Genomic DNA, 230,686 nt, shown 5'->3' with positions numbered 1-230,686 from the left:
TCGGGCAGCTGCGCCTGTGTGTCGTACGGCCACCAGTAGCCGCTCACCGTCAGGCCCGGCCGCCAGTCCCGGGGCCGGGGTACCACCAGCGGGCTGAAGCCGTGGTGCACCGGCCAGTGCCGCCGCTCCCGGGCCCGCAGTGCCGCACCGGCGCGCAGCGGCGGCAGCCCGAGCCGGTCGCGCACCCGGGGTACGGTCGCAGCGAAGATCTGCTCCACGGCGAGGTTCACCCCGTGTCCGGCGAGCCGGTTCGCCGTCCCTCCCCACTGGCCGCCACCGAGCACGGCGGGCGCGAACTCCTGCGTGGGCGCGTGGGGCTGGAGATAGACGCCCATGCTCGGCACGCGCAGTCCCTCGGCGATCGTGTGCCCGAGCGGGGCCAGTGAGGAGGACAGCAACATCGCGTCGGCGTCCCGGGCCGCCGAGAGCAGGTCCTCGGTCATCTGCCCGACCACCCGCCGAGCCAGGTCCACCACCCGCAGCAGCTTCCCGGCGCCGCTGGCACTGCGGTGCAGGCCCCGGCCGCGCGGGGACTCCAACTCCGCCCGCGGATCGACCGGCAGCGGGCGGAACCGTACGCCCGAGCCCGCCGCCAGCGGTTCGAAGCGTTCGTGGGTGACCAGGGTGACCTCGTGTCCGGCCTGGACCAGCCGATGGCCCAGCCCGGTGTAGGGGGCGACATCGCCATGGGATCCCGCCGTCATGATCGCAACGCGCACGACGGCCAGTATGGCCGCATTCCGCCCCGCGCGGGACCCAACGCACCAGCTGACACGGCGGGTTCACATGTTTCCGGCCATTGCGTGAAGTCCCTTCCGCACGCGTAGTCACCGGGGGGTGCGCCGCAGCGACCCGGGCAGACGCTGCTCTCGCTATGAGGGCCGTGCCATGCGCGCGAGGATGGAGACAGGTAGCCCCATACCGACTCAGAGGAGAGGAGGAGACGGGATGGCGACCGCAGCTCAGACCGTGCTCGAACCCGCCGAGCGGGTGCGGGCCCAGAAGAAGCAGTCCCAAGCCGCTCTGACGACGATGGAGCCCGCCGCGCGGGTGCGGGCGCAAAGGGGGCTGTACAAGACCCCGACCGGGCGAGTGTCGACGGTGCGTGCGCGAGCCCAGCAGGAGCAGTCGGAGGAGACGCATCCTGACGGCGCGGGCATCCACCTGCACACCCGCACCTTCCACCCCCCGATCACGATCCCGTACCCGAGCGTGGAGAAACTGCCCGTCGGCCTGGAGACCCTGCCCGCGAGGGACCTGGTCTTCTACGGCGGCCTGGGAGCGCTTGCGGTGGCGGGCGCTCTTGAGTGGCCTGTCGCTCTGGCCATCGGCGGAGCCACCTGGCTGGTGCGCGGCAGGCGAAAGGAAGGGCGCTGACAGCGAATCGGCGCAGATCACTGGTGCTCAGAGCCCGTCCGGCCTCGGCCGGACGGGCTCTGGCCGGTTCGGGTGCTGCATTGGCATCACCTACGTCACCGGGTCGGGGGACTGCGCCACCGGCTGCCGGGCGGGACACCCGGGTCGGTGTGACTATCACACCAGGTGACAGGAGAACTCCCCACCGTCACCGCAACCGGTAGGAGGACCCATCGATGAACCTTGCTCTGCGGCGCCTGCTCGGCGCCACCGCGGCCGTGGCCACGGGCGCCACGGCCCTGCTGGGCACGGGTGTCGGCGCCGCCGGCGCCGCCGACGGTGCGCACTGTGCCCGCGCCGAACGGCTCATATGGATCGACGACCCCAGCCGCAACGTGACCGGCCACGGCTGCAGCATGCCGGAGGGCAAGCGCCGCTGGTACACCGTCGAGATCGACACCCTCGTACAGCCCCACCACAATTCGGAGTCTCTGAACGAGAAGGCGGATCGGACCGAGACCCTGCATGACAGAACCATCAGATGCCTGGGCTACACCTCCAGCAACGACACGGTGAACTGGTTCGGCTGCATACCCGACTGACACACCCGCCGGCGGTTCGTGGCAACGACGCTGAACGTGCACGTCCATCACGGAAGAAGGGTGTGACGATCGGGGCGGTGCCGGACACGAACGGAACATGAGCAACGACGAGATCTTCGCCGCTGCCTATCGCGAGCACTACTGGGCGGTCAGCCGCTATGTCGCGCGGCGACTGCCCGGTCGGGCCGACGAGGTGGAGGAAGTGGTGGCGGAGGTGTTCACGGTGGCCTGGCGACGGCGGCGCGACCTGCCGGACGCGCCGCTGCCCTGGTTGTACGGGGTGGCCCGCAACTGCCTGGCGAACGCGGTACGCGGCTACGGCCGCAGGCGACGGCTGGTGGACCGACTGGGCCACGACGAGGCCGCGCACGGCCGGCACCTCGCGGACAGCCCGGACGCCGAACCGCCGGGCGCCTGGGTGCACGAGGCCCTGGACCGGCTCTCCCCGGCCGACCAGGAGATACTGCGCCTCGCGGCCTGGGAGGAACTCGACGCCGGGCAGATCGGGGTCGCGCTGGGCTGCGGCAGACGCGCGGCGGCGATGCGCCTGCACCGCGCCCGCCGCCGGCTGCGCACCGAGATCGACCGCATGCGCCCCACGGCGCCGCCGACCGGCACACCACCCGAGCACGGCTCGCATCCCAGAGCGCCGCAGGGCGTGTCGTCCCCCGGGCACCGGTCGCCTCCCGACGCACCGGCGAGCGGGCCGCCGCCCGGGCACCGCACGCCTCCTGCCGGGCCGGCGCCCCTGGCGCCCCACGACGAACGGCCGGACTCCGGAGCGCCGGACGACGAGTCACTCCCCGCGCGGCCCACGCCTCCGGAGGTGCCGGCGGACCCGTCAAGCCCTGTCCGCCGCGCGCTCGCCGGGCGGCCGGCAGATGTGTCGCTCCCCGCTCGGCCCACGTCTCCCGGGATGCCGGCAGACGCGTCACCGCCCGTGCACCGCACGCCTCCAGAGGCGTCGGTGACCGCCTCACCGGACGGGCGCAGGACCGGCGACGGCGGTCCCGGACGGCGATCGTCGCGTGCCGATTCCGCTGCCCCCGTCGGCGTACCCCTGCGCAAGGACCCCCGCCATGCCTGACGAACTCGACCTCCTCCGCCGCGCCAACCCGGTGCCGGCCCACGCCCCGCACTTCGGCGACGGCCCCCTGGATCACCGTGCCGAGCGGCGGCTGGAGCTGCTGCTGGGCGAGGACGCTCGCCGGGGTTCCCGGCCCCGGCCCCCGCGCGCCCGCCTGCTGTGGGGCCTCGCCGCCACCGCCGTCGTCCTGGCCACCACCCTCACCGCGCTGCTCGGCGGCCCGGGCGGTCAGCCCGCCGTCGCCGCGCCCCGTCCGCTGGCCGTCCGGGCCCACTCCACCGCCGTACCGCTCGACCGGATGGCCCAACAGGCCGCCGCGGCCGCCGCCGACGGTGCGCCCGGCCTGCGCAAGGGCACCCATGTGCAGTCCTGGAGCCTCGGCATGAGCGACGGCAAGCCGCCCGTGACACTCCCGGAGGAGACCGTGGTGCGCTGGAACGCGGACGACAGCCACACCGAGGTCGTCGTGGCGACCGATCCGCGCCACCCGGGCCGCCCGGTCCTCACCGACGCGGGCGACGCACCGCGCCTGGTGGAGGACGGCCATGTGCTGCGCCGGACCACCTACCCGCCGAGCTGGAGCGACGCCCCGCCCGAGGCGCGCCCCCCGCACGACCCGGCGGCCCTGCGGTCCTACCTCGCCGAGGCGGTCCACCCCGGCACCGGGTCCCTGACCCCATCGGAACTCCTGGACGGGGTCAGGGAGTTGCTGGACCACTGGACGCTCGGCTCCCGCGAGTCGGCCGCGCTGGTCCGGGTCCTCGCGGACGCCAAGGGCCTGCGGCCCGTCGGACAGGTGACGGACCGGCTGGGGCGCCCGGGGCAGGCGTACGCCTACGACGGGCCCGGTGCCCGGCGCATGCTGGTCCTGGATCCGCGCACCGGCGCGGTCCTCGGCCTGGAGGCCACCTTCAGCGAGGACGACGCACGGTACGGCGTGCGGGCCGGGGACGTGATGGAGTACAGCGCCTGGCTGCGCTGACCCCCCGTACGCCGGCCTCAGGCGACGCCGAGCTGCCGGGCGGCGGCCCCGACGGTCTGTTCCAGCAGCGTGGCGATCGTCATGGGACCGACACCGCCCGGCACCGGCGTGATCAGCGAGGCCCGTTCCACGGCGGATGCGAAGTCGACGTCGCCGACGTTCCCCGGGTTGTAGCCGGCGTCGATCACCACGGCGCCCGGCTTGATGTCCTGCCCGCGGATCAGCCGCGGCCGGCCCACCGCGGCGACCACGATGTCCGCCTCCCGCACGGCCGCCGACAGGTCCCGGGTGCGCGAGTGGCAGTACGTCACGGTCGCGTCCCGGGCCAGGAGCAGCATGCCCACCGGCTTGCCGAGGATCGCGCTGCGGCCCACGACCACGGCACGCTTCCCGGCGGGATCGACGCCGTACTCGTCCAGCAGCCGCAGGATGCCGCCGGGCGTGCAGGACACGAAGCCCGGCAGTCCGAAGCTCATCGTGGCGAACGAGGCGAAGGTGACGCCGTCGACGTCCTTCTCCGGAGCGATCGCCTCGAACGCCGCCCGCTCGTCGATGTGGTCGCCGGCCGGGTGCTGGAGCAGGATGCCGTGCACGGCCGGGTCGGCCGACAACTCCCGCAGCCTGCCGACGAGTTCGCCGGTGGTCGTGGTGGCGGGCAGGGCCACGTGCCGGGACTCGATACCGGCCTTGCGGCAGCGGTTCTGCTTCATGCGGACGTAGGTCACGGACGCCGGGTCCTCGCCGACGAGCACGGTCGCGAGACAGGGCGCGGAACCGGTCCGTGCGGTGAGGTCGGCGGCCTTCTTCGCGGTCTCCTCGACGACACGGCGGGCCAGGGCGGTGCCGTCCATGAGACGGGCCTGGGTCATGTGCACACTCCTGAGCTGGATCGAGTCTCTCGCCCAGGCGCGCGGCAGCCACCACGGACCGCTCCCCGGTGGTACTCCACCTCAGCGCCAGTCACGGCCCGGGTACAGGGTAGCCGAGCACCCGCACGCCAGCGGGCCTCTGGCAGTGCGGTCGCCGGGGGCCGACCGCGCGGGTCCGGCTCACCCGGGCCGTGCCGGCCGGGAAAGAGCGCCGTACACCGGCTGACCTGCTGCGGAAGCCGGTCCTGGCCGTCGCGGGCGCCGAGAAGGCCCAGGTCAGCCGGGAGGTGACCTGGGCCCTGGCGAATCGCCTCGCGGCGCCCGTCATGCCGGTGTGTGCGCCTACTCGTCCCAGGCCTGGATGAGCAACTGGCTGGCAATCTTGCCGTCACGCAAGGTGACCATCGACTCGGCGAGGACCCGCGTCCCGTCCCCGTACTGGCAGGACTCGGTGAACGCGGCGTGGTCGCCCTGCACCACGCACTGGTCCAGCTTGTGCGTCATGTCGCGGCTGTAGATGTCGTCCAGCAACTCGGCGATCTGACCCCGGCCGCGCAGCACGGTGGGGTGGCTGGGCTGGTGGTTGTGGTCGACGATGCGGATCTCCGCGTCGTCGGCGTAGAGCGACAGAAGGTTGTTGCCGGTGTTCCCTTCTATGCCCCGGCGCAGTGCCTCGGTGTCGAAGGCGGAACCTGTCGCGGTGCCCATGGTGACCTCCTTCGGGCGCCCGCGGCCCGGCGGGGCGCGGACCACGCGGACCCCCACCCTTCGAGGCTCCTCCGGCCCGGCGGTCACGGCAAGCGCGGCGTACGCCTCCGCCGTACCGCCGCGGCCCGCGCGGGCCGGTGCGCGGCCCCGCCCCGTCACCGCCCCTGCACGCCGGTGCCCGGCCCCGACCGCAGCAGCGCCCAGTCCCGGGACAGCACGAAGGCCGCGGCCGTACCGTCCGTGAGGCATCCCGTGAGGCAGTCCGGGAGCAGGCGGGTGAGCTGGTCCGCGGCGCCCAGTTCCACCCAGGTGCGGACCCCGTCGCGGTGCAGCAGGCCGACGGCCTCCGCGAAGCGCAGCGGCGCGCGCCGCACCCAGAACTCCGGGTCGGCGGTCTCGGCACCCACCGGCCGGGCCGTGACGTCGCAGACCAGGGGGAGGCGCGGCACACGCGGGTGGAGCGTGGCCAGCGTACGGGCGTAGGCGGCGAGGACGCCGTCCGGCCAGGCGGAGCGAGGCCCTTGCGCCGGCAGGCCGCCCAGCAGGCGGGCCAGGGTGCCGACCGCGTGGCAGGCCTCAGCCAGCGAGAACACACCCGCGGCGTACGCGGCGGCCATCCGGCCGGACGCGTGCCCGAACACCACGTCCGGGCGGACGCCCCAGCTGCGCAGCAGCCGGTACTGCGCCGCGTGGAGCGCGAAGACCGCCGGCCCCGCGAACGACTCCCGGTCCAGCAGTGCGGCCGTACGCGTGCCGTCGGCCGCGGACATCACGCATTCCAGCGGGAGTTCGAGATACGGATCGAGGCGCGCGCAGATCTCGTCGAGGGCGTCGGCGAACACCGGGAAGGCGTCGCGGAGTTCACGCAGCGTACCGGGCCGCGGGGCGGCGCCGGCCGAGAACAGGAAGGCGGTACGTCCAGTGCGGCCGTCGAGGGGCATGCCCCCATTGAGGCACGCCCGGTCCGGTGCACACACCAGGCAAAGTCCCGCAGCCTGCAAAAAGATTGCCATCATAGAATGACGTTATTCAGTCAAATTCTTACGGAATTGGGAACCGTTCTCGCAGAGTGAGGACCAGGCCGGTTCGCCCGGCGGCCGGAAAGATCCACGATCACCGCCGTGGTCCGTCCCGCCACCGATCCGGCGCGCGTAGGGTCGGCGGGGAAGGCAACCGAGGAAGGGGTTCAGACCATGGCGCAGGAAGTGCGCGGCGTGATCGCACCGGGTAAGGACGAGCCCGTACGGGTCGAGACGATCGTGGTGCCGGATCCGGGACCCGGCGAGGCCGTGGTGCGCGTGCAGGCCTGCGGAGTCTGCCATACCGACCTGCACTACAAGCAGGGCGGCATCTCGGACGACTTCCCCTTCCTGCTCGGCCACGAGGCCGCCGGTGTCGTGGAGTCGGTCGGCGAGGGCGTGACCGACGTGGCGCCCGGTGATTTCGTCATCCTCAACTGGCGTGCGGTGTGCGGGAATTGCCGGGCGTGTCTGCGTGGCCGTCCCTGGTACTGCTTCAACACCCACAACGCCCGGCAGAAGATGACCCTCGCCGCCACCGGGCAGGAGCTCTCCCCGGCCCTCGGCATCGGCGCGTTCGCCGAGAAGACCCTCGTCGCCGCCGGCCAGTGCACCAAGGTCGACCCGGCCGTCTCGCCGGCGGTCGCCGGCCTGCTGGGCTGCGGCGTGATGGCCGGCATCGGCGCGGCGATCAACACGGGCGGCGTCGGCAGGGGCGACTCCGTCGCGGTCATCGGGTGCGGCGGCGTCGGCGGCGCGGCCGTCGCCGGATCGCACCTCGCCGGTGCGGCGCGGATCATCGCCGTGGACATCGACGACCGCAAGCTGGACAAGGCCCGCACCCTGGGCGCCACGCACACCGTCAACTCCGGGGAGACCGACCCGGTCGAGGCGATCCGCGAGCTGACCGGCGGCTTCGGCGCCGACGTCGTCATCGAGGCCGTCGGCCGCCCGGAGACGTACAAGCAGGCCTTCTACGCCCGCGACCTCGCCGGCACGGTCGTCCTCGTCGGCGTCCCCACCCCCGAGATGAAGCTCGAACTGCCCCTGCTCGACGTCTTCGGCCGCGGCGGCGCCCTGAAGTCCAGCTGGTACGGCGACTGCCTGCCCTCCCGTGACTTCCCCCTGCTGATCGACCTGCACCTGCAGGGCCGGCTGCCGCTCGACGCGTTCGTCACCGAGACCATCCAGCTGGACGAGGTGGAGAAGGCGTTCGAGCGGATGCACCACGGCGACGTGCTGCGTTCGGTGGTGGTGCTCTGATGACCGTACGCATCGAACGCCTCGTCACCGCCGGGCAGTTCAGCCTCGACGGCGGAACCTGGGACGTCGAGAACAACGTGTGGATCGTCGGCGACGAACGGGAGGTGATCGTCATCGACGCCGCCCATGACGCCGAGGCCATCGCCCGCGCCGTCGACGACCGGCGCCTGATCGCCATCGTGTGCACGCACGCCCACAACGACCACGTCAACGCGGCACCGGCACTCGCCGACCTCACCGGCGCCACCATCTGGCTGCACCCCGACGACCTGCCGCTGTGGAAGCAGACCCACCCCGACCGCGACCCCGACCGGCACCTCCTGGACGGCCAGGTCATCGAGGCGGCCGGCGCCGACCTGACCGTGCTGCACACCCCCGGCCACGCCCCCGGCGCCGTCTGCCTGTACGACCCCGGGCTCGGCGCCGTCTTCACCGGCGACACGCTCTTCCAGGGCGGCCCCGGCGCCACCGGGCGCTCCTACTCCCATTTCCCGACGATCATCGACTCCATCCGGAGCCGGCTCCTCACCCTGCCCCCGGAGACCAAGGTCCTCACCGGGCACGGGGACGCCACCACCATCGGCGCCGAGGCACCTCACCTGGAGGAATGGATCCGGCGCGGACACTGAGAACGCGCCGGCAGCCCCGACAGCGGATCTCCGGCTTCCCCGCGACCGCTCAATACCAGGTGGCACTGGTCGCGGGGCACCCCGGGGCGCCGGACGCGGCATCGCCGTCGGGCTGGGCGCGGCCTGGAGGCGCGCGGCCCGGGCGGCGCAGCAGAAGCGGCAACGCGAAGTGGCTGGTGACGGCGTACAGGCAGCCGGAGGAGTCGGTCCGGTCCCGAGGTCGTGCCCCCGGACCGGGGTGTCCCACTCGAAGACCGCGTGCCACGCCAGGGCCACCCGACCGCGGGCACGGGGATCGGCCACGCGCAGGGTGGCGAGACCCGGCCGGGCGCCGAGCCCAGGCCGGACGGCTGCGCGGTGACGAAGTTCACCGTTTCGTCACAGGCTGACCGGAAGTACAACCCCCACAGCCCCGCGCAGGTCTAGGAGTCCGACATTGCGGGAATCGCGCAGGGAGGCACCCGGGGCAGGCCCTGGGCGACAAGGGGAGAAGAAGATGCACATGGGGGACGTACGCAGACGAGGTGTCGTCGCGCTCGGCGTCACGGGACTGGTGGCGCCGCTCACGCTGGCGCTCACCGCGGCACCGGCCCAGGCCGCGAGCTGCACCGCACAGGCGGGGCCGTACCAGAAGCAGGTGGAGAGGTTCCTCGGCCGGCCGGTCGACGGCAAGCAGTCCGCCGCCGACTGCACGGCCATCCAGGCCTTCCAGAACAGGCACGGCATCACGCCCGCCGCCGGCTACGCCGGACCGGTCACCTGGGGCGTGATGGACCTCATGACCAAGCAGAAGGCCGTCGGGAACAACCCCAACAAGGACGGCGCGTGCCCGGTGAACAGGGGCCGGATCGCCTGCGTGAACCTCACGCTCCAGCTCAGCTGGATCCAGGACGGCAAGAAGCTCGTCTACGGTCCCGTCCCCGTGCGTACCGGCCGCAAGGGCTACACCACCCGCACCGGCCTGAAGAAGATCTACTGGCGGGACATCGACCACGTCTCGACCGTCTACAACGTGCCGATGCCCTACAGCCAGTTCTTCGACGGCGGCCAGGCCTTCCACTCGGTCAACCTGAGCATGTGGAACCCGCCCGGCTCGCACGGCTGCGTCAACATGACCCCCAAGAACGCCAAGGCGTACTGGTCGCTGCTGAGGACGGGCGACGACGTCTTCGTCTACGGTCGCAAGCCGGGCACCTGAGCAGCCGGGCTTGACACATTGACGTGATGAGCAACACGGTCCCGTATGTCCGTATCGGGTGCGCTTGCTCACAGTGTCTTCACGCCGACCGGCATATGCTTCACAGCATGTCCACCACTGTTGAAGCCGCCCCCGAGCGATCGGCCGCGGAGGTCAACGAGGAGATCAGGGCCCTGTGGCGCCGGTCGGGCGGGACACTGACCACCGAGCAGCGCGCGCAGTACCAGCGCCTCGTGATGGAGTGGGCCGCCGCGACCCCGCGGTCGCACCGGGCCGCCTGACCGACCTCGCGCGGACCGCACCGGAATCCGACCAGGGCACCCGTGAGCCCACGGGTGCCCTTCGCACACCACCCCCGGGGCTTTCCTCAGCCCCAGGTCGCCGAGTAGTACCGCTGGTACGCCTTGCGGTCCTGCTCCGCCCGGATGTAGCGGGTGGCCACCAGGGCGATCAGACTGCCCGCGATCACCAGCAGCCCGGGACCGACGTTCCGGGTGTCCGTCAGCCGCGCCAGGAGCGTCTGCCCCGCCGTGCCCGTCACCGGTGCCGAGGAGCCCGGTGAGGCCGCGTTCGGCGCGACCGCGCCCTGTGCGGCCGAGGCGGACGGCGCGGGGGAGGAGGCGCCCTGCGGGGCGGCGCCGCCGGCGTTCTGCGCGGACACGATCAGCTTGACGTTCAGCGCCGCCATCGCCTTGGTCACCGGCTGGAAGAACGTCGTCCCGCCCGTCTTGCAGTCACCGCTGCCACCGGAGGTGACACCGAGCGCGATCCCGTCGGAGAACAGCGGTCCGCCGCTGTCCCCGGGCTCGGCGCACACATTGGTCTCGATGAGCCCGGTGACCGTCCCCTCGGGGTAGTTGACGGTCGCGTTCAGCGCGGTGACCGTCCCGTCGTGCAGGCCGCTCGTGCTGCCGCTGCGGAACACCCGCTGCCCCACCGCCGCATCGGCGACACCCGTGATCCGCACCCCGTTGCCGCCGCCGATCGCGACGACGTCGGCACCGTCCCCGGCCTTGCCGGAGGCGTACTGCACGAGCGAGAAGTCGGTGCCGGGGAAGGCGCTGCTCACCGTCCGGCCCAGCTGCTGGTTGCCCTGGTTGTCGGCGAACCAGGTGGATCCCGCGGGCCCGCAGTGACCGGCGGTGAGGATGAAGTCGCTCTGCCCGTTGGTCACGTTGAACCCCGCCGAGCAGCGGCCACCGGTCGACAGGATCGGCTGGGCACCGTTCAGCCGCGTGGTGAACGTGCCCTTCATGCGCTCCATCCGCACGAAGCCGCCGATCCCCGCGGCGACATGGCTCATCCGGGACCAGTCACCGGCGGACACCGTGCTGTCCGCGCGCACCACGACCCGGTTGGTGCGGTAGTCCACCGCCCACGCGGTGCCCGCCACGCGCGGCGCCGCCCGCAACGCGGCCGTGGCCGACCTGAGTTCGTCCATGCTGTGCGACACGACCTTCGCCGCCGCCCCCGCGCGCCGTACCTCCCGCGCCGCCGCCTCGTCGGTCACCGCCACCACCGGCCGCCCGTCGGCGCCGATCCAGTTGCCCGCCGTCCGCGCCGTGCCCAGCCGCGCCACCAGCGCGGCGCCGGGGTCCGCGCCGCCGGTGACCGAGGCGAAGGGTCTGGCGGCGGCCGGAGGCGTCTCGCTCGCCATGGCCGCCTGGGCGACCATCGCGCCCCCCAGGAGGAGTCCGCCGACCGCCGCCAGGCGTGTCACCCGCCTGACGATCCGTCGTCGTGCGTGCCGCATGCAGGGCTCCCGAAGCCGAACCGAACGCGCCCCGCCGGTCAACGGCGGCGCGAGGCCCCCGGCTCGTCGAGGGCCCGCACCTCCATACGCGGCCCGCGGCCCCCGCGTTCACCGCCGGCCGGGATCCGCGCCGCCCCGGCTTCAGTTCTTGCGGGCCACCCCGCCGAACATCGCGACCTCCTCCGGCTCGGCCCCGTGGTCGTGCTCCGGGCGCCAGCGCGAGCAGGACACGACACCCGGCTCCAGCAGCTCCAGACCGTCGAAGAAGCGGGCCACGTCCTCGGGGGTGCGCTGGGTCAGCTTCGGGGTGCCGTGCTCGTTCCAGAACCGCACCGCCTCGTCCACGTCCGGCATCGACGGATGGGTGACGGTGTGCGACAGCACCAGGTGGCTGCCCGCCGGCAGCCGGTCCGTCAACCGCCGTACCAGGCCGTACGGATCCTCGTCGTCGCCGATGAAGATGACCACGCCGAGCAGCATCAGCGCCACCGGCTCACGGAAGTCCAGTGTCCTCGCCGCGTGTTCGAGGATCGCGTCGACGTCGCGCAGATCCGCGTCCAGATAGTCCGTACGGCCCTCCCGCGTGCTCGTCAGCAGGGCACGCGCGTGCGCGAGTACCAGCGGGTCGTTGTCGACGTACACGACCCGCGACTCGGGCGCGATGCGCTGGGCGACCTCGTGCGTGTTGTCGGCGGTGGGCAGCCCGGTGCCGATGTCCAGGAACTGCCGGATACCGACCTCACCGGCCAGATGGCGGACGGCCCGGCCGAGGAACAGCCGGTCGGCGCGCGCGTACTCGCCGATGCCCGGGTGCAGCTGGCGTATCTGGTCGCCGGCCGCGCGGTCGACCTCGTAGTTGTCCTTGCCGCCGAGCCAGTAGTTCCAGATCCGGGCGGTGTGCGGCTGGCTGGTGTTGATTCGGGCACGCAGCGACACGGCCACGTCGTCGGTGGCTGCCGGGTTGTCGGTCACGTGGGTCAGCTCCTGGATGCGGATGAGATGCCTGACGAGGGATACACCGTGCAAGACGCAATCTAGTGCCCCGACAGGCAACGTTCGCCCCGTCGCGAAGCCCGGCACGCTCCCCCGCTGCCTCAAGGGCGCGGGAGGTGCCCCCACTCGCCGCACCGGCCGAAAGCCCAAGTACGTCCAGTACGAGGGCTTCCGGCCGGCACTCCCCCAGCCTTCGGCCGGGGGGACCCCCAGAGCACGCACCGGACGCCGCTCCTCGACGGGCAAACGTTGCCTGTCGGGGCACTAGACGCCCGAGTTGATCTCCGCCGCGCGTCCCCGGATTTCGGCCCGTGCCCCCTGCCCCCGCAGCCCCTATCGTGAGCCCCATGACCGGCATCCCGCACGGCACCCCCGGCGAGGCCGACCCGCTGCGCGCCCTCGGCCTGGACCGGCTGCGCCGTCGTACGAGCATGAAATGGCGCACCTACCCCGAGGACGTGCTGCCGCTGTGGGTGGCCGAGATGGACGTACCGCTCGCCGGGCCCGTGGTCCGCGCCGTGACCGACGCGCTCGCCCTCGGCGACACCGGGTACCCGGCCGGCACCGCCTACGCCGAGGCGCTGGCCGCGTTCGCCGCCGCACGCTGGAACTGGGACGGGATCGCCGTGGAGCGCACCGCGATCGTGCCGGACGTGATGCTCGGCGCGGTCGAGATGATCAAACTGGTCACCGGGCCCGGCGATCCGGTGATCGTCAACCCGCCGGTGTATCCGCCGTTCTTCCCGTTCATCACCCATATGGACCGCCGGGTGGTCGAAGCCCCGCTCGGCGCGGAGCTGCGCCTCGACCCGGCCGCACTGGAGGAGGCGTTCCGGCGGGCGACCGCCGGTTCCGGCCGCGCCGCCTACCTGCTGTGCAGCCCGCACAACCCCACCGGCACCGTCCACACCGCCGCCGAACTGACGGCCGTCGCCGCCCTCGCCGAGCGGTACGGCGTCCGGGTCGTCGCGGACGAGATCCACGCCCCGCTGGTCACCCCCGGCGTCCCCTTCGTGCCGTACCTGAGCGTCCCCGGAGCCGAGAACGGGCTGTCCCTGATGTCGGCCTCCAAGGGCTGGAACCTGGCCGGTCTGAAAGCCGCCCTCGCCCTCGCGGGACCGAAGGCGGCCGCCGACCTCGCCCGGCTCCCCGAGGAGGTCGGGCACGGCCCCAGCCACCTCGGGGTCATCGCCCACACGGCCGCCCTGCGCGAGGGCACCCGCTGGCTGGACGCCCTGCTGGCCGGGCTGCGCGCCAACCGGGACCTGCTCGCCGCCCTGCTCGCCGAGCACCTGCCCGCGGTACGCCCGCAGCCCGCCGAGGCCACCTTTCTGGCCTGGCTCGACTGCCGCGCCCTCGGCCTCGGCGACGACCCCGCACAGGTCTTCCTCGACCGCGGCCGGGTCGCCCTCAGTACGGGCCCGCCCTTCGGCACCGGCGGCGCGGGGCACGTACGGCTGAACCTGGCGACCTCGCCCGAGATCCTCACCGAGGGCGTACGGCGCATGGCGGCGGCCCTGGCGTGACCGGAAGGGTCGGGAAAGCGCCGGCCTCCTAGACTGCCGGGCATGGACGACGCGCGGCTGGACCGGCTCGGCGCCGGCAACTACCTGCTGGTGACCAGCTACCGAAAGAACGGCACCCCGGTCGCCACCCCGGTGTGGGTGGTCCGCGACGGTGCCACGCTCGGGGTGTGGACCGCCGCCGACAGCTTCAAGGTCAAGCGGATCCGGCGCCGCCCCGACGTCGTCGTCGGCCCCTGCGACCTGCGCGGCAACCCCACCGGCGAGCAGCTGCCGGCCACCGCGGAGATCGCGGATGCCGCCACCACGGCCCGCTACCGGGACCTCATCGCCCGCAAGTACGGCATCCTCGGCCGCCTCACCCTGCTCGGCAGCAGGCTGCGGCGCGGCCTGGACGGCACGGTCGGCATCCGGGTGACCCTCGCCGAGTGAGGGCCACCCGGAACCGGCCCGCTACGACGCGTCCAGCACCGACCCGGACAGCACCAGCCCACCGGGGCGCGGCTCACCGGTCTGCATGTCGACCTGCCGGAACCGCACCGACTCCGTCCGCTCCCGCACCCGGTCCTGGACCGTCGGCACGGTGATCTCCGCGCTCGTCCGCCCCGCCGGGACATCGACCCACAGGGTGAGCCCGCCGACCTTCGACAGGGGCCGCTCCGGGTCGGGCTTCGCCCCGGCGGCCTCCCTCAGCCAGCGCGCCGGGACGTCCTTCGTGGACAGTTCCGGCGCGGTGGCCGGCACCACCGCGAACATCGCGCTCATGTCGACGTCGACCGCCTGCGACAGGGACAGCCGCCACTTCAGGGACCGCCCCTCCGTGACCCGGCCGGCGACCGGCGTGACGGTCATCGCCGGCGGCGGATCGTCGTCGTGGACGGTGATCCCGCCCCGGTAGGAGCCGACGACCGCCCCGCGGACCGCCTTGACCAGGACGTCGTACGACACGTCCGTGCCGTAGCGGGTGTTGCCCTTCACCTCGACCGGTACGTCGATGTCGTGACCGCCCGGGTGCACCGTCACCAGCCGGTCCTTCGCCTTCCCGGTGGCCGGGTCGACGACGTACACCCGGACCTGCCCGCTGCCGTGGCCCGACACCCGGACCGGCACGCGGTAGGTGCGCACGCCCGAGTCACCCTCGGCCACCGTACGGCGGCCGATGTCCACCCGGGGCAGCGTCGCCGCCCGAGCCGCGGGCGTCCCCGGCCGCCAGCCCCACGCGTCCATCAGCCAGGCCTGCCCGGACGCCGAACGCGCCGTCAGCTCCATCGACTTGACCGAGCCGAGCCTGAGTCCGGCGCGGGTGGCCGCCGTCAGCGGCACCCGGAACTCGCGTGCCCAGTAGGACGTCGTCCGCTCGCTGCCGGGCAGCCCGTCGGCACTGATGCCGCCCAGCCGGGCCGTACGGCCGAAGGCGTCGGTGAGGGACACGTCCAGCCGCGTGCCCCGCGAGTTCGGCGGCACGAACAGCCGCAGCGTCAGCGCTTCGGCGCCGGACAGCGACACGGGCTGCTCCAGGCTGATGCGTGCCGGTGCACCGGCGCGCGTCCAGCGCAGCGCGATCGCGTGCCGGCCGGTCTCCCGGTCGGGCTCCCACCGCGCGAAGTGCGGCGACGCGCCGTTCGCGCCCTGCCCCAGACAGGCCTGGGCCGGGCTGGGGTCCACCGCTTCGCACAGCCGGGCGCCGGTCACCGTCACCCCGCCGTCGGGAAGGAACCCGGCACCCCGGCGCGCGCCCACCGCGTGGCTGAGCACCCGCGCCGGGTCCGCGGACGGGGCCCGCTTCCCGGAGCCGTCCAGCAGCGGCCGCACCCGGTCGTCCCCGGCGAGGAACAGCCGCGCGGCGGACGCGATGTACGTCGAACCGGCCCGGTGCTGCTGGTCGGCGGTGAGCCGGGTCGCCGCGTGCTTGCCGCAGACCGGGTCCGGGTGGTCCGGGTCGTCGGAGAAGTCGTCCTCGGCGGGCGCCGCGGCCTGGCCCGGCGTCCACTCGGAGTTGAAGAAGTTGTGGTCGGCACCGATGACGTACACGGCACTGTGCAGCGCGCTGCCGTTGCTGACCGCGCGGGTGCCGTCGACGTAGAGCTCGCCCTGCAGGTCGGAGACGTCACCGTCGCAGCCGGGCAGGACCGTCACGGACGGTACGTCGGGCACCGGGTTCTGGCCGAAGACGGTGGGGCCGATGAGGACCGTGCCGCGGACGGTCCAGCGGACCGGGCCGTGGTAGCCGTCCTGGTCGGCGGCCGGCGGATAGAGGCTGTCCAGGGCCGCCCGGTTGACGCCCTCGCCGCCCCGGGAGTGCCCGACGAGCAGCACGCGGGACAGATCGGCGCGGGGTGACTGGCGTACGACGGACGGCGCGGTCCCGGGGTGCGCGGCCCACTCCGCCCAGCGCGCCAGGTGCAGCCGCACCAGCGAGGAGCGGGCCTGGGCGCCGCCGTCCTCGGCCGCGGAGTCCTGGCCGTTGATCCCGTTGGCGGAGACCGAGACGGTCACATAGCCCTGGGAGGCGAGGAGCTTCTGGTCGCGCAGGTAGCCGCGGTGGCTCGGTACGGGCTTCATGCCGGCCTTGCACGGCCAGTCGCCGGTGATGTCCTGGCCCCGGTAGCAGGTGAAGTGGCGGCCGTGCAGGAACAGCGCGAGCGGACGCCGGCCGGACACGCCGACGGGGGAGACGACCACCCCGCGCATCTCGACCGGGGCCGGGAGGCCCGGCAGCTTCACCGACTTCAGGCTGTACTCGCCGGTCCGGGTGCGGTAGGGACCGGGCTTGCCGGGATCGACCTCGTTCGCGGGCAGCGGGGCCGGTGGCCGGGGCGCGGACGGGACCCCGGGCGAGTGCTGCGCGCCGGGGGCGGTCCGCGTGTCCAGCCGGCGCCCGCCGGACCACACTTGCAGTCCCGCCAGCCCCTGCGGCCCCGTGGCCTGGTGACCGTCCAGCGGCAGCCGGAAGGTACGCCCGTCCGTGCCGGGCCGGGGCACTCCCAGCAGTCGCCCGTCCGACCGGAATTCGACCCGGGCGTCACCCATCGGCACCGGCCGGTCCGACCGCCACACCAGCTGCGGCGCCGACCGGCCGCCGGTGAGCCGCCACCCCGGTGGCAGCGTCCCGTCCTCCGGTGAGGCCAACGCCCCTAACCGTGACGGTGGTTGATCCTGGGCTACTGCCGCCCCTGGGGATGCCCCCGCCACCGCGAGCAACGCGGTGGCGGTCACCCATATGCGCCGGGCACGGACCACTGTTCCTCCTTCAGCCCCGACCTCGGGCGTCCCGTCCGTCCCGGGAGCCCCTCGCTCCCGGAGGACGGAAGGCGGAGTCCGTGGGTTGCCCGTGAAGGAGACGTGATCGATCACATCGAGCCATCACGGCAACGGCGGCCGTGGTCCGCCCGGTTGTGCGGCGGGCGTCCCGGCGCCGTCAGGTCCAGGCGCTCCGGTAGGACTCGTCCAGCAGCTGGAAGACCGGCTCGCCGCGCACCGGGTCCTGGGCGGTGGACAGCCGGACCCGGTCTCCGCTGTGGATGCCGACCGGCGGACCCATGACCCGGCCCCGTACGACGAACCCCTCGGCCATCTCTATCAGCGAGACGTTGCGTGCCGCGGGCGTGTTGCGGTGCACCACGGTCGAATGCCGTACGGTGCCGACGCCCTCGCTGCGCTCCGTGCGCAGCTCGCTGCCCTGGCACACCGGACACAGCAGCCGGTGGTACATCGCGGTGCCGCACCAGGTGCACCGCTGGAAGAGGATGGCGTCCTTGGAGTCCGCGGAGACGGGGTCCAGAACTCCCGCCGCGGAGCCGGCCGCCGGATGCGAAGCGTTTGCTGAGTGGTGGTACACGCTGGTCAACTCCCTGCGCTCGGCCGGAATCCCGCGTGTCCGGAGTGCACCGGGCACACGCGTGCGCGGCGGCCGTGCCACCGTGCACGCCGACAGGGTATGGCACTCAGTGTCACTCGTAAAGGCACTCCGTACCCCCAATTTGGAGAGGGTGCTCTCACGTGCGACCGAGTGCCGCCTCCAGCTCCTGGACCACCCGCCACAGCGGGGCGTCCCGCCGGCAGGCCAGCACCACCACGTCCTCGGGGCGGTCCCGCGGACCGCCACCCGGCACCGGACCGATCACGGCGGGCCGTGCGGCGGGCTCGGGGGCGCCCCCGAACGCCTTCTGCACATACCCCAGCGCGTGGTCCACCGCGGCGCCCGCGTCGCCGAGGCCGTCCGAACGCAGCCAGGAGCGCAGGGCGTTGTTGTGCGCGGCGACGACCGCTGCCGCCACGACGTCGGCCCGCAGCGTCCCGTCGGGCCGTCCGGCGAACCGCCCGCGCAGGTACTCGGCGAGCGCGCGCTCGTAGCGCCACACCACCGACAGCTCGTAGGCGCGCAGGCCCGGTACCTGCTTGGTGAGGCGGTAGCGCTGCACGGAGAACGTGGGGTTCTCCGCGTACATCCGCAGCACCAGGCGGGCCGCGTCGCACACCCGCCGCACCGGCTCATGCTCCTCGCCGCCCGCGGCGAGGAAGGCGGTCATGTCGGCCAGGCAGCGCTCGTGGTCGGGGAAGACCACGTCCTCCTTGGAGGGGAAGTAGCGGAAGAACGAACGCCGGCCGACCCCGGCGAGGGTCACGATGTCGTCCACGGTGGTCTGCTCGTACCCGCGTTCCAGGAAGAGCTGGAAGGCCGCCGCCACGAGGGCCTCCCGCATCGGCGGCTTCGCGGCCGTCGCCGCGCTGCTGGAGCTCATGGAGGGGAACGTAGCACCCGGGACGGGCAATGTGACACTCAGTGCAGTGCCGGGAGGGAATCGGGGGAACTGAGTGCTGTGGGAGTGGGCACGGCCCTCGGGGCCCCGGCCGCACCGGACCCCGCCCGATCCCGCCGCCCACCCTGCGCCGTAACCTTTCTGCACCGTGCCGGGACCGGCCCGTGCCGGCAGGCCCCGCCTCCGGGCACCGGGCGACCGGCCGCCCCGACACCGGCGCACCGCCCGAGGAGATGCCCCATGCCCGCCGCCCGCCCCCGCCTGCTCTACGTCACCGACCTGGCGTACGAGGCCCGCGGGCGCCGCTACTGCGACGAGGACATCTTCCTCACCTCACGGCTCCGCGCCCGGTTCGACCTCGCCCTGTGCCATCCGCAGGACGCCGCGGCGCTGGTGGACGGCTTCGACGCGGTGGTCGTCCGCAACAGCGGGCCGGTCCTCGCCCACCAGCGTGCCTACGACGCCTTCCGCGCCCGAGCCCTCAGCACCGGCACGCCCGTGTACAACCCTCTCACCGGCAAGGCGGACATGGCCGGCAAGCAGTACCTGCTCGACCTGAGCGCCGCCGGCTTCCCCGTCATCCCGACGGTCGGCCGCGCCGAGGACCTGCACCTGCTGCCGGCCGCCGAGCGGTACGTCGTCAAGCCGATGCTCGGCGCGGACTCCCTCGGCCTGCGGATCGCCCCCGCCGGTCAGGTCGCCGCGCTCGCCGCCGGCCAGGTGCTGATCCAGCCGTGCGTCGACTTCGCACACGAAGTGTCCTTCTACTTCGTCGACGACGACTTCCAGTACGCCCTGTACGCCCCGGACCCGCAGCGCCGCTGGGAGCTGGAGCCCTATGCGGCCACCGCCGCCGACCTGGAGTTCGCCCGCCGCTTCATCGACTGGAACGACCTCGGTACCGGCATCCAGCGCGTCGACGCCTGCCGCACCCGCGAGGGCGGCCTCCTGCTGGTCGAACTGGAGGACCTGAACCCGTACCTGTCCCTGGACGCCCTGCCGGAGGAGGCCAGGGACGCCTTCGTCACCGCGTTCACGGCGTCCCTGGGCCGGTTCGTGCAGGGAGCGCTCAGCCCAGCCTGACCGCGACCCGCTGGGTGGCGCCCGCGGTGGCCGTGAGATCGCCGAAGGCCAGTGTCAGCGAGGCCCCGGTGGCCGCCGAGGCGAGCGTGGCCGGCGCGGACGTCACCGCGGCGACCGCCCGCCGCCAGGTCAGGGTGAGGCTCGTGCGCATGCGCGTCGGATCGCTCACGGCGATCACGGCGGTGCCGTCCCGCTTCTCGCTGATCATCACGCAGCACGGATCGCTCGCGGTCAGCGTTCCGGCCGTGGCGCCGCACCAGAAGTTCACCCCGGTGAACCCCAGCGAGGCGACGGCCACCCCTTGCCGGCTGTCCGTGTTGGCCAGCACGCTCAGCCAGTCCGCGTCCGCGGCGCGGGCCCGGGTGCGGGCCGCGGTGGCACCCGGCAGCAGCAGGTAGGCGTACGACGCGTTCGCCGGGTCGGTGCCGTGATCGACGTACATCGTCAGGTACGTGCGGTTCAGGACGGTGCTCGAACCGCCCTTGTTGATCGTGGCCCAACTGCCGTCGCGGGCCTCGCGCAGCGCGCGCACCGTCGCCCCGCCCGGGAAGACGTAGCCGCCGTGCCCGCCGATGTGCGCCCATCTCGCCCCGGTCAGCGTGGCCGACCAGGAGGAGGCGGCGGGCTCGGCCGTGCCGTCCGCCGTGAACGGCGCGCCGCCGGCCGGGCCGAGGTTGCGGTTCTCGACCGTCGTCTCCACGGCCGTGCCGTCCGCGCACGTGATGCCCGCGCCCAGACAGACGACCGCGTCGTCCAGGAAGAACCACGACCTCTTCGCCACGAGCGTCGACTGCAGGCCCTTGAGGTGCTGCCCGACCGCGGCCCGCTGCCCGTCCGTCGCCCCGCCGACCCAGGTCACGTCCGGCTTCGGGGCACCCCACTCACCGCCCGCCGCGTCGGCCAGCGCCTTGCGCGAGACGGTCGTACCGGGCAGCCGGCAGGGGTCGACGGTGGGCCAGAAGGCATCGCTGTACTGGCCGTTGCCGAAGGTGTCGCCCCACCAGTAGAGCATCCCGGCACCGGTGTGCCAGCCGCGCAGGTTCTCGCCGTTGCCGGTCTCGTAGTAGGTGATCCTCTCGTCGGCCATGCTCAGCGCGGCCGCCCAGCCGGGCCTGCGGTGGGTCGCCCGCGCCATGCACGGGAACAGCCGGTGCCCGGTCGGCTCGGCCACCGCCGTCACCGACCCGTCGTCCCGCACTCCCTTGAGCCGGGCCAGCTGCGGCAGGCTCAGCGCCGGGTCGGCGAGCGGCGGGCTGTAGTGGTCGCGCTGCATCCAGCCCTTCACGAGAGCCCGCCAGCGGGCGTTCTCGGCCGCGCTCGCGCCCTGCCCGAGCAGCACGATCGACCCGAGGAGCGCATGACCGCGCACATGATCGTCCTGCTGGATCCGCTTCGGGTCCGCGGCCGAGAGTCCCCGGCTGATCGCCCGGCCCGCGACACCGTCCATGACCAGGCCGTTGTAGAGGAACGGTGCCCAGGCGTGCTCCACCGCGTCGAACACGATCTGCCGGTTCGGGTCCGTCACCTCCCACTCGGAGTCCGCGAGCAGCGCGAACAGCAGCCCGAGGCCGCCGAGCAGGACCGAGCCGTACGTGCCGGTGTACGGCACCGTCGTGTGCTGGACGAACGAGCCGTCGGCGTACAGCCCGTCGCCGGAGGTGACGTACGGGAAGACGGGGGAGAGGGCGTCGCGGGCCAGCGCCACCTTCGCCGCGCTCGCCCCGACGACCCCGCGCAGCGCCAGCACCCGGCACAGATCGACCCGGTTCGCGCCCGTGCTGGTGCCGCGGTAGCTGCCCACCGCCGAGTCGGGCACGAAGTGGTCCACGGCGGCGAGGTAGGCGGCGATCCGCGCGGCCGGCAGGGCGTCGTGCAGCAGCACGCACACGTCCAGCAGCGCCTGCGGGGCGCCGATCTGCCAGCTGTACCAGTTGCCGTACCAGGTCCGGCCCGCGTTGTAGACGTCGTCGTGCAGATGGTCCAGGCCCGTGCGGAGCGCGTCCCGCAGGTCCGTGTCGCCGGTCAGGCCGGTACCCGGCAGGCAGTAGGCCTGCGCGAGCGTGCTCAGCCGGGTGTAGCTGGTGTTCATGTTCCCCGAGCGGCCGACGGACTCCGGGCCGGTGTCCGGATCCGGGTCGGCGTAGACCAGGTCGGGCCACAGGGAGCCGGTGGTGGGGGCCATGGCGGCCCGGTACCGGCTCGCCGTCGTGCCCAGGTCGGTGAGCCGGCTCCTGAAGGGTTCGGCCAGGGCGCTGAACCCCTCGCCGAGGATCAGGGTCCGCCACCTCGCGCGGAGCGCCGCGAACGCGTCCGGCGCCGCGGAGACCCGGCTGCCGGGACCCAGCGCGAGCGCTGTTCCCGAGCAGGCGGTCAGAAAGCCACGGCGTGACCAAGGAGTCGTCATGTCGGCGCTTTCTAGCACGCGCTTTCTCGGAGAGCCAGGTGCCGACACCGCTCGACCTCGAACGGCCGCGTGCGAGACGGAGGCCGCCCGACGGCCACGGCACCCTCCGCCAGGGCGCCACCGGGCGGAACCCGGTACGGCACCGGCGGCGACGAGACCGGCGTCCACGGCGACGACACGCGCCGCGCGCTTGAGTCGCGGACCGGCCCCGGCGACGATGCGTGAGCGGCACGCGGGGAACACCGGGCAGCGCGGGCCGCACCCGGGCCTCGCCGCATGAGCCGAGGCCGGGCCGGAGCGGCGGACGGGAGCGCGGTGCCATGGCGGACGTGGACGGTACGACGGGCGGCAGGGCCGGCACGGCCGGCATGGACGGATTCTTCCGCCGGCTGAACCCCGACATGTGCGTGGTCACGGCCGTGGCCGACGGTGAGCGGGCCGGGTGTCTGGTCGGCTTCGCCTCGCAGTGCTCCATCCGGCCGCCCCGGTTCTCCGTGTGGCTGTCCAAGGCCAACCACACCTACCGGGTCGCCCGGGCCGCGCAGCACCTCGCCGTCCACCTGCTCACCCGCGACCAGCGGGAGCTCGCGGAACTCTTCGGCGGCCAAACCGGCGACGAGATCGACAAGTTCGCGCACCTGGACCGGTCCGAGGGGTACGGCGGCGCAGTGGTCCTGCGCGAGGCGGCGGCCTGGTTCGTGGGCACCATCCTGCACCGCACCGACGGCGGCGACCACGTCGGTTTCGTCCTGGACCCGGTGGAGTGGGGCGAGGGGCGGGACGGCCCGCTGCTGCGGCTGTCCGACGCGGCCGGTATCGACGCCGGTCACCCCGTGGACTGACCGGATTCGAACGCCGGGCAACACTTCGGGAAAGCCGCCGGCGGGCGCGGCGGCCCGGCCCCATGCTGGTCAGCCCGCGGCGACGGTCGCGGGTGCTCCGCCGTACCGCGACCGAAAGCCAGCCCGATGACCGGCTCCCGCATCCCGGGTCTGCTCGTGCCCGCCGTGTTCCTGCTGGCGCTGATCGTCGGCGTCTGCTGGTACTGGCGACACCGGGACGACGACTGACCAGGCGACGGAGACCGCCCGCCACCCGCGCACCGGTCCCGCGACCGCCCCTACGCGTCCGCCTCCGGGGCCTCCGCCCCGTCGGCCACGCCCTCCAGCGGCATCCTGATGTCGACCACGCACACGTCGTCCCGCCGCTCGTCCGCGAGCATCGTGGCGAGCAGCGCCTCCAGGGACCCCGACTCGCCGCAGCCATGGGCGCGCGCCGCCTCGGCCAGCCGTGCCAGGCCCGTGTCGAGGCTCTCGCCGGGGCGTTCGACCAGGCCGTCGGTGTACAGCAGCAGCCGGTCTCCGGGTTCCAGGTGGAGCTCCGCCGCCTCGAAGGCGGGGGCCGCGGTCGCGCCGAGCAGCATGCCGCCGGGCCGGTCGAGGTAGCGCACCTCGCCGCGGCGTACCAGCAGCGGCGGCAGATGGCCGGCCTGCGCCCAGGCGAGGACGCGCCGGCGGGGGTTGTAGCGGGCGAGCACCAGGGTGGCGGTGGTCTGGCTGTCGCGGGAGTGCAGCAGCAGGTAGTTGAGCCGGTCCAGCGCCCCCGTCAGTGAGGAGCCGGTGGTGATCATGCCCTTCGCGGTGAATCTGAGCTGGGCCATCGTGGCCACCGCGCCGATGCCGTGCCCCGCCACGTCACCGACCACGAACAACGCGTCGTCGTCGGGCAGTTCGATCGCGCTGAACCAGTCACCGCCGACGTGGATACCGGACTGTGCGGGCAGGTACGCCACCTCGACGCGCAGCCCGGCCAGCCGCACCGGCTTGCTCGGCAGCGGCAGCAGGGCATGCTGCAGCCGGGCGGCCAGGGCCCGTTCGGCCTGCAGGATCCCGCGCTGCAGCAGCATCGCCCGCTCGCTCTCCACCAGCGCCAGTTCCGCGCTGCGCTGCGGGGTGAGGTCCTGGACGAAGCCGTGCACCTCGACCGTGGCGCCGTCCAGCGCGGTGACGGCCTCCGCGACCAGCCGCAGGTGCCGGACGCCCCCGGGTGCGTCGATGCGGAACGGCACATCCAGCGGCCGGGCGCGGCGGACCAGTTCGGCGATCGCGTGGGCGAGCGGGCCCGCGTCCCCCGGCAGGGCCAGATCCGGCAGCTGTTCCAGACGGAGCGGCCGCTGCTCGCGGGTCCGGCCGAGCACGGCGTACGTCTGCTCGGACCAGGAGATCTCCTGGGTGATCAGGTTCCAGTTCGCCCAGCCGAGGTTGCCGAGCCGCTGCACGTCGGACAGGCGCTGCTCCTGCCGGTCCGCGGGGTCGTTGCGCACCCAGGTGACCAGCAGTCCGTCGCCCAGCGGCGCGGCCCGCACCGAGTAGGTGGCGGTCACGGGGACCTCGCCGATCACCTCCTGGTAGACGAACGGCTCGCTCTCGAACGGCACACCCGTCCGCAGGGCCTGGAGATAGCCGTGCCACAGCGGCTCGCCCGCGACGGACGGGTAGCTCTCCAGGACGTGCCTGCCGACCATCTGCCGGCCGGTCCGGCCGAACACGTCGACCGCCTCCGGGGTGGCGGCCTCGATCCGGTAGTCCTCCACCTCGCCGGTGGCGGCGCGCAGCGGCGCCAGCAGGATCGTCGCGCCCGGCAGCGCGTCGAACACCGCCTGCACCGCGTGGGTGACACCGTCACCGGAGCGTTCCACGGGGCAGTCGAAGGCGCGCAGCCGGCCCGCGCACAGCCGGGCCACGGCCCGCAGCAGCTCGCGTTCCCGCGCTGCGAACGGCCCGCCGCGCCCGCGCAGCACGCCGAGGGCCACATACGCGGTGTTCCCGGCCGGCACGGGCAGCCAGGCCCGGCTGGGCCAGCGCTCCGCCGCCTCTCCCATCAGCAGGAACCGGTCGCCCTCCGCGACGAGATCCTCCAGCCAGCGGGGCTCGCCGCACCGCAGGGCGTCGAACGGGACCACACCCGGCACCGGGGGCACGTACCGCCACTGCGCGGCGAGGGGCGCGCCGATGCCGGCGTGGCCGATCAGTTCGAGCCCGCCCTCGGGCAGCCGCTGGTACAGCATCACGGCGTCGGCGCCCGTCTCGGGTGCCACGTGGTCCAGCAGGCACTGGGCCAGCTCGTGCGGGGTGCCGACCCGGACCAGGTCCCGGCCGATGTGCCCGAGTGTCTTCGCCAGGTCCGCCGTGCCGGCCGGCGCGACCTGCCGGGTGCCGGCGGCGGGCGGTGCGGCGGGGCCCGGGGGCGGGGCGGGCGGCTGCTCCTTCGGGGGCAGCAGGCCGCCCAGGGTGAGCCAGCACTCTTCGAGGAGCGTGCGGTTGCCGTCCTCGGCGCGCCGCAGCAGCTCCTGGTGCGCGGCTTCGGCGGTACACCCGGTGACGGCCATCAGCACGCCCTTGGCCCGCTCCAGGACCGCGGAGGTGGCGGCCAGGTCCCTGAGCCGTTCCAGCTCCGCGCGCTGCCGGGCGACGACCTTGGCCAGCGCCGCCGGATCGGCGCCGGTGGGGTCAAGCGGGTGCACGGGCTCGCTCGTCACGCGACGAGCATGGCACATCCGGCCCCCTTGGATCACTCGTCTGCCGGGTACGGATTCCCGGGCTTGACACGGGCTCCGTGCTACGGGGCATACGGGGCTGCCGCCGGGCGGCACCCGGAGGCCGTTCGCACGAGCGGGGGCGAACCGTGGCGCGCGCCGTTTGACCGGCGGAGCCGGGACGGGCGGCGGATCAGCGGCCCGTGCCCCTCCCGGCCAGCGCCTCGCTGACGGCGCGGACGCTGCGCGCGATGTGCTGGAGCTGCAGGACCTCGGCGGCGTACAGCTTGATCGTGTGCTCGATGACCGACTCGGGCAGTCCGAGCATGGGCAGCTCGGCCCGTGCGGTCTGCAACGCGGTGCGGGCCACCCGGATCTCCTGCTGGACCTGCAGCTGGGCGTGCCGGGCCAGCAGGACGGGGTGGCGGATGAGGGCCGGATAGCTGGCGTAGCGCGCGGGGATCAGCTCGCGCAGCCACTTGGCCGCCGAGCGCTCCCAGTCGTACGAGCCCGGCGTCTTGACCTGACAGGGCCAGTCGTGGCTGATACGGGTGCTGGTCAGAGGCATGATCATCGCTTCCGGTGGGCGGCGTCGTGAGGGTGGTCCGACGGGTGCGGGGCGGCCCCGGCCTAGGGGATGGCCGGGGCCGCCACGGGCGCGTCGCGCAGACGACACGCCCCGGTACACCCCCCGCGCCGACGTGGGTAGGAGACGGCGGCTGGGGATGTCCGTGCGGGCGCCCCGGGCGTCGGGAACCGGCGCTGCGCGGGGACGTGCGTACGCATGGGCGGTCCGTCGGCTTTCTCGGGGCGGTGGGCGAGCGGTGGGTCCGCGGGTGAAGTATTTATATATGCCGTTCGCTTTGCAAGACGTATGAAAACATTCATGCGTGATTTGTCGTGGAAGATCCCTGTCCACGGCAGGGGAACCGCAGGATCTTCACCAGACCGGCGCACGGGCGCACGAACTGCGGGATTCAGTCCTTCATGAAGAACTGGTGCTGGTCGGAGAGCTGCTCGTACTTCTCCAGGCGGGCCTGGGTGCGCTCCGGATCGGCGTCGGTCATGGCCTGCAGCAGTGCGGCCGCCATCATGCCCGGCGCGGCGTAGGAGTCGAACACGAGCCGTGAGCCCGTGCCGGTGGCGAAGGTGACGTCGGCCTCGTCGGCCAGCGGCCCGAGCGCCAGGTCGGTCACCAGGGCGACCTTCAGACCCGCGCCGCGCGCCACGCGGACCGCCTGGAGCGTCTCCTGGGAGTGCCGGGGCATGGCGAAGGCCAGCACCCAGGTGCCGCCGGCCTCGCGGCACTGCAGCAGCGCGTCGTAGGCCACGCTGCCGCCCCGCGTGACCAGCCGCACGTCGGGGTGGATCCGGCGGGCGGCGTAACCGAAGTACTCGGCCAGCGACTCCGAGATGCGCAGTCCCAGCACGGTCAGCGGGGTGGAGCGGGACAGTTCGCGGCCGACCCGGATGACCCGGTCCGGGTCGGCGAAGTCCCGTCGCAGGTTCTCCAGGTTCTCGATCTCGGCGTCGACGGCCGCCTGCAGTTCGTTGGCCCGGTCCTCCTCGCCCGGCCCGCCGGCCAGGGTGCTCAGCGCGATCGCCTGGAGCTTCTCGCGCAGCGCGGGATAACCGCTGAAGCCGACGGCGGCGGCGAAGCGGGTGACCGAGGGCTGGCTGACCCCGACCCGGTCGGCCAGCTCGGTGATGGAGAGGAACGCGGCCTCGGTGATGTGCTCGATCAGGTACTGGGCGATGCGCCGCTGCCCCGGCGACAGACGCGGGCCGTCGAAGAGTTCCCGCAGCCGGGAGGTCGGTGCGGCCTCGGCCTCGGGCACGGCCTTGCCCGAGGTGATCGCTGACGCCTGCGCGCGGGCCTGCTGCGGCGAGGGCACCGGTCCGCCTCCTTTGTCTGCCACAAGCACTCAACATAGCTCACCGACCGTCGTGAACAGGGGCTTGAGCAGGAGGTTTCAGCGTCGGAAGAGGCTGATCGAATGCCCCACCTCGCCGGCCGGCCTGCTGCTTCCGACCAGCTCGGCGAGCCGTCCGCGCGCCTTGGCGAGCGCGGAGTCCGACACCACCAGCAGCCCGTGCACCCGCTGCGGCGGTACGGTGCGCGGATCGGCGGCACGGATGCCGTAGTACGACGGCACGCCGCTGCCCTTGTACACCAGCCACACCCGCTCGCCCGGATACCGCTGCCGGAGCCGGTCGGCGAGCCGGCCCAGGTCCTGTCCCCAGTCGACGTTGGAGTCGTGCAGCAGCCGATGGGTGTGCGCCGGGCCGCCGAACGCCTCGTTGGAGTACGGCAGGTAGTACGGGAACGTCCGCGCCGAACTCACCGCCGTGCACAGCACCAGCGCGGCCGCCGCCACCGCCGTCCACCGCCGGCCGGGCCGCGGCACACAGGCCGCCGCCACCGCGAGGAACACCGGCACGCACAGCGCGTACCTCGTCCCGAAGTCCCGCGACCCCGTCATGGCCGCCGCGAGCAGCACCCCGGGCGGCAGCAGCAGATACGGCGCGGCGGGCCGCAGCCCTGGCAGCGCCACGACCGTCACGGCGCCGGCCGCGCCCAGCACCAGCAGCCCGAGCGGCGACTTCACCAGCAGGGCGGCCGGCAGGTAGTACCAGAGCGAGCCGGTGTACAGGTGCCCGAACAGATAGCCCTGCCACGGCTGGTACTCCAGCCCGAACTGCACCCGCATCCCGGCCCGGTACGCGCCCGGCACCGGCAGCAGGTCCACCAGGCGCCCGCGCAGCCCGTGCAGGACCGGCACGGGCTCGGCGGGCGTGAACCGCAGCCGCGGATCGACGGCCAGGTACGCGGCCCAGACGACACCGACCGCCACCAGCAGGAGGACGCCCGCCCCGGCGAGGGCGGACAGCGCTTTCCGCCGCCGCCCGCCGAAGGCCGCCCACGGCGCTCTCCGGCACCGCCCGCCCGCGATCACCGAGAGCGCTTTCCAGCACCGCCCGCCCCCCGGCCGCGCGGGCACGAGGGGGACCCCGGCTCCGATCCCGGGGCGGCGCGGGGTGTCGCGCCGGCCGGCGACGCGCGCTGCTGCGAGCGCGGACCGCGCGCAGCGTGCCGGTCCCCTGTTCGCCGCCGGTCCCCGGCTGCGGCCCGCGGCGAGGGTGGACAGCGCGGCCAGACCCATCAGGACCGGTACCGCCGGCAGTGCGCTCATCTTGGTCGCGACGGCCGCGCCGAGGGCCGCACCGGCGAGCGGAAGGTACGGCAGGGGCCGCCGCCGGGCCCGCCACACGAGCCAGGCCGACGTCAGGACGAACCCGGCCATCGGCACGTCCAGCGTGGCCAGCGAACCATGCGCGATCAGGTCGGGCGAGAAGGCGTACAGCGCGAGCGCCACCAGACCGCCCGCCGTGCCCGTCAGCTCGCGGGCGAACGCGAACGCGACCAGCCCGAACAGCAGCGTCAGCACGATCACCGGCAGCCGGGACCAGAACATCAGCCGCCAGGGGTCGTTGCCGGACTCGTACAGCAGATGCCGGCCCACGTCCCCTTGAGTGCCGGGGTACGACGGGTCGTAGCGCGGGTCGGCCACCGCCACACCGGCCGCGATCAGCAGCTTGCCGAGCGGCGGATGCTCGGGGTTGTAGCGGATCCGGTGCTCACGCAGGTAGTCGGTGGCCGTCGCGACGTACACCGGCTCGTCGATCGTCGGCGTCTGCTGGACGGCCGTGGTGACCATCGCCGCGGCCATCTGCGCGAGCAGCAGCGCGGCCACCAGCGGGACCAGCCACCGCCGGTGGCGGCGCAGCCGGGCGTACGGGCGGCCGGGGGCCGGCCGTGACGGCTCTTCGGCCGGGGCTTCCCGGGTGAGAACCAGGTGCTGTGTGCGCGCCATCATCCGCCCCGCGGTGGCACCGGCCGAGGGGTGGCGGGAACGGCGGCGGGCCGGATCATGGCCCTGCCGTCGCACCGCTCCCGCCGCCGGAGGCGTCACCGCTCCACGAGTCGTACCGGCAGACCTTCTGCCGTGTACACGGGTACGGCCCGCAGCAGGCCGGAGTTCATCGCGATCCGGGTGAACCGGCCGGACGGCCGGGGCGCGTCCGGCACCGGCAGGGTGCTGCCCGCCGTCGGCGGCCGCTCGGCGCCGAACCGCAGGGACGGCACCGCCGAGCCGGCCGGCACGGCGAGGCGACGGACCGTCAGCGGCGCCTTGCCTCCGCTGCGCAGCGCGACCTCCAGCGCGCCCGCGTCCCGCGCGCAGGCGCCGCGCACCCGCAGCCGCTCGGCCCCCGCGGCGTGCCGCCCGCGACCCGCGCGTCGCCGTTGGCCGAGGGCGTCCGCCGGAGCCCGCGACCAGCGTGCCCCGGCCGGCACCGCCCCGCCCGTGCGGGGCTCGCGAGGCACCGAGGCGCGGTGGGGCACCGGGAGGCGTTCAGGCGACCGGTACCACCAGGTCCGCCCGCCCCCGCGTCGCCGCCACCAGCTCGGCGTTGCGCTGGTCCGTGCACCGGACCCAGGCCACGGCCGTCTCGTGGTCCTTGCCGAACTCCTCGTGCCGGGCGACCAGTCGGCGGATCCGCTCGTCCTCCTCCGCCTCGCAGAACCACACCTCGTCCAGACACGGTCGCACCCGCGCCCACGAACCCTCCGTCAGCAGGAGGTAGTTGCCCTCGGTCACCACCAGCCGGGCCGTCGGCGGCACCGGGATCGCGCCCGCGATCGGCTGCTCCAGCACCCGCTCGAACCCCGGCGCGTACACCACGTCGTCGGCGTCCTCCCGCAACCGCCGCAACAGCGCCGCGTACCCGGCCGCGTCGAACGTGTCCGGCGCCCCCTTGCGAGCCCGGCGGCCGAGCCGGTCCAGCTCGGCGTCGGCGAGGTGGAAGCCGTCCATGGGGACATGCGCCGCCCACGGCGGCCCGTCGGCGTTCAGGGCGCGCACCAGATGCTCGGCGAGGGTGGTCTTGCCCGCACCCGGGCTGCCCGCGATGCCTAGCAGGGCGCGTCGGCCGTCCCGGGGCAGTGCGCGGGCACGGGCGAGGAGATCGTCGAAGGTCGGCGGCACACAGCCGAGTGTGTCACCCGGAGCTCGCGCACTGTGTGGCGTGCGCCACTCACTGGACGGCGCCCCGGGGGGAACAGTGCAGGGTATGACTCAGCTCGGTCTTCCCGACGGAATCCAGGCCTGTCTCTTCGACCTCGACGGGGTCGTCACCAAGACCGCCGTCGTGCACGCCGCCGCCTGGAAGGAGACGTTCGACGCGTTCCTGCGGGACTACCAGGGGGAGCGGGGACGGCCCTTCGACCCGGTCGCCGACTACGACGAGTACGTCGACGGCCGACCCCGCGCCGACGGCGTCCGGGCCTTCCTCGACTCGCGCGGCATCCACCTGCCCGAGGGCACCCCCGGGGACCCACCGGACACGCCTACCGTGCACGGCCTCGGCAACCGCAAGAACGTCCTGCTGCTGGAGAGGATCCGCACCGGCGGCGTCGAGGCCTACGAGGGCACCCTGCGCTATCTGGCGGCGGTCCGCGCCGGGGGGCTGCGCACGGCGATCGTCTCCTCCAGCGCCAACTGCCGGGACGTGCTGCGCTCCGTCGGCGCCGAGCACTTCTTCGACGTGCGGATCGACGGCGTGGTCGCCGCCGACCGGCACCTGCCGGGCAAGCCGCACCCCGACACCTTCCTCGCCGCCGCCCGCGACCTGGGCGTCGAGCCGCGGCGGGCCGCCGTCTTCGAGGACGCGCTGGCCGGCATGGACGCGGGCCGCGCGGGCGGCTTCGGATACGTCGTCGGGGTGGACCGGGCCGGGCAGACCGACGCGCTGTACGCCCACGGCGCGAGCGTCGTGGTGAAGGATCTCGCCGAACTGGGAGGCAAGCGGTGATCACCGACCGTTCGTACGCCGTCGAGCCGTGGGCCGTCCGGGAGACCGCCCTCGATCTCGACGTCCTCGCCCAGAGCGAGTCGGTGTTCGCCCTCTCCAACGGCCATGTCGGCTGGCGCGGCAACCTCGACGAGGGCGAACCGCACGGCCTGCCCGGCAGCTACCTCAACGGCGTGCACGAGGTGCACCCGCTGCCGTACGCGGAGGCCGGCTACGGCTACCCGGAGTCCGGCCAGACGGTCATCAACGTCACCAACGGCAAGGTCCTGAGGCTGTTGGTGGACGACGAACCGTTCGACCTGCGCTACGGCCGCCTCGTCGCCCACGAGCGGGTCCTGGACCTGCGCCGCGGGGTGCTGGAGCGGACCTGCGAGTGGACCTCCCCGGCGGGCTCCACGGTCCGGGTGCGCTCGACCCGGCTGGTGTCGCTGACGCAGCGCGCGATGGCCGCGATCGCCTACGAGGTGGAGGCCGTCGGCGGACGCAGCCGCGTGGTGATCCAGTCCGAGCTGGTCGCCAACGAGTCCCTGCCCGAGTCCGACGGCGACCCGCGCGCGGCCATGGCGCTGCAGTCGCCGCTGGAGCAGGAGGACCACTTCGCCGCCGGCGGCCGGCTGCGGCTGGTGCACCGCACGCGGCGCAGCGGCCTGCGGGTGGCCGTGGCCGCCGACCACGTCGTCAGCGGCCCGCAGCGCACCACCACCCGCAGCGAGAGCGGCGGCGACGTGGCCCGGCTGACCGTCACCTCGGTGCTGGAACCCGGGCAGGCGCTGCGGGTCGAGAAGCTGGTCGCCCACGGCTGGTCCGGCGCCCGTTCGCTGCCCGCGATGGCCGACCAGGTCGACGCCGCGCTCGCCGCCGCCGCGCACGACGGCTGGCAGGGCCTGCTCGACGACCAGCGGGCCTGCCTGGACGATTTCTGGGCCCGCGCCGACGTCGAGGTGGACGGCGACGAGGAGGTCCAGCAGGCCGTCCGTTTCGCGCTCTTCCACGTGCTGCAGGCGGGGGCGCGCGCCGAGCAGCGCGCGATCCCCGCCAAAGGCCTGACCGGCTCCGGCTACGACGGGCACGCCTTCTGGGACACCGAGATGTTCGTGCTGCCCGTGCTCACCCACACCGCGCCGGCGGCCGTCGCGGAGGCGCTGCGCTGGCGGTACAACACCCTCGACGAGGCCCGTGAGCGCGCCGCCCAGCTGGGGCTCGGCGGCGCCGCGTTCCCCTGGCGGACCATCGCGGGACCGGAGGGCTCGGCGTACTGGCCGGCCGGCACCGCCGCCTTCCATGTGAACGCCGGTATAGCGGATGCCGTGGTCCGGTACGTCGAGGCCACCGGCGACACCGTCTTCGAACGCGAGGCCGGCGTGGAGCTGCTGGTGGAGACGGCCCGGCTGTGGCGCTCGCTGGGCCACCACGACACCCGCGGCACCTTCCACATCGACGGCGTCACCGGCCCCGACGAGTACAGCGCGGTCGCCGACGACAACGCCTACACCAACCTCATGGCCCGGCAGAACCTGCTCGCCGCGGCCGACGCCGCCGAACGCCACCCGCGTGAGGCGGCCCGGCTCGGCGTGGACGAGGAGGAGACCGCGTCCTGGCGGGACGCCGCCGAGGCGATGCACATCCCGTACAACGACGAACTGCGTGTCCACGAACAGCACGCCGGGTTCACCCGCTACCAGCGCTGGGACTTCGCCGGCACCCGCGCCGACCAGTACCCGCTGCTGCTGCACTTCCCGTACTTCGACCTCTACCGCAAGCAGGTCGTCAAGCAGGCCGACCTGGTGCTGGCCATGTACACCTGCGGCGACTGGTTCGAAGCGGAGCACGACGAGGAGCAGATCGCCCGGAACTTCGCCTACTACGAGCCGCTGACCGTCCGGGACTCGTCCCTGTCCGCCTGCTGCCAGGCCGTCGTCGCCGCCCGGGCGGGCCACCTGGACCTCGCCCACGCCTACACCACCGAGGCCGCCCTGATGGATCTGCAGGACCTGGAGCACAACACCCGCGACGGGCTGCACATCGCCTCACTCGCCGGTACCTGGATGGCGCTGGTGGCGGGCTTCGGCGGAATGCGCCGCGACGGCGAGCGGCTGCGGTTCGCGCCGCGCCTGCCCGAGCGGCTGAGCCGGCTCGCCTTCAACGTGGAGTTCCGCGGCCGGCGGCTGCGGGTGGAGATCAGCGCGGACAAGGCGACGTACGCGCTGCTGGACGGGCCGCCGTTGAGCCTGCGCCACCATGGCGAGCCGCTCACCGTGAGCACGGACGGGCCGGCGGTGCGGGCCGTACCACCGGTGGTCCGCCGCCCGGCGCCGGAGCAGCCGCCGCATCGCGCCCCGAACGGGGCGCCCGGCCGGTGAGGCCCGGTGCGCGGCGGCCGGCAGGACCGGCTGCCGGGCGGTGGCCACGGCGGTCAGCACGGCCGCCGAGGTCAGGACGCGCCCGGCGCACGCGGGAACGATCCGCGGGGACGGCACCGGCGGGCCGCACAGCCGACCGTCATACGCCGCCTCCCGCGAGCAGCTCGCGCAGCGCCCGCTCCTCCTCGGGACTCAGGCCGGTCACGAACTGCTGGAGCGCGGCGATCGGGTCCGGGCCCCGGTCCAGCGCCTCGTGCATCGCCTCGGCGGTCAGCTCGGCCGCGTTCTTCGCCGGACGGTACGCGCCGCGCCGCCCGTCGGCGTCCCGCAGCACCAGCCCCTTGTCGTAGAGGCGTTTGAGGATCGTGTGCACGGTGTTGTAGGCGAGTGCGCCGTCGATCCCGGCCTGGATCTCCGCCGGGGTCAGCGGCCGCTCGGTCGCCCAGAGTGCGGCCAGCACTTCGCTCTCCAGCGCACCGGCGCTGCGCCGCTCCACCCTGCCGCGGGACCCTGTGCCAGCCATGCCCCAACCTTACAGCGCGTAGTGCCGTCGGCCGGTTGGCGCCGTCTGCCCGGTTGACTCCCGGAGTTTGGGATAGTTTGACGGTGTTTTCCCTGCGGGGTGACAGGGTTCCGCACGCCGAGGGACAGGGGTGAAGATGGCCGGCAGCGCGCACGCCACACTGGCGGGACTGCGGCGCGAGCGCTCGGACCGTACCGCCGGCGGCGCCCGGCGGACGCGGGGCACGCTCGTGCTCGCGGCCGTGGCCGCGGCCTTCACCCTGGCCCAACTGCTCCTCGTCCGGCCCGGCATGGGCCTCGGCTGGGACGAGACGGTCTACGTCAGCCAGGTCGGCGCGCACGCCCCCGCCGCCTTCTTCAGCGCACCCCGCGCCCGCGGCGTCTCCCTGCTCGTCGCGCCCGTCGCCTCCTGGTCGTCCTCGACGCCCCTGCTGCGGATCTACCTCGCGGTGCTGTCCGGGCTCGCGCTGTTCCTGGCCCTGCGCGCCTGGCGCGGCCTGTTCCCGGTCCGCGTCCTCGCCCTCGCCGGCGCCCTGTTCGCCTCCCTGTGGGTGACCCTGTTCTACGGCCCGCAGGCCATGCCCAACTACTGGGTGGCCGTGGGCGCCCTGGCCGCCGTCGCCTGTTTCCTGCGCGCCCGCACCGGCCAGGGGCGCTCCCCGTATCGGGGCCTGGCGGCGAGCGCCGCGCTCATGGCCTGGATGCGGCCCATGGACGCCGTCTGGGCGGTGCTGCCGCTGCTCGTCCTCGGCCTCGCCCGCCGCCACTGGCGGCCCCTCGCGGTGCTGCTCGCCGGGCTCGCGGCCGGTGCCGCCGAGTGGATCGTCGAGGCCTACGCCGGCTACGGCGGCCTGCTGCGCCGACTCGCCGACGCCTCGGCGATCCAGGGCGGTCTGGGGGCGCACTTCGCCGTCATCGACCAACTGCGCAGCCTCGGCGGCCGGACCCTGTGCCGGCCCTGCACCGGGGACCTGCCCCACCCGGTGGTCACCGCCTGGTGGTTCGCCCTGCCCCTGCTCGCCGTGCTCGGGCTCGCCGTCGCCGTCCGCGCCCGGCGTACGACGGCCACGCTGCTGCCGTTCGCCTGCGCGGCGACCGCCGCGTTCCCCTACCTGTTCCTCATCGACTACGCGGCCCCGCGCTTCCTGCTGCCCGCCTACGCCCTGCTCGCGCTCCCGGTCGCCGACGCGCTGACCCACCTGGTCAGCGCACCGCGCCGGCCCTGGCGCCCGGTCGTCGCCACGCTTCTCGCCCTGGGACTCGCCGTCCACCTCGCGGTGCAACTGGCCGTCCTGACACACACGGTGGACACCACCACCGCACAGCACCGCGGCTGGTCCCGCACGGCCGCCGCCCTGCACCGGCTCGGTGTCCGCCCGCCCTGCCTGCTCACCGGGAACGAGGCCATCCCGATCGCGTTCTACGCCGGCTGCGCCTCGGCCGCGACGAGCGGGCACAACGCCAACGCCACCGAGCACGGCATCGCCGGCACCGCCCTGCGCATCCCGGTCGCCGTACTGGTGCCCGCCGGCTCCGGGCCGCCCGGGTACGCCCGCGACTGGCCGACCCAGCCCTTCGACGGCGGGCGACTGTACTTCACCGTGCCGGAGAGCGGCCGATGACCTCACCGGCGGACCTCGCCGTCTTCCTCGGCCGGCGCCGCGCCCGCTGGCACGCGGGCGTTCTGCTCACCGTCCTGCTCGGCGGGCTGTACCTGGTCCGCCGGCACTGGCCCGTGCTGGAGGACGGAGCCTGGCGGCTGGCCGGCGCCGACCGGGGCTGGCTGCTGGCCGGCGCGGCGGCGGCCGTCGGCACCTGGGCGGCCTCGGCGCTCGCCCAGCAGGGCGCGGTCGTACGACGGCTGCCCCGACGCCGGCTGCTCGCCGCCCAGTTCGCCGCCTCCGCCGCGGGGCACCTGCTGCCCGCCGGGCTCGGCGCGGGCGCGGTCAACCTGCGGTTCCTGATGCGCTGCGGACTGCCCGCCGGCCGCTCGGTCGGCGCCCTCGTCGTCAAGGCCACCGCCGGCGCCGCCGTCCGCCTGGCGCTGATCGCCGTGCTCACCCCCGCCTGCCCCGGCCTGCTGCGCCTCCCGCCCCTCAGCCCCGTGACCCTGACCGTCGCCGCCGGCGGCCTCGCCCTGCTCGCGGTCCTGCCGGCGAGCCCCTGGTGGGGACGCTGCCGACGGGCCCTGTCGGCCGCCCTGACCGACATCCGCGCCCTGCACGTCAGCCCCGTACGAGCCGTGGCCCTGTGGGGCGGCTCCCTCGCCTTCGCCGCCCTGCACTGTCTGGTCCTCATCGCCGTCACCCGGGCGGTCGCTCTGCCACTGCCCCCGCTCCAGGTGGCCCTGCTGTACCTCGCCGCGAGCAGCGCCGCCGCGCTGCTGCCCACTCCGGGCGGCCTCGGCTCCCTCGACGCGGCGCTCGCCCTCGCCCTCACCGTCTCCGGCGCCCCGACGGTGGCCGCCGCCTCCGCCGTGCTCGGCTACCGGCTGCTGACCGTGTGGGTACCGCTGCTGCCGGGGCTGGTCGTGCTCGGGGTGCTGGTGCGGCGCAAGGCCCTGTGAGCGACGGGGAGTTTCCCGCGCGCCCGCCGCAGGTAGGACTCGGATGTCACGCGGGGACGTCGTCCTTCACCGACTTCCTGGCCGCGCACCGGCCCGGGCTGCTGCCCGCCGCCCGCTCGCTGCCCGACGGCGTGCGCATGGCCCCCGACCGCTTCCCGCACGGCACCACCGTGCTCGCCCTCACCTACCGCGACGGCGTGCTGATAGCCGGCGACCGCAGGGCCACCATGGGCAACCTCATCGCCCAGCGCGACCTGGAGAAGGTGCACCCCGCCGACGACTTCACGGCCGTCGCCTTCGCCGGCACCGTCGGCCTCGCCGTCGACATGGTGCGGCTCTACCAGGTCGAGCTCACGCACTTCGAGAAGATCGAGGGCACCCCGATGACCCTGGGCGGCAAGGCGACCCGCCTCGCGGCCATGATCCGGCAGAACCTCGCCCAGGCCATGCAGGGCCTCGCCGTCGTCCCGCTGCTCGCCGGATACGACCTCACGGCGCCCGAGGGCGGCCGCGGCCGGATCTTCGGTTTCGACGCGGCCGGCGGTCTCTACGAGAAGCAGGACTTCTACGCCGAGGGGTCCGGCTCCCCGTACGCCCGGGGCGCCCTGAAGAAGCTGTACCGGCCCGGCCTCACCCGCCGCGAGGCCGCCCTCGCCGCGCTCCAGGCGCTGTACGACGCGGCGGACGACGACTCGGCCACCGGCGGCCCCGACCTGAACCGCCGTATCTTCCCCGTCGTCTGCGTCATCACCGCGGACGGCTTCGAGCGGCTGCCGGAACCGGAGACCGAGGCATTGAGCCGGGAGATGGTCGAGCAGCGCACCACCCGCCCGGACGGACCGCACGTCCTGCCCTGACCCGTCCCGCGCCGGCGCTCCTGATGCGTTCATCGTGGCCCGCAAGGACGTCACAGCGGAAACGGGTCCCCAGGCAGGGTCTTCCACCGGCTGTCACGGAGTACCGGGCCGGGACTCGTAGTGGAGGCAGTGGAAACGACCGGCTTCTTCGCGCCCCGTGGGGTCGCCGCCCAGCGCCCGTACCGCCTGGATCGCGTAGCGGCGTTCGCGCTCGTCCGTGAAGAGGCGCTGCGGATAGGTGCGGGAGACATCGACGGTGGTGGTCAGACCGTGTGCGGCCAGAGCCTGGACGACCGGGTGGTAGGACACCGTCCGCAGGACGAACGCGCTGACCCAGACCGGTCTGCGGGCGCTCTCCAGCAGCGCCGTGAAGGTGCGGGCGGTGATGTAGCTGCCGCCGCCCGTCAGGGTGATGAGGCCGACGTCGGCCAGGGCGTGGCTCAGCCCGGGGCCGGGGGAGCCGTGTTCGAGGTCGTCGGTGAAGGCGGCGTCCAGGAGCCCGACCTCGCGCGCGTAGTGGACGGCGGGTGCCGAGATGTCCAGGCCGATGACCGGCACGGCGTCCGCCCGGCGCCGCTCGGCGTAGAACCCCTTGTCCTGTGCCGCCAGTTCCGCCGTCGACATCGCCTGGCAGGCGGGGGAGGTGTACCGCTCGTACAGCTGCGCCAGCGTCACGTCGTGGTTGAGCAGCGCGGCGTTGATCCCGTACGAGCAGCAGACGTCCAGCACCGCGGGGCGGCCGGGCCGCCCCGCGGTGCTGGACGCGGCCCGTTCGGCAGCGGCCTGCCGGAAGACGGGCTGGGCGTGGTGGGGGATCTCGTAGTCCAGCGGGGCCAGCCGCCGGAAGTACGCGCGGGGATCCGGCCGGTCGTAGATGTCGTCGAACCGCGACTTGCCGCCCGCAGCGCCCTCGGTGACGTCAGACTCCGATCCGGCCATGCCGTACTCCTCCTCAGGGATCCGCCCCTACCTCCATGATGGATCGCCTCCCGCGGGCCGGGGGGTCCGCCCCGCACGGGGCGCGCGGATGCACTCAGCCGGCGGGCAGCGTGACCAGGAACCGCGCGCCGGGACCGTGCCCGGGGTCGTGGGTCACCTCGCCCCCTGCTGAGCGGGCCAGGCGGCGGGCGAGCGGGAGTCCCAGGCCGGCCCCGGCGTGCCCGTCGGCGGGGTCGGCCCGCTTGCCGGGCTGGAAGAGCAGTTCGGTGAAGGCGCCGGGCACGCCGGGGCCGTCGTCCGTCACTTCCACCCGTATGCCGCCGTCCGTCCGGCTCACGGCGAGTGTGACCGTCGTACGGGCATAGCGGACGGCGTTGGCCAGCAGTGGGCTGACGATCCGTTCGAGGAGCGCGGGCTTGACCCCGGCCGTGAGCGGCGCGGGGCCGCCCGCGACGACGATCCGCACCGCGTCCGGGGCGTCCAGAGCGGCGGACAGGTGGTGCAGCACCGTCGGTACGTCGGCGGTGCCGGGTGCCGTCGGGACGCCCTCGCGGGCCTCGTCGAGCAGGGTGTCGCAGATGGTGCGCATCGACTGCGCGGCTTCGGCCATGACCTCGTGGGAGGCCCGGGTCTCGGCGGCGGACCGCGGCCGGGAGCGCCACCAGTCCAGCTCGGCGACGATCCGGCTGAGCGGGGTGCGCAGCTCGTGCGACAGCTCGCCGGTCAGCTGCCGCTCGTGCCGCAGCACCGCCCGGATCCGGTCCAGCAGGGCGTCCAACGAGGCGCCGAGCGCGGCCAGTTCGGCCGGCCGGCCGCGGCCCGCGAACCGCTCCTCGGAGCCCACGGCACTCCACTGCGTCGCCTGCTCCGTCATCGCGCGCACCGGACGCAGCGCCCGCCCCACCGCGAGCCGGGTGAGCGCGTAGGTGCAGGCGAGCATCACCGCGTCCAGCGCGAACGAGCCCAGCAGCAGTGTTTCGGCCGAGTTCCGGTACGGCGCGAGGTCCAGCGCCGTGACCACGGTGGCCCGCGACCCGGCGCCGGGTACCGGCTCCGCGCACAGCCGCACCGTGTCGGGGCCGTGCACCACGGCACAGCCCCGTCGGCCGCGGGCGGCCAGGGCACCGGCGGCGCGGGTGAGCGCACCGCCCCCGGAGGGGGGCTGTTCCAGCAGCCGGCCGTCCGCGTAGATCCAGGCGTTGGTGTCCAGGAGCCGGTCACCGGAGGTCTCCAGCACCCGCACCCGGCCGTGGCGGGTGTCGACCGTCGTGGCGACGGCCGCGGCGCGGGTGCGCAGCTCGTCGTCCGCCTCCCGCTGGAGGCGGTGGCGGACCACCGTGTTGAACACCACGGTGAGGATCACCATCAGCAGCGCGGCGGTGGTCAGTGCGACCAGGGAGAGCCGGCCGCGCAGGGTGCGGGGCGCGAGTAGGGCGGCAAGACGGGTGCGGGTGGTCATGTCAGGCGGTGGCCGATCCCGCGTGCCGTGGCGATCGTCCGTTCGCTCCCCGCCGTGCGCAGCTTGCGGCGCAGCCGGGTCAGGTACTGGTCCAGCGTGTTGTCGCTGACCTGCGCCCCCTCCGGCCAGCCCGCGCGCAGCAGCTCGCGGCGCCGCACCAGTTCCCCGCCGGCCGCGGTGAGCGCCGCCAGCAGCCGGAACTCCGTCGGGGTGAGGTCGATGCGCCTGCCGTGCACGGTGGCGCCGTGCCGGACGGCGTCCAGCACCAGTCCGCCCGCGGCGACGGAGGCGGCGGGAGGAGCGGTGCGGCGCAGGGCGGCGCGCAGCCGCGCGGCCAGCTCGGCGAGATGGAAGGGCTTGGCGAGATAGTCGTCACCGCCGGCCGAGAAGCCCGACAGCCGGTCCGCGAGTCCCCGCCGGGCGGTGAGGAAGACGACCGGGGCGAGGAAGCCGCCCGCGCGCATCGCCTGGCAGACGTCGCGGCCGTCGGCGTCGGGCAGTCCGACGTCCAGTACGACCGCCGACACGTCCGGTGTCGCCAGCCGCAGGGCGGTGGCGCCGTCACCGGCGCAGACCGTGTCGAACTCCTCGTCGTGCAGTCCACGGCGGAGCACGTCACGCAGGGCGTGATCGTCCTCGACGATGAGGATCCTGGGGCGCATGTCTCTCCACCGGCCCGTCGGCCGTGTCGCTCGGGTGGGATGGGCCGTGCCCGGGGGCACGGGGGGCGTGTCGCCCGGCCGGCCACCGGGCCGCCGCGCACCCGAGAACGCCGAGCCAGCCGACGGCGAACAGCCAGCCGCCGACCACGTCGGTGAACCAGTGCACGCCGAGGTAGACCCGGGTCAGCCCGACGCCCGCCCCCCAGCAGGCGACCAGCGGACACAGCAGGACCCGGGCGCGCGGGGCGCGCAGGCACAGGGCGAGGATCAGCAGCCCGGCCGTCAGGGCGGCCGTGGTGGTGTGTCCGGAGGGGAACGACCAGCCGGAGGCGGGGGTCCGCCAGTCCGGCCCGGGCGGCCGGGCCCGGGCGACCAGGTCCATCACGCCGTACCGGACCGCCTGGCCCGCGCCGAGGCAGAGCGCGCCGAGCGGCACGGCCACCAGCCGCTGCCGCGCCGAGCGTCCCGCGATCAGCCCCGCCAGGACCACCAGGACGTACGGCACCACCCCGGTGCCCGTGGCGGTCAGCGCGCGGGCCACCGCCACCGCCGCCGGCGGGCGGTGCCCGACGGACCAGGACAGCAGTTCCCGGTCCGGATACAGCGGGCCGCCCTGATGGCTCACCACCAGCGCGGTCAGCGCCGCGAACGCCATCCAGGCGCCCAGGGCCGCCGTGCCCGCCGCGTCCGCGAGCCTGCCGGACCTCATGCCGTGCCCGACACCAGCAGCGGACGCAGCCAGGTGCCCGAGAGCCGGTCCGCCAGACCCGTCGGCCACCGCCGCAGGACGGTCATCGCGAGGTGGCCCACCAGACCGCCGAGCGCCGCCCCCGCGACGACGTCATGCGGATAGTGCACCCCGACCCATACCCGGGAGGCCGCCATGGCGAGGGCGCACACCGAGGCCACGGCGCCCAGGCGCCGGGAGACGAAGAACAGGGCCACCGCGGCGGCGAACGCTATCGCGGTGTGATTGCTGGGGAACGACCAGTCGCCCCGCGCGGGACACGCCTCCAGCGTGCGGAAGGCCAGCCGGCGGCACGGGCGGTCCTCGGCCACCAGCGGCTTCACGGCGCTGTTCACCCCGAACGCCACCACCACCGCCACCGGCACCATGAACGCCGTCATCGCCGCGGTCGCCCCGTCCCGGCGGGCCCGCCACCAGCCCACGACCATGAGCAGCGCGAACACCGCGAGCCCGTACGCCGACCAGACCGAGATGGTGTCGTCCAGCCAGGCGGGGGAGCGGTGGGCGAGATCCACCACGTCGGTGTAGAGCGGCCCGTCGACGGACGAGCCCGACAGGGCGTACGTCATCCGCGGGCCTCCTCCTTGGCCGCCCGGCGGGAGCGCAGCAGCTCGGCGGCGACCGGGAGCAGGGACACGAGGACGATCAGCGCGATCACCGGCAGCAGGTACCTGTCGATGTTCGGGATCGAGGAGCCGAGCGCGTAGCCGGCCAGCGTCAGGCCGAGGCTCCAGACGAGCCCGCCCGCCACCTGCCAGAGGGTGAAGGTCCGTGCCGGGACGCCGAGCGCGCCCGCCATCGGGTTCAGCACCGTGCGCACCACCGGGACGAACCGGGCGAGCACGATCGCCTTCGCGTGGCCGTAGCGCCCCAGCAGCTCCTCGGCCCGCCGGGCGCCCTCGCGCAGCTTCGCCGACCGGCTGCGGGCCAGCAGCGCGCCGCCCGCCTTCCGGCCGAGCAGGAACCCGCACTGCGAGCCGGCCAGGGCGCCGACGGCCGCCGCGACGAGCAGCGGCCCGAGCGACAGGTGCAGCCCTTGGCCGGAGGTTCCCGTGGAGAGCAGTCCGGCCGTGAACAGCAGGGAGTCTCCGGGCAGGAAGAACCCGATCAGCAGGCCCGTCTCCGCGAAGAGCACCACGCCGACGCCGAGCACGCCGAAGGCGGCGAGCAGGGAGTGGGCGTCGAGCACGTTGACCGCGAGCTGCGACGCCAGGTGGGGGGAAGCGGTCATCGCCGTACGCCCTTTCCATCGACTGCGACAAGATGCGACTACACATTTGTAGACGTTGTTTCGGGCTGCGGACGAACCGGGAGTGGCCATAGCTCCCGGCCTTTGCCCGCCCATTGCCGCTTCATGACCGGCTGACTACACGGCCGTCGTCATGATGGTCCGCGAAGGTAAGGTATGCCTTCACTAAGTGCTAGGGAGGGCAGCAGGGCATGTGGGACGACGCGTTTCCGAGTTTCCTGATCGGACTCAGGGAGGGACTCGAAGCCGGACTGATCGTCTCCATCCTGGTCGCCACCCTGGTCCGGGCCGAGGCGCGCTCCCGGCTGCCCCAGGTGTGGACCGGTGTGCTGGCCGCCGTCGCCGTGGCGATGAGCTTCGGCGCGGTGCTCACCTTCACCGCCGCGTCCATGCCGCAGACCGCCCAGGAGGCGTTCGGCGGCACCCTCAGCGTGATCGCCGTCGCGTTCGTCACCGCCATGGTGTTCTGGATGCGCCGCTCGGCCCGCAACCTCTCCGGCGAGCTCAAGCAGAAGGTGACCGGCGCCCTCGCCATGGGCTCCGGCATGCTGATCCTCACCTCCTTCCTCGCGGTCGGCCGTGAGGGCCTGGAGACGGCCCTGTTCCTGTGGACCACCGCGCAGGCCGCCGGCGAGTCGGCCGGCCCGCTGACCGGCGCAGGCATCGGCCTCGTCCTCGCGGCGGCTCTGTGCTGGGGCCTGTACCGGCGCGTCCTGAAGATCAACCTGACGAAGTTCTTCACCGCCACCGGCGCCGTCCTGATCGTCATCGCCGCCGGCGTCCTCGGCTACGGCCTGCGCGACCTCCAGGAGGGCGGCGTCCTGCCCGGGAAGACCGCCTACGCGGTCGACCTCGCGAGCACCGTCGACGCCGGCTCCTGGTACAGCACCCTCGTCCAGGGCGTCCTCAACCTCACCCCGACCATGACCTGGCTCCAGGTGGTCGCCTACGTCGCCTACCTGGCCGTCGTGATGACCCTGTTCGTGCGCGGCGTACGGGCCACGGCCCCGAAGCCGGCGAAGGAACACGCCGAGCGGGAGCCGGCGGCCGCCCGGTCCGAGCGGCGCCGGCCGGCCTGGGTGGTGCCGGCCGCCGTGGTCGCCGTGCCCGCCGTGATCGCCGGACTCGTCGTCGCCCTCGCCCGCCCCAAGCCCGCCGGCGACCAGACGGTCGCCGTCTCCGAGACCGAGTGCGGCAAGGGCTTCACCGCGCCCAAGCCGGGCCGCCAGACCTTCCAGATGCACAACACAGGCGGCAAGACCTCCGAGGTGTACCTGGTCGACCCGTCCACCAACGCCGTCTACGGCGAGATCGAGGGCCTGGCCCCGGGCACCACCCGTGACCTCGTCGCCACCGTCGCCGGCGGCACCTACGCCTGGCGCTGCGTCCCGACCGGCGGCAAGGCCGTCACCTCCAGCTCCGTCACCGTCAGCGGCGGCGGCGCGGCCAAGCCGGTCGTCCCCGTCTCCGAGCAGGACCTCGCCGCACCCCTGAAGGCGTACAAGACGTACGTCGCGCAGGGCCTGGACACCCTCGTCACCCAGACGCACACCCTCGACGACGACATCGAGCACGGCCACCTGGACAAGGCCCGCACCGACTGGCTCACCGCCCATCGCACCTACGCCTCCCTCGGCGCCGCCTACGGCACCTTCGAGGACTACGACAAGAAGATCGACGGCCGCGCCGACGGACTCCCCGACGGCGAGCGGGACAAGGACTTCACCGGCTTCCTGCGGATCGAGTACGGCCTGTGGCACGGTGAGTCCGCCAAGGACCTGACCGCCCCCGCCCGACAGCTCACCGCCGACGCCGCAGGGCTGCGGAAGGCCTTCCCGAGCCAGGACTTCGACCCCGGCGACCTGCCGCTGCGCGCGCACGAGATCCTGGAGAACACCCTCCAGTTCGAGCTGACCGGCGACACCGACGAGGGCAGCGGCACCGGTCTCGCCACCGCCGACGCCAACCTCGCCGGCACCCGTGAACTGCTCACCGTCCTCAAGCCGCTGCTCACCACCCGCGCCCCCAGGCTGCTCCCGACGGTCGACACGGACATCGCCCGCCTGCAGAAGCTCCTGGACGCCGCCCACCACGGCACCGACTGGACCCCCGTCGACCGGCTCGCCGCCGCCGACAAGCAGCGCCTCGACGGTGCCACCGGGCAGCTGCTGGAGGACCTCGCCCCGGTCCCGGACCTCCTTGAGATCCGGAAGTCCGCCTGATGACCCCCGCGCACCCGCACGCCGAGCACCACGAGCACCACGAGCACCCCGAAGGGAACCCGCCGATGCCGACCGCCGACACGCCGACCTGCCCCGCAGGCCCCGCCCGCCGCTCCTTCGTGCGGACCGCCCTGGGCGCCGGTGCCGCCGGAGCGGTCCTGGCCGGCGGCGGCTTCGCCCTCGGCGAGAGCGGCGGCACGGCCGAGGCCGGGACCGCCCACGCGGACAGCAGCGCCAACGTCCCCTTCCACGGCGCCCACCAGGCCGGGATCACCACCCCGGCACCCGCCGCCGCCACCTTCGTCTCCCTCGACGTCATCGCCGACGACCGCAAGGGCCTCACCGACCTGCTGAGGACCATCACCGAGCGGGCCCGCTTCCTCACCTCCGGCGGCACCCCCACCGACCTGGGCGTCGGCGCGCCGCCCTCCGACAACGGCATCCTCGGCCCCGAGGTCCCCTCGGACGCCCTCACCGTGACCGTCGGCGTCGGCGCCTCCCTCTTCGACGACCGCTACGGCCTCGCCAAGGCCAGGCCCGCCCGGCTCACCCCGATGCGGACCTTCCCCAACGACAACCTGAACGCCGCCGAGTGCCACGGCGACCTCTCCCTGCAGATCTGCGCCCAGAGCCAGGACACCGTGCTGCACGCCCTGCGCGACATAGCCCGGCACACCCGGGGCGCCATGCAGATCAAGTGGCGCATCGACGGCTTCCAGAACGCCCCGCGCCCCACCGGCGCCCAGCGCAACCTGCTCGGCTTCAAGGACGGCATCGCCAACCCGGACGTCACCTCCGCCCGCGAGACCGACAGGCTGATCTGGGTCGGCGACGGCCAGGGCGAGCCGGCCTGGACCAAGGGCGGCAGCTACCAGGTCATCCGGATCATCCGGATGCTGGTCGAGTTCTGGGACCGGGTCTCGCTCACCGAGCAGGAGAAGATGTTCGGCCGCCGCAAGGACACCGGCGCCCCGCTGGACGGCGCCCAGGAGACCGACATCCCCCAGTACGCCAAGGACCCGCACGGCACCGCCATCCCGCTCGACGCCCACATCCGCCTCGCCAACCCGCGCACGGCCCAGACCGACAGCTCCCGGATCCTGCGCCGCGGCTACAACTACGACCGGGGCGTGGACAACGTCGGCAACCTCGACATGGGCCTGGTCTTCTGCTGCTACAACCAGGACGTCAAGCGCCAGTTCGAGGCCGTACAGACCCGGCTGATCGACGAACCCCTGGTCGACTACATCTCCCCGACGGGCGGCGGCTACTTCTTCGCCCTCCCCGGCGTGCGGGACACCGGGGACTGGCTGGGCCGGGGCATGCTCTCCGCCTGACGCCGCCCCGATCGCGCGGGGTTGACGGCGCGGCTGCGGGAAACGCGGACGAGGACCGCACGCGAGCCGAGAAGGAGGCGACCATGAGCGACCGGCCGTCCGAACAGACCCCGATGGCGGACGACGCCTACCAGCCCACCGGTACCAACGAGGAACAGGAGGACGCCGGTCCCCTGGACCTCCAGGACGCACTCGACGAGCGCACCTACGACGACGTCCTCGACGAGGGCTACTCCCCGCCCGAACGCCCCCTCGGCGTCACCAGGCAGGGCACCACCGCCGCCGAGCAGCACGCGGGGGAGACCCTCGACGAACGGCTCGCCCAGGAGGTACCCGACGCCCAGCCCGCACCCGGTGACGAGATCGGCGACCTGCCGGGCGGCGAGGGGGAGCCCGTCGACCCCGAAGCCGGCGGGTCCCGCGCCGGCCGCCTGGTCGCCCCCGACGAGGGCGCCCATCCCCAGACCGTCAAGGAGGAGGTCGCGAGGGACGTGGGCGTCGACGGGGGAGCGGCGGGCGCCGAAGAGGCGGCCGTACACGTGGTGGAGGAAGAAACCTGAGCGACCCGAAGGGCGGGGCCGCATGTCGCATACGCCCCCGCCCTTCAGGTCGGCTGACGCGCCCCCGTTCGATGTGAGTCCCTTGTTTCCCCGGACCGCCCTACGGCAGCAGCCTCTCGATGGCTGTCGGGCCCTCCTTCTCCATCTTGCGGCGTGCCCAGGCCAGGTTCTTCGGATTGACGTCCCTGCCCGCCGCCATCACCAGGTCCTCCGGGGTGATGTCCCGGGAGGGAGCGGAGTGGAGCAGGGCGTCCGGGGTGCAGTGGTCGTCGGACGACCGGGACTCGTCAGGTGTGGATGTCGACATGATGCCTCCTCCTCGGTCCGGATGACCGCATCCGTGCCGGTGCCGCCGAACGGGGCACACTCTCACCATTGCCCGCATCCGCGGACCCTGCATCTCCAGGCGCCGGGGAAGCGGGTGAGGAGCGCCTTCCCAGCCCGCCGCGAAGCACTCGCTCCTAAGCTGGAAAACATCTCGCACCGCTCACCGGGAGGCCGCGATGGCCGAGACCCCGTTTCCGGAGGACGTCCGCGACAGCCCCCGCTGGCTGCCGATCGCCGAGCACGGACTCATCGGCGACCTGCGCAGTGTGGCCCTGGTCGGCACGAACGGCACCATCGACTGGTACTGCTGCCCGTCCTTCGACGCCCCCAGCGTCTTCGCGGCCATCCTCGACGCCGAGCGCGGCGGCTCCTTCGAGCTGGCCGCCGCGGTACCCGCGCGAACCAAGCAGTTCTACTTCCCCGACACCAACGTACTGATCACCCGGTTCTTCACCGAGGACGGCGTGGGCGAGGTGCAGGACTTCATGCCGGTGACCTCCGACGGCGCGGCCGTACAGGGCGATGCGGGGCGGCACCGGCTGATCCGGCGCGTGGTCTGCGTCCGCGGCACCGTGCCGTTCCGGGTGCTGGTCGCCCCCCGTTTCGGCTACGGCGCCGTCCCGCACACCCTGAAAACCGTCGCCGGCACCGTCGTCTTCGAGTCCGCAGAGCGCTCACTGTCGCTCACCTCCACGGTCGTCCTGGAGTGCGACGCCCGGGACGCGCGCGCCGACTTCAAGCTCGCCGAGGGCGAGACCGCGGTCTTCGCCCTCGACCAGCTCGGCGCCGCCGTGGCCCCCCGCGGCTGCGCCCACGCCGAGGCCGAGCACGAGTTCAACGCCACGGTCGCCTACTGGCGCCACTGGCTGCACCAGTCCCGCTACCGGGGCCGCTGGCGCGAGATGGTGCACCGCTCCGCCCTCACCCTGAAACTGCTCACCTACGCCCCCACCGGCGCCATCGTCGCCGCCCCCACCACCAGCCTGCCCGAGCAACTCGGCGGCGAGCGCAACTGGGACTACCGGTACGTGTGGGTCCGCGACGCCGCCTTCGCCGTCTACGCCCTGCTGCGGCTCGGCTTCGCCGGCGAGGCCGAGGCCTTCATGCGGTTCCTGACCACGCACATCACGCCCTGCTACGACTCCGCCTCCGGCCCGCTGCAGATCATGTACGGCATCGACGGCCGCTCCGATCTGCCCGAGCGCGTGCTGCCGCATCTGGCGGGCCACCTCGGCTCGGCCCCGGTCCGGGTCGGCAACGCCGCCGCCGGCCAGCTCCAGCTGGACATCTACGGCGCGCTGATCGACTCGATCTACCTGTACGACAAGTGGGCCCAGCCGATCTCCAGCGGCCAGTGGGACGACGTGTGCCACCTGGTCGACTGGGTGTGCGACCACTGGGACCAGCCCGACGAGGGCGTGTGGGAGACCCGCGGCGGCCGCAAGAACTTCACGTACTCGCGGCTGATGTGCTGGGTCGCGATCGAGCGGGCCATCCGCCTCGCCAACCGGCGCGGACTGCCCGCCGACCACCGGCGCTGGCGGCAGGCCCGCGACGCGATCTACCGGCGGATCATGGCGCGCGGCTGGTCGGAGCGGCGCGGCGCCTTCGTGCAGTACGAGGGCGGCGACGTCCTGGACGCCTCCCTGCTGATGATGCCCCTCGCCAAGTTCATCGCCCCCACCGACCCCAAGTGGCTGTCCACCCTGGACGCCCTGACCGAGGACCTGGTCTCCGACTCCCTCGTCTACCGCTACGACCCGCAGGCCAGCCCCGACGGACTGCGCGGCGACGAGGGCACCTTCTCCATCTGCTCCTTCTGGTACGTCGAGGCCCTGGTGCGGGCCGGCCGGCTCGACGAGGCCCGGCTGGCCTTCGAGAAGATGCTCACCTACGCCAACCACCTCGGCCTGTACGCGGAGGAGATCGGCCGCACCGGCGAGCAACAGGGCAACTTCCCCCAGGCGTTCACCCATCTGTCCCTGATCAGCGCCGCGTTCAACCTCGACCGCGCCCTGGGCTGACTCGGCTGTGTACCGCCAGGTCGCCCGGGTACCCGGTGCCTGCCAACGACTACATCCACACAGGTCCGCAGAAGGAGGAGGCCCGATGACCAGCACCAGCGAGACCGGTGGCGTCACCGGCACGCGCGACAAGAACTACGACCTGATCTGGTACGTCGAGGCGTGCCTCGACAACGCCCTGCGCCTGGAGACGTACATCCAGGACGCCGAACGCGAGCACGACAGCGAGCTCGTGGACCTGTTCCACAAGGCACAGGCCGACAGCCGCAAGGGCGCCGAGATGGGGAAGCAGCTGCTGCGCTCGCGGTTGAGCGCCTGACCGCCTCCTCCGCGCAGGCGAGACGGGAACCCGGAACAGCCCCCGCCCTGTCAGGGCAGGGGCTGTTCCGCCCAGATGATCTTGCCGTGCGGGGTGTACCGGGTGCCCCAGCGCTCGGCGAGCTGCGCGACCAGGAACAGGCCCCGGCCGCCCTCGTCGGTGCTCGCCGCGTACCGCAGATGCGGTGAGGTCGTGCTGCGGTCGGAGACCTCGCAGATCAGCGTCCGCTCGCGCAGCAGCCGCACACCGATCGGGCCGCGCCCGTAGCGGATGGCGTTGGTCACCAGCTCGCTCAGGATCAGCTCGGTCGTGAAGTCCAGCCCCGTCAGGCCCCACTCGGCGAGCCGCCGGGTCACCGACGACCGGACCTCCGACACCGCCGCCGGATCGGACGGCACCTCCCACTCGGCGACCCGGTCGCCGCCCAGCACCCGGGTACGGGCGACGATCAGCGCGACGTCGTCGCTCGGCCGGGCCGGCAGCCGGCCCAGCACGGCGCGGCAGGTGTCCTCCGGCGAGGCACCCGGCGTGCCGCGCAGGGCGTCGCTCAGCAGATCGAGCCCCACGTCGATGTCCCGTTCGCGGTCCTCCACCAGCCCGTCCGTGTACAGCACCAGCCGACTGCCCTCGGCCAGCTCCAGCTCGGCCGTCTCGAACGGCAGCCCGCCAAGACCCAGCGGCGGCCCCGCGGGCACCTCGGGGAACTCCACCCGGCCGTCGGGGTGCGCCAGCGCGGGCGGCGGATGGCCGGCCCGGGCCAGCGTGCAGATCCGTGCGACCGGGTCGTAGACCGCGTACAGACAGGTCGCGCCGGTGATCGCGGCGGCGCCGTCCGCGGCGGTCTCGTCCTGGTCGATCCGGCCGACCAGCTCGTCCAGCAGCCCGAGGAGTTCGTCGGGCGGCAGGTCCAGCGCGGAGAAGTTGTGCACCGCCGTACGCAGCCGGCCCATGGTGGCCGCCGCGTGCAGTCCGTGCCCCACCACGTCCCCCACCACCAGCGCCACCCGCGCACCGGACAGCGGCAGCACGTCGAACCAGTCGCCGCCCACCCCGGCCTGCGCCGGCAGATAGCGGTAGGCGATCTCCAGCGCGTCCTGCTCGGGCAGGCTGCGCGGCAGCAGACTGCGCTGCAGGGTGACCGCCATGCTGTGCTCGCGCGTGTACCGGCGGGCGTTGTCGATGGACACCGCCGCCCGGGCGACCAGCTCCTCGGCGAGGGCCAGCTCCTCGGCGTCGAACGGCTGCGGCTTCTCCGCACGCCAGAAGTTCGCCACGCCCAGCACCAGACTGCCCGCCCGCAGCGGCACCGTGATCAGCGAGTGGATGCCGTACGCCAGGACCTGGTCGGTGCGCTCCAGGTCCTGCGCGCGCCAGCCGGGCGCCTCGCGCAGCCGGGGCACCAGCACCGACTGCCCGGTGGTCAGGCTGCGCGCCTGCGGCGAGGTGGGCACGAACCGGATCCGCTCGCCGACCGGGAACAGCGGTGAGTCCTTGCGGACACCGGCGCACGCGGCACGGCGCAGCGCCGTGCCCGGCCTCGGCTCCTCACCGTGCAGCACCGCGTCGAACAGGTCGACGGTCGCGAAGTCCGCGAACCGGGGCACCGCCAGCTCCGCCAGCTCCTCCGCGGTACGGCCCACGTCCAGGCTGGTGCCGATGCCCACCCCGGCGTCGTACAGCATGTTCAGCCGTTCCCGCGCCACCTCCGCACGGCCGGACAGGGCGCGCAGCTCGGTGGAGTCGCGCAGCGTGGTCACGCTGCCGGCCGGGCCGCCGCGCAGGTCCGTGGGGCGCTGGTTGATGGCCAGCAGCCGGTCCTTGACCAGGTGCACCTCGTCCGTGGCCACCCGGCCCGAGGCCAGCAGCGCCGCCGTCTCCTTGTCCAGCCCCAGCTCCAGCACGCTGCGCAGCTCGGCGTCCTCGGGCAGGTCCAGCAGCCGGTGCGCCTCGTCGTTGGCGAGCAGCAGCCGGCCGTCGCCGCCGACGATCAGCACACCCTCCCGGACCGCGTGCAGCACCGCGTCGTGGTGCTCGTACATCCGCGTCATCTCGTACGGTCCGAGGCCGTGCGTCTGGCGCAGCAGCCGTCTGCTGACCAGGGCCGTGCCCGCGGTGGCCAGTGCGAGCGCCGCCGCTGCCGCCGCGAGTAGCAGGGGCAGTTGCTGGGCGGCGGCCCCGCCCACGTGCGCGGTGGTGATCCCGGCCGACACCAGGCCCACCACCGTGCCGCCCGCGTCCTTCACCGGCACCACGACCTGCACCAGCGGACCTATCGTGCCGTTGACGTGCTCGGTGACCGTCCCCCCGGCCAGTGCCGGGCCGATCGTGCCGACGAACTTCTTGCCGATGCGGTCGGGCTTGGGGTGCGTGTAACGGATGCCGTCGGTGTTCATCACGACGATGAAGTCCACGCCGGTGGCCTTGCGGGCCGCCTCCGCGCGCGGCTGCAGCACGGCCGTGGGATCGGGCGAGCGCAGCGCGGCGACCGTGCCGGGCGCGTTCGCGAACGTCTCGGCGACGGCGAGCGACCGGTTCCGCGCCTCCCGGTCGGTGTCGTGCCGCACTTGCAGCACCTGCGCCACCACCGCCGAGACGACCAGCAGCAGCACGATCACCACCTGGAGGACGAACACCTGTCCGGCGACGCTGCGCCCGGTCACCGCCGACCGCAGCATCCCGGGCCGGCCGCCGCTCCCGTCCGGACCGTCGGGCCGCGGGCCCTGCGGTGCGCGCGGGTGCCCGAAAGGACGGGGCGGCCGAGTCGCAGGCCTGCCGGGCAGTCGCACCATGTGCCCATGTCTACACTGCCCGGCGCCGTCAGGCGAGACTGTGGTCCGCGCCGACGGCCGCCCGAGGGCGCGGCCCGATCCGGTCATCGCTGACGCGGGGCGGCCGAACGGCGGGCGGCGAGCAGCAGCGCCACGTCGTCGGGGCGGTCGGCGGCATGCCGGGCGGTGGCCGTGAGCCGGTCCGCGACCCCGGCCAGCGACCGGCCGCCCCGCCGCCCGGCCGCGGCCCCGGCCCGGTTCAGCGCCAGCCGCAACGCCGTGATGCCGTCGTCGATGTCCGCGCCCGGCCGCTCCACCAGCCCGTCCGTGTACAGGGCGAGGATCGCGTCCGGCTCCAGCACCAGCTCGGTCACCGGGTACCGGGCCCGCGGGTCCACCCCGAGGACGACACCGCCCGGGAGGTCCAGCACCCGGGTCGGCCCGCCGGGCGGGCGCAGCAGCGGCGGCGGATGCCCCGCCCGGGCGATCCGGGCCAGGCCGGTGGCGGGGTCCAGCCGCAGATAGCAGCAGCTGGCGAACTGACCGGGGTCCAGGTCGATCAGCAGGTGGTTGGTGCCGCTCAGCACCTCGTCGGGCGGCCGGTCGCCCAGCGCGAACGCGCGCACCGCGCTGCGCAGCTGCCCCATCGTGGCCGCCGCCTGCACCCCGTGCCCCTGCACATCGCCGATCACCAGCGCGAGCCCGTCACCGGCCTCGACCACGTCGTACCAGTCGCCGCCCACGTCCATGCCCTGCGTGCCCGGCAGATACCGGCCCGCGGTCTCCACCCGCGGATGCGCCGACAGCCGGCGGGGCAGCAGAGCCTGCTGCAGGCCGCGGGCGAGGGCCGCCTCGCTGTCGTAGCGCTGCGCCCGCTCCATGGCGTGCGCGATCAGCCCGGCGAGCGCGGTGAGCACCGTACGCTCCTCGGTGCTGAAGCTGCGCTGCCGTTCGAAGCCGAGGATGCAGGAGCCGACCGGCCGGCCCGACGCGATCAGCGGCAGGAAGGCGCGGGCGCCCTCGTCGGCGTCCAGCGGGATGCCCGGGTAGGCGGCCGCGATCTGCTGCATCGACTCGAAGAACAGGGGCCGGCCCGTGGTGAGGGTCTCCACGCCCGGCACCCGCGCGTCGAGTCCGATTCCCTCGAACGGGGCCAGGAACCCCTGCGGGAAACCGGTCTCCCAGGCGAGGTACAGATGCCGCTCCTGCAGCAGGTAGATGGCGAGGCGCCGGCCGCCGAACGCGGGCAGCAGCTCCTGCATCACCACGGCCGACACCTGCCGGGCGGTCACCGCGTCCGTCAGCGCGATGGCCAGGGCGATCGGCCGGTACAGGGGGGTCATCGAGGGGCCCGCCGCCGCGGTGTCCTCCGGGACATGCTCCTCGACGACCGGTTCGACCGGTGTGTCCATGCGGCTGGCCGGGACGAGCGTGCAGGTCAGCAGGTCCTCACCGGGATGCACCGACACGGCGAGCCAGTCGCCCGCACCCGGTCCGGCACGGTCGTCGGCCGGCCGGCGCACATGGAAGTGCACCGGCTCGGGGGCCAGCAGGGCGCCGCGCAGATGGTCGTCGTACGGCGGACCGGCCAGCCACGGCATCGCCTCCCACAGCGGCTGCCCGAGCAGCCGCGCGCGCTCCCGGCCGGCGAGCCGGGCCGCGGCCTGGTTGGCGTACACGATCAGACCCACCCGGTCCACGCAGAACACCCCCTGGGGCAGCAGGTCGGCCGCACCCTCCGCGGAGACGGCGGGACCGGGCTCGAACAGCACCCCGCCGACCCGCTCCGCCGGCCCTTCCCCGGCGGCCGCCCACAGGTGCAGCAGCCGCGGCGTGCCGTCCCGTCCCCGCAGGCACAGGGGCGCGGCGGGCGGCTGCCCGGCGGCGGTGTCGCGCAGCGCGGCCAGGATCCGGTGCGCGTCGTGCGGGGCCACGGCGTCCGCGAGCGCCTCGTCACTCCCCAGGACATCACCGGGGCGCATCCCGAGGAGGCCGTACAACCGCTCGTCCGCGCGTACCGCGCAGCTCCCGGGATCCCAGTCGAACCGCGCCACGACCGTCTGCGCGGGCCGGCGCGCCGGCGGCCGTACGCACAGCGGCTCACCGTCCCAGACGACCGCGCCGGCGTCCCCGTCGGCGAGTGCGAGCAGCTCGGCGCCCAGTCCTTCGGCCAGCCGGGCGAGCAGCTCGGGGTCCAGCAGCTCGTCCGCCGTGTCCGCGACCGCCGGGTGCAGCACCGTCAGCACCCCGAGCGGTTCGCTCCCGCCCGGCACCGGGACGTGCACCGACCCGAACGGGAACGGCAGACCCGCGGCGAACTGCGGGTACCGGCGCACCGTCTCGGCGGCGTTCGGCAGTACCACCGGCACGCCCAGGCGATAGGCGTCGGCTACGGGGAAGGGACGGCCGACGTGCAGCCGCCACCAGGGCCGGAACAGCGGACCGGGCAGCCCCGCGAGCACCGCGAGACGCAGCAGGCCGGTGGTACCGGACCGCAGATACACACCCGCCACCCGGCCGCCGGCCGCGCCGAGCGCGCCGGTCGAGGCCTCGGCCAGCAGTGCGGCCAGCCGGGTCCGCGTACGGACCACCTGCTCACCACCGCTCCCAGCCATCGCCCCTGCCTCGTCCCATGCGCCTTCGGGTGGATGACACAGCAAGAATGCGCCCGGAGGACCATGCGACGCACCTGGGAGGCGGCGGTGGACCGGGAGCGGGCCCGCACCCACCGGGCCGTCTCACACCAGTGCCCCACCGGAGTGGCGGGCCCACCGACCGGCTCCTAGTAATGGAGTGCGTAATGCCGCGGCCGTGTGCGGGGGCGCGGCCGCGCCCGCACCCTGCGACTGGAGCCGAGATGACGACCCGTTCTCCGTCCCCCCGTCCCGACGACGCCCTCATACCCTCCGCACCGGTCCTCGCCCCGTCCCCCCAGCTCCTGACGCGGCCGGCGACGCCGCCGGAGCCGATCCCCCGGTCGCCCGACGAGAGCCCTCCCGACAGCCCCCGCGAGCTGTCCGCCGGCCCCGCGCCCGCCGACGCCCCGCACGACGACGCGCCGCACGACGACGCGCCGCACGACGACGCGCCGCACGACGACGCGCCGGGCCAGGACGATCTTCCGTACGACGACCCGTTGCAGGGCCTGGTCCGCGCGGCCGTCGCCGACCGCCCGCTCGATGACGTCGTACGGCTCATCACACTGCTGGAGAACTCGCCCGAGCACCCCCGGGCCACGGCCGACGCGCTGCGCGCGATCGGCGTCGACCGGCCCGTGGAGGACCTCGCCCGCTTGGTGGCCCTCCTGACCGAGCCGCCGCGGGACACCGACAGCGCCGACGAGGTGATCCGCGCCGCCGCCGAACGCCGGCCCCTGGACGAGGTGGCGCGGCTCGTCCAGCTGCTGCACCGCGCATCCGTGCAACCCCACTGCGGTCAGGCCGCGCTGCGGGCCGCGGCCGCCAACCGGCCCGTCGAGGAACTCGCCGAACTGATCGCCCGGCTGGCCGCGGACAGCCCCGGCCAGGAGACCCTCCTCTTCGAGACCCCGCTGCCCAGCGCCTCGCTGCTGGAGACGCCGTCGCCGGAGCCGTCACACCCCGATCCCGCCGCCCTCGCGGCGACCGAACCCGCGTCGGCGGAACCCACATCGGCGAAGCCCGCGCCGGTCGGACCCGCCGCCGTACCGGTGGCCGTGCCCGACGACACGGCCGCGGCGGCCACCGACGCGAAGAGCGGGCCGGGGCAGGACCGGCCGGCGAAGGGCGGGCCTGCCGACGGCCGGCCGGTGGGGCTTCACCCGGCGAAGGGCCGGGACCAGGACGCCCGCGACGCCGTGGCTCCTGCCTGGACGGTGCGCGGCGCCGCGCTGATGGTCTTCCTGTGCGGGGTCGCCCACGCCCCGCGCTCCTGGCCCGTAGCGTCCCACGGCGTCCTCCCGGCCACCGTCCTCGCCTCGGTCCTGTGCCTCCTGCTGGCCCTCGCGCTGCCCGCCCGCTCGCCGCAGGCCCGGCTCGTCGCGGCGACCGCAGCGCTCGGCGTGACGGCGGCACTCGCCGCCGGGCAGGTGCTCGGCACGTGGTCCGGCGGCCCCGACCCGTCCCGGCCCTGGGACCCGACCCTGGCCCCTCCGTGGCTCGCCGACACGGCGGCAGCGGTGGCCGCGCTCGCGGCCCTGGCCGTGCTGCTGAGCACCCTGGTGGAGGGCAACACCCGCCGCGCGGGCCCGGGCTGACCCGGACCGCCGGGCCCGCCGCAGCACCTCCGCGGAGATCCAGCAGAAGGACCCCAGCGCCCCGGCCGTGCCGGCAGCGGTCTTCCGCACGACCGTGCGGCCCCGCACGAGGGCAGCCGGGCGGGGGAGTCGGCCAGGTCGAAACCCGGCACCGGCGCGCCGTCCTGGAAGGCGAGCCGGCCGCTCGGCACCGCACCGGAACGCCCGGGCGGCCACGGTGAACGCGCGCACGACGCCGATGACCACGGCCACGTCCGGGGCCGTCGGCGTACCGGGTGCGCCGGTGAACCCGGTTCGCATCGCTCCACGCCGAGGCCCGCGGCGGTTCAGGTCTCGGTCGGACCGGGCGGCAGCGGCCGGGCGGCGCGCAGGCTGCGCAGCGCCAGCAGCAGGACGGCGATGTCGTCCAGGTAGACGGGGTCGGGCAGCAGGTCGGTGGGGAGCAGCAGATAGGCGACCGCGCCCCAGAACACCCAGCGCGGCCCCGTCGGCAGCCCGGCCCGCCGCAGCGCGCGCCGGGCGCGCACCAGCCGTACGAGCAGTCCGAGGGCGACGACGAGCAGCACGGCCGCGACGGCGGCGCCGATCACCAGCAGAGTAGTGGCGGAATCCATCCGGCCTCCTCCTTCCGGCCTCCGAAGAGACGGCTACGGCGACCTCCTGCTCCTACCCAGACGGTTACGACTGCCGTTCCGTGCCGTCGGCGGTGTCCTGGGAGTCCGGCGGCTGACGGCGGCCCCTGGCCGCGGACTTCAGCCGCTCGAACGTCCGCGTCAGCGGCTGCAGCGCACCCGGTGTCCGGGGCTCGGACCGCTGCTGCGGCAGGGCGGGGGCGGGGACGTCACGGTAGGCGGCGAGGGCCTCCAGGGCCTGCTCGGCGGCCTCCTTGTACAGGTCCCGGGACTTCGTCATCGCCTCCAGCGCTTCGGCGTACACGGCGACCAGCCGCCGCTCACGCTCCAGCTCCTCCTGGACAGTCATCAGGGTCCAGTTCTCCCGCAGATCGGTCAGCGCCTCCTCGACCCCGTCCGGCATCGGCCGGGGCAGGGCGACGAAGTGCCGCAGGGCCGCGACGAGTTCGGCCGGTTCGGAACCGTCCAGGAAGACGCTGCGCACGCGGTGCTCGCGGCCGTCGTAGCCCTCCGGAGCCGGATCCGGAGGCAGCAGTACGGCGCCGCCGCGCGGCACCTCGACACCGAGGTCCTTCAGTGCCCAGTTGACGGCACGGAACTGGTGCGGCGCGGCGCGGTGTTCGACGACCCGGTGCCGCAGGCCCGGCGGCAGCAGCCGGGCCAGCGGCAGCCGGCCCTGCTCGTCCGGGGTCATCGCCTCGTGCACGACGACGTTGACACACCACGCCTCGCGCGCCGCCTCCCGCAGTCTGCGCCGCATCTCCTTGTCGTCCGCGGGCAGCGCGTTGACCTGCTGGAGGCGCACTCCGGAGAGTGTGGCGTGATGGTCCCAGGAGCCGTCCTCGCCCGCACCGCCCGCGGGCCAGAACAGGGTCGCCGGTGAGGGCCACGCCTCGTCCCACGGGCGCTCGGCCTCCGCGACGAGCCGCCACTCGTGCCCCTGTGGCCGGCCCGCGCGGGCCACAAGGGTGAGCCGGGCCCGCACGGTGACCGTGCCGCCGCCCCGCCAGCGCGCCTCGAAGACCCGCCGGTCCGGCGCCTGGACCACGGGGGAAGCGGCTGCGGGGGATTCGCCGACGGGGGGTTCGGCGAAGTCGTCGATGTCCCCGTTCTCCTTGTGCCTGCGCAGGGTGCGGCGGACGACCTCCTCGGGGGCGGGACCGGTGTGGCGGCCGCGGGCCGCCCACAGGGTCTGCGGGATGGTGGCGCGGTCGGTGACGGAGTTCGACATGAGCCAATCTGCTGATGGGGGCGGGTGCGTCTCCCAGTATCACCGCTCACCCGCACGTCACGTCGTCCGGGGCGGGGAGACGGCGCGTGGCGGATTCCGCACGCCTCGCGCACGGGACGCGCGCCGTGCACCCGGGGCGCGTGCGGCATGCGTCGGCCGGCCGTCGTTCACACGTGGTCGTGCTGTCGTACGGCGCCCAGAATGGTCCGGCGAACGGGGCCCGCCCGTCCATCCGCTCAGGGGCGGACCCCGTTCGCACGGCCTGTGGTTCGCCTGCTCGATATATATCGACAGGCGATATATCCTGGCTCCATGACAGCGAAGAGCATGACCCGGGCGGCGTTCTTCGTCCTCACGGCGCTCGCCGACCAGCCCCGGCACGGCTACGGCATCCTGCGCGAGACGGAGGAACTGTCCGGCGGAGAGGTGCAGTTGCGGGTCGGCACGCTGTACGGAGTGCTGGACCGGCTCACCGCCGACGGCCTGATCGTGCTGGACCGGGAAGAGGTCCAGCAGGGCCGGCTGCGGCGCTACTACCGGCTCACCGACGACGGCGTCGCGGCCCTGGACGCGGAGGCCGAGCGGATGGCCGCCGGGGCCGGGGCGGCCAAGCGGCGCATCGCCGAGGGCCGCCGCGCCGGTGCCGCCGTCCGCCCCGCCGCCGAAGGCCCGGCCGGACTCGAACCCCCCACCACACCCGGACTCGCGGGAGGTTACGCATGACCACGCTGCTGGAGGCCCGCTACCGCGCCGTCCTGCGCCTGCTCCCCGCCTACTACCGGCGCGAGCGGGAGGAGGAGATGGTCGAGACGTATCTGGGCGACCTCGACCGCGACACCCAGGACCAGAGCCGGCCCACGCTCGGCGAGGTGGCGAGCATCGCCGCCCTGGCGGTGCGCAGCCGCCTCGGTGCGGCAGGGGCACCCCGCCCCTACGTCCTGCTCGGCTCGGGCGCCCGGCTCTTCGCGCTGGCCGCCGTGCTGGTCCTGGCGGCCTCCGCCGTCGTCGCACCGGTCCTGCAGCTGACCTGGTCGTTCACCCGCGGAAGCGCCGAACGGCGGGTGTTCCTCGCGGACTTCACCGACCACGGGGTCCTGGACGGCACGGTCGCCCTCGCCCAGTGGGTCCTGCCGCTGGGCTGGACGGCCGCCTACTTCGGCCTGCTGTACGGCCGTCGCCGCCTCGCCCGGACCGGTGTCCTGGTGGCCGCGCTGCCCACCCTGTGGCCGCTGGTGTCCTCGCTGACGGGGCAGACGGTCATCGTGGAGCCCGCGTTCGTGGCGACCCTGGCACTCCTCGCCTGGCTGCCGGCCCTCGTGCTGTGCGCCGCCCACCACCGCGACGCGCCCCCGGCCCGGCTGCCGGCCGGCACCCCCGGTCTGGTCTTCATGGCCGCGTGCGTGGTGACGGGCGCCTCCCAGGTGCTGCTGCCCCGCGCCTCCGACCTGGTGTGGGGCCCCGCCAACTGTTTCGTCGTGGGTACCCTCGGCTGGCTGCTGTGGAGCGTCCGCCGCACGGAGCGGGGCACGCCGGGGGGTGCGCTCGCCCTCGCCGTGCTCGGCCTGCTCCTCCTGGCCGTGCGCGTCGCCGCCTTCTACCCGTGGCTCGGGGTACCCGGGGCCGCCTGGTACCTCCGCGGCGATATCGCCCAGGCGGTCGCGCTCGCCCTGCTGACCCTGGCCCTGGCGGTGGCCGGCCGCCGCGAGCTCGCCCCACGCTGAGCTGCCTCGACGCCCGCTGTGGGTGCCGCCGCCCGAGCCGTTCGAGTGGGCAGGCATCCGGATCCGAACGGGGCGAGGGGGCCGGCGTCTCGGCGCCTGCCCCCTCGCGAGCCTTGCCCTGCGGAGTTCCGGACCTACGCCCCGCTCTCCCGCAGCATGTCCTCACGCTCGACGAGCTTCACGCGGTCGCGGCCCTGCGGCTCGCCCAGGGCCCGCTCGGCGGCGTCCAGCTTGTACCAGCCCTCCCAGGTGGTGAAGCGGACCTCGCGTTCGGCGAGGAAGGCGTCCACGGCCTCGGGGTCCGGCGAGGCGGGGGTGTGCAGCCGGCCGTTCGCGTAGTCGTCCAGCAGGTTGGCGACGGTCTCGTTGGCGTCACCCTTGGTGTGGCCGATCAGACCGATGGGACCGCGCCGGATCCAGCCGGTGACGTACGTGGACTGCAGAGGGGTGCCGCCGTCCTCGATGACCCGGCCGCCCTCGTCCGGGACCGTGCCGGTTTCGAGGTCCCAGGGCAGCTTGGGCAGCTTCTCGGAGAGGTAGCCGACCGCGCGGTAGACCGCCTGGACGTCCCAGTCCTTGAACTCACCGGTGCCCTTGACGTTGCCGGTGCCGTCCAGGGCGGTGCGCTCGGTGCGCAGACCGACGACTTTTCCGTCCTCGCCGAGGATCTCCGCCGGGGACTCGAAGAAGTGCAGGAACAGCTTGTGCGGCCGGTCCCCGACGTCACGGATCGCCCAGTTCTCCAGCGTCTTGGCGACCATGTCGGCCTGCTTGTTGCCGCGCCGGGTCTCGATCGAGCCCTCGTCGTAGTCGATGTCCTCCGGGTCGACGATGACCTCGATGTTCGGCGAGTGGTCCAGCTCGCGCAGTTCCATCGGGCTGAATTTCGCCTGGGCGGGGCCGCGGCGGCCGAAGACGTGGATCTCCACGGCCTTGTTGGCCTTCAGGCCGTCGTAGACGTTCGGCGGGATCTCGGTCGGCAGCAGTTCGTCCGCGGTCTTGGCGAGGATGCGGGCCACGTCGAGGGCGACGTTGCCGACGCCGAGGACGGCGACCTTCTCGGCCTGGAGCGGCCAGCTGCGCGGGACGTCCGGGTGGCCGTCGTACCAGGAGACGAAGTCGGCGGCGCCGTACGAGCCGTCCAGGCCGATGCCGGGTATGGACAGCTCGCGGTCGGCCGTCGCGCCGGTGGAGAAGATCACCGCGTCGTAGAAGGCGCGCAGGTCGTCCAGGCTGATGTCGGTCGGGTAGTCGACGTTGCCGAACAGGCGGATCTGCGGCTTGTCGAGCACCTGGTGCAGGGCGGTGATGATGCCCTTGATGCGCGGGTGGTCGGGCGCGACGCCGTACCGGATCAGGCCGAACGGGGCGGGCATCCGCTCGAAGAGGTCGATGGACACACCGGGGTCGGCGGCCACGTCGGACTTGAGCAGGGCATCGGCGGCGTAGATCCCGGCGGGGCCGGCTCCGACGATGGCTACCCGCAGGGGGCGCGGCATGATCAGGTTCCCTTCGAGCGTGGACAGCGACTCGATCAAGAAGCCTAAACTAAGGCACACCTAAGTCGGTACGCGGGTCCGGTCTATGACCTCATAAGGGGATCTTATGACGTGCCCCGTGCCGCCTTATGCTCCGGGGTGTTCCTCTCCCGTGGAACGGTCAGGCCAGCCGTACGATCCGGTGGATCGCCGACTCGCCGGCGCCGTAGATCGACTCCTCCCGGATCGACGACCCCGGGCCCGGTGCGTGCACCATCATGCCGCCGCCGACATGGAGACCCACGTGCCGGTCGTCGTCGAAGAAGAGGACCAGATCGCCGGGCTCGACGTCGGCGAGGCCGACCGGGGCACCGGCGAGCGCCTGCTGGTGCGCGGCCCGCGGCAGCGTGACCCCGGCGGCCCTCCAGGCGGCCTGGGTCAGACTGGAGCAGTCGTACGAGTCCGGCCCCGTCGCACCCCACACACAGGGCTTCCCGATCTGCGCTCTGGCGAACGCGACGGCTTTGGCGGCCCGTACGGCCGAAGAGGACTCGGAGAGGGGCGCGAAGGAACCGGTATCCGTCGCGGAGACCCCGGTGGTGGACCATGTGGACCAGGCGTCCTCGGCCGGCGTCGCGGTCACCGTCCCGCCCGGTGACACCCACTGCGGCTGCTGCCACTGACCGGTTCCGGGGTCCGAGAAGGGCTGCGCGGGGGGCGCGGTCACGACGGGCGTGGCCGTGAGGGCGGTTGGCGGTGGGGGCGGAACGGGCGTGGCTGTGAGGGGAGTCGGCGGTGCGGCCGTGACCGGCGTGGGCGGTGCGGGCGCAAGGGAAGCGGGCGGCTCGGCCTCAAGGGGCGCGAGCGGTGAGGCCGAAACCGGCGCGGCCGGTGTGGGTGTCATGGGCGTAGGCGGTACGGCCGTAACCGGCGTGGCGGGTGTGACCGAAACGGAAGCGGGCGGTGCCGCCGTGGCGGACACGGGCGACGTGGCCGTGACGGACGCGGACGGCATGGGTGTGACGGACGCGGGCGGTACGGCCAGAGCGCCGACGAGTTGGGCGGCGTACCGGGAGATCACATCGCTGGCTGCGGCCAGCTTGCGCTGGTTGCCGGCCTTGGACGCGGCGGGGGAGGGGCGGCCCGGCGCGGTGGGGCCGGGGAGCGCCCAGGGCTCCTGAGCCGGGATGCCCTGGGGCGCGGACGGCCCGGCCACCGGGAGGGCCGCCGTCTCGACGGGGCCCGGGCCGGCCGGTTGCGGCGGGAGACCGAGCCCGGGAGTCCCCGGTGCCGGTCGCGGCGCATCGAGACCGGCTGTTACTGCCTGCGCTTCCGCCCCCATCGGGGCCGCAGCGGCCGGCAGCGTCAACTCTCCAGCCAGACCGGGCAGTTCGGGACGGCGAGGAGCGGGCAGGGCCGCGCGCCCGCCCGCTCGTGCGGCGAGGGCCAGTTGCTCGGGGTCCGGTGCCGGGCCGGCCGTCAGCTCGGCCACCGCGCGGCCGGCGGCGCGCTCCAGGGCCTCGGGCCGCCGATCCGGCAGACCTGTTCCCGGCGCGTCCGGTGTGCCGTCCGGAACACCGCCGCCCCTCCGCTCCCGGGAACGCCCAGGCGCCGGGCGGCCGGGAAGCCGGTCGGCGGGCAGTACGGCGGGGACGGTCGGCCCGAGCTGGGCACGCGCCATGTCGAACCACGGCCGGGCGACCTCGTCGAGGGCGGGATCCGGCCGCCGGCCCGGCCGTTTGGCCAGCGGAACGCCCCGCGAGCGCGTCACCGAGGCCATGGCCCGGGTGGCGTTGTAGTTCCCGGTCGCCTTCTCGGCCTGGTCGTAGAGGGAGTTGATCCGCTGCCGGACCTCGTCCCGGTGCGGAACCTCGTCGCGGCTCTCCGGCGCCATGGAAGACATGCTCCTTCCTTGCCCCGCAGGGCAGTTGGGCCGTCTCGTCCGGCTCCGTCGAGCGCCGGGCGGCCTCGCGTCAACCTAACCAACGTGTGTACCTCGTGTGAAGGTTGAGGCGTGGAATGTCCGATACGTATTTGTGATGTTCGTGGTGACGTTCGAAAGGGAAGGGGAAGCGGCCGCACGTTCCTGTGAGGTACCGGTGAATTCACGAGGCCGTTGAACACATCGTCGCCGCCCTGCGTATGAAGCCGGGGAGCTCCATGCCCGACCAGGCGCACACACCACACAGGGGACGACCTTGGCACGCAACAACCGCAGACGCCCGACCGGCGCACGACGCGCGACCTTGGCGGCGGTCGCCCTGATGCTGGGCGGAGGCGGCCTTGTCGCGGCGAACGTCTACGCCTCGGCCACCGAGGGCTGGGGCGACGGGCCCGGCGCGCACGGCACCGGTCACGTCCTGTCCGCCGGCATGGCGACGATCGACTGCCCCGATGTCGGCAGCCGGCTGACCGCCGTACCGGACCCGGCCCGTCCCGACGTGGACCGCGAACTCGCCCTGCTGGACCGGCAGACGGCGGCGGCGTACCGGCAGTTCCAGCAGCAGTCGGGGCAGTTCACCGGGCAGGCCGCGAATCAGGGCACGAGCCCGGCCACGGGTCAGGTCATGGGTGGTCGTGCCTCCGGTTCCATCGACGACACGATCATGAACCCGCTGAAGGAGCAGCGGGCCGCGGCGATCGGGCGGATCGCCGACGCCATCGACCGGGTGGGGCAGCGCCCGCAGGGCCTGGAGGCCCTGGCCGCCTGCACCCTGCGCCCCGCCGGCGGCGGCGCGGGTGACAGCGCTCAGCCGACCGCCACCCCGACCGGCGGCGTCCAGCAGACCGGTGCCGGCCAGGGCGGCAACGGACCGGTCGTCTCCGACTACGCGGACATCACCTCCGTAGAGCCCGGCATGCCGACCCCGCCCCAGCAGGCCGACGCCTCCCGCGGCACCTTCTCCTCCGACTGCGGCGTCAACGCGAACGGTCTGCGCAACTCCGACAACGTCATCGTCGCCCCCGGGGTCTCCAACGGCGCCCACCACTTCCACGACTACGTCGGCAACCAGGGCAACAACGCCTTCGCGAGCGACGACGACCTGGCGCGGGCCGGGACGAGCTGCGTCGACCAGGGCGACAGGTCCACGTACTACTGGCCGGTGCTGCGCCTGCAGAACGGCACCCAGGAACGTGACGCCGGGTCACCGGGCGGCGGCACGGAGGGCAACGCGGGGCAGATCGTCACGCCCAAGCAGGTCACGCTGACCTTCGTGGGCAGCCCGCGCGGCAAGGTCACCGCCATGCCGCGCTTCCTGCGCATCATCACCGGCGACGCAAAGGCCTTCGTCAACGGGCCGGGCAACGCCAACGCGTCCTGGAGCTGCACCGGTTACGAGGACCGGCAGCTGAAGGACAAGTACCCGTTGTGTCCGCCGGGCAGCGACGTGGTGCGTACCTTCCGGTTCCAGAGCTGCTGGGACGGCCGCAACATCGACAGTGCCAACCACCGCACCCATGTGGCCTTCACCGCTCCCGACGGCTCCTGTCCGGCCGGCTTCCGCGCCATTCCGCAGCTGGTGCAGCGCATCGTCTACGGAGTCAAGGCACCGAGCCTGCAGGACGGCGGCCGTACGGAGCCGCTCTTCGCCGTCGACTCCTTCCCCGAGCAACTGCACAAGCCCGTCACCGATCACGGCGACTTCATCAACGTCTTCGACGAGGACCTGATGCGCGAGATGGTCGACTGCATCAACTCCGGCCGCACCTGCGGCCACGGCGGCGACGGCTCCGGTACGACGCCGGCCCCCACGGCGAGCTCCGGCTCCGGTGCTACGGCCGCCCCGGGCGACGGCACGACGGAGCAGCCCGGCGGCACCGCCGCCTCCGCACCGGCGTCCTCGGCGGCCCAGCCCACCGAGAAGCCGAGGACCGACGCGACGACCACACCGCACCGCACCACCCGGCAGGAAACGCCCACCCGGCAGGAAGAGCCGGCCAAGCCCGGTCGGCCCGCCAAGGGGGACCAGCCTGCCAAGGCGGACGAGCCCGCCACAGCCGACCAGCCCACCCGACAGGCCCACCACCCCGCCAAGCAGAGCAGTGCCACCGAGCCGGCACCGACCACGCCCACTCAGTCCACGCCCACCCAGGCCACGCCCACCCAGGCCACGCCCGTCCAGTCCCCGCCGGCAGAGGCCACCGGCGCCGGACCTCTCCCGCCCGCCTCCGCGCAGCCCCAACCGCAGGGCAAGCAGGGCGCACTCGCGGAGACCGGGGCGCATGTGTGGCCCGCGGCCCTCGGCATCCTGCTCGCCCTGTCGGGCCTGATCATGCTGCTCCGGGCCAGGCGCCTGCGCTACTGACCGCCGCCGGCGGCACCGCCGCCCGGCGGGTTGCTCAGCCCAGCTTGAGTGTCCGCTTGGCGAGTTCGTACGCGGGCCGCATCGCGTCGTGCTCCTCGCTGTCCATGCCGCCGAGGTGCAGGACGACCGGGCCGTCGGGCGTGCTGACGGCGAGGGCGGTCTCCTTCTTGGTCTCTTCCAGGAGCTTGCTGGTGTAGAGGTACTCCACCTCTACACCGCCCAGACCGCCGCCGGTCTTGACGGAGTGGTACTTCTCCTTGCTGACGTGGTCCTCCGCGGCCACGAACCGGCGCAGCACGCTGCCCGCGTCGGCGTCCCCGGGCTTGCCGGTCCACACGCGCAGGAAGCCGATGTGGCCCGCCGGCTTGGCGTCGATCTCGCAAGCCGTGGTGACCGGCCCCTGGCGCAGGAAGGCGTCGGCCAGCGCCCCGCTCAGGTCGCCGCCGGAGCCCTTCGAGGACTTCGACAGCTCCTTCTCGGCGTCGACCGGCTTGGCCTTCCAGTCCTTGGCGATGTCGAATCGGACGGGCAGTTCGCAGCTCGAACCGGCCGCGCCGATCGAACCGCCGCTCGCTGTCGCCGTCCCGTCGGCCCCCTCGCTCCGGGCGCTCGGCGATCTGCCGGACGCGCTCTTCTTGGCACCGTCCGCCGATTCCGCGCACCCCCCGAGCACCGCCGCCAGCGCCACCGCCACGACCACTGTGCCCCGCACGGACCCCACCCTGACCTGCACGTCCCTCTCCCCTCCTGTTGAGGGGCGTCACTGTAACCGAGTGCACCGACAACGCCGGACGCCGTTTCCCGCGCCGGTCGGCCCCGGTCAGCCGGTGACGGGCCAGCCGGTGACGGGCCAGTCGGTGACGGGCCCGCCGGTGACGAGCGCCTTGCAATAGACCGTGGAGCTGCGCCGGACCGTCATGCCGAGGCGCTCGTAGAGCGAGAGCGCGCCGGTGCCGGAGTGCGTCCACAGGGCGCAGGCGGACCTGCCCCGGTGGTGGAAGGTGCGGAACGCCTCCCGCAGGAGCGTGCGGGCGATGCCCCGGTCGCGGTGGTCGCGCCGTACCGCGACCCGCTCGACGTATCCCTCGTCATGGCCCGGCACGTCCAGGGACAGCACCGCCCCGACCAGCTGGTCGCCGGCGAGGGCCACCGGTGAGGCCGCCGGCAGGAAGGCGGCGCGTTCGACGGTGTGCCGGGCCCACTCCGCGTAGCTCTTCCGCCGTGGCTGCCACTCGTCGAACGCGTCCTCGGTGAGCCGGTACACGGCCTGCTCGTCGCCGTGCCGGAACGGTCGTACGGTGATGCCCGCCGGCGGATCGGGCACCTCCGGTTCGACCGGCAGCGCGATCTCCAGCAGCCACTCGATGACCAGCCGGGAGTACCCGCCGGCCCGCAGGAGCGCGGCGGCGGCGCGATCGGTGTCGGAGACGGTCTGCGCGATCCGGTCACTGCCCTGTTCCCGGGCCCGGGACTCGGTCCAGGCGAGCAGCGCACCGCCGAGGCCCCGCCCTTGGTGGGCGGGATGCACCTGGACCCTGGCCCGCGGCCCCCGCACCCAGCCGAATCCGGCGGCCCCGCCCGCCCCGTCGTGCACGAGCAGCGTGTCGCGCTCCGGCCGCACACCCGGCAGGGTGAGTTCGGCGGTGATCCGGTCGGCGCCCGTCACGGCGCTGCCGTCCAGCGCGCGCTCGCACGCGGCGACCAGGCGGTGGATCGCGTCCGCGTCGGCGAGGACGGCCGGCCGGCACCGGTAGCCGCCCGGCAGCTGCTCCGGGAGCACACCGGCCACAGGCGCGTCCGTACCGGTCACGGCAGCCCCTCCCGTCCTTCCCGTGCACAGCCTCTACCCCGCCGCGCCGCCTGCCAAGCCCGCCGTTTGCGAGGGGACACGGGCGCACGGCAGGGTGCGGGGTGTGCCTACCTTGCTGATCGTCCATCACACCCCGTCGCCCCACTGCCAGGCGCTGTTCGAAGCCGTCGTCTCCGGGGCCACCACACCGGAGATCGAGGGCGTCCGCGTCGTCCGGCGGGCGGCCCTGTCCGCGACCGCCTCCGACGTCCTGGCGGCCGACGGCTATCTGCTCGGCACCCCGGCGAACCTGGGCTACATGTCCGGTGCGCTGAAGCATTTCTTCGACCAGATCTACTACCCCTGCCTGGACGAGACCCGGGGCCGGCCGTTCGGTTACTACGTCCACGGCGGCAACGACGTCACCGGTGCCGTCCGCGCCATCGAAGCCGTTACCACCGGCCTCGGCTGGCGCCGCGCGGCCGACGCGGTGACCGTCACCGGCGAGCCCGGCAAGGCCGGCACCCAGGCGTGCTGGGAGCTGGGAGCCACGGTCGCGGCGGGGCTGATGCCGCAGGCGTGAGGGCCGGCGGGCTCCCTCGGCACGGGTGCCGCGGCGCCGGCCGAGAACGACGGTGCGGGCCGCGGCCGCCCTCGGCCTGGACGGCCGAAGACGGCCCGCCGCCCGGCGGGCGCCGCTGCGAGCCCGGGCTCACCTCAGGGTTTGCGGGCCACCCCGACGTACACCGGCTGCTCCCCGAGGACCCGCATCCCCGGCTCCGGATGCCAGTGCGGGGCCGGCACGACCCCCGGCTCGTACAGCTCCAGGCCGTCGAAGAAGCGGGTCACCTCGGTGAGCGGGCGAGCCTGGACCGGGGTGCCGCCGGCGCGGTAGACCGCCTCCACTCGCTCCCGGACCTCCGGGTCGAACTCGCCGCTGCCGTGGGACAACACCAGGTGGCTGCCGGACGGCAGGGGGTCCAGCAGCGCACGGACGACGCCGTGCGGGTCCTGCTCGTCGGTGACGAACGGCAGCAGTGCGATCAGCGACAGGCCCACGGGCCGGGTGAGGTCCAGATGCTCGCGGGCGTACTCCACGATCCGCTCCGGTTCCCGGACGTCGGCGTGCACATAGGCGGTACGGCCCTCGGGTGTGCCGTGGAGCAGGGCTTCGGCGTGCCGCAGCACGATCGGGTCGTTGTCCGCGTAGACCACGCGGGCGCTCGGGGTGACGGCCTGGACGATCTGGTGCAGGTTCGGCTCGGTGGGGATCCCGGTGCCCACGTCCAGGAACTGGTCGACGCCTTGGCGGGCCACGAAGCGGACGGCCCGGTGCATGAACTCGCGGTTGGCCCAGGCCGTGTCCTTGACCCCCGGGAACAGCTCCAGCACCCGCTGAGCGGCCTCGGCGTCGACGGGGTAGTGGTCCTTGCCGTCCAGGTACCAGTCGTACATCCGGGCGGAGTGCGGCTTGCCGGTGTCGATGCGCTCCGGGCTGAATCCGGTGTCTGTCACGTCGGCTCTCCAAGAAAGGTGGGGGGTGGATGGCTCGCGACGCCGGACGGGCGGGCGAGCGGGTGGTCAGTGGGTGGTCAGCGGCAGCGGGAGGCCGCCGTGCTGTCGTGGCGGTGCCAGACGGCGTCGACCACACGGCCGTCGGGCAGGGTGTGCCGGCGCGGTCCCTCGTCCGCCACGAAGCCGGCGCGGGCCAGGGCTCGTCGGCTCGCGGTGTTCCCGGGCTCCGCGCCCGCCCGGACCGTGGCCAGTCCGGCGTGGGTGTGGGCGAGTGCCGCGCCCGCGCGGAACAGCTCCGCGCCCAGGCCCTGGCCGCGGCAGGCCGGCGCCAGCCAGCCGCCCATCTCGCCCGTGCGGTGCTCCAGTTCGAGAGCGCCGGCGTAGGCGAGGTCGGATCTGCGCACACAGACCAGGAGCAGCGGATCGTCCGGGCCGGGCACGTACGGCTGCGCCAGCCGCCGGGGTACCCGGCGGCCGTCGTCGCCCGCGGGCCGCCAGGCGAGCAGGGCCCTGCGGGTGCCGGGATCCGGGAGGACCTGGTCCGCCTGGGTGCCGAGCCAGCGCTGTGCCTCGGCGTCGGCGCTGGCGGCGAGCGCCGCCGCCACGTCGAGCCGGGTCCGGGGCGTGAACAGCAGCAGCCGTTCGGTGGCCAGGGCGTGCCGGCCGCATCCGGGCTCGCACCGTCCGGGCGCGGGCAGCCCGGATGAGGCCCGCCTCCGGCGGATCACCGACCAGACCATGCACACCCCCGACGGAACGCTCCGCGTGGCGGACCCGGACCCGCACGACCCCGAGCCCCGACGGATGCGGACGCCCCGCACCGGCGGTGAATGTACCGGGCTTCGGCGGTGGGCGGGGCAGGGGCGGGGGTGTTTCGGCCCGTGGGCGGCGGCCGCGGTGGCGGGCGGGGCCGGGCGGGGCGTCCCGTGTCCGCAGCCCTGCCGTGTCGAGACGGGCGGGGCCGGGTGGAGCGCCCTGACACGTGGGGCGTTCCGGTTCAGCCGGCGTGTTCCTGGGAGCCGGGCTTGTGGGTGCGGGTCCAGGAGGGGTCGGCGGACGGGGCGGGGACGGGTGCGGTGGGGCGCATGGGAATCCTTCGGACGAGTGGGGGGACGGTCCGGGGAGGGTGGCGGGGCCGGACCGGCGGGCGTGGCTTCAGCCGTGCCGGGACGGCAACTCCGCCCAGACGACTCGGGCGGGCCGGCCGGGCAGCGGCGTCACGCCCCAGTCGAGGCTCAGCGCCTCGACCAGGAACAGGCCGCGCCCGTGCTGGTCGTCGGGTCCGGGGCGGCGCGCCACCGGTAGCGCGGGGCCGCCCTCCCGGTCCTCGACCTCGATCCGTATCCGGTCCGCCGTGCCGTGCAGCCGGCAGGAGATCCGCCGGCCGGCCGTGTGCACCAGGGCGTTCGTCACCAGCTCCGAGGTCACCAGGACCGCGTCGTCCCGGAGTTCTTCCGGCAGGTCCCAGGCGGTCAGCAGATGCCGCACGACACGGCGGGCCGTGCCGACGGCCGCCGGCCGGGCCGGGAGGTCGAAGGCGGCGGCGCAGCGGGACAGCGGGGCCCTGGAGGCGAGCCGGTCGGGGCCGACGGGCCCAGGGAGTCGACCGAGGCGCTCGCCTCCGGGCGGTCTGTGGACACCGGCCGGAACCGGCGGCCGGTGCGGAAGCTCCACGGCGTCCGCCGCGGGGAGCGGGTGGTCGCCGGTGTCCGGGTCCCGCCCCGGGGCGCCGGCCGCCGCGTCTGCCCGCCGGTCCCGCCCCTCCGCACGGTCCGGCCCCCGGCGCGGCCACCGGCCGCCGGTGTCCGGAACGGCATCCGGCGACCCGGCGCTGTCCGACGCCCGGTGTGTCGCGCCGGTGCCGCCCGCAACGGGGTGTGCCCTGCCGGGGGTTCGTGGAGCCTGGTGGACGGGGGCGGGTGTGTCCGCGACGACAAGTGACCCGTTGGGGGAGTCCGGTGGGCGGTGCGGCCGGTCGGTGCCGTCCGGAATGCGGGGGGCCCGGTCGGGCGTGTCCGGAGTGGGAACCGGCTGGTCGGCCGGGGCCGGCGTCCGGTGGGTCGCGCCGGTGCCGCCCGGAACGGGGTGTGCCCTGTCGGGGGTTCGTGGAGCCTGGTGGGCCGGGGCGGCCGTGTCCCTGACGGTGTGTGACCTGTCGGGGGAGTCCGGAGCCTGCTGTGGCCGGGTGGCGGGGGCAGGAGTGTGGCGCGGTCCGTCGGCCGGGGCCGGGAGCCGGAGTGTCGGGTCGGTGGTGTTCCGGGCCCGGGGGGTCTGCTCCGCGTCGGAGGGGTCCCGGTGCGGGGGCTTCAGGGAGTCCAAGGACGGGGTGCGGGCCGGGTCGCCCGTGGGCCGGTGCCGAGGGCGTACCGAGGGCAGGCGCAGCGGACTTGACGCCAGGGGTGGTCTCCGGTCCCCGGGCGGTCGGTGGAGCGGTGGGGGGAGGGAGGGCGGAGCCATCGCCGTGCGCCTTTCGTCCGGCTTCGCGTGGGGGGTCGCCGCTGTGGCCGGCCGCTCGCGCAGCAGACGGCACACCGCCTCCCGCGAGGCCGTGGTGCGGCCCGATCTCCCCCAACCCGGCCGCGCCGCCCGCTCCTTGGTCAGCCGGAGCAGTGAGTCCACTGTGGCACCCGCCAACAACACTCCGCAACCGGCAAGTTGAAATTTGCAAGTAGCCACGTGCATGCTGCTTCGGTCAGAACGTGATCGAATGAGCTGGGAAAGCGATCATGTGCAACGGTGTCCGTGTGACCTGGTGAGGGGGTGCGGGGCGTGACCGAGGAGACCGACTGGGGCGGCGCCCCCTCCGTCCTGCGCATGATCCTGGGCCGGCAACTGGAGGAACTGCGCACCCGGGCCGGTCTCGGCTACGCACAGGCGGGCGCCGCCATCGGGGTCAGCCACTCCACGATCCGCCGTATGGAGTCCGCCAAGGTGGCCCGGCTGCGGCTCGCGGACGTCGAGAAGCTGCTCCAGGTCTACGGCGTCACCGACCAGGACGAGATCGACACCTTCCTGCAGTCCGTGCGCGAGGCCAACAAGCGCGGCTGGTGGCACACCTACCGCGATGTGATGCCCGACTGGTTCGCCGCCTATCTCAGCCTGGAGCAGGCCGCGTTGCAGATCCGCGCGTACGAGAACCAGTTCGTGCACGGCCTGCTGCAGACCGAGGACTACGCCCGCGCCCTGCTCGCCGCGGACCATCCGCACGCCTCCGCCGAGGCCACCGAACGCCGGGTCGCCCTGCGCATGCGCCGCCAGGAGCTGCTGGCCCGCGAGGCGCCGCCGCGGGTGTGGGTGCTGATGGACGAGACCGTGCTGCGCTGGCCGGTCGGCGGACCGCAGGTGATGCGGGCGCAGATCGACCACCTCGTCGAGGTCAACCGTCTGCCCCACGTCACCCTGCAGCTCATGCCGTTCGCCAACGGCCCGCACCCGGCGCTTCGAGCGGGCGCCTACCACCTCTTCCGCTTCCGGGCCCGCGAACTGCCCGACATCGTCTACCTCAGCGGTCTGGTCGGGGCCGTCTACCTCGACAAGGCCGACGACGTGGTGGTGTACCGGGAGGCGCTGGACCGGCTCGGCGCCCAGGCCGCGCCGGCCAGGAAGACGGAGGCCCTGCTCGGCGCGATCCGCAAGGAGCTGTGACACACCCGCCTGTGCGTACGCGAGCCCCCACCCCTCGACCCGAATGGGAGACAAGGCGTTGCCCGACAACGGATGGCCGGCCGACCGGATCGACACCGAGAACGCCCACTCCGCCCGCATCTACGACTACATCCTCGGCGGCAAGGACTACTACCCCGCCGACAAGGAGGCGGGTGACGCCATGGCCCGGGAGTGGCCCGCGCTCCCGGTCCACATGCGCGCCAACCGCGACTGGATGAACCGCGCCGTGCGCTGGCTGGCCGAGGAGGCGGGCATGCGCCAGTTCCTGGACATAGGCACCGGCATCCCCACCTCCCCCAACCTGCACGAGATCGCCCAGGCCGTGGCCCCCGAGTCCCGGGTCGTCTACGTCGACAACGACCCGATCGTCCTCACCCTCTCCCAGGGCCTGCTCGCCAGCGCGCCGGAGGGCCGGACGTCGTACATCGAGGCCGACTTCCGCGACCCGGCGGCCATCCTGGACGCCCCGGAGCTGCGCGAGACGCTGGACCTGAGCAAGCCGGTCGCGCTGACGGTCATCGCCATCGTCCACTTCATGCTCGACGAGGACGACGCGGTCGGTGTCGTGCGCCGGCTGCTGGAGCCGCTGCCGTCCGGCAGCCACCTCGCGATGTCCATCGGCACCGCCGAGTTCGCCCCCGAGGAGGTGGGCCGGGTCGCCCGCGAGTACGCGGCCCGCAACATGCCGATGCGGCTGCGCACCCTCGACGAGGCCCATGAGTTCTTCGAGGGACTGGATCTGGCCGAACCCGGCATCGTCCAGGTGCACAAGTGGCACCCCGACGGCACCGGCGAAAAGGACATCCGCGACGAGGACATCGCGATGTACGGCGCGGTCGCCCGCAAGCCCTGACAGGCCGTCGGGCAAGCCCTGACAAGCCGTCGGGCAAGCCCTGCCAGGGCGACCGGCAGGCCCCGCAGACCAGGGGCCGGGGTCCGCACCCACCTCCCGGACCCCGGCCCCGCCTCTCGCCCGCCCCGATGCGGAGTGACCGAAAGGGCACGGAAACCCGACCGGAATCCGGCACAACCTTCCGGCTGTCTCATGTTTCCTGACGGGAGTGGGAAAAAAGCCGGGAGAAGCGGAACCGGTGCGAGGGAAATGAGGTCTTAAGGTCCGTCGACGGCCGGGATCAGCCCGGACGTACGAAACCGGGGGAATGAGACACATGTCCGTTCGCAGCCGCAAGACCCTCCTCACCGCAGTGGCCCTCGCCGGCGGCCTCACCCTGGCCGCCGTGGCGCCCGCCCTCGCGGGCACCGGCACGAGCCACACCACCCGCGCCGCCGCCGTGTCCTCCCAGGGCGACCCGCGCAACGTCACCCAGCACGTGGCCGACTTCTACGGCGCCTACATCGATGCCGTCTGGTCCACCGACGACAAGTCCGCGGGCGACGCCGACAAGGCGCTGCGGGCCTTCTACCTCTCCGCCGCCGCGCAGAAGAACGTGGCGGCCTTCGAGAAGAAGGAGCACGCCGACGGCATCCTCTTCGCCCAGAACGTGCCGGTGAAGTGGAAGGTGACCTCCGCCGGTTCCGGTGCGGGCCACGCCACCAGCCGGGTCACGCTCACCTGGAGCGACGGGCCGCACGCCGAGGTCACCACCATCGACGTGCAGTCCGATGTGAAGACCCTGAAGATCACCGGCCTCAAGCCGGTCCGCTGACCGGGGGCGTGCGGTCCCGCCCCGCCCCACTCGGGGCGGGACTCACGCCTGCCGTGACCGCCGGGGTGCGGGCCTGACCCCGCGTGCCGGCCGTGCTCAGCCGTGCCGGAAGGCGTCCGTGCCGGAGACCCGGCCGTGGTGGCGGCGCCGGTCCACGGCCGTGCGGTGCAGCGCGATGAGCGCGGCGTCGTCGTCCAGCCGGCCCCCGGCATGGGTGAGCAGGTCGCGCCGCACATGGTGCATCAGCGCCTCGGGGCTTTCGTCGGTCCAGCGCACGGCCCGCTCGGTGAGCGGATAGAACCGGCCCCGCGCGTCCCTGGCCTCCATCACCCCGTCGGTGTAGAGGAGCAGGGTGTCACCCGGCTCGAAGGAGAACACGTCCAGCGTGTGCTCCGCGCCACCGTGCACCCCGAGCGGCGGTGACGGATGCAGGCTCGGGACGGTGACGGCGTGGCCGGGGCTCAGCAGCAGCGGCGGCGGATGGCCGCAACTGGTCATCCGGGTGACCGGATCCCGGTCCGGGATCTCCACCAGCAGCGCGGTGGCGAACCGTTCGCCCGCCTCCTCCGGCGGCTCCAGGTCCGCGGCGTGCCGGGCGATGCTCTGCTCCAGGACGGCCGCCAGCTCCGCCAGCGGAATGTGCCGGTGCGCGCTCTCCCGGAACGCCCCGAGCAGCAGGGCGGCCTCGCCGATGGCGGCCAGACCCTTGCCGCGGACATCGCCGATCAGGACGCGCACCCCGCCGTCGTACCGGGTCACCGCGTACAGGTCGCCACCGATCTGTGCCTCGTCCTCGGCGGCCAGATACAGCGAGGCGATCCGCAGCGGCCCGATCTGCTCGGGCAGCGGCCACATCAGCACGTGCTGCGCGGCCTCGGCGACCGTGCGGACCTGGGCCAGCTGGGCCTGCCGGCGCTCGCGCAGCGCGCTGTAGAGCACCACCAGCACCGAGAGCACGGCGAGGGTGATGATCTGCACGATGTGGTTCGTGGTGCCGATGCCGCCGTGGGTGACCCCGATGACCAGCTGGGCGGCCAGTGCGAGCGCCCCGATGGCCGCGGTGGTCCGCGGACCGGCGATGGACGGCGTCAGCGCCGGCGCGATCACCAGGGCGGGGCCCAGGTGCACGTTGTAGGGGGTCTGCACGTCCACCACCGTGATCACCACGATGAGCGCCACCGGGAGCAACAGCAGCGGATGCGCCGACTGCCACGGCTGCCCCGAAGCCGCCCTGAGCCGGGGTCTCATTCCTACAGCGTCCTCCCGTCCCGGACCCGGCGCACGTCACACGGGAAGGATCCGTACGGCCGGGCGGTGCGCCGTGTCGGTGCGGTCGCGCCGGGTACCCGTACCAGCCCCGGGGCCGAACCGGCCGCCCCGGGGGCGCCGGGTGCCGTGAAGGAGAGGTCATGACACACAACGGGGAGGACACCGCGCCCCTCCGGCGACCGGAGGTCACCGAACTGCGTCTCGCGCAGGAGGGACCGGAACGGTCTGCCGCCCCCGCACCGGGACAGCCGGACCTGCCGCACGACCGCAGCCAGGCGATCCTGGAGGCCGCCAAGGAGATCGGCGCCCTGTTCAAGCGCGCCGGCCACCCCTTCGCGCTCGCCGGGAGCGTCGCCGTCTACGCCCACGGCGGCAGCCGCTACCTCCAGCACGACGCCGACTTCTGCGTGCTGCCCGACGACGCCGAGACGGTCGCCGCCACCCTGCGCGAGGCCGGCCTCGCCGTGCGGACCCCGCCCGAGGACTGGCTGCTGAAGACCACCTGCCAGGGGCAGAACGTCGACATCATCTTCGCCCTCGCGCACCAGCCCGTCACCAGGGACCTGCTGGAGCGCGCCCATGTCCTGCCGGTCGACTCGGTGCTGATGCCCGTGTTGTCCCCGACCGATCTGATCCGCAGCCTGCTCAGCGCCTTCTCCGAGCACTACTGCGACTTCGGGGCCGTACTGCCGGTCGCCCGGGCCGTCCGCGAGAAGGTCGACTGGAAGGAGGTCCGGACGACCTGCGGCGACCAGCCCATGCCGGCCGCCTTCCTCTTCCTCCTCGAACGGCTGCACGTGATCGACCCCCAGGAGGGGCAGCCATGACCGACACCAGCCCGCCGCCCCCGCCGGAGGCCGGCAACCTGGACTACCGCGTCGCCCACCTCGCCGAGCACCTGGCCGCGGGACCGCTCGGGGAACTCGGCGTACGACTGGAGATGCGCGGCGATGCCATCCTGCTCACCGGCACCGTGCCGTCCGCCCAGTGCCGGGACGAGATCTGCCACACGGCCCGCGAGGAACTGGCGGGGCATCCCGTCCACTGCGACATCCTCGTCGCCGGGACCTCCTCGCCCGACCACGGGGAGGACCTGACATGATCCGCGTCGCGGCCGTCGGGGACATCCACATGGGTCCCGAGAGCCAGGGCACGCTGCGGCCCTCCTTCGAGACGCTGCCCGGTTGCGCCGACGTCCTGCTGCTCGCCGGTGACCTCACCCGGCACGGCACCCCGGAGGAGGCAGCGGTCGTCGCACGGGAGATCAAGGACCTCGGGGTGCCGGTCGTCGCGGTCCTGGGCAACCACGACCACCACGACGAACGGCCCGAGGAGGTCACCACGATCCTGCGGGACGCCGGCGCCCACGTCCTGGAGGGGCAGGCCACCGTCGTCAGCGGCGCGGGCGGGACCCGGATCGGGGTCGCCGGGACGAAGGGCTTCGGCGGTGGCTTCGTCGGACGCTGTGCCGGGGAGTTCGGCGAACCGCTCATGAAGGAGTTCGTCCGCTACAGCCGCCGGTGCGCCGACGGTCTGCACACCGCACTGAAGGAGCTGGCCGACTGCGACGTGCGCATCGCCCTGACCCACTTCGCGCCCGTGCCGGACACCCTCGCCGGCGAGCCGCCGGAGATCTACCCGTTCCTCGGCAGCTATCTGCTCGCGGAGGCCATCGACACCGGCGGCGCCGACCTCGCCGTGCACGGCCACGCACACGCCGGTACCGAACACGGCATGACCAGCGGCGGCGTCCGGGTGCGGAACGTGGCCCAGCCGGTCATCGGACAGGCCTTCCACGTGTACCACCTGCCGGGCCGGGAGCAGCACCCGCAGGAGTGAGCCCCCCGGACCCCGGGCGGGCGTCAGGCGGCCGTGCCGAGAGCCTCGCGGCCGGTCACGTCGCCGTCCTTCGCGGTCACGGTCACCGGCATCAGCCCGTCGCGTCGCCGGACCAGCAGGCCCGCGCCGATCGACCCGGCGATCAGCAGACCACCGGCGACCAGGGCGCCGCGCGCACCGGCCCACTCCATGAGCAGGCCCAGCAGGGGCGGCCCGCCGAGGCTCCACACCGTGCCGACGCTGCTCCACACCCCGAGCACCCGGCCGCGCAGATGGGCGGGAGGGTCGGTCTGCAGGACCGCCGTACCGGCCGTGTCGGAGACGGACTCCACCACGGCCATGGGCAGCACCAGCACCATCAGCACGGCCAGCGACGGCGACAGACCGGCGACGACCTGGAGGAGGGCGCCGACGGCCGCCAGCAGGCCCACCGTCCGCACGGAGGGCTTGCGCAGCCGGGCGCCGAGAACCGCACCGATGATGCCGCCGACCGCCAGCACCGTGGAGACGGTGCCGAAGGAGCCGGCACCGCCCGCGAGCGGCCCGGTGACGAGGACGGCGAGCGTGAGGCCGTAGTTGCGGCCGAAGACCGAGCTGATCCCGGTGATCCCGGCGAGCGCCAGCAGCCGGGGCCGGCGTACGAAGAACCTCAGCCCCTCGCGCACGCTCATCTCCGCGGGCGCCGGAACGGCCCGTGCCTCGCCCGCCGGCTCGGCCACGGCCCCGTGCACCGGGCGCAGGAAGGGCACGACCGAGGCCACGAACAGGAACGACAGCCCGTTGGCGGCGTACGCGGCGCCCGTGCCGAGGAAACCGACGGTCACCCCGGCGAGCGCGGTGCCGGCCAGCCGCCCCGCGCTGTGCACGAGGGCACCCACCCCGATCGCCGACGGCACGTCCTCCCTCGGCACGAGATCGTTGCCGAGCAGCGCGCAGGCCGGTCCGTCGACGGTGGCGATGACGCCGGTCACGGCGGCCAGCACCAGCAGCGCCGGCATGTCGATCCGGTCCAGGGCCACCAGCAGCGCCGTGGTGAACGCGACCGAGCCGAGCAGGGCCTGGCTCACCGCGACGGTCAGCTTCCGGGGCCAGCGGTCCACGGCCGCGCCGCCCAGCAGGCTCACGAAAAGCGCCGGGGCCGCCTGTACGGAGATCGACAGGCCGGTCGCCGCGGCGGAACCGGTGATCTGCAGCACGAGCAGGTTCTGCACGGTGAGCTGCATCCAGGTGCCGGCGTTGGAGACGAAGTTCGCGGCCGACCACCAGCGCATGCCGCGATGACGCAGGGAACGCCAGGGCGAGCGCGAGGCGGGAGCGGAGCCGGGCGCGGACGTGGGCAGGGCAGGAGCAGAGGACACAGCGGGGTACTCGACAACCAGACAGGGGAGAGGGACCGGCGGAACCCGTCGGGCCGGCTGCACTGCGCGGCCGGGCCATCCCCGGTCAGGGCGCCGACCATCGTGGCAGACGGGAGGTGACAGTGGTCCCCACGGCACCCGCCCCGACGGCGCAGCGAGCCCCAAACCCCCGTATCCGCCGACCAGTTGGGCCTCGCGTGTGCTTCCTCACAGGCCTCCGCGGAGGGCGCCGGCACACGTGACCCGCGTCACGCCGCGCGGCCGCGCCCGCATCCCGGTCCCGGTGCGTTCGGTCACCGCTACCCGCGCGCCGGCACCGAACCGTCGGCTGAACGCCGGTGCGGCCGGACCCGGCGGCGCTCAGCGGTTCACGGTACGCATCCCCGCCTCGTCGTACCGCTCGCCCGCCGCCGCGGGCAACTCCGCGTCGATGCGGGCCAGGTCCTCCTCGGTCAGCTCGACGGCGACCGCGGCGGCGTTCTGCTCCAGGTAGCTGCGGCGCTTGGTGCCCGGGATCGGCACCAGGTCCTCGCCCTGCGCCAGGACCCAGGCGATGGCCAGCTGGGCCGGGGTCACGTCCTTCTCGGCGGCGATCTCCTTCACCTTCGCCGCCAGCCGCAGGTTCGCCTCCAGGTTGGCGTCCGTGAACCGCGGGTTGGCGCGGCGGAAGTCGTTCTCGTCCAGCTCGTCCGGGGAGGTGAAGCGGCCCGCGAGGAAGCCGCGGCCTAGCGGGGAGTACGGCACGAAGCCGATGCCCAGCTCCCGGCACGCGGGCAGCACCTCGGTCTCCACGTCCCGCGTCCACAGCGAGTACTCGCTCTGCACCGCGGTGACCGGGTGCACGGCGTGCGCCCGCCGGATGGTCTCCGCGCTCGCCTCGCTCAGCCCGATGTACCGCACCTTGCCCTCGGCCACCAGCTCGCCCAGCGCGCCGACCGTCTCCTCGATGGGCACGTTCGGGTCGACCCGGTGCTGGTAGTACAGGTCGATGTGGTCGGTGCCCAGCCGCTCCAGCGAGCCGTGCACCGAGCTGCGCACATGCTCGGCCGAGCCGTCCTGCCGGCCGACCGTGCTCATGTCGCCGGGTACGGCGTCGTCCATGCGGTAGTTGAACTTGGTCGCGATCACGTACTCGTCGCGATGTCCCCGTATCGCCTCGCCGACCAGCGACTCGTTGGTCAGCGGGCCGTACACCTGGGCGGTGTCGAGGAAGGTGACGCCCAGTTCCAGGGCCCGCCGGATGGTCGCGATGCCCTCCTCCTGGTCGGCGGAGCCGTAGAAGGCGGACATCCCCATGCATCCGAGGCCGATGGCCGATACCTGGAGGTCCCGCAGACTGCGCTTCTGCATGCGATGTCCCAGCCCTTCCTGCACACTCGATCGTCGTTGCTCACGGCACGGGGCCATGGACCGCCCCGGTTCCATCTAGCGACGGATCGCGGCATCCGGCATCCCGTGGGGAAAGCCGGGCGCCGGTCACCCGCCTGCCGTACGTCCGTGACGCTACGAGTTGGAGCGCCCTCGAAGTCAACCGAGCACGCCGTGCAGGAGCCTTGTTCCGAGGACGGGTCCGCGCGAGGGGAGGTTGCCTCGCGGCGCCGGATTCACGGCCGCGCGAGCCTGTGGGTCTTCCCACACCCGCGTGTACCCCGAACGGATCTTGACGCCCGTCTTCCGGCTCGCTGGACTGTCACCGATCAGGTCGAACGTCGGTAAAACGCCCCGCACGGTCTGACCGCCGGAAGCGGGGTGAAGGGGGCGAGGGACATGACGGGGGAGCCGGAGGCGACGGGCTGCCGCGCCTCATGACCGCTGAAGGGCACGCAGACCGGTGGCGCTCACTGCTCTTACGGCTCGTCCGGTTCACCGGGCGGACGCTGCGGGCCGAGTGGCACGCCATCGTCGTCGAGCCGGTGCACCGCCTCACCCGGCGCGGACTGTCCGCCCTCCTGCTGGGCTTCGTCGCCGCGTGCGGCGTGATCTTCTTCCACGACATCGCCCAGCACCCGCTCGGCCGGCTGTGGGTCCAGCGGCTCGGGGGCGTCACCGGTGACCTCCCGCTGTGGCTGGCGCTGCTGCGCACCCCCGTGTCGCTGTACGTCCCCGCGCTCGACCTGCCCGTGTGGGCGGGCATCACCTCGCTGTTCCTCTCCTTCGCCCTCGCCGAACTGATCCTGGGCCGGGTCCGGACCCTGGCGATCGCCTACGTCACCACCCTGGCGGGCACGCTCATCGCCCGCGTGATGATCGCGCTGGGCCCCGGCTGGTGGGGTTTCGGCCTGCCGCACGCGTACGGGCGGGTGCTCGACACCGGCCCCTCCGCGGCCGTGGTCGGTCTGTTCACCTATCTCTCGGTGATCCGACGCGCCCCCGTGGTGTTCACCCTGACCGGCGGCTCGATGCTCTGGGAGTCCGTCGCCGTGCCCAACCTGGCCGGGCGCGAGCACCTGGTCGCGGTGGGTACGGCGATCGCCCTCGCCCTCCTGCACGGCCGCCGCCCAGGCCTGCGTGCGTACGTACGATCCCTGCTGCCAAGGCGCCACCACACCCCTGCACCCGCAGCCCCTCGCCCCGGCATCCCCGCGCCCGCACCGGCCCGGCACCACGACCCTGGACCGACAGGGCCCCGGCGTCGCGATGCTGTGCCGGCAGAGATGCGGAACGGCCCCTCCGCGCCCGCGGGAATCCGGCATCGCGACCCTGGACCCGCGGAACCCTGCCCCGGCAGTCCCGTGCCCGCGGCGACCCGGCGCCCCGCCCCTGGACCCGCAGGGCCCCGGCATCGCGACCCTGTGCTCACGGAGATGCCGAACGGCGCCCCGGCACCTGCGGGGACCCAGTACCGCGACCCTGCGCCCGCGGAGCCCTGCCCCAGCAGTCCCGTGCCCGCGGAGACCCGGCGCCACGGCCCTGGACCCGCGGGGACCCGGCGCCGCGGTCCCGATTCCGCGGAGGCGCGGGACGGTGCCACCGCGGCTGCCGGGCCTCCGGTGGTCCCCGCGCCCGTGCTGCCCCGTGCCGCGTCCGCTCCGGTGGCCGGCGGACAGCCGCACGACGCGGCGATGACATCCCTGGAATGCTGAGGCCACAGCGCGGGAGTGTGGCGTCGCCCACCCCGGCGATGTGATGGTTTTCGCACGTCCCGACGTGCGGGTACCCCCTAGGGTGTGCCGCGAGGTACGGCAGGCGTGGCTGACACGATCGTGTTCGTCGCCGGCAGGCAGCTGAAGGGAATCCAGGATGTTCCGCAAGGTGCTGGTCGCCAACCGTGGAGAGATCGCGATCCGCGCGTTCCGGGCGGGCTACGAACTCGGCGCGCGCACCGTCGCCGTGTTCCCGCACGAGGACCGCAACTCGCTGCACCGGCTGAAGGCCGACGAGGCGTACGAGATCGGCGAGCCGGGGCATCCGGTGCGGGCCTATCTCTCCGTCGAGGAGATCGTGGGCGCCGCCCGCCGGGCCGGCGCCGACGCCGTCTACCCCGGTTACGGCTTCCTGTCCGAGAACCCGGAGCTGGCCCGCGCCTGCGAGGAGGCCGGCATCACCTTCGTCGGTCCGGACGCGGCCACCCTGGAGCTGACCGGCAACAAGGCCCGCGCGGTCGCCGCCGCCCGGGCGGCCGGCGTGCCCGTGCTCGGCTCCTCCCAGCCCTCCACCGACGTGGACGAACTGGTGCGCGCCGCCGAGGAGATCGGCTTCCCCGTGTTCGTCAAGGCCGTCGCGGGCGGCGGCGGTCGCGGCATGCGCCGCGTGGAGGACCCCGCCCAGCTGCGCGAGTCCATCGAGGCCGCCTCCCGGGAGGCCGCCTCCGCGTTCGGCGACCCGACCGTCTTCCTGGAGAAGGCCGTCGTCGACCCCCGCCACATCGAGGTGCAGATCCTCGCCGACGGCGAGGGCAACGTGATCCACCTCTACGAGCGCGACTGCTCCCTCCAGCGCCGCCACCAGAAGGTCATCGAACTGGCCCCCGCCCCCAATCTCGACCCCGAGGTGCGGGCGCGGATCTGCGACGACGCGGTGCGCTTCGCGCGCGAGATCGGCTACCGCAACGCGGGCACCGTCGAGTTCCTCCTCGACCCCGCCGGCAACCACGTCTTCATCGAGATGAACCCGCGCATCCAGGTCGAGCACACCGTGACCGAGGAGGTCACGGACGTCGACCTGGTCCAGGCCCAGCTGCGCATCGCCTCCGGCGAGACCCTCGCCGACCTCGGCCTCGCCCAGGACACCATCACCCTGCGCGGCGCCGCCCTCCAGTGCCGCATCACCACCGAGGACCCCGCCAACGGCTTCCGCCCGGACACCGGCCGGATCAGCGCCTACCGCTCCCCGGGCGGCTCCGGCATCCGCCTGGACGGCGGCACCACCCACGCCGGTACGGAGATCAGCGCGCACTTCGACTCGATGCTGGTCAAACTCACCTGCCGGGGCCGCGACTTCAAGGCGGCCGTCGGCCGCGCCCGGCGTGCCGTCGCCGAGTTCCGTATCCGCGGTGTGGCCACCAACATTCCGTTCCTGCAGGCGGTGCTGGACGATCCCGACTTCCAGGCCGGGCGCGTCACCACCTCCTTCATCGAGCAGCGTCCGCACCTGCTCACCGCCCGCTCGTCGGCGGACCGCGGCACCAAGCTGCTCACGTACCTCGCCGACGTGACCGTCAACAAGCCGCACGGCGAACGGCCCGACCTGCTCGACCCCGTCACCAAGCTGCCCCCGCTCCCGGCCGGCGAGCCCCCCGCCGGCTCCCGCCAGCTGCTGGTCGAGCTCGGCCCCGAGGGCTTCGCCCGCCATCTGCGCGAGTCGCCGGCCATCGGCGTCACCGACACCACCTTCCGCGACGCCCACCAGTCCCTGCTCGCCACCCGGGTGCGCACCAAGGACCTCCTCGCCGTCGCCCCGGTCGTCGCCCGCACCCTGCCGCAGCTGCTCTCCCTGGAGTGCTGGGGCGGTGCGACGTACGATGTGGCGCTGCGCTTCCTCGCCGAGGACCCGTGGGAGCGGCTGGCCGCCCTGCGCGAGGCCGTGCCCAACATCTGCCTGCAGATGCTGCTGCGCGGCCGCAACACCGTCGGCTACACGCCGTACCCGACCGAGGTGACCGACGCCTTCGTGCAGGAGGCCGCCGCCACCGGCATCGACATCTTCCGCATCTTCGACGCCCTCAACGACGTCGGCCAGATGCGCCCCGCCATCGACGCCGTACGCGAGACCGGGACCGCGATCGCCGAGGTCGCCCTCTGCTACACCGGCGACCTGGGCGACCCCGCCGAGCGGCTCTACACCCTCGACTACTACCTGCGCCTGGCCGAGCAGATCGTCGACGCCGGCGCCCATGTGCTGGCCGTCAAGGACATGGCCGGCCTGCTGCGCGCCCCCGCCGCCGCCAAGCTCGTCTCGGCGCTGCGCCGCGAGTTCGACCTGCCCGTGCATCTGCACACGCACGACACGGCCGGCGGCCAGCTCGCCACCTACCTCGCCGCGATCCAGGCGGGTGTCGACGCGGTGGACGGCGCGGTCGCGTCGATGGCCGGCACGACCTCGCAGCCGTCGCTGTCGGCGCTCGTCGCCGCCACCGACCACTCCGACCGGCCCACCGGCCTCGACCTGGGGGCCGTCGGCGACCTGGAGCCGTACTGGGAGGGCGTCCGGAAGGTCTACGCCCCGTTCGAGGCGGGCCTCGCCTCCCCGACCGGCCGCGTCTACCACCACGAGATCCCCGGCGGCCAGCTGTCCAACCTGCGCACCCAGGCCGTCGCCCTCGGCCTCGGCGACCGCTTCGAGGACATCGAGGCCATGTACGCCGCCGCCGACCGCATCCTCGGCCGCCTGGTCAAGGTCACCCCGTCCTCCAAGGTCGTCGGCGACCTCGCCCTGCACCTGGTCGGCGCCGGCGTATCCCCGAAGGCCTTCGAGGAGACCCCCGACAGGTTCGACATCCCGGACTCGGTGATCGGCTTCCTGCGCGGCGAGCTGGGCACTCCGCCCGGCGGCTGGCCCGAGCCGTTCCGGACCAAGGCCCTCAAGGGCCGGGCCGCGCCGAAGCCCGCGCCCGAGCTGTCCGCCGAGGACCGCGAGGGCCTGGCCAAGGACCGCCGCGCCACGCTCAACCGGCTGCTGTTCCCCGGCCCCACCCGGGAGTTCGAGACGCACCGGCAGACCTTCGGCGACACCAGCGTCCTGGACAGCAAGGCGTTCTTCTACGGACTGCGTCCCGCCAAGGAGTACGCCGTCGACCTGGAGCCAGGCGTCCGGCTGCTGATCGAGCTGCAGGCGGTCGGCGAGGCCGACGAGCGCGGCATGCGCACCGTGATGTCCTCGCTCAACGGCCAGCTGCGCCCGATCCAGGTCCGCGACCGTGCCGCCGCCTCGGACGTGCCGGTGACCGAGAAGGCCGACCGCGCCAACCCCGGCCATGTCGCGGCGCCGTTCGCCGGGGTGGTGACGCTGGCGGTGGCCGAGGGCGACGAGGTCGCCGCCGGTGCCACCGTCGCGACCATCGAGGCGATGAAGATGGAGGCCACCATCACCGCGCCGAAGGCGGGCCGGGTCTCGCGCCTCGCCATCAACCGGATCCAGCAGGTGGAGGGCGGCGACCTGCTGGTCGAGCTGGCCTGAGCCGCGACCGCCCGGCACGCACGAAACGGCCCCGTGGCACCGGAAGGTGCCACGGGGCCGACGCCGACGGCGAGGAGAGCGAAGGGACTAGCGCGTCGAACCCCTTGCGGGGAGTGAGAAGGAAGCCCCTTCATGGCCTCGCCGCCGCTCACGTTAGCAGTCACTCCGGGATCAGGTCGCGCAGATTTTCCGGGGTGATGATCCGGGACTCCGGGTGCAGCCCCTCCGGCCGCTGCAGGCCCACATAGGTGACCGGGCCGTCCGGGACCGCCTCGCCGCCGTCCCACTCGGTCACGGTCGTGCCGCGCCCGGCGAGCAGCCCGGCGAGGTGGCCGACCGTGAGGTACTCGCGCTCGACGACGCCGCGCAGCAGCGTCGCCACCGACACCTGGTTGCCCTCCACCCGGTTGGCCGCCGGCTGGCCCCCGAGGTACAGGTGCAGCCACTTCGCGTGCCAGCGGCCGTCGGCGTCACGCAGGAAGGCCAGCGGCAGCGCGACCCGGCCGGGTCCGCGCAGCTCCGACTTCATCCGCACCGTGCGCGGCTCGAAGGGGCGGCCGGCCTGCTCTCCCTCGCGCAGCATGAACCCGAAGAAGGACTCCTCGGCCTCCTCGAAGCCCTCCCCGGAGTAGATGTGGACCTGCGGGACGATGAACGTGCCGCGCACGGCGCCCAGGCGCAGGTTGATGAACTCCGAGGCGCCGTCGGGTGCTTCGGTGATGTCGCCGGAGTGCTCGCCCTCGACGTCGGACAGCGCCGTCCAGGACAGCCAGGTGACCGTCTCGTAGTCGGCGTCCAGCAGCAGCGCCGACAGGTCGTAGTCGGTGCGCCGGCAGGTCTGCTTCCAGTACACGAAGAAGCGCAGCAGTTCCCCGTCGACGGGGGAGAGGGAGCCGCGCGGCAGCACGCCGAGGCCGGACGCGGTCGCCTTGCCGCTGAGCGGGAGCGCCACATCGAGCATGGCAGGATCGACCAGCAGCCGGTCCACGGCGGGGAGCCGGCGGCCGATCTCGTCGTCGAGCGCGGTGATCAGCCGCTTGCGCTCCGGCGGCAGCAGGGGCGGCCGTGTGTCGTCGGTGACCCAGGCACGGCCCCGCCGGCCCACGAACACCCTGCGGCCCTCGGCCGCCCCCGCACGGTTGTGCAGGTGCTCGCGCACCGACAGCAGTACCCGGCCGGACACCGCGCCGGCGACCTCCTCGGCCGCGGCGACGACCGTGTCGCGCTCCTCCTGGGTGCGGGCCGTGCGCAGCAGCCGGTCCAGGGAACGGAACAGCCTGCCCGGCGCCGACTCCAGCAGCCGTACCGCCGCGGTGATGTCCCCGGCACCGAGCAGTTCCTCGACGCGGCCCTCGAAGGAACGCGCCCGCCGCTCACCGCGGGCGACGGCGAACACCTCGGCGGCGTGCGGCCACTGCGGGTACTCGTGCGGGTGCAGCCGCTCCCCGAGGCGTTTGAACGCCTCCCGGTGGACCAGGACGTCCGCCAGTCCGGCGGGGGAGGCGGCGACGACGGCGTCCAGATGCGCGAGCAGCGCGCGGCGCACCGGCCGTGACAGGCCCCGGAACCGGGTGGGCTCCTGGAGGGTCACGTCACCGCCGGACAGCGCGCAGGCCAGCCGGAGCACATCGGTGACGGTGTCCAGCAGCAGGTCCGCGCCCAGCCGCAGCCGTGCCCGGTTGACGACGGCCCGGTTCTCCCGCACGGGAATCGCCTCCGGCTGCGGCCCGGCCACGCACGCCCCGGCGAGCAGCTCCAGGTCACGCAGACCGTCCTCGCCCAGGGGGGTGCTGCTCCCGGCCAGGGCCAGGTACAGCGCGGTGACCTCGTCGTCCAGCGCACCGCCGAGGTCCAGCACGGTCAGGCGGTCGCCCGCCGCCGGGACCAGCTCGTCGTGCCGGGCGAGCATCTCGGCGTAGGTGTGCCGGTAGCGGCCGTACGACGGCAGGGTCAGCAGGTCGACCACCCCGCTGACCAGCTGTTTCAGCGTGCCCGTGCGGGTGGAGTCGTCGGTGAGCGCCTCCTCGACGCAGCGCGCCCAGAACTGGACGGTGCCGGGGACGTTCGCCGGGAAGTCGACGAAGTAGACATTGTGCTGGACATGGTCGCCGGCCAGCTCGCGGACGGTCGCCAGGGTGCGGACGGCGGTGCCGACGACCACGCCCTCGGACAGGGACGACAGGCGGACGAGGGCAGCCGCGGAGAGCTTGAAGCCCACCGACATCAGCGCGGCGTCGAACTGCCGCGCCGCCACCTCGCCGCGACCGGCGGGTCCGATGGGGGCGGGGATGCGGTGGGTGTGTCGTACGACCAGCTGTTCGAGGGTGTCGCGCATTGCGGCATGATCGCAGAGGCGCACGAGCCGTCGCACCGCGATTTTGCCGGGCCTGCGCCCGCTGCCGCCGGAGCGGTTCGGTCCCGGCGGTTCAGTCCCAGAGCGGGTAGGTCATGACCTGCTTGAAGGCGTCCGGCCGGGCGTCGGCGTAGATGAGGCTCATCCGCGTGAAGTGCTGCACCGACGGGTGCTTCGTCCAGGACTTGGGCTCGTCCAGGCGGACGGTCACCCGGTAGCCGTGGAAGCGGCCGGCCGCGCAGTACGGCTTGCAGTCGTTGACCCAGTTCACCCCCGTGGCCGTCGCCCCGTCCGGGCTCCACCGCGTCCAGTGGAGCCCCATGAGCCGGCTGTTGCCGTCGCCGCAGGCCAGGATGAAGTCGGCCGGCCGGACGTTCCGGTGCCAGGTGCAGTCGACGAGCACGGGGCGCGGGGGGTCGACCCGGCCGGCCGCGGCCGGCGGACTCGCCGAAGCGGTGGTCATGGCCGCCGTCAGCAGGGCGCCCGCCGCGAGGGTGACCGCCGTTCCCATCACTGTTCCGCGCATGGTCGCTCCCACCCGTCGTGCCGTGTCCGACCGCGTGCACCCGACGCTACGACCGTACGGCCGTTTGCACCAGTCGCGCAGGTCGGGGCGGGTTTCGCCGTGTTCGTCGCGGTCTCAGCAGGCGCCTTCGTCCTGCCACGGTCCCCATTCCGAGGCGCCCGGCACCTCGTTCCGGGTCCACCACTTGGCCTTCCAGTTGTGCTTGTCGTACGAGACCTCGTCGCCCTGCGTGTACACCGCCGAGGAGCTCCACGCGGGCTTGCAGGAGGTCGGCGTCGGGGTCGGGGTCGGCGTCGGGGTGGTGGTGGGCGGGGTGGCGCCGGCGAACTGCACCGAGTACTTCGCGAAGTCCCAGGGGTTCTGGGGGACGCTGGAGCACGTGCCGGAGGTACGGCCCCCGTTGTCCGGCGGACTGCACTGCCGGTCGCGGTTCAGGGACCAGAACGTGAAGCGGTCCATGGCGTGGCTCGTGGCGTACTGCAGCACCGTCTGGAAGTCGGCCTGCGTGAAGTACTCACCCGTGTCGCTGCGGCCGTTCATGCCGGAGAAGCCCTCGTGGGCGTACGCGGTCGCCTGGTCCCAGCCGAAGGTCGACTGCAGGATCGAGTTGAAGTTGGTCAGCGCGCCGGTCTGGCTCGCCGCCCCGTTGAAGCCGCCGTCGAACGGCATGATGGAGAAGTTGTTCGGGGTGAACCCCTGGGACTTGGCCTCCAGCAGCATCTGCTTGCCGAACCAGCCGGTGCCGTCCGCGGTGCCGGCCGTGGTCACGGAGACGTACAGGCCCGGGTTGTTCTGCTGGAGGATCTTGGCCGCGCCGATCTCGTTTTTGATGGCCGCGCTGTTCTCGTACTCCGGCTCCTCCAGGTCGAAGTCGACGGCGTGCAGCCCGTACTTGGTGATGACCTGCTGGTAGGCCGCCGCCGTGGACGCCGCGTCGGAGCAGGCCTGGCCGAGCTTCGTGCCGCCGTAGCCGCCGACGGAGACCGATACGTCGCCGCCCTTGGCGCGGATCGTGCTGATCTTCGACTGTACGGCCGTGTCCGAGGAGACGGGCGCGGTGCCGCCCCAGGTCGGCGAGCAGCCGCCGCCGTCGGGGGCGAGCACGAAGGCCAGCTGGAAGGCCTTGAGGCCGGTCGCGTCCATGAGGGCGCCCGGGTCCGGCGGGTCGTTGTCCAGCGGCATCAGATAGGGCGCGGCGGCGTACCAGCGGTTGCTCAGTGCGGTGGTCGCGCCCGAGGCGTGGCCCGCGACGAGTGCGGTGGTGCCCGCGGCGGCGAGCGTGACGGCCGCTGCCGCGCTCAGACATGCCCGAAGAGGTCTCACTGCGTGCCTCCGGAGGGTGGGGGTGGGGAGTGTCCCCGGAGTGGGGAGCCCCACCCTCCGGCGGCTGTTGCGGTCACGTCAATAAGTTGGACTAGACCAGCTGAGACTTTGGACTAGACCATGCGATCCCTTTACTTGCCGTCGACCAACCGCAGCGCGAACCCCCGGTCAAGTGGCAGGCTCGGCGTCGTGACGGTCGTGACCTGTGTGGCGGGATCGAACGACCAGGACGAGGCGGGCAGTTGGCGGCCGTCGAGGAGTACCCGCGCGGGTGCCGTGCCGCCGTGCACGGTGAACCGGTAGCCGCGGGCGTCCACCTTGCCGGCGTAGTCACCCCTGCTCGCGCCCACCGAGACGGTCGTCCCCCTGCCGTCGCCGCGCACCGACACCCGCTGGGTCGCGGCCGCGCCCTCGGCGAAGTCACGGGTCACCCCGTCGTCCTCGTACAGCGTGTAGTGGCCCGTGCCGCGGGCCGCCGGATACAGGTCCCAGTCCAGCTCGTGCCGGTCCCGGGTCTGCCAACTCGTGGTCCCCTCCGGCCACATCGGTACGATCGCGCCCTCGCGCACGAACAACGGGAGCGTGTCGAGCGGGGCGTGGTAGCCGTTGAGCGTGGTCGGACCCTGGTAGGTGCGGCCGGTCCAGTAGTCCGTCCACGTGCCCTTCGGCAGGTAGATCCCGTCCCGGGTGTCGGAGTCCTGGTAGACCGGGGCGACCAGGAAGTCGCGGCCCGACAGGAACTCGTACTTCGCCTGGTCCCCCAGGGTGCTGGGGTCGTCCGGGTACTCCAGCCACAGCGGACGCACCGCGCCCACCCCCGTCTTGGCCGCCTCGGCGGACAGCGTGTACATGTACGGCAGCAGCCGCTCCTTGAGCTGCAGGTACTTCCGGTTGATGGAGGTGTACGGCTCCCCGTCCCGCCAGGGCTGCTGGTCGGCGGGCTTGCCGGAGGTGAGGTCCGAGGCCCAGCCGTCCATGGTCATGATGGCCGGCAGGAACGCCTTCCACTGCAGGTCGCGGGCGTACATCTTGGCGTCGTGGCGGTAGATGCTGCCCACGTCGCCGGTGTTGTAGGAGATGCCGGACAGCGTCGCGCCGGCGTAGGTCGGGATCTGCCAGCGGATGTAGTCCCAGGACAGCTTCTGGTCGCCGCTCCACAGCACCCCGCAGCGCTGGGCGCCCGCCCAGGACACCGGCAGCCACACGAAACCGCGGGCGTCGCTGTGGTCCTCGATCCCCTTCTTGGCGGCGTCGCACGCGTCCAGGGCGAACTTGTAGCCGTTGCCGACCCAGGCCACGTCCAGCTTGGCCACCCGCTGACCCGCCTTCACCTGGTCGGCGAGCTTGTCGATGCCGTCCTGGGTCCACAGGCCGAGCTGGGCGTGGTGGTCCTGCAGGCCCTTGGCGGTCTGCTCCAGGTTCTCGTACCCGCAGCCGTAGCCGTCGTTGACCAGCATCCAGCCCAGCGGCATCCGGTTCTGCGTGTACCCGTCGGCGACCTTCAACGCGTCCAGGGTGTGCCGCTCGCCCCGGTTGGCGTTGTGCAGGTAGCAGTCCGAGTCGCCGGGTTCGAGGCCGTACACCGGGGGCATGAACGGCTTGCCCGTCAACGCCGTGTACTGGCCGATCACCTGCTTGGCGCCACCGAGGAAGTAGTAGGCGTCCAGGCGCCGTTCCTGCTGGCCGGTGGTCACGGGCTGCCCGAAGGTGTACACGCCCGGGGCGAAGGTGTTGCGGAAGACGCCGTAGCCCGCGCTGGAGAGGTAGAACGGCTGGGAGTTGTTGTAGCCGCCCTCGTTCCAGTCGAAGCTGTTGGACACGTACATCGTCTGCCCGCGGTGCGAGAAGCTGCCGTTCTGCTCGCCGCCGCCGAAGAACTGCTCGTCCGCGCCGCGTACGAGGCTCTGCCGCATGCCGCCGGTCGACCAGCGCAGCGGTTTGTCCTCCTGCCAGACGCGGGTGCGGTTGTCGGGCCGGTACAGCCCGAAACGCAGCGGGCTCTTGTACACGCGCAGGACGGCGCGCGGGGAGCGGATGCCGTAGTAGTCGCCCGCGTCGAAGGACGAGGTGCGCCGCTCCGGGGCGGGCTGCTTGCGGACGATGGCGGTGCCCGCGGGATCGCTCAGCGAGCCGGACGGGTCGGCCTGGAGCCGCAGCTGACCGCCTGCCAGGAAGTCGGCGCGGGCCGTCAGCCGTCCGGCCCCGATGGTGTAACTGCCCTCACCGCCCGAGAAGGACGTGAGGTCACCGGCGTCGGTGGTGGCCGGCAGGTACGCGGTGCCGGTGAAGGAGCCGCCGTGCACGTCGTACGGCACGACCACCACGTGGTAGGTCCCCGACGCCCGCGGGATCACCGTGGCCTCCGGGTCGGCGGTGCCCGCACTGGACGCCACCTGCTTGCCGTGGTCGTCGTACACGTACAGGTCGAAGTCGTCGGAGGGCTTCTCCCACCTGACCGACAGCGGGACGCCGCCTTCCGGGTTGTCGTCCCAGTAGCCGTCCGGCACCGAGACCGTCAGGTCGAAACGGTCGCAGACCTTGTCGTCCGGGTCGGTCGCGGCGTCCGGACAGCTCTCGGCGCCGCCGCCGGTGCCCTTGGCGTACACCGGGCTCTGCCAGTTGACGCTGCCGTGGGCGGGGTCGAGTACGGCCCCGGTCGCGGTCGCGGCGGCCCGGGCGGGCACCGGGGCGGCGAGCGCGGTCCCCGCCAGGGCGGCCGCCAGCCCCAGCGGAATCCAGGCCGGCCACGGCACACGATGGCGCAGTCTTCGCGGTCTTTGCACGGCGGAACAGCTCCCCTCGCAGCACTGCGGACTGACTGTTCTAGCTTGCTGCTCGTAAGCGCTCGAAATGAGCGGCAATCGAGCAACTTCAAGCAGGAGCCTCGGGGTTGGCGCAGGTTCATGTCAAGAGTGGAGGGGAGGGGGCCGGGACCCCCGGCCCGCCGAGGAGGTCCTTTACAAAGGGTTGTCCCCGATGTCCGCGTACCCGTGGCGGACCATCCGTCGCCTGAGGCACCCTTGACAGTGTGCGTACTGTTTCGCGACGTTTGAGCAGTCGCGCGCGGAGGGGATGCGGCGCACATCGGTACCAATGGCAGGACGCGCCCGGCGCGTCATGGGGGGAGCGGTCGCCCATGCGATCCATGAGCCATGATCCACACGCCTCACCGGCCGAAGGGCGGTCGAACTGAGGTGGAGATCACCATCCACAGACCCGGCGAGCTGACGCCCGAGCTGCGCGGGGCCTGGCACCGCGCGATGGACGAGTCACCCGAGTACGCCAACCCCTTCCTCGCACCGGAGTTCGCGATCGGCGTCGGCCGGTACCGCAGCGGCGCGCGGGTCGCGGTCCTGCGCGAGGGCGGGGAGCCGGCCGGGTTCTTCCCGTACGAGCGGGGGCCGCTCGGCACCGGGCGGGCCATCGGGCTGGGACTGTCCGACTGCCAGGCGCTCGTGCACCGGCCCGGGGTCACCTGGGACGCGGGGGAACTGCTGCGCGCCTGCCGGCTGAGCATCTTCGAGTTCGACCATCTGGTCCAGGAGCAGCGGCCGTTCGCGCCGCACGTCACCGGAACCTTCGCCTCCCCGGTGATCGATGTGAAGCCCGGCGACGGCGGGTATCCGGAGTGGCTGCGCGGCACCTATCCGGGCCTGGCCAAGACGACACTGAAGAAGGAGCGGCGGCTCGGCCGGGACATCGGTGAGGTGCGGTTCGTCTTCGACGAGCGCGACCCGCAGGCACTGCGCACGCTCATGCGCTGGAAGTCCGCGCAGTACCGCAGGACCGGCCGCATGGACCGGTTCTCCCGGCCGTGGATCGTCGGCCTCGTCGACCATCTCTTCCGGGTCCGCGAGGAGCACTTCACCGGGGTGCTGTCCGTGCTGTACGCGGGCGACCGGCCGGTGGCCGCCCACTTCGGTCCCCGGTCGAGCACGGTGCTGGCGGCGTGGTTCACCGCCTACGACCCCGAACTCCACTACTACTCACCGGGGTTGATGATGCACCTGCGGACCGCCGAGGCGGCCGCCCGGCACGGTGCGACCCTCGTGGACCTCGGGCGCGGCGACAAGGAGTACAAGGACTGGCTGAAGACCCGTGAACTGCGGGTCGCCGAGGGCTTCGTGGCCCGCCCGCACCCGGTGGCGCTGGCCCAGCGGCTCTGGCGCAGGCCGGTACGCGGACTGCGGAACACGGTGCTGGCCCATCCCGGTCTGCGAGATCCGGCCGACCGGCTGCTGAAGACGGCGGGCAGGCTCCGCGCCCAGGGAGCGGCGGCTGCGCCGGGCGCGCGGAAGAACCGGCTTCCGGAGCCGTAACTACTGGCAGGTTCTCGTCAAAACTTCCTCAAGCGGCGGACGTTCTCCCGTCCGCGTGGTCGGGTCTCCTGCGTCAGCTGTGTCGGCTGCCCCCAGGAGGTCCTCGGTGTCCCTGCCCACCCACAGAAGACGGTGGCTGAGCATCTGTGCGCTCACCGCGTCCGCCGCGCTCGTCGCGATACCCCCGTCCGCCGCCTCCGGGCGGGGGACCAGCCCCTTCGGAGTCCGCACGCTCGGCCAACTCGCCGAGCAGCGGGCGCAGCCGGTGGGCGCCGCCGCACCGCACGCGGCGGCGGGCGACGACGACGGCAACGAAGCGGACGAGATCGCCGAGGGCGCCGACCAGTACGCCGAGGCCCGCACCTCACCGGGTGTCGTCGCACCGGGCGCGTACGGCGCCGCCTGGCACGGCCTCACCCATCTCCGCAGCACCGGCGGCCACTGGCGCAACATCACCGGTCTGCCCTACGACTCCGACGACCCGCGCTACCGCGACATCGACTCCAACTCCAGCGGCGGAGGCGGGAACGTCACCGGCCGGATGGCGGCGATCGCCGCCGACGACGACGGTTACGTCTACGCGGGCAGCGCCGGCGGCGGGGTGTGGCGCTCGCGCACGGGCGGCGGTCACTGGCAGCCCGTCAGCGACCGGCTGCCCGCCCAGTCCACCGGTGCCCTGGCCCTCGACGGCGCGGGCCGGCTCTGGCTCGGCACCGGCGAGGCCACCACCAACTCCGACGCCTACCTCGGCAGCGGCGTCTACGTCCTCGCCCACCCGCACCACGGCACCTTCTCCGCACGCAGCAGGGTCGGCGGCGACGAACTGGAGAGCACCACCATCCACGAGCTGCGCTTCGGCGGCGACAAGGTGTGGGCGGCCACCGGCAAGGGTGTGTGGAGCCACTCCACGAAGCGGCTGAGCGGCCCCTGGAAACTGGAGTTCGCGCCCAACCCCGACTTCCTGCCCGGCGGGTCCCGGGCCGACGACCCGGACGCGCCGTACAAGAACATCGCCAACGACATCGCCATCGACCCCAAGGACCCCTCCAAGGTGGTCCTCGCCGTCGGCTGGCGCGCCGGCGACGACTACAACGGCTTCTACACCAAGGCGGGCGGCGCCTGGACCCGGATCACCGGCGGCCTCGGTGACCTCCCGGCCGACGCCGGCAACGTCGGCAACGTCACCTTCGCCCGCTCAGCCGACGGCTCCCGCTACTACGCCGTCGACCAGTCCCCGGAGCAGCTGAAGACCAACCCGGACAGCGGCCTGGAGGGCATCTACGTCTCCAGGTCGGGCTCTCCGTCCGGCCCCTGGACGAAGATCGCCGACTACAAGGGCCTGGCCGCCGACAACTCGGCGCTGACCACGGCCGGTTACATGCCCGGCGTCCAGGCCTGGTACAACCAGTTCCTCGCCGTGGACCCGGCCGACCCGCAGCATGTGTACGCGGGCCTGGAGGAGGTCTACGAGACCAAGGACGGCGGCGCGAACTGGTCCACGGTCGCCCCGTACTGGAACTTCCCCTTCCCCTGCTGGAGCATCGACCCCGGCCGGCAGACCGGTGACTGCCACCAGACCACCCACTCCGACCAGCACGGCGTGGCGATCGGCCGCTACCACGGCACGAGCTTCGTCTACGTCGGCAACGACGGCGGCGTCTACAAGCGCCCGGTGAACGGCGCCCAGGACGCCTCCGGCCACGCCACCGACTGGACCTCGCTCAACGACGGCACCATCGACACCCTGCAGTACTACTCCGTCGGCATCGGCAAGGACCTCGGCCACGGCGGCCTGTCCGTCACCGGCGGCCTGCAGGACAACGGCCAGTCCATCCTGCGCGGCGACGACAAGGCCATGGGCTCGAACTTCGGCGGCGACGGCGGCGACACCCTCACCGACCCCGCGAACGGCTGCAACATCGCCCAGGAGTACGTCTACCTCGCCGTCCAGGTCACCCAGAACTGCGCGGTCAACGACGGCAGCTGGGCCACCGACCCGAGCAAGGCCACCTCGTACTCCGTCGCCCCGCCCGACAACGCCACCAGCGAGGCCCGCTTCATCGCCCCGCTCGCCGCGGACCTGAAGGACGGCAACACCTGGGTCGCCGGCGGCCGCCACATCTGGGTCCAGACCCACGGCTACGCCATCCGCAGCGGCAAGGAGTGGACCAGCGTCCACGACTTCGGCGCCGGCCGGGTCGCGACCGCCGTCGCCGCGTCCGGCGGGAAGATCTACGCCGCCTGGTGCGGCCCCTGCAACAACCAGGGCTTCGCCCGCGGCATCGCCGTCGGCAACGCGGACGGCACCGGCTGGCACGACATCGGCCTGCCCGTCGACGGCACGGTGCCCCACCGCTACCTGAGCGGCTTCGCCGTCGACCCGAAGAACGCCGACCACGTCTTCCTCGCCGTCAACGGCTTCTCCCGGCACTGGACCGAGGGCCCCGGCGCGGGCGTCGGCCATGTCTTCGAGTCCACCGACGGCGGCACGACCTGGAAGGACATCTCGGCCAACCTGCCCGACGTGCCCGCCGACTCCGCGCTGGTGACGGCGGACGGCGGCCTCGCCGTCGCCACCGACCTCGGCGTCGTCTACCGCGCCCCGGGCCGCACCACCTGGCAGCGGATCGGCAGCCTGCCGGCCGTCGCCGTGCTCCAGCTCAAGGCGAGCCCGGACGGCGGCACCCTGTACGCCGCCACCCACGGCCGCGGGATCTACACCGTGCGGGTGCGCGACCTCCGCTGACGGCCGTACGCCGGGTGGCCCCGGGCCTTCCGGGGTCACCCTTCCCGCCCGCCGGGAGACTCAGCCGCCGCGGACCGCCCGGCCCACCTCCGTGCGCAGCTGCACGAACCCGGGCAGGCTCCGCGTGCTGATCTGGTCCCGTTCCCGGGGCAGGCCGACCGGCAGGTCGCGGACCACGTGGGAGCCGGGGCCGGGGGAGAGGACGACGACGCGGTCGCCGACGTACACGCTCTCGTCGATGTCGTGGGTGACGAACACGATGGTCGTGGCGTTCGTGCGATGGAGTTCCAGCAGCAGGTCCTCCAGATCCTCCCGGGTGCCCGCGTCCAGCGAGCCGAACGGCTCGTCCATCAGCAGCAGCGAGGGCCGGCAGACCAGGGCACGGGCGATGGCGACGCGTTGCTGCATGCCGCCGGACAGCTCGCCCGGATGGCGCCGGGCGGCCCCGGGAAGGCCGACGCGTTCGAGGATCGTCTCGGCCTCGGCCCGGCGGGCCGCCCGCCCGAGGCCCCGGCGGCGCAGCGGCAGGGCGACGTTGTCGCGGACGGTGAGCCAGGGCAGCAGTGAGCGGCCGTACTCCTGGAAGACGACCGCGAGCCGGTCCGGTACGCCCGTCACCGGTGTCCCGTCGATCGTGATCGTGCCCTCCTGCGCGGGCAGCAGCCCGGCGATGGTGCGCAGCAGCGTGGACTTGCCGCAGCCGGAGGGCCCGACCACGCTGAGGAGCTGGCCGTCGGGCACGGTGAGGCTGATGCCGTCCAGCACCTGCTGGTCGCCGAAGTGCCGGCTGACGGAGTCGAGGCGCAGCATCCCTCACCCGGCCCAGGGCTCGTACAGGGTGCCCGCGCTGCCGCTGACCTTCAGGTGCAGCAGGAAGGGTCCGGTGTCGTCGCCCCGGCCGAGGGCGTGGTCCAGCGCGTGCGGCAGCTCCTCGGGGTGCTCGGCGCGGGCCGCCGGGCAGCCGAAGGACTCCGCGAGGGCCGCGAAGTCGATGCCCGTGATGTCCGTGCCGGGGACGGGTGCGACGCCGATCCGGCGGCCCAGCGCGCGGACGGCCGCGTAGCCGCCGTTGTCCAGCAGCACACAGCTGACCGGCGCCGCGTGCCGGGCCGCGGTCCACAGGGCCTGCACCGAGTACAGCGCCGAACCGTCACCGACCACGCACACCACCCGGCGCCGGCCGGCGAGCGCCCGGCCGACGGCCAGCGGCAGGCCCCAGCCGAGCGCCCCGCTGCCCGTGGTGAGGAAGCCGCCGCCCGTCTCGACGGGCACGCGCGCGTGGAGGGTGTCGCGGTGGCTCGGTGCCTCCTCGACGAGCACCCGCTCGCGCGGGAGCCGGGCGCGCAGCAGGTCGAAGAGGAGTTCCGGGGTGATGTGCTCCCCGGCGCGGGCCGGTGCGGGGGCCGGCCGGGGCGGCGGCGGGTCGCGGTCGGGTTCCCCGAGCAGCTCGGTGAGCCGGGTCAGGGCGGGCCGCAGGGTGGTGACGATGCTGGTGCCGGTGGGCAGCCAGGCCGCCTGGCCGGGGTCGCAGTCCAGGTGGAACAGCTCGGTGCCGGGTGCGAGCGGTGGCCCGTCGTCCGCCACGTGGTAGGTGAACACCGGTGCGCCGAGGGCGACCACCACGTCGTACGGCGCGAGCCGCGCGGCCAGTTGCCGGGCCACCGGCGGCAGGAACCCCTGGAACAGCGGATGCGACTCGGGGAAGCCGGAGCGGCCGGAGAGCGGGCTGATCCACACCCCGGCCCGGATCCGCTCGGCCAGCGCCCGGACCGGTTCCAGCGCGTCCTCGTCGTCCACGCCCGGCCCCACCACCAGCGCGGGGCGGGCGCAGGCGGCCAGCCGGGCGGCGAGCGCGTCGAGGGCGTCGGGGCCGGCGGTGAACGCCGTGTGCACCGTGCGGGGCGTGACGGGTGCGGCGGGCCGGTCCCAGTCGTCCTCGGGTACGGACACGAACACCGGGCCGCGCGGAGGCGTCATCGCGATCCGGTACGCCTCGGCGAGCACGGCCGGCACGTCCTCGGCCCGCTCCGGCTGGCGGGCGTACTTCACGTACGGGCGGGGGAACAGGGCCGGTTCGTCGGCGCCGAGGAACGGCCGCAACTGGATGAGGGAGCGGGCCTGCTGCCCGGCCACGACCACCAGCGGCACCCGGTCGCGGAAGGCGTTGAAGACGGCGCCGAGCGCGTGCCCCACCCCGCCGGCCGAGTGCAGGCTGACGAAGGCGGCGCGTCGGGTGCCGAGCGCGTGCCCGGCCGCCATGCCGACCACGACGGACTCCTGCAGGCCCAGCACATAGCCGAAGTCGTCCGGCCAGTCGCGGAACATCCGCAGTTCCGTGGAGCCCGGATTGCCGAAGACCGTGGTCATGCCGGTGTCGCGCAGAAACCGTACGACCGCCTCGCGGACCGTGCCCGTCGTCATGCCGTCCTCCTCGCCGGTGTCCTCGGGCCGACGAGCCGCTTCTCGATCGCCAGCAGTCCGGTGTTGAGCAGATACCCGAGCGTCCCCAGCAGCACCAGCGCCGCCCACACCGTGAGCAGGTCGGAGCGGGTCTGGGCGTCGGTGAGCGTGAAGCCGATGCCGTTGTCGCTGCCCGGCAGCAGCTCCGCGAACACCATCAGGATCAGGCACAGCGACAGGCTGAGCCGCAGCCCCGCGAAGATCCGGGGCAGCGCCGAGGGCAGGATCAGGAACCACAGCCGCTCCGGCGCCGTCAGCCGCAGCACCGCCGCCACCTGGAGCCGCAGCGGGTCCGTGGTCCGGGCGCCCTCGGCCGAGTTGACCAGCACCGGCCACACGGCGCTGAACACGATCGACGCCACCTGCATCGGCGTACCGAAGTCGAAGACCACGACGAACACCGGCACCAGGGCCGGCGGCGGTACGGCCCGGGCGAACTGGAGCACCGGGTTGCACAGCGCGTACGCCCGCCGGGAGCGGCCCACCGCGATCCCCAGGACGGTCCCGGCGACGGCGGCGAGCGCGAAACCGGCCGCCATCCGGCCGAGGCTCGGCAGGATGGTGCCGACGGCGGCCGGGGTGAGGAACAGATGGCCGGCGGGCCCGGAGAACCACAGGTCGCGGGCGTGCCGGGCGATGCGCAGCGGCGGCGGGAAGTACACACTGCCCTGCGCACGGGCGGCCGCCTCCCAGCCGACGACGGCGAGGAGGAGCACGGCCCAGCGCAGCACCAGGGGCAGCGCGGTGCGGTTCATCGCCGCGTCCCCCGCCGCGACCGCCCCGCCGCTTCGGCGGGTTGCTGTGCCCAGGCGAACAACCGGCGCTCCACCCCGACCAGTACGCCGTTGATCACCAGCCCCAGGGCTCCCGCCCACACCACCCCCGCCAGCACGTCCCGCGTGCCGTCCGTCGCCGTCTCCGCCTGGGCGATGAAGATGCCGAGGCCCTGGCCGAAGCCGGAGAGGATCTCCGTCGCGACGGCGAGGATCAGGGCGACCGAGGCCGAGATCCGCACACCGGCGGCGATGAACGGGGCGGTGGCCGGCAACTCCACCCGCAGCAGCACCGCGAGCCGCCCGAACCCGAAGGCGCGCAGGGTGTCCTTGGCCAGCGGGTCGGTCTCGCCGAGGCCGTAGACGGTGTTGAACAGCACCGGCCACAGCGACGCGTACGCGATCAGCGCCACCTCCGTCTCCGTGCCCGACCCGAGCAGCAGCGACACCAGCGGGACCAGCGCGACCGACGGCAGGGGCCGCAGGAACTCGATCACCGCGCGGGCGGCGGCCTCCACCACCGGTACCGCGCCCAGCAGCAGCCCCAGCGGTACGGCGATCGCGCAGGCGAGCCCGAGCCCCAGCGCCCACGCCCGCAGCGTCACCCCCACCCCGTCGAGAAAGGACGGGGTACCCGCCAGCCGGGCGGCGCGGGCGAGGACTTCGGAGGCGGGCGGCAGATAGCTGCGCCGTACGATCCCGGCGCGGGAGACCGCCTCGCAGGCCCCGAAGGCCGCCGCCGCGCCGAGCAGGCCCAGCAGGACCTCCTGTCGCCGGGTCATTTCAGCAGCAGGGGTGCCGGGTCGATGTCCTTCTTCAACAGCCCCTGGGTGCGCATGAGCCGGATCAGCCGGCGCAGCGCGGCCGGGTCGGCGGTCACCGGATAGGCGGGCAGGTGGATCGACTTGGCCTGGTCCGCGCCGACCTTGGCGTACTTCGGCAGTTCCGTGCGCACCGCTCCAGGATCCCCGGCGGCGAGCCGGGAGGCCGCCTCGACGGCACGCCGGAAGCCGGCCGCCGCCTTCGGGTTCTTCTTCACGAAGCCGGCCGTGGTGACGTACCCGCTGGCGGGCAGCCCCCGTGCCGGGCCCGAACCGGCGTCCAGCAGCACCCGCGCGCCCAGCTCGCCCTGGATCGCGGTGTCGAAGGGCTCCACCGCGTGCGCGGCGTCCACCTGGCCCTTCTCCAGGGCGGGGCCCATCTGCGGGAACAGGAGCTGCCGGTAGACGGGCCGCCCGGCGCCCCGGGCGTCGAGGATCGCGTTCAGGGTCAGGGACTGGATGTTGTTGAGGACGGCGACGGCGACCTTCCTGCCCGCGAGGTCCTCCGGTGTCTTCAGCGCCGAGTCCCTGGGCACGAGGACGTCCATCATGTGCGGGGCGATCCGGACGCCCTCGGCGAGGATGCGCAGATCCAGGGTGCCCTTCTCATAGGCCTGGAGATAGGTGACGTAGTTCGCGCTGGCGATCACGTCCACCTGGCCCTTGAGCAGCGCGGGCAGTGCCTGGATGCTCTGCTGGACCGGCTGGATGCGCACGTCCAGGCCCTCCTTGGCGAACAGCCCGCGGTCCCGGGCGAGATAGAGGGCGGCCGAGTCGGTGAGCGGCAGCGCCGCCACGGTCAGCTGCTGCCGTCCGTCGCCGGGGGACGACGTCCCGCCGCTGTCGCAGCCCACGAGGACCAGCGCGGCTGAGGCGACGAGCGCGGCGAGGCGTTTCATTCCCGGTCGTGACCGACGTAAAGGCATACGGGCATGACTACCCTGCATTTGTCATGATCGCTACAGGTTCGAGGGTCGGTTTCGGGATCTTTGGAGAAATACGAACACTACGCCGGTGGACTCGCGATGCGCAGCGGTGCCGCGGAGGGCGGAGCAGCCGTGCCGGCGGCGCCGGTGGCGTCCGTCCACCAGTCCGCGCCGTCCTCGACGTAGCGCAGCAGCACGCCCTCGCGGATCGCCCACGGGCAGACGACGGCCCCGCGCAACCCCATGAGCTTCAGCGCCGTGTGCCCGACGACCGCTCCGGCCAGGCTCTGCGCGGCGCGCGGCGCGGAGATCCCGGGCAGCTGGGCACGCTCGGCGGCGGGCAGCGCGGCCAGCGTGCGGACCGCCTCGCGCAGATCCCGGCAGCGCATCTCCCGCGGTACGAACGGGCCGTACCGCCCGGGCGGCGCCCCGCACAGCCGGGCCAGCTGCTGGAACGTCCGTGAGCTGACCGCGGCGGTGCGCGGCCGTTCCCAGCGGATCCGCGAGGCCACGTCCCGCAGCTCATGGCGGATCCGGCGGCGCAGCTCCTTCAGCTCGGCCTGCCCCGGCGGGTCCTGGGCGCCCAAGTACTCCTGGGTCAGCCGGTTCGCGCCGAGCGGGAGGGAGGCGGCGAAGTCGGGCAGCCGGCCCCGGCCGAAGGCCACCTCCAGGGAGCCGCCGCCGATGTCGAGCACCGCGAGCGGACCGGCGTGCCAGCCCAGCCAGCGCCGGGCCGCCAGGAACGTCAGCTCGGCCTCGGTCTCGCCCGGCAGCGTACAGATGCGGATCCCGGTGCCCGCCGCGACCCGGCGCAGCACCTCCTGCCGGTTCGGGGCGCCGCGCACCACCGCGGTCGCGAAGGCCAGCGGCCCCGCCGCATGCCACCTGCGGGCCGTGGCACCCGCCGCGCCCACCGCCTGCACCAGCTGCTCCACCGCCTCGTCGGCGATGCTGCCGTCCGGACCGACGTGTTCGGACAGGCGCAGCTTCCACTTGACGGTGTGCACCGGCAGCGGAACACCGCCCTCCACATCCGCGATCACCAACCGAACCGTGTTCGACCCCGCATCCACCACACTCACCCGCATGGCCGGGAAGTACCCAATTTCCCGTCAGGAACCCGTCATTCAGGGGGCGCTCGTTGGCACAGCACCGGCGGCCGCGTCCCTCGGGAACGCCCGGCACGCCGGCTCCACCGTCCCCCGGTCCCCTCGCCGCCCTGATCCTGTCCGGATCCCGGCCCCGGGCCCCGCGCCGGCCCGTCCCATGCCCTTGGATGGTCACGACCACTGTCGGCGCGAGGAGCGGCACTTGAGCGGGACGGATCCGACGAAAGCACTGGTGATCGGCGGCGGCATCGCGGGGACCGCGGCCGCGCTCGGGCTGCACAAGGCCGGACACGACGTCACCGTCTACGAGGCACACCCCGACACGGCCGAGGACATCGGCGCGTTCCTGACCCTGGCGAGCAACGGCATGCGCGCCCTGGCCCAGCTCGACGCCGCGGACGCCGTCACCACCGTCGGTTTTCCGCTGACTTCCCTGCGGCTGCTCGACAGCCGGGGAACCGAGCTGGCGCACACCCCGCTCGGCGAGATGACCGACCCGGACCTGCGGTACCGCTGTCTGCGCCGCGGCGAACTGCTCGCGGCCCTGCAGGGCGCGGCGGTCCGGCGCGGCATCCGCCTGCGCCACGGCGCCCGGCTCACCGACGTCACGGACGGCCCGCACGGCGTCACCGCCCGGTTCGCCGACGGCAGCACCGCACGGGCGGACCTCGTCGTCGGAGCCGACGGGCTGAACTCCACCGTGCGCCGGATCCTCACCCCCGGTGTCCGGCCCGCATACGCCGGCCAGCGGGTCTTCTACGGCTACAGCGGCGCCGCACCCGGCACGGGCGGCACCGGTGTCATCACCATGGTCCGGGGCAGCGAGGCCGCCTTCGGACACGCGGTGTCCCCGACCGGGCAGACGTACTGGTTCGCCCGCGTGAGCACCGAACCCCTGCCCGCCGGGGAAGCCGCGCGGCGCGCCCCGTGGCGCGAGGAGCTGCTGCCGCTGCTGCGCAAGGACGCCACCCCCGCCGCGGACATCGTCGCCGCGTCCGAGGGCCCCGTGATGGTCACCAACGCCACCGAGATGCCGCTCGGCGCGGTGTGGCGGAGGGGGCGCACCCTGCTCATCGGCGACGCCGCCCACGCGGCCTCCCCGGCGACCGGCCAGGGCGCTTCGATGGCCCTGGAGGACGCCGTCGTCCTCGCCAAGGCGCTGCGCGATCTGCCCGATGCGCAGGCCGCGTTCGCCGCCTACGAACGGCACCGCCGCCCGCGCGTGGAGCACAACATCACGGTCAGCGGCGGCATCTCCCGCGGCACCCGCACCCCCTCGCGCCCCTCGCCCGTCATGGCCCGTCCCGCGGAGCCGGACGAGGCGCTGATCCGCCAACTGGCCTGGGACATCGTGCTGCCCGCCGCCCCGCCCGAGCGGCCCTGACCGGCGCACCCGGCGGACGTACCCGCGCGAAAGTGCAAGAGGCGGAGCACCGGAGTCCATTGCCGAGGGAAGCCGGGGGCCGGATCGTGCCGTGCAAGCGGCCCTTCGGCACCAAGGAGCACAGTTGCGACTCTTGAGCAGAACAGGCGGCGCCCTGGCGGTGTTCACGACGACGGCCGCCCTGGTCCTGGGCGGCGGCCCCGCGTCCCCGGCATCGGCCCAGGCCCCCGCCGACGCCACCTACACCGTGACCGTGGGGACCCCGGTACCCTTCACCCACCCCACGGACACCCCCGCCAGTCCCTACCTCGACCGGGACGGCACCTTCCACTACCAGCAGTCCGCCGCGCTGTACGGCGCCGAGGACCCCCGCACCTGGGACTTCTACACCGGCAAGGACTTCGACACCGCCGCGTTCGACAAGACCCTGAGCGAGGCGGTGGACCCCGCCAATCCCGCCGACCGCAACGACGACACCACCTGGCGCTGCGACAACAGCCCCACCGGCCGCGAGGCGACGTACGCCCCGAGCGGCTCCCGCTACGCCCACAAGAACTACTGCGACCTGTCCGGAGTGTGGGTCGACCCCGACACCGGTGCCTGGTACGGCCTGGTGCACAACGAGTTCACCCCGCAGCCCTTCGGCGACGGACTGCACTACGACGCGGTCGACTACGCCGTCTCCACCGACAGGGGCCGCACCTGGACCGTCAAGGACCACGTGATCACGTCCCCGTACAGCACCAGGCGCGGGGACACCGCGGCCTTCCCGAACCAGACGTACTCCTACGGCGACGGCGACCAGCGCCTCTTCGCCGACACCGCCTCCGGCTACTTCTACGTCTACTACGGCTCCCGGATCATCGACAAGAGCGGCGGCTGGAAGGCGTTCTACGAGCACGTGGCCCGTGCCCCGATCTCCGCCAAGATGGCGCCCGGCTCCTGGCGCAAGTGGTACGACGGCTCCTGGTCGCAGCCCGGCACCGGCGGCAAGGAGAGCGACATCGTCCCCGTCGACGCCGCCCACCCCACCGGCTACGTCCCCGCCTCCGCCGAGTACGACCCGGCCAACACCGGTACCGCCGCCGAGCAGATCGCGGCCGGGAAGATGCCCCCGACCTCGCCGCTGTTCGTCATGAACATCGCCTACGACGCCCATCTCGGGCTGTACATCGGCACTCCCCAGGCCGTCGACCAGAGCGGGAACTCACCGCAGTACCTCTACGCCACCGACGACCTGACGACGCAGAAGTGGCACCTCATCGGGGACACCGGCGGCTACACCACCGCCTCCTGGTACCGGTGGTTCCTGGACGGCGCCAACCGCACCGGCTCCGCGATCGTCGGCAGGTCCTTCCGCTCCTACTGCTCCTTCGGCTGCTCGCACGACGCCTCGGGCGAGTACGTCGACATCACCGTCGACACCGGGAAGCCCGCGGCCGCGCCCGTGGAAACCGGCCGGGCCTACCGCATCGCCGGCGGCGCCGGCCGGATCCTCGCCCAGACCCCGGGCAGCTCCGCCACGACGTCCCGGGCCGGGCCCACCGGCTCGGCCCGGGAGTCCTGGATCTTCATGCCGACCGGTGACGGTGCCTTCACCGTCACCAACGCCGCGAGCGGCCGGCTGCTCGGCGTCGACTCCACGAAGAGGGCCGGCCGGGCCTGGGGCACCAGGCCGACGGTCACGCCGGCACCGGGCGGCCGGCCGGCCGTCGGACAACAGTGGTTCCTGCTCCCGAACGCGTCCGCCGCCGGCACCTACCGCCTGGTCAACCGCTACAGCGGCCTCGTGCTCGGCCTCTCCGGCCGGCGCGCCGAGACCACCCCGCCGCGCAACTGGACCGACACCAGCGGCAGTCCGGTCGGCGGCGGACGGACCGCGGCCCAGCAGATCCTGTCCTTCTCGCCGACCGGGAGGTACTGACACCGTCGGCGCTCCGCGTAGTCTGCGCGTATGCCGATCATCAACGGGGAATCCGACGCCCGCCTGGCCCTGACCGCGGCCCAGGCGGGTGCCGCCGTGGTCCGTGACCTCTACGGCAGCCCGCTCGCACGCCACGACAAGTCCGCCGGTGACTTCGCGACCGAGGCGGACCTCGCGGCCGAGCGGGCCATCCTGGACGTGCTGCGCGCCGCCCGGCCCGACGACGCCGTGACCGGCGAGGAGAGCGGCCGTTCGGGCGCCGCCGACGCCCACCGCCGCTGGCTCGTCGACCCCCTGTGCGGCACCCTCAACTACGCCGTGCGGAACATGCTCGTCGGCGTGAACGTCGCCCTGCGCGAGGGGACCGCGATCACGGCCGCCGCGACCGCCGACCCGTTCAGCGGCGAGGTGTTCTGGACCGACGGCGACACGGCGTGGGTCCGCCGGGACGGCGCGGACGAGCGGCTGACGCCCTCGGCCGGGTCCGCGCTGGTGGACGTGAACCTCGACCCGCCGTTCCCCCACGCGCCCGGTTTCCAGGCGGTCCGCCTCCTCGCCGACCCGGGCTTCGCCGAGCGCTTCCGGCCCCGGGTGATCTCCAGCACCCTCGCCGTGGCCTGGGTCGCCGCCGGCCGCCGGGCCGCCTACGTCACCGACGGCGACCTGCGCGACAGCGTGCACTTCGCGGCCGGCATCGCCCTGTGCCGGGCGGCCGACTGCACGGTCACCGGTCTGCACGGCGAGCCCGTGCTCACCGGCGCGGACGGGCTCGTCGCGGCGGCCGACGCGGACACGCACGCCGCCCTGCTCGACCTCGTCAAGAGCCAGTCGGCACAGGGCAGTTGACGGCGACCTCGACGCACGCCGGGCCCGTCTGATGTGATTCCGGCATGACGACGGCCCACGACCTCGCCGCCCGCTTCGGCCCGGCCCTGGACACCCGCCCGGAGATCCTCCAGGAGGCCGCCCAGGACTTCGGGCACCTCGTGCGGACCGAGCCGCTCGGTGTCCTGCGCCCCCGGTCCGCCACCGAGATCAAGGACCTGCTGGAGTTCGCCGGGCCCCGGGGCATCCCGGTGAGCGCGCGCGGCGGCGGACACTCGATGTACGGCCAGGGCCAGGCGGACGGCGGGATCGTACTGGACCTGCGGTCGCTGAACCGGGTCGGTCCCGTGACGGACGGCCAACTGACCGTCCAGGCGGGCGCCTTGTGGCGGGAGGTACTGGCCGCCACCCTGCCGCACGGCCGCACCCCGGCGGTCCTCACCGACTACCTCGGCGCGGGAGTCGGCGGTGTCCTGTCGGCGGGCGGACTCGGCGGCGCGACCCACCGGCACGGCCTGGTCGCGGACCAGGTCCTGGAACTGGAGGTGGTGACCGGAGCGGGCGAACACCGGGTCTGCTCACCCGCCCGGCACCCCGAGCTGTTCCACGCCGTGCTGGCCGGTCTCGGCCAGTGCGCCGTCATCGTGTCCGCCACCCTGCGCCTGGTCCCCGCGCCCGACCGGGTGCGCCGCTACTGCCTGTACTACACCGACCTCGCCCGCTGCCTCACCGACCAGCGGCGGCTCGCCGAGGAGCAGCGCTTCCCCTATCTGGAGGGCCAGGTCCGGCCGAGCGGGGAGCAAGACTGGCAGTACATGATCGAGGCCGTGGCCCCGCACGACGGCCCGTACCCGCCCGACGACAGCACCCTGCTCGCCGGGCTCTCGTACGAGCCCGCGGCCCTGGAGGCGGAGGATCTCGGATACGGCGAGTTCGCGCATCGCGTGGACACGGACGAGGAGGTCCTGCGGGCGACGGGGGAGTGGCTGCACCCGCACCCCTGGCTCAATCTCCTGCTGCCGCCCGACAGCGCCGAGCACGTCGTCCGTGCCGTACTCGCCGACGCGGCCTTCCGCGACCTGCGGGACACCGGCCTCGTCCTGCTGTACCCGGTGCTCTCCAGCCGGCTGCGCGCGCCCTTCTTTAGCCGCCCGTCCGGTGAAGTCCTCCATCTCTTCGCCCCGTTGCGCACGGCTCCGCCCGGCAGCCCCGAGACGGTCGCGGCGATGGTGGCCGCCAACCGTGCCGCGTACCAACTCGCGCGGTCCCGGGGCGCCGTCGCCTATCCCGTCAACGCCCTTCCGCTGTCGGACGCCGACTGGCGGGACCACTACGGCAGCCGCTGGCCGGCCTTCGCCGAGGCCAAGCACCGCTACGACCCGCATCTCATCCTGGGCCGGGGACACGGGCTGCGATTCTGAGGCTGTACGGCCGTGAGGGCTTGGTTTCCGAGGGGGCAGTTGTGGGGGAGGGGATCAAGGGGTTTCGAGCGGGCGGCGAGTGCAACACGGACGGTGCACCCGACCGGCTCAGGAGGCCCGCCATGGACCACTCGCGCGCACCCGTACTCGAGGCTCTGGAGGAGTTCCGGCGGCGAGGAGACGTGGTGTTCGGACCGCCGGGACACAAACAGGGCCGCGGCACCGACCCCCGGGTCGCCGACGTCCTCGGCATCGACGTCTTCCGCTCCGACGTACTGACCCTCAACGGCCTGGACGACCGACGGCAGTCCCAGGGCGTGCTGGAACAGGCGCAGGAGCTGATGGCCGACGCGGTCGGCGCCGAGCACGCCTTCTTCTCCACCTGCGGCAGCTCCCTGTCCGTGAAGACCGCGATGTGCTCGGTCGCGGGCCCGGGGGAGAAGCTGCTGCTGTCCCGCAACGCGCACAAGTCGGTCATCGCGGCGGTGATCATCAACGGTGTGGAGCCGGTCTGGGTCCACCCGAAGTTCGACCCCGAGCGGCACCTGGCCCATCCGCCGGAGCCCGACGACGTCCGCGACCGGCTGCGCGAGCACCCCGACGCCAAGGGCATGCTGCTGATCACCCCCACCGACTGGGGCACCTGCGCCGACATCCGGGGCGTCGCCGACGCCTGCCACGCCTACGACGTACCGCTCATCGTGGACGAGGCCTGGGGTGCCCATCTGCCCTTCCACCCGGACCTGCCGGCCTGGGGCATGGACGCCGACGCCGACCTGGTCGTCACCAGCGTCCACAAGATGGGCGGCGCCATCGAGCAGAGCTCGGTGTTCCACCTCCAGCACGACCGGGTGGCACCCGAGGTGCTCAAGCAGCGCGAGGACCTGCTCGGCACCACCAGCGCCTCCTGTCTGGTGTACGGCGCCCTGGACGGCTGGCGGCGGCAGATGGCCGAGCAGGGCCACGAGCTGCTGGATCGGGCCGTCCACCGGGCCGAGCGGATCCGGGCGGCACTGCGTGAACTGCCGGGGCTGCGGGTGATGGGCGGCGAGGTCATCGAGGAGGGTCTCGCGGCCGAGTTCGACCCGATGAAGATCGTCATCGATGTCCGCGACCTCGGCATCAGCGGTATGCAGGCGGCCGAATGGCTGCGGGCCGACCGGCACGTCGACGTGGGGGGCTCGGACACCTGCCGGATCAGCGCCTCCATCACGTACGCCGACGACGACGAGACCGAGAAGATCCTGCTGGACTCCGTGCGCTCCCTGGTGGAGAACGCCGGTGCGCTGGAGCGGCGGCCCGCCGTCCGGCTGCCCGAGCCGCACGTGCTCGAACTCGAACAGGCCGTCCTGCCGCGCGAGGCGTTCTTCGGGCCCGCCGAACAGGTGCCCGCCGAACGGGCCGCGGGCCGGATCGCCGCCGAGATGATCAGCCCCTATCCGCCCGGCGTACCCGTCGTGGCGCCCGGCGAGGTGATCACGCAGGAGGTGCTGGAGTACCTGCGCAGCGGAGTCGAGCACGGCTTCCTCATCGCCGACGCGGCGGATCCGTCACTGAAGACCATCCGGGTCACGACCCACCCGTGACCGGGCCTCCCGAACTGCGGGAGCCGGGGGCAGCGCCTAAGGTGGCGGTGCGGGCGGCCGGGTGCTTGCCTGCTCGGGTCAAGAAGCCGGCCCTCCTGGCGAAGACAGCCTCGGCAGGGGGCACTTGGCCCTGCTCACCAGTCCCCGGGTCCGGGTGGACGCGTCCGGCGGGCCAGCCGTCCCGGCTACTCGATGGGAGACGGCCCGACTTCACCCCGACCGGAAATCCTCCGCGATTGCCGGTTTCGGACGCACCGGCCCGGGGACCTCGGTACGAGGCCGTGCCCCCCTCTGCGTTTTCTCCTGATGTGTTCGTGTGCCGGCCGTATGCCCGGGTGTGGCCACCGCGGGTCGGACACCCCGCCTCACCGGTGCCGGGCCCGCCCCCGTGACCAGCGAAGGAATGGTGGAGATGAGCGAGACGAACCCGCTGAAACGAGCGGCGGACAAGGTGACGGACGCCCTCCGGGGCGACGGCGCGGGCCCGGAGGACGGCATCCCCGGCAAGCCCGGTCCCCGCACGCCGTCGCTCGCCGAGCCGACCGAACCCCATGAGCCGCTCCCGCCCAAGCCCGACCAGACCGGCCCCGACACCGTCTCGCCCACCGGCCAGCCCACCGGCGCCGACCAGGCCCGGATGGCGCAGAGCGGCAGCTATCTGACCAACGCCCAGGGCACCCGGCTGCACGACACGGACCACTCGCTCAAGGCGGGACCCCGTGGTCCCGTGCTCCTGCAGGACCACCACCTGCGGGAGAAGATCACGCACTTCGACCACGAACGCATCCCCGAGCGCGTCGTCCACGCCCGCGGTGCCGCGGCGCACGGGGTCTTCCGCAGCTACGGCACGGCCGCGAACGTGACCAAGGCGGCCTTCCTCGCCGAGGACGTGGAGACCCCGGTGTTCGTCCGCTTCTCCACCGTGCTCGGCTCCCGGGGCTCGGCCGACACCGTCCGGGACACCCGCGGCTTCGCGACGAAGTTCTACACCAGCGAGGGCGTCTTCGACCTGGTCGGCAACAACATCCCGGTCTTCTTCATCCAGGACGCGATCAAGTTCCCGGACGTCGTGCACGCCGCCAAACCGCAACCCGACCGGGAGATCCCGCAGGCGCAGAGCGCCCACGACACCTTCTGGGACTTCGTCACCCTGCACACCGAGGCCACCCACCACACCCTGTGGAACATGTCCGACCGGGGCATCCCGCGCTCGTACCGCACGATGGAGGGTTTCGGCATCCACACCTTCCGCCTGGTCGACGCCGACGGCGGGACGACCCTGGTGAAGTTCCACTGGAAGCCGAAGCTCGGTGTCCACTCGCTGGTGTGGGAGGAGGCGCAGATCATCAACGGTGTCGACCCGGACTTCCACCGCCGGGACCTCGCCGACGCCATCGAGGCCGGGGCGTACCCCGAGTGGGAGTTCGGCATCCAGACCTTCCCCGACACCCCCGACCAGACGTTCGAGGGCATCGACCTGCTGGACCCGACGAACATCGTCCCCGAGGAACTCGCCCCCGTGCAGCCCATCGGACTGCTCACCCTCGACCGAAACCCCTCCAACTTCTTCGCCGAGACCGAGCAGGTCGCCTTCCACCCGGGCCACCTCGTCCCCGGCATCGACATCACCGACGACCCGCTGCTGTCCGGGCGCCTGTTCTCCTACCTGGACACCCAGATCACCCGCCTCGGCGGCCCCAACTTCGCGCAGATCCCGGTCAACCGGCCGCACGCCCCCGTCAACGACATGCTGCGCGACGGCATGCACCAGACGGCCGTGCACCGGGGCGCGGCCCCCTACCGGCCCAACTCGCTCGACGGCGGCTGCCCGTTCACGGCCGGCGCCGGCACGGGAGCGTTCGTCGAGACTCCGGTACGGGTGCCGGAGGCGACCAAGGTCCGCGAGGCGCCGGCGTCGTTCGACGACCACTTCAGCCAGCCGCGCCGGTTCTGGCTCAGCATGAGCCCCGTGGAGCGCGAGCACATCATCGGCGCCTACACCTTCGAACTCGCCAAGTGCTACGAACAGGCCATCAGGGAACGGGCGTTGCAGGTGCTGGCGAACATCGACCCCGAGCTGTGCGCGGGCGTCGCCACCGGCCTCGGCCTGCCCGCGCCGCAGCCCACCGTGCCCCTGGCCGACGTCGCGCCCAGCCCCGCCCTGTCCCAGGTCGGGCACACCTGGCCCACCGACGGCCGGATCATCGGCATCGTCACCGGGCCCGACGGCGACCTGGACGGCGTACGGGCCGTACGCCAGGAGGTGCTGGACGGCGGCATGGTCCCGCTGGTCGTCGCGCCGACGGGCGGCACCCTCGGCACCGGCGAGGACGCGCTGAACGTGCAGCGGACCTACGCCACGGCACGCTCCGTGGAGTTCGACGCCCTGCTGGTGGCCGGCACCCCGGGGGTAGGCGCCGACGCGTACGGCGCCCGCGACGCCAAGGCGGGCCTGCCCGCCGCCCGGGAAGGCACCCCGGACCCGCGCGTGGGCCTGCTGCTGGCGGAGGCGTACCGGCACGGCAAGGCCATCGGCGCCGCCAAGGGCGCCCAGAGCGCGCTGGAGGCGGCCGGTATCCCCCTCGACGCGCCCGGTGTGATCGCCGGCGACGGCGCCACGACGGTCTTCCAGCAGCTCGCCCAGCTCCTCGGCTCCCACCGGGTGTGGGACCGTTTCCCGTCCACCGCCTGACGCCCGCGTCAACCGGCGCGCGGCTGGTCAGGTCCCGGTGGTGCGGCAGAGCAGCAGGCAGATGTCGTCGTCGTGTTCGGAGTCGTACAGCATCGGCTTCAGCAGCGAGTCGGCCGCGGTCTCCAGGTCCTCCAGCTCCGCCGGGGCGAGCGCGCCCATGGCCCCCGCCAGCCGCTCGATGCCCGCGTCGATACCGGCGGACCGCCGCTCCACCAGCCCGTCCGTGTACAGCGCGAGCGTCGAGCCCGCGGGCAGCTCGACGGTGTCCTCCTCGTACTCGAACGGCACCGGGACGCCCAGCATGATCCCCGGTCTGGCCTCCAGCACCCGCACCTCACCGTCGGGCCCGCGTACGACGGCCGGCGGATGCCCGGCGGCCGCGCACACCGCCCGGGGATCCCCGGGCGTGACCCGGACGATGGCACAGGTCGCGTACAGCTCCGGCTGCTGGTGGCGGAGCATGCGGTGCAGCAGCGTGAGGATACGGGCGGGCCCGTTGCCCTCGACGGCGTACGCGCGCAGTGCGGTGCGCAGCTGGCCCATGATGACCGCCGCCCGCAGCCCGTGCCCCGTGACGTCCCCTATCACCGCCAGCACACTGCCGTCGGGCTGCGGGAAGGCGTCGTACCAGTCGCCGCCGATGTTCATCCCGTGCGTGGCCGGCAGATAGCGCGCGGCGAGCGCCAGGCCCGGTGTGGCCGGCAGGTCGGTGAGCTGGGCGCGCTGCAGTTCCTCGGCGACGTTGCGGTGCTGCTGGTACTGGCGGGCGTTGTCCAGCGCGATGCCCGCCCGCCGGGCGAGCTCGACCAGCATCACCGTGGTGTCCGGGTCGAAACGGTCGCCGTGCGCGGCCAGGGTCAGCACACCCTGGACCGCGCGCACGCCGAGCGGCAGACACAGCAGCGGACGGTCCGGGGACAGCGCCGAGGCCGGCAGGTCGTCCACCCCCGGCAGTCCGCCCGGCCGCGGGCCCGCGTGCTGCGGCCGGCCGGTGCGGGCCGCCGTCACCGAGGCCGCCGCCCGCTCCGCCGGGGGCGTCCGCTCGTCGTCCACGAGCCAGACGTCGACCTGCCGGGCGTACTCCGGGACCAGCAGCTCCGGCAGCCGGCGCAGGATGTCCTCGTGGTCCAGCGAGGCGTTCAGGGCGGCGCTGGCATCGGCGAGGAAGGTCAGCTGCCGCCGGGCGTTCTCCGCCTCGGCGCGGGCCGCCCGCTCGGCGTCGAGCAGCTCCCGCTGGGCCAGCGCCGCGGCCTCCAGCTCGGCGTGCAGGGCGAGTACACCCTGGTTGGTCTGGTGCAGCTCCTCCCGGTGGAAGCGGATCAGCTCCTCCGTCTCCGCCAGGTGCGCGAGCACGGCGGACGTGTCCTCGTCGGCGTCCAGGAGGGCCTCGGCGAGCCGGGTGCCGTCGAAGTCGCCGGGCCGGGGCAGCGGCCCGGCGACGGGGGTGGGGCAGGCGAGGGTGCGCTGCCACGGCTCGGCCCCGCGCAGCAGCACCTGCAGGGTGCCGTCGGCGTGGACGGTCACGGTCAGCTCCACGCGGACCCCGTCCCGGCAGGGCCGCAGCCGGGCGCCGAGCGCGGTCAGGAAGCGGGCCCGGTCCAGCGCGGGCACCGCGGCGTCCGCGGTGAGCCGCGCCAGCAGGGCACGGGCGCGGGCCGCGTCGGCGGCACAGGCGAGGGTCCAGGTGTCAGAGACGGCTGTCATGGGTGCTGGTCCGGCGGTCGGGGGCCAGTACGGCCACGCTGGTGTCGTCGCGTACGGGGCGGGCGGGGCTGCTGGCGTCGCGCAGGACGGCCGCGGCCAGCACCGCGGGGTCCTGGCCGAGCAGCCGGGGATCGTCCGGCGGCGTCCACCGGCTGGGCAGCCCGTCACTGTGCAGCACGAGCAGACTGTCCGGGTGCCACGGCATCCGGCGCACGGGGAGGTGGGCCGGGAAGTACGCCCCGACGATCCCCGGACGGGAGAGGAGGGACGTCCAGCCCTCCCGGGTACGCAGCCGGGCGCCGGCGTTCCCGACCCCGGCGAAGCCGAGTTCCGCGCGTTCGGTGTCCAGCTGGGCCACGGCGACCGCCGCGCCGCGGGTCGGCCGCAGCGCCGTGTGCAGCCGGCGCAGGATCTCGCCGGGCGGCAGGTGCGCCGCCCGGTGCAGCTCCGCCACCGCGGTCGCGGACGCGTGCGCGGCCTTGGGGCCGTGCCCCAGACCGTCCGCGAGGAGCAGGGTCAGCAGGGCGCCGGAGCGCGCCCAGCTCCAGGCGTCACCGCACTGCCCGGCCTCGGCCAGCGAGACGCAGATCCCGCCCGCCGGTACCTGCGCCGCGGGCGTCCCGCGCCTGCGGCGCTCCGGGTCGAACCGGGCCGTCGCCACCGTGCCGCGGCCCGGCGCGCTGTACAGGTGGAAGGCGTCGGCGCTGCGCAGACAGCTGCCCAGACCGGCGCCGAGGGAGACCCCGGCGGTGGTGTAGCCGTCCCGCAGCGCCGTGGGGACGTCGGCGATGCCCGGCCCGTGGTCGAGCGAGAAGAGCTGCACCGACACACCCGGACCGCCGGCCGGCGGCCCGACGAGATTGACCACCATCCGGCCGCCGCCCGCGTGCCTGAGCAGATTGGTGGCCAGCTCGGTGGCGACGAGTTCGGCGGCCGCGGTCCGCGGGCCGAGGGCCGCCTGCGCGCATGCCTCCCGGGCGGCCGTGCGGGCATCGCGTACCCGCGTGGAGTCGCCCACCGGTACCTCCCACACCCGCCTCATCCCGCCCCCTTTCGCGACGAGGGAACCTGCGTCACCCAGGCGACGGCCGTGACGGTCGTGCCCCGGCCGGGCTCGGTGTCCACGGCGAACTCGTGCACCAGCCGCTTGGCACCGCTCAGACCGAGGCCGAGACCGCCTCCGGTGGTGTAGCCGTCGGTCATGGCCAGCTCCAGATCGCGGATTCCGGGGCCGCTGTCGGTGAAGCACATCCGCAGGCCCCGGCTGCGGCCGTTGTCCAGCGGCGTGATCTCCGCCCGGCCGCCGCCGCCGTGCACCAGCGTGTTGCGGGCCAGCTCGCTCGCCGCCGTGACCAGCTTGGTCTGCTGGACGAGCCCGAAGCCCAGCTGGGCCGCGCACCGCCGCACCTGCTGCCGCACCCAGGCCAGATCCGCGTCCGAGCCGATGGGCAGGCTGGTCGCGGACGCCTGGCCGGATGCCTTCATCACGTCCCCCTCCGGGCCAGCAGTTCCAGGGCGCGGTCGACGTCGAGCGCGGTGACCAGACCGGGCAGGGCGAGCCCCAGCTCCACGAGCGTGATCGCCACGGCGGGCCGCATCCCGGCCAGGACCGTACGGGCCGCCAGCAGCCGGGCCGTGGAGGCGATCTCGGCGAGCACCCGGCCGAGGAACGAGTCGACGACGTCCACCCCGGAGATGTCGAGCACCACGCCGGTCACCCGGCTGGCGGCGATGCGGCTGCTGATGTCCTGCTGCAGCTGTTCGGCCATGCCGTCGTGCAGTTCGCCCTGGAGCGAGACGAGCAGGACGTCGCCCACGGCGAGCACCGGGACCGGGGCCGGCTGACCGGGAGTGGGCTGGTTCACCGCGCACTCGCACCCGCGTCCGCACGGGAGACCTCGATGCCCTGCCGGACCAGTGCGTAGGCGAGGGCGTCGGCCAGCGAGGCACGGGTGAGCACCGAGCCGAGGTCGATGCCCAGCTGCACGATCGTCTGTGCGATGGCCGGACGGATGCCGGAGACGATGCACTCGGCGCCCATCAGCCGCGCGGCGGCCACCGTCTTCATCAGATGCTGGGCGACGAGCGAGTCGACCGTCGGCACGCCGGTGATGTCCAGGATGGCGAACCGGGCGCGCTGCTCGACGATGGCCTCCAGCAGCGACTCCATGACGACCTGGCTGCGGGCGCTGTCCAGCGTCCCGATCAGCGGGACGGCGACCGTGCCCTCCCACAGCTTGATGACCGGGGTGGCGACTTCGAGCAGCTGCTGCCGCTGGCGCTCGATCAGCTCCGCGTTCGCGTCCAGCGCCGTCTCCATCACCACCAGGCGCAGCGTGCCCACCAGCAGGGTCAGCGCCAGCACGCTCTCCTGGGCCTGCGGGGCCGCGGCATCGGGAAACTCCTCGCGCAGCAACTCCACGGCGGGGACCCGCAGTCCGGCCACCTCGTCGGCGATCTGGGACGGGGCCGAGCCGGTGAGGGCCAGGGACTGCGTCATGCGCCCCAGCTGGTCGCGCACCGGCGCGAACCCGGGTGCCGTGATGTCCTCCAGACGCCCGCTCACCGCCACCTCGGACAGGGAGTCCACGACGGCCTTGCAGGCCTCCACCGCCTCGTCGCGGGAGACGGTGAAGACCGAGCGGAACAAGGGCGCGTCGGCCCAGCGCTGGGCGATCTGCTCCCGGCGCCGCTCCAGGAAGGAACTCACCACCTGTGGCGCCGATGCGGCCATGTCCTGCGCGGGCACTCCCATCGTCTCCTTTCGCATATCGGTCCAACTCCCTTGGTCTAGGGACAACTCGGCATCACGGGCGCGTCGGCCCGGCGGCGGACGCCACCGGGCCGGTGCCGGTGGGCCGACTACCCCGAATCACGCCGGACTCTCCCGGCTGTTGCCGACGTCACCCGTGCGTGCGATCCGGCCGGGAACTCCCGCGAGGACGCGGAGCAGGACGTACGGTACGAGGACTTCCGGCCGGCACTCCCGGCCTCCGGCCGGGGGGACCCTCGGAGCACGCACCGGACACCGCTCCTTGACGGGCGAACGTCGCCACCGGGGCACTGGCACGCGTTCCAGCTTTCACGATGCCCAGAACCGGGAGGCGAGCAGGAAGGAGCACCTGATCGCAGGCTCGGCCACCTTTCGCTCCGCCTGCCGGGCGCCCGGGACGGCCGGGGAGCCCGCTCAGTCCCGTGCCGCGGCCGGTGCCTCGCCGCGTGCCTCCACCCGGTCCGGCTGGGGCGTGGGGCGGCGGCGCCGGCGCAGCAGCAGACGTCTCGCCGGGCACTCCACCGCCTCGTACAGGACCCAGGACAGTCCGAGCGAGAGGGAGAACGCGACCGTGGTGACGGCCAGTCCCGCGAGCAGCCCGAAGTGCGGCTTCGTCCCGAGCAGCTCGGTGCCGGCGCGCAGCACCAGCAGGTGGATCATGTAGAAGGCGAACGACAGTTCACCGAGCCGTACCAGCCGCCTGCGCCGCCACAGCGAGGGCAGCCCCTGGACGTCCGCGACCGCCGCGGCCGGGATGAGCAGTGCGAACCCGACGATGGTGCACGCGGTCGCGGAGTAGCCGGGCGTGACCTGCGGGACGAGGAAGTAGCCGATGATCGCCAGGGCGAGCGACGCCTCAAGACCGGGCCCGCGCCACCGGCCGAGCAGCACCAGCCGCGCGGTGACCGCGCCGAGGACGAACTCCGGCAGCCGGGCCGCGGGGAAGGAGTACAGCGGATACGTCCACCAGTGGTGGGCGTCCGCCCAGGCCAGCACCACGACTGCCGCCACCGACAGCGTGCCGAGCGCGGCCGAGGCGCGCGCGCCGAGCCGGCGCAGCAGCAGGAACAGCAGGGGGAAGGAGGCGTAGAAGAACGCCTCACAGGCGAGCGACCAGCTGACCGGGTTCAGCGTCTGCCACCAGGGGCGCCACCAGGAGTGGAGCAGCAAAAGGTTGGACAGGGCCTGTTTCGGCGTCGGCCTCGGCTGGTGCGCCAGCGAGTAGGCCATGACGAGGGCGACGGCCAGGGTGACCAGGTGCACCGGGTAGACGCGCGCGATGCGCCGCCGCCAGAAGGCGAGCGCGCGGTCGCGGGGTCGCGCCGACCAGGTCAGTACGAAGCCGGACAGTACGAAGAAGAAGGACACCCCGGTGGCACCGGCACCGAAGCCCCAGGTCACGAGGCGGGCGCTGGTGCCTCCGAAATAGCCGAAGTTGTTCACGTGCAGTCCGAACACCAGGAGCGCCGCCATCCACCGCAGTCCCGTCAGGGACGGCAGGGAGGGCATGGCGGTGGCCGGGGAATCCCTGGCGGTCGTCTCGCCGGTACGGGCGGGCGGCGTCGTCCGGAGCGCCCGGGTCGTCGCCGTGGTCATCAAATCACCTGCCGCAGAGGGTTGGCGTGGGGCATGAAGGGGTATCTTGCCCTGTCACCCCTGGTCCATCACGTCACATGGCAAACATCACACTCGCTGCCGAACGACGGACCCTCCCGGATGCCACGGACGGCCGGGCTGGGTGCACCCGTTCGAGTGAACCCTGCCCACCGCCTTGATCGGCCGTCGGCCCACCGTACACGAAGCGGTGACGCCTTCCTCACCGCCACCGGCCGGCCCACGCCGGCAGTGACCGCTGTCCGCCAACTCGGCGCAGTCGTCGGCGACTCCAGGCAGAGGAACAGGCCCCCCGCCCGGCCCCGCCGGAGTCACCCGGTCGGCCCGCGTGTCCCGGGCCGGTCGACCGTTGCGGTCAAGCTGCTGTGCGCTTGGGCGCGTTGACGAGCTGATCCCGCGTCACCTTGGACCGGCCCCCGGGGAGGAGGATCGCACCGGTTCGCCGGTGCTCCCGCGCTGGGCGGTCAGGACGGCTGGACCTGGTCGAAGAGGGCGAGGGCCTGGGCGGGGTCCGGGCTCACGAGGCGTTCCAGACCGGCCGTCGTGATCTTCGCCCACCTGGCGGCCCGTGCCCACATCCGTTCCTCGAAGGCGCGGACGGTCTCGTCCAGATCTGCGGGTTCGGTGGCGATGGACTCGGCGAGTTCGGCGCCTTCCAGCATCGCGAGGTTCGCGCCCGCGCCCAACGGGGGCATCAGGTGGGCGGCGTCGCCCAGGAGCGTCACCCCGGGGGCATGGGTCCAGGTGTGGGACACGGGCAGGACGTGGAGGGGGCGGTGGATGAACGCGGTGCCGCTGCGGAGGAGGTCGAGGACGGGCGCGGCCCAGCCGTCGAACAGCGCCAGCAGGCTCGATCGCACGGCCTCGGCGTCGGCCAGGTCCAGGTGTGCGTGCCAGTCCAGCGGTGCGCGGAACTGGGCGTACACCTTGACATGGCCGCCCGCGTTGCGTTGGGCGACGAGCTTTCGGTTCACGCCGTACACGGCCACCGAGCCGTCGCCGATCAGCCGGGCGAGGTCGGGGTGGCGGGTGTCGACGTCGTCGAGGGAGGTCTCGACCGAGGTGACGCCGGTGTAGTGCGGCGTCACCGGCGAGACCGCCGGGCGCACCCGGGACCAGGCGCCGTCGGCGCCGACCACGAGGTCGAACGCCTCCTGTCGCCCGTCGGTGAAACGCACCAGTACGCCGTCCCGAGTCCCGGGCACCACCTGCGTCACGCCCCGGCCCCACTGGACGTCGAGAGGGCCGAGCAGCAGGTCACGGAGTTGCCCGCGGTCGATCTCGGGATTGGCCCGGTCGTCCGGACGGGGTCGCCAGTCGCGCAGGACGGTCCCGTCGGTGTCCAGGATGCGCATGGCCTGCCCCTCGGGACGGGACAGCGCCTGGAACCCGGCCAGCAGCCCCGCCTTGTCCAGCGCGAGCTGACCCAGCCCTTCGTGCAGGTCCAGCGTGCCGCCCGGGGGGCGGGCGTCGGGGGCGGGATCGCGTTCGAGGACGGTGACGGGGTGGCCGTGGCGGTGCAGGACACGGGCGAGGGTGAGCCCGGCGGGGCCGGCTCCGACCACGGCGATACGATGTCTCATGTCGATACACTGTATTTCTGCAATACGATGCATCGCAAGAGAACGGTGTGACCATGACTGTCTGGGACCGGCCGGAGCCGGCGAATCGCCCCGTGCCGCTCGACCGGGAGCGGATCGTCGCCGCCGCCATCGCGCTGGCCGACGAGGGCGGGCTGGACGCGGTGTCGTTGCGCAAGGTCGCCGCCCGGCTGAACGCCGGCCCGATGCGGCTGTACGGATACATCTCCACCAAGGAGGAGCTGTTCGACCTCATGGCGGACGAGGTCCAGGCCGAGATTCTCCCCGAGGAGCAGTCCGGTGACTGGCGGGAGGCGCTGCGCGTCCTCGCCCACCGCACCAGGCAGGCCGCCCTCCGCCACGAATGGCTCGCCGACCTGCTCGGCGGCCGCCCGGCCCTGGGCCCGAACGGCCTCGCCGTGACCGAGGCCAAGCTGGCCGCCCTCGACGGCCTCGCCGGCATCGACACCGTCATGCGCGCCGTGGAGACGGTCAGCGCCTACGTCACCGGCGCGATCAGGCGCGAGATCGCGAACCTGCGGGCCGAGCGCGCCACGGGCCTGTCCAAGCGCGACTGGCAGCGCGCCTCCGGCCCGCACGTGACGAGGATGCTGGCCACGGGCCGCTTCCCGGCGCTGACCAAAGCCGTGTACGACGGCACGGACGTGGACGCCGGGACATCCTTCGCGACCGGCCTGGACTGGGTCCTCGACGCCGTGGCCGCCAGACTCACCCGGCCGCCGGGGTGACGCCCAGCCCTCGCCGCATGCCCATCCGCTGCGGATCCGGTCCGAGGTGCCGCGCTGGAGCCGGCGGCGCTCCTCGCCTCCTCCTGCGCGGCGTCCGTCCTGGTGCTACCTGGTGACCAGCCGGTGTGCGGGGCCCGCGGACGCACGGGCCGCCCGGTCCGCCGTCGTCTCGGCGTGCCGCCGGGCCCGCCGTACGGCGCGGTCGGCCTGCCGGGCCCGCTCGCGCGCCGCCTGCTCGTCCGTACGCGCCCGCCGCTGCTCCTCCTCGGCGTCCCGCAGCTCCGCGCGCAGCGCACGCACCCGCCGCTCCGCACCGGCCACCCGGCCGCCGGCCTCCTCCGCCTCCCGTTCGGCGGCCCGGGCCTCCGCCTCGCAGGCGCGCAGGTCCCGCTCGGCGTCACGGGCGGCTCGGCGAGCCTCGGCGAGACGCCGCCGGTGTGCCGGCTCGTCCTCGCGCTCCTCCCCCTTGCCGCGCTTCCCGGCCGCCCCGCGTCCGTCGGTCGTCCCGCCCCTGGTGTCCTGCGTTCCCGTCGTGCGTGCGCGGGTCTCCTCGGCCTCGGCGCGCTGCTTGGCTCCGGCCGCCGACGGGGCGGTGGGGCGGCGTTCGAGGGCCGCCTCGTCGGTTTCCGGAAACCCGAACGTGGAGCTGAGGGGCTTCACGAGCCGTCCCGCCGCCCACTCCCGGGCGGCCTCCGGATCGGCGAGCACGGCGTGCAGGGTTTCCTCGACCTCGCGCTGGACGCCCTCGCCCACCGGATGCCCGGCCTGCGCCGCCAGCCGCCGGGCCTGCCGCCCGAGCGTGCCGATCACCTCGCCCTGCCGACGGGCGAGCCTGCGCAGCTGCGGGCCGTCCAGTTCACGATGGGCCCGCCGCAGCTCCTCGCCGAGGGCCAGCAGAGGTTCGACCTCCTCCCGCCGCCGGCGTACGAGCAGATTGCTGGCCCAGGCTCCCAGGCTCGGCCGCCGCAACGCGCCGATCTGCCGGGCCAGAGCCTGGTCACCGGCCTTGCGGGCGTCCAGGGCGCGACGAGCACGGGCGGCGACGAAGTCCTCCGGCCGCAGTCCGTACAGCTCGTCGGCGACGGCGTCCAGGTCCACCAGCGCCCCTCTCGACGGCCGCCTTCGGGGTCGGAGTCCGAGTTCCTCACTCCGAGGGGTTCATGTGACAGGGCCACCCTTCGGCGCCGGACGGCCACCCTTCGGCCCGTCGCCGTAGACCGTCGGCGGATGGTTCCGGGGCGGCCGGGCCCGGCAGGGTGGCCCGTATGCAGAGGAGCAAGGGGATCAAGCGCGCACAGTTCCTGGCCGGCCTGGCGTCCGCGGGCCTGGCCGCGACCGTGCTGCCGTCGGGCGAGGCCCGCGCCGCGCAGGGCGGACCGCGCCGAGGGCCGCGTCGCGGACTGCACCACCACGGCGTCGTGTACACGGTGGGCGCGGGGGAGACGCCGGGCACGGCCTTCAGCGCCGCCCGGATGCGGGAGGACATCCGGGTCATCCGCGACGAACTGTACGCCGACACCGTCGATGTGACGGGAGACGGCGTGGAACGGCTCACGGCCACCGCCGCCGAAGCGGCCGAACGGGGACTGCGGGTCTGGCTCCAGCCGACCCTCGGCGACGTCCCGGAACGCGACATCCTGGAACACCTGGCCGAGACCGGCCGGTTCGCGGAGCGGCTGCGCCGGCAGGGGGCGGCCGTGGACCTCAGCGTGGGCTGCGAGTTCTGGCTGTTCGTGCCCGGGATCGTCCCCGGCGACACCGTCTTCGAACGCATCCGGAACCTGCTCGACGGCAAGGTGGACCCCGCCGCGATGCAGCGCCGCCTGGACCGGTTCACGGCGCGGGCGGCCGCGGTCGGGCGGTCCGTCTTCCACGGCCGGCTGAGCTACGCCGCCGCGCAGGACGACAAGGTCGACTGGCGCCTCTTCGACATCGTGGGCATCGACTACTACTCGTACTTCCCCCGCCAGGCCGACTACACAAGGGAGTTGAGGCGCTATCTGCGCTGGGGCAAACCGCTGGCCATCACCGAGTTCGGCACCTGCGCCTACGTCGGGGCGCCCCGGACCGGCGGCATGGGCTGGGACGTCGTCGACTACGACAGCAAACCCCCGGAGATCAAGGGTGACCTGGTCCGCAGCGAGCGCACCCAGGCGACCTACCTGATGCACCTGCTCGACGCCTTCTCCTCGATGGACCTGTACGCGGCGATGGCCTTCGAGTTCGTGACCCCTGACGCCCCGCACCGCCCGGACGACCCGCGCCACGACCTCGACCTGGCGAGCTACGCCCTCACCAAGACCCTCAAGGATCACCCGGACGACCCCGCCTCGGGCTGGCACTGGGAACCGAAGGAGGCCTTCCACGCCCTGGCCCGCCGATACCGGTACGCCCGCACCACCGGCCGGCCCACCGGCTGACCCGGCGTCGGCCCGAACGCCGCCGGAGCGCAGGGGGGCATCCCGCGCGGCTCGGGTGCGCCCTCGCTCACCCGTTGGGAGGATCGTCCGGCTTGCCGCGCCCCCGGCGCCCGTCCGGAGCCACATGATGCGGGCATGCCCCGCACCCGTGCACCGGACCGCTCGCGCCGGACACGCCGCGCGCGGCCGTCCGGCGGCGGACGCCCACTCCCGGCGCAGTGCGGCGTCGGCAAACGCAGAAGCAAACGTTCGGGTGGGCGCGGGCGGCGGGGGCCGAGGAGGGCGCGGAGATGGCCGGCGGGCGACGGGACGCGACCAAAATTGCATCGTTCGTTTTCTTGAACACCTCGTGTTTATGAGGGTAGGTTCCCCCTCATGACCGCCTCCCCGCCCCCGACCACCGCCGAGGAACTCCGCGGTGCCGGCCTGCGCGTGACGGCAGCCCGCGTCGCGCTGCTGGAGACCGTCCGGGCGGGCGACCACCTCGGCGTCGAGGCGATCGCCTCCGGGGTCCGCGACCGCGTAGGCCACATCTCCCTGCAAGCCGTCTACGAGGCCCTTCACGCACTCACCGCGGCGGGTCTGGTCCGCCGTATCGAGCCGGCCGGTCACCCGGCCCGGTTCGAGGGGCGCGTGGGGGACAACCACCACCACATCGTGTGCCGGTCCTGCGGTGCCGTCGCCGACGTCGACTGCGCGGTCGGTGACGCGCCCTGCCTGACCGCCTCCGACCACCGCGGCTTCGCCATCGACGAGGCCGAGGTCGTCTACTGGGGCACCTGCCCCGACTGCTCCACCGGCCGCAGTTCCTGAGCACCGAGTTCCGCACAGTTCGGAAGGATTGCCATGACTGAGAACCACGACGCGATCGTCACGGACGCGAAGGGTGAGGGGGCGAGTGGTGGCTGCCCCGTCGCCCACGACCGGGCCCTGCACCCGACCCAGGGCGGTGACAACCGCCAGTGGTGGCCGGAGCGGCTCAACCTGAAGATCCTGGCCAAGAACCCGCCCGCGACGAACCCGCTCGGTGAGGAGTTCGACTACGCCGAGGCGTTCAAGAGCGTCGACCTTCCGGCCCTGAAGCGGGACATCGCCGAGGTACTCACCACCTCCCAGGACTGGTGGCCGGCCGACTTCGGCCACTACGGCCCGCTGATCATCCGCATGGCCTGGCACAGCGCGGGCACGTACCGCATCAGCGACGGCCGCGGCGGCGCCGGCGCCGGCCAGCAGCGCTTCGCGCCGCTGAACAGCTGGCCGGACAACGCCAACCTGGACAAGGCCCGCCGCCTGCTGTGGCCGGTGAAGAAGAAGTACGGCCAGAAGATCTCCTGGGCCGACCTGATGATCCTCGCCGGCAACGTGGCCCTGGAGTCCATGGGCTTCACGACCTTCGGCTTCGGCGGCGGCCGCGAGGACGTCTGGGAGGCGGAGGAGGACGTCTACTGGGGTCCCGAGACCACCTGGCTGGACGACAAGCGCTACACCGGCGACCGTGAGCTGGAGAACCCGCTCGGCGCCGTCCAGATGGGCCTCATCTACGTCAACCCGGAGGGCCCGAACGGCAACCCGGACCCGCTGGCCGCGGCCCGCGACATCCGTGAGACCTTCCGCCGCATGGCGATGAACGACGAGGAGACCGTCGCGCTGATCGCCGGCGGCCACACCTTCGGCAAGACCCACGGCGCAGGCCCCGCCGACGCCGTCGGCGCCGACCCCGAGGCCGCCGGCCTCGAGGAGCAGGGCCTCGGCTGGAGGAGCACCTACGGCACCGGCAAGGGCGCGGACGCCATCACCTCCGGTCTTGAGGTGACCTGGACCGCCACGCCGACCCAGTGGGACAACGGCTTCTTCGACATCCTCTTCGGCTACGAGTGGGAGCTGACCGACTCCCCGTCCGGTGCCAAGCAGTGGGTGGCCAAGGACGCCGAGGCGATCATCCCCGACCCGCAGGACCCGTCGAAGAAGCGTCTCCCGACGATGCTCACCACCGACCTCTCGCTGCGCTTCGACCCGATCTACGAGCCGATCTCCCGCCGGTTCCACGAGAACCCGCAGGAGTTCGCGGACGCCTTCGCCCGCGCCTGGTACAAGCTGACGCACCGTGACATGGGTCCCAAGTCGCTGTACCTCGGCCCGGAGGTCCCGGCCGAGACGCTGATCTGGCAGGACCCGCTGCCGGAGCGCGAGGGCGAGCTGATCGACGACGCCGACGTCGCGACCCTGAAGACCAAGCTGCTCGACTCGGGCCTGTCCGTGTCCCAGCTGGTCACCACCGCCTGGGCGTCCGCCTCCACCTTCCGGGGCAGCGACAAGCGCGGCGGTGCCAACGGCGCCCGTATCCGCCTGGCCCCGCAGCGCGGCTGGGAGGTCAACGAGCCCGACGAGCTGGCCCAGGTGCTGCGTGCCCTTGAGGGCATCCAGCGGGACTTCAACGCCTCCTCCGGCGCCAAGAAGGTCTCTCTGGCCGACCTGATCGTCCTCGGCGGTGTCGCCGCGGTCGAGAAGGCCGCCAAGGAGGGCGGCTTCGAGGTCCAGGTGCCCTTCACGCCGGGCCGGGTGGACGCGACCGAGGAGCACACCGACGTCGAGTCCTTCGAGGCGCTGGAGCCGACCGCGGACGGCTTCCGCAACTACCTCGGCAAGGGCAACCGGCTGCCGGCCGAGTACCTGCTGGTCGACAAGGCGAACCTGCTGACCCTGAGCGCGCCCGAGCTGACGGTGCTCGTCGGTGGTCTGCGCGTCCTGGGCGCCAACTACCAGCAGTCCCAGCTCGGCGTCCTCACCAAGACGCCCGGCGTCCTCACCAACGACTTCTTCGTCAACCTGCTCGACATGGGGACGACCTGGAAGTCGACCTCCGAGGACCAGACCACGTTCGAGGGCCGCGACGCCGTCACGGGCGAGCTGAAGTGGGCCGGCAGCCGCGCCGACCTGGTCTTCGGCTCCAACTCCGAGCTGCGCGCGCTCGCCGAGGTCTACGCCTCCGACGACGCGAAGGAGAAGTTCGTCAAGGACTTCGTCGCGGCGTGGGACAAGGTCATGAACCTGGACCGGTTCGACCTGGTCTGAGCACCGCTCCCAGGGCGTCCGCGCCCGGCCTGCACGGTCGGGCCGGACGCCCTTGTCGTGCGCCGGACGTCAGGGTGTTCCCCCTCCACGTCACGGAACTGGCACAGATGATCCACAACCGTCACAGCTGATCCACAGCGGAAACCCGGGATCCCGCGGCTCTGTCTCCCTCGGTGCGTACCGGCAGGAAGCCGGTCGGACCCACACACGGGAATCGGGGGACCTCATGTACCACCGCAACACCATCCGCCTCGCCGCGTCGGCGACGGCCGTGATCGCCGGCGCGCTGTCGCTCACGGCATGCGGGCTGGGAGGCGGCGAAGGGACGGCCAAGGTGTCCTCCCCGACCCCGGCCTCCGCCGTCCCTTCCCACGCCGCCACCACGGCGAGCCACAACCCGACGGCGACGTCGGCCCCGGGGTCCTCCGGCGGCGGCACGTCGACCGCTTCGGCTGCCGCGGTGTCTCCCGCGTCCCACACCACGGCCACCACGGCGCCGCAGTGCACCGTGTCGGCCGTGAAGGCGACGGCCTATCAGGCGGCCGACCATCCGGTCGGCACCGGCACGGGCGCCGCGATAGTCGAGTTCACCAACGTCTCCGCACACGCGTGTGTCCTGCGGGGCCACCCGACGGTGGCCGGTGCGGGCAACGGTTCCCCCGACCACAACAGCCCGCTGAAGGTGACCCCCACGGGCACGGCAACGGCGGTGCGCCTCGCGCCGGGCGGCAAGGCATGGGTCAAGCTGACCTTCCACCAGGTCCAGGGCGAGGGCGACGGCTACTGCAAGTCCGGCGCGAAGCCCGCCGTCTACCCGACGCTCGTGGTCGGCCTGCCCGGTGCAGGTGCGCACCAAGTCGCCCTGAGCGACGGTGAGTTCGCCGAGTGCGACGACACCGTCATCGCGACGGCGGTCACGGCGGTGAAGCCTGCCTGACCGGCACACCCTCAGCGGGCGGCCCGGCCCGGACGGCGACCGGGCCGCCCACCCCACCGCCGCGATCCCGCCCGGGCGGCGCCCCGCGTCCCGAAGGGGCGCGGGGCTGTTTTCTTTGCGCGGCTCCGCCGCGAACACCTCCTCACCGACGCAACACCTCAAACGCCTCCCGCCCCGCGGCCCCGATCGCAAGGTCGACATCCGCCGCGGACCCCGCGCAGCGGTCCGCGCGCGTCAGCGCGGCCACCGCCACCCGGTCCCCGGACTCCGCCTCGACCACACCGATCTCGTGCCGCAGATGCAGAAACGTCCCCGTCTTCCCGCTCCACCGCAACGTGTCCGCGCGCAACTCGCTCGCCAGGCGGTGAGTGAAGACCTGAAGGCCCATCAGACGCCGCAACTCCGCGGTCGCCCCGGGAACGGAGATCTCATCGCACCACACCCGCCGCAACAGCCCCACCAACGCCGATGGCGACCCCACGTTCGCGTACGCCGGATCCAGGGTCTCGATGGTGTGCCGGCCCGCCCGTTCGTCCCGTACGGCCAGCTCCAGCGCGAGGGAGAAGTCGTTCCCCGCCGCACCGGCGGCGCACTCGTACATGTGGTTCATCCGGTGCCGCATCCGGATGCCCCCGCACCCCCAGTCACGCAGCCGCGCGTCCACGTCCGCCACCGGCACCAGATCCAGCAGGGTGTCCGCCGCCGCGTTGTCACTCACCGACAGCATCTGCAGGACCAGGTCGCCGACGGCCACGGTGGCGGGGTACCGGAACGCCGCGAGCCCGGTCGGACCCACGCTGCTGTGCGCCGGGTCGACCGTCACCGGGTGCGCCGGGTCGAGGTCCCCGGCCGCGATCCGGTCCAGTACGACGAGCGCGAGCGGGACCTTCACCACCGATGCGAGCGGCATCATCTCCTCGACGTCGAAGCCCAGTTGTCCGCCCGTGGCGAGGTTCCGGGCGAGGAACGAGCCGCGTACACCGAGGGCCGCCCAGTCCGCGGCGATCGCCTCGGCGACGTCCAGGAGGGCGCCGTCGTCGCCGACGTACACCGGGTGGTGCACCGGTGCCGCGCTCATCCGCGTGCCGCCAGTCGCGCGGGGGCGTCCTCGGCGCCGGGGCCCGGCGCGCCGGAACCGGTGGCGACGGCTCCCACGGCCGACGCCAGCAGCGGCGCCAGCCAGTCCGGCACGCCCGCCGTGCCGGCCCGGTCCGCGGCGGTGCCCACGTCGTACCCCCGGTGCAGTGACCGGTCGGCCAGCGGTGCCCACCGCGCCCCGTGCTGCCGGGCGAACGGTTCGGCGCACAGCAGCAGGGCCCGCCCGGCCAGCGTCTCCGCGAGCGCGGTGGCCGCGGACCCGGCCGGCCGGAACCGGCCCGGGGGCAGCCCGGCCCGGGCGGCGGCACGCTCCAGGCGGTCCTCGCAAGCGGGCACGTGATCCTCCGGCACGGTCAACACCGGGAGCGGTGCGGGGGGTTCGGGGGTACGGCGACGGCGGGGCCGCAGGTCCTCCAGATGGGCCGCGCGCAGCGGGCCGCCGTACGCCGGGAGCCGCTCGCCGTCCGCTGCCCCGGGCGCCGACGCCAGCCCCAGCGGCACCCGGAACGCGCCCCGCTCCGGAGGAACCCGTACGAGGGCGTAGCCGAGCGAGCCGTCGGCCAGCCCGGAAACCCTTTCCCGGGGCGGCAGTTCACGCATGCCCAGGGTGATTCCGCGCTCGGCGCCGGCGCGGATCGCGCGTGCCAGCGCCGCCGGGGCGCAGTGCGCGGGCACCCCGACGGCCCGCATCCGGGTCCGTCCGGCCGCGGCGGCGACCTGGCGCAGCCGCTGGGCCCGGTCCAGCACGTCCCGCGCGTACGGCAGCAGCAGCACCCCCAGCTCCGTGGTCGTGGTCTGCCGCCGCGAACGGTCGAACAACAGGCCGCCGAAGTGCTCCTCCAGCGTCTTGATACGGCGGCTGAGCAGCGGCTGGGCGATACCGAGCCGGTCGGCCGCCCGGGAGAAGCTCGCTTCGTCGGCCGTCGCGACGTACGCGTCGAGGTGCGCCAGGAGATCCATCCTGCACTCATATCAATAAGGCATGGTGCGTTCAAAGTTCCCTCTTGGACATGAGAGGAGTCCGCCTGTTTCGCTGGTCCCGTGGAAGATCCACGACTCCGATCACGGACGACCAGGAGGACTGTGCCCATGACCGGCTCCCACCACCCCGGCACCCAAGGCCCCGGCCCCGATCCCATCGCCCGCCGCGGTCTGTTCAGGGCGGGCCTCGCGCTCACCACCGCGGCCGTCGCGGCGGGGACGGTCTCCGCGCCCGCCGCCTCGGCGACCGCCGACAGGCAACGGCGCGACACCGAAGCCGAGTTGACCGAGCTGGAGCAGCGGCACGGCGCCCGGCTCGGCGTGTACGCGCGCAACATCCGCACCGGCCGGTCCGTGGCGCACCGGGCGGGGGAGCGGTTCGCGATGTGTTCGACGTTCAAGGCCTTCGCCGCGGCGGCGGTGCTGCGCGACCACGGCGGCTGCGCGCCACTGGACAGGGTGGTCCACTATCCGCCGCACGACATCCTGCCCAACTCACCGCGCACTCAGGAGTACGTGGACACCGGCATGACGGTGGCGGACCTGTGCGCGGCGGCGATCCAGTACAGCGACAACGCGGCCGGCAACCTGCTGCTGCGCGAGATCGGCGGACCGGCCGGACTCACCCGCTTCTTCCGGTCGCTCGGCGACGGGGTGAGCCGGCTCGACCGGTGGGAGACGGACCTGGGCAGCGCGATCCCCGGAGATCCGCGTGACACCACGACCCCGCAGGCCCTCGGCCGCAGCTTCGAGCGGCTCACCCTGGGCCGGGCACTCGCCCGCGCCGACCGCGAACGGCTCGTCGACTGGCTGAAGGGCAACACCACCAGCGTCACCCGGTTCCGTGCCGGTCTTCCGCGCGACTGGGTGCTGGCGGACAAGACCGGCACCGGCGACTACGGGAGCGCCCATGACATCGGGGTGGCCTGGACGACCCGGAGCACCCCGCTGCTGCTGACCGTGCTGTCGGCCAGGAGTGCCCGGGACGCGCCGGCCGACGACGCGCTCGTCGCGGAGGCGGCGCGGATCGTGGCCGCCGCCCTGGCGCCGGGCGAGTAACCGCCCGAGCCCCTCAGGTTGTTCAAGCATCTGAGGCGGCGTCCGCGCGGTCCGGCCCGGTGGCCACCGCGCACGTGCCGTGCGGCGCGGCGCTTCGGCCACCATGTGGCGGTGACCGAGGGCGCGGTTTCCCAGTACCGCCAGTAACATGATCACCTTGTCTCTGGGTGTACCAGTCAGTCAACTTTTACGCCGTCCCCGGGACGGCGCCCTGCCCGGAGATGTCCATGTCTTCTGTCAACGACGCGTTGGAGAACGCGCGCCTCACCTACGAGCAGCACATGCGCACGTGCCGCCAGTGCCATGCCGACCGCGCGGCCTGTGCCGTGGCCAAGCATCTCCTGCGGCTCTACAACCTCGCCCGCAGGGACCACATGCGCACGGGAGGTCAGCACCCGGCGACGGACTGACGGCAGCGGGCCGCCACCGGCTGACCGGGCTTTTCGGCCCGTGTGATCCGGGAACCCGGTCGGCTGTCCTGTCCGCCCGAGACCCAGGAGGCCGCCGTGACGGACCAGCACGGTGACCGGCCGAACCCGGTCACCCAGCACGCCCGCCCAGACTTCCCCTCCCAGGACCAGCCCCATCCGGGCTGGACCGGCCCGATGGACCCGCCGCCCGACCACGGCGAGGAGTCCTACCGCGGGGCGGGCCGGCTGGACGGCCGCAAGACCGTGATCACCGGCGGGGACTCCGGCATCGGCCGGGCGGTGGCCCTCGCCTTCGCCCGCGAGGGTGCCGACGTGCTGTTCACCCACCTCGCCGCGGAGGAGGACGAGGCCCGCGAGACGTGTCGGCTGGTGGAGGAGGCCGGACGCAAGGCGGTCGCCGTCTCCTGCGACATCCGGGAGGAGGACAACTGCCGGGCGCTGATCGAGCGGGCGGTCGCCGAGTTCGGCCGCATCGACGTCCTCGTGAACAACGCCGCCTACCAGATGTCCCAGCCGGACGGCATCGAGGCCATCAGCACCGAGCAGTTCGACCGGGTCATGCGGACCAACCTGTACGGCATGTTCTGGCTCACCAAGTTCGCCCTGCCGCACATCCCGGCCGGCGGCTGCGTGATCAACTCCACGTCGGTCCAGGCGTACAAGCCCAGCCCGCACCTGCTGGACTACGCGATGACCAAGGGGGCGATCGTCACCTTCACCCAGGGGCTCGCGCAGATGGTCGCCGAGCGCGGCATCCGGGTCAACGCGGTGGCGCCGGGACCGGTGTGGACGCCGCTGATCCCGTCGACCATGCCGGACACGAAGGAGTTCGGCAAGCAGGCCCCGCTCGGCCGCCCGGCCCAGCCCGCCGAACTGGCCCCGGCCTACGTCTACCTGGCCTCCCCGCAGGCGAGCTACATCACCGCCGAGATCCTCAACGCGACCGGCGGCACCCCGTTGCCCTGAGCTCAGGCCCCGCCGTACAGGGCCGCCGTGTTGGGGCGGGGCGGCGGCGCGTGCCGGGCCGCGGGCCCCTTCGCGAACGTCCGCAGCAGGTTCTCCGTGGTGCGGGTGACGAAGGCGCGGGTACGGGCGTCCATGCCGTGGTCCCGCCCCAACATGCCCGTCCCGGCCGCCAGGCCCTCCACCCAGCGCATGGTGCCGGTCGCGAACACACCGGCGCCGCCGGGCGCCGTGTAGTACGCCGAGTCGCTGTGGCTGGGCCGGCCGCCGCAGACCAGCGGGGAGTGCGCGGTGATCTCCAGGGGCCCCGGGGTGGGGGCGCCGGGGGTGACCCGGTCGTACTCGACGCCGACGAGATGGGCGAAGGAGTCGCCGGAGCGTACGCCGGTACCGTCGTACAACCAGTGATCGGCGGCCCGGACGACATAGGGAGCGTCGACCGGATACCCCTCGTAGAGCACACCGGTCAGCGAGGACTCGGGATCCGCGGCGGGCGGCAGCCGGTAGTCGGTGGTGACCTGGGCCGGATGCGAGCCGTAGCAGGGGTCGGCGCGGTAGTCGGTCTTGTAGCAGACCACCGTACGGCCGTCCGCGGATTCCCCGGCCTCCAGCCGGACCCGGCGGAAGCAGGTGTTCGCGCCGAGGAAGGCGAGGTTCGTACCGGCGTCGCGGGCAGCGGCCACATGGGCCCGCTGCTGCGGCGTCCAGTACTCGTCGTGCCCCAGGCAGACCACGGCGTGCGCTCCTCGCAGCACCCCCGGATCCCGGTGGACGTCGACGCCCGTGCTGTAGGCGAGCGGGATGCCCAGGCGCTCGGCCAGCACCACCAGCGCCCACTCGTACACCAGGAACTTCTCGGCGCCCCCGCCGTCGTAGGGGCGGTCGAAGCTCACCGCGAGGGAGCGGGTGGCGTACGCCCCGGAGGCGCCGGCGTAGAGGCTGCTGCCGCCCCAGCGGTTGTACGCCTGCCAGGTCGCCGGAGCGTGCAGCAGGACCGTACGGCCCGCGCCGTCGGCGGAGCGGACGATCAGCGGCACATGGCGCTGGTGGCCGCTGTCCGCCTCCAGCCGCAGCAGATAGGCGCCCTCCGGCCAGCCGGAGGTGTCCACGGGCAGCGTCCTCGGCCAGTCGGCGCGCACGGTGCGCGTCGCGGGCAGCACGCGCGGGGCCGGCCGGGAGCGGCCGGGTATGCGCTCGGACGCCCAGACCCGGCGGGCGCGCCGGCCCCCGTACCAGCCGACCCGGAATGCGGACACCCTGAAGGACGCGGCGGTCGTCGACACATGCAGCCCGAAGGCCTCGCCCGGCCGCACGCTCACCCGGTCCGTGTAGCCGGCCACGGCGTCCGGCGGCCCGGTCGGCCCCAGACGCCAGTCGGCGGTGCCCGGCGCGTCCTCCGCCTCGGGCCGCAGCCGCCGCCTGCCCTGGCCGGTCGCGCCGTGCGGACGCGGCGGCGCAGCCGTGCACGCCGCCGCCGTGCCGAGGCCCAGACCGGTGCACAGGGTGAGAAAGCGCCGGCGGCCGGGGCCCTCGGCGGGGGGCGTGTCGTGTCCCGGAGCCACATGACCTCCCGGAGGCGTGTCCGCTCCAGCGTTCCGGCGCCTGCCCGTGCCCGCAACCCCGGGCCACCGGGCGGCGCGGCCGTCCGGGTGAGGGTGTCAGCCGCGGAAGCCGATGGGCACATGGTCGTGGTGCGTCGGGTCGCTGAAGAACTGACCGGCGCCGCCGCGTCCCGGATGAACCGCTCGATCAGAGCGCGAGGCGTCGCCGGGTCGACGACAGCGTGGCCGTCGAGCCGCCACACGTGGAGCGGACGACGCTCACCTCCAGCCGGTACGTCCGCGCCGGCGCGCGCACCGCCCGGGCCACGCCGGGGTGCACCTGACCGCTGCGCAGGTCCGCCGCGGCGGCGGGCGGCAGCACGATCCGGTCGTCGGACAGCACGGCCCTCACGTCCGGCGCGAGCGACCGCGGAGCCGGTCCCGGGTGCGCCGGACGCAGGGCGTCGACGGTCGTCCCGCCCGCGCTCACCGTGCCACCGCGCCGGGTCCACTGCCGGCACACCACCAGCACGCCGGCCGACCGGGACAGGATCCCGCCGTACTGCGCGTCCACGACCTGCAGCGCCGCCCGGTTGGCCGCCGGGAGCAGCGGCCCGGCCTGTCCCACGGGGTCCCCCGGCAGCCCGAGCGCCGTGACCCGCGCCCGTGCCGCCACGACTCCACCGTGCCCGTCCCGCCAGGCCCCGATCGCCTCCACCAGCTGCACGGCACGCAGCTTCGCAGCAGACCGGACCTCGGCGGACGTGGCCGCCCGGGTCCGGCGACCGCGCGCACGGCGCCTCCTGCGGGCATGCGGTGGCGCCGCGCCTTCGCGTCGAGGCCCGGGAGCGGGGCTGACCGCGGACGACCGCGCCCCCGGGGCCGTCCGGGGGCGCGATCACCTGGGGTGGTGCGGGCTCAGGCGGTGCCGTGCTGCCTGCGGCGCAGCGTCAGGTACGTGCCGGTCGCACCCGCGGCCAGCAGGGCGCCCACGCCGAGGCCGACCGGCAGGACCGGGAAGCCGGAGGCGTCGGTCGACGCGGCCGTGTTCTGCATGGCCGGACCCGGGGTGATGCTCGTGGCCACCGGGGCGATGTGCTGGACCGGGCCGACGTGCCGCACGGAGCCGTCGGAGTTCAGCAGCACCTGCTTGTCGTTCGGGCGCCGGAAGTCGAACATGCCCGCCAGCGAGCCGGCCGTGGCGTCGAAGGAGTGGTCGCCGATCCGGCCGGTGCTCCAGTTGTCCTCGATGAACCGGGTGATGGACGCCTGGTTCGTCAGGGTGTGGTCGACCTTGTTCACCTTGCTGTACGGCGAGATGACGAGCAGCGGCTGACGGGTGCCGGGGCCGCAGCGGTCCTGGTAACCGCCGGCCGCCTTCGGGCCCTTCTGGCAGGCCGGGCTGTCGGTGGCCTTGCCGTTGGAGCCGGCCGAGGTGTCCTGCGAGCCGTTGCGCGGGGCGACGTAGGCGTGGTCGTACCAGCCGTCGGAGTCGTCGTAGGCGACCACGACCGCGGTGGACTTCCACTGCGGTGAGCTCTGGATCGCGTTGATCTGCTTGACCAGGAAGTGCTGCTCGTCGACCGGGTCGGAGTAGCCGGCGTGGCCGTCCTGGTACGCACCGGCCTTGACGAAGCTGACGGCCGGCAGCTTGCCCGCCTTCAGCGCGGCGGAGAAGTCGGTCAGGTCGTAGTTGTGGTTGGCCCGGCCGTTGTGGCCGATCTCCGAGACGCTCTTCGGCGCCAAGTGGTGCGGGTTCGCCGTCGACTTGTAGTAGGAGAACGGGTTGTGGTGCGGGCTGTAGTCGACCACGGCCGCGCCGCCCGCGTTGGTGTGGGTGGTGTCGCACTTGGCGTACGAGCCGGACGTGCCGTTCCACGCGGCCGACGGACGGAAGCCGCCCTGGAACCAGCCCCAGGTCACCTTCCTGGCGTTGAGCAGGTCACCGATGTTCCTGCCCTGCATCGCCGCCAGCGCGTTGCTGCTGGTGTGGTCCTTGCCGGAGCAGTCGTCGAAGGCCGGGTCGGGGTCGTTGATCATCGTGCCGACACCCTTTGCGTCGGGCGACTGGACGGCGTACGGGTCCGGCTTCGCCGTCTGCTTGCCGGTGACCGGGTCGACGGAGATGACGCCGTGCGTGCTGCCGGAGATGAGGTTGAGGGCGCCGGGCGTGGAAGGGCCGTAGTTCGAGCTGTACGAGCGGTCGCTCAGGGAGTAGTGCTGGGCGTAGTTCCACAGCGCGGTGACGGTGTTGCCGTCGTAGTAGTCCATGGCCAGGCCGGGTTCGCCGAACAGGCCGCCGCTGCACTTGTCGACCTCGGTGTTCTGCACGAACTGGTCGGCCTTGCCGCCGTTGTAGGCGTACTGCTCGGGGCCGTAGGAATGGTTCTGGTCGCAGGTCATCGCCTGGGACGGGGACAGCCGCTTGGGCGCGTACTGGTTCGGGTTGTGCTTGAGCAGCCCGGCGTGCGCGAGGGTGTCGATGTCCTTCGGGGTGTTCTTCGCCGCGTGGAACTTCGTGCCGTCGGTGTTCGCGGCCTTCGGGTACGTGGCGAAGTAGTGGTCGAAGGAGATGTTCTCGTCGAACAGTACGACGACGTGCTTGATCGGCGTCGCGGTCGAGGCCTGGCCTGCGGGCACGGCCGCCCAGCCGGGCGCGTTGCTGCCGAGCGCGGTGAGCGCGGCGGCCCCCGCGAGCGCGCCGAGCGTGCGCAGCGCGGCTCGTGTTCCTCTGCTGGCCATGGTGGAATTCCCCTCCGGACTGAACGTTTTTGCGTCGTACGGGCACGGATGCTGCGCCCGTTGCCGGGCGCGTCGGCGGAGCCATGATGACCTGTGGGTGAACACCAAGTCAGGGATGTTGGGGCAAAACTTGACTGTGTGTTGACCTGGTCGGCCGCCGAGTTGTCCGGACAGGTTCAGCCCAACAACGCACGTCCGTACCAGTCCGAGGCGTCCCGTACCCCGGGCAGTGCGAAGAAGTAGCCGCCGCCGAACGGGGTGATGTAGTCGGTCAGCGGCTCGCCCGCCAGCCGGTGCTGCACCGTCTCGAACTGCCGCTTCAGGTCCTGCTGGTAGCAGGAGAACAGCAGGCCCATGTCGAGGTTGCCGTTGGCGTCCATGCCCCGGTCGTAGTTGTAGGCGCGGCGCAGCAGGCGCTGGCCGGCGGTGCCGGGTGTGCGCGGGTTGGCGAGGCGTATGTGCGCGTCCAGCGGAATGACGTCACCCTTGGGATCGTCGGCGTACTTCGGCGTGTCGTGCTCGTGGTCGCCGTCCAGCGGCGCGCCGGAGGAGCGGGCCCGGCCGAACATCCGCTCCTGCTCGCTGAGCGAGACCCGGTCCCAGAACTCCACCAGCATCCGGATCAGCCGTACGACCTGGTAGCTGCCGCCGACCGCCCAGTCCGGCTCGCCCATACCCTGGCCCACCCACACCAGGCGGTCCATCTCACGGGCGTTCGACGCGTCCGGGTTGGCGGTGCCGTCCTTGAAGCCCATCAGGTTGCGCGGGGTGCCGGAGGGCCGGGGCGGGCTGGAGAAGCCGTCCAGCCGCCAGCGGACCTGCATCGCGCCCCGGGTGTGCCGGGCGATGTCACGCAGCGCGTGCAGGGTGGTGTCCGGCTCGTCGGCGTGCAGTTGGAGGCTGAGGTCGCCGTGGCACCAGTCGGGCCGCAGGTCGTCGTCGGGGAAGGCGGGCATGGCGGTCAGCCGCCGGGGCCGGAGAGCGGCCAGCCCGAACCGGTCGTCGAAGAGCGAGGCGCCGACGCCGACGGTGACGGCCAACTGGCCGGAGGGCAGCGGGTCGCCGAGGACGCCCGAGTCGGCGGGCGGACCGGTGATGCCGGCCGGGGAGGGCGTCCCGCCCGAGGTGAGGAAGCGGGCCCGGTCGGTGAGTGTGCGCAGCAGGTCGGTGAGTTCCGCACGGCTCCCGGCGGTCACGTCGAGGGCGGCGAACACACAGGTCCGGCGCGGGGCCGCGAGGACCGAGGCCTGGTGCGCGCCGTGGAAGGGAGCGGGCGCGGGTGTGGTGTCGGCCGTGGCGTCCGGGGCGGCGGCGCTCGTGGCGAGGCCGGCCCCGGCGAGGGCGGCGCCGCGCAGGAAGCGGCGGCGGCCAACGCCCTCGGGCCGTCCGGCACTGCTCACCCGGTCGCCTGGACGGCCGTTCACACGGTCGCTCGGACGGTCGCTCACACGGTCCTCCGCGGGTCGCACAGGGTGGCCACCGACGCCAGCCGCTCCACCAGGTCACCGAGGACCGCGTCGATCTGCTCCCGCCGGGCGCGGCTCAGGGCGTCGAGCGGGGTCCAGCGGTCGCCGTGCCGGAAACCGTCGAGGGTGTGCCGGGCCCGCTCCAGGTCCTTGTCGAGCCCCGGCAGACCGGCGTACCGCGTGCTCAGCAGCGGGCGCAGCCGGGACAGCACCTCGCGCGTGCCGTCGAGGTTGGCGCGGGCGGTGGCGAGGTTGCTGCCGCTGCCGTAGTCGGTGCGGCCGGTCAGCTCGAACTGCACGGTGTTCTCCAGGATCTCGTGTGCGCGCAGACCCAGCTGGGCGGGGTCCATCCGGGCCTGCGACCAGGTGTCCCGCAGCCCGGTCAGCGCCTTCACCAGCGCCGCCGCCGGGGCGCGCAGCCCGGCGGCCGGCTCACCGTGCCACAGCCCGTACTCGACGCGGTGGAACCCGGCGAAGCCCTTGTCGTGCACCCCGCCGGGCAGGCCCGCGTCGGTGCCGTTGATCTCCGCGTCCGCGTCCCCGAAGGCGTCGTACGCGGCCCCCAGCCGCTCGTACGCCAGATGCGCCGGCAACCAGGCCGACCGGGCACCGGAGAGGTCGCCCCGGTCGATCGCGTCCCTGAGCCTCGTCGTGAGCCGGACGGCGTCGCCGAGGCCGCCGCCGACCCACTTCTGGTAGGCGACGGCGGGCGGGATCAGGTCGTGCTGGGTGACCGGTGCGGCGCCCGGGCCGCGCTGCCCGGAGGTGATGCGCACACTGGGTCCGGTGACGGCGTCGGCGTCGTCGGGCACGCACTTGAAGGCGTACGTCCCCTTGCCCAGCCGGACGGTCAACTGCCGTGTGGTACCGGGGCCGATGCCCTCCACCTCGCCGTACACCGCCTGGCTGCCCGGGTCCTCCAGGTACACCTCGGCGGCGCCGTCGGAGGAGTTGTGCAGGTCGAAGGTGTGCACCCCGGGCTCGGGCCGGGTCCAGCCCCGGCCGCAGCGGCTCTTCGACACCTCGATGACGATGTGCCCCGACGGGGCACCGCCGGCCCGGCCCTGCCGCGGCCCGCCCGGCGAGACGGCCAGGAGCGTGCCCGCGAGACCCACGGAGAGGAGGACGAACACGGCGGGGGCCGTCCGGAGCCGGACCGACCGCGTGCCGAGGCGAGGCAACGGCATGGCGAGCCTTTCCGGGACGACGTACACAGGGGGCTCATGGTAGACACCCCTCCGGATCCGAACAGCTGTCCCAAGGCGTCGATGGCCGAGAATTTCCCCGCGGTTCACCGTCGCGTGGCCGAACACCGGTGGAGGACGTCTGCCACCGGGTCGGCTGAAGTCACCTGCCCGGCGGGCTGGTTCAGCGGACCGGGAAACCGAACGAGTAGCCCTGCTGCTTCAGCCACGGCAGCAGGATGCGCAGTGCGGCCACGGTCTGCGAGCGGTCGCCGCCCGCGTCGTGGAAGAGGATCGTCGGCCCGTTGGACAGCTCCCGCTCGACGGTGGCGACGATGGCGGCGGTACCCGGCCGCTCGAAGTCCTTGGAGTCCACGTTCCAGCCCAGCGGCCGCATCCCGTGCGACGCCGCCAGATGCCGGCTGTACGGGGTGAAGGCACCGCCCGGAGCCCGGTAGTACATGGGCTGTACGCCGCCGGACGCCTTGGTGATCTGCTGCTCGGCCTCCAGGATCTGCTGCGACTGGTAGGCCTCGGACTTCTTGTCCATCGTCGTGTCGTGCGACACCGTGTGGTCGCACAGCCGGTGCCCGGCCGCCACCACCTGCCGGACCAGCTCCGGATGCGCCTGGGCCTGCGGGCCGACCATGCAGAACGTCGCCTTCACACCGTTGGCGCGCAGCAGTTGCAGCACCTGCGGGGTCCACTCCGGGTTCGGGCCGTCGTCGATGGTGATGTTGACCGCGTGCGCGCCCCCGTCCGAGGCGTGGGCGATGTCGGCGGACACGGCCGCGGCCTTGGGCGCGGTGTGCCCGGACGAGACGCCCGCCCGCGGCGAACCGCCGCCGCCCGGCTGTCCGGCCTCCGCGGTCCACACCGACGCGGCCGCCGCCAGCGCCGTGACCCCGACCGCCGCCGCGATCACCCGACCGTGCCATCCCCGTCCGCCGTGCCGCGCCATGCCCCGCCCCGATCCTGCCGAAATCCCTGTGTTGTTGTGCACCTGGTCCCTGTGCACCTGTCAGGACGGCCGGGGTTGAACGCGGGATCCGGCTGTTACAGATCACGGACAATTCCGGGGCGCTTCCGCGACAGAACGCTCCGTTCCGTGGCCCGGGCGGGCTGAGGCGCAGGACTGCGCGCACAACGGGGTACCCCGTGTCGTACGACCACCGCAGTACTACGGTCCAGGCCCGAGGGACGGGGTGATCCGGATGCCGTCACCGACAGCGCGGACGAGCGACACGACCAGCGGGCCGCCGCGGCCCGAGGCGCTGACGAGGATCATGCTCAGACCGCTGGCCAGCAGCCTGCCCCTCGGCTTCTTCGCCTTCGGCACCGGAAGCGTTCTGCTCACCGCCGTGCAGTTGTCCTGGGTGCCCCTGGCCCAGAGCCGGCCGCTGATGCTGCTGATCCTCGTGTTCGTCGTACCCCTGCAACTGCTCTCCGGGATCTTCGCCTTCCTCGCCCGCGACAGCGGCGCCGCCTGCGGCCTGTCCGTGCTCGGCTGTGCCTGGGCGGGCAGCGCGCTGGTCATCCTGTCCGGGCCGCCGGGACAGCCCAGCCCCGGGCTGGCCGTGTTCCTGCTGAGCATCGCCCCGCTCATGCTCCTGCTCGCCGCCGCCGCGGTCCCCGGCAAGCCGCTGTTCTCCGCGCTGCTGCTGATCGGAGCCTGCCGGTTCGTCCTCACCGGCGTCCACGAGGCCGGCGGAGCGGCCGTGCTGCGCACCGCCGCCGGCTGGACCGGCGTGGCCCTCGCGGTCTTCGCCCTGTACGGCGGCTTCGCCCTCCTGCTGGAGGACACGGCCCAGCGTACGATCCTCCCGCTGGGCCGCCGGGGCCGCGCCCGGACGTCCCTGCACGGCGACCTCGGCCACCAGCTGGAGCAGGCGGAACGGGAGGCCGGCGTACGACGGCAACTGTGAGCGGGGATCCCGCACACATCGGCTGTTCGCCCCGGCCGCCTACCGGATCGTCCTGCTCGACCAGCGGGGTTGCGGCCGGTCCGCCAGGATGGGCAGTCGCCGCTTCGGCGGCCTTTCCGGCGTAGTCCGGCGGCTCCAATTGCCCTGGCGGGAGAGTGAGTCGGTGGTGGACGATGCAGGCCGCACCACCGGTACCCCCGGCATGTCGCGGTGCCTGGTCGCGGCCACCGACCGGTACGCGGCCCGCACCCGACCGTCGTCCAGCGGCCCCCGAACTCACCCCGGAGCATCCGATGACCCCACCACCGCCCCGGCTCCTTCCCCTGCTGGAGCAGTTCGACTTCGCCTGCGAGCGCCTGCTGCACCGGCTGGCCGGGCCCGTCATGGACAGCGGTGACGGCGCGGAGACCAAGGTCGAGCCGCTGACCGACGAGGAGTACTTCTGGGAACCGGTCCCGGGCTGCTGGACGGTCAGACGACGCGCGGACGGGCCGGGACCGAGGGCGGCCTCTCTCGACGGTGCCGGCCCCTGGGGGCGGGACGCCGCGCCGTACCCGCACCCCTGGCCCCCGCCCGTCACCACCCTCGCATGGCGCCTGAGCCACCTCACCGAGATGCTCTCCCTGCGCGCCGACCACTCCGCCGGCAGCCGCTCGGCGACCCGCGGGAACCATCCCGTCAGCGGGGACGCGGCCGGCGCGGTCGCGGCCTTCGAGACCGGCGCCGCCGCCTGGCGGGGGGCCCTGCTGGGCGCCGACGACGCCGCGCTGGACACGGTCGGGTACTGCGCCTACCCGTACGGCAGCGACCCTGAGGAACCCTTCCTCGACATCGTGTGGTGGGTCAACCAGGAAGTGCTGCACCACGGGGCCGAGATCGCCCTGCTCCGCGACCTCTACCGGGCGGGCCGGGCGTCCTGACGGCCACGGCCGGTTCACTCCCCGCCCAGTGCCGCTCGTACGATCGCCGCGGCCGCCGTGCCCGCGGCCCGCACCGGCTCGGTGCTGCGCGCGGCCCGGCCCAGCATGAAGGCGCCCTCCAGCAGGGCGACGACCGAGCTCGCCGTCTCCCGGGCGGCGGGCCCGGGAATCCCGCCCTCGGCGTAGTACGCGGCCAGGTGCTCGATCCAGCTGTCGAACACCTCCGAAGTGGCCTGCCGCAGCGGCTCGTTGGTGCTCGCGACCTCCATCGCGACCGTCGCGATGGGGCACGGGTCGGCGAAGTCCAGCTCGGCGAGCGTACCGGCCGCGGCGGCGAAGGCGTCGGCCGTGGCCGCGACCCGGTCCTCGTACGGCCTCATCAGCGTGGTGATGAGCGCCAGGTAGACGGCGCCCGAGGTGCGGACCACCTCCTCGCCCAGCTGGGCCTTCCCGCCGGGAAAGAAGTGGTAGATCGAGCCGAAGGGCGCACCGGCGGCCTCGGCGATCTGTTTCATCCCCGTGCCGGTGTAGCCCGAGCGCCGGAACAGCTCCGTGCCGGCGTCCAGGATCCGCTGCCGGGTCTCGTGGGTGCTGATCGCCTTGCCGTCGCTCATGGGGCACCTCCGGGGCAGCCGCTGTTGCCAAAGGGCGGTCGGCGTCTATTCTGTCACTAGAACGATCTATCAAGAGCACGGTCAGCGTAGCGGCCGACGGGCGGAGGCACAGGCATGCCGGAGATCGGGCTGAGCGCGGGCACCATCGACTACCAGGACACCGGAGGCGACGGCCCCGTCGTACTCCTCGCCCACGGCCTCGGCTTCGACGACTCGGTCTGGGCCGATGTCGTCTCCGCCCTGCGTCCCGACTTCCGCGTGCTGGTCCCCGTGCTGCCCCTGGGCAGCCACCGGCGCCCCATGCGGCCGGACGCCGACCTGTCCGCGCACGGCATCGCCCGCCTGCTCGCCGAATTCATGGACCGTCTCGACCTTCGGGACGTCACCCTCGTCCAGAACGACACCGGCACGGCCCAGCTCCTCGTCGGCGTCCGCGACGAGCGCATCGCCCGGCTCGTCCTGACCTCCTGCGAGGCCCTGGACAACTACCCGCCCGGCATCCAGGGCCGGATCCTGTACGCGGCGAGCAAGGTGCCCGGCGGCCTCTTCCTCCTCCTGCAGTCCTTCCGCTTCCCCGCCCTGGCCCGCATGCGGACCTCGCTCGGCGGCATGGCGAAGAGGCGGCTGCCGAAGGAACTCGTCGCCCGCTGGTACGGCCCTTTGCTGACGAACCGTCACATCCGCCGTGACTTCGGCAAGTTCTGCCGTACGACCCGGAAGGACTGCTACCTGGAAGCGGCCCGGAACCTCCCGGGGTTCACCCGCCCGGTGCTGGTCGCCTGGGGCGCCGAGGACCGCATGATGCCGCCCGCCACGGGCCGCCGCCTGGCCGGGCTGCTGCCGGACGCCCGCTATGTGGAGATCCCCGACGCCCGCACCCTGGTCCAGCTGGACAACCCGGCCGCCCTCACGGAGGAGATCCGCCGGTTCGTCAAGGACCACCCGCTGCCCGGGGAGGGCTGACGGGGTGCGCCGGCGAGGACGGGACCCGTCCCCGCCGGCCAGTGCGTCACCCTTCGAGCGAGACGTACAGTCGCGTGCCGCCGGGCCGGAAGCCGACCCTCTCGTACACGCGGCGGGAGCCCTCGCCGGAGTACTCCAGCCACACCGACCGCGCTCCGCGGCCGAACATCGTCTCGGCCAGGGCCGAGGTCACCGCGGCGGCGATGCCACGGCCCCGGTACGCCGGAAGGGTGCCCACGCCGGCGAGTTCGGCGGTGCCCTCGGCGGGCGCCGAGCACAGGGCACCGCCGGCGCAGCCGCCGTCGGGCGTGCGGACGAACCGGACGGCTCCGCCGCCCTCTTCGGCGCGCCGCAACCGGGCCGCGCCTTCCGGGGAGGGCTCCCACTCGCCGCCGAAGGCCTCGGAGAGCGCGATGTCGAGCTCGGTGTAGTCGGCCTCCGCGGTCGGGGCCTCCACGTGGACCGGGCCCGCCGGGCCGGGGCCGGAGCGGGGTGCGGCCAGCGTGGCCGGTGTGCAGACCAGGTACTCGTGCACCGCCTCCGTGCCGAACCCGGCCCGGCGCAGCGCGGGTTCGACGGCGGGTGCGGCGTCCGGGGCGAACTCCAGGCGGGGCCGCAGTCCGCGCTCGCGGAACGCCGCGATCAGGTCGGCGACGTCCCGGTGGGTGGGCTCGGCGCCGGGGAGGGGGGTGGCGTAGTTGATGTACGGGCTGGTCGTCGAGGGGTCGAACCCCACGACGAAACCGCCGACTTCCTGTGCCGCCGGGCGGCGCAGCAGGTGGGCGACGGCAAAGCGCTGGACATCGGTGCGCATGGTGAAGACCTCACGGTGAAGGCGGCCGCGGGCTGCTGTGAGCCGGGGCGCGGCCGGGCATACGGGAACGGCCTCTGCGAGGAGGCGGGCGGTGTGCTGGAACACCGCGTCGTCGGACCGCCGTGAGGAGGTGCGGGAGATACCGGAGGACGCTGCCTCGGGGCAGACGGCTCAGTATCGGCGGCGGCCGCTGGGGGACGCCGGAACCATGGACTTCAGTCCTTCGGGAGGAGTGGTGGGACGCGCTGTCGAACGGGGGGATCCTGCCACAGCGCCTGCGGACATGACAACTGCCCTCCGTTGATCCTCAGCGGCTCGATCGCTGCGCGGCCACGATCGCGTTCATCGCCTGCTCCGCCCCCGCCAGCCGCTGCACCCGCTCCGCGAAGCCCGGGAACTGCGACGCGACCTTGGTGAGGAACCGCAGCTCGACGGGTGCCACGTTGATCTCGGCGACATCGCGTTCGATCGCCCGCGTCACCCCCTTGCAGACCCGCTCCGGGGGGACGGTACGGACGCCGCCGGGCGTGGCCGAACCCGTCTTCGCGAACATGCCCAGCTCGCGTACGAATCCCGGCTGGACGATCGAGACGCCGACGCCCGTGCCGTGCAGATCCTGGCGGAAGGCCAGCGAGAAGCCGCGCAGTCCGAACTTGGTCGCGTTGTACAGGGAGGAGGACTTGGTGGCCGCCATGCCGGACAGTGACCCGACGAAGCAGATGTGACCACGTCCGGCGGCCACCATGCCGGGCGCGAGCAGCCGGGCGAGCACCGCGGGGGCGCGCAGGTTCACCGCGAGGGCCCGGTCGATCTGCTCGGGGGTGTAGTCGAGCACGTCGCCGCTGGAGGGCAGGGCCGCGTTGGCGATGAGGATGTCCGTGCCGGCGGCCTCCTCGGCCAGCCGCCGCACATCGTCCGGGTCGGCCAGATCGGCCGGGATCGTCCGGGCGCCGTAGCGCTCGGCGAGGGGTGCCAGCGCGTCGGGCCGCCGGCCGGTGAGCACCAGGCGGGCGCCGCGGGCGGACAACTCGGCGGCGAGCGCGCCCCCGATGCCGCCGGTGACGCCGGTGAGCAGAACGGTTGACCCGGCAATGCGCACGACCACCCCTCCCATCATGTTCGTTCGAACGAACAATAGGGAGCCCGGGCGGCGGTGTCCACACGGGATGGAAGAATGCACGCCATGCCGCATGCCGCCCCCTCCGCGCCGACGCGCCAGCGCATCATCACCGCCGTCCTGCGGATCATCGGCGAGGACGGGGTCGCGGCGGTCACCAACCGGCGGATCGCCAAGGAAGCGGGGGTTTCCCTCGGTTCGGTCACCTACCACTTCGAGACCCAGCACGAGCTGCTGCGCGAGAGTCTGCTGCACTTCGTGCGCGAGGAGGCACGGCACTTCACCGAGCTGGCCGAGCAGTGCCAGACGGAGGGCCTGGACGTCCGGGACGCGGCGTCCCTGGCCGGTCAGGTCGCCTGCGGCTCGGCGCTGGACAGCGCCCATCTCGCCCCCTTCGAGCTGTATCTGCACGCCGGACGCGACGAGCGCCTGCGGGAGGCGGCGGCCGAGGCGTTCCGGGCCTACGACCTGCTCGCCGCCCGGATCCTCAGCGCGCTCGGCGTCCCGGACGCGGAACGTCTCGCCGCCACGACGGTCGCCCTCGTGATGGGCCTGCAACTGCGGCGCCTGGCCACGGGCAGCCCCGCCGACGACCTGGTCGACGCCCTCCTGCTGCTCGTCCGCGGGGCCGCCGACCCGTCGCTCCCGGCCGGTTCGGGACAGCCGACGGCACGGTAGGACGCCGCTGTCCGGACAGCGGTGCCGGTCTCCAGCGGTGCCGGTCTACAGGGCCCGGGCGACGAGCAGGGCCACGTCGTCGTGGTCGTCGGGGTGGCGCAGCCCGTGCAGCAGGATGTCGCAGGTCTCCTCCAGCGGCCTGTCCGGCTCGTCGAGGAGGTCCAGCAGGGCGTTCAACCGGTCGTCGATGGGGTGCTGGCGGGTCTCCACGAGGCCGTCGGTGTAGAGGACTAGCACATCGCCTGGGCGCAGCGCGACGGTGGTCGTCTCGAACCGTACGCCGCCGACGCCGAGCGGTGCCGCGGTGGGCAGGTCCAGGAGCCTCGGCGCGGCGCCGGGACGCGCGAGCGCGGGCGGCATGTGTCCGGCGTTGGCGATGCTGCACCGCCCGGTGCGGGGGTCGTACGCCGCGTACACGCACGTGACGATGTAGTGCTCCAGATCGCAGGTGATCTTGTCCAGGTGCTGCAGGACCGCGCCCGGGTCGAGGTCGAGATCGGCATAGGCGCAGGTCGCGGTGCGCAGCCGGCCCATGGTGGCGGCCGCGTCGATGCCGTTGCCCATGACGTCGCCCACCACCAGGGCGGTCTTGTCGCCGGCCAGCGTGATGACGTCGTACCAGTCGCCGCCGACCTCGCTGGTGGCCTGCGCCGGCTGGTAGCGGGAGGCGAGCTCCAGGCCCGTGTGGTGCGCCGAGTGCTCGGGCAGCAGACTGCGCTGCAGGGTGAGGGCGGTGTTGCGGACGCTCTGGAACCAGCGGGCGTTGTCGATGGCGACGGCGGCCCGCCCGGCGAGTTCCATGGCCAGGACGACGTCGTCCTCGTCGAACGGCGCCGGATTGCGGGTCCGCTTGAGATCGAGGGCGCCGAGCACCTCGCCGTGGGCGATCAGCGGCACGGCGAGATACGAGTGGACGCCGGCCTGCGCCAGCAGGGCACCGGCCGCGGCGTCCCGGGCGATACGGGGCAGATCCTGCGGCCCGACGTGGCGGACCATCACCGGGCGCCCGGTGTGGACGCACAGGCTGACCAGCCGGTCACCCTCGTATGCGGCGAGGTCGCCCGGGGAGTCGGCGGCGCGCAGCGCCACCGTGGGATGCGCCGCTTTCAGGGCCACGGCCCGGAAGAGCTCCGGTCCGCTGTCCCGTCTGCGCATACGGCAGGACAGCGCGGAGTCGAGGATGTCCACCGCGACCACGTCGGCCAGGGCCGGCGCGGCGATCTCGGCCAGTTCATGGGCCGTCTGCTCCACGTCCAGCGCGGTGCCCACCCGCGCGGAGGCGTCCGCGATGAGCGCCAGGCGCCGCCGCGCCCGGTCGGCCTCGGCCGCCGCGCGGTGCCGCTCGGTGACGTCGACGACCGAGGCGGCCGCGCCCAGCACCCGCCCGCCGGGATCCTCCAGCCGGTAGAAGGACAGCGACCAGGCGTGTTCGTGGCCGGGGTCGGCCGAGGGACGGCCGACGTGGTACTGGTCCAGCAGGGGCGTCCCCGTGGTGAGCACCTGGCGCAGCGCGGACTCGACGGTGTCGACGTCCGGGAACGGCAGCGTCTCGCGCAGACGGCGGCCGATGTGGTCCTCGGCGGGAACGCCGTCGATCCGCTCCAGCGCCGGATTGACCAGGAGGTACTTCAGGTCCGGATCGAGCAGGGCCAGACCGATCGGGGACTGGTTGATCAGCTGCTCGCACAGCGCCAGATCCGTCTCGACCCGCTGGAGCAGGGTGTGGTCGGCCGCGATGCCCAGGGCGTAGACGTCCCCGAGGTCGTCCAGCAGCCGCATGGTCCGGAACTCCGTCAGCCGGCTGCCGCCGTCCTTGTGCCGGACGGGAAAGGTGCCGGCCCAGCCCCGGCCGGTCTCCAGCACCTCCGTGAACAGACCCACCACGGCCTGCAGGTGTTCCGGATGGATGAGCAGGCGCGCCGCGTGCTTGCCGAGGGCCTCCTCCGACGAGTAGCCGAACAAGTCCTCGGCCTGCGGGGTCCAGAAGACGATCCGGCCGCGGGTGTCCAGTGCCACCGCGGCCACGCTCAGCACGTCCAGCAGCCCGGTCGGCCGGGGCAGCCCGGTGTGCTGCTCGTCGTGGCCGGTTTCGAAGGAGTCCACTGCCATGCCTGCTTCACCTCCACCGGCCGGGCGCACACCCGCGGGCGTCGACGCTGACGACCGGTACTCCCATGGTCCCTCCGGCCACCGGTCCGGCCCAACCGCACGGCGACGAGTGGACCGTCCGACCCCTGCACATCACCCGGCAAACAGGCTCATAGTGGTGTATGGGTGTCACTGATGGAACCTGCGCGAAAGGGCTTCTCCGCGGCCGCACCCGGGGAACCGGGCTATGTGTTCGACGCGTCCACCGACGCCGCCGCGGTGATCTCGGGATGCGGCGTGGTCATGGGCTGGACCCGCAGCGCCGAAGCACTCCTCGGCCACGCGGCCACGGACGTCCTGGGTGTCTCCGCCGCGCGGCTGCTGGCCGTGCCCGAGAACCCCGCACGGCTCGCCGGCGTCCTGGAGCGGTGCCGCGCCGGAAACGGCTGGAGCGGGCAGGTCGCCGTACGGCACCGGGACGGCCGCCGTCTCGACCTCCAGCTGCGGGTCTCGGCGTCCTTCCCCCTGGGCGACACCGAGTGCTTCCTGGTGTCGGCCCGCGAAGAGCGGCAGCGCTGGACCATGGGCCTGTCGGTCCTGGACGGGTTCCTGACCCGCTCACCGGTCGGCATGGCCGTCATGGACACCGAACTGCGGTACGTCTGGCTGAACGACACCCTGGAACGGCTCGGCGGGGTCCCCCGGGACGAACGCCTCGGGCGGCGGCTGAGCGAGCTGCTGCCCGGACTGCAGGCGGAGGACCTGGAGAGCCTCATGCGCAAGGTCATCGCGACGGGCCTGCCCGTGACCGACTACGAGTACCTGGGCTGGAGCTGGGCCGACCCGCACCGCCGGCACGCCTACTCGACCTCGTTCTTCCCCCTGGTGGACACCGACGACACCATCACCGGCGTCTGCTACATGGTCCAGGACGTCACCGAGCGGTGGAACGCGCGGCAGCTGCTGACCATGGTCAACGAAGCCGGCACCAGCATCGGCACGACCCTCGACGTGCAGCGGACCGCCCAGGAACTCGCCGACTTCGCCGTCCCCCGCTTCGCCGACCTCGTCATCGTCGACCTGCTGGAACCCGTGCTCAGCACCGAGGGCCACGGAGCCTGGCTGACCGACGCCGGACCCGCGCCCGCCCGGCCGGTGATGCGCCGCGCCGCACTGCGGTCGGTGCGCGAGGGCTGCCCCGAAGCCGTCGCACGCGTCGGCGACCGGGTCCACTTCCGGCCCCCGTCCCAGGACAACAGCCTGCTCACCGCGGGCGAGCCGCTGCTCATCCCGGTCCTCGACCCGTCCGACGAGCTGTGGCTCACCCGGGAGTCCGAACGCGCCGCACGCATCCGCGAGTTCGGGCTGCACTCGCTCATCGCCGTGCCGATGCGGGCCCGGAACACCGTCCTCGGCCTCACCACGTTCGCCCGGTCGCTCAACCCCGTCTCCTTCGGGGCCGACGACGTCCTGCCGGCCCGCGAGCTGGTGGCCCGCGCCGCGGTGTGCGTCGACAACGCCCGCCGCTACACCAGGGAGCACACGGCGGCGCTCACCCTGCAGCGCAGTCTGCTGCCACCCGCCCTGACCGGCGGCACCGCACTGGAGGTGGCCTCCTCCTATCTGCCCGCCGACCCCTCGGACGGTGTCGGCGGCGACTGGTTCGACGTGATCCCGCTGTCCGGCGCCCGGGTGGGCCTCGTCATCGGCGACGTGGTGGGCCACGGCATCACCGCGGCGGCGAGCATGGGCCGGCTGCGCACGGCGGTGCAGACCCTCGCCGCCATGGAGATGCCCCCCGACGAACTGCTCGCCCATCTCGACGACCTCGTGCTGCGGCTGAGCGACGAGGAGACCGCCGCCGGCACGGCCACCCGGAGCACCTTCATCGGCGCCACCTGCGTCTACGCCGTGTACGACCCGGTCAGCAGGCGGTGCGCGGTGGCCCGGGCCGGACACCCGCCGCCCGTCGTCGTGGCACCCGGCGGACCCGCCCGCTTCCCCGATATCCCCGCCGGACCCCCGCTCGGACTGGGGGGCATGGCCTTCGAGGCCACCGAGATCGAACTGGCCGAGAACAGCCTCTTCGGCCTGTACACCAACGGTCTGATCGAGGGCTGCGACCGCGACGTCGAGCGCGGCATGGCGCGGCTCGGGGAGGTACTCGGGCACGCCGGGGAGGACCTCGACGCGCTGTGCACGTCCGCCGTGCGGCAGCTCGTGCCCGTGCCCCGGCCCGACGACATCGCCCTGCTCCTGACGCGCACCCACGGCCTCGGCACCGACCGGGTCGCCTCCTGGGACGTACCCGCCGACCCGGCCGCCGTCGGTGTCCTGCGCGCCCAGGCCACCCGCCAGGTCGAGGACTGGGGCCTCGGCGAACTGGCCATCACGACCGAGCTCGTGGTGAGCGAACTCGTCACCAACGCCATCCGCTACGCCACCCCGCCCATCCGGCTACGGCTCCTCAGGGACACCCGCCTCACCTGCGAGGTCGCCGACGCCAGCAGCACGGCTCCCCGGCTCCGGCACGCCCGGATCACGGACGAGGGCGGTCGCGGGCTCTTCCTGGTGGCCCAGCTCACCCAGCGCTGGGGCGCCCGCTACACCGGCGACGGAAAAGTCATCTGGGCCGAACAGGAGATCCCCTGAACCCCCGACTTGCCTTCGAGCGCACTCCAGCGTCCAGACTGTCGGTGACCGACTTCGCGCCCACGACAGAACAGGACGGCGGCAGCCGATGACCACCACCGACAGGGCGGAGCACCCTCTGCCGTACGACACCTATCGTGAGGCCGTCGCCCGCGAGACCCTGCGCTTCGCCGAGGTGGTCAAGGGCGCCGACCCGGCGGCTGCGGTGCCCTCCTGCCCCGACTGGACCCTGGCCGACCTCACCCAGCACGTAGGAGCGCTGCAGCGCTGGTTCTGCACCCTGCTGACCCGGCTGGTGCAGGAGCCTCCCCGCAGCCGCGACGTCGAGCTGGGGCTGCCGGAGAACCCGCGGGAGTACGCCGACTGGGTGGCGGCCGGGGTGCCCGCGGTGGCAGCCGTCCTGCGGGACACCGATCCCGAGGCGCCGATGTGGGTGTGGGGCGAGGACCGGCACGCGCGGTTCTGGGCCCGGCGGATGCTCTTCGAGACCCTGGTCCACCGGATGGACGCGGAGCGCGCCGTCGGCCTGGACTCGGACCTCGACCCCGTGCTCGCGGCGGACGGCGTGGACGAGTTCCTCGTCAACCTGCCCTACGCGGGTCTCTTCGCTCCCGGCGTGACGAAGCTGCGCGGCGAGGGCGAGACCGTCGCGTTCCGGTGCGCGGACCCCGGCGAGGGACCGGGCGAGGAGTGGCGGGTGCGGCTGGACCCGGACGGCTTCCGCCTGCTGCCGCGTGCGGACCGCGCGGCGGACGAGGCCGGGCCGGTCACGGCGGCGGTGCGCGGGCAGGCGGCGGATCTGCTGCTCCTGCTCTACGGACGGCGGTCGTACCAGGACTCCGCCTTCGAGCTCTCGGGGCGGACCGAGGTCCTGGACAACTGGTTCGCCCACACCGCCTTCTGACCCCGGCCGGGCTCACCCGGCCGGCGGCCCGGCCGGCGGCCCGGCCGGCGGCTCCTCCGGAAGCAGGCAGACCGCGAGAGCCGCGGTGTCGTCCTGCAGACCGTTGTGTCCGTAGGCCAGCAGGTCGTCGTGGAGCCGTGCGAGCAGCTCCTCCGGCGGGAGGGGGCCCCACGAACGCAGGCGCTGCAGCAGCGGATAGAAGGTGCCCGCCGCGTCCCGTGTCTCCGTGACGCCGTCGGTGTACAGCAGCAGCTGATCGCCGGGCAGGAAGGGGTACACCTCCAGGCGGAACGGGTCCTCGACCAGCATACCGAGGTTCAGGGGCGGGGCCGGGCGTCCGCTCTCCAGTTCCCGCACCTCGCCGGCCGTGAGCGAGATGGGCGGCGGGTGGCCGCAGTTGACGATGCGGACGAGCCGGCCGTCGACGGGGATCTCGGCGAAGACCGCGGTGACGAACCGTTCGCCCGTCTCCGTTCCGCCGAGCTGCGTCGCCCTGCGGCTCATGCTCGTGTCCACCCGGCGGGCCAGCGCGGGCAGCTCCGGTTCGTCGTACGCCGCCTCGCGGAACGCCCCGAGCAGAGCGGCGGCGGTCTCGACGGCGAGCAGCCCCTTGCCACGGACGTCGCCGATGACCAGGCGGACCCCGAACCGGGTGGGGACGGCCTCGTACAGGTCGCCGCCGATGCGGGCCTCCGCGGCCGCGGAGAGGTAGAGGCTCTCCAGGCGGAGGTGGCCGATCCGGTGCGGCACGGGCCGCAGCAGGACGCGCTGCGCGATCTCGGCCACGAAACGGACGTCGGCCAGGGTGCGTTCGCGCCGGAGCCGGTGGGCGGCCAGGATCGCGCCGAGGCCGCCCACCAGGGCCGTACAGATGTAGGACGCGACATAGTGACGGTCCCACAGATAGCCGACGGACCGGCCGGCACAGCACGGGGTGCCGGCCAGCACCGCTTCGAGGCCCACGGCGAACGCCGTGGCGGCGCCGACGAGCACGGGGCCGTGCGCGAACGCGGTCACCAGGGGCACGCAGATCAGCACGAAGCTCACCGGCCAGTCCACGGGCGTGGCGGGCTCCAGCAGCAGCACGGCCGCGACGTACAGCAGCGGAAGCCAGCGCAGCCACGCCGGAGGCGCCGGCAGCCGGGGCCGGGGCATCGAGCCGTCCTCCGGCTCCCGGCCGGTCCGTTCGCGCGTCACCCGACCAGCCTGGTGCGCGGTGCCCCCGTACCCCGGGATTGCTCCACTCAACGGCATGTTCCGGCACCGGCCCCCACACCGGGTCAGCCGCTCCCGAAACCGATCGCGAAGACGTGCAGACCCCCGGCGGCGACATCGGACGGCAGGCGCACACCGCTGACCGTCTTGCCCGGACTCAGTGCCACGGGCGCCGTGGCGAACACATACGTCCGGGTGCTGTCGGACGCGGTGCCCGCGTGGTTGCGGTACGGCAGGGTCACCGCGACGGTGTTGTCGGCGAGCGGCGAGCCGGCGCCCCCGCTCAGCGTCCAGTCGGAGAGTCCGACCGCGACCGACTGGGTCGTGCCGTCCGTGTAGGTGACGGTCGCCGTGCCGGAGGCCGGACCGTTGTTGGCGGCACCCAGGAAGGAGATGCTGCCCGAGCCCGACGTCCGTACCGTCTGCCCGTTCGCCTCGTAGTTGTCCGGCGCGCCGGGCGGCACGTCGGGCCAGGTGAAGGTCACCCCGTTCACGGTGATCCGCGAACCCGGCGTGACGCCCGCGCCGGCCAGGGCGTGCGTGGAGTAGCTGTAGCCCGCGCCGTCGAAGTTGGCGGAGCCGGCGGCGGTGTCACCGGATGTGCCGACGTCGCCGTAGGTGGCCGCGCCCGGGTAGGAGCGCGGGGCGGCGGAGGCGTCCGACGCCCAGGAGGTGTCGGGCGAGGTGCCGAGTACGTAGGTGAGGGTGCCGCCGCCGCTCAGCGCGCCGTCGGGTGCGTGTGCCGCGTTCCAGGCGGTGCCGTTCCACGTGGCCGACTGGACGTAGGGGGCGTCGTCCGCCGCACCGTCGCCGTTGACCGTGAGGGTGTGTCCGGACGGCAGGGTGATCACCGCCTGGGGGAAGAGCGGGCTGCCCAGGGCCAGGTCGGCGGTGCCGGGGGTCTCGGGATACATGCCGAGGGCGGACCACACGTACCACGAGCTCATCTCGCCGAGGTCGTCGTTGCCCGCGAGCCCGGCCGGGCCGGCGGTCCAGATCTGGTCCTGGATCTGCCGGACGACCTTCTGCGTCTGGTACGGGCGGCCGATGTAGTCGTACTCCCAGGGAATGTTCAGGCTCGGCTCGTTGCCCAGATCGGTGTATCCGCCCGCGCCCGTCAGCGAGGACAGGTCCGTGTCCAGGTACGTGGCCATGGCCGCGTCACCGCCCAGGGCGGTCGCCAGTCCGTGCAGGTTGAACGGCACCATCGGCGTGTACTGCCAGGAGTCGCCCTCGACGAAGTTCCGTCCCGAGGCCGGCGAGAAGCCCGCCGTCCAGGTGCCCGAGGCGTCGCGCGGCTGGATGAATCCGCTGCCGTGGTGGAAGAGGTTCTGCCAGTCCTGCGCCCGGTCCGCGAACCGCTGCTGGTCGGCGGTGTGTCCGAGGGCGCCGGCGAAGGCCGAGACGGCGAAGTCCGCCGAGTCGTACTCCAGGGTGGTGGCCGCCGCGCCGTAGAAGTTGCAGCAGCCGTACTTGCCGTTGCTGGGCAGCCAGCCCAGCTGCTCCAGGTAGGCGAGGCCGGGCCGGTTGTCGTTGGGGACGGTGGCCTCGGCGATCATGCCCTGGAGGGCGGTGGCGGTGTCGAAGGCGCGGGCCCCGAAGGCGTAGTAGTCGGCGATGATCTCGTCCGCCGGGTCACCCACCATGACGTGGGTCTCGCCGTTGTTCTCCGACCACTTGGGGAACAGGCCGGTCTGACGGTAGTCGTCGACCATCGACTGAGCCGTGTCGGAGGCGATCCGGGGCGCGACGAGCGCTTCGAGCTGGGCCTGCGAGCGGTAGACGTCCCAGCCCGAGTAGTTGGCGTAGGCGGCGCCGTGGCCCGGGTCGACGGTGTGGGTCCTGCCGTCGAAGCCGGGATAGCGGCGGTTGGTGTCACTGATCACGTTCGGATGCAGCAGCGCGTGGTACAGCGCCGTGTAGAAGACGGTCTGCTGAGCGGGCGTCCCGCCGGCGATCCGGACCCGGCCGAGGAGGGACTTCCAGGCGTCGTGCGCAGCGCCGCGGACCTTGGCCAGGTCCCAGCCCGGGTTCTCCGCCTGGCGGTTGGCCGCCGCGCCGGCGGCCGACACATAGGAGATGCCGACCTTGGCCTGAACCGCGCGACGGGTGGTGGTGTCGAACGTGACATAGCCGTCGGAACCGCTCGCCCCGGGAACGAAGGCATGGGGCGTACGGGGCACGGTGCCGTGCAGCACCGGCTTGTTCGGCGCCTCGGGGGTGCTGGGGGAGGCCACGGTGGTGGGAGTGGTGGGCGTGACGGCGGCCAGTGCGGTGCCGCTGTGGCGGAACGGCTGGTCGAAGACCATGTCGTAGTAGACGCTGTAGGAGTTGCCCTCACCGCAGAAGTTCCCGCTGGTGACCATCCCCCGCACTTCTCTGTCGCCGACCACGTCGAAACGCGCCGCGGTGTCGCCGTTCTCGCTGCCCGTCAGCTTGAACAGGAGGTTCGCCCGGGTGGTGGCCGGGAAGGTGAACCGGGCCATCCCGCTGCGGGTGGTGGCGGTCAGCTCCGTCGTGACGCCGTTGTCCAGGGACACCGTGTACGAGCCGGGCGTGGCGGACTCGTTCGCGTGCGAGAAGCCGACCGTGGTACCCGTGTCCACCGTGCCGACGGTCGGCAGTACGGGGATGTCACCGGCGGCCCGGCAGCCCGGACCTGCGATATGGGTCAGACCGAATCCGGTGATGGCGGAGTCGCCGTACTCGTAGCCGCCGCCGTCCGGGCGGTGCGGGCTGGTGTCGGGGCTCCACTGGACCATCCCGAACGGGGTGTCGGCCCCCGGGAAGTCGTCGGCGGCGTGTGTGGTCCCGATGAAGGGATTCACGAGTGACGCCGGGTCGGAGACCGGCGCGGGCGGTACGGGATCGGCTTGGGCGGGGGCGTAGGCGGCACCCACGGTCAGGGCGCCGGCGGCGAGCACGGACAGAAGGCGGAACGGCACCATCGTGACCATGTCCCTTCGACAACGTTGTCCCGCAAAGTGGCCCCTCGGGCCCCTGCTGTCAAGGACACGCGGTACAGAACCAGCCGTTCGTCTGACGTGACGTCACATCGCCGCGCGGCAACGCTTCGAGGGCGTGATGGTCCCCGGCTACCCGGCCGGTGTCATCGGCACGGAGGGCAGCCTCAGGCGGAACAGGGCACCCCCGCCCGGGGCCTGGTGGGCGGTGAGTTCGGCGTGGTGGGTGTGGGCGATCTGACGGGCCATGGCCAGGCCGAGGCCGGAGCCGGGCAGGGCACGAGCGGCGCGGGCCCGGTAGAAGCGGTCGAACACATGCGGAAGGTCGGCCGCGTCGATGCCGGGACCGTGGTCGCGGACGGTGATCTCCAGCCCGTCGCCGTCCGCGGACCGGCGCGCCGCCACCTCGACCCGGCCGCCGGGCGGGGAGAACTTGGCGGCGTTGTCCAGCAGGTTGGAGAACAGCCGGGTCAGCCGGCTCGGCACCGCGGCCGTCAGCGAGGACGCCGCCGCGGTGCCGGTGTCGAGGACGAAAAGGACGTGCGGCCAGTGATCGCGGGCGGCCGCCACCGCGTGCTCCAGCAGCGCGGCCGGCCGCACCGACTCCAGTGCCTGCTGCGGCTCTTCGTCGCGGGCCAGGTCGATCAGGTCGTTGACCAGCGTGGTCACCTCCCGCAACTGGCGGGTGAGGGCGCCGGTCGCCCGCTCCCGCTGGCGCGGGGTCAGCCGCTCGGCCTTCAGCAGGATCTCGGCGTTGGCACGCAACGCGGTCAGCGGCGTGCGCAGTTCGTGCGAGGCGTCGGCGACCAGGCGCCGTTGCGCGGCGAGCGACTCCTCCAGGGCGTCGAGCATCGTGTTGAAGCTGACGGCGAGCCGGGTGATCTCGTCCTCGCTGCCGCGCTGCCCGGACGGCAGCTCGATACGGAGGCCCGCGTCACGCGTGGCCGTGATCCGCTCCGCGGTCGACGTCAGCCGGGTCACCGGAGCCAGCCCCGAACGGGACACCCAGTAGCCCAGCAGGGCCGCGACCGGCACACCGGCCCCGCCGATCACGGCGAGCAGTCCGGCGGCCTGCCGCTCGGCGTGCCGCACCCCGTCGGAGCGCAGCGCCACCTGCATGGCCAGCCCGCGGCGGGCCGGAGTGGTCAGCACCCGCACCGGTCGGCCGTCCACCGACGCCGTGCTGTAGTACGGCGCCCGGCGGCGGGCCGCGACCTCGCGCACCGCGTCCGTGACGGGCAGAAGATAGGGCCGGCCCGGGTCGTGTACGGCGGACACGGGCACCAGTTGGGCGCAGGCGGGCGCGGCCAGGTACCGGCACTCGCCGGCCTGCACCCCGGGACCCTCCTGCTGGTGCTGCTGGACGGCCAGCGTGGCCGCCTGCGTCAGCCGCAGGTCGAACTGCCGGTGCAGGGTGTAGACGGTGACGGCGTACGCGCCCGCGCACACCGCCAGCGCCACGCCCGCCACCGCGGCGGACGCGGTCAGGGCGAGCCGGCGGCGCAGCGGGGGGCGACGGTGCCGGCGGGGCCGCGTCACCGCTCGTCCAGCCGGTAGCCGACGCCGTGCACGGTGTGCACGAGCCGCGGGGCGCCGTCGGCCTCCAGTTTCCGGCGCAGATACCCGATGTAGACGGCCAGCGAATTGGAGTCGGGCCCCAGGTCCCGGCCCCACACCCAGCGTGTGATCGTCGCCCGCTCCAGTACCTGCCCGGGGTGGCGCAGCAGCAGATCCAGCAGGCTCCACTCGGTGCGGGTGAACTCCAGCCGCCGCCCGCCGCGCTGCCCCGTACGGGTCCGCGGGTCCACGACCAGGTCGGCGAAGCGCAGCTGCGCGGACGGGGCCGGCTCGGCGGGGCCGGCGCGGCGCAGCAGGGCGCGCAGCCGGGCCGCCAGCTCGTCCAGCGCGAACGGCTTGACCAGGTAGTCGTCCGCTCCCGCGTCCAGGCCGTCCACCCGGTCGCTGACCGCGTCCAGCGCGGTCAGCACCAGGATCGGCGTACGGTCGCCCAGCACCCGCAACTGCCGGCACACCGCGAGCCCGTCCACCACCGGCATCATCACGTCGAGCACCAGCGCGTCCGGCTCCCAGTCCGCCACGGCCGCCAGAGCGGCGTGTCCGTCCGCCGCACCACGGACGGTGAAGCCCTCCAGGGCCAGCCCGTCCTCCAGGGCGGCGCGTACCTCGGGGTCGTCATCCACCACCAGCACGCGCGCACCGCCCGCGGGGGGCACGTCCTCAGCTGCGTCGTTCATGGGGCAAGCCTGCCAAACGGCGTTCTTAACAGCCTCTTAGACCGTTCGTTCATTGCAACGCGCCATTGCATTTGAGTTCAGCGTCATTGCATCAATTTCCCGCCGTCTAGCTGGGTGAATGCCATTTGGGCGATTGACGGGATGGTGAACGCAACGTAGCTTTCGAGGCACACCAAACACGTAATATCGCGAAACGGGGAATGGTCATGAGTGAAGCCCTCCACACCGTCACGGCGCTGCCGACGGAGCGTCAGGCCGGCTGCCCCTTCGACCCGCCGGCGGAGCTCACCGACGCCCGCCGGCACGGCCCCATCAGCCACTACACCCACCCCGGCGGAAGGCCCGGCTGGCTGATCACCGGATACGACCTGGTGAGGTCGGTCCTGGCCGACTCGCGGTTCAGCTCGCGCAGGGAACTCCTGAACGTGGGCGACTTCGAGGTTCCCCCGGCCCCGCCCGGCGAGTTCCTCCTGATGGACGACCCCCAGCACCGGCGCTACCGCCAGCCGCTGGCGGGCAGGTTCACCGTACGGCGGATGCGGCTGCTCACCGAGCGCGTCGAGCAGATCACCGCCGACTGCCTGGACGCCATGGAGAAGGCCGGGCCGCCGGCGGACCTGGTGACCGCGTTCGCCAAGCCCATCCCCACCATCGTCATCTGCGAGCTGCTGGGGGTGCCGTACGAGGACCGGGGCTCCTTCCAGGAGCAGATCGACACGTTCATGGGCGGGGAGACGAGCGAAGAGGAGCTGATAGCGGCCTACACCGCCACCCAGGAGTACCTCGCGGAGCTGGTGGCCGCCAAGCGTGCGAACCCCACCGACGACGTGCTCAGCGAACTCACCAGCAGCGACCTGACCGATGAGGAACTGAAGGGGATCAGCCTCATTCTGCTGGCGGCCGGGTTCGACACCACCGCGAACATGCTGTCCCTCGGCACCTTCGCCCTGCTGCAGCACCCGGAGCAACTGGCGGCGCTGCGCGCCGATCCCGCGCTCGTCGACGGCGCGGTGGAGGAGCTGCTGCGGTATCTGAGCGTCGCCAAGACGTTCATGCGGACGGCACTGGAGGACGTCGAGCTGGGCGGGCAGACCATCAAGGCGGGGACGACGGTCGTCCTGTCCTACAACACGGCCAACCGCGACCCCGAGCGCTTCGCCGACCCCGACGTGCTCGACCTCCGGCGGCAGGACGTCGGCGGGCACCTGGCCTTCAGCCACGGCATCCACCAGTGCCTGGGCCAGCAGCTGGCCCGCGTCGAGATGCGGGTCGCGTTCCCCGCGCTGTTCCAGCGCTTCCCCACGCTGCGCCTGGCCGTGCCGGCCGAAGAGGTCGGCCTGCGCCCGGAGACCGCGGACATCTACGGGGTGAAGAGCCTCCCGGTCACCTGGGACGCCTGACCACGATCGAGCCGGTGACGGATGTGCCGCAGGAGCAGAAGGGGGAGCGGGGCCCATGAACGGCGCCGGCCGGGAGCCGGAAGGTCCGCCGCTGCTGGTCAGTGACGAGGACCGGGACATGGCCGTGCGGCGCCTCGGGGAGGCGTACGCCGAAGGGCGCATCTCGTACGAGGAGATGGACGAACTCCTCCACCGTGTCCTGACCGCCAGGACGCACCAGGACCTCGGGCCCGCGTTGGCCTCGCTCCCCGAGGAGCACGCGGGCACCCCGGTCGAGTTGCACCCCGGCACCGGCGGGGCCAGGATCACCGTGCCGCGCGACGCGACCGTCGAGACCGACGAGCTGCGCACCGTGTGGAAGCAGCCTCGCCACCGCACCCGGCGGCACCCCCGCCCCGGCGGGCCGAGGATACGGATCTCCGGAACCATGGAGTACGGGCGGCTGAGGATCCGCCACGCGCGACGTTGAGGCCGCGGCCTCAGAGGACGTCCTCCTCCTCCGGAACGACGACCTGGTCGATCAGGTGCTGGATGCGTTCGCTGGGCAGGGCGACCGCCATGGCCCAGTAGTAGATGAGGAGGCTGAACACGGCCACGACCCCGATGTCCCACCACAGCGGGAACCAGGGGTGCTTGAGCGGCCCGAAGTCGCTGAGGTAGACGATGAGCCCCATGCCCACCAGGTAGACCGGCAGCCATTGCGCGGCCCGCAGGTCGAGCTGGGGAGTGATGGGGTTCATCTTGAACATCCGGTTGGCGACCAGGATGACGTAGCCGAGCAGGATGGCGACGCCGAGCTTCCAGTCGGTGGTCCAACCCGACCACAGGATCAGCAGGTTGGCGACGATGAAGGCGAGCGGCGACATCCAGCCGCCGCCGGGCAGCCGGTAGGGGCGGTGTGCCTCGGGCAGCCGGTCGCGGAACACCCCGAAGGACAGCGGGGCGCCCGCGTACATCAGCACGCTGGCGCTGGTGATCAGGCCGACCAGGGAACGCCAGCTGGGGAACGGCAGGAAGCAGACGCAGCCGATCACGAACGCGGTGATGAGGCCGACCCAGGGGACACCGCGCCGGTTGGTGGCCTCGAAGACGGAGGGCACATAGCCGTTGCGGCTGAGGCCGTAGGACACCCGGGAGGAGCCGGTGATGTAGATCAGACCGGTGCCGGCGGGCGACACCACGGCGTCGAGATAGAGGACCGTGGCCAGCCAGCCCAGACTGATGAGCGTGGCCACCTGGGCGAAGGGACCGCTCAGCGCGGTGAACGCGGAGTTGGCCCAGTGGCTGCCGATCTGGGAGGCGGGCAGTGCCGCGAGGAAGGCGACCTGCAGCAGGATGTAGATCAGGATGCCCAGGATGATCGACCCGATGACCGCCCGCGGGATGTCCCGCTTGGGGTTGGCGCTCTCACCGGCCAGCTGGTCGGCCTGCTCGAAGCCCAGCAGCGCGAAGATGATGCCGCTGGTGGAGACGGCGGACAGGATGCCCTTGGCCCCGTACGGGTCGAACCCGTCGGCCGCGGTGAAGTTGCCGGTGTGGAACTGGGCGATGGCGAACACGAAGATCGTCAGCAGCGGGACGCCGACCTTCCACCAGGTCGCAGCGCTGTTGGTGCGGGCCAGCAGCCGGATGCTGAGGAAGTTGATGGCCGTGATGACCGCCATCAGCCCGACCGCGACGGCGATGCCCGGCGGGGTCAGGACGTGCTCGCCGCCCTGGACCTTCTCCCAGCCGCTCGCCCAGGAGTAGTGCTGGCCGTACGTGATCATCGCCAGCACCTCGATGGGTGCCACGGTGGCCGCCTGCAGCCAGGAGAACCAGCCGAACGACGCACCGGCCGCGCCGCCGAAGGCGTAGTGCGGGAAGCGGGCGGTGCCGCCCGAGACGGGATACATACCGCCGAGTTCCGCGTGCACCAGCGCCAGGATCAGGATCGCCAGGCCGCCGATGCCCCAGGAGATGATCGCCGCCGGACCGGCGGCCGCCAGCGCGCCCTGTGCGCCGAAGAGCCACCCGGACCCGATGATCGAACCCTCCGAGGCCCAGATGAGTCCGATGAATCCGATCTCACGCCGGAGCCCGGGCTTGTGGGCTTTCGGACCGGGGGCAGCCTCTGACACGGCCATGGTCCGCACCCCCTCGATAGGGTGATGGTCACCCCTATCGTGCCACGGTGCCGTTGCCTTGGCAGTGGACGTGCAGGCACGACTTCCGCGCCATGGGCAGGGACGACCGCCTATGAGCCGGCGGTGAGGTGGGGGCCGGCCGGCGGGGCCCCGGTGACCGCTGCCCCGTACAGGGCGTCCGTGGCGGTGCCGAAATAGGCGCTGTAGGAGATCTGCGGGGTGTTGCCGCCGGTGTGATAGCCGCCGATCACCCCGATGACCGCCCAGCCGCCGGGCCAGGGTACGAGCATCGGACCGCCGCTGGTGCCGCCCACGAAGGCGTCGCAGGCGATGCGCGGGAACGTACCGGGGTCCGCCGGGTCGTCGCTGTCCCACCTGGTGGTCCAACTCCAGCACTCCAGCGGCTTCTCCGCCCCCGCCGGGTAGCCGATCATCCGTACCGGGGCGTGGTAGTAGCCCGTCCCGGTGAGCAGCCGCACCCCGCCCACCGCGTCCTCCAGGCGTGTGCCGTCCTGGTTGGGCTCGGTGGCCGCGAAGGCGAAGTCGTACCCGGCTCCGGCGTGTTCGCCCAGGTCGTAGTACTGCCGGGGGACATAGACGCCGTCGGTGCGCACCGGGAAGATCCCGAAGGGCTTGCCGCCGTCGTGGTACTGCGGGACGAAGGCCAGGTGACGCGCGGGCGAGGTGCCGGCATAGCCCTTCAGACAGTGGCCGGCGCTGAGCACCAGGTCGTGACCGGGGCTGCGGACGACGGAGCCGCTGCAGGTGCGGCCGGTGCCGCCGGCGTCCGTCCAGAAGAAGGTACCGGCCTGGGGGATGCCGTCGAAGCTCCGGCTCGGCGGGATGTACTCGCCCGGCCGGGGCCCGTCCACCGCGGGGGTCGCGCCGACGGCCGTCGCACCCGGCTCGCTCCCCTTGACGGTGTCGGCCGGCAGCGCGGCCGCCATGCGGGCCGGGGTCCAGTAGGCGTCGAGCCGCTCGGCGAGCGGATTCCGGGCGGCCGTGGCGCCGTCCGCGGACGCCGTGGTGGTGAGGCCGGCACAGAGCAGCAGGGCTGCCGCACAGACGGCGGCGTATCGCACGATCCTGGTCCCGGGTCTCATCAGTTCCCCTCGAAGCGGAGGCAATTGACGGCCCACCATAAGCCCGCGGCGGTGGGCGGCACAGCGCCCGCTGCCGCCATTCGTGGACCGCTGCCAGACAGCTCCCGCAGCCCCGTGCGTCCGCTCAGGTCAGGGCGGCAGGGAGGCTGCCGCCCTGATCGCGTGGCGGGCGCGGCCGGTGGGATGAGTGGGTTGCGAGTCCCTGGGTAGACGCCCCTCCCGGTCATGGGAGGCGGTCCGGCGGTCCGCCCCCACGGAGCAGCGGGACCATCCGTCACGGACCGCACACGCGGGGTCATGGACCCCACCGGAAGGAGAAGGCCATGAAGAAGCTGATACGGAAGGCAAGCGCGGCCGGCGTCGTCACCACGGTGGTCGCGGGTGCTCTCCTCACAACCGGCGGCGGCGCGGCGGCGGCCACCTCCGGGCCGGAGGGACACGCCGCCACCGGGAGCGCGGCGGTGCACGCCGGCCCGCACACGCCCTGCCGGCGCGGCCCCGGTCAGCGGACCGATCCGTGGGTCGCCGGCCAGCTGGCGTGGTTCGTACCGGGCGCCCGGCACCGTCTGGCGGTGTACGACCCGTGGATCAAGGACCAGCTGGCGCGCTTCGCGTCTTCCTCCTGTTAGACCCCGTACGGCCTCGTCGCCGTCCCCGCGTCCAAGGCCCCCGATCCTGTCCCGGCGCCGGCGGCCTGTTCCGGCGGCCGGCCGTGTCTCACAGACCCGCGGGGCACAACCGCTGCTTCCCGCCGCCCTTGAGCACCGCGTCGACACATCCGGCGGGCAGCCCGTCATGGGACGTGGTGGAGAAGTTGGCCGTCACGGTCAGCACTCCGCTGCCGAACGTGGTGCGCTGCACGAGACCGTCGTCGGTCAGCCGGCGGAAGTCGGTCATCGGCTGTGTGGCCGCCGCCTTGTGCAGGGGCTCGAAATACCGTTGCACCTGGGCGATCCGCTCGCCGTGGCGGTCCAGTTCGGACTGGTCGAGGACCAGGTTGAGGGGCACGTTGTACAACATCGCGAGCAGCGCGCGGGTGCGGCTCTGGTCCGGGAGTTTCGACCACGACAGCTCCCAGCGCTCGGTGCTGATCACCGAGTCGTGCAGGACCGTCTGGGAGAGCGGCACGCGGTACCTCGGGTCGTACATCGCCTTCGCGACATCGGCCGGCAGGTGGACGGGCTTGAAGAAGACCCCCGGCGCGTTGGCGGGGGTGTAGCCGCCCCAGGCCGGGCGGTCCCGCTCCAGCTTCCACAACCGGTCGTCGACCGGTGTGCCCGAGCCATGGCTGAAGGACAGCACTCCGTTCGCCCAGGAGCCCGCACTCTCCGAACCGAGCACCAGACGGCGGTCGCCGGACAGCCACGCCATGCGCGCGAGCCGGTTCCTGCGGTCCTGGGCCTTGGTCATCGGATGCGCCGGAGAGTGATCGGCGAACAGTTCACCCGCGGCGTCGACGTCCAGGAAGTAGCTGGTGGCGCCGCCCGCGGTCATCTCCCCGACGCGGTCGGCCAGGTAGTGCCGGCCGGGCTCGGCGCGGCGGAGCGCCTCGGAGCTCACATAGCAGCCGCGGCCGCCGAAACCGGTGACGATCGTGCCGTCCGCCCCGCGTACACAGGCGGCCTGCCACACCGGTGCGGGCCAGGCGGACACGGGGGTGTCGGCCGACGCCGGGTCCTGTGCGTTGGCCCAGGAGTCGTAGGGCCCGACGAGGTAACCGGCCTGCCGGGCAAGGCGGGTCGCCTTCCCGTCCATGGGGGCGCCGTCGGCGTCGTACCCCAGCCACATCCGGTCGATCCCCAGCTCCCGCAGCCGGCGGACGCCCTCGGCGGTACGTGCCCGGCCCCATGTGTAGGCGTGGAACGCGCCGACCAGCCTGGCGACTTCGGGGTTGCGCGCGATCTTCTGCCGCAAGGTCGTGATGCCGCCGTGGCCCTGGAGCCAGGCGCGGTAGTCGCGCGCCGCCGCTACCGGCGACCCGTCGGTGAGTGCGAACGTCACGGTGTACGTCCCCGTGGCCTGCTGCGCCGAGAACGTGTGCTCGGCCTCGGTGTGCAGCCGGCCGCCGGCGGACACGAACCTGAGCGTCGTGCCGATGTCGGACTCGACGATGTAGCTCGCGCCGTGCCGTCCGGACTGACTGGTGCCCCAGAAGGGCATGGTCAGGCCGCCTGCCATGTCGGCCTCGGTGCCCGCCAGGCCCGCCGAGGGGGAGTTCCACCACCGGTCGGCGACCGGTACGGACAAGCCCTCACCGCGCGGGAACTGCAGCTCCTGCGTGGTCCGGTCCGTGCCGGAGACCGGCCAGGTCAGGGTGGACCGCCGTGCCGAGCGCACGGTGACGGCCAGGCGCCCGTCCCGCGCGGACGCGGTGACGGTCAGCCCCCTGTCGCCGTAGCCCCAACTGGCCCGCCCGCCGCGGACGGTGACCTTCCCGGGCGCACCCAGATCACCGGGCGCCGGTGCGGACAGCTGCCAGGTGCGGCCGTCGTCCGCTCGGGCCCGCACCGCCAGGGACCTGGTGTCCACCGTGGCGCGGCCACCGTCGACCGGTACGGAGAGCTGGTCGCCGTGCGCTTCGATGTGCCGGGCCTGATGCGTGCCGGACCCGAACGCGGCGGCCGTACCGACCAGACCGACCATCAGCAGCGCACCGCCCACCGCGACGATCTTCGTCTGCGGCTTCGTCTTCTTGAGCTTCCTGGCCTTCATGCCCGTGGACTCTGGCGACCGGACATAAGAGAGATCTCAGAGACGTCTCCGGGGCGGTGGCGCCCCCGGACTTCAACCGCTCGGACTCGCAGGCCGCCCGGAGACCCGCCACCGGCGGCGGGGCGGGCCCAGGCCCCGTCGGGTCAGCGCCAGCGACCTGCGGCGGCGGCCTCGACGACGTAGTCCTCGAACGATCGGGGCTGTCGGCCGAGTGCCCGCTCCACACCGTCGGCAACGCCCGGGCCCCGGCCGTCGCGGATGTCCACGAGCAGGCCGGTGAGCAGACGGGCGACGCCGGCGGGCACGCCTTCGGCGACCATGCGGTCCACGAAGACGTCGGGGTCGACGTCCAGGTGACGGACCGTCCGGCCGGTGGCGGCGGCGATCAGGTCGGTCGCCTCGCCGAAGCCGATCGCCCGCGGGCCGGTCAACTGGTAGGTCTGTCCGCTGTGGCGGTCCTCGGTCAGCGCCGCGGCGGCGACCTCGGCGATGTCCTCGGCGTCGACGAACGGCGTGCGCCCGTCACCGGTGGGCAGGGCAAGGCTTCCGGCCAGGACCCCCGGCAGCCAGAAGGACTCGCTGAAGTTCTGCGCGAACCAGTCGGGCTGCAGGATGGTCCAGTCGACGCCGGAGTCGCGGACGGCCTGTTCGGCGGCCTTGAGCGGGTGGCCGTCGTCGGCCCGGCCGACGCCGTGGGCGGAGAGCAGCACCAGGCGCCGCACGCCGGCGGCGACCGCGTCGGCCACCAGGCGCGGGATGCGCGCCTGCCGGTCCACGCCGGACTGCCGGTTCGGCTCCACGAGGTAGACGGCGGCGGCGCCGTCGAGGGCGGGCGCCCACGTCGCCGGGTCGTCCAGGTCGAAGTGGACGTCGCCGCCGGTGCGGGACGCCGTACGGACCGGCCGGCCCTCGGCCGACAGGCGGCGGGCGATGCGGCGGCCGGTCTTGCCGGTGCCGCCGAGGACAAGGATGTTCTTCATGCCTTCCAGACAACGCCCGTGCGGGCAGACCATCCATGGGAGATCATCGTCAATCCCTTTGTGATCGTCTAGCGTGGCCGGCATGGACGTCCTGAGCGATCTGCTGCACCGTGCCCGAGCCAGGAACGCACAGATCCGGCGGCTGATCCAGCGGCCACCCTGGTCGATGACCTTCGCCGACGCCCCTACGCTCACGGTCGTGGCCACCCTCGGCGGCTACGCGTCAGTCCGGCTCGACGACGACCCGCAGCCCACACCGGTGCGGTTGGCCGCCGGGGACATCGCCCTCATCAGCGGCACCGACCGGTACACGATCGCCGACGCCCCGGACACCCCACCGCAGGTGGTGATCCGCGGCGGAAAGAAGCACGTCATCGACAGCGGGACGGCGGCCCGGCAGAACCTGGGCCCCCGCACGTACGGTGACGGACTGCCCGGTGCCACCACCCTGCTCCGGGGTGCCTACGAACTCCGCGGCGACGTGGGCGAACGCCTGCTGGACATGCTCCCGCCGCTGGCTGTCGTGCCCGCCGGGCCGCGCACCCGGGCGGCGCTGGACCTGCTCGCCGCCGAGGTGGCCCACGACGAGCCCGGCCAGGACGCCGTCCTGAACCGGCTGCTGGACCTCGTCCTGGTGCTGGCGCTGCGCGCCTGGTGCGCCCGGCCGCAGGCCCGACTCCCCTCCTGGTACCGGGCGCTGGCCACCCCGTACGTCGGCGACGCGCTACGCCTGCTGCACGAGGCCCCGGCGCACCGATGGACGGTCGCCGAACTGGCCTCGCGTGTCGGCCAGTCCCGGGCCGCCTTCGCCGCGCGCTTCACCCGGGTGGTCGGCGAGCCGCCGCTCACGTACCTCACCGGCTGGCGGATGGCCCTGGCGGCGGATCTGCTGCGCGACACGGAGGAGACCGTCGCCGCGGTGGCGCGCGAGGTGGGCTACGCGGACGCGTTCGCGTTCAGTGTGGCCTTCAAGCGGGCGCGCGGGGTCAGCCCGTCGGACTGGCGGCGGCAGCTGCGATCGGGATGACCGGTCAGGTCATGACCGTACGGGCCGGCGAGCCATCGGCACGTGCTGTCCACTGACTCCTGCGGGTCACCGTGGATGCGGCCGGGCACATCGAGTGGGAGATGTCGGTCTCAGACACGCAGGAACGCGGACCAGCCGCCGTCCGGTTTCCGGCCGACCTCCAGGGTGCGCAGTTTCGCGAGGATCCGGGGGTCCTGGGCGTCGAGCCAGTCGACGAACTGCCGGAAGGAGACCAGGCGCACGTCGTGCCAGGCGGCGATCTGCCTGAGGGCCTCCTCGGCCGCGTCCATGTAGATGCCGCCGTTCCACTGCTCGAAGTGGTTGCCGATGAACAGCGGCGCCCGGTTCGTCTCGTATGCCCGCTGGAACCCGGCCACATACGCTGCTGCGGCCTGGGCGCGCCAGTAGGGGTAGTTGTAGGAGGGCGCCCGGGTCGAGTTCTTCGACTGGTTCGCCATCATGTTGTAGTCCATGGACAGCACCTCGAACCTGTGCCCGGGAAACGGGATGCTCTGCAGCGGCAGGTCCCACACGCCGCCCCGCTTCCTCGGCCAGCACTGCAGCCCGCCGGGCGAGGAGGCGTCGTAGCGCCAGCCCAGTTCCCGCAGGACCGGCAGCAGGTTCCTCTGCCCGAGCAGGCACGGGGTTCGGCCGCCCACGAGTTCCTTGTCGTAGTCGAAGGGGAGCGGCGGATCGTCGTGCCAGCCGGTGTGCGACCGCCAGCACTTGACGAAGGTCCGAGCCTGCTCCACCTCCGAACGCCACTGCTCCGGGGTCCAGTTGGCCACCGATCCGGGGCCGACACAGAAGTGCCCGTTGAAGTGCGTACCGATCTCGTGGCCGTCGAGCCAGGCCTGGCGGACGTACTTCAGCGTCGCCTTGAGGTGTTCGCCGGTGAGGTAGCCGATGTCGGAGGCGCCGACCGGGTTGTTCGGCGGATCGTAGAGCCGCTTCTTCTCCTCCGGCAGGAGGTAGAGGCCGGAGAGGAAGAACGTCATGTGCGCGCCGTGGGTGCGGGCCAGCTCCAGGAAGCGCGGGAACAGTCCGGTGCCCAGCTCGCCGGCACCGTCCCAGGAGAACACCACGAACTGCGGCGGGGTCTGACCGGGTTCGAGGGGCTCGGGCGGGTCCGGCTGGTGGGGCTGCCGTCCGGTGTACGACGTGGAGCCGTCCCCGATCAGCCGGGGCGGCCCCTGCAGGGGCGCCGTACCGTCCTCGTCCGAGCGGCCCGTGCACCGGTCCAACGAGGCGGCAGCCACACCGATACCGGCGCCGAGACCGAGGCGAGCCACACTCCGGCGGCTGATTCCACTCATCGCCATCCCAACCCGCGCCCCGCCGCGACGCCTTGCGCGTCACCTCAGCCGACACTCGGTCCCGACCCGACAACTCACACCACCTTAGAGCTGATAAGTGGATAAAACTGCTAATTGCGTACGGTGTGGCGTGGAAGGGGCGGGCCCGGCACCCCTCGCGTCACCCGGCCGGCCCCACGGCGACGAAGCCCTCGCACGTGTCTATCCTCAGTCAGGTGACTGACTCAGAATCCGCCGTCACGGCCGGGGCCGCGCGGCCGGGCCGTTCAGGCCGGGGCGGCAAGCGTGAGCGCCTGGTGCAGGCGGCCGTCCAGGTCTTCCATGAGCAGGGCGTGGAGAGGACCACCCTCGGCGACATCGCCCGCACGGCCGAGGTGCCGCTCGGCAACGTCTACTACTACTTCAAGACCAAGGACCAGCTGGTCGAAGCCGCGGTGGACGCCCACTGCGCACGCCTGGGCGCGCTCACCGCCCGCCTGGACGCCCTCCCCGACCCGGCCGCCCGGCTGAAGGAGCTCGTCGCCGGCTGGGTCGGTGAGCGCGCGACAGCGGCCCGCTTCGGCTGTCCGTTCGGCACCCTCGCCACCGAGCTCGCCAAGCGCGACGACGGCCCGGACCAGGCCGCCGCGAAGGCCGTGCGGGCCCTGCTCGACTGGGTGGAGTCCCAGTTCACCCAGCTCGGCCGCGCCGACGCCGCCGCCCTCGCCGTCGAACTCGTCGCCGCCCACCAGGGCATCTCCGTCCTCACCCACACCCTGCGCGACCCCGGTCTGATGGCCGCCCAGGGGGAACGGCTCCGGGAATGGATCGACGGGATCGCGGGCCGGTAGGCAGCGGGAGCCACGGGGGCGCGCGACCGCCTGGCTCACCCCTTTCCCGCTCAGGTCGCCGGGTGCCGTTGTCCGGCCGCGTCCGGCACCACGGTGATGTGCTGGACGGCCCGGCTGAGCACCACCACGCCCACGACGATCAGCGCGGCGCCGCACACCTCCGGTACGAGCCACCAGCCCGTGCGGATCCGCTCCCCGAACAGGGTCATGCCGAGCGTCAGGCTGATCACCGCGTCGCCGATGGTCAGCGCGGGCTGCGCCGCCGCCAGCGGCCCGGCCTGGAGCGCGTTCTCCAGCAGGATCACGGCGGCGGCACCGGTGAGCGCGAAGCCGTACGTCTGCCAGGACTTCAGGAACGCCGCGAAGCCATGGTCGGCGAAGGTACCGGCGGCCGATTTCAGCAGGGCGGCGGTCAGCGCGTTGCCCGTGGCGGAGGCCGCCGCGAGGAGTGCGGCGCGGCGGGCCGGCGAGTGACCCCGGCCGCAGAGCAGGACGGCCGCGGCCATCCCGCCCAGGCACAGGCACAGGGCCGGGATCCAGCGGGTGAGCGGCGCGTGGTGGGTGGCGCCGTGCGGGGCGGCGGCGACGAGCAGGACGGCGAGCCCCAGCACGCAGCCGCCCACCCCCCGCCAGCCGGAGCGGGGCAGCCGCTTGTGCATCAGCGGGGCGGCGACGAGCAGCGCGAAGGGCAGCTCCAGGACGAAGAGCGGCTGGACCAGCGCGAGGGGGCCGTTGACCAGGGCCAGGCTCTGGAACAGGGCGGCGCACACCACCCCGCACATGCCGATCACCCAGAAGGGCCGGCGCACCAGCTCCGCGAGCAGCCGGAGCCCGCCACGGCTGCTCGCGGACGCCGCCTTGCGCTGGAAGGCGGTGCCCACGGCGTTGCTCGCGGCTCCCGTGACGGCGAACGCCGCGGCCAGTTCGATCACGACCGTCTCCTGCCTTCGGGAGGCCTCCCGGAGGAGCTTCGGGTCCCTTCAGCCTACGAAGACGGCGTCCGGTGCTCGACCGGAGCGGTGGGGCCGGCGGCTGCCCCGTGGAGCCCGCCTCAGCCCAGGGTCAGGTCGTCGGCGTAGACCGCGCCCTGGCCGTACCAGCCGTGGACGTACACCGTGACCGTTCCGGAGGCGCCGGTCGTGAACGGGACCGTGAGCTTCGACCAGGACGAGGGCGAGGCCCAGGTGCCGGCGGTCGCGCCACCGCTGACGCCGAGATAGGCGTACGGACCCTGCACCCAGCCACTCAGGGTGTAAGCCGTGCCGGGCTTCAGGGCGAGGGTCTGCGCACACTGGCCGGTCCGGGAGGACGAGGGCTCGGTCTTCAGGGCGTGGGAGCCGCCGTGCACCGGGGAGGAGACCACCGCGGCCCCGGTGTCGCAGGTCCACGGCGAGAGCGAGCCGGTCTCGAAGCCGCCGTTGGCGAGGGCGGTCGACCCGCCGGATCCGTTGACCGTCAGGGCGAGCGTGGAGCTGTGCCGGGTCGAGCCCGCCGTGCCGGTGACCGTCAGGGTGTAGGTGCCGGGGGCCGTGGCGGCGGCGGTCTTCACGGTGAGCGTGGCGGAGCCGCCCGCCGTGACGGAGGAGGGGCTCAGTGAGGCGGTCACTCCGCTCGGCGCGCCGCTCACCGCGAGATCGACGGTCGGGGCACTGCCGGAGGTCGCCGAGGTCTTCACCGTCGCGGTCGTACCCGCTCCGGGGTCCACCGATGCGGTGGCGGGGGAGAGGGAGACGGAGAAGTCGTTGGCGGGCGGGGTCGTCGTACCGCTGGTGAAGGGCGCGAAGGTGTGGGTGAAGTACCAGGTGTCCTGGGAGATGCCGGAGCAGGTGTCGGAGGCGCCGGAGCCGGGGCAGCCGCCGTTGTCACGCTGGAGGGCCCAGAAGGAGAGGGTGCCGATGCCCTTGGCGGCCGCCCAGTCGTACACCGCGGGGGCGTCGGCGGTGGTGAAGGTCTCCGCCGGGCCGTAGTCGTCCACGCCGGGCATCTCGGTGACGCCGACCATGTTCCAGAGCTGACCGTCCGACAGGTTCGGGTAGAGACCGGCGAGTTGGTCGCGCAGGCCGCTGGCGGCCGTCTCGGTGTCGGTGGCCATGTGGTGGGTGGCGCCGTCGTAGTAGTCGAACGTCATGATGTTGACGACGTCGATCCTGGCGCCCGCGCTCTTCGCGCTGCGCAGTACGGCGAGTCCGCTGTCGGCGAGCCCGCTCGTCGTGGTCGGCAGCGTGTAGGAGAACTGCACCGGGCGGCCGTTCGCGGCGGCCCAGTCCTGGACCTTCTTGATGGCCTGGTTGCGGCGGTCGACACCGGCGGTGTTCGTGAGGGAGTTGTCCTCGACGTCCATGTCGAGCCGGGAGACGTCGTAGGTGGTGATGATCTTCTCGTAGGCGGCGGCGATGGAGTCGGTGTTCGTGCAGCTGTCGGCGATCTCGGTGCCGCCGTTGTCGGCCGCGTAGCCGCCGAGGGAGGGGATCACGTCGCCGCCGTGCGAGCGGATGGTGCGGAAGTCGGCACCGAAGACGGAGGAGTCGACCGGCGTGGCGGTGTCGCCGTTCCAGTACGGGGTGCAGGAGCCCTTCTTGTCGGTCTGCAGGAAGGCCATGGTCAGGTACTTGGCGCCGGAGGCCTGGGCGAGCGCGGCGGGGCTGTCGCCGTTGTACGCCTCGAAGTAGGGCGCGAAGACATGTGCGGGCAGCGGGGTCGCCGCGTGCGCGGTGCCCTGGGCGCCCAGGACGAGCCCCGCGGAGGCGGCCAGGGTGGCCAGGCCTGCGAGCAGGGCGCGGAGGGGTCTCGGACGTGTCATCGGTGCTCCCGGATGGCGGACGACGGCCGAGCGTGTGTGGGCGGGCGGAGAGGGCGCGCGGCCGGGTGTATTGGTCTAGGCCATAGTTGGTCTGGACCACGCCCGGGTCAAGGTGCGTGAGCCGCCCTTTGCCCGTTCATGGGAGTCAATCCATGCGCGGATCATGGGAGTTGATGTTCCATCAGGACCAAGTCAGGGCATCGGTCCGCTTACCGTCGTCGTCACGCGCACCAGGTACGGTCGGCGGGGCGTCGAGCCGAAGCCGAAGCGCACGGCGGGCTCCACGGGCGCGAGGGGGCCGAGGTCCCGTCCCTCCTGCACCGCGCTCGCCGCCGTGATGCGGTGCGCGTCCCGGGCGCCGTACCACTCGTACCGGCCGCCGCCGGCGCTCCCGCGGGTCCGCACGCCGAGCAGCAAGCGGGCGATCGGGTCCGTCAGCGCCGTCCAGCCCGTCCGCGTGGCCAGCGCACCCGGAACCGCCCTGAGCAGGAGTCCCGGCAGGCCTCTGGGCCCGATGGTGAGCCGCAGGCCGAGTAGCGGACCCGCCGTCACCGCCCACTCGTTCCCGGTGACCCGGACCCGCACGGGTACGATCCGCACTTCGTCGAACGCATAGGTTCCGGCTATGAAGTCCGCCGCGCGCCGGGTGGGAGCCAGCAGCAGGCGGTGGCCGTCGGCGCGCTCCAGCATCACGTCGCTGAACGGGCCGAAGGGCGAGCGCGGCCAGTGACCGAGGACCACGCGGGTGCCGGACGCCGTGCCGATGCCGGCGATCCAGCCGTCGAAACGCGGCCCGGCACCTCGGCCGGGACCCGAGGCGGAGCGGTTCACGCGCGCCGGGCCGCGCGACGCCGGAACCGGCCCCGGCGCCGCCGTGCCGGGCGCCGTTCGCTCGGTGCCGCGGTGTCCGGCGAGCATCCCGGACCCCGCGTGCACCGCTCGCGGGGAAGCGGGTTCGCGGGCGGCCGCCCGCCGTCGTCCGCCGGGTCGGCCGGCCGCTGGGGCCCGGTCGTGAACACCGGCTTCATGCGTGCCCGGCTCCCTCGGCGCGGGGCGGATCCGCCAGGGTGCCGCCCGCTCCACGGTGTGTCGCCCGCACCGGACGGGAGAGGCCGAAGCGCACCCCGTGCACCCCCTCCGAGAAGTGCAGCAGCGGCTGCGCGGCGGGCGGGGGCAGCCCGGCGGCGCTGACGAGGGTCTCCTCGACGTCGACGAGATGCGCCTCGCGCAGCGGCCACGGCTCGTGCTCGACGGGCGTCTCCCACAGCATCCCGAGCCGCCGCGAGAAGCACCGCCAGCGGGAGGTCAGCCATACGTCCCGGTGGGTGGGCCGGATCGGCTCGCCGGGACGGACGGCCACCCGGTAGCGGGGGCCGCCGCCCCGCCGGGTGCCTGTGTACGCCTGGACGTCCTCGCGGCGGGACAGCGCCAGGCGGCCGAGGTGGTACGGCGCCCCTATCGCGCGGGCGGCCAGCATGACCGGGGCGGACACCTCGATGGAAAGGAACCACAGCCCCTCGCGTCCGTCCGGCCCGCGCACGTAGGTCCGCAGATTGGTCTCCTCGAAGGCGGGCAGCGCGGCCGGGAATCCCGGCGGGCGGACGTCGGCCATGACGAACGGCGTGAGACTCACCCACGCCGACCCCTCGTACGTGTCCACGACGAGCCCGTCCGGGAGCAGGCGCCGCACCTCCTCCGGGGGATAGGCCCAGTGCAGGAACGTCTGCGTCTGCCATCGGGCACAGAGCTCGGGGACGTACACACGCTGCTCCGGTCCGTACGAGACCATGTGCACCGACTGCCCCGGGGGCCGGTAACGAAACCGGGGCCATGTGCGGGCCGCTCCTCAGCCGAACAGGGGGAACCGGTCCGCCGCCGCGCCCAGGGCGGCCCGTTCGGCCCCGGTGAGCGCGGCCCGCCCGGTGCCCACGCGCGCGTAGTGCTCGTCGGTCCACTCCGGCAGGCCCGGTCGCCCGAGCAGACCGTCCAGCGTGGCGCGCACCGCCGCCAGGCCCTCCCGCGCCGGTCCCGGCGCGTCCGGGAGACGGACGGTCAGGTCCAGGTGGTGGACGGTCGCCTCCACCGCGAGGGTGGTCAGCAGGTCTCCGGCCGTGAGCACGTGCCCCTGTGTGGCGACGCGCTGTGCGGGGTCGGCGGCCTCCGCCGCGTGCACGGCCGCCGCCAGGGTTTCCCGGTACAGGCCCTGGAGCTGACGGAAGTCGAGGAACATGCTGCCGTTCACCCGTGCCCACCGCCGGCCGTTCGCCGCTCCGACGGTGTCCGGCCGCCAGTCCTGCCAGTAGGTCACCGCGTCCCGGTCCACCGGTTCGCGCGCCGGTGTGTGCAGGGCCACGAGCGCGCGTTGGGCGTCCGTCAGGCAGTGGAAGACGAGGTCGCGGACCGCCCAGCCGGTACAGCCGGTCGGCAGCCACGACTCCTCGTCACCCAGGTCCGCGACGACCGCCGAGGCCGCCTCGTAGGCCGCGCGCACCGCCCGCGCCGGGTCGACGCCCTTGCCCGTGCTCATGCCTCCCCCTGTCCGCCCGCCGTTCAGGCTCTCACACCCGGCTCGACGTCGCCGTGTCCGCGGACAGTCGCTGGGCGACGTAGATCGGGAGCACCGACAGCAGCACGAGCACGGCGGCCACGACGTTCACCACCGGCGCCTGCTGGGGCCGCGTCATGTTGTCGTAGATCCAGATCGGCAGGGTCTCCATGCCGGGTCCCGCGGTGAACGTGGTGACCACGATCTCGTCGAAGGAGAGGGCGAAGGCGAGCAGAGCGCCCGCCAGCAGCGCGGAGCGGACGAGCGGGAAGGTGACGTCGGCGAAGGCCCGGAAGGTCGTCGCGCCGAGGTCCATGGCGGCCTCCTCGTACGAGGCGGCCGTACGGCGCAGCCGCGCGACCACGTTGTTGAAGACCACCACGATGCAGAACGTGGCATGGCCGACGATCACCGTGAACAGTCCGAGACCCACGCCGAGCGGTGCCAGTACCGTGCTGAAGGCCGAGTTGAGGGCGATGCCGGTGACGATGCCGGGCAGCGCGATCGGCAGGACCACGATGAACGACACGGCGTCGCGGCCGAAGAAGCGGTGCCGGGCCACGGCGAACGCGATGAGCGTACCGAGGACCAGGGCGATCGCGGTGGCCCCGAGACCCGCCTTCACCGAGACCCACAGCGCCTGCCGCGCCCCGGAGTTGTGCCCGGCCGCCGACCACCAGCGCCAGGTGAGGCCCGGTGGTGGCCAGCTCGCGCTGCGGTCGGGATTGAGGGAGTTGACGAGGACGAGCAGCAGCGGGACGTAGATCACCGCGAAGCCGAGCCCGGCGCCGGTGCGCAGGGCGATGCGCGCGGTGCGGCTGAGATGCATGGCGCTTCTCTCCTCCAGGTCCTACAGGCTGTTGAGGGCGCCCGTACGGCGGATCGCCAGCAGGTACAGGACGATGACGGCGACGGGGACGGTGCCGAGCGCGGCGGCCATGGGCAGGTTGAGCTCGATGTTGGAGTACACGAGGTTGCCGATCAGCTGCGTCTTGCCGCCGACGATCTGCACGGTGATGTAGTCGCCGAGGCTGAGCGAGAAGGTGAACACCGAGCCGGCCGCGACCGACGGCAGCACCATCGGCAGCACCACCGAGCGGAAGGTCCGCCCGGCCCGTGCCCCCAGGTCGGCCGAGGCGTCGAGCAGGTTGGCCGGAAGTTGTTCGAGGGCCGTGTGGATCGGCAGGATCATGTAGGGCAGCCACAGGTAGGTCAGGGTGAGCACGGTGGCCGGCAGGCCGAAGCCGGGGCCGCTCAGCCCGAACGGCGCGAGCATCCAGTCGGCGAGACCGCCCTGGGACAGGATGAGCCGCCAGGCGTACACCTTGACCAGGTAGCTCGCCCACAGCGGGGTGAGGATGGCCACCACGAGCAGCGGGCGCCGGCTGGGCCGGGCCACGCGCGCGGTGTAGAAGGCCACCGGGAAGGCGATCAGCGCGCACAGCACGGTCACCGCGAGCGCCACGACGACACTGCGCAGGATCACCTGGCGGAAGACGGGCGTGGTGAACAGCTCGTGGAAGTTGTCCGTCGACCACGCCTTCACCACCTGCGAGGTGAAGGAGTCCGTGGTCCAGAACGCGGAGGCGAACAGGACCGCCAGCGAGCCGAGGTAGAGGACCGCGAGCCACAGCAGCGGGGCGGTGAGCAGCAGGGTCAGCCGGAGCCGGGGTCTGCGGTGCAGCGCCCCCGCGGTACGGGTCAGCAGGGCCATGCCTCAGCCCTTGATCTCGGTCCAGGCCTGCACCCACTTCGCGTACGGCACGCACGTCACGTCCTTGCGGCCGTCGAGGCACTGCTCGATGGGCGTGTTCCAGAAGGCGATCTTCTTCCAGTAGCTCTCGTCGGCCGCGTGGTAGACCGTGCAGAAGTTCTTGTCACTGGTCTCGGCGCACGCCCTGGAGTTGGCCGGTGCCTCGCCGAAGTACTCGGCGACCTGGGCGTTGACCTTGGGCGACACGATCCAGTTCAGCCATTTGTAGGCGCAGTTGGGATGCTTGGCCTTGCTGTACACCATCCAGGTGTCGGACCAGCCGGTCGAACCCTCCTTCGGCACGAGCGCCTTGACCTTCGCGCCCTCGGAGGCGGCGAGGTTGGCGATGACCTGCCAGGTGGTGCCGACCACCGAGTCGCCGCTCTTGAAGGCGGAGACCTCCTTGAGGTAGTCGCTCCAGTACTCCCCGACGTTCCCGTTCTGCTGCTTGAGCAGGGCCACGGCCGCGTCGAACTGCTTCTGGTCGAGCGCGTACGGGTCCTTGATCCGCAACTCCGGCTTGTGAGCCTTGAGATAGAGGGCCGCGTCGGCGATGTAGATCGGCGAGTCGTACGCGGTGACGTGCCCCTTGTACCGGGAGGCGTCGTCGAAGACGGCGGACCAGGAGGTGGGCGCGGGCCTGACCTTGTCCGTGTTGTACATCAGCAGGTTGGCGCCCCGGCCGTGCGGGATGCCGTACATCCGGCCCTTGACCGAGTTCCAGGCGCCGTTCTTCAGCCCGGCGAAGACGTCCTGGTAGTTGGGGACGAGAGCGGTGTTCACGGGGGCCGCGTCGCCGGAGGCGATCAGGCGCAGGGAGGCGTCCCCGGAGGCGGAGACGGCGTCGTACTCGCCGGTCTTCATCAGCTTGACCATCTCGTCCGAGCTGGCGGCGACCTTGGAGTGGACCTGGCAGCCGGTCTGGCGCTCGAAGTCGCTGACCCAGTTGACCTTGGGATCGTTGGAGCCGTCCTCGACATAGCCGGCCCAGGCGATCAGATTGACCTGGCCCTCCGTCCTGCCGAGCTTCGCCGGGGCCTTGAGGTCGGGCGGGTTGAGTCCGGTGGCGGACGAGCTGCCCGAGCCGGAGGCGTCGCAGGCGGCGGCGAGCAGCAGTGCGGCGGCACAGGCCGCGGTGCGCAGGGTACGGGTGTGACGCACGGCGTTCTCCCAGGGGACGTGGCGGCGGTGGAGAGGTCAGGAGGGCAGCCGGACGGCGTGCCGGCGGTGCCAGGTCAGGCGGACCCGGGTGCCGCGGTAGGCGGCGACGTCCTCGGAGGAGGTCTCCAGGTTCTGCTGGAGCGCGGTGAGCCGGCCGCCGCCGTCGAGGTCGACCAGGAAGCGGGTGGCGTCGCCGAGGTAGACGACCTCGGCGACGGTTCCGGTGGCGGTGGCGTGCTCCGGCTCGTCCGCCTCGGCGGACTCCTTCAGGACGCGGATCTTCTCCGGCCGGATGTTGTACGTGCCCGGGGAGCCGGTGATCCGGTGGGCCGTATCCCCTCGAAGGAGGTTCGAGGTGCCGACGAAGGAGGCGACGAAGGGGGTCGCGGGGCGCTCGTAGATCTCCGCGGGCGTGCCGACCTGGGCGATGCGGCCCCGGTCGAAGACGGCGATGCGGTCGCTCATCGTCAGGGCCTCCTCCTGGTCGTGGGTGACGAAGACGAAGGTGATGCCGACCTCCCGCTGGATCGCCTTCAGCTCGACCTGCATCTGCTCGCGCAGCTTCAGGTCGAGGGCGCCGAGGGGCTCGTCCAGGAGCAGCACCCGGGGCCGGCCCACCAGCGCGCGGGCGAGGGCGACACGCTGACGCTGCCCGCCGGAGAGCTGGGCCGGTCGCCGCTGGCCGTAGCCCTCCAGGCGGACCTCGGCCAGGGCCTTGCGGGCGCGGACGAGACGTTCGGCCTTCGGCACCTTGCGGACCTTCAGCCCGTACGCGACGTTCTGCTCGACCGTCATGTGCGGGAAGAGGGCGTAGTCCTGGAAGACCGTGTGCACGTCCCGCTCGAACGGCGCGAGGCCGGTGATCTCCTGGCCGGCGAGCTCGATCCGGCCCCGGTCCGGCGTCTCGAACCCCGCGACGAGCCGGAGCACCGTGGTCTTCCCGGAACCGGAGGGGCCCAGCATCGAGAAGAACTCCCCGTCCCGGATCTCCAGGTCGACCCCGGCCACGGCGGTCGTCTCGCCGAACGACTTCCGCAGGTCCTGCAGCCGGATCGCAATTCCCGCCATGGGGGAACCTTTCTGGCGCGCTGTACCGTTGAACCGCTGGACCGCAAACATATGAAGTCATAGTTCTGAGCTCAAGGTCCCGTCGAGGTAAAGCTTGAGTCAATGCACGAGGTGGTGGCCGTGAGACAGCAGGAGACGGGCGGCCGGGCCCGCAAGGCCGTCTTCAGCCCGGTGGACAACCGGGCCCGCGTGGACACGGTCGTCCGCCGCCTCGCCGACGCCATCGAACTGGGCCTGCTCGCCGACGGTGAGCAGCTCCCCGGTGAGAGCGAGCTCGCCGGACAGCTCGGCGTCTCCACGGTCACGCTGCGCGAGGCGCTCATGGCGCTGCGGCAACAGGGCCTGGTCACCACCCGCCGGGGCCGTGGCGGCGGCAGCTTCGTGTCCCTCCCCGAAGTCCCCGCCGACGACCGGCTGAGAGCGCGGCTGCGCGGCTGGAGCACCGAGGAGCTGCGCGACCTGGGGGACCACTGGGCCGCCCTGTCCGGAGCTGCCGCCCGCCTCGCCGCGGAGCGCACCGAACCCGACGACCTCCGCCAACTCCGGCGAACAGCTGAGGAGTTGACACGGGCCGAGGGCGCGGCGGCACGCAGCCGGCTGTACGGCCGCTTCCACGTCGAACTCGCGGCGGCCGCCCAGTCCGCCCGCCTGACCCGCGAACAGGTCGCCCTGCAGAGCGAGATCGGCGCACTGCCGTGCCTCGTCCTCGCCGACGACGCATATCGTGAAGAAGTTGCGGACCGTCACCGCTCCGTCATCGCCGCCGTGCAGGATGGGGCCCACGAAACGGCCGGCACGCTGGCCGAGCGGTGCGTCAGGGAGTCGACGGCGCGGCTCGTCGCCGTACGCCTCACCCTCTGACCGCGCCGCGTCCGGTTCCCGGCCGCTGGAGGACACCATGGGCGTCAGGCCCGGAACCGCCACCCTCGACACGGAGACGGAGGCCTGGGTGGCCGCACAGGTCGGCGGTGCGCTGGAGGCCGTCTTCGAGACCGTCGCCGCCACCCGCGCCGACACCGAGGCCCTCCTCCACCGGGCGGCCGCACAGGGCCGACGGCCCGCCAGCGCCGACCTCGCCGCCCTCCGCCCCGGCCTGCATCTGCGCCTGACCCGCGGGGAACTGGTCTCCGGCGTCGGCTTCGTCGCGGCCCCCGGCCTGCTGGCCGACGCGCCCGCCTGGCTGGAGTGGTGGCAGTCGGGCACGGACGGTGATGTCCGACCGCTCCTCCTCGACCTCGATCCCGGTCAGTCGGCGTACTCCGACTACACGCACTGGGACTGGTTCACGCTGCCCCGCGACACCGGGCGCCGGGCGGTGGCCGGACCCTACGTCGACTACCTCTGCTCCGACGAGTACAGCCTCACCCTGTCCGAACCGGTGCTGTGGGAAGGCCGGTTCGCCGGGGTGGCCGCCGCGGACGTCTACCTCCGCCACTTCGAGGCGGCCGTCCTCCCCCTCCTGCGGCGCCTGCCCCGTCCCGCCCATCTGGTCAACGCGCGGGGCCGGGTCGCCGCCTCCGCCGACCCCGCCCGTCTGGCCGGCTCCCTCACCAAGGGCCCCGACTTCGCCGAAGCGCTCCGCGCGGCCCGGCCCGGCGGGCACGGCGACCTGCGCCTGGTGCCGTGCCCGGGCGTGCCCGTCGTCCTGGTGCTCGCCTGAGGAGCGGGGCCAGACTCCCGGTCCCGGCGCGGCAGGCGGACCAGCTCGCGGACTCGCCGAGGGGCGCGGGCTCAGCCCGTGCATGCTTCAGCCCGCTGCTGATCACCAGCGGGCCGCCACTCCAGGGTGCGAGGGCAGTCGTACAAGGAGCCCGGTACCCATCAGCCCACCCCTCCCGCACACGTCGGCCTCGCTCTCGGCCGGGGGCTGGCGCCGTACCCGCCCCGGGGCTTCCGGCGCAACCCCGTCGGCCTCGTCGAGCGCCGGATCAGTCCACCGGCCAGGTGTGGACGGGCGCGTTGAGGTGCATGTAGTCCATGTACAGCTGGGTCATCCGGCGCAGCGCCTCGTGCCGGCCCGCGTGCTCGGTGGCGTCGAGGTGGTGGAACATCTCCTTCTGCCACACGGCGCCGTTGCGCGCCGTCACACAGCGCTGCTCGATGATGCCGAGCAGCGGCTCCCGCCACGCCTCGTCCATCCCGGAGTGCTCCAGGCCCCGGTGCGCCAGCGGCAGCAGCCGCCGCAGGACCAGTTCCGGCACCGGTACCTCGCCCATCCCGGGCCAGTACAGCAGGGCGTCGATGCCGTGCCGGGCGGCGGTGTGCAGATTGTCCTCGGCGGCCGCGAACGACATCCGCGACCACACCGGCCGGTCCTGCTCCACCAGGGCGCGGGTGAGCCCGTAGTAGAAGGCACCGTTGGCGAGGGTGTCGGCGACGGTCGGTCCGGCGGGCAGCACCCGGTTCTCCACCCGGATGTGCGGGACGTCGTGCGAGACGGCGTACACCGGGCGGTTCCAGCGGTAGATCGTGCCGTTGTGCAGGGTCAGTTCACCGAGTTCCGGGACGTCTCCGCGATCCAGCGTCTCCACCGGGTCCTGCTCCTCGCACAGCGGGAGGAGCGCCGGGAAGTAGCGCAGGTTCTCCTCGAAGAGGTCGAAGACGCTGTTGATCCACCGCTCTCCGAACCACACCCGGGGCCGTACGCCCTGCACCTTGATCTCCTCCGGCCGGGTGTCCGTGGCCTGCTCGAACAGCGGGATGCGGGTCTCGTGCCACAGCTCCTTGCCGAACAGGAACGGCGAGTTCGCCGCCAGCGCCACCTGGACCCCGGCGATGGCCTGTGCCGCGTTCCAGTAGCCGGCGAACTCGTCGGGAGACACCTGGAGATGGAACTGCGTGCTCGTGCACGCGGCCTCCGGGGTGATGGTGTCCGCGTAGGTGTGCAGCCGGTCCACACCGTCCACCTCGATGCGCAGGTCCTCGCCCCGGGCCGCGAAGATCTGGTCGTTCAGGAGCTGGTAGCGCGGGTTCTCCGACAGGGTCTCCGCGCCGATGTCGTCCTGGCGCAGGGTGGGCAGGATCCCGATGATGATCAGCCGGGTGCCGATCGACCCGGCCCGTTCGTCGGCGTGGTTCAGCGCGGCGCGGATCTCCGACTCCCATGCGTCGGGCCCGCCCGCGGTCAGCCGCCGGGGCGGCACGTTGATCTCCAGATTGAACCGGCCCAGCTCGGTGGACCAGGCGGGGTCGGAGATCGCCTTCAGCACATCCGTGTTGCGCATCGCCGGCTCGGCGTCCTCGCCCACCAGATTCAGCTCGATCTCCAGGCCGACCTGCGGCCGCTCGGACTCGAACCGTGACTCGCGCAGCATCAGCGCCAGCGCGTCGAGGCACTCGTGCATCTTGATCCGGTACCGGCGGCGGTCCTCGCGGGTGAAGACGAGCGCCGGGACGTCGCGTCCCATCGGCCCTCCAGGATTCCCCTCGTCCCAGACCTCTCCACCCAGAGTCGCACCATCACGTGAGCCCCACCAAGCGTGGCTACGATGCCGAGGCGGGTCGCGGGTGCGGGCGGAGAGCGGTGCGGAGCCGTTGAAGGGGGCGGCGGCCGCGCGGGAAGGCGGCGAAGCCGGTGCCGATGCGGCCGGTGATGATCTCCGCGACCAGCGGATACCCGGCATGGCCGAGACAGGCCGCCCGCTGCCCCCGAACCCACTCCGCGTCGGAGTCCGCGGCACGGATCAGCGTGAACAGCGCGGCCGGGCCCCGGTCGAAGGCGACCCCCGGCGGGCCGGTCGGCGGTCCGCGGCGGCGCGGTGTGGCCCCACGGAGTGCCGTGCGGTGATCGTGTCCCGGCCGCCCCCGGCGAACCCCGGCGGATGGTCCCGCACGAGGTCGTCCGGGCTCAGCAGCCCCACGACTCCTCACCGAGCGCGATGTCCATGACGGTCCGGCCGTCCAACCCCTCGGCGGCAGCGCGTGTGTCCGACGTGGCATCGACCCGTGAACGCCCGTACCCGCGGCGCCCGTTGCGAGGCGCCCGGTGCCGGTGCGGGGCCGTGGTGGCTCCGCGGGGCGGGGCTTGCGAAGATGGGCCCATGACCACGTCCCACGGCGCTCGCCGGCCCACGATCGCCGACGTCGCCGCCGCGGCGTCGGTGTCGCGGACCACGGTGTCCCACGCCCTCAACGGCATCGGCAAGGTCGACCCGCGTACCCGCGAACGCATCAAGAAGATCGCCGCCGAGCTGGGGTACCGGCCCAACCTGCGCGCCCAGCGGCTGCGCCGGGGCCAGGCCAAGGCCATCGCGCTGGCGTCCTCGATGCCGTTCGCGGTGGCCGGCGGCCCCGCACGGCTCGGCTTCTACATGGAGGTGGCCGCCGCAGCGGCCGAACGGGCCCTCGTCCACGACTACGCCCTGGTGCTGATCCCGCCGGTGCAGTCCGGATCCGCGCTGTACTCCGTCGACATCGACGGTGCGATCGTGGTCGAGCCGGAGGCGGACGACGCGGCCGTGGCCCAACTGCGCGAGCGCGGACTGCCGTACGTCGCCCTGGGCCGGCCCACCGCGCCCGGCGACGACGCCCCCTACGTGGACCTGCACGGGGGCCGGGTGGTCGAACTGCTCCTGGACCATCTGCGCGACCAGGGCGCCCGCAGCCCGGCACTCATCGTCGGCGCGGGCACCCGCCACTCCTCGGTCGACGCCCGCACGGCCTACGAACGGACCGCCGCGGCACACGGCTGGCCGCCGATCGTCGCGACCGCCCCGGAGGACGGCGGCGAGCAGGCGGGGTACGACCGGTGCGCCGAGCTGCTCGCCGAGCATCCCGGCGTCGACGCGCTGTGCGTGCTGGTCGACGCCTTCGCGGTCGGCGCCGTACGGGCACTGCGGGAGGCGGGACGCCGTGTGCCCGACGACGTCATGGTCGTCACCCGGTACGACGGACTGCGCGCCCGGACCTGCGAACCGCCGCTCACCGCGGTCGACTTGCGGCTGGACCGGGCCGCCGCGGACGCGGTGGAACTGCTGCTCGCCCGGCTGGGCGCGCGACCGGCCACCGGCACGGTCGGGCCCGCGGCGACGGGCGGCGAGCCGCCCTCCACCGCACCCCGGCTCGTGCCGCGCGCCTCGTCACTGCGCCGCCCACCGCCCGAGCCCGGAGGGACACGCACGGGGACGGCGTAGCCAGGGGCCCGCGGTCCGGCAGCGATGCGGAACGGGGCGCATGCGGCAACCGCGTGGACCGGGCGTAGCCGGCAGGGGGTGGACCGGGCGTATCCGGCGGCGGGGCGGATCGGGCGTGTCCGGCGGCGGGGCGGATCGGGGTCCGTCCGGCGATGGGCTGGAACAGGGCCCGTCCGACCGGAGGGGAGCGCGGCCGGTCCGGCCGCGTACTGTCACGTCCCCGTCATCAGCACCACCCCCGACACCAGGGCGAAGACGAGCACGAAGGCCCGCATCCGCCGGGCGTCGACACGCCGGTGCGCGAGCCGGCTCAGCCAGGCTCCCGCGGCGAGCGCGGGCAGCAGCAGGAGCGCCCAGCCCATGTCCGCCGCACGCCCCCGCCCGGTGACGAACAGCAGGAGGAGCGAGGCGACTTCGCCCACCAGGAAGCAGGCGGCGACCGTCGCCCGCAGCTCGCCCGGCGGCCGGTGCTGGTAGACGAGGGCGAGGGGCGGTCCGCCCACCCCCGTCGCCGTCTCGGTCAGCCCGGTGACGACGCCGGCGCCCACATAGGCTCCGCGCCCGGGCACGAACGACGGCACGACGAGGCTCACGACGGCCGCCAGTACCGTGGCCGCGCCTACGACGGCTCCGAGGGCGCCCGGCGGAATCGCCCACAGCAGCGCCAGCCCCGCAGGCGTCGCCGTCAGCCGCGCCGCCGTGATCCACCGGGCGCCGCGCAGATCGAGACTGTGCCGCTCGCGCCAGGCGACGTACAGATTGAGCGGGATCATCGCGGTCAGCACGAACACCGGCAGCAGCGCCGGATCGACGAGGCCCGCGACCGGCGCGACGATCAGCGCGAACCCGAGGCCGCTGGCGCCCTGCACGAACGCCGCCGCCGCGACGGTGAGCGCCAGCACCGCCAGAGTGCCGGCGCTCATCGCCGCCCACCGGGACAGGGCGTGCGGAGGACGGAGCCGTACGGGTGCCCAGGGGCCGGTGGGACGGCGGGCGGGTCCCCGGCGGGGAGGGTGCTGCGCGGGGACGCGGCGGTGTCCGGCGCCGCCGCCCGCTGCCGCGCGGTCACCGATGTCGGATGGGCCCGGGTCACCCCGGCGCGCCGCACCACGCGCGGGCCCAGTTCGGCGGCCCGTCGCACCAGTGCCGGGCCGTCCCAGTCCGGTGGCCAGCCCTGCCACAGGCGCAGCCGGCCGGCGACGAACACGGCGGTGAGCTGGTCGCGGTTGCCGCGCCGGACCAGCTCCCACGGCAGGTCCCAGGACGGCTGCATCTCCGGGCCCCCGACATCCACCAGGAGGAAGTCCGCGGCGGCACCGGGCACGATACGTCCGGTGCGCCCGCCGAGTCCGACCGCGTCCGCGCCGCCCGCCGTGGCCCGCTCCCACCACGTCCAGCCGGCGCCGCAGGAGGAGTCGCCGCTGGCCAGGCCGTAGGTGAGCCGCTGGGCGAACTCCGCCGCGTCCGCCAGCCGGAAGCCGTCCCCGCGTGTCCCGTCGGTGCCCAGGCCGAACCGGATGCCGCGCTCGGCGAAGGTGGTCGCGGGGGCGACGGCGTTGCCCTTCCACGCGCTGGCGACCGGGTTGTAGCTCACCGCCGTGCCGCTGTCCGCGAGCAGCGAGACCTCGGCCGGGGTGAGCAGCGTCGCGTGCGCGGCCAGCAACTGCGGGCCCAGCGCGCCCACATGGCACAGATACTCCAGAGGCCGCAGCCCGTGCCGGACCAGGGAACGCTCGACCGCGACGAGGTGTTCGTTCACATGGATCTGTACGACCGTCCCCGCGTCGGCGGCGAGTCGCGCCGTCGCCGCCAGTGTGCGTGCGGTCGCGGCCTCCGGTACGGAGACGGCGAGCGAGGGATGGACGAGGTCGTCGGTGCCGTAGCGCGCGAGGTGCCGCTCGGCTGCGGCGAGCACGGCCCGCGGATCCGCGTCGTCGCCGGTGCCGTCCGAGGCGTCGTTGCAGACCAGCCCCAGCACGCAGCGGATACCCGCGTCGCGTGCGGCCGAGGCCACCACGTCCACGTCCACCGCGGCCCGGGTCCCCGCCTCGGCGACCGTCGTGAAACCGCCCCGCAGGGACTCCAACGCGGCCAGTTTCGCGGCGACGTACGCCGACTCCTCGTCCAGGGCCTGCTCCAGCGGCACCCACACCCGGCGGAAGATCTCCGACGGTTCCCCGAAGGCGAGCGCACCGCCGAAGCTCTGCGTCAGGTGGTGGTGGGCGTCGACGAAGCCCGGCATCAGCACCTGCCCGGGCAGCCGGACGGGGGTCAGCGACGGGTGCTCACGGACGATCCGCTCGACCGGGCCGACGGCGCGGAACACGCCGTCCCGCACGACCACCGCGTGCAGTTCCAGCGGGCCGTCGGGGGTGAGCGTCACATCGGGGACCAGCAGTAGCGAGTCCTGGCGGAGCCGGTCGGGGGTCAGGTCGGTCATGCTTCTCCGTTGTTCGAGAGGGGGAGAGGGGGGAGAGGGGGAGAGCGGGCTGTGGGGGAGGTCAGACATGTGCGGTCGGCCCCGGCGCCTCGGCCGGCGCGGCGGCACGGGTGTCCGCGGGGTGCCGTCCCAGGTGGTGGAAGACGACGTTGAGGACGGCGGCGACGAGGGCGCCCACGGCGACCCCGCTCTCCAGCAGGATCCTCACGTCCGACGGGAACCCGGCGTAGACGCCGGGGACCAGGATCGGCAGCAGGCCGAGGGCGAGCGCGACCGCGCAGGTCATGGCGGCCGTGTGGTCCGCCAGCCGGGCCCGGCCGAGCATCTGCGCACCCAGTACGGTGATCACCGCGAAGACGACCATCGCGGCGCCCCCGACCACGGCCGGCGGCATCACGCTGATCACCCGGGCGACCGGGGTCACAAAGCCGAGGACGACGAGAACGACGCCCGCGGCGGCCGTGACATACCGGCTGCGCACGCCGGTGACCCGGACGATGCCGATGTTCTCCCCGCTGGTCACCATCGGCGGCAGCCCGAAACAACCGCCGAGCAGTGAGGTCAGGGCGTCCCCGCGGACCGTGCGCGGCACGTCGGCCCGCACGTCGATGTCCTTGCCGACCGCCTCCGCGTTGATGACGGTCTGCCCGGTCGCCTCCGCCATGGACGCGAGGCTGTAGAGCAGCAGCGGCAGCGCGGCGAGCAGGTCGAAGACGGGTGTGCCGAACGGCAACGGCCTCGGCACACCAACCAGTTGGCCCGACAGGGCGGCGCCCGGGTGGACCTGCCCGAGGGCGCAGGCGAGGGCCGTGCCGGCCGCGAGGCCGAGCAGGACGGCGAGTTGCCGCAGCACCCCGCGCAGCAGCCGGGTGAAGACGACGATGAGGGCGATGGTGGCGAAGGCGAGCCCCAGCCGGGCCGGATCCGCGAAGTCCGGCGTGCCGGGCTGCCCCGTGACCAGCAGTGCGCCGACCTTCACCAGGTTGACTCCGACGATCACGATCATCGTGCCGATGACCAGCGGCGGGAAGAATCTCAGCAGGCGCGCGAACAGCGGCAGCACCAGAAAGGTGAAGGCGGCGGTGAGGAGCACCGCGCCGGTCGCCGTGCGCAGCCCGTGCTGCTGCGCGATCGACAGGAAAAGGATCAGTGGCGCCCCGCCCGGCAGCATCACGAACGGCAGCCGTGGCCCGAACCTCCAGGGGCCCAGGGACTGCACGAGCGAGCCGATCCCGGACAGCAGCAGGGCAGCCGAGAGCAGGTCGACGGTGGTGTCCGGGCTGAGCCGGAGGGTGGCGCTCATCAGGAAGATCGCGGAGATCGGTGTGGCCGCCATGACGAGGACGTGCTGCACACCGAAGAGCAGGATTCGTCCGAGGGGGCGGGACTCGTCGACGGGATGTACGGGACTGGACACGCGCGGGCTCCGTTCGGCTCGCTCGGCTCAGGCCTCGACGATCCGGCCGTGGACGGCGGCCAAACCGATGTGGCCAAATCGATTTGGCCGCCAGTATGGAGCGGTCGGTGGGGGGTCGGTCAAGGGGGGCGGCGCGTGCGGGTACCGGCGGAGCGCCGGTACCGGGGATCCGGGTTTCAGGTGTTCCAGCGGGCCACGCCGTCGTGGATCCGCGCGGGATGCGGCTCGCCGGTGTCGCTTCCCCCGTCAACTGGCGCTGATGTGAGCGGCACTTGACCGACAGCCCCGGCATCACCGCCAGGCCGGGCACATGCGGTGCGGAGCTGCCGCCGTGGCCCCGGCGGCCCGTTCCGCCGCCTGCGGCGTCCAGGTCACCCGAGGCAGCGGTGGTGGCGGGGGAAGCGGGTGCCGGTGCTCAGGCGGGGCAGGCCATGCGGCCGGTGTGCGATGTGCGCGCGTCACCCGGCCGGACCGGCTCCGCTGGCCCGTGGGCGGCCGGCGTCGGAGGGTCTGTACAAGATCGGTGAGTCGAAGGTTCGTCCGACCGGTCGCGGAGTCGTCCCCCCGTGTTGTGACGAGGCGGGCCGACGCACCGGGGCGGGGAACGGTAAAACCATGCGCTCGGGTCGTTCCCCGCCCTTCCGTCCCGGCTCGGTCGGACCTGATGCAGACCGTCCCGCGCCTGTTTCCGCCCCGCACCGGATTGCGATTCTGGGCGGTTGTTTCGCCGGCCCCGGCGCCCGGCCCCCGCCCCGGCGCCCGGCCCCCGCCCCGGCGCCCGGCCCCCGCTCCGGCGCCCGGCCCCCGCTCCGGCGCCCGGCCCCCGCTCCGGTCCCGGCCCCCGGTCTCGGCCCTCGGTCCCTGCTCCGGACCTGGCGCCCGGCGCCCGGTCCCCGCTCCGGCCCAGTCTCGGCCCCTTGGCCCTGGCCCCGGCCCTTGGTCCCTGCTCCGGTCCCGGCGCCCGGCGCCCGCTCCGGTCCTGACATCTGGCCCCCACTCCGGTCTCGGCCGTCGGTCTCGGCCCCCGGCCCCCAGCCCCTGCCCCGGTCCTGGTGCCCGGCCCCCGCTCCGGTCCTGGCCCCGATCACCGGTCCCTGCTCCGGTCTGGCCCAGCCCCCGGCCAGAGCCCGGACCCCGGACTTTAGACCCCGAACCCCGAACCCCGGTCCTGGTCGCCGGTCCCTGGCCTCGGATCTTTGGGTCCCAGGTGGACTCGTTCCAGACCCCAGACCCCAGCAGACCCCGGACCTTAGACCCCGGACCTCAGAGCCCAGTCCTGCTCGCCGGTCTCCGGCCCGGCTCCGTGGTCCCCGATGCCTCGTCCCCGGTCCCCGGTCCCCGGCTCCGGGGGCGTGTGTCCTCTGGTCCCGGCTCGGGCCTGCGCCATGCCGTCCGGCTTCGGCGCTGGCCCAGCCGTCTCCGGGTGCGGTTCGGACCGGTTGTGTCCCCGTCGCGATTCCAGGCGTGTACGCGTCCCCGCCCCGGCTCAGACCCGGTGCGTGCCGTCCCGCTTCGGTTGCGGCCCGGAATGCCTGGCCCGGTTCCCGCCGGATGTTCTCCGCACCAGGTCCGGCCGGATGCGCCCCCTCCAGGCCCCGCCGGATGTTCTCCGCCCCAGCCCCGGCCGGATGCGCCCCCGTCCAGGCCCTGCCGGATGTGCCGCCCTCCTCGCCCCTGCCGCACGGCCACCGCCGGTGGAACAGTGACCGGCGTTCAGCGGCTGTCGGGCGGGGCCGGGTGCCGCTACCCGGGAGCGTGACGTCCGCCCCGAGACCCCCTGGGTCGCTCTGTGCGGGAAGCGGCGCTCGGCGTATCGCTGCGCCTGCGAGCCCCTCGTCGGGCGCGGCGTCCGGGCTGCTGAGCGTGGTGTGGTTCGGCTGCGGTTCCAACCAGCCGATCGGACCGTCCCGGAAAGACCGTCCCAGAACAGCACGTATGAATAGGAACCTGCCTGTGTGCCCCCCGTGGCGGTGAACGTCTCCGCGGACGTCACGGAAGGCGTCAACGGGGAGTTGAGGCGCAGGCCGGAGCCTCGGTGTCCGCATCCGTGAGCCTGCCGGGCAGTTCGCGTACCGTGCGCAGCGGTGAGAGCAACACCGGGATCACGGCGAGCAGTTCCCCCAGTACTCCGACCCACATGGCCTGCCGCACCCCGATGCTCTGCCCCAGCGCGCTGCCCAGGAGCGCACCCACCGGCATGGCTCCCCAGACCACGAAACGGACCGACGCCGTCATCCGGCCCAGCAGCGGCCTGGGGCACAACTGCTGCCGGAAGACAACAGAGTTGATCTTGAAGGTCATGAACACCACCCAGCCGAGGCCCTGGAGCGCGACACCGACCGCGAACCGCCAGTCGGGCTGGAACATCGGCAGCGCCAGCATCCACAGCAGGCCGCTCACGGTCACCGACAGGCACATCGCGGGACCCTGCCCGATCCGGGCGGCGATCCTCGCGGTGAGCAGGCTGCCGAGCAGACCGCCCACCGCCTCCGCGGTGAAGACCAGCCCGCACAGGAACGGCGACAGCCCCAACTCGCCGTTGAGCAGCACCAGCAGCATCGACGCGCCGATCATGGCGGCCAGGTTGGAGATCGCGGCGGTCAGGGTGATCGCCCGCAGCAGCGGGTTGCCGAAGACGAACCGCAGCCCCTCGGCGATCTCGGACCGGAGGCTCGCCTCGGGGCGGACCTCGGGTCCGGTCTCGCTGCCGCGGATCCTCGACAGGAAGAGCGCCGAGGTCACGAAGCCGACCGCGTCGACGACGATGGCCACCGGCGCCGTCAGCGCCCCGACCAGCACACCGCCCAGGCCCGGCCCGCCGACCTGGGCGATGTTGCGGGTGGCCTCCAGCTTGACGTTGGCCTCCAGCAGCCGGCCGTCCTCGACGAGATGCGGCAGATAGCTCTGGTAGGCCACGTCGAAGAAGACCGTGCACACCGACATGCCGAACGCGGCGGCGTACAGCTGGCCCATCGTCAGGACGTCCAGCCAGTACGCGACCGGGATCGAGCCGAGCAGGACCGCCCGGGCCAGGACACAGGCGATCATCACCGGACGGCGGCGGACGCGGTCCACCCAGGCGCCGGCGGGCAGGCCGATGACCAGGAAGGCGAGGTACTCGAAGACGACCAGCAGACCCGTCTCGAACGGCCCGGCGTCCAGCGTGCCGATGGCCACCAGGGGAAGGGCGACCAGCGTCACCGCGGCACCGGCCTGGCCGACCGAGTCCGCGGTCCAGAATCTGCGGAAGTCGGGGTGGAAGCGGAGGCTGGAGCGGGACGGCTTGAGGCCGGGCAACCGGGATGGAGTCATACGGGAAGATCACCAGCGTAGTGCCGCGGCCGCCATTGTTTTAGTCTGGGCGAAAACATCGGTGACCGGCGGGGGAGAGACGGCATGGGTGCCGTGCGGTTCGGTGTGGACGACATCGCCAACGTCAGGTTCGCGATGTCACCGCTGTGGGAGACGGTCGCCAGCTACCGGGCGGCCCTGGACCCGGGCATGCACGTGGTGCATCTGCCGTGGATCCGCTCGGCGTTGACCCTGCTGCGGGACGCGGACCTGGCCGAGCGGACCGCGCCCCTGAAGTCACTGGTCCGCACGCCACCGCCGCGCTGTCCGCTCGCCGAGATCGAGGAGGAACTGGTCTTCCTGCCCCCGGCTCCCGGGCTCCTGGACGCGGTACGGGCCTGGTGGGGGGCCGCGGTCCAGCCGTACTGGCCGCGGATCCGCGCGGTGCTGGAGGCGGACATCGCCTACCGGACCCGGCAGTTGGCGGAGGACGGAATCCGGCACGTTTTCGCCGGCCTGAACCCGGCACTGACCTGGTCCGGGGACACCCTGCTCTCGCCGGACCTGCCCGAGTCCGACCCCGGCCTGGGCGGCGCCGGGATCACCCTGGCACCCACGGCGTTCGCGGTCCGCTGCCGCTTCCTCACCGAGGACGGCCCGGCCCAGCCCGCCCTGGTCTACCCCGCCCGCGCCGTCGGCACCCTGTGGGAGCGCCGGGACCCGGCCGGGGACAGCCTGGCCCGCCTCCTGGGCCGTAGCCGGGCCCAGCTGCTGAGCTACACCAGCTCGCCCGCCACCACGACCCAGCTGGCCGCCCGCACCGGCCTGAGCCTGGGCGCGGTCTCCCAGCACCTCGCGGTCCTGCGGGAGGCGGGCCTGGTGACCAGCCATCGCTACCGGCGCGAGGTCAACTACGCGGCCAGCGACCTCGGGATCGCCCTTCTCGAACGCGGCTGAGGCCCCGTCAGGTCGTCCCGTCCACCGAAGGCTCCTGGGGCGATGCACGGCAGCTCGGGCGGGGCTGACGTGAGTGAGCACGGGCGACATGAGCCGTGGCCCGAACCTGTGGAAGCGTGGCCCGGACCGACGCCGCGTCGGCCGGGCCCGCACCGATACGATCATGATCACGCAGACGGAGAAGTCCCGTCCGGTCCCCAGCCCCGCGCTGCGGCGCACTCGGCGGGACCACACCGACGAGGGGAACCGCACCATGGAGTACGTCAAGCTCGGCACCAGCGGCCTGGAGGTCTCCCGGCTGGCGCTGGGCTGCATGAGCTACGGCGTTCCCGACCGGGGGCCGCACCCGTGGACCCTGGACGAGGACGCCGCCCGACCGCTCATCCGCCAGGCCCTGGACGCGGGGATCACGTTCTTCGACACGGCCAACAGCTATTCCGCCGGCACCAGCGAGGAGATCGTCGGCAGGGCGCTCGGGGAGATGGCCCGGCGCGAGGAGGTGGTGATCGCCACCAAGGTCTACTTCGCGGTGGAGAACGGCGCGGCCCGCAGCGACCGCCCCAACCGGTCGGGCCTGTCCCGCAAGGCGATCATGACCGAGATCGACCACAGCCTGCGCCGCCTCGGCACGGACTACGTCGACCTCTACCAGATCCACCGCTTCGACCCGCACACCCCGGTCGAGGAGACCATGGAGGCGCTGCACGACGTGGTCAGGGCCGGCAAGGCCCGCTACATCGGGGCGAGTTCCATGTACGCCTGGCAGTTCGCCAAGCTGCAGCACACCGCCGAGCGGCACGGCTGGACGAAGTTCGTGTCCATGCAGAACCACTACAACCTCCTCTACCGCGAGGAGGAACGCGAGATGCTGCCGTTCTGCGCCGACCAGGGCGTCGGCGTGATCCCGTGGAGCCCGCTCGCCCGCGGCCGCCTCACCCGCGACTGGGACGCCGCCAGCGTCCGCAGCGAGACGGACGCCTTCGGCCGGACCCTGTACCAGCCGGAGGACAAGCGGATCGTCGACGCCGTCGCCGCGATCGCCGCCCGCCGCGGTGTCCCGCGCGCCCAGGTGGCCCTGGCCTGGGTGGCCTCCCGCCCGGGCATCTCCGCACCCATCGTCGGCGCCACCAAGGAGCATCACATCCCGGACGCGCTCGCCGCGCTCGACCTCCGGCTCACCGACGACGAGATCCGGGAGCTTGAGGAGCCGTACACGCCCAGGGGGATCAGCGGTCACTGAGACCGACTGCGGTCCACGCCGCCCCACGCCCGTCTGGCCGATTCCTGGACAGACGGGCGTACGTATATCTAGAGTTCAAATCCAGAAGTAGAAAATTAGTCCAAGCCGCCTGACGAGGAGACCGCCCATGGCCGCCGCCACTCCACGCGTAACGTTCGACGATGTCCGTGCGGCCGCCGCGCGCATCGAAGGCGTCGCCCACCGCACCCCCGTCCTCACCTCGCGCACCCTGAACGCCCTCGTCGGCGCCGAGGTGTTCATCAAGTGCGAGAACTTCCAGCGCGCCGGCGCCTTCAAGATCCGCGGCGCCTACAACGCAGCCGCCCGGCTCTCCCCGGAACAGCTGGCCAAGGGCATCGCCGCCTACTCCTCCGGCAACCACGCCCAGGCCACCGCCCTGGCCGCCCGCGAACTCGGCACCGGCGCCGTCATCCTGATGCCCGAGGACGCCCCGCGCTCCAAGCGCGAGGCGACCGCCGGATACGGTGCCGAGATCGTCACCTACGACCGCTACACACAGGACCGCACCGCGCTCGGTACGGCGCTGGCCGAGGACCGCGGCCTCGCCCTCATCCCGCCCTACGACCACCCCGATGTCATCGCCGGACAGGGCACCGCGGCGCTCGAACTCCTCGACGAGACCGGCCCGCTCGACGCCCTGGTCGTACCCGTCGGGGGCGGCGGCCTGATCGCCGGAAGCGCCACCGCCGCCAAGGCCCTGCACCCCGGCATCCGGATCATCGGTGTGGAGCCGGAAGAGGGTGACGACACCCGGCGCTCCCTGGAGAGCGGCGCCCGTGTCACCCTGCCCGTGCCCCGGACCATCGCCGACGGCCAGGCCCTGCCCACGCCCGGCGAGATCACCTTCGAGATCAACCGGCGCCTCGTCGACGCCATCGCCCTGGTCAGCGACGCGGACATCGTGAGTGCCATGCGCTTCGCCTTCGAACGCATGAAGATCGTCCTGGAGCCCAGCGGCGCGACCGGCCTGGCCGCACTCCTGGCCGGCCACGTCGACAACCTCCCGCCCCGCATCGGCGTCATCGCCTCCGGCGGCAACATCGACACTCGCCGGTTCACGGAACTCGTCGGCGGCTGAGGGGGGTTGCGGCGCGCCGCCGCGGCGGCGCCGCTCAACAGCCGGGCCGTGCGAGGCGCACCGGCGTTCCCGGAACCGGAGGCGCCGTCGCCGCCGGCCGTCCGCGGCGCGGCCCGACGTACCGCCCGCCGACCGGGTCACGGAGTCCGACATCACCGACGCGCACGGCGCATTTCCCCCTATCCCGCCGCAAATTGTGTCTTATTACAGCCATGCACACACCTTCGCGGCGTACTCTGCTCCGTGCCCCGCTCGCTGCCGCCGGCGCGGGACTCCTGCCCGTCCGTCCCGACTCCGTTCTCCGCCCCCACCGCGCCCCCGAGGGGACCGCGCTCGGCGGATCCGCCTTCGGCCCGCCGGGACCCGGGACCTATGTCGACCCGTCGGGTCCGGAAGTCCTGGCCGCCGAGCGGAGACGCGGATCCGGCCCCGTGCGCAGCTTTGCCTTCACCGCCGGCCAGGCCACGCTTGACCTGGGCGGGCGGACCGTCCGGAGCTGGGCGTACGACGGCACGCTGCCCGGCCGGGTGGTGCGCGTCACCGCCGGAGACGTCCTGAACCTCACCCTCGCCAACCGGTTGCCGGCCGCCACCACGCTCCACGCGCACGGAGTGCACCTGCGCAACGACATGGACGGCGTCCCCGCCGTCACCCAGAACGCCATCCGCCCGGGGGCCGACTTCACCTACCGCTTCGCCGTCTCCCACCCGGGCACCTACTTCCTCCACTCCCATGTCGGAGTCCAGCCCGACCGGGCGCTGTACGCCCCGCTCATCGTCGACGACCCCAGGGAACCCCTCTCCTACGACAAGGAGTGGGTCGTCGTCCTGGACGACTGGGTCGACGGCGTGAACGGCTCCACCCCGGACCGCGTGCTCGACCAGCTCCAGCCCGGAACCGGCATGTCCATGGGGCGCGGAGGCATGGCCATGGGTTCCGGACGCGGTGGTCTGCCGACCGGTCCCTCCCGAGTGCTGCGCACCTCGTACAGCCGGATGCTCGACAGTCCCGGCGGGAGCGTGGCCTACCCGTACTACCTCGTCAACGGCCGACTGCCGGCCAACCCCGCGGTGTTCCGGTGCCGCCCGGGCGACCGCGTCCGGCTGCGCATCATCAACGCGGGCTCCGAGACCGCCTTCCGGGTGGCGCTGGGCGGCCACACCATGACCGTCACGCACACCGACGGCTATCCCGTGGAGCACGAGGAGACCGACGCGCTCCTCATCGGCATGGCCGAGCGGTACGACGTCCTGGTCACCGCCGAGGACGGCGTGTTCCCCCTGGTCGCACTCGCCGAGGGGAAGCAGGGCCAGGCACTCGCCGTGCTGCGCACCGACGGAGGCAGAAGCATTCCCGGGCGCAACGTCCGCCCGGACGAGCTGGACGGCAGGGTCGTACCCGCGCGTCGTCTCGTACCGGACGAGTCCGTGGCGCTGGACGACCGTGAACCCGACCGGGAGCTGCGCCTCAGGCTCACCGGCAGCATGCGGAGGTTCGACTGGCGCTTCGACCACCAGCCGTACGACCCGCGCAGGCGCCACCCGGTGCGCGCCGGCGAACGGGTACGGCTCACCCTCATCAACGCCACCGACATGTGGCACCCCCTGCACCTGCACGGCCACACCTTCGCGGTCACCGGCCTCGACGGTGTGGGGACGCGCAAGGACACCGCCCTGGTACTGCCCCACCGCAAGCTCGTCGTCGACTTCGACGCCGACAACCCGGGCCTGTGGATGCTCCACTGCCACAACCAGTACCACTCGGAGAGCGGCATGATGACCATCCTCGGATACCTCAGGTGACCGGCTGATCCAGGCACGCGGACCACTCTCGGGAACGCTTGGTTCCCGTGCCCGGCGCGGGTGCGCCTTCCCGCGCCGGGCATCGGGCCGGGCCCCGGACCCCGGCCCGGAAAAGCGGATGCGCCGCTCGGAGTGCGTCCGTTAGCGTGCCCCCATGTCCACGCCCCGAATTTCCTAGCTGAGGACCCGCTTCCACGCCAGAAGTGTGTCCTCCTGCTATCTCGGAGCGTTACCCATGATCACCGCTCGTGACGTCGAGCTGCGCGCCGGTGCGCGCCTGCTTCTCTCCGGCGTCTCCTTCACCGTCTCCCCCGGGGACCGGATCGGCCTCGTCGGCCGCAACGGCGCCGGCAAGACCACCCTGATGACCGCGCTCGCCGGACGGTCCCGGCCTGCCGCCGGCACGATCACGCACACCGGTACGGTCGGCTTCCTCGCCCAGGACTCCCGTGCCGCCGACCCCGCCGTCACGGTCACCGACCGCATCCTGTCCGCCCGCGGCCTCCACACCGCGCTGCGCGAACTGCGTGTGGTCGAGGCGGCGATGGCCGACGCCGCCGGTCCGGCGGCGCTGGAGCGGGCGATGAACGCCTATGCCCGTGCGGACGCCGCCTTCCAGGCGGGCGGCGGCTACGCGGCCGAAGCCGAGGCCGCCCGGGTGGCCGCCGGACTCGGCCTGCCCGAACGGGTCATGGGCGAGCCGGTCGGCACCCTGTCCGGCGGACAGAAGCGGCGCGTGGAACTCGCCCGCATCCTGTTCGCCGGAAGCCGCGGCACCCTGCTGCTGGACGAGCCCACCAACCACCTCGACGCCGACTCGCTGGGATGGCTGCGCGGCTTTCTGCAAAACCATCAGGGCGGGCTGGTGGTCGTCAGCCACGACACCGCCCTGCTCGCCGACGTCGTCAACCGGGTCTTCCACCTGGACTCCGCACGGGCCACGATCGACATCCACAACACCGGCTGGACCACGTACACGACCCGACGCGAGACGGAGGAGCGGCGCCGTACCAGGGAACGGGCCGGCGTCGAACGCAAGGCCGCCGCCCTGCACGCACAGGCGGACCGCATGAAGGCCCGGTCCGCCACCGCCACCATGGCCCGGAGCATGGCCCGCCGCGCCGACCGGATGCTGGCCGGGCTGGAACCGGCCCGGCGCACCGAGAGGACGGCGAGGATCCGGCTGCCCGAGCCCGCCCCGTGCGGGCGGACGCCGCTCGGTGCGATCAGCCTGGCCAAGTCCTACGGCGGCCACCGGGTCCTGGACGGCGTGGACCTGGCGGTGGAACGGGGCAGCCGCATGGTCGTGCTCGGGCTCAACGGCGCCGGCAAGACCACCCTGCTGCGGATCCTCGCCGGTGCCGAACAGCCGGATTCCGGACGCGTGGTGCACGGGCACGGACTGCGCCTGGGCTACTTCGCCCAGGAGCACGACACACTCGACACCGGCCGCACGGTCCTGGACAACCTGCGTGCGACCGCACCCCACCTGGACACCGGTGAGGCACGGCGGGTGCTGGGCGCGTTCCTGTTCAGCGGCGACGACGCCGACAAACCCGTGGGTGTCCTGTCGGGCGGCGAGCGGACCCGGCTGGCACTGGCCGCACTGGTCCACTCCGGGGCGAACGTCCTGCTGCTGGACGAGCCGACCAACAACCTCGACCCGGTCTCCCGCGACGAGGTCCTGGCCGCGGTCGGCTCGTATCCCGGTGCGATGGTGATGGTCACCCACGACGAGGGCGCCCTCGACGCCCTGCGCCCCGACCGCGTCCTGCTCCTGCCGGACGCGGCCGACGACCTGTGGAGCGAGGACTACCGAGCCCTGGTCGCCCTCGCGTAGCCGTGCGTGGAGGCCGGCGACGGCGGCCCGTTGTCAGTGGCCGGCCTTACGGTTCGATCAGTGAGGACCTGCCGGAACGGCCGCGGGTCCGCCCTGGGGAGGGGTCTGCCATGACCACGGCGTCCACGGTGTCGACGACGTATCTGGAGCTGTCGCAGGAGGGCGGCGGCGCCCACAAGTTCTACGAGGTGACCGTCGACGGTCCGGTGGTGACGGTGCGGTACGGAAGGATCGGCGCCGCGGGACAGACCCAGACGACGACGTTTCCGACCGCCGAGAAGGCCAGGGCGGCCGCCGCGAAGAAGGTGGGGGAGAAGGTCCGCAAGGGCTATGCCCCCGCCGTCCAGGGGCAGCGTGCCCCGCGGGCGGTGACCCGGCGTCAGGTCAGCTCGGCCCCGTCCACGGCGCGGGCGGTGGCACCCGTGCTGTGGCGGTTCCGCACCGGATCCGCCGCGTTCGGCATCCATGTCGACGACCAGCACTGCTGGGTGGGCAATCAGGCGGGTGACGTCTACACCCTCGGACACGACGGTGCCGTCCTCGCCCGGTTCAGCCTGCCGGACGGAGTGAAGTGCCTGGTCGCCGACGACTTCTGGATCTACGCCGGCTGTGACGACGGCAAGGTCTACGACCTCTCCTCCAAACTGCCCTTCGCCGCGTACGACATCGCCGCCGACGTCGACATCTTCTGGCTGGACATCCACGAGGGCGTCCTGAACGTCTCGGACCGCGCCGGCCGCCTCACCGTCATCGACCACGAGGACGAACACCAGTGGGCCCGCCGCAGCCAGGGCGAACACGCCTGGATGGTCCGCGCCGACGACCAGGCCGTCTACCACGGCCACCACCGGGGTGTGACCGCCTACGCGCCCGACGGCGGCGGCGAGTTGTGGCACACGGCCACCAACGGAAGCGTGCTGTTCGGCTGGCAGGAGGACGCCGCCGTGTACGCGGGCACCGGGCACCACGTGGTCCAGCGGCTCTCGAAGGCGACCGGCGCGATCGAGGCGACGTACGCCTGCGACAGCGCGGTCTACTCGTGCGCCACGTCCCCGGGCGGCCGGTTCGTCTTCGCCGGGGACGCCGCGTCGTCCGTCTACTGCTTCGACCAGGACGGCACGCGTCTGTGGAAGCTCGGCACGGGCGGCGGCTCGGCCTTGTCGATGCAGTACCGCGACGAGCGGCTGTACCTGGTGACCACCGACGGCTCGCTGGTGTGCGTCGACGCGAGCGAGACCGCCATCACCGCGGCCCAGCGGGGCACCGTGCCGGTGGCACGGGACGTCAAACTCGCCGCCGCCCTGCCGACCTACGCACCCGCCACCGCCGTGGCCGCGGTGGCCACCGTCGACCGGGCACCGTCCGGAAGCGTCGTGGTCGAGTGCGTGCAGGAGGGCGGCCGGCTCCGGGTGCACGTGGTGTCCGAGGGCTACGACCCTTCCTGGAAGGTCCAGTTCCCGCGCGCGATACGCCAGCCGGGCGCCCGCTACGTCGTGGACGCCCTGCACCCGGCGGCGGGCGGCTTCTACCGCGTCCGCGGCGACATCCGCCGCCTGCTCTGAGCCTCCGCCACGGCCCTGCGGTTCAGGGGCGCGCCGCCCGCGCCTCCGCCAGCACCTCGCGTGCCACGGAGAGCACCTCGGCGCGGTCCTCCGGCACCAGACCGATGCGGGTACGGCGGTCCAGCAGGTCGGACTCGTCCAGCGCGCCCTCGTGCAGGACCGCCCACAGCAGTTCCGCGCGGGTGACCGGGTGGCCCGGCAGCACCGGCTCGGCCAGGGCGGGGTCCTGTGCCGCGAGGGCGTGGACGGCCTCGGCCTCGGTGCCGTAGCGGCGGACCAGGCGCCGGGGTGCCGACATCGCGCGCAGCCGGGCGGGTGCGGCGGCGCCGACCAGCGGCAGTGCGGCGGTGGGGGAGGGGACCGCGGGAAGGCCCCGGGCGGCGGTCGCGGCGTCCACGGCGTCCTGTGCCATCCGCCGGTAGGTGGTGAGCTTGCCGCCGACGATCGTCGTGACCCCGTTCGGGGAGGTCAGCACCGCGTGCCGGCGGGAGATGTCGGAGGTGCGGGCCGGTGCGCCGTCCGGGCCGTCGGGTGCGGACGTGTCCAGCAGGGGGCGCAGTCCGGCGAAGGCGCCGACGACCTCCTCCCTGGCCACCGGTGCGTCCAGGACCGAGCCGAGCACGTCCAGCAGGAAGCCGATGTCCGTCTCCGGCACTTCCGGGACGTCCGGGATCCCGCCTTCGACCGGCTCGTCGGTGAGGCCGACGTACACCCGGCCGTCGCCCTGGGGCAGGACCAGCACGAAGCGGTTGGTCTCGCCGGGGATCGGGATGTGCAGACCGGCCGGCAGGGTGCCGAGCCGTTCCGAACGCAGGACCAGGTGGGTGCCGCGGGACGGCCGGATCCGGATGCCCTCGACGAGACCGCCCGCCCACACCCCGGCCGCGTTGATGACCGCCCGGGCCCTGATCTCGCCCTCCTCGCCGGTGAGTTCGTCGCGGACGCGGGCGCCCGTGCCGGTCAGCTCCAGCACCCTGACCCGGGTCAGCACCCGTGCGCCGTGCGCGGCGGCGGTCCTCGCCAGAGCGGTGACCAGCCGGGCGTCGTCGGTCACCCTGCCGTCCCAGGACAGCAGTCCGCCGCGCAGCCCGGCCGTGCGCACCGAGGGCGCCAGGTGCCGGGCCTCCGTCGCCGTCAGCCGGCGCGGCGCGGGCAGCACCTGGCGCGGGGTCCGGGCGGCCAGCCGCAGCATGTCCCCGGCCCGGAACCCGGCCCAGGCCAGCGAGGCCTGGGCCTTGGACACCAGCGGGGTCAGCGGCAGGACGAACGGCTGGGCGGCCACCAGGTGCGGGGCGGTCCTGGTCATCAGCACCCCGCGTTCCACCGCGCTCTCATGCGCGACGTCGAACTGAGCGGAGGCCAGATAGCGCAGCCCGCCGTGGATCAGCTTCGAGCTCCAGCGCGAGGTGCCGAAGGCCAGGTCGTGGGCGTCCACCGCGACGACGTCCAGCCCGCGTGCCGCCGCGTCCAGGGCGGCCCCGGCTCCGGTGGCGCCGAGGCCGACGACCAGGACGTCGGCGACCCTGCCGTCCGCGGCGTCGGCCAGTTCCCGCCTGCGGCGGTGGGCGCTGAGCGACGAGCCCGCGTGGGACCTGGTGTGGCTCATGGCGTGAGGGTCCTCTCCAGGAGGGTGCGCAACTCGGCGAGGAAGGCGGGGGAGTCGAGCTCCGGATCGTCCTCGTCGGTCATCGTGCGCAGGGACAGGGTGAAGGACTGCACGGTCAACAGCAGGGCGCGGGACTGCCGTTCGACATGGCCGGGACGTACCGACCCGTCCGCGTGGCCCGCGCGCACGGCGTCGGCCAGCAGGTTCAGCAGTGCCTCCTGGCTGGCTCCGCGCCGGTCGAGCACATACGGCAGCAGCAGTTCCGGATCGACGTCGACGATCTTGCGGAAGAGCGGGTGCGCCCGGAACGCCTCGACCCCCGCCACCAGTCCGTCCACGATCCGGGTGCGCGTGTCGGTGCCGTCGGCGGGTTCGGTGATCGCCCGGGTCGCCACGTCGATCCACTCACGGGTCATCAGATCGCCGACCAGGGTCCGCAGGTCCGGCCAGCGCCGGTACAGCGTCATCCGGGACACGCCGGCGCGGCGGGCCACGTCGGCGAGGGTGGTGCGGCGGACGCCGACGGCCAGCACGCAGTCGCGCACCGCGTCGAGCACATGATCGTTGTCCGAACCGTTGTGACGAATAGGCGTCATGTGTCACAGTGTAACGCCCCGGGGGCCGGGCGGGCAGCCGCCGTTACCCGGGGAACGGCCACCGGCCGTGCGCGAACCGAGCACACCGAGCACACCGACCTGTGAGGACGACCGTTCAATGGACATGCTGTGGAACGGCTGGGGCGACCCGGCCAAGGCGGCACCGCTGCCCGACTCGGTGACCGGACTGCTGCGCGACCTGCTCGGCGTCAAGCCCCGCACCACCCCCGCCCTCTCCCTCCAGGACATCCGCCTGCCCGCCACCACGGCTGCTCCGGCCGCGCTCAAGGCCCTAGCCGAGGCCGTCGGCGGCGCCGACCACGTCCGTACCGACAGCGAGAGCCGCATCCGGCACACCCGCGGCAAGTCCACACCCGACCTGCTGCGCATCCGCACCGGGGACTTCACGGACGTCCCGCAGGCCGTGGTCCTGCCCGCCTCCCACGACGAGGTCCTCGCCGTGCTGCGCGCCTGCGCCGCGCACGGCCTCGCCGTCGTCCCCTTCGGCGGCGGCACCTCGGTCGTCGGCGGACTCGCCCCCCAGCGCACCGGCTTCGTCGCCCTGGACCTGCGCCGCATGAACGGCCTGCTCGACCTGGACCCCGTCTCGCGCACCGCCGTACTCCAGCCCGGCCTGCGCGCCCCCGAGGCCGAAGCGCTGCTCGCCGGACACGGCTTCACGCTCGGCCACTTCCCGCAGTCCTTCGAATGGGCCACCATCGGCGGCTTCGCCGCGGCCCGCTCCAGCGGCCAGGCCTCCGCCGGCTACGGCCGCTTCGACGAGATGGTCCTCGGCCTGACCCTCGCCACGCCCGAGGGCACGATCGAGACCGGACGCGCCCCGCGTTCCGCCGCCGGCCCCGACCTGCGCCAGCTGATCCTCGGCTCGGAGGGCGCCTTCGGCGTCATCACCTCCGTCACCGTACGCATCCGCCCGCTGCCGCAGCAACGGATCTACGAGGGCTGGCGGTTCGCCTCGTTCCAGGACGGCGCCGCCGCGCTGCGTAGGCTCGCCCAGGACGGACCCCGGCCCACCGTGCTGCGGCTGTCCGACGAGACCGAGACCCTCATCGGCCTGGCCCAGCCCGACGCCATCGGCGCCGACCTGGCACAGAGCACGGCCGGCTGCCTGGCCATCACCGGCTACGAGGGCACGGCCGAGGACACCGCGCTGCGCCGGGAACAGGCGGCGGCCGTCCTCACCGCCTGCGGCGGCACCCTCGTCGGAGCGGAACCGGGCGAGCGCTGGGCCCACGGCCGCTACTCGGCGCCGTACCTCCGCGACGCCCTCCTCGACGTCGGCGCCTTCGCCGAGACCCTGGAGACCGCGGCCTTCTGGTCCCGCATCCCCGACCTCTACACGGCCGTACGCACCGCACTCACCGACACCCTCACCGAGGCCGGCACCCCGCCCCTGGTCATGTGCCACATCTCCCACGTCTACGAGAACGGCGCCTCCCTGTACTTCACGGTCGTCAGCGCCCAGGGGGAGGACCCGGTGGCCCACTGGACGCCCGCCAAGCACGCCGCCAACGAAGCCGTACTGGCCGCCGGTGGCACCATCTCCCACCACCACGGGGTCGGCACCGACCACCGCGACTGGTACGTCCGCGAGGCAGGACCGCTCGGCATCTCGGCCCTGCGCGCCGTCAAGCGCCGCCTGGACCCCGAGGGCCTGCTCAACCCGGGCGTCCTGCTCCCCACCGACTGACGCCACCCCATCGACGACCGACCCCTCAGATCCGCCTGCTTCGGAGGCACACCGATGCGACAGTTCACCGCCGTCGTCAACCCCACCGCGGGCGGCTCCACGGGGGCGGCGACCCTGCTGCACCTGGCCCGGCTGCTGCGCGAGGCAGGAGCCGGGCTGGCGACGGAGTACAGCCACAGCCTCGCCCACGCCCAGGACATCGCCCGCCGCGCCGGCGAGCGCGGCCGGATCGTGCTGGCCGTCGGCGGCGACGGGATCGCCGGCGGCATCGGCGGCGCGCTGAGCGGCACCGGCACCGTCCTGGGCCTGGTGCCGGCGGGACGCGGCAACGACTTCGCCCGCGCCCTGAAGCTGCCGGCGGACCCCGCCGCACTCGCCGACATCCTGCTGCACGCCGAGCCCCGGCCCGTCGACACCATCGAGGTGGAGTCGGCGGTCCACCCCCGCACCGTGGTCCTGGGCAGCGTCTACGCCGGCGTGGACGCCGTGGCCAACCGGCACGCCAACCACGCCCGCCTGCTGCGCGGCGCCGCCTCCTACTACGCCGGCGGCCTGCGCGCGGTCACCACGTGGCGGGCGGCCGACTACCGCGTCACCGTCGACGGCGAGGAGCACACCCACCGCGGCTACACGGTCGTCGCCGCCAACTCCCCCTACTACGGCTCCGGTCGGCTCATCGCCCCCGACGCGCGCGTCGACGACGGACTGCTGGACGTGGTGATGATCCGCGAGGCACCGCGCAGGCTGTTCTTCGCCCTCATGAACGAGCTGAGGACGGGCGCCCACATCCACCGCCCCGAAGTGCGTGTCCTGCGCGGCAGGGAGCTGCGCATCGAGGCGAGCCGGCCCATCCCCTACGGAGCCGACGGCGAGGTCGACGCCACCCTCCCGGTCACGGTGCGGGTACGTCCAGGAGACCTGCCGGTGCTGTACTGACCGCGTAGTTACGGGAGATGACACCGTGTCGGTGCAGGGCGCGCCGGCCGTGGGTAAGGGAGGGGGACCGGCCGGGCGCGCCGGGGGAGAGGTGGTCATTCATGACGCTGGAGCCTGCCGGGGGAGTGGTGCAGGCGGTCGTCCTGTACGACGGACGGCTGCTGCTGGTGGCGGACGGCGACGCCTGGACGCTGCCGTCGGGCACTCCGCAGCCGGCCGAGCCGGCCGAGGCCACCGCGGCGCGCGTCGTCTACGAACTCACCGGCTACCTCGTCGACGGCACCGAGCCCCTGGCCCCGCACCACACGGCCCCGCACGACACGGCCCCGGCGGACGGGGCCTCGGCGGTGGTGTGCCAGCTGCTGAGCGAGTCCCCGTCGGGCGGAGCCGTCCTCGCGTCGGAGCACGTGCGCTGGGCGCCGATAGCCGAGGCCGCCGACGCCGCGCTCCCGGCAGTCGTACGCGCGTACCTCCAAGGACACACGCCCGTCTGAGCCCAGCCGGGCCCGCGGTCAGCGGTCCGCCGCCTGCACGCGGGCCAGGAAACTCTCCCGGTCGACGATCGCCCGGTCGATCTCGCCCGTCGCCACCAGCCGCCCCGAAGCGTCGACGGCCCGCACCGCGAACGTGAGCCGCCCGCCCGCACCGGAGGCGGCGGTCCCGGCACTCACCTCCACCTGCCCCCCGACGGGGGTGGCCCGCAGATGCCGGATCCGCACCTGCGTCCCGACGGTGGTCCGGCCCGATCCGGTGAAGGGGGCCGCGGCCCGCACGGTGGCCGCTTCCATCCACGCGATCAGCCGCGGGGTGGCGAGAACAGGCACATCACCGCTGCCCACCGCTACCGCGGTGTCGGCATCGGTCACCTCGTGCCGGAAGGCGGTCACGGCCGTTTCCCGGCTGCCGGAGTTCTTCAACCGCCGTCCCCGATCGACACGACCACCGCACTGGACGGCCCGTCCGGCGTGTCGAAGTGCACCGAGTCACCCGCGCGACACCCGAGCAGCGCACGGCCGAGCGGGCTGTCCCAGGTGACCAGGTGCTGGTCGAAGGCCTCGGCGACCTCGCCGATCTGGAGCGTCTCCTGCGCGCCGTCCGCGAAGCGGACGGTGACCGTGCTGCCCACGCCGACCTCATCCGTAGGGGGAGGCCCGGCCACGTCCGCCTGGCGCAGCCGCTCGGTGATGTCCTCGATACGGCGGTCCAGACGGTCGAGCTGATCGGCGCGCCGCAACTCGTCGGCCTGGTCGGCCTGGTCGCCGACATCGGCGCTGTCGTGCAGCGTTCCGGCGACGAGACGGCGCTCGTCGCGCAGATCGGCCAGTTCCTGCTCCAGCGCATGGCGAGCCGTGGCACTGATCGGCTTCGGGTCACCGGCCATTCCGGCTCCTCTGGTCCCGGGGAGGACATTCATGAGGCGGGCATTTTTCGCATCGTATCAAGGGGGTGGCGAGTGGAGAGGTGATCAGTCCCGATATAGCGTAGTTATGGATGGTCAGTCGGCATTCCACCCGTATCGTCTTCCTCTCCCTCTGGAGGTTCCCATGTCCTCGAAGCGACGCCGGAAGAAGAAGTCACGGCGCGGCCACGCCGCCAACCACGGGAAACGGCCCCAGTGCTGATGCGCCGGTGAGAGTGCCGGGCAACTCGGTGAACCGCGCGAGGACTTCGCGCCGGATGCGCAGCCCGGTCACACGGGGGAGCCACTCCAGAGCCGGGGCCGCACCGGCGACCCGGGCTGGTCACGGCCGTCTCGCCGTCCCGTGCGGCGACCCGGCGGCGGATGCCGGGCAGGCCCGGGCCTCCCCGCGTGCCCGACGATCTCCGGGCCGCCCCGGTGCCGCGGCCAGTCGGGCGCCACGGCCGATTCCGGCGGAAGCCCGGGCTTGAGGACGCCCGGCCGGGATACCCGAGCGGTATGGCGAAGCTGCATCTTCCCCGGCGCCACCACCACGGCGGCGACACGACTCAGGCGCCGCGCGTCCCGGCACCGGACGAGGCCGGGCCCGGCCGGCAGGTCGAGCAGGCCGCCCCCGACACCCCGGCGAAACTGCCCAAGCGGGCGTGGGGCGCCGTGCTGAAGGGTTCGTTGCGCGAGTTCCGGGACGACGAGCTGACCGACCGGGCCGCCGCCCTGACGTACTACGGGGTTCTCGCCCTGTTCCCCGCGCTGCTGGTGCTGGTGTCGCTGCTGTCCGTCGCCGGCAGGTCGGTCACCGGCAAGGTGCTGGCCGACCTCAGGCACCTCGCGCCCGGCTCCGCCCGCGACATCCTCACCCGGGCCGTGGAACAGCTGCAGAGCAATGCCGGCACCGGCTCCGTCATGGCCGTCGTCGGCCTCGTACTGGCGGTGTGGTCGGCCTCCGGCTATGTGGCCGCCTTCATCCGCGCCGCCAACGCCGTCTACGACATGCCGGAGGGCCGCCCGGTGTGGAAGATCCTGCCGGTGCGGATCGGCGTCACGGTCGTCCTGATGGTCCTCGCCGTGGCCAGCGCGCTGATCGTCGTCTTCACCGGCGGCCTGGCCCGCCACGCCGGCCAGGCCCTGGGCGTGGGCGACATGGCCCTGACGGTGTGGTCGATCGCCAAGTGGCCGGTGCTCGTCCTGCTGGTCACCGTGATGATCGCGATCCTGTACTGGGCCACGCCGAACGCCAGGGTCAAGGGCTTCAAGTGGATCACACCCGGCAGCGTCCTCGCGCTGCTGATCTGGCTGCTCGCCTCCGCCGGGTTCGCCTTCTACGTCGGCACCTTCGCCTCCTACAACAAGACCTACGGCACCATGGCCGGCGTCATCGTCTTCCTGGTCTGGCTGTGGATCAGCAACCTCGCGATCCTGCTGGGCCTGGAGTTCGACGCGGAGACGGTGCGGCAACGGGCCGTCGCCGGCGGCCTTCCGCCCCGGGCCGAGCCCTACACCGAGCCCCGCGACACCAGGAAGTGGGACGAGGAGGACGTACGCCGGCTGCGCGGGACGTGACTCCGGCGCGCCGCCTCGCCGCCCCCGTCCCTCACGCCGCGTACCCGCCGTCCACCGAAAGCTCCGCGCCCGTCACGTACACCGCGTCCGGCCCCGCCAGATAGGCCACCGCCGAGGCCACCTCCGCGGCCGTGCCGAAGCGGCCGAGGGCGGTCATCGCGGCCTGCCCGGAGGCGAAGGGCCCGTCCGCGGGGTTCATGTCGGTGTCGGTCGGGCCCGGATGCACGACGTTCGCCGTGATCCCGCGCCCGCCCAGCTCACGGGCCAGCGCCTTGGTCAGCCCGACGACCGCCGACTTGCTCATCGCGTACAGCGTGGCACCGGGGCCCGGCGCGCGCCGGCTGACGCAACTGCCGAGGGTGATGATCCGTCCCCCCGGTGCCATCAGGGCGGCGGCGGCCCGGGCGGCCAGGAACACCCCGCGCACGTTCACGGCGATCAGGCGGTCCACGTCGGCGAGCGACATGCTCTCCAACGGCTGCATGAGCCCTACCGCCGCATTGTTCACGAGGACGTCCAGGCCCCCGAGTGCCTCGGCCGCACGGGTCACCGCGCCCGCCGCCTCCGCCGCGTCCGCGGCGTCGGCACGCAGGGCCACCGCCCGCCGCCCCAGCGCCTCGACGGCCCGGACGAGGTCGTCCGCCGCCTCCTTCCCCTGCACAAAGGTGACGGCCACGTCCGCGCCCTCCTGAGCCAGTCGCCGTGCCGTCGCCGCACCGATGCCCCGGCTGCCGCCGGTGACCAGGACCTTCTTGCCGTTCAGAGCTGCCTGTGAAGTCATGCCTCCATCTCACCGGCGGGACGTGCGCGAGGCTGGCGGCGAACGGACCTCGACATCGCGGCCGCACGTGGCGGCGTGAGTACGCGCGCGGGGTGCGCGGCTGAGTACGCGACCCGATGTCCCGGCCCGACGGCGGTGATGGGATGGCCGCATGCATCTCGACGACATGCGGCCCGACGACGCAGCACCGCGCCCGGGCCACCGGACGTGGTGGAAGGCGCCTCTCGTGGCGTCCCTGCTCGGCCTGCCGTTCCTCGTGCTGGAGTACATATGGTTTCGTTCCGAGGACGGCGTCGGCGCCTTCGGAGGCGCGCTCTACTGGTCGGTCGGCCTGCTCGCCCTCTCCTGGGCCCTGCCGCACCACCGGTACCTGCGGATACCGCGCATGCTGGCCGCCGGTGCCGGGCTCGGATGCGTCCTCCTTCCCATGCTGCTCGCACTCGCGCTGGGCGCGGCCCTGAGCGGGAGCTGAGCGGACCGGGCGTTGTCAGTGCCGGGTCGTAGGGTGCGGAGCACGGCACGCTTCCGGAGGCGATGGGGGTCATGATGCGCAGGCCGGTCCACGGAGAAGTCCACGTCCACTACGGTCAGCTCTATGTCGAGAGCGATCCGGACAGCTACGGTCCGGACCTCGCCGATTCGTTCGCCGGCCAGTGCTCCGGGCTGTGCGGCGCGGCGATCCCCGGAACCCTGTGGCTGACGACCGGACTGCACACGGGCGACGTCGGCTTCACCGTCGAAGTGCACGACCACGCCCCGCCGTTGGACCCGAGCTGGGAGGACGTCGTGGAGGTGTCCTTCCGCCCCGCCTCGGACAGTACCGAGCTCGTACTGTGGGGAGGCGACGGCTCCTGGGAGCTGGGCCTGGAAGAGACCGACTACCGGGTCCGGTACTGCGCCCAGGGCATGGACGCGGCACACGACGAGGACACCCGCCTGAAGGGCGAGCCGCAACTCGACCGCTACCTCCTGCAGTTCTGGCCCGCCCCGCCCATGCCGGACCGTGTCGTGAAGCAGACCTCGGGCATGGCGGCGTACTGGCACGACTACGCCCGCACGCTGCCACCCCCGCCCACCCCGGCCGAGCGCGCCGAAGCCGAACGCCAGGCCCGCCTCGCACAGGAACAGGCGGAACGAGAACGCGAACTGGCCTACGAGCGCTGGGAGTGGGGCGGCCGGTCGCCGAGCCGGGCACTGCGCGACGTCGACGGCAACGTACGCGGCCTGCTCGCCTTCGACGCGGCACTCGTGCACGCCATCGATGCCGCCGGCCCCGCCACGCAGCGCGCGGTGGCCCTGCTGGCCGCGCGCCGTGCGTGCGAGGCGGCGGGTCTCGCGGAGCTGGACTGGATCGCCGCCGGACTCACCGCCGTCACCGAGGGACGACCGCTGCCACCGCCGCTCGACGACGAGGCCCAGGTGTGGCAGACCCTGGAGACCGACCCCCGGGTCCCGGACAGAACCGTCGGCCGGGCCGTGCCGCCCGAGCGTCCGCCCTTCGAGGCGCCGTCCGCCTGGGACGAGGTGTCCTTGCCGATCGCCGTGGCTGATACCACCGCGCTGATCGTGGGGCCCCCGGCCGACTGGGCCCCGGCGCCGGAGACCCCCGGGTCACAGACGGCGACTCGGCCCACCGAAGCGGCGATCCACACCATGCGGGTCACCATCGGCGAGCCGGACCCCTCCGTGCGCTTCTCCCAGCCGCACATGGCCATACCCGCACTGCTCGCCGCCGCCGAGGCCGACCCGCTGCAGGCCGCCCTCGACGCGGTGTACGCCGGCGTCGTCACGTACGGCGAGGACTACCCGGCACTGTTGCGGGAAGTCCGGTCGCTGTGCGACGGCAACCGCGCATAGCAGGCGGACCGCGGCTGCCGGCGTGACCACGTCTCCACGGACGACTGCGGCGCGTGGGCGCGGCTCACCCGCGCGCCGCCGTAAGGAACCGGCGCCGCGCGGCGAGCCCCGGTCACCCGGGTGACGGCCCGGAGCGGGCGCGCCGGTGGGCTGCGACACGCTCGCGGGTCGCGCAGCGCCGGGAGCAGTAGCGGCGTTCGGGGCCCGGCCCCTGGGTGATGAAGACGTTCCGGCAGGCGCCCGACGCGCAGATCCTGCCGGGCGGGAGCTGGCGGTCCCACACGAGAACGGTCAGGGCCAGGCAGGACGACGCGAGGAACCACTCGTCCCAGGGGGCGTCGTCGTCGCGGTCGACATGGGGGTGCCAGGGCGCGCCGCCCCCGTGCGAGGTCAGACGGAGCGGTCCGGTGTGCTCGCGCAGCAGGCGGTTGAGGGTGACGGCGGCCTCGTCGGCGTGCTCGGCGGCGAAGATCTCCCGCAGCCGGTCGGCGGCGTTCCGCATCCGCGCGACCTCTTGGGCGGTGAGGTCGACGGGGCCCGTCTCGCCGTACGCGCGCAGCACCTTCGCCACGTCGCCGGGGTCGGGGCGGTCCTCCGCAAGGGCGTTGACCAGGGCGGCGGTGCGGCGCGCCATAGTCAGGACGGAGTGCCGCGTGGACCAGTCGCCGTCGGTGACGTGGGGGGAGGACACCAGCGCAATGTAACGCATATTGCACATGTTTGGGTTACGTCCGTAACGTCATCCGAGTGGCAGGACGTTACGCGGTGGCCGCCTATGTGGCGGGGGCAGGGGTGGCACGGGCCGGGGACGAGATGTCGGGACCGGCGCTGATGCTGGCGGGATTCGCCGTCGCAGGGTCGGCCTCCGACGCGTCGGCACTGCTCGCGGGCATCACGGTCGCGGCGGCGGCAGGGGGCCCGGTGCTCGGGGCGGTGCTCGACCGGCAGCAGCGGCCGGGGCGGCTGCTCGCCGTGACGCTCGTCCTGTACGCGGCCGGGCTGATGGCGATCCTCGTGGGGCTCGGCCGGCTTCCCCTCGCGGTCACCGTCGTGATCGCCGTACTGACCGGCGCGCTGGGGCCCGCGCTGTCGGGCGGCTGGACGGGCCAGCTGCCGCGCGTGGCGGCGGGCGACCGGCTGCCCCGCGCGAACGCCCTCGACGCCATGACCTTCGGCATGGCGAGCCTGGCCGGTCCGAGCCTGGCCGGCGGCCTGGCCGAGGCCCTGGGGGCGCCGGCGGCCGTCGTGGTCTCGGCGGCGCTCATCGGGGCGGCGGCGCCCGCCGCGTGGACCCTGCCGGAGCGTCCCGTACGGGTGCGAGGAGGGGAGCGGGGCTCGCTGACCGGCGACCTGGCCGCCGGCATGCGGGTCATCGTCACAAGACGCCGGCTGGCGCGGGCGACCCTGCTCTCGGTCCTGTGCTGTGCGGCGCAGGGCATGCTGGCGGCCTGCGCCCCGCTGCTGGGCGAACGCGTTCTCGGCGGGGCGGGCCGAGGTGCGCTGCTGCTGTCCTGCGCGGCCTTCTCGGCTCTGGCGGCCAACGCCGTTCTGGCCCGGTTCCCCCGGTCCATGGCCCCCGACTCGATCATCTGGGCCGGCGCCCTGATCCAGGCCGGAGCGCTCGCCCTCGCGGCGACGGCCCGCCCCGCCGTGCTCGCCCTGGCCCTGCTGCTGACCGGAATCGGTGAAGGGCCGCAGCTCACCGCCCTGTTCGCGGTACGCCACCGGGAGGCTCCGGACCGTCTGCGCGGCCAGATCTTCACCACCGGTGCCAGTCTGAAGATCACCGGCTTCGCGGCGGGCGCGGCACTCGCCGGCCCGCTCGCGGCCCGGTCCCTCCCCGGCACTCTGGCCACGGCGGCGGGCGTGGCGGCCGCGGCGGCGCTGGTCTTCCGCGCCGTACCGGTGGACGCCGCCGGACCGGGGTCGGCCGCCTCCTGCCCGGCACCCCGAATACCGGCAACCCGACCCTCGCCCGGACAGATGCCGGATGATACGTCTAAACCATAACGATCTCTGCCCAGCCCTTGTGTCCTCACAGATCCGCCCTAGCCTCCGGCCATGGCATTTCTTTCAAGTCGCCGCAAGAGGGCCCGCCTCGCTCCGGAACTCGACGACCAGGAGCTGGGCAAGCTGCTGAAGTCTCTCGTGGCGACCACCAGGACCGGCACCTTCGGGACCACCGAGCTGTGTCTGGCGCAGATGTCCCGGCTCCTGGAGCAGGACCCGGGCGACTGGGACCGCAGGACGCATCGCATCGACGTCCTGGCGGGATACCTCAGCGGATCCCATCTGCCGCGGTCCTGGGTGACGCGGGAGCCCAACAGCGTGAACGCGCTCGTCCTGCACGCCTGGACCCAGGTGGCGCAGGGCCGTGCCCAGGGGCACCTGGAAGACCCCGCCGACACCATCGAGGCCTGTCTGCGGGCTGCCGAGCTCGCTCCGGACGACCCCACTCCCTGGGTGGCCCTGCTCGCGGTGGCACGCCTGGAACGCCGTGAGCAGTCCCAGGTCTTCGGGGTGTGGAACGAGGTGCTCGCCCGCGATCGCTGGAACCGCGAGGCCTATCTGAGCATGCTGGCCTACCTCAGCCCCCAGGAGGCGGGGTCGCGTATCCAGGTCCTGGAGTTCGTGGACAGCCTGGGCGCCCGCATGCCCGCCAACGCGCCGTGCGCCGCGACCGAACTCACCGCCCAGGTCCTCCAGTACCACTCCATTCTCGACCGCGGTGGATTCGAGGCGCTGGTCGCGCGCAACCACTGGTCCCAGGCGATGGCCGCGCAGGCCCTCGACCGCGTGGCACACACATGGAGCCAGCCCGGCTTCCTGCGCCACGCCAAGGCGCTGGCCGACCTCAACCTCCTCGCCTACGCGCTGATGGCCGCGGACCGGCGCGCCGAGGCGCGTTCCGTCTTCGAGGCGACCGGTGGCGTCGTCACCACATGGCCCTGGCAGACCGCAGGCGACCCGGTGACCGAGTTCGACCAGACGCGCCAGCGGTCCGGCGCCGGCTCGTGAGCCGCCTCAGGGCCCTTCGTGCCGACCGGGACCCGTCCCGGGCCGGCTGAGACCGAGGCACTTCACCGGCGCTCAGGCACGGTCAGGACGGGGCGCGGGGATCACGGTCACTCGGCGGCGTCGGGCTGGGGCTCCTCCGCGTTCGCCGCCGTGGGCTCCGAGGCGGCGGGAACGGTGTAGAAGACGGACGAGCCCTGCTTGGTGCGCTGGGCGCTGTTGCGGGCCACGAGGTTCTCCAGAGTGGTGCGGATGACCTTGGTCTGGATCGCCCGGTCGGGATGCGCCTTCTCAAGCGCCTCGGTGACCTCCGCGGCGGAACGCGGCTCCTGCTGGTCCGCGAGATGGCGGCGGACGAGCTCGACGAGCGTGGGCTGAGCCGTCTGGGCAGCCGCCTTCTTCGCGGCGGGCTTGGCCGCACTGGCCTTGGCCGCCGTGGGCTTGGCCGCACCGGCCCTGGCCGCCGCGGGCTTCTTGGCGGACCGCTTCCTGGGCTCGGACTGCTCCTTCCCGGGCTCGGACTGCTCCGCGGTCGCCTTCTTCGGCGCCCGGCGTGCGACGGCGGTGGCGGTGGTCGTCTTCCGCGGGCCGGGCACCACGGCGCCGTCGGTGGTGGCGGACGGGCCCACCGAGGTCACACCGAGCGCCTGCTGCATGTTCGTCAGAATGGTGTGATCATGCTGCAGGGCCGTCAACTGCTCCTGCAGGGACACGATTTCGGCGGAGATGCGCTCCTGCTCCTTGACGTTGCGTTCCAGGTCGTTGGTCACCTGGCTGACGTACTGCGAGGTCAACTCGGTGACGGGGGTGGTGGGCTCAGGCATCTGTCGCTCCGAGAGTGTGGGTGGGGTGCGCTCCTTTGCCTCCGGTGCGGCAAGCGGGGAGCGGGAGTTGTACTGCGGGTTCCCCGGCAGAGCGGGGAGGTTTCCTGCGGGGGTGTCCCGACACATGGATGATACGGCTGGGCCAACCTGTTTCTGCTGAGTGAACCCTGTGCGTTGCGGCGGAGGTACGCCATTCCTTGCCGAGGATGCTGAAGACCAGCGAGTCCCGCCAGCCGTGGCGCAGCAACAGAGTGCGGCGCGGACGCCCTTCGCATGTCATGCCGAGCATGGTCAGGACGTGGAAAGAGCCCAGGTTCCGCGGGTCACAGGTCGCGTGGATCCGGTGCAGCAGCAACTCGCCGGATCCGTGGGCGAGAAGCCGGCGGCCGATGGCGGTGCCCATGCCCTGTCCCCGGATCCGGGGATGCACGATGCAGGAGATCTCCCCCTGACGGTGGACATCGCTGCGGACGTGCAGTTCGCCCACGCCCACGATGTCCGGGCCGAGGCGGGCGGCAACGGCATGGCGGCGCCGAGTGCGGGCCGGCCGGGCCAGGGCCCTGGGGCTTCGGCGAACTCCCGTGTCTCGTCCTTCGTGTTCGGCCCCCAGGTCTGGTGGCGACAGGCCTCCGCCAGACATGCCCACGCGTGCACGGCCGGCCAGTCCTGCGGGATGATCCTGTCGAGTGTCACCGAGTGCGGCGGCATGCGGCGATGGTGCCTGCCGGGGCTTCCGGTCTTCCGGTGCGGGTGAGTTCGCGGCGCGGCCGAACCGATGGCCGACGGCACCTCGCAGTCGGCCCGCGCGGCACAGGGCCTGGCCTCCCGCCGCGGTGACCGGCTCGTCGACGGCTTACGGCGCCGGGGCGAGCCGTGGTTCCCGGGGGGTGCGGCGCTGGAGGCGAGCGGAGCGCGGGCGCGACCGAGGACCTCCGGGCCATCGCGCCCCCGCCCCACGGCCGTTGGGACGATGCGGTCCTCCCCAGCGGCTCAGGCGGAGGCGCCGGACAGGCGCTGGAGGACCTCCATGGCCCGCCCGGCGTCGTCGTAGGGCACGAAGAGGTGGTCGTGGTGGAAACCGGCGACCACATTGCAGCTCAGGCCCGCGTCGGCGAGGGCGCGGGAGACGGCCGCGGTCAGCCCCACCGCGGCCAGCGCGGAGTGCACCCGCAAGGTGACCCAGCCGGCCACGTAGTCGTACGCCATTCCCGCCGCGTCCGCCTCCGCCTGCGGAACGACGAGGGTCAGGCCCTCCTGCTCGGCGACCGTCACCACGGGGGTGACACCCGACGGCACGCCTCCCTCGGCCATGGTGAAGACATAGCGGCCCGGATTCAGCTCCGGACGCATGTCCCTGAGCAGTTTCTGCAGATCAGTCTCGCCGGTCACGGAACCCAGCCTACGGGGCGACCGGCCGCACGCCGGGCAGGCGAGCCGTCACGGTCACGCCGCCGCGGCTCGCCGCGGCGGCGCGGGCTTCGGCTCTCCTGCCCGGTCAGATGTGCGCGGGGGCGCCGGGGGTTGTGCCGTCGCTGATGTGCAGGACCGCGTCCACCGCACCGAGCGTCGCCCGGTCGAGCGGGAAGTAGCCGTGTCCCGGGTGTGTGCCCGTTCGGGTGCGGGCGGACGGGTCCACGGTGGCCCGCTCCAGGCCCCAGGTGGCGATACGGCTCTGGAGGCGACCTTCGTAGGTGTCCGGGGCCGGGTCCTGGAGTCCAAGAGTCTCACTGCGGCCCAGACTGCCGGCGACGCAGACATACCGGTCGCCCAGCAGCGCGGCCACGATGGCGCCGGCACCGGACCACTGCGCACCGGGGTCCCCCGGGCGCCAGGCACTCGCGTTGCGCTGCACATGGAAGTTGTGCGTGAAGACCAGGGTCGGGCCCCGCTCCTCCTCGATGGCGCGGATGTCCAGGAGGTTCTGGGCCATGAGCGCGTCACGGGCGGCGAGCAGGCAGGCTTCCCGGGAACCCGGGTTGAGGGGCTGTGCCGACTGCCTGTGGTAGCGCAGCAGGCCCAGGCCGGCGGTGAGATGTGTCCTGGCCCTGACCCAGTCCTCACGGGACGTCGCCGCCATCAGCTCCGGGGCGCGTCCGTAGAGCGCGAGGTGCATGTCGTCCGCGATCAGCCGCAGCCGCTCGGCCTCGGGCGTGGCGCCCGGCGACATGGTGTGGTCCAGGACCGCCTCCGGCCGGCTCCACCGTGTGTCGTCGCCGGTGAGTTCCGCGAGGTCGAGGTCGAGTCCCAGGTAGTCCCGGGCGTGTTCCAGAAAGGCCCGTGGGCTGGGTGCGCTGAAGTTCTCCAGCGGCGCGTCGAAGCCGTGGAAGGCCAGACGTTCCTCCGGCGGCCGGCTGCGGTTGTGGTCGCGCATCCAGCCGACCAGCCTCCTGTTGGCGTCGAGGTCTCCGAAGCCGTGGGAGAAGCCTTCGCGCATGACCACGTCGAGGCTTCCGGCTCCTTCCCGGACGTAGTCGTCGACGGCGAGCGCGGCCACGCGATCGGTCTCAAGGGCGATCGAACGGAAGCCGTGGTCGGTCAGCCGGGCGAACAGTTCGTTGCGGACCCGCCCGAAGGCCGGTTCCTGGTGGGTGGGCTCGCCCAACCCGAGGAGGGCGCATGACGGGGGCACGAAGTCTCGTATGTCCTGACTCATGGACCTCAATCGTATCCTTGAAAGGACGGTTGAGGCTTTGGAGAGCCATTGCACTCGGATCACGCCGTCCCGAGGCAGAGACCTGGGATAAAGTCTCAACGGGTGAGTACCTTGCGACCGACCGACCTCGCGCGCGAGCACGGCATCTCCACCCAGGCCGTGCGCAACTACGAGCGGCACGGATTCATCCCGCCCGCCGAGCGCACCGCCAGCGGCTACCGGATCTACACCGAGGTGCACGCGGCAGCACTGCGCGCCTACCTCTCACTGGTCCCCGCGTACGGGTACGCCGCCGCCGGCCAGATCATGAACGCCGTCCACCGGGACCAACGCGACGAAGCCCTGACGATCATCGACCGCGGCCACGCTCAGCTGCTCCGCGACCGGGACACCCTCGAAGCCGTGCGCACGGCGGTGAACCACCTGACCGCGGAGTCCGCGGCCACCCCGGATCCCGCACCGGGCCGCGCGACCACCCGCACCGTCGGCGAGCTCGCCCGCCAACTCGACGTGACCCCGGCGACCTTGCGCAACTGGGAAAGCGCCGGCATCCTCAGGCCCGCCCGGGACCCGGCGAGCGGATACCGTGTCTTCGACACCGACGACATCCGTGACGCCGAACTAGCGCACCTCCTGCGGCGCGGGGGCCATCTCCTCGACCACATCGCCACCGTGGTCCAGCAGATCCGCACGGCCGGCGGCACGGACGCGCTGGCCGCCTCCCTGGACACCTGGCAACGAAGGCTCACCGCCCAGGGCCTCGCCATGCTGCACGCCGCTACGCGCCTCAGCGCCTACCTGACCCGCCTCGACAGCGAGAACGGGGGGCTCCACCCCTGCCCGTAGGAGGGAGATCTCCCCTGTCCAGCCGTAGAAACCCGTGTTCTGCCAACCGGCGCGTGGAGGCCGGGGAATCCTGCCGGCCAGGTGAAGTGCGGCCGCGGCGGCAGTTTCGGCCTGACGTTCCGGTAACGATCTCCCGACTTTCGGCACGCGCTTTCATGGAACGTACATACGATCCTCTCCATGAACAGAGCTGTGAAGATCGGCCTCGCCGGTACGTGCACCGCGCTGCTCGCCCTCGGGGGAATCGGTACCTACAACCTTCTGCATGGCCTGACCTCCGGTTCAGCGGGTGACGACACGACCAAGCAAGCACGCGGTTTCGACCCCTCGGCGGTGTCGAGTACGCCCCCGTCGGGAGCCGAGGCGGAGAAGCTGACCCGTGCCTTCCTGGACAGCTGGTCCCAGCAGCACCTGGACGGCGCGGCAAGCGACACCGACATACCGGACACCGCCTCGCGGGCACTGCGCGACTACGCCGACGGCCTGCACCTGAAGAAGCTGTCCTTCGATCACATCCTGTCCGCGGGACCCTCATCCGTGACGCCGGGAGCCACCAAGGTGACCTTCGACGTCACCGCCGAGGTCGCGGGCGGAACCTGGAGATATCCGAGCGCGACGGCGGTGCGGAAGAGCACGAACGGCCAGCTGGCGGTCCACTGGAACAACTCCGTGCTCTATCCGGGCCTGGGCGACGGACAGTCGCTGACGGCGGGCAGGCTGCCGGCCGGCGCCACCGCAGCGAAGGTCGTCGCGAGCGACGGCAGGACCGACCTCTCCCGCTTCGCGTCGCTGCGGGACGTCGCGGCGACGATCGGCAAGAACGCGAAGCCCACCGGCGGTACGCCGGGAACGGGGGTGGCCGTCGTCGACGGCGGCGGCGCGGGCGTGAAGACGCTGAAGGTCTTCGGCAAGGGCCGGCCGGCGATCGTCAGAACCACCATCGACGCCGGTCTCCAGACGGTGGCGGAGCGCGCCGTGCAGGACCCCCACCTTCAGCAGAAGCCCGCCGGGACCGTGGCGCTCGACTGGCGCAACGGCCACATCCTCGCGCTCTCGCACACGGGCGACGACGGTGACATCGCCATCAACGGCATCAAGTCGCCCGGGTCCACGATGAAGATCATCACCTCGGCGGCCCTCTTCGACAAGGCGGGCCTCACACCGAACAGCCCCGCGCCGTGCTCGGACTCGCTGACGGCCAACAGCCAGCTCTTCCACAACGACTCCGGTGTGCGGGCCAACCCGGGCGCCTCCCTCGCGCAGGCGTTCACGGTGTCCTGCAACACCTCCTTCATCAAGGACGGTTTCCGCTACCTCGTGCACGACGGCGACGCCTCCGCCCTGCACGACGAGGCCGTGAACGTCTTCGGGATGGGCAGCTGGTCCATCGGCGGCGGCGTCGCCACCACCGACCCGAGCATTCCGGCGGACGTCCAGGGCGGCGACCAGGCGGCCCAGTTCATCGGCCAGGGCAAGGTCACCGCCACGCCCCTGTTCATGGCATCCGTGGCGGCCACCGTCCGCAACGCGGGCTTCGAGCAGCCGATCATCCTGCCGGGACAGCACCAGGACACCGCGCCCCAGCCGATCTCCGCCCGCACGGCCGGCTATCTGCAGTCGATGATGCGCACCGTGGCCACCAGCGGCACGGCGGCTCCGCGGCTGGGCGGACTGGTGGGTGTCGGCGCCAAGACCGGCACCGCGGAGGAGGGGGACCACACCAACGGCTGGCTCACCGCGTACAACTCCCGTATGTCGGTTGCGGCGTTGGTCGAGGGCGGCAGCTCCGGTGTCGACTCTGCCGGATATGTGGTCCGGCGACTGCTGACCGGCGGCTGAGGGGCGTTGTCCGCGCGCGGGCCCGCCGGCTCGGGCGGCGGGCGCCGGTCTTCGGTCACCTCGTCCCTTTTCCCCTCACCCGGTGACGAGGGCGAGTGTGAAGCCGTCGTAGCCCTTGGAGCCGACCGTCTGGAGCGTGGTGGCGGTCAACCGCGGGTGCTCCGCGATGAGTTCGGTGAAGCGGCGGACGCCCTGGACGCGGGGGTCGTCGCTGCCCGCGTCGGTGACGGCGCCGTCGCGTACGACGTTGTCGCCGACGATGACGCTGCCGGGCCGGGTCAGCTTCAGGGACCACTCCAGGTACTCCGGGTTGGAGGGCTTGTCGGCGTCGATGAAGACCAGGTCGAACGGGCCCGCGTCCTCGGCTGCGAGCCCGGGCAGCGAGTCCCGGGCCTTGCCGACGCGGACGTCGACGACGTGCTCCAGGCCGGCGCGGGCGATGTTGGCGGTGGCGACGGCGGCGTAGTCCGGATCGCTCTCCAGCGTGACCAGGCGCCCGCCCTCCGGCAGGGCGCGCGCGAGCCAGATGGTGCTGTAGCCGCCGAGGGTGCCGATCTCCAGGATCCGGCGGGCGCCCTGGAGCCTGGCGAGCAGGTTCAGCAACTTGCCCTGGTTGGGAGCCACTTGTATCGCCGGCAGCCCGGCCGCGTCGCTGTTCCCGGCAGCCGCGAGCAGGGCGTCGTCCTCCTTCACGAGCAGGCTGTTGAAGTAGTCGTCGACGGCGGTCCACGTCTGCTGGGGCACAGTAGGTTCCCTTTCGGTACTCACTAAGTTCCGAAAAGGAACGTACTGGAGGAGCGTGCCGGCCTGTCAATGGCTTTCCCGGAGCCAAAGCGGTTGAGGCGCTGCCCTGCGCTGGGGGAGGGTCTGGGGTCATGGAGTTCTTCTGCTACCACCGTGATCGGCCCGGCTCCCGGCCCCTGCGCGACAAGCTGCTGGAACAGCACTGGTCCTACATGGACCGGTTCGCCAAGGAGATGATCGCCCGTGGCCCGACCTTCGCGGGCGACGGCCACACGCCCACCGGCAGTGTGCACATCGTCGACCTGCCGGACTCCGCGGCCGCCCGGGCCTTCGCCTTCGACGAGCCCAACTACCAGGCAGGGGTGTACCGGGACGTCCTGCTGCGCCGGTGGCGCAACCTGCTGGGGCGCACCATGTGGGACTTCCCCGGCGGCCCGGTGGACGGCGACCGCTACCTGGTGCTCGGCCTCGGCGGCGAGGGCACGGACGACGCCGACCTCGCCGTACCGGCGCCGTACCGGGACGAGTTGATCGCGTACGGGCCGCTGCTGTCCGACGACGGCTCCATCTGGCTCGGCACGGCCGCGCTCGTCCGGGCCCCGGACCCGGATGCGGCACGAGCCGTCCTGGCTCCGGGCCGCTATGCGGAGGTCGAAGTCCACGCCTGGACGTTCGGCGGCCGGCGGTCGTGAACGAGCCGCGCCCGGCCTGCCGATTTCGGCGCCGGGCGCAGCGGCTCATCGCGCACGTGGCGAGCTCGCCCACCCGGCCCGCACCCAGCGCGCGCCGGGCTTCCCGGGGAGGCGTTCCGAAGCGGGCCGGCGCTCGCCGGGCAGGTCGTCCAGGCCATCCATGACCGGTTCGGCTCTCGCGCCGGCGCGCCTGCCGGGCGACCGCCCGTGGGCGGCCGACGCGCGGTCGCACCGCCCCGCCCGCCTGGGGGCCGGTGGGGGCGCGGGGCTCGCTCCAGCCCCGGTCCCGGCCGGCGGCGAGCCCGGGCTATGCATGGGCATGCGTAATGATGCATACTCTTCCTATGTCCAAGGTCCTCACTTCCCTTCCGGTCGGCGAGCGCGTCGGTATCGCCTTCTCCGGCGGCCTCGACACCTCGGTCGCCGTCGCATGGATGCGCGACAAGGGTGCCGTCCCGTGCACCTACACCGCCGACATCGGCCAGTACGACGAGCCCGACATCGCCTCGGTGCCCGGCCGTGCGACGGCCTACGGCGCCGAGATCGCGCGCCTGGTCGACTGCCGCGCGGCGCTGGTCGAGGAGGGGCTGGCCGCGCTCGCCTGCGGCGCGTTCCACATCCGCTCGGGCGGCCGTGCCTACTTCAACACGACGCCCCTCGGCCGCGCCGTCACCGGAACCCTCCTGGTCCGGGCGATGCTTGAGGACGATGTACAGATCTGGGGCGACGGCTCCACCTTCAAGGGCAACGACATCGAGCGGTTCTACCGCTACGGCCTGCTCGCCAACCCCCACCTGCGGATCTACAAGCCCTGGCTGGACTCCGACTTCGTGACGGAGCTGGGCGGCCGCAAGGAGATGTCCGAGTGGCTGCTCGCGCACGGGCTGCCGTACCGCGACAGCACGGAGAAGGCGTACTCGACCGACGCCAACATCTGGGGCGCCACCCACGAGGCCAAGACCCTGGAGCACCTGGACACCGGTGTCGAGACGGTCGAGCCGATCATGGGCGTGCGGTTCTGGGACCCCGAGGTCGAGATCGCCCCCGAGGAGGTGACGGTCGGCTTCGACCAGGGCCGTCCGGTGACGATCAACGGCAAGGAGTTCGCCTCGCCGGTCGAGCTGGTCATGGAGGCCAACGCCATCGGCGGCCGGCACGGCCTCGGCATGTCGGACCAGATCGAGAACCGGATCATCGAGGCCAAGAGCCGCGGCATCTACGAGGCGCCCGGCATGGCGCTGCTGCACGCGGCGTACGAACGCCTCGTCAACGCGATCCACAACGAGGACACCCTCGCCCAGTACCACAACGAGGGCCGGAAGCTCGGCCGTCTCATGTACGAGGGCCGCTGGCTGGACCCGCAGGCGCTGATGATCCGCGAGTCACTGCAGCGCTGGGTGGGCGCGGCGGTCACCGGCGAGGTGACGCTGCGGCTGCGGCGCGGTGAGGACTACTCGATCCTCGACACCACGGGCCCGGCGTTCAGCTACCACCCGGACAAGCTGTCCATGGAGCGGACCGAGGACTCGGCGTTCGGCCCGGGGGACCGGATCGGTCAGCTCACCATGCGCAACCTCGACATCGCCGACTCCCGTGCGCGGCTGGAGCAGTACGCGGGCCTGGGCATGGTCGGCACCGAGCACCCGGCCCTGATCGGCGCCGCCCAGGCGGCCTCCACCGGTCTGATCGGCGCGATGCCCCAGGGCGGTGCCGAGGCGATCGCCTCCCGCGGGGAGGTCTCGGAGGAGGACGCGGCCCTGGACCGTGCCGCGATGGAGTCCGGCACCGACTGACACCGCCGAGCGCCACACGCCCTTGGACAGCGGGCCCCACCGGTTCCCACCGGCGGGGCCCGCCGTCGTACGGCCCCTCTCGCACCCCGTGGCTCTCGTACCCTGTGTCCCGTGCCGTCACCCCGCCTGCAACGCGTCGCCGTCCTCGTGCTCGAAGGCGCGAAGCCGCTCGACGTCGGGATCCCGGCCCAGGTGTTCACGACGCGGGCCAGCATGCCGTACGAGGTGCGGGTGTGCGGGGCGGCGCCCGGGCTGGTGGCGGGCGGGGACGGGCTGTCGTACCACGTCGCCCACGGCCTGGACGCGCTGGAGTGGGCCGACATCGTCTTCATCCCGGGATACCGGTTCCCCGACCGCGAGGACCCGCCGCGGCCCGTGGTCGACGCGCTGCTCGCCGCGCACGCACGGGGCACACGGCTCGCCGCCATCTCGACCGGGGCCTTCGCGCTCGCGGCCACGGGTCTGCTCGACGGCAGGCGCGCGACGACGCACTGGCACTACGCGCGCGCCCTCGCGGCGAAGCACCCCCTCGTCCGGGTCGACGAGAACGTGCTCTTCGTCGACGAGGGCAGCGTGCTGACGTCGGCCGGCGCCGCCTCCGGCATCGACCTGTGCCTGCACATCCTGCGCACGGACCTCGGGATCGCCGTGTCGAACCACGCGGCACGGCGCCTGGTCGCCGCCCCCTACCGCAGCGGGGGCCAGGCCCAGTACGTGCCGCGCAGTGTGCCGGAGCCGCTCGGCGAGCGGTTCGCCGCGACCCGCGAGTGGGCCCTGCACCGCCTCGGCGAGCCCCTCACCCTCACGGTGCTCGCCCGGCACGCCGCGGTCTCGCCGCGCACGCTCTCCCGGCGCTTCGTCGAGGACACCGGGTACACGCCGATGCAGTGGGTGATGCGCGCCCGCATCGACCTGGCCCGCGAGCTGCTCGAACGCTCGGAGCGCGGCATCGAGCAGATCGCCGCCGACGTCGGCCTCGGCACCGGCACGAACCTGCGCACCCACTTCCAGCGGATCCTCGGCACCACCCCGAGCGAGTACCGGCGCACCTTCACCCAGGGCGAGTAGCCGCCCGCCGGCCCGCTGGCGCGATCCTTGCGAACCATGGCGCTCGCGACACGGTCATGAGCGCGCGCGGCACGCGACGCTGGTGGCGCACCGAAGAGCACCAGCAGAAGCCGGCAGCAGCCCGCAGAAGCCCGCAGGAATCCAAGGGACACCACTCATGACTCGCATCGCCATCAACGGTTTCGGCCGCATCGGCCGCAATGTGCTGCGCGCCCTGCTCGAACGCGGCAGCGCCCTGGAGGTCGTCGCCGTGAACGACCTCACGGAACCCGCCACCCTCGCCAGGCTGCTCGCCTACGACACCACAGCCGGCCGGCTCGGCCGTCCCGTGACCGTCGACGGTGACGCCCTCGTCGTCGACGGCCGTCGCATCACCGTCCTCGCCGAGCGCGACCCCGCGCGGTTGCCGTGGGCGGAACTCGGTGTGGACATCGTCCTGGAGGCGACCGGCCGCTTCACGTCGGCGAAGGCCGCCCGCGCGCACCTCGACGCCGGTGCGCGCAAGGTGCTCGTGAGCGCGCCGTCCGACGGAGCCGACGTCACGCTCGCCTACGGGGTCAACACCGACGCGTACGACCCGGCCCGGCACACGGTCGTCTCGAACGCCTCCTGCACCACCAACGCGCTCGCGCCCCTGGCCGCCGTGCTGGACGAACTCGCCGGGATCGAGCACGGGTTCATGACGACGGTGCACGCCTACACGCAGGAGCAGAACCTGCAGGACGGCCCGCACCGGGACGCCCGCCGGGCCCGTGCCGCCGCCGTCAACATCGTGCCGACCACGACGGGCGCGGCGAAGGCGATCGGTCTCGTGCTGCCGGACCTCGACGGCAAGCTGTCGGGCGACTCGATCCGGGTGCCCGTTCCGGTGGGCTCGATCGTCGAACTCAACACGACCGTCGCACGCGACGTGACCCGCGACGACGTGCTGGCGGCCTACCGCACCGCGGCCCAGGGAGCGCTCGCCGGCATCCTGGAGTACTCGGACGACCCGCTCGTGTCCTCCGACATCACGGGCAATCCGGCCTCCTCGATCTTCGACTCCGCCCTCACCCGCGTCGACGGCCGTCATGTGAAGGTGGTCGCCTGGTACGACAACGAATGGGGCTTCTCCCACCGTGTGATCGACACACTCGAACTCCTCGCGGGTCGGCCCTCCCGGGAAGGCTGAGGCCAGCGGCTCGGCAGGGGGGCAACACCCTGGGGATCCTGGGGACAGCCCCCCATCCGGTCGGGGGCCTGACCGGCTGTTACGGCCCAACGGGTGTGCAGAGACTCGACGGCATGACGATTTCTCCCCATGCCCCGGTCGCGGCCGAGGCGCCGGCCGCCCGTTCCCGTCCGACCGGATCCGCGGCCGGCAGCGACTTCGCCCGGCTGTCCCGGCGTATCGCCGAGGCGGGTCTGCTGAAGCGGCGCCCCGGTTACTACACGGCACGGCTCGGTCTGGTGATCGCGCTGACGGTGGCGGGCTGGGTGGCCTTCCTCGCGCTCGGCGACACCTGGTGGCAGCTGGCGGTGGCGGCCTTCCTGGCGTTCATGTTCGGTCAGGTGGCCCTGGTCGCCCATGACCTGGCGCACCGGCAGGTGTTCCGGCGCGGCCGGCCCAGCGAGACATGGGGCCGGCTCTTCGGCAACCTCGGGATCGGCATGAGCTACGGCTGGTGGATGAACAAGCACACCCGCCACCACGCCAACCCCAACCACGAGGAACTCGACCCTGATGTCGCCCCGGACATCGTCGTGTGGTCCACCGCCCAGGCCCGCGACAGCCGGGGTCTGGCCCGTCTCATCGGCGGGCACCAGGCATGGCTGTTCTTCCCGCTGCTGACCCTGGAGGGCTTCAACCTGCACGTCGCGAGCGTGCGCGCGCTGCGCTCGCCGGCCATGAAGCACCGGCTGCTGGAAGGCGGTCTGCTCTTCCTGCACCTCGCCGGGTATGTCTCCGCGCTCTTCCTCGTGCTCCCGCCCGGCAAGGCGGTGGCGTTCCTCGCCGTGCACCAGTGCCTCTTCGGCGTCTACCTCGGCTGCACCTTCGCACCGAACCACAAGGGCATGCCCACGTTCAGCGGTGACGAACGGCCCGACTTCCTGCGCCGCCAGGTCCTCACCTCCCGCAACGTACGCGGCGGCCGGTTCACCGATGTGCTGCTCGGCGGGCTCAACCACCAGATCGAACACCACCTGTTCCCGAGCATGCCCACACCCCATCTGCGGCGGGCCCAGCCCCTCGTACGCGCGTACTGCGCGGAGCTCGGCGTGCCCTACCACGAGACCGGCCTGATCCAGTCCTACCGCGAGGCCCTCGCTCACATGCACCGGGTGGGAGAACCGATCAGGCGGCGGCGCGAGGCATCCTGACGGTCTCAGCCCGCGAGCAGCATCGCGAGCTCCACGACGCCGAGCAGCGCGAGATACGCCCAGGCATGTGTGCGGTCAGGGATCCGGGGCGGCCGGCGTCGCAGCACCGCGATGACCGGCAGGGCGCCGACGAGCAGCGCCCCGGCGGCGCGGAGGTCGACGAGGCCGACCAGGTGCGGGTGGGTGTGCCCGGCGCCGGCGTGCGTGCCGGTCAGCGAGAGCGCGGTGGCGGGGAGGGCTATGGCGAGGGTGAGGGGGTTGGCCAGGGCGGTCGCCACCCGCATCGGATGTCCGGCACGGCGCAGCGCGGGGACCGTCATGACGCTGCCGCCCACGCCGAGGAAGGCCGCCACCGCGCCGATCGGCGCGCCGAGGACGGCGGGCAGGGGCCGGGGCACCGCGCGGACCGCTCCTGCCCGGGCCTCGCGGGCCTGCTCCGCCTGTCCCTCGCCGCTCTTCCCGCCCGGTCCGCGCCGGCGCAGGAACCCGGGGCGCAGCAGCAGGTCGGCGATGGTGACAGCGACGTACCCGACGAAGCCCCAGTGGGCCTGGCCGGCCGGGGCGTGGAGGGTGGCGAGCGCACCGGCCGCGGCCCCGACCGCCAGCAGGAGCAGCAGCGTGCCGCTGCCGCGCAGGGCGGACAGGACGCGCCGGGGGGTGACGGCCGTGGCGAACCCCGCGTTCACCAGCATCACGAGGGCCGAGGTGGCGGTCGCCACCCGTATCGCGTCCGCGCCGAGTGCCCCGTTCGCCCACACCACGACCGGGACCGCGACGAAGCCGCCGCCGAACCCGAACAGGACCGTCGTGAGCCCGCACAGGAGCCCGATGCCGAGAAGTGCCACGTCGTTCACAGGGCCACCTCACCAGCAGCGACGAGGTTCCCGCATGCGATGCCCGGCACCATTCCTTCGAGACCCGGCCCCTACAGTGGCCGCGTGAAGAACGTCTCCCTGGACGACCTCGACCATGTGGACCGGGCCGTCCTGCCCATCGGCACGGACTACCCGCCCGGCCATGTGCTCGACTGGCACCGGCACCGGCGCGCGCAGTTCCTGTACGGCGCGACGGGTGTGATGGTCGTGGACACGCCCGAGGGCACCTGGACCGTTCCGCCGGAGCGGGCCGTGCTGATCCCGGCCGCCACCCCGCACCGGGTCCGCATGCTGGAGGTGAGCACCCGGAGCCTCTACATCGAGCCGGACGCCGTGCCCTGGTGGCCGGCCGGCTGCACGGTCGTGGACGTTCCGCCGCTGCTGCGCGAACTCCTCCTGGCCGCCGTCGAGTTCGACGCGGACTACAGCCTCACCGGCCGGGACGGCTGTGTCGTGGCGCTCCTCCTGCACGAGATCGCCGCGCGCACCCCGCTGCCGTTCCACGTGGCGATCCCGGCCGCCGCCGACCTCGCGGCGATCTGCCGGGAGTATCTGGCCGCCCCGGACGCCGGTGTCACCAACGCGGCGTGGGCCGCGCGCACCGCCCTGAGCGAACGGGCCTTCACCCGGCGTTTCCGCGCCGAGACCGGCGAGAGTCCGGCGGTCTGGCGCACCCGCGCGCGTCTGCTCGCCGCGGTCCCGCTGCTGCGTACGGCCTCGGTCACCGAGGTCTCCGGCCGCCTCGGCTACGCCTCGCCCGCCGCGCTGACCGCCGCCTTCACGCGCGCCTTCGGCATGCCCCCGTCCCGATTCGCCGCGAGCCACCGCAACGGCGGCGGCACGGCCCGCCGGTGCGGAGAGTGATCGCCAGCCCCTCAGCGTGACCGGGTCGGCGTCGAGCCGCGCCGCCCGCACCTCACCGCCCCTGTCCGTTCCCGATATCTCCGCACGCACCGCTCGTCACGCCGTCCCCGGCAGAGAACAATGTGTGCCAGAGGCAGATGGACCGCCAGGAGGCGTCATGAGCACATCAGCTGAGCCAAGGGTGTCCGGCCTCGAGGTCCGGTCCATCGACTACGTTCCCCTGGACGAGCGGCACGGCAAGCTCTGGCATCTGGGACCGCTGTGGTTCATGTCCAATGCCCAGATCGCGACCCTGGCCGTGGGACTGATCAGCATCACCGAGGGCGGCAACCTGATCTGGTCTCTCCTGGCCATCGTCTCCGGCACCGTCCTCGGCACCTTCTTCATGGCCTTCCACTCGGCGCAGGGGCCGCAGCTGGGCCTGCCGCAGATGATCCAGTCGCGACCCCAGTTCGGCTATGTCGGAGCCCTCCTGGTGTGGCTCTTCGCCTATGTGCAGTACGCGGGGTTCAACGTCTTCAACAGCATCCTCGCCGCGGACTCCCTGCACGCCACCCTCCACGGCGGCGTCAGGCTGTGGGTGGTGGTGGTCACCGTGGTCGCGCTCGTCATCGCGCTGGTGGGCTACGACATCATCCACAAGGCCGAGCGGTTCCTGACGTACACCTTCCTGGTCGTCTTCGGGGTCTTCACCGTGGGCGTCCTCGTGACCCTGCACTATCCGGCGGGCTCCTTCGACCTCGGTGCCTTCAAGTGGACCCCGTTCCTCGCACAGTTCGGCGTGGTCGCCGGCTACCAGATCAGCTGGGCCATCTATGTCTCCGACTACTCACGCTATCTCCCGCCCGACGTGACGGTCCGCAAGACCTTCTACTGGACGTACTTCGGCTCCGCGCTCGGCGGCATCTGGCTGATGGTCCTCGGCTCGCTGCTGGCCGCCTGGGCGGGCAAGGGCTTCGACACCATCACGTCGATCAACGCGGCCGGGGACAAGGTGTTCGACGGCTTCGGCGCGATCGTGCTGCTCTTCTCCGCCCTGGGCCTGGTGTCCGTCACCGCACTGAACATGTACGGCGGCTCGCTGACCCTCATCAGCGGCATCGACTCGTTCAAACGGGTCCGGCCGACGCTGGCCGTACGACTGCTCACCCTCGGCCTGACCGCCGCGCTCTCCCTGATCGGCGCACTGGCCGCCACCGCCAACTTCCTCACCAACTTCAACAACTTCCTGCTGCTGGTGCTCTATCTGTTCATCCCGTGGACCGCCGTGAACCTGATGGACTACTACGTGGTGCGCCGCGGGCACTACGCCATCGCGGAGATCTTCAACCCGCACGGCATCTACGGCCGTTGGGGCTGGCACGGCATCATCGCGTATCTGGTCGGCTTCGTCGTCATGGTTCCCTTCTTCTCCGTCGGCACCCTGTACGTCGGCCCCGCCGCCAAGGCGCTGGGCGGAGCCGACATCTCGCTGTTCATCGGCCTGCCCGTCGCCGCGCTGCTGTACTGGTGGCTGACCCGCTCGATCGACGTGGCCGCCGAGACGCGCCTGGCCCAGGCCGAGGCGGAGGCACTGGAACAGGCCGCGCACGAACACCGCGAGCCCTGACCACGGGCGGCCGGCACCGGTGCGGAAGGCCGGATTTCACCTGGCCGCGGCCGACGGTGGCACTTCGACGACGAAGAACAGGAAGCAGGGCCTGGTCGAAAGGTCACGGAAGCCGTCCAGGTCACGGACGGCCGGGTCGGGCTGTGGCTCGCTGATGACGGAAAGGCGGAAGCCGGCGGTGGTGAAGGCATCGGTCATCGCGTGCAACGGCCTGCGCCAGAAGCGCATCGGGAAGGACCGCCCGTCGAACGTCCAGTCGAAGGCATAGCTGGTGGTCGCGAAGTAGTCGGGGCGAGGATCCTCGATCGTGTAGGCCACGAAAGGGTGGTCCACCGACGCGATCAGCCGGCCGCCTGGCCTGAGCACCCGCCGTATCTCGGTCAGCGTCGGCCCCCAGTCCTCCAGGTAATGCAGGACCAGCGACGCGACCACGTCGTCGAACGCACCGTCGGCGAACGGCAGCCGATCGCGCAGGTCGACCAGGTGCAGATCCGCGTCGGCACCCAGCCGGCGCCTGGCCAGCGCCAGCATCCCGGCACTGGCGTCGATGCCGGTGACGACCGCACCGCGGTCGCGCAGTGCGGCGGACAGGGAGCCCGACCCACAGCCGGCGTCCAGGATCCGGCGGCCGGCCACGTCTCCGGCGAGGGCCACCATCGCGGGCCGCGCGTAGGAGGCGGTCACGAGGTTGTTCTCGGAATCCGCCGAGTACGCCTCGGCGAAGCTGTCGTAGTCGTTCGCCGGGACCGGTTCCGCGGACCGGGCGAAGCTCTCGGGCACGTCGGCCATGCGTTCCATCGTCGCAGCCTAGTGGTCACAAGATCCGCTGGACAGAACCTGCCTGTCGGCGCACTAGTAGTGCTTCGTTACGTCGAGTGATCTCGCCTGCTGGTGGGCATCTTCGTGGTGTGAGGCTGGGGGAAGTGGAACGGCTCCGGGGTGAGTTA

At 73.2% G+C, this 230,686-nt stretch carries 193 protein-coding genes, 1 pseudogene and 1 riboswitch (1 of these 195 cut by a window edge); of the genes and pseudogenes, 90 read left to right on the top strand and 104 right to left on the bottom strand.

Translation table 11 applies throughout. From position 1 onward, the window contains the following. Positions 1-704, bottom strand: partial view of a glycosyltransferase gene (locus ABT171_RS23620; protein WP_351246861.1) — the 5' portion only. 526 nt of this gene lie to the left of the window's left edge; the window shows 704 of its 1,230 coding nt (coding positions 1-704); its start codon is at positions 702-704; its stop codon lies off the left edge, out of view. Between the two features lie 244 nt (positions 705-948). On the opposite strand from ABT171_RS23620, the gene ABT171_RS23615 reads away from it, so the two are divergent. From ABT171_RS23615 to ABT171_RS23600, 4 genes and pseudogenes are all read left to right on the top strand, one after another. Continuing rightward, positions 949-1,377 (top strand): hypothetical protein, encoded by a 429-nt coding sequence (locus ABT171_RS23615; RefSeq protein ID WP_351246833.1) that lies wholly within the window; start codon positions 949-951, stop codon positions 1,375-1,377. 215 nt (positions 1,378-1,592) lie between these two features. Beyond that, entirely contained in the window at positions 1,593-1,958 is a 366-nt protein-coding gene (locus tag ABT171_RS23610; protein ID WP_351246831.1) for a hypothetical protein, read from the top strand. A gap of 97 nt (positions 1,959-2,055) precedes the next feature. Then, positions 2,056-2,562 (top strand): annotated as a pseudogene (locus ABT171_RS23605) (RNA polymerase sigma factor); the annotation flags it as partial. Positions 2,563-3,037: 475 nt separating this feature from the next. Beyond that, positions 3,038-4,027 carry a CU044_5270 family protein gene (locus ABT171_RS23600; protein ID WP_351246829.1) on the top strand — a complete coding sequence of 330 codons (990 nt, stop codon included), beginning with the start codon at positions 3,038-3,040 and terminating at the stop codon, positions 4,025-4,027. A 17-nt stretch (positions 4,028-4,044) separates the two neighbouring features. Here ABT171_RS23600 and ABT171_RS23595 read toward each other — a convergent pair whose 3' ends face one another. The 3 genes from ABT171_RS23595 to ABT171_RS23585 form a co-directional block, all read right to left on the bottom strand. Continuing rightward, positions 4,045-4,896 (bottom strand): bifunctional 5,10-methylenetetrahydrofolate dehydrogenase/5,10-methenyltetrahydrofolate cyclohydrolase, encoded by an 852-nt coding sequence (locus tag ABT171_RS23595; RefSeq protein WP_351246827.1) that lies wholly within the window; start codon positions 4,894-4,896, stop codon positions 4,045-4,047. 24 nt (positions 4,897-4,920) lie between these two features. Next, positions 4,921-5,001: riboswitch (ZMP/ZTP riboswitch) on the bottom strand. A gap of 237 nt (positions 5,002-5,238) precedes the next feature. After that, positions 5,239-5,604 carry a nuclear transport factor 2 family protein gene (locus tag ABT171_RS23590; protein WP_351246825.1) on the bottom strand — a complete coding sequence of 122 codons (366 nt, stop codon included), beginning with the start codon at positions 5,602-5,604 and terminating at the stop codon, positions 5,239-5,241. A gap of 155 nt (positions 5,605-5,759) precedes the next feature. Continuing rightward, positions 5,760-6,545 carry an acyltransferase domain-containing protein gene (locus ABT171_RS23585; RefSeq protein WP_351246823.1) on the bottom strand — a complete coding sequence of 262 codons (786 nt, stop codon included), beginning with the start codon at positions 6,543-6,545 and terminating at the stop codon, positions 5,760-5,762. A gap of 252 nt (positions 6,546-6,797) precedes the next feature. On the opposite strand from ABT171_RS23585, the gene ABT171_RS23580 reads away from it, so the two are divergent. The 4 genes from ABT171_RS23580 (at position 6,798) to ABT171_RS23565 (ending at position 9,994) form a co-directional block, all read left to right on the top strand. Continuing rightward, a complete protein-coding gene (locus tag ABT171_RS23580) occupies positions 6,798-7,886 on the top strand; it encodes an S-(hydroxymethyl)mycothiol dehydrogenase (protein WP_351246821.1) in 1,089 nt (362 codons plus the stop codon). After that, positions 7,886-8,515 carry an MBL fold metallo-hydrolase gene (locus tag ABT171_RS23575; protein WP_351246819.1) on the top strand — a complete coding sequence of 210 codons (630 nt, stop codon included), beginning with the start codon at positions 7,886-7,888 and terminating at the stop codon, positions 8,513-8,515. The genes ABT171_RS23580 and ABT171_RS23575 overlap by 1 nt, the downstream gene beginning before the upstream one ends. 502 nt (positions 8,516-9,017) lie before the next feature. Continuing rightward, on the top strand, positions 9,018-9,713 hold the full coding sequence (locus ABT171_RS23570) for a L,D-transpeptidase family protein (protein ID WP_351246817.1): 696 nt from the start codon (positions 9,018-9,020) through the stop codon (positions 9,711-9,713). A 95-nt stretch (positions 9,714-9,808) separates the two neighbouring features. Then, on the top strand, positions 9,809-9,994 hold the full coding sequence (locus tag ABT171_RS23565; RefSeq protein WP_351246815.1) for a hypothetical protein: 186 nt from the start codon (positions 9,809-9,811) through the stop codon (positions 9,992-9,994). An 86-nt stretch (positions 9,995-10,080) separates the two neighbouring features. Here the strand turns inward: ABT171_RS23565 and ABT171_RS23560 are convergent, their stop codons facing one another. Then, complete coding sequence (locus tag ABT171_RS23560) at positions 10,081-11,466, bottom strand: S1 family peptidase (RefSeq protein ID WP_351246813.1); 1,386 nt, start codon at positions 11,464-11,466, stop codon at positions 10,081-10,083. A 141-nt stretch (positions 11,467-11,607) separates the two neighbouring features. Then, positions 11,608-12,438, bottom strand: a complete 831-nt coding sequence (locus ABT171_RS23555) for an SAM-dependent methyltransferase (protein WP_351246811.1) — start codon at positions 12,436-12,438, stop codon at positions 11,608-11,610. Between the two features lie 368 nt (positions 12,439-12,806). Here ABT171_RS23555 and ABT171_RS23550 point away from each other — a divergent pair, with 368 nt between their 5' ends. Both ABT171_RS23550 and ABT171_RS23545 read left to right on the top strand, forming a co-directional pair. Beyond that, positions 12,807-13,985, top strand: a complete 1,179-nt coding sequence (locus ABT171_RS23550; protein ID WP_351246809.1) for a MalY/PatB family protein — start codon at positions 12,807-12,809, stop codon at positions 13,983-13,985. 42 nt (positions 13,986-14,027) lie between these two features. Continuing rightward, positions 14,028-14,414 carry a PPOX class F420-dependent oxidoreductase gene (locus ABT171_RS23545; protein WP_351246807.1) on the top strand — a complete coding sequence of 129 codons (387 nt, stop codon included), beginning with the start codon at positions 14,028-14,030 and terminating at the stop codon, positions 14,412-14,414. Between the two features lie 21 nt (positions 14,415-14,435). Here ABT171_RS23545 and ABT171_RS23540 read toward each other — a convergent pair whose 3' ends face one another. The 3 genes from ABT171_RS23540 to ABT171_RS23530 all read right to left on the bottom strand — a co-directional run bounded on the left by ABT171_RS23540 (position 14,436) and on the right by ABT171_RS23530 (position 18,724). After that, positions 14,436-17,222 carry an alpha/beta hydrolase gene (locus tag ABT171_RS23540; RefSeq protein WP_351246805.1) on the bottom strand — a complete coding sequence of 929 codons (2,787 nt, stop codon included), beginning with the start codon at positions 17,220-17,222 and terminating at the stop codon, positions 14,436-14,438. Positions 17,223-17,400: 178 nt separating this feature from the next. Further along, positions 17,401-17,820 carry a Zn-ribbon domain-containing OB-fold protein gene (locus tag ABT171_RS23535; RefSeq protein WP_351246803.1) on the bottom strand — a complete coding sequence of 140 codons (420 nt, stop codon included), beginning with the start codon at positions 17,818-17,820 and terminating at the stop codon, positions 17,401-17,403. 157 nt (positions 17,821-17,977) lie between these two features. After that, positions 17,978-18,724 (bottom strand): TetR family transcriptional regulator, encoded by a 747-nt coding sequence (locus ABT171_RS23530; protein ID WP_351246801.1) that lies wholly within the window; start codon positions 18,722-18,724, stop codon positions 17,978-17,980. Between the two features lie 258 nt (positions 18,725-18,982). Here ABT171_RS23530 and ABT171_RS23525 point away from each other — a divergent pair, with 258 nt between their 5' ends. After that, a complete protein-coding gene (locus ABT171_RS23525; protein ID WP_351246799.1) occupies positions 18,983-19,825 on the top strand; it encodes an ATP-grasp domain-containing protein in 843 nt (280 codons plus the stop codon). On the opposite strand, the gene ABT171_RS23520 is transcribed toward ABT171_RS23525, so the two are convergent. After that, a complete protein-coding gene (locus tag ABT171_RS23520; protein WP_351246797.1) occupies positions 19,812-22,229 on the bottom strand; it encodes a polysaccharide lyase 8 family protein in 2,418 nt (805 codons plus the stop codon). The genes ABT171_RS23525 and ABT171_RS23520 overlap by 14 nt on opposite strands. A 320-nt stretch (positions 22,230-22,549) precedes the next feature. Between ABT171_RS23520 and ABT171_RS23515 the strand changes: the two genes are divergently transcribed. Next, positions 22,550-23,071 (top strand): flavin reductase family protein, encoded by a 522-nt coding sequence (locus tag ABT171_RS23515; RefSeq protein WP_351246795.1) that lies wholly within the window; start codon positions 22,550-22,552, stop codon positions 23,069-23,071. A 278-nt stretch (positions 23,072-23,349) separates the two neighbouring features. On the opposite strand, the gene ABT171_RS23510 is transcribed toward ABT171_RS23515, so the two are convergent. The 6 genes from ABT171_RS23510 to ABT171_RS23485 all read right to left on the bottom strand — a co-directional run bounded on the left by ABT171_RS23510 (position 23,350) and on the right by ABT171_RS23485 (position 30,812). After that, complete coding sequence (locus ABT171_RS23510) at positions 23,350-25,785, bottom strand: SpoIIE family protein phosphatase (protein WP_351246793.1); 2,436 nt, start codon at positions 25,783-25,785, stop codon at positions 23,350-23,352. A 172-nt stretch (positions 25,786-25,957) separates the two neighbouring features. Further along, on the bottom strand, positions 25,958-26,338 hold the full coding sequence (locus tag ABT171_RS23505) for a hypothetical protein (protein WP_351246791.1): 381 nt from the start codon (positions 26,336-26,338) through the stop codon (positions 25,958-25,960). Positions 26,339-26,741: 403 nt separating this feature from the next. Beyond that, positions 26,742-27,659 carry a MurR/RpiR family transcriptional regulator gene (locus ABT171_RS23500; protein WP_351246789.1) on the bottom strand — a complete coding sequence of 306 codons (918 nt, stop codon included), beginning with the start codon at positions 27,657-27,659 and terminating at the stop codon, positions 26,742-26,744. A 78-nt stretch (positions 27,660-27,737) separates the two neighbouring features. After that, complete coding sequence (locus ABT171_RS23495) at positions 27,738-29,642, bottom strand: phospholipid carrier-dependent glycosyltransferase (protein ID WP_503076247.1); 1,905 nt, start codon at positions 29,640-29,642, stop codon at positions 27,738-27,740. A 92-nt stretch (positions 29,643-29,734) separates the two neighbouring features. Next, positions 29,735-30,151, bottom strand: coding sequence for a hypothetical protein (locus ABT171_RS23490; protein WP_351246787.1), 417 nt, complete (start codon positions 30,149-30,151; stop codon positions 29,735-29,737). A 28-nt stretch (positions 30,152-30,179) separates the two neighbouring features. Further along, on the bottom strand, positions 30,180-30,812 hold the full coding sequence (locus ABT171_RS23485; RefSeq protein WP_351246785.1) for a nucleoside/nucleotide kinase family protein: 633 nt from the start codon (positions 30,810-30,812) through the stop codon (positions 30,180-30,182). An 85-nt stretch (positions 30,813-30,897) separates the two neighbouring features. Here ABT171_RS23485 and ABT171_RS23480 point away from each other — a divergent pair, with 85 nt between their 5' ends. Together ABT171_RS23480 and ABT171_RS23475 are read left to right on the top strand one after the other, a co-directional pair. After that, the gene (locus ABT171_RS23480; RefSeq protein WP_351246783.1) at positions 30,898-31,638 is read left to right on the top strand and encodes an HAD family hydrolase; all 741 of its coding nucleotides are present in this window, start codon (positions 30,898-30,900) and stop codon (positions 31,636-31,638) included. After that, positions 31,635-33,998, top strand: a complete 2,364-nt coding sequence (locus ABT171_RS23475) for a glycoside hydrolase family 65 protein (RefSeq protein WP_351246781.1) — start codon at positions 31,635-31,637, stop codon at positions 33,996-33,998. The genes ABT171_RS23480 and ABT171_RS23475 overlap by 4 nt, the downstream gene beginning before the upstream one ends. Before the next feature lie 139 nt (positions 33,999-34,137). On the opposite strand, the gene ABT171_RS23470 is transcribed toward ABT171_RS23475, so the two are convergent. Further along, positions 34,138-34,521, bottom strand: a complete 384-nt coding sequence (locus tag ABT171_RS23470; protein WP_351246779.1) for a BlaI/MecI/CopY family transcriptional regulator — start codon at positions 34,519-34,521, stop codon at positions 34,138-34,140. A 136-nt stretch (positions 34,522-34,657) separates the two neighbouring features. Here ABT171_RS23470 and ABT171_RS23465 point away from each other — a divergent pair, with 136 nt between their 5' ends. Genes ABT171_RS23465 through prcB form a run of 3 tightly spaced genes read left to right on the top strand, consistent with a single transcriptional unit; the run spans position 34,658 to position 37,943 of the window. After that, positions 34,658-36,142 (top strand): hypothetical protein, encoded by a 1,485-nt coding sequence (locus ABT171_RS23465; RefSeq protein ID WP_351246777.1) that lies wholly within the window; start codon positions 34,658-34,660, stop codon positions 36,140-36,142. Next, positions 36,139-37,086: a lysylphosphatidylglycerol synthase transmembrane domain-containing protein gene (locus tag ABT171_RS23460; RefSeq protein WP_351246775.1), complete on the top strand. Its 948-nt coding sequence runs from the start codon at positions 36,139-36,141 to the stop codon at positions 37,084-37,086. The genes ABT171_RS23465 and ABT171_RS23460 overlap by 4 nt, the downstream gene beginning before the upstream one ends. Continuing rightward, positions 37,083-37,943, top strand: a complete 861-nt coding sequence (prcB, locus tag ABT171_RS23455; protein ID WP_351246773.1) for a proteasome subunit beta — start codon at positions 37,083-37,085, stop codon at positions 37,941-37,943. Before ABT171_RS23460 ends, prcB begins: the two co-directional genes overlap by 4 nt. A gap of 93 nt (positions 37,944-38,036) precedes the next feature. Here the strand turns inward: prcB and ABT171_RS23450 are convergent, their stop codons facing one another. The 6 genes from ABT171_RS23450 to ABT171_RS23425 form a co-directional block, all read right to left on the bottom strand. Further along, a complete protein-coding gene (locus ABT171_RS23450; protein WP_351246771.1) occupies positions 38,037-38,882 on the bottom strand; it encodes a hypothetical protein in 846 nt (281 codons plus the stop codon). Between the two features lie 94 nt (positions 38,883-38,976). After that, positions 38,977-40,341 (bottom strand): sensor histidine kinase, encoded by a 1,365-nt coding sequence (locus ABT171_RS23445; protein ID WP_351246769.1) that lies wholly within the window; start codon positions 40,339-40,341, stop codon positions 38,977-38,979. Next, positions 40,338-41,003: a response regulator transcription factor gene (locus tag ABT171_RS23440; RefSeq protein WP_351246767.1), complete on the bottom strand. Its 666-nt coding sequence runs from the start codon at positions 41,001-41,003 to the stop codon at positions 40,338-40,340. Before ABT171_RS23440 ends, ABT171_RS23445 begins: the two co-directional genes overlap by 4 nt. Beyond that, on the bottom strand, positions 40,957-41,712 hold the full coding sequence (locus tag ABT171_RS23435) for a phosphatase PAP2 family protein (RefSeq protein ID WP_351246765.1): 756 nt from the start codon (positions 41,710-41,712) through the stop codon (positions 40,957-40,959). The genes ABT171_RS23440 and ABT171_RS23435 overlap by 47 nt, the downstream gene beginning before the upstream one ends. Further along, positions 41,709-42,320 (bottom strand): phosphatase PAP2 family protein, encoded by a 612-nt coding sequence (locus ABT171_RS23430; protein WP_351246763.1) that lies wholly within the window; start codon positions 42,318-42,320, stop codon positions 41,709-41,711. The genes ABT171_RS23435 and ABT171_RS23430 overlap by 4 nt, the downstream gene beginning before the upstream one ends. Next, complete coding sequence (locus ABT171_RS23425) at positions 42,317-42,982, bottom strand: DedA family protein (protein WP_351246761.1); 666 nt, start codon at positions 42,980-42,982, stop codon at positions 42,317-42,319. The genes ABT171_RS23430 and ABT171_RS23425 overlap by 4 nt, the downstream gene beginning before the upstream one ends. Positions 42,983-43,191: 209 nt before the next feature. Between ABT171_RS23425 and efeU the strand changes: the two genes are divergently transcribed. The 3 genes from efeU (at position 43,192) to ABT171_RS23410 (ending at position 47,119) form a co-directional block, all read left to right on the top strand. Further along, entirely contained in the window at positions 43,192-45,222 is a 2,031-nt protein-coding gene (efeU, locus tag ABT171_RS23420) for an iron uptake transporter permease EfeU (RefSeq protein WP_351246759.1), read from the top strand. 65 nt (positions 45,223-45,287) lie between these two features. Then, entirely contained in the window at positions 45,288-46,559 is a 1,272-nt protein-coding gene (gene efeB / locus ABT171_RS23415) for an iron uptake transporter deferrochelatase/peroxidase subunit (protein WP_351246857.1), read from the top strand. Between the two features lie 83 nt (positions 46,560-46,642). Then, positions 46,643-47,119 (top strand): DUF5709 domain-containing protein, encoded by a 477-nt coding sequence (locus ABT171_RS23410; protein WP_351246757.1) that lies wholly within the window; start codon positions 46,643-46,645, stop codon positions 47,117-47,119. A gap of 100 nt (positions 47,120-47,219) precedes the next feature. Here ABT171_RS23410 and ABT171_RS23405 read toward each other — a convergent pair whose 3' ends face one another. Further along, on the bottom strand, positions 47,220-47,426 hold the full coding sequence (locus ABT171_RS23405) for a hypothetical protein (protein ID WP_351246755.1): 207 nt from the start codon (positions 47,424-47,426) through the stop codon (positions 47,220-47,222). 196 nt (positions 47,427-47,622) lie between these two features. Between ABT171_RS23405 and ABT171_RS23400 the strand changes: the two genes are divergently transcribed. Both ABT171_RS23400 and ABT171_RS23395 read left to right on the top strand, forming a co-directional pair. Next, positions 47,623-49,470, top strand: a complete 1,848-nt coding sequence (locus tag ABT171_RS23400) for a glycoside hydrolase family 15 protein (RefSeq protein ID WP_351246753.1) — start codon at positions 47,623-47,625, stop codon at positions 49,468-49,470. An 85-nt stretch (positions 49,471-49,555) separates the two neighbouring features. Further along, a complete protein-coding gene (locus ABT171_RS23395) occupies positions 49,556-49,789 on the top strand; it encodes a hypothetical protein (RefSeq protein WP_351246752.1) in 234 nt (77 codons plus the stop codon). A 50-nt stretch (positions 49,790-49,839) separates the two neighbouring features. Here the strand turns inward: ABT171_RS23395 and ABT171_RS23390 are convergent, their stop codons facing one another. Together ABT171_RS23390 and ABT171_RS23385 are read right to left on the bottom strand one after the other, a co-directional pair. Continuing rightward, positions 49,840-52,464, bottom strand: coding sequence for a SpoIIE family protein phosphatase (locus tag ABT171_RS23390; protein WP_351246750.1), 2,625 nt, complete (start codon positions 52,462-52,464; stop codon positions 49,840-49,842). Positions 52,465-52,661: 197 nt separating this feature from the next. After that, positions 52,662-55,172 (bottom strand): SpoIIE family protein phosphatase, encoded by a 2,511-nt coding sequence (locus ABT171_RS23385; protein WP_351246748.1) that lies wholly within the window; start codon positions 55,170-55,172, stop codon positions 52,662-52,664. A 242-nt stretch (positions 55,173-55,414) separates the two neighbouring features. Between ABT171_RS23385 and ABT171_RS23380 the strand changes: the two genes are divergently transcribed. Then, positions 55,415-56,791 (top strand): hypothetical protein, encoded by a 1,377-nt coding sequence (locus ABT171_RS23380; RefSeq protein ID WP_351246747.1) that lies wholly within the window; start codon positions 55,415-55,417, stop codon positions 56,789-56,791. A gap of 326 nt (positions 56,792-57,117) precedes the next feature. Here the strand turns inward: ABT171_RS23380 and ABT171_RS23375 are convergent, their stop codons facing one another. Together ABT171_RS23375 and ABT171_RS23370 are read right to left on the bottom strand one after the other, a co-directional pair. Further along, positions 57,118-57,405: a DUF1232 domain-containing protein gene (locus ABT171_RS23375; protein ID WP_351246745.1), complete on the bottom strand. Its 288-nt coding sequence runs from the start codon at positions 57,403-57,405 to the stop codon at positions 57,118-57,120. A 64-nt stretch (positions 57,406-57,469) separates the two neighbouring features. Then, the gene (locus ABT171_RS23370; RefSeq protein ID WP_351246743.1) at positions 57,470-58,654 is read right to left on the bottom strand and encodes a hypothetical protein; all 1,185 of its coding nucleotides are present in this window, start codon (positions 58,652-58,654) and stop codon (positions 57,470-57,472) included. 327 nt (positions 58,655-58,981) lie between these two features. On the opposite strand from ABT171_RS23370, the gene ABT171_RS23365 reads away from it, so the two are divergent. Then, entirely contained in the window at positions 58,982-59,377 is a 396-nt protein-coding gene (locus ABT171_RS23365; protein ID WP_351246855.1) for a PadR family transcriptional regulator, read from the top strand. Next, positions 59,374-60,375 carry a hypothetical protein gene (locus ABT171_RS23360; protein WP_351246741.1) on the top strand — a complete coding sequence of 334 codons (1,002 nt, stop codon included), beginning with the start codon at positions 59,374-59,376 and terminating at the stop codon, positions 60,373-60,375. The genes ABT171_RS23365 and ABT171_RS23360 overlap by 4 nt, the downstream gene beginning before the upstream one ends. Positions 60,376-60,509: 134 nt before the next feature. Here ABT171_RS23360 and ABT171_RS23355 read toward each other — a convergent pair whose 3' ends face one another. Next, on the bottom strand, positions 60,510-61,874 hold the full coding sequence (locus tag ABT171_RS23355; RefSeq protein WP_351246854.1) for an FAD-dependent oxidoreductase: 1,365 nt from the start codon (positions 61,872-61,874) through the stop codon (positions 60,510-60,512). A gap of 160 nt (positions 61,875-62,034) precedes the next feature. Continuing rightward, positions 62,035-63,756 carry a C40 family peptidase gene (locus tag ABT171_RS23350; RefSeq protein WP_351246739.1) on the bottom strand — a complete coding sequence of 574 codons (1,722 nt, stop codon included), beginning with the start codon at positions 63,754-63,756 and terminating at the stop codon, positions 62,035-62,037. Between the two features lie 361 nt (positions 63,757-64,117). Between ABT171_RS23350 and ABT171_RS23345 the strand changes: the two genes are divergently transcribed. Continuing rightward, positions 64,118-66,160 carry a DUF1996 domain-containing protein gene (locus ABT171_RS23345; RefSeq protein WP_351246852.1) on the top strand — a complete coding sequence of 681 codons (2,043 nt, stop codon included), beginning with the start codon at positions 64,118-64,120 and terminating at the stop codon, positions 66,158-66,160. 34 nt (positions 66,161-66,194) lie between these two features. On the opposite strand, the gene ABT171_RS23340 is transcribed toward ABT171_RS23345, so the two are convergent. Both ABT171_RS23340 and ABT171_RS23335 read right to left on the bottom strand, forming a co-directional pair. Further along, positions 66,195-66,893 (bottom strand): lipoprotein, encoded by a 699-nt coding sequence (locus tag ABT171_RS23340; protein ID WP_503076246.1) that lies wholly within the window; start codon positions 66,891-66,893, stop codon positions 66,195-66,197. Positions 66,894-66,980: 87 nt separating this feature from the next. Further along, entirely contained in the window at positions 66,981-67,970 is a 990-nt protein-coding gene (locus ABT171_RS23335) for a GNAT family N-acetyltransferase (protein ID WP_351246737.1), read from the bottom strand. A gap of 103 nt (positions 67,971-68,073) precedes the next feature. Here ABT171_RS23335 and ABT171_RS23330 point away from each other — a divergent pair, with 103 nt between their 5' ends. Beyond that, on the top strand, positions 68,074-68,532 hold the full coding sequence (locus ABT171_RS23330) for a flavodoxin family protein (RefSeq protein WP_351246735.1): 459 nt from the start codon (positions 68,074-68,076) through the stop codon (positions 68,530-68,532). Between the two features lie 134 nt (positions 68,533-68,666). Here ABT171_RS23330 and ABT171_RS23325 read toward each other — a convergent pair whose 3' ends face one another. The 3 genes from ABT171_RS23325 to ABT171_RS23315 form a co-directional block, all read right to left on the bottom strand. Then, the gene (locus ABT171_RS23325; protein WP_351246733.1) at positions 68,667-69,464 is read right to left on the bottom strand and encodes an SAM-dependent methyltransferase; all 798 of its coding nucleotides are present in this window, start codon (positions 69,462-69,464) and stop codon (positions 68,667-68,669) included. 77 nt (positions 69,465-69,541) lie between these two features. After that, on the bottom strand, positions 69,542-70,192 hold the full coding sequence (locus ABT171_RS23320) for a GNAT family N-acetyltransferase (RefSeq protein WP_351246731.1): 651 nt from the start codon (positions 70,190-70,192) through the stop codon (positions 69,542-69,544). A gap of 427 nt (positions 70,193-70,619) precedes the next feature. Beyond that, positions 70,620-71,783, bottom strand: a complete 1,164-nt coding sequence (locus tag ABT171_RS23315) for an ATP-binding protein (protein ID WP_351246729.1) — start codon at positions 71,781-71,783, stop codon at positions 70,620-70,622. 450 nt (positions 71,784-72,233) lie between these two features. Between ABT171_RS23315 and ABT171_RS23310 the strand changes: the two genes are divergently transcribed. From ABT171_RS23310 to ABT171_RS23300, 3 genes are all read left to right on the top strand, one after another. Further along, positions 72,234-73,109: a Sco1979 family transcriptional regulator gene (locus ABT171_RS23310; RefSeq protein WP_351246727.1), complete on the top strand. Its 876-nt coding sequence runs from the start codon at positions 72,234-72,236 to the stop codon at positions 73,107-73,109. Positions 73,110-73,167: 58 nt separating this feature from the next. Further along, positions 73,168-73,983, top strand: a complete 816-nt coding sequence (locus ABT171_RS23305) for an SAM-dependent methyltransferase (protein ID WP_351246725.1) — start codon at positions 73,168-73,170, stop codon at positions 73,981-73,983. Between the two features lie 316 nt (positions 73,984-74,299). Further along, positions 74,300-74,797 (top strand): hypothetical protein, encoded by a 498-nt coding sequence (locus tag ABT171_RS23300; RefSeq protein ID WP_351246723.1) that lies wholly within the window; start codon positions 74,300-74,302, stop codon positions 74,795-74,797. A gap of 96 nt (positions 74,798-74,893) precedes the next feature. On the opposite strand, the gene ABT171_RS23295 is transcribed toward ABT171_RS23300, so the two are convergent. Next, the gene (locus tag ABT171_RS23295) at positions 74,894-76,045 is read right to left on the bottom strand and encodes a PP2C family protein-serine/threonine phosphatase (protein WP_351246721.1); all 1,152 of its coding nucleotides are present in this window, start codon (positions 76,043-76,045) and stop codon (positions 74,894-74,896) included. A gap of 161 nt (positions 76,046-76,206) precedes the next feature. On the opposite strand from ABT171_RS23295, the gene ABT171_RS23290 reads away from it, so the two are divergent. From ABT171_RS23290 to ABT171_RS23280, 3 genes are read left to right on the top strand one after another with little or no spacing between them, the layout of a single operon-like run. Then, positions 76,207-76,893 (top strand): nucleotidyltransferase family protein, encoded by a 687-nt coding sequence (locus ABT171_RS23290; RefSeq protein ID WP_351246719.1) that lies wholly within the window; start codon positions 76,207-76,209, stop codon positions 76,891-76,893. Further along, entirely contained in the window at positions 76,890-77,168 is a 279-nt protein-coding gene (locus ABT171_RS23285) for a hypothetical protein (protein WP_351246717.1), read from the top strand. The genes ABT171_RS23290 and ABT171_RS23285 overlap by 4 nt, the downstream gene beginning before the upstream one ends. Further along, positions 77,165-77,905 (top strand): metallophosphoesterase family protein, encoded by a 741-nt coding sequence (locus ABT171_RS23280; protein ID WP_351246715.1) that lies wholly within the window; start codon positions 77,165-77,167, stop codon positions 77,903-77,905. The genes ABT171_RS23285 and ABT171_RS23280 overlap by 4 nt, the downstream gene beginning before the upstream one ends. Before the next feature lie 23 nt (positions 77,906-77,928). Here the strand turns inward: ABT171_RS23280 and ABT171_RS23275 are convergent, their stop codons facing one another. Both ABT171_RS23275 and ABT171_RS23270 read right to left on the bottom strand, forming a co-directional pair. After that, positions 77,929-79,176 carry an MFS transporter gene (locus ABT171_RS23275; protein ID WP_351246713.1) on the bottom strand — a complete coding sequence of 416 codons (1,248 nt, stop codon included), beginning with the start codon at positions 79,174-79,176 and terminating at the stop codon, positions 77,929-77,931. A gap of 447 nt (positions 79,177-79,623) precedes the next feature. Next, positions 79,624-80,613, bottom strand: coding sequence for an aldo/keto reductase (locus ABT171_RS23270; protein ID WP_351246711.1), 990 nt, complete (start codon positions 80,611-80,613; stop codon positions 79,624-79,626). Between the two features lie 455 nt (positions 80,614-81,068). Between ABT171_RS23270 and ABT171_RS23265 the strand changes: the two genes are divergently transcribed. Beyond that, positions 81,069-82,346, top strand: a complete 1,278-nt coding sequence (locus ABT171_RS23265) for a hypothetical protein (protein ID WP_351246709.1) — start codon at positions 81,069-81,071, stop codon at positions 82,344-82,346. A gap of 157 nt (positions 82,347-82,503) precedes the next feature. Next, the gene (locus ABT171_RS23260; RefSeq protein ID WP_351246707.1) at positions 82,504-85,878 is read left to right on the top strand and encodes a pyruvate carboxylase; all 3,375 of its coding nucleotides are present in this window, start codon (positions 82,504-82,506) and stop codon (positions 85,876-85,878) included. Positions 85,879-86,038: 160 nt separating this feature from the next. On the opposite strand, the gene ABT171_RS23255 is transcribed toward ABT171_RS23260, so the two are convergent. The 4 genes from ABT171_RS23255 to ABT171_RS23240 all read right to left on the bottom strand — a co-directional run bounded on the left by ABT171_RS23255 (position 86,039) and on the right by ABT171_RS23240 (position 92,833). Beyond that, complete coding sequence (locus ABT171_RS23255) at positions 86,039-88,213, bottom strand: hypothetical protein (protein ID WP_351246705.1); 2,175 nt, start codon at positions 88,211-88,213, stop codon at positions 86,039-86,041. Between the two features lie 91 nt (positions 88,214-88,304). Next, a complete protein-coding gene (locus ABT171_RS23250) occupies positions 88,305-88,757 on the bottom strand; it encodes a hypothetical protein (RefSeq protein WP_351246703.1) in 453 nt (150 codons plus the stop codon). Positions 88,758-88,871: 114 nt separating this feature from the next. Next, entirely contained in the window at positions 88,872-90,080 is a 1,209-nt protein-coding gene (locus tag ABT171_RS23245) for a carbohydrate-binding protein (protein ID WP_351246701.1), read from the bottom strand. A 131-nt stretch (positions 90,081-90,211) separates the two neighbouring features. Continuing rightward, entirely contained in the window at positions 90,212-92,833 is a 2,622-nt protein-coding gene (locus ABT171_RS23240) for a glycoside hydrolase family 31 protein (protein ID WP_503076245.1), read from the bottom strand. Positions 92,834-93,232: 399 nt separating this feature from the next. Here ABT171_RS23240 and ABT171_RS23235 point away from each other — a divergent pair, with 399 nt between their 5' ends. Further along, entirely contained in the window at positions 93,233-94,399 is a 1,167-nt protein-coding gene (locus ABT171_RS23235; RefSeq protein ID WP_351246699.1) for a GNAT family N-acetyltransferase, read from the top strand. A gap of 106 nt (positions 94,400-94,505) precedes the next feature. Further along, on the top strand, positions 94,506-97,145 hold the full coding sequence (locus tag ABT171_RS23230; protein ID WP_351246697.1) for a WD40/YVTN/BNR-like repeat-containing protein: 2,640 nt from the start codon (positions 94,506-94,508) through the stop codon (positions 97,143-97,145). A gap of 60 nt (positions 97,146-97,205) precedes the next feature. On the opposite strand, the gene ABT171_RS23225 is transcribed toward ABT171_RS23230, so the two are convergent. From ABT171_RS23225 to ABT171_RS23200, 6 genes are all read right to left on the bottom strand, one after another. Continuing rightward, a complete protein-coding gene (locus ABT171_RS23225) occupies positions 97,206-97,955 on the bottom strand; it encodes an ABC transporter ATP-binding protein (protein ID WP_351246695.1) in 750 nt (249 codons plus the stop codon). A gap of 3 nt (positions 97,956-97,958) precedes the next feature. Next, a complete protein-coding gene (mdlC, locus tag ABT171_RS23220) occupies positions 97,959-99,566 on the bottom strand; it encodes a benzoylformate decarboxylase (protein ID WP_351246693.1) in 1,608 nt (535 codons plus the stop codon). After that, positions 99,563-100,360, bottom strand: a complete 798-nt coding sequence (locus tag ABT171_RS23215; RefSeq protein WP_351246691.1) for an ABC transporter permease — start codon at positions 100,358-100,360, stop codon at positions 99,563-99,565. Before ABT171_RS23215 ends, mdlC begins: the two co-directional genes overlap by 4 nt. Further along, positions 100,357-101,160 carry an ABC transporter permease gene (locus ABT171_RS23210; RefSeq protein WP_351246689.1) on the bottom strand — a complete coding sequence of 268 codons (804 nt, stop codon included), beginning with the start codon at positions 101,158-101,160 and terminating at the stop codon, positions 100,357-100,359. The genes ABT171_RS23215 and ABT171_RS23210 overlap by 4 nt, the downstream gene beginning before the upstream one ends. Beyond that, positions 101,157-102,098 (bottom strand): ABC transporter substrate-binding protein, encoded by a 942-nt coding sequence (locus ABT171_RS23205; protein ID WP_351246687.1) that lies wholly within the window; start codon positions 102,096-102,098, stop codon positions 101,157-101,159. Before ABT171_RS23205 ends, ABT171_RS23210 begins: the two co-directional genes overlap by 4 nt. Before the next feature lie 107 nt (positions 102,099-102,205). Next, positions 102,206-103,213 (bottom strand): Ppx/GppA family phosphatase, encoded by a 1,008-nt coding sequence (locus tag ABT171_RS23200; protein WP_351246685.1) that lies wholly within the window; start codon positions 103,211-103,213, stop codon positions 102,206-102,208. Between the two features lie 223 nt (positions 103,214-103,436). On the opposite strand from ABT171_RS23200, the gene ABT171_RS23195 reads away from it, so the two are divergent. The 6 genes from ABT171_RS23195 (at position 103,437) to ABT171_RS23170 (ending at position 113,066) form a co-directional block, all read left to right on the top strand. Beyond that, entirely contained in the window at positions 103,437-104,618 is a 1,182-nt protein-coding gene (locus ABT171_RS23195) for an FAD-dependent oxidoreductase (RefSeq protein ID WP_351246683.1), read from the top strand. A 133-nt stretch (positions 104,619-104,751) separates the two neighbouring features. Further along, positions 104,752-106,542: an RICIN domain-containing protein gene (locus ABT171_RS23190; protein ID WP_351246681.1), complete on the top strand. Its 1,791-nt coding sequence runs from the start codon at positions 104,752-104,754 to the stop codon at positions 106,540-106,542. 30 nt (positions 106,543-106,572) lie between these two features. Next, on the top strand, positions 106,573-107,388 hold the full coding sequence (locus tag ABT171_RS23185; protein ID WP_351246679.1) for an inositol monophosphatase family protein: 816 nt from the start codon (positions 106,573-106,575) through the stop codon (positions 107,386-107,388). A gap of 44 nt (positions 107,389-107,432) precedes the next feature. After that, positions 107,433-108,788 carry an FAD-binding protein gene (locus tag ABT171_RS23180; protein WP_351246677.1) on the top strand — a complete coding sequence of 452 codons (1,356 nt, stop codon included), beginning with the start codon at positions 107,433-107,435 and terminating at the stop codon, positions 108,786-108,788. Between the two features lie 122 nt (positions 108,789-108,910). Then, positions 108,911-110,374 (top strand): aminotransferase class I/II-fold pyridoxal phosphate-dependent enzyme, encoded by a 1,464-nt coding sequence (locus ABT171_RS23175; protein ID WP_351246675.1) that lies wholly within the window; start codon positions 108,911-108,913, stop codon positions 110,372-110,374. Positions 110,375-110,786: 412 nt separating this feature from the next. Next, complete coding sequence (locus ABT171_RS23170; RefSeq protein ID WP_351246673.1) at positions 110,787-113,066, top strand: catalase; 2,280 nt, start codon at positions 110,787-110,789, stop codon at positions 113,064-113,066. 27 nt (positions 113,067-113,093) lie between these two features. Here the strand turns inward: ABT171_RS23170 and ABT171_RS23165 are convergent, their stop codons facing one another. The 7 genes from ABT171_RS23165 to ABT171_RS23135 all read right to left on the bottom strand — a co-directional run bounded on the left by ABT171_RS23165 (position 113,094) and on the right by ABT171_RS23135 (position 120,740). After that, on the bottom strand, positions 113,094-114,770 hold the full coding sequence (locus ABT171_RS23165) for a PP2C family protein-serine/threonine phosphatase (RefSeq protein ID WP_351246671.1): 1,677 nt from the start codon (positions 114,768-114,770) through the stop codon (positions 113,094-113,096). After that, a complete protein-coding gene (locus ABT171_RS23160) occupies positions 114,754-115,812 on the bottom strand; it encodes a SpoIIE family protein phosphatase (protein ID WP_351246669.1) in 1,059 nt (352 codons plus the stop codon). Before ABT171_RS23160 ends, ABT171_RS23165 begins: the two co-directional genes overlap by 17 nt. Then, positions 115,809-116,255: an ATP-binding protein gene (locus ABT171_RS23155; protein WP_351246667.1), complete on the bottom strand. Its 447-nt coding sequence runs from the start codon at positions 116,253-116,255 to the stop codon at positions 115,809-115,811. The genes ABT171_RS23160 and ABT171_RS23155 overlap by 4 nt, the downstream gene beginning before the upstream one ends. Beyond that, positions 116,255-116,635, bottom strand: a complete 381-nt coding sequence (locus ABT171_RS23150) for an STAS domain-containing protein (protein WP_351246665.1) — start codon at positions 116,633-116,635, stop codon at positions 116,255-116,257. The genes ABT171_RS23155 and ABT171_RS23150 overlap by 1 nt, the downstream gene beginning before the upstream one ends. Then, positions 116,632-117,525, bottom strand: a complete 894-nt coding sequence (locus ABT171_RS23145) for an STAS domain-containing protein (RefSeq protein ID WP_351246848.1) — start codon at positions 117,523-117,525, stop codon at positions 116,632-116,634. The genes ABT171_RS23150 and ABT171_RS23145 overlap by 4 nt, the downstream gene beginning before the upstream one ends. 432 nt (positions 117,526-117,957) lie before the next feature. After that, on the bottom strand, positions 117,958-119,139 hold the full coding sequence (locus tag ABT171_RS23140; RefSeq protein ID WP_351246664.1) for an acyltransferase family protein: 1,182 nt from the start codon (positions 119,137-119,139) through the stop codon (positions 117,958-117,960). A gap of 482 nt (positions 119,140-119,621) precedes the next feature. After that, the gene (locus ABT171_RS23135) at positions 119,622-120,740 is read right to left on the bottom strand and encodes an FAD-dependent oxidoreductase (protein WP_351246662.1); all 1,119 of its coding nucleotides are present in this window, start codon (positions 120,738-120,740) and stop codon (positions 119,622-119,624) included. A 53-nt stretch (positions 120,741-120,793) separates the two neighbouring features. Between ABT171_RS23135 and ABT171_RS23130 the strand changes: the two genes are divergently transcribed. Next, positions 120,794-121,486 carry a TetR/AcrR family transcriptional regulator gene (locus ABT171_RS23130; RefSeq protein ID WP_351246660.1) on the top strand — a complete coding sequence of 231 codons (693 nt, stop codon included), beginning with the start codon at positions 120,794-120,796 and terminating at the stop codon, positions 121,484-121,486. 105 nt (positions 121,487-121,591) lie between these two features. Here ABT171_RS23130 and ABT171_RS23125 read toward each other — a convergent pair whose 3' ends face one another. Beyond that, on the bottom strand, positions 121,592-122,584 hold the full coding sequence (locus ABT171_RS23125; RefSeq protein ID WP_351246658.1) for a hypothetical protein: 993 nt from the start codon (positions 122,582-122,584) through the stop codon (positions 121,592-121,594). 167 nt (positions 122,585-122,751) lie between these two features. Between ABT171_RS23125 and ABT171_RS23120 the strand changes: the two genes are divergently transcribed. The 4 genes from ABT171_RS23120 (at position 122,752) to ABT171_RS23105 (ending at position 127,915) form a co-directional block, all read left to right on the top strand. Further along, the gene (locus ABT171_RS23120) at positions 122,752-123,906 is read left to right on the top strand and encodes a glycoside hydrolase family 113 protein (RefSeq protein ID WP_351246656.1); all 1,155 of its coding nucleotides are present in this window, start codon (positions 122,752-122,754) and stop codon (positions 123,904-123,906) included. Positions 123,907-124,281: 375 nt separating this feature from the next. Then, positions 124,282-124,719, top strand: a complete 438-nt coding sequence (locus ABT171_RS23115; protein ID WP_351246654.1) for a Fur family transcriptional regulator — start codon at positions 124,282-124,284, stop codon at positions 124,717-124,719. A gap of 33 nt (positions 124,720-124,752) precedes the next feature. Continuing rightward, a complete protein-coding gene (katG, locus tag ABT171_RS23110) occupies positions 124,753-126,978 on the top strand; it encodes a catalase/peroxidase HPI (protein ID WP_351246652.1) in 2,226 nt (741 codons plus the stop codon). A gap of 226 nt (positions 126,979-127,204) precedes the next feature. Beyond that, positions 127,205-127,915 carry a DUF4232 domain-containing protein gene (locus tag ABT171_RS23105; protein ID WP_351246650.1) on the top strand — a complete coding sequence of 237 codons (711 nt, stop codon included), beginning with the start codon at positions 127,205-127,207 and terminating at the stop codon, positions 127,913-127,915. A gap of 142 nt (positions 127,916-128,057) precedes the next feature. Here the strand turns inward: ABT171_RS23105 and ABT171_RS23100 are convergent, their stop codons facing one another. Both ABT171_RS23100 and ABT171_RS23095 read right to left on the bottom strand, forming a co-directional pair. Beyond that, positions 128,058-128,993: a serine hydrolase gene (locus tag ABT171_RS23100; RefSeq protein WP_351246648.1), complete on the bottom strand. Its 936-nt coding sequence runs from the start codon at positions 128,991-128,993 to the stop codon at positions 128,058-128,060. Next, complete coding sequence (locus ABT171_RS23095; protein WP_351246646.1) at positions 128,990-129,973, bottom strand: LysR family transcriptional regulator; 984 nt, start codon at positions 129,971-129,973, stop codon at positions 128,990-128,992. The genes ABT171_RS23100 and ABT171_RS23095 overlap by 4 nt, the downstream gene beginning before the upstream one ends. A gap of 129 nt (positions 129,974-130,102) precedes the next feature. On the opposite strand from ABT171_RS23095, the gene bla reads away from it, so the two are divergent. The 3 genes from bla to ABT171_RS23080 all read left to right on the top strand — a co-directional run bounded on the left by bla (position 130,103) and on the right by ABT171_RS23080 (position 132,450). After that, positions 130,103-131,053 carry a class A beta-lactamase gene (gene bla / locus ABT171_RS23090; protein ID WP_351246644.1) on the top strand — a complete coding sequence of 317 codons (951 nt, stop codon included), beginning with the start codon at positions 130,103-130,105 and terminating at the stop codon, positions 131,051-131,053. Between the two features lie 227 nt (positions 131,054-131,280). Continuing rightward, positions 131,281-131,463, top strand: a complete 183-nt coding sequence (locus ABT171_RS23085; RefSeq protein WP_351246642.1) for a hypothetical protein — start codon at positions 131,281-131,283, stop codon at positions 131,461-131,463. A 96-nt stretch (positions 131,464-131,559) separates the two neighbouring features. Beyond that, positions 131,560-132,450 (top strand): SDR family oxidoreductase, encoded by an 891-nt coding sequence (locus tag ABT171_RS23080; protein ID WP_351246640.1) that lies wholly within the window; start codon positions 131,560-131,562, stop codon positions 132,448-132,450. A gap of 2 nt (positions 132,451-132,452) precedes the next feature. Here the strand turns inward: ABT171_RS23080 and ABT171_RS23075 are convergent, their stop codons facing one another. From ABT171_RS23075 to ABT171_RS23050, 6 genes are all read right to left on the bottom strand, one after another. After that, positions 132,453-134,009: a N,N-dimethylformamidase beta subunit family domain-containing protein gene (locus ABT171_RS23075; RefSeq protein WP_503076239.1), complete on the bottom strand. Its 1,557-nt coding sequence runs from the start codon at positions 134,007-134,009 to the stop codon at positions 132,453-132,455. A 187-nt stretch (positions 134,010-134,196) separates the two neighbouring features. After that, positions 134,197-134,715 (bottom strand): hypothetical protein, encoded by a 519-nt coding sequence (locus ABT171_RS23070; RefSeq protein ID WP_351246638.1) that lies wholly within the window; start codon positions 134,713-134,715, stop codon positions 134,197-134,199. A 191-nt stretch (positions 134,716-134,906) separates the two neighbouring features. After that, positions 134,907-136,730: a phospholipase C gene (locus ABT171_RS23065; protein ID WP_351246636.1), complete on the bottom strand. Its 1,824-nt coding sequence runs from the start codon at positions 136,728-136,730 to the stop codon at positions 134,907-134,909. Between the two features lie 176 nt (positions 136,731-136,906). Continuing rightward, positions 136,907-138,130 carry an iron uptake transporter deferrochelatase/peroxidase subunit gene (gene efeB, locus ABT171_RS23060; protein ID WP_351246844.1) on the bottom strand — a complete coding sequence of 408 codons (1,224 nt, stop codon included), beginning with the start codon at positions 138,128-138,130 and terminating at the stop codon, positions 136,907-136,909. Positions 138,131-138,174: 44 nt separating this feature from the next. Next, a complete protein-coding gene (locus tag ABT171_RS23055; protein WP_351246634.1) occupies positions 138,175-139,383 on the bottom strand; it encodes an EfeM/EfeO family lipoprotein in 1,209 nt (402 codons plus the stop codon). 181 nt (positions 139,384-139,564) lie between these two features. Beyond that, positions 139,565-140,341: a polysaccharide deacetylase family protein gene (locus ABT171_RS23050; protein WP_351246632.1), complete on the bottom strand. Its 777-nt coding sequence runs from the start codon at positions 140,339-140,341 to the stop codon at positions 139,565-139,567. A 253-nt stretch (positions 140,342-140,594) separates the two neighbouring features. Here ABT171_RS23050 and ABT171_RS23045 point away from each other — a divergent pair, with 253 nt between their 5' ends. After that, a complete protein-coding gene (locus tag ABT171_RS23045; protein WP_351246630.1) occupies positions 140,595-141,305 on the top strand; it encodes a GPR1/FUN34/YaaH family transporter in 711 nt (236 codons plus the stop codon). A gap of 293 nt (positions 141,306-141,598) precedes the next feature. Further along, entirely contained in the window at positions 141,599-142,225 is a 627-nt protein-coding gene (locus tag ABT171_RS23040; protein ID WP_351246628.1) for a DinB family protein, read from the top strand. 14 nt (positions 142,226-142,239) lie between these two features. Here ABT171_RS23040 and ABT171_RS23035 read toward each other — a convergent pair whose 3' ends face one another. Next, positions 142,240-142,839, bottom strand: coding sequence for a TetR/AcrR family transcriptional regulator (locus tag ABT171_RS23035; protein WP_351246626.1), 600 nt, complete (start codon positions 142,837-142,839; stop codon positions 142,240-142,242). Positions 142,840-142,953: 114 nt separating this feature from the next. Here ABT171_RS23035 and ABT171_RS23030 point away from each other — a divergent pair, with 114 nt between their 5' ends. Beyond that, a complete protein-coding gene (locus ABT171_RS23030) occupies positions 142,954-143,802 on the top strand; it encodes an alpha/beta fold hydrolase (RefSeq protein WP_351246624.1) in 849 nt (282 codons plus the stop codon). A 46-nt stretch (positions 143,803-143,848) separates the two neighbouring features. On the opposite strand, the gene ABT171_RS23025 is transcribed toward ABT171_RS23030, so the two are convergent. Both ABT171_RS23025 and ABT171_RS23020 read right to left on the bottom strand, forming a co-directional pair. After that, complete coding sequence (locus ABT171_RS23025) at positions 143,849-144,616, bottom strand: GNAT family N-acetyltransferase (protein WP_351246622.1); 768 nt, start codon at positions 144,614-144,616, stop codon at positions 143,849-143,851. A gap of 307 nt (positions 144,617-144,923) precedes the next feature. After that, a complete protein-coding gene (locus ABT171_RS23020; RefSeq protein WP_351246842.1) occupies positions 144,924-145,715 on the bottom strand; it encodes an SDR family NAD(P)-dependent oxidoreductase in 792 nt (263 codons plus the stop codon). Between the two features lie 84 nt (positions 145,716-145,799). Between ABT171_RS23020 and ABT171_RS23015 the strand changes: the two genes are divergently transcribed. After that, on the top strand, positions 145,800-146,411 hold the full coding sequence (locus ABT171_RS23015) for a TetR/AcrR family transcriptional regulator (RefSeq protein WP_351246620.1): 612 nt from the start codon (positions 145,800-145,802) through the stop codon (positions 146,409-146,411). A 45-nt stretch (positions 146,412-146,456) separates the two neighbouring features. Here ABT171_RS23015 and ABT171_RS23010 read toward each other — a convergent pair whose 3' ends face one another. Beyond that, positions 146,457-148,520: a SpoIIE family protein phosphatase gene (locus ABT171_RS23010; protein WP_351246618.1), complete on the bottom strand. Its 2,064-nt coding sequence runs from the start codon at positions 148,518-148,520 to the stop codon at positions 146,457-146,459. 174 nt (positions 148,521-148,694) lie between these two features. Here ABT171_RS23010 and ABT171_RS23005 point away from each other — a divergent pair, with 174 nt between their 5' ends. After that, positions 148,695-151,151, top strand: a complete 2,457-nt coding sequence (locus ABT171_RS23005) for a SpoIIE family protein phosphatase (RefSeq protein WP_351246617.1) — start codon at positions 148,695-148,697, stop codon at positions 151,149-151,151. Positions 151,152-151,239: 88 nt separating this feature from the next. Then, complete coding sequence (locus tag ABT171_RS23000) at positions 151,240-152,055, top strand: maleylpyruvate isomerase family mycothiol-dependent enzyme (protein WP_351246615.1); 816 nt, start codon at positions 151,240-151,242, stop codon at positions 152,053-152,055. Between the two features lie 12 nt (positions 152,056-152,067). Here ABT171_RS23000 and ABT171_RS22995 read toward each other — a convergent pair whose 3' ends face one another. The 4 genes from ABT171_RS22995 to ABT171_RS22980 all read right to left on the bottom strand — a co-directional run bounded on the left by ABT171_RS22995 (position 152,068) and on the right by ABT171_RS22980 (position 158,488). Continuing rightward, entirely contained in the window at positions 152,068-153,252 is a 1,185-nt protein-coding gene (locus tag ABT171_RS22995) for a PP2C family protein-serine/threonine phosphatase (protein WP_351246613.1), read from the bottom strand. Positions 153,253-153,335: 83 nt separating this feature from the next. Further along, positions 153,336-156,215, bottom strand: a complete 2,880-nt coding sequence (locus ABT171_RS22990) for a lectin (protein ID WP_351246611.1) — start codon at positions 156,213-156,215, stop codon at positions 153,336-153,338. Positions 156,216-156,365: 150 nt separating this feature from the next. Beyond that, positions 156,366-157,772, bottom strand: coding sequence for a HAMP domain-containing sensor histidine kinase (locus ABT171_RS22985; protein ID WP_351246609.1), 1,407 nt, complete (start codon positions 157,770-157,772; stop codon positions 156,366-156,368). Then, entirely contained in the window at positions 157,769-158,488 is a 720-nt protein-coding gene (locus ABT171_RS22980; protein WP_351246607.1) for a response regulator transcription factor, read from the bottom strand. Before ABT171_RS22980 ends, ABT171_RS22985 begins: the two co-directional genes overlap by 4 nt. A gap of 206 nt (positions 158,489-158,694) precedes the next feature. Here ABT171_RS22980 and ABT171_RS22975 point away from each other — a divergent pair, with 206 nt between their 5' ends. Both ABT171_RS22975 and ABT171_RS22970 read left to right on the top strand, forming a co-directional pair. After that, a complete protein-coding gene (locus ABT171_RS22975; RefSeq protein WP_351246605.1) occupies positions 158,695-159,888 on the top strand; it encodes a cytochrome P450 in 1,194 nt (397 codons plus the stop codon). A 55-nt stretch (positions 159,889-159,943) separates the two neighbouring features. Beyond that, positions 159,944-160,357: a DUF1707 SHOCT-like domain-containing protein gene (locus tag ABT171_RS22970; protein WP_351246603.1), complete on the top strand. Its 414-nt coding sequence runs from the start codon at positions 159,944-159,946 to the stop codon at positions 160,355-160,357. Positions 160,358-160,367: 10 nt separating this feature from the next. Here ABT171_RS22970 and ABT171_RS22965 read toward each other — a convergent pair whose 3' ends face one another. Then, on the bottom strand, positions 160,368-162,014 hold the full coding sequence (locus ABT171_RS22965; protein WP_351246601.1) for an APC family permease: 1,647 nt from the start codon (positions 162,012-162,014) through the stop codon (positions 160,368-160,370). 110 nt (positions 162,015-162,124) lie between these two features. Then, complete coding sequence (locus ABT171_RS22960) at positions 162,125-163,117, bottom strand: trypsin-like serine peptidase (RefSeq protein WP_351246599.1); 993 nt, start codon at positions 163,115-163,117, stop codon at positions 162,125-162,127. A gap of 323 nt (positions 163,118-163,440) precedes the next feature. Here ABT171_RS22960 and ABT171_RS22955 point away from each other — a divergent pair, with 323 nt between their 5' ends. Further along, positions 163,441-163,746, top strand: a complete 306-nt coding sequence (locus ABT171_RS22955) for a hypothetical protein (RefSeq protein WP_351246597.1) — start codon at positions 163,441-163,443, stop codon at positions 163,744-163,746. 88 nt (positions 163,747-163,834) lie between these two features. Here ABT171_RS22955 and ABT171_RS22950 read toward each other — a convergent pair whose 3' ends face one another. After that, on the bottom strand, positions 163,835-165,829 hold the full coding sequence (locus ABT171_RS22950) for a glycoside hydrolase (protein ID WP_351246595.1): 1,995 nt from the start codon (positions 165,827-165,829) through the stop codon (positions 163,835-163,837). Positions 165,830-165,972: 143 nt separating this feature from the next. Next, positions 165,973-166,809: an NAD(P)H-binding protein gene (locus tag ABT171_RS22945; protein ID WP_351246593.1), complete on the bottom strand. Its 837-nt coding sequence runs from the start codon at positions 166,807-166,809 to the stop codon at positions 165,973-165,975. Between the two features lie 82 nt (positions 166,810-166,891). Between ABT171_RS22945 and ABT171_RS22940 the strand changes: the two genes are divergently transcribed. Beyond that, positions 166,892-167,836, top strand: a complete 945-nt coding sequence (locus ABT171_RS22940; protein WP_351246591.1) for an AraC family transcriptional regulator — start codon at positions 166,892-166,894, stop codon at positions 167,834-167,836. Positions 167,837-167,946: 110 nt separating this feature from the next. On the opposite strand, the gene ABT171_RS22935 is transcribed toward ABT171_RS22940, so the two are convergent. Continuing rightward, positions 167,947-169,152 (bottom strand): polysaccharide deacetylase family protein, encoded by a 1,206-nt coding sequence (locus tag ABT171_RS22935; protein ID WP_351246589.1) that lies wholly within the window; start codon positions 169,150-169,152, stop codon positions 167,947-167,949. A 215-nt stretch (positions 169,153-169,367) separates the two neighbouring features. Between ABT171_RS22935 and ABT171_RS22930 the strand changes: the two genes are divergently transcribed. After that, complete coding sequence (locus tag ABT171_RS22930; RefSeq protein WP_351246587.1) at positions 169,368-169,982, top strand: TetR/AcrR family transcriptional regulator; 615 nt, start codon at positions 169,368-169,370, stop codon at positions 169,980-169,982. A gap of 50 nt (positions 169,983-170,032) precedes the next feature. Here the strand turns inward: ABT171_RS22930 and ABT171_RS22925 are convergent, their stop codons facing one another. From ABT171_RS22925 to ABT171_RS22885, 9 genes are all read right to left on the bottom strand, one after another. After that, positions 170,033-170,914 carry a DMT family transporter gene (locus tag ABT171_RS22925; RefSeq protein ID WP_351246585.1) on the bottom strand — a complete coding sequence of 294 codons (882 nt, stop codon included), beginning with the start codon at positions 170,912-170,914 and terminating at the stop codon, positions 170,033-170,035. A 119-nt stretch (positions 170,915-171,033) separates the two neighbouring features. After that, entirely contained in the window at positions 171,034-172,782 is a 1,749-nt protein-coding gene (locus tag ABT171_RS22920; RefSeq protein WP_351246583.1) for a carbohydrate binding domain-containing protein, read from the bottom strand. A gap of 192 nt (positions 172,783-172,974) precedes the next feature. Beyond that, positions 172,975-173,613 carry a hypothetical protein gene (locus ABT171_RS22915; protein ID WP_351246581.1) on the bottom strand — a complete coding sequence of 213 codons (639 nt, stop codon included), beginning with the start codon at positions 173,611-173,613 and terminating at the stop codon, positions 172,975-172,977. 193 nt (positions 173,614-173,806) lie between these two features. Next, entirely contained in the window at positions 173,807-174,571 is a 765-nt protein-coding gene (locus ABT171_RS22910; protein ID WP_351246579.1) for a YqjF family protein, read from the bottom strand. 57 nt (positions 174,572-174,628) lie between these two features. Further along, entirely contained in the window at positions 174,629-175,309 is a 681-nt protein-coding gene (locus ABT171_RS22905) for a maleylpyruvate isomerase N-terminal domain-containing protein (protein ID WP_351246577.1), read from the bottom strand. 31 nt (positions 175,310-175,340) lie between these two features. Continuing rightward, positions 175,341-176,156 (bottom strand): ABC transporter permease, encoded by an 816-nt coding sequence (locus ABT171_RS22900; protein ID WP_351246575.1) that lies wholly within the window; start codon positions 176,154-176,156, stop codon positions 175,341-175,343. 21 nt (positions 176,157-176,177) lie between these two features. Beyond that, entirely contained in the window at positions 176,178-177,041 is an 864-nt protein-coding gene (locus ABT171_RS22895; RefSeq protein WP_351246573.1) for an ABC transporter permease, read from the bottom strand. A 3-nt stretch (positions 177,042-177,044) separates the two neighbouring features. After that, positions 177,045-178,241 carry an ABC transporter substrate-binding protein gene (locus ABT171_RS22890; RefSeq protein WP_351246571.1) on the bottom strand — a complete coding sequence of 399 codons (1,197 nt, stop codon included), beginning with the start codon at positions 178,239-178,241 and terminating at the stop codon, positions 177,045-177,047. A gap of 36 nt (positions 178,242-178,277) precedes the next feature. Next, the gene (locus ABT171_RS22885; protein WP_351246569.1) at positions 178,278-179,309 is read right to left on the bottom strand and encodes an ABC transporter ATP-binding protein; all 1,032 of its coding nucleotides are present in this window, start codon (positions 179,307-179,309) and stop codon (positions 178,278-178,280) included. A gap of 102 nt (positions 179,310-179,411) precedes the next feature. Here ABT171_RS22885 and ABT171_RS22880 point away from each other — a divergent pair, with 102 nt between their 5' ends. Together ABT171_RS22880 and ABT171_RS22875 are read left to right on the top strand one after the other, a co-directional pair. Next, positions 179,412-180,170, top strand: coding sequence for a FadR/GntR family transcriptional regulator (locus ABT171_RS22880; RefSeq protein ID WP_503076219.1), 759 nt, complete (start codon positions 179,412-179,414; stop codon positions 180,168-180,170). A gap of 37 nt (positions 180,171-180,207) precedes the next feature. Continuing rightward, positions 180,208-180,969 carry a PDC sensor domain-containing protein gene (locus tag ABT171_RS22875; protein WP_351246565.1) on the top strand — a complete coding sequence of 254 codons (762 nt, stop codon included), beginning with the start codon at positions 180,208-180,210 and terminating at the stop codon, positions 180,967-180,969. A 268-nt stretch (positions 180,970-181,237) separates the two neighbouring features. Here the strand turns inward: ABT171_RS22875 and ABT171_RS22870 are convergent, their stop codons facing one another. After that, positions 181,238-182,716 (bottom strand): glutamate-cysteine ligase family protein, encoded by a 1,479-nt coding sequence (locus ABT171_RS22870; protein ID WP_351246563.1) that lies wholly within the window; start codon positions 182,714-182,716, stop codon positions 181,238-181,240. A 633-nt stretch (positions 182,717-183,349) separates the two neighbouring features. Here ABT171_RS22870 and ABT171_RS22865 point away from each other — a divergent pair. After that, positions 183,350-184,441 (top strand): substrate-binding domain-containing protein, encoded by a 1,092-nt coding sequence (locus ABT171_RS22865; RefSeq protein ID WP_351246561.1) that lies wholly within the window; start codon positions 183,350-183,352, stop codon positions 184,439-184,441. A gap of 212 nt (positions 184,442-184,653) precedes the next feature. On the opposite strand, the gene ABT171_RS22860 is transcribed toward ABT171_RS22865, so the two are convergent. The 4 genes from ABT171_RS22860 to ABT171_RS22845 all read right to left on the bottom strand — a co-directional run bounded on the left by ABT171_RS22860 (position 184,654) and on the right by ABT171_RS22845 (position 191,610). Further along, positions 184,654-185,364: a sulfite exporter TauE/SafE family protein gene (locus tag ABT171_RS22860; RefSeq protein ID WP_351246559.1), complete on the bottom strand. Its 711-nt coding sequence runs from the start codon at positions 185,362-185,364 to the stop codon at positions 184,654-184,656. Further along, on the bottom strand, positions 185,361-186,881 hold the full coding sequence (locus tag ABT171_RS22855) for an amidohydrolase family protein (RefSeq protein ID WP_351246557.1): 1,521 nt from the start codon (positions 186,879-186,881) through the stop codon (positions 185,361-185,363). The genes ABT171_RS22860 and ABT171_RS22855 overlap by 4 nt, the downstream gene beginning before the upstream one ends. Before the next feature lie 61 nt (positions 186,882-186,942). Next, entirely contained in the window at positions 186,943-188,298 is a 1,356-nt protein-coding gene (locus ABT171_RS22850) for a uracil-xanthine permease family protein (RefSeq protein ID WP_351246555.1), read from the bottom strand. Between the two features lie 2,001 nt (positions 188,299-190,299). Next, positions 190,300-191,610: an MFS transporter gene (locus tag ABT171_RS22845; protein WP_351246553.1), complete on the bottom strand. Its 1,311-nt coding sequence runs from the start codon at positions 191,608-191,610 to the stop codon at positions 190,300-190,302. A gap of 84 nt (positions 191,611-191,694) precedes the next feature. Here ABT171_RS22845 and ABT171_RS22840 point away from each other — a divergent pair, with 84 nt between their 5' ends. From ABT171_RS22840 to ABT171_RS22815, 6 genes are all read left to right on the top strand, one after another. Beyond that, complete coding sequence (locus tag ABT171_RS22840) at positions 191,695-192,546, top strand: ArsR/SmtB family transcription factor (RefSeq protein ID WP_351246551.1); 852 nt, start codon at positions 191,695-191,697, stop codon at positions 192,544-192,546. Positions 192,547-192,799: 253 nt separating this feature from the next. Then, positions 192,800-193,786: an aldo/keto reductase gene (locus ABT171_RS22835; protein ID WP_351246840.1), complete on the top strand. Its 987-nt coding sequence runs from the start codon at positions 192,800-192,802 to the stop codon at positions 193,784-193,786. 127 nt (positions 193,787-193,913) lie between these two features. Further along, positions 193,914-194,885 (top strand): threo-3-hydroxy-L-aspartate ammonia-lyase, encoded by a 972-nt coding sequence (locus tag ABT171_RS22830; RefSeq protein WP_351246549.1) that lies wholly within the window; start codon positions 193,914-193,916, stop codon positions 194,883-194,885. Between the two features lie 212 nt (positions 194,886-195,097). Beyond that, a complete protein-coding gene (locus ABT171_RS22825) occupies positions 195,098-196,687 on the top strand; it encodes a multicopper oxidase family protein (RefSeq protein WP_351246547.1) in 1,590 nt (529 codons plus the stop codon). Positions 196,688-196,922: 235 nt separating this feature from the next. Next, complete coding sequence (locus tag ABT171_RS22820) at positions 196,923-198,527, top strand: ABC-F family ATP-binding cassette domain-containing protein (protein ID WP_351246545.1); 1,605 nt, start codon at positions 196,923-196,925, stop codon at positions 198,525-198,527. Positions 198,528-198,637: 110 nt separating this feature from the next. Next, entirely contained in the window at positions 198,638-200,089 is a 1,452-nt protein-coding gene (locus ABT171_RS22815; protein WP_351246543.1) for a WGR domain-containing protein, read from the top strand. Positions 200,090-200,111: 22 nt separating this feature from the next. Here the strand turns inward: ABT171_RS22815 and ABT171_RS22810 are convergent, their stop codons facing one another. Further along, positions 200,112-201,695, bottom strand: a complete 1,584-nt coding sequence (locus tag ABT171_RS22810) for a glycerol-3-phosphate dehydrogenase/oxidase (protein ID WP_351246541.1) — start codon at positions 201,693-201,695, stop codon at positions 200,112-200,114. Next, a complete protein-coding gene (locus tag ABT171_RS22805; RefSeq protein ID WP_351246539.1) occupies positions 201,692-202,291 on the bottom strand; it encodes a TetR/AcrR family transcriptional regulator in 600 nt (199 codons plus the stop codon). The genes ABT171_RS22810 and ABT171_RS22805 overlap by 4 nt, the downstream gene beginning before the upstream one ends. Positions 202,292-202,409: 118 nt before the next feature. Between ABT171_RS22805 and ABT171_RS22800 the strand changes: the two genes are divergently transcribed. The 3 genes from ABT171_RS22800 to ABT171_RS22790 all read left to right on the top strand — a co-directional run bounded on the left by ABT171_RS22800 (position 202,410) and on the right by ABT171_RS22790 (position 205,432). Continuing rightward, positions 202,410-204,002 carry an FAD-binding oxidoreductase gene (locus ABT171_RS22800; protein ID WP_351246537.1) on the top strand — a complete coding sequence of 531 codons (1,593 nt, stop codon included), beginning with the start codon at positions 202,410-202,412 and terminating at the stop codon, positions 204,000-204,002. Positions 204,003-204,056: 54 nt separating this feature from the next. Beyond that, complete coding sequence (locus ABT171_RS22795; protein WP_351246535.1) at positions 204,057-204,938, top strand: diacylglycerol kinase family protein; 882 nt, start codon at positions 204,057-204,059, stop codon at positions 204,936-204,938. A gap of 101 nt (positions 204,939-205,039) precedes the next feature. Then, complete coding sequence (locus ABT171_RS22790) at positions 205,040-205,432, top strand: NUDIX domain-containing protein (protein WP_351246533.1); 393 nt, start codon at positions 205,040-205,042, stop codon at positions 205,430-205,432. Positions 205,433-205,450: 18 nt separating this feature from the next. Here the strand turns inward: ABT171_RS22790 and ABT171_RS22785 are convergent, their stop codons facing one another. Both ABT171_RS22785 and ABT171_RS22780 read right to left on the bottom strand, forming a co-directional pair. Further along, positions 205,451-205,825: a thioesterase family protein gene (locus tag ABT171_RS22785; RefSeq protein ID WP_351246531.1), complete on the bottom strand. Its 375-nt coding sequence runs from the start codon at positions 205,823-205,825 to the stop codon at positions 205,451-205,453. A 26-nt stretch (positions 205,826-205,851) separates the two neighbouring features. Beyond that, complete coding sequence (locus ABT171_RS22780; protein ID WP_351246529.1) at positions 205,852-206,319, bottom strand: GreA/GreB family elongation factor; 468 nt, start codon at positions 206,317-206,319, stop codon at positions 205,852-205,854. A 163-nt stretch (positions 206,320-206,482) separates the two neighbouring features. Here ABT171_RS22780 and ABT171_RS41940 point away from each other — a divergent pair, with 163 nt between their 5' ends. Together ABT171_RS41940 and ABT171_RS22775 are read left to right on the top strand one after the other, a co-directional pair. Continuing rightward, positions 206,483-206,560, top strand: a complete 78-nt coding sequence (locus ABT171_RS41940; protein ID WP_373305753.1) for a 50S ribosomal protein bL37 — start codon at positions 206,483-206,485, stop codon at positions 206,558-206,560. Positions 206,561-206,856: 296 nt separating this feature from the next. Beyond that, positions 206,857-207,918 (top strand): YihY/virulence factor BrkB family protein, encoded by a 1,062-nt coding sequence (locus ABT171_RS22775; RefSeq protein ID WP_351246527.1) that lies wholly within the window; start codon positions 206,857-206,859, stop codon positions 207,916-207,918. A 31-nt stretch (positions 207,919-207,949) separates the two neighbouring features. On the opposite strand, the gene ABT171_RS22770 is transcribed toward ABT171_RS22775, so the two are convergent. Beyond that, complete coding sequence (locus ABT171_RS22770) at positions 207,950-208,699, bottom strand: SDR family oxidoreductase (protein WP_351246525.1); 750 nt, start codon at positions 208,697-208,699, stop codon at positions 207,950-207,952. Positions 208,700-208,850: 151 nt separating this feature from the next. Between ABT171_RS22770 and ABT171_RS22765 the strand changes: the two genes are divergently transcribed. Both ABT171_RS22765 and ABT171_RS22760 read left to right on the top strand, forming a co-directional pair. Beyond that, entirely contained in the window at positions 208,851-209,171 is a 321-nt protein-coding gene (locus ABT171_RS22765) for a hypothetical protein (protein WP_351246523.1), read from the top strand. 74 nt (positions 209,172-209,245) lie between these two features. Further along, a complete protein-coding gene (locus tag ABT171_RS22760; RefSeq protein WP_503076251.1) occupies positions 209,246-210,556 on the top strand; it encodes a hypothetical protein in 1,311 nt (436 codons plus the stop codon). 112 nt (positions 210,557-210,668) lie between these two features. Here the strand turns inward: ABT171_RS22760 and ABT171_RS22755 are convergent, their stop codons facing one another. After that, entirely contained in the window at positions 210,669-211,265 is a 597-nt protein-coding gene (locus ABT171_RS22755) for a CGNR zinc finger domain-containing protein (RefSeq protein ID WP_351246519.1), read from the bottom strand. Between the two features lie 104 nt (positions 211,266-211,369). Here ABT171_RS22755 and ABT171_RS22750 point away from each other — a divergent pair, with 104 nt between their 5' ends. Together ABT171_RS22750 and ABT171_RS22745 are read left to right on the top strand one after the other, a co-directional pair. Continuing rightward, positions 211,370-212,566, top strand: a complete 1,197-nt coding sequence (locus ABT171_RS22750) for an MFS transporter (RefSeq protein ID WP_503076250.1) — start codon at positions 211,370-211,372, stop codon at positions 212,564-212,566. Between the two features lie 51 nt (positions 212,567-212,617). Continuing rightward, positions 212,618-213,574 (top strand): hypothetical protein, encoded by a 957-nt coding sequence (locus tag ABT171_RS22745; RefSeq protein WP_351246515.1) that lies wholly within the window; start codon positions 212,618-212,620, stop codon positions 213,572-213,574. 107 nt (positions 213,575-213,681) lie between these two features. Here the strand turns inward: ABT171_RS22745 and ABT171_RS22740 are convergent, their stop codons facing one another. After that, the gene (locus ABT171_RS22740; RefSeq protein WP_351246514.1) at positions 213,682-214,395 is read right to left on the bottom strand and encodes a hypothetical protein; all 714 of its coding nucleotides are present in this window, start codon (positions 214,393-214,395) and stop codon (positions 213,682-213,684) included. Then, positions 214,388-214,882: a GNAT family N-acetyltransferase gene (locus ABT171_RS22735; protein ID WP_351246512.1), complete on the bottom strand. Its 495-nt coding sequence runs from the start codon at positions 214,880-214,882 to the stop codon at positions 214,388-214,390. Before ABT171_RS22735 ends, ABT171_RS22740 begins: the two co-directional genes overlap by 8 nt. Between ABT171_RS22735 and ABT171_RS22730 the strand changes: the two genes are divergently transcribed. After that, complete coding sequence (locus ABT171_RS22730) at positions 214,820-215,149, top strand: hypothetical protein (protein ID WP_351246863.1); 330 nt, start codon at positions 214,820-214,822, stop codon at positions 215,147-215,149. The genes ABT171_RS22735 and ABT171_RS22730 overlap by 63 nt on opposite strands. A gap of 236 nt (positions 215,150-215,385) precedes the next feature. Here the strand turns inward: ABT171_RS22730 and ABT171_RS22725 are convergent, their stop codons facing one another. Then, positions 215,386-215,784 (bottom strand): ACT domain-containing protein, encoded by a 399-nt coding sequence (locus ABT171_RS22725; protein ID WP_351246510.1) that lies wholly within the window; start codon positions 215,782-215,784, stop codon positions 215,386-215,388. Positions 215,785-215,890: 106 nt separating this feature from the next. Continuing rightward, positions 215,891-217,048 carry an erythromycin esterase family protein gene (locus tag ABT171_RS22720; RefSeq protein WP_351246508.1) on the bottom strand — a complete coding sequence of 386 codons (1,158 nt, stop codon included), beginning with the start codon at positions 217,046-217,048 and terminating at the stop codon, positions 215,891-215,893. Positions 217,049-217,159: 111 nt separating this feature from the next. Between ABT171_RS22720 and ABT171_RS22715 the strand changes: the two genes are divergently transcribed. After that, on the top strand, positions 217,160-217,894 hold the full coding sequence (locus ABT171_RS22715; protein ID WP_503076249.1) for a MerR family transcriptional regulator: 735 nt from the start codon (positions 217,160-217,162) through the stop codon (positions 217,892-217,894). A gap of 180 nt (positions 217,895-218,074) precedes the next feature. Beyond that, the gene (locus ABT171_RS22710) at positions 218,075-219,733 is read left to right on the top strand and encodes a penicillin-binding transpeptidase domain-containing protein (protein ID WP_351246504.1); all 1,659 of its coding nucleotides are present in this window, start codon (positions 218,075-218,077) and stop codon (positions 219,731-219,733) included. A 75-nt stretch (positions 219,734-219,808) separates the two neighbouring features. Here the strand turns inward: ABT171_RS22710 and ABT171_RS22705 are convergent, their stop codons facing one another. Further along, complete coding sequence (locus tag ABT171_RS22705; protein ID WP_351246502.1) at positions 219,809-220,477, bottom strand: O-methyltransferase; 669 nt, start codon at positions 220,475-220,477, stop codon at positions 219,809-219,811. 131 nt (positions 220,478-220,608) lie between these two features. Between ABT171_RS22705 and ABT171_RS22700 the strand changes: the two genes are divergently transcribed. The 5 genes from ABT171_RS22700 to ABT171_RS22680 all read left to right on the top strand — a co-directional run bounded on the left by ABT171_RS22700 (position 220,609) and on the right by ABT171_RS22680 (position 226,391). Continuing rightward, positions 220,609-221,169, top strand: coding sequence for a YciI family protein (locus ABT171_RS22700; protein WP_351246500.1), 561 nt, complete (start codon positions 220,609-220,611; stop codon positions 221,167-221,169). A gap of 344 nt (positions 221,170-221,513) precedes the next feature. Further along, on the top strand, positions 221,514-222,962 hold the full coding sequence (gene argG / locus ABT171_RS22695) for an argininosuccinate synthase (RefSeq protein WP_351246498.1): 1,449 nt from the start codon (positions 221,514-221,516) through the stop codon (positions 222,960-222,962). Between the two features lie 111 nt (positions 222,963-223,073). Then, entirely contained in the window at positions 223,074-224,030 is a 957-nt protein-coding gene (locus tag ABT171_RS22690; RefSeq protein ID WP_351246496.1) for a GlxA family transcriptional regulator, read from the top strand. Positions 224,031-224,187: 157 nt separating this feature from the next. Next, positions 224,188-225,201, top strand: a complete 1,014-nt coding sequence (gap, locus tag ABT171_RS22685) for a type I glyceraldehyde-3-phosphate dehydrogenase (protein WP_351246494.1) — start codon at positions 224,188-224,190, stop codon at positions 225,199-225,201. Positions 225,202-225,314: 113 nt separating this feature from the next. Continuing rightward, the gene (locus ABT171_RS22680; RefSeq protein WP_351246492.1) at positions 225,315-226,391 is read left to right on the top strand and encodes a fatty acid desaturase family protein; all 1,077 of its coding nucleotides are present in this window, start codon (positions 225,315-225,317) and stop codon (positions 226,389-226,391) included. A gap of 5 nt (positions 226,392-226,396) precedes the next feature. Here ABT171_RS22680 and ABT171_RS22675 read toward each other — a convergent pair whose 3' ends face one another. Further along, complete coding sequence (locus ABT171_RS22675) at positions 226,397-227,245, bottom strand: TSUP family transporter (protein WP_351246490.1); 849 nt, start codon at positions 227,243-227,245, stop codon at positions 226,397-226,399. 84 nt (positions 227,246-227,329) lie between these two features. Between ABT171_RS22675 and ABT171_RS22670 the strand changes: the two genes are divergently transcribed. Together ABT171_RS22670 and ABT171_RS22665 are read left to right on the top strand one after the other, a co-directional pair. After that, on the top strand, positions 227,330-228,130 hold the full coding sequence (locus ABT171_RS22670; protein WP_351246488.1) for an AraC family transcriptional regulator: 801 nt from the start codon (positions 227,330-227,332) through the stop codon (positions 228,128-228,130). Positions 228,131-228,287: 157 nt separating this feature from the next. Continuing rightward, positions 228,288-229,739, top strand: coding sequence for a purine-cytosine permease family protein (locus ABT171_RS22665; protein ID WP_351246486.1), 1,452 nt, complete (start codon positions 228,288-228,290; stop codon positions 229,737-229,739). 36 nt (positions 229,740-229,775) lie between these two features. Here the strand turns inward: ABT171_RS22665 and ABT171_RS22660 are convergent, their stop codons facing one another. Next, positions 229,776-230,537 (bottom strand): class I SAM-dependent methyltransferase, encoded by a 762-nt coding sequence (locus ABT171_RS22660; protein ID WP_351246484.1) that lies wholly within the window; start codon positions 230,535-230,537, stop codon positions 229,776-229,778. Between the last annotated feature and the right edge of the window lie 149 nt (positions 230,538-230,686).

Origin of the sequence: Streptomyces sp. NPDC001851, from assembly GCF_040297165.1 — a bacterium.
Classification (GTDB): domain Bacteria; phylum Actinomycetota; class Actinomycetes; order Streptomycetales; family Streptomycetaceae; genus Streptomyces.
This window is presented reverse-complemented; position numbering and strand designations above follow the sequence as displayed.

Coding starts and splice junctions, on each gene's coding strand:
- ABT171_RS23615 (WP_351246833.1), top strand. CDS start 949: ATGGCGACCGCAGCTCAGACCGTGCTCGAACCCGCCGAGCGGGTGCGG.
- ABT171_RS23610 (WP_351246831.1), top strand. CDS start 1,593: ATGAACCTTGCTCTGCGGCGCCTGCTCGGCGCCACCGCGGCCGTGGCC.
- ABT171_RS23600 (WP_351246829.1), top strand. CDS start 3,038: ATGCCTGACGAACTCGACCTCCTCCGCCGCGCCAACCCGGTGCCGGCC.
- ABT171_RS23595 (WP_351246827.1), bottom strand. CDS start 4,896: ATGACCCAGGCCCGTCTCATGGACGGCACCGCCCTGGCCCGCCGTGTC.
- ABT171_RS23590 (WP_351246825.1), bottom strand. CDS start 5,604: ATGGGCACCGCGACAGGTTCCGCCTTCGACACCGAGGCACTGCGCCGG.
- ABT171_RS23585 (WP_351246823.1), bottom strand. CDS start 6,545: ATGCCCCTCGACGGCCGCACTGGACGTACCGCCTTCCTGTTCTCGGCC.
- ABT171_RS23580 (WP_351246821.1), top strand. CDS start 6,798: ATGGCGCAGGAAGTGCGCGGCGTGATCGCACCGGGTAAGGACGAGCCC.
- ABT171_RS23575 (WP_351246819.1), top strand. CDS start 7,886: ATGACCGTACGCATCGAACGCCTCGTCACCGCCGGGCAGTTCAGCCTC.
- ABT171_RS23570 (WP_351246817.1), top strand. CDS start 9,018: ATGGGGGACGTACGCAGACGAGGTGTCGTCGCGCTCGGCGTCACGGGA.
- ABT171_RS23565 (WP_351246815.1), top strand. CDS start 9,809: ATGCTTCACAGCATGTCCACCACTGTTGAAGCCGCCCCCGAGCGATCG.
- ABT171_RS23560 (WP_351246813.1), bottom strand. CDS start 11,466: ATGCGGCACGCACGACGACGGATCGTCAGGCGGGTGACACGCCTGGCG.
- ABT171_RS23550 (WP_351246809.1), top strand. CDS start 12,807: ATGACCGGCATCCCGCACGGCACCCCCGGCGAGGCCGACCCGCTGCGC.
- ABT171_RS23545 (WP_351246807.1), top strand. CDS start 14,028: ATGGACGACGCGCGGCTGGACCGGCTCGGCGCCGGCAACTACCTGCTG.
- ABT171_RS23530 (WP_351246801.1), bottom strand. CDS start 18,724: ATGAGCTCCAGCAGCGCGGCGACGGCCGCGAAGCCGCCGATGCGGGAG.
- ABT171_RS23525 (WP_351246799.1), top strand. CDS start 18,983: ATGCCCGCCGCCCGCCCCCGCCTGCTCTACGTCACCGACCTGGCGTAC.
- ABT171_RS23520 (WP_351246797.1), bottom strand. CDS start 22,229: ATGACGACTCCTTGGTCACGCCGTGGCTTTCTGACCGCCTGCTCGGGA.
- ABT171_RS23515 (WP_351246795.1), top strand. CDS start 22,550: ATGGCGGACGTGGACGGTACGACGGGCGGCAGGGCCGGCACGGCCGGC.
- ABT171_RS23510 (WP_351246793.1), bottom strand. CDS start 25,785: ATGTGCCATGCTCGTCGCGTGACGAGCGAGCCCGTGCACCCGCTTGAC.
- ABT171_RS23505 (WP_351246791.1), bottom strand. CDS start 26,338: ATGATCATGCCTCTGACCAGCACCCGTATCAGCCACGACTGGCCCTGT.
- ABT171_RS23495 (WP_503076247.1), bottom strand. CDS start 29,642: ATGATGGCGCGCACACAGCACCTGGTTCTCACCCGGGAAGCCCCGGCC.
- ABT171_RS23480 (WP_351246783.1), top strand. CDS start 30,898: ATGACTCAGCTCGGTCTTCCCGACGGAATCCAGGCCTGTCTCTTCGAC.
- ABT171_RS23470 (WP_351246779.1), bottom strand. CDS start 34,521: ATGGCTGGCACAGGGTCCCGCGGCAGGGTGGAGCGGCGCAGCGCCGGT.
- ABT171_RS23465 (WP_351246777.1), top strand. CDS start 34,658: ATGGCCGGCAGCGCGCACGCCACACTGGCGGGACTGCGGCGCGAGCGC.
- ABT171_RS23460 (WP_351246775.1), top strand. CDS start 36,139: ATGACCTCACCGGCGGACCTCGCCGTCTTCCTCGGCCGGCGCCGCGCC.
- ABT171_RS23450 (WP_351246771.1), bottom strand. CDS start 38,882: ATGGCCGGATCGGAGTCTGACGTCACCGAGGGCGCTGCGGGCGGCAAG.
- ABT171_RS23445 (WP_351246769.1), bottom strand. CDS start 40,341: ATGACCACCCGCACCCGTCTTGCCGCCCTACTCGCGCCCCGCACCCTG.
- ABT171_RS23440 (WP_351246767.1), bottom strand. CDS start 41,003: ATGCGCCCCAGGATCCTCATCGTCGAGGACGATCACGCCCTGCGTGAC.
- ABT171_RS23435 (WP_351246765.1), bottom strand. CDS start 41,712: ATGAGGTCCGGCAGGCTCGCGGACGCGGCGGGCACGGCGGCCCTGGGC.
- ABT171_RS23430 (WP_351246763.1), bottom strand. CDS start 42,320: ATGACGTACGCCCTGTCGGGCTCGTCCGTCGACGGGCCGCTCTACACC.
- ABT171_RS23425 (WP_351246761.1), bottom strand. CDS start 42,982: ATGACCGCTTCCCCCCACCTGGCGTCGCAGCTCGCGGTCAACGTGCTC.
- efeU (WP_351246759.1), top strand. CDS start 43,192: ATGTGGGACGACGCGTTTCCGAGTTTCCTGATCGGACTCAGGGAGGGA.
- efeB (WP_351246857.1), top strand. CDS start 45,288: ATGCCGACCGCCGACACGCCGACCTGCCCCGCAGGCCCCGCCCGCCGC.
- ABT171_RS23410 (WP_351246757.1), top strand. CDS start 46,643: ATGAGCGACCGGCCGTCCGAACAGACCCCGATGGCGGACGACGCCTAC.
- ABT171_RS23405 (WP_351246755.1), bottom strand. CDS start 47,426: ATGTCGACATCCACACCTGACGAGTCCCGGTCGTCCGACGACCACTGC.
- ABT171_RS23400 (WP_351246753.1), top strand. CDS start 47,623: ATGGCCGAGACCCCGTTTCCGGAGGACGTCCGCGACAGCCCCCGCTGG.
- ABT171_RS23395 (WP_351246752.1), top strand. CDS start 49,556: ATGACCAGCACCAGCGAGACCGGTGGCGTCACCGGCACGCGCGACAAG.
- ABT171_RS23390 (WP_351246750.1), bottom strand. CDS start 52,464: ATGCTGCGGTCGGCGGTGACCGGGCGCAGCGTCGCCGGACAGGTGTTC.
- ABT171_RS23385 (WP_351246748.1), bottom strand. CDS start 55,172: ATGGCTGGGAGCGGTGGTGAGCAGGTGGTCCGTACGCGGACCCGGCTG.
- ABT171_RS23380 (WP_351246747.1), top strand. CDS start 55,415: ATGACGACCCGTTCTCCGTCCCCCCGTCCCGACGACGCCCTCATACCC.
- ABT171_RS23375 (WP_351246745.1), bottom strand. CDS start 57,405: ATGGATTCCGCCACTACTCTGCTGGTGATCGGCGCCGCCGTCGCGGCC.
- ABT171_RS23370 (WP_351246743.1), bottom strand. CDS start 58,654: ATGTCGAACTCCGTCACCGACCGCGCCACCATCCCGCAGACCCTGTGG.
- ABT171_RS23365 (WP_351246855.1), top strand. CDS start 58,982: ATGACCCGGGCGGCGTTCTTCGTCCTCACGGCGCTCGCCGACCAGCCC.
- ABT171_RS23360 (WP_351246741.1), top strand. CDS start 59,374: ATGACCACGCTGCTGGAGGCCCGCTACCGCGCCGTCCTGCGCCTGCTC.
- ABT171_RS23355 (WP_351246854.1), bottom strand. CDS start 61,874: ATGCCGCGCCCCCTGCGGGTAGCCATCGTCGGAGCCGGCCCCGCCGGG.
- ABT171_RS23350 (WP_351246739.1), bottom strand. CDS start 63,756: ATGTCTTCCATGGCGCCGGAGAGCCGCGACGAGGTTCCGCACCGGGAC.
- ABT171_RS23345 (WP_351246852.1), top strand. CDS start 64,118: ATGCTGGGCGGAGGCGGCCTTGTCGCGGCGAACGTCTACGCCTCGGCC.
- ABT171_RS23300 (WP_351246723.1), top strand. CDS start 74,300: ATGTCCGTTCGCAGCCGCAAGACCCTCCTCACCGCAGTGGCCCTCGCC.
- ABT171_RS23295 (WP_351246721.1), bottom strand. CDS start 76,045: ATGAGACCCCGGCTCAGGGCGGCTTCGGGGCAGCCGTGGCAGTCGGCG.
- ABT171_RS23290 (WP_351246719.1), top strand. CDS start 76,207: ATGACACACAACGGGGAGGACACCGCGCCCCTCCGGCGACCGGAGGTC.
- ABT171_RS23285 (WP_351246717.1), top strand. CDS start 76,890: ATGACCGACACCAGCCCGCCGCCCCCGCCGGAGGCCGGCAACCTGGAC.
- ABT171_RS23280 (WP_351246715.1), top strand. CDS start 77,165: ATGATCCGCGTCGCGGCCGTCGGGGACATCCACATGGGTCCCGAGAGC.
- ABT171_RS23275 (WP_351246713.1), bottom strand. CDS start 79,176: ATGCGCTGGTGGTCGGCCGCGAACTTCGTCTCCAACGCCGGCACCTGG.
- ABT171_RS23270 (WP_351246711.1), bottom strand. CDS start 80,613: ATGCAGAAGCGCAGTCTGCGGGACCTCCAGGTATCGGCCATCGGCCTC.
- ABT171_RS23265 (WP_351246709.1), top strand. CDS start 81,069: ATGACCGCTGAAGGGCACGCAGACCGGTGGCGCTCACTGCTCTTACGG.
- ABT171_RS23260 (WP_351246707.1), top strand. CDS start 82,504: ATGTTCCGCAAGGTGCTGGTCGCCAACCGTGGAGAGATCGCGATCCGC.
- ABT171_RS23255 (WP_351246705.1), bottom strand. CDS start 88,213: ATGCGCGACACCCTCGAACAGCTGGTCGTACGACACACCCACCGCATC.
- ABT171_RS23250 (WP_351246703.1), bottom strand. CDS start 88,757: ATGCGCGGAACAGTGATGGGAACGGCGGTCACCCTCGCGGCGGGCGCC.
- ABT171_RS23235 (WP_351246699.1), top strand. CDS start 93,233: ATGATCCACACGCCTCACCGGCCGAAGGGCGGTCGAACTGAGGTGGAG.
- ABT171_RS23225 (WP_351246695.1), bottom strand. CDS start 97,955: ATGCTGCGCCTCGACTCCGTCAGCCGGCACTTCGGCGACCAGCAGGTG.
- mdlC (WP_351246693.1), bottom strand. CDS start 99,566: ATGACGACGGGCACGGTCCGCGAGGCGGTCGTACGGTTTCTGCGCGAC.
- ABT171_RS23215 (WP_351246691.1), bottom strand. CDS start 100,360: ATGAACCGCACCGCGCTGCCCCTGGTGCTGCGCTGGGCCGTGCTCCTC.
- ABT171_RS23210 (WP_351246689.1), bottom strand. CDS start 101,160: ATGACCCGGCGACAGGAGGTCCTGCTGGGCCTGCTCGGCGCGGCGGCG.
- ABT171_RS23205 (WP_351246687.1), bottom strand. CDS start 102,098: ATGAAACGCCTCGCCGCGCTCGTCGCCTCAGCCGCGCTGGTCCTCGTG.
- ABT171_RS23200 (WP_351246685.1), bottom strand. CDS start 103,213: ATGCGGGTGAGTGTGGTGGATGCGGGGTCGAACACGGTTCGGTTGGTG.
- ABT171_RS23185 (WP_351246679.1), top strand. CDS start 106,573: ATGCCGATCATCAACGGGGAATCCGACGCCCGCCTGGCCCTGACCGCG.
- ABT171_RS23180 (WP_351246677.1), top strand. CDS start 107,433: ATGACGACGGCCCACGACCTCGCCGCCCGCTTCGGCCCGGCCCTGGAC.
- ABT171_RS23175 (WP_351246675.1), top strand. CDS start 108,911: ATGGACCACTCGCGCGCACCCGTACTCGAGGCTCTGGAGGAGTTCCGG.
- ABT171_RS23170 (WP_351246673.1), top strand. CDS start 110,787: ATGAGCGAGACGAACCCGCTGAAACGAGCGGCGGACAAGGTGACGGAC.
- ABT171_RS23165 (WP_351246671.1), bottom strand. CDS start 114,770: ATGACAGCCGTCTCTGACACCTGGACCCTCGCCTGTGCCGCCGACGCG.
- ABT171_RS23160 (WP_351246669.1), bottom strand. CDS start 115,812: ATGAGGCGGGTGTGGGAGGTACCGGTGGGCGACTCCACGCGGGTACGC.
- ABT171_RS23155 (WP_351246667.1), bottom strand. CDS start 116,255: ATGAAGGCATCCGGCCAGGCGTCCGCGACCAGCCTGCCCATCGGCTCG.
- ABT171_RS23145 (WP_351246848.1), bottom strand. CDS start 117,525: ATGGGAGTGCCCGCGCAGGACATGGCCGCATCGGCGCCACAGGTGGTG.
- ABT171_RS23140 (WP_351246664.1), bottom strand. CDS start 119,139: ATGACCACGGCGACGACCCGGGCGCTCCGGACGACGCCGCCCGCCCGT.
- ABT171_RS23135 (WP_351246662.1), bottom strand. CDS start 120,740: ATGAGACATCGTATCGCCGTGGTCGGAGCCGGCCCCGCCGGGCTCACC.
- ABT171_RS23130 (WP_351246660.1), top strand. CDS start 120,794: ATGACTGTCTGGGACCGGCCGGAGCCGGCGAATCGCCCCGTGCCGCTC.
- ABT171_RS23120 (WP_351246656.1), top strand. CDS start 122,752: ATGCAGAGGAGCAAGGGGATCAAGCGCGCACAGTTCCTGGCCGGCCTG.
- ABT171_RS23115 (WP_351246654.1), top strand. CDS start 124,282: ATGACCGCCTCCCCGCCCCCGACCACCGCCGAGGAACTCCGCGGTGCC.
- katG (WP_351246652.1), top strand. CDS start 124,753: ATGACTGAGAACCACGACGCGATCGTCACGGACGCGAAGGGTGAGGGG.
- ABT171_RS23105 (WP_351246650.1), top strand. CDS start 127,205: ATGTACCACCGCAACACCATCCGCCTCGCCGCGTCGGCGACGGCCGTG.
- ABT171_RS23100 (WP_351246648.1), bottom strand. CDS start 128,993: ATGAGCGCGGCACCGGTGCACCACCCGGTGTACGTCGGCGACGACGGC.
- ABT171_RS23095 (WP_351246646.1), bottom strand. CDS start 129,973: ATGGATCTCCTGGCGCACCTCGACGCGTACGTCGCGACGGCCGACGAA.
- bla (WP_351246644.1), top strand. CDS start 130,103: ATGACCGGCTCCCACCACCCCGGCACCCAAGGCCCCGGCCCCGATCCC.
- ABT171_RS23085 (WP_351246642.1), top strand. CDS start 131,281: ATGTCTTCTGTCAACGACGCGTTGGAGAACGCGCGCCTCACCTACGAG.
- ABT171_RS23065 (WP_351246636.1), bottom strand. CDS start 136,730: ATGGCCAGCAGAGGAACACGAGCCGCGCTGCGCACGCTCGGCGCGCTC.
- ABT171_RS23055 (WP_351246634.1), bottom strand. CDS start 139,383: ATGCCGTTGCCTCGCCTCGGCACGCGGTCGGTCCGGCTCCGGACGGCC.
- ABT171_RS23050 (WP_351246632.1), bottom strand. CDS start 140,341: ATGGCGCGGCACGGCGGACGGGGATGGCACGGTCGGGTGATCGCGGCG.
- ABT171_RS23045 (WP_351246630.1), top strand. CDS start 140,595: ATGCCGTCACCGACAGCGCGGACGAGCGACACGACCAGCGGGCCGCCG.
- ABT171_RS23040 (WP_351246628.1), top strand. CDS start 141,599: ATGACCCCACCACCGCCCCGGCTCCTTCCCCTGCTGGAGCAGTTCGAC.
- ABT171_RS23035 (WP_351246626.1), bottom strand. CDS start 142,839: ATGAGCGACGGCAAGGCGATCAGCACCCACGAGACCCGGCAGCGGATC.
- ABT171_RS23030 (WP_351246624.1), top strand. CDS start 142,954: ATGCCGGAGATCGGGCTGAGCGCGGGCACCATCGACTACCAGGACACC.
- ABT171_RS23025 (WP_351246622.1), bottom strand. CDS start 144,616: ATGCGCACCGATGTCCAGCGCTTTGCCGTCGCCCACCTGCTGCGCCGC.
- ABT171_RS23015 (WP_351246620.1), top strand. CDS start 145,800: ATGCCGCATGCCGCCCCCTCCGCGCCGACGCGCCAGCGCATCATCACC.
- ABT171_RS23010 (WP_351246618.1), bottom strand. CDS start 148,520: ATGGCAGTGGACTCCTTCGAAACCGGCCACGACGAGCAGCACACCGGG.
- ABT171_RS23005 (WP_351246617.1), top strand. CDS start 148,695: ATGGAACCTGCGCGAAAGGGCTTCTCCGCGGCCGCACCCGGGGAACCG.
- ABT171_RS23000 (WP_351246615.1), top strand. CDS start 151,240: ATGACCACCACCGACAGGGCGGAGCACCCTCTGCCGTACGACACCTAT.
- ABT171_RS22980 (WP_351246607.1), bottom strand. CDS start 158,488: ATGAACGACGCAGCTGAGGACGTGCCCCCCGCGGGCGGTGCGCGCGTG.
- ABT171_RS22975 (WP_351246605.1), top strand. CDS start 158,695: ATGAGTGAAGCCCTCCACACCGTCACGGCGCTGCCGACGGAGCGTCAG.
- ABT171_RS22970 (WP_351246603.1), top strand. CDS start 159,944: ATGAACGGCGCCGGCCGGGAGCCGGAAGGTCCGCCGCTGCTGGTCAGT.
- ABT171_RS22965 (WP_351246601.1), bottom strand. CDS start 162,014: ATGGCCGTGTCAGAGGCTGCCCCCGGTCCGAAAGCCCACAAGCCCGGG.
- ABT171_RS22960 (WP_351246599.1), bottom strand. CDS start 163,117: ATGAGACCCGGGACCAGGATCGTGCGATACGCCGCCGTCTGTGCGGCA.
- ABT171_RS22955 (WP_351246597.1), top strand. CDS start 163,441: ATGAAGAAGCTGATACGGAAGGCAAGCGCGGCCGGCGTCGTCACCACG.
- ABT171_RS22950 (WP_351246595.1), bottom strand. CDS start 165,829: ATGAAGGCCAGGAAGCTCAAGAAGACGAAGCCGCAGACGAAGATCGTC.
- ABT171_RS22945 (WP_351246593.1), bottom strand. CDS start 166,809: ATGAAGAACATCCTTGTCCTCGGCGGCACCGGCAAGACCGGCCGCCGC.
- ABT171_RS22940 (WP_351246591.1), top strand. CDS start 166,892: ATGGACGTCCTGAGCGATCTGCTGCACCGTGCCCGAGCCAGGAACGCA.
- ABT171_RS22935 (WP_351246589.1), bottom strand. CDS start 169,152: ATGAGTGGAATCAGCCGCCGGAGTGTGGCTCGCCTCGGTCTCGGCGCC.
- ABT171_RS22920 (WP_351246583.1), bottom strand. CDS start 172,782: ATGACACGTCCGAGACCCCTCCGCGCCCTGCTCGCAGGCCTGGCCACC.
- ABT171_RS22910 (WP_351246579.1), bottom strand. CDS start 174,571: ATGGTCTCGTACGGACCGGAGCAGCGTGTGTACGTCCCCGAGCTCTGT.
- ABT171_RS22905 (WP_351246577.1), bottom strand. CDS start 175,309: ATGAGCACGGGCAAGGGCGTCGACCCGGCGCGGGCGGTGCGCGCGGCC.
- ABT171_RS22900 (WP_351246575.1), bottom strand. CDS start 176,156: ATGCATCTCAGCCGCACCGCGCGCATCGCCCTGCGCACCGGCGCCGGG.
- ABT171_RS22895 (WP_351246573.1), bottom strand. CDS start 177,041: ATGGCCCTGCTGACCCGTACCGCGGGGGCGCTGCACCGCAGACCCCGG.
- ABT171_RS22885 (WP_351246569.1), bottom strand. CDS start 179,309: ATGGCGGGAATTGCGATCCGGCTGCAGGACCTGCGGAAGTCGTTCGGC.
- ABT171_RS22880 (WP_503076219.1), top strand. CDS start 179,412: ATGCACGAGGTGGTGGCCGTGAGACAGCAGGAGACGGGCGGCCGGGCC.
- ABT171_RS22875 (WP_351246565.1), top strand. CDS start 180,208: ATGGGCGTCAGGCCCGGAACCGCCACCCTCGACACGGAGACGGAGGCC.
- ABT171_RS22870 (WP_351246563.1), bottom strand. CDS start 182,716: ATGGGACGCGACGTCCCGGCGCTCGTCTTCACCCGCGAGGACCGCCGC.
- ABT171_RS22865 (WP_351246561.1), top strand. CDS start 183,350: ATGACCACGTCCCACGGCGCTCGCCGGCCCACGATCGCCGACGTCGCC.
- ABT171_RS22860 (WP_351246559.1), bottom strand. CDS start 185,364: ATGAGCGCCGGCACTCTGGCGGTGCTGGCGCTCACCGTCGCGGCGGCG.
- ABT171_RS22855 (WP_351246557.1), bottom strand. CDS start 186,881: ATGACCGACCTGACCCCCGACCGGCTCCGCCAGGACTCGCTACTGCTG.
- ABT171_RS22845 (WP_351246553.1), bottom strand. CDS start 191,610: ATGACTCCATCCCGGTTGCCCGGCCTCAAGCCGTCCCGCTCCAGCCTC.
- ABT171_RS22840 (WP_351246551.1), top strand. CDS start 191,695: ATGGGTGCCGTGCGGTTCGGTGTGGACGACATCGCCAACGTCAGGTTC.
- ABT171_RS22835 (WP_351246840.1), top strand. CDS start 192,800: ATGGAGTACGTCAAGCTCGGCACCAGCGGCCTGGAGGTCTCCCGGCTG.
- ABT171_RS22830 (WP_351246549.1), top strand. CDS start 193,914: ATGGCCGCCGCCACTCCACGCGTAACGTTCGACGATGTCCGTGCGGCC.
- ABT171_RS22825 (WP_351246547.1), top strand. CDS start 195,098: ATGCACACACCTTCGCGGCGTACTCTGCTCCGTGCCCCGCTCGCTGCC.
- ABT171_RS22820 (WP_351246545.1), top strand. CDS start 196,923: ATGATCACCGCTCGTGACGTCGAGCTGCGCGCCGGTGCGCGCCTGCTT.
- ABT171_RS22815 (WP_351246543.1), top strand. CDS start 198,638: ATGACCACGGCGTCCACGGTGTCGACGACGTATCTGGAGCTGTCGCAG.
- ABT171_RS22810 (WP_351246541.1), bottom strand. CDS start 201,695: ATGAGCCACACCAGGTCCCACGCGGGCTCGTCGCTCAGCGCCCACCGC.
- ABT171_RS22805 (WP_351246539.1), bottom strand. CDS start 202,291: ATGACGCCTATTCGTCACAACGGTTCGGACAACGATCATGTGCTCGAC.
- ABT171_RS22800 (WP_351246537.1), top strand. CDS start 202,410: ATGGACATGCTGTGGAACGGCTGGGGCGACCCGGCCAAGGCGGCACCG.
- ABT171_RS22795 (WP_351246535.1), top strand. CDS start 204,057: ATGCGACAGTTCACCGCCGTCGTCAACCCCACCGCGGGCGGCTCCACG.
- ABT171_RS22790 (WP_351246533.1), top strand. CDS start 205,040: ATGACGCTGGAGCCTGCCGGGGGAGTGGTGCAGGCGGTCGTCCTGTAC.
- ABT171_RS22780 (WP_351246529.1), bottom strand. CDS start 206,319: ATGGCCGGTGACCCGAAGCCGATCAGTGCCACGGCTCGCCATGCGCTG.
- ABT171_RS41940 (WP_373305753.1), top strand. CDS start 206,483: ATGTCCTCGAAGCGACGCCGGAAGAAGAAGTCACGGCGCGGCCACGCC.
- ABT171_RS22775 (WP_351246527.1), top strand. CDS start 206,857: ATGGCGAAGCTGCATCTTCCCCGGCGCCACCACCACGGCGGCGACACG.
- ABT171_RS22770 (WP_351246525.1), bottom strand. CDS start 208,699: ATGACTTCACAGGCAGCTCTGAACGGCAAGAAGGTCCTGGTCACCGGC.
- ABT171_RS22765 (WP_351246523.1), top strand. CDS start 208,851: ATGCATCTCGACGACATGCGGCCCGACGACGCAGCACCGCGCCCGGGC.
- ABT171_RS22760 (WP_503076251.1), top strand. CDS start 209,246: ATGCGCAGGCCGGTCCACGGAGAAGTCCACGTCCACTACGGTCAGCTC.
- ABT171_RS22755 (WP_351246519.1), bottom strand. CDS start 211,265: ATGCGTTACATTGCGCTGGTGTCCTCCCCCCACGTCACCGACGGCGAC.
- ABT171_RS22750 (WP_503076250.1), top strand. CDS start 211,370: ATGTCGGGACCGGCGCTGATGCTGGCGGGATTCGCCGTCGCAGGGTCG.
- ABT171_RS22745 (WP_351246515.1), top strand. CDS start 212,618: ATGGCATTTCTTTCAAGTCGCCGCAAGAGGGCCCGCCTCGCTCCGGAA.
- ABT171_RS22740 (WP_351246514.1), bottom strand. CDS start 214,395: ATGCCTGAGCCCACCACCCCCGTCACCGAGTTGACCTCGCAGTACGTC.
- ABT171_RS22730 (WP_351246863.1), top strand. CDS start 214,820: ATGCACGATGCAGGAGATCTCCCCCTGACGGTGGACATCGCTGCGGAC.
- ABT171_RS22720 (WP_351246508.1), bottom strand. CDS start 217,048: ATGAGTCAGGACATACGAGACTTCGTGCCCCCGTCATGCGCCCTCCTC.
- ABT171_RS22710 (WP_351246504.1), top strand. CDS start 218,075: ATGAACAGAGCTGTGAAGATCGGCCTCGCCGGTACGTGCACCGCGCTG.
- ABT171_RS22700 (WP_351246500.1), top strand. CDS start 220,609: ATGGAGTTCTTCTGCTACCACCGTGATCGGCCCGGCTCCCGGCCCCTG.
- argG (WP_351246498.1), top strand. CDS start 221,514: ATGTCCAAGGTCCTCACTTCCCTTCCGGTCGGCGAGCGCGTCGGTATC.
- gap (WP_351246494.1), top strand. CDS start 224,188: ATGACTCGCATCGCCATCAACGGTTTCGGCCGCATCGGCCGCAATGTG.
- ABT171_RS22680 (WP_351246492.1), top strand. CDS start 225,315: ATGACGATTTCTCCCCATGCCCCGGTCGCGGCCGAGGCGCCGGCCGCC.
- ABT171_RS22665 (WP_351246486.1), top strand. CDS start 228,288: ATGAGCACATCAGCTGAGCCAAGGGTGTCCGGCCTCGAGGTCCGGTCC.
- ABT171_RS22660 (WP_351246484.1), bottom strand. CDS start 230,537: ATGGAACGCATGGCCGACGTGCCCGAGAGCTTCGCCCGGTCCGCGGAA.